Origin of the sequence: Xanthomonas sp. CFBP 8151, assembly GCF_011761885.1 — a bacterium.
GTDB lineage: Bacteria > Pseudomonadota > Gammaproteobacteria > Xanthomonadales > Xanthomonadaceae > Xanthomonas > Xanthomonas arboricola_B.
The window spans coordinates 1,204,206-1,434,891 of sequence record NZ_JAASQZ010000002.1; the positions used below are offsets into that span (position 1 = coordinate 1,204,206).

The window sequence follows — 230,686 nt, forward strand, 5'->3', positions numbered from 1 at the left end:
AGGCCGCGCGCGCGGCGGCCGCGCGCGGGATCCCGTTTACGTTGTCCACGGTGTCGGTGTGCCCGATCGAGGAAGTGGCGCCGGCGATCGCGCGGCCGATGTGGTTCCAGCTGTACGTGCTCAAGGACCGCGGCTTCATGCGCAACGCACTGGAGCGCGCCAAGGCGGCCGGGGTGACCACGCTAGTGTTCACCGTGGACATGCCCACGCCGGGCGCGCGTTACCGCGATGCGCACTCGGGCATGAGCGGGCCCAACGCAGCGCTGCGGCGCATGCTGCAGGCGGTCACGCATCCGCGCTGGGCCTGGGACGTGGGCCTGCTGGGTCGCCCGCACGACCTGGGCAATATCTCCACCTACCGCGGCAGCCCGACCGGCCTGCAGGATTACATCGGCTGGTTGGGGGCTAACTTCGACCCCTCCATCGCCTGGAAGGATCTGGAATGGATCCGCGAGTTCTGGACCGGGCCGATGGTGATCAAGGGCATCCTGGACCCGGACGATGCGCGCGATGCGGTGCGCTTTGGCGCCGATGGCATCGTGGTATCCAACCATGGCGGCCGCCAGCTCGACGGCGTGCTGTCCAGCGCGCGCGCGTTGCCGGCCATTGCCGATGCGGTGAAGGGGCAGCTGAAGATCCTGGCCGACTCGGGCATCCGCAGCGGCCTGGACGTGGTGCGCATGCTGGCGCTGGGCGCCGATGCAGTGCTGCTGGGGCGTGCGTTCGTCTACGCGCTGGCGGCCGGCGGCCAGGCCGGGGTGGAGAATCTGCTGACCCTGATCGAGCGCGAGATGCGCGTGGCGATGACCCTGACCGGTACCCATTCGATTGCCGAGATCAGCAGCGGTGCGTTGAGCCGGGTGACGCGGGAGAACGCGGTGGCGCCTTGAGGGGATTCGGGATTCGGGATTCGGGATGCGGATGCGTTGGTAGCAGGGCGAGTGATCTGCGGCTTGGCTGCAGGGCCCTTGCCCGCCCACCATCGCGGGACACGCCGCAAGTACGTCCTTGTAGGCTCTTACGCGGCATCCATGCCGCGTAAGGTCCCGCGCCGGTGAACGGGCAAGGACCTGTCGGGATGGTCGGTGCGCATGGTCAGGCTGTGTGCGTGATGCGTATCTGATCGCATAAGCGAGCAGTCGTCGGGTGGGTGCGGGCCGCGTGGATAAGCATCGGCGCACGCGGGATACATGCCAATTCCAAGCATCGGCTGCGCCTGCCTGGTGGCGGCGCAGTCACCTTGTTGGCTGCTCTTAGTGGTTGTCGCCGCCGGTGGGCAAGTATTGCCGCAACGCCAGCACCGACGCCCATGGATCTGCGCGCTGACGCTTGGCGCGTTCCAGCGCTTTGTCCATCGGGAAGGCGTCCGGGCCGCTGATCTTGCCGAGTTCTTCCCAGCGCAGCGGGACGGCGACGGTGGCCTTTTCGCGCGCACGCAGCGACCACGAACACACGCTGGTATTGCCGCGCCCGTTGCGCAGCCAGTCGACGAAGATCACGCCATGGCGCTTGGCCTTGCTCATGGTGGCCACGTAGCGGTCCGGGGCATGCGTTGCCAGCGCCTGGGCGAAGGCCTCGCAGAAATCGCGCGCCTGCTCCCAGCCCGCTTCCGGCACGATCGGCACCACCACGTGCAGGCCCTTGCCGCCGGACAGCCGCACCGCGCTCTCCAGGCCTGCGCTGCGCAGCTTTGCGCGGATGTCGCGCGCGGCAGCCACCACGTCGGCCCAGGACACCCCGTCGCCGGGGTCCAGGTCGAACACCAGCCGATCCGGATACTCCGCATCGTCGATCCGCGCGCCCCAGGGATGCAGCTCCAGCGTATTCATCTGCACCAGTTCGAGCAGGCCGGCGGCATCTTCGACGTAGATGTAGTCCTCGGTGCCGCTCTTCTGCTGCAGCGCAATCGCCTTGATATGCGTGCCCAGGTGGCGGCCTTCGTGCTTCTGGAAGAAGCAGTCGCCACCGGCGCCATCGGGGCAGCGCAGCAGCGACAACGGGCGGTGTGCGATCTCCGCCAGTACGAGCGGCGCCACCGCCCGGTAGTAATCGGCTATATCGCCCTTGCTGATGCCCGCTGCGGGAAACACCACACGCTCGGGATGGGTGATGGCGACGCCGTCCGTCGACGTAGATGTGGATGTGGATGCGATGGACTTGGACGCGGCGGACCTCGATGCCGTGGACTTCGACGCAGTGGATGTGGATGCCGCAGCCTTGGCGGTCGCGGTCGTCTTCGATGCCGTCGACCGCACGCGTTTGCTGGCGGTCCTGGTGGACGCTTCGACCGTCGTCCTTGAAATTTTCGTCGTCGCGGCCTTGCGCGCAGGCGCAGCGGCCGTGGTCGCAGCACTGCTTTTACGTCCAGCACGCGCCTTGCTTGGCTCGGCGCGGTCGCCGCCCAACTCGCTCATGGGTTTGTCCTCGCGTAGACGCTTGAACGCGGCCTGCCGCAGTAGGCCTTCCTTCGCCCAGCCGCGGAAGGCGACCTCGGCGATCAAGACCGGCCGTACCCAATGCACATCGCGTGGCCGCCCCGGGATGTGCGTCGGCAACTCCAGCGTGGCGGTGTCGCTATGCAGCGCCTGCAACAGCGCGGTGATCTTGCCCAGCAAGGCATCGTCGAAGCCGGTGCCCACACGCCCGACATAGCGCAGCGCCTTGCCGTCGCGTTGCGCCATCAGCAAGGCACCGAAGCCGCTGCGCGCGCCCTTGGGGTCGGTGTAGCCCACCACCACGAACTCGTCGCTGTCTTCGTGCTTGGTCTTGACCCAATCGGCACTGCGCCCTTCGCGATACCGCGCATCGGCAAGCTTGCTGACGATGCCTTCCCAGCCGGTGCCGGCGCTGGCCGCGAAGACCTCCGGGCCGTGGCCGATCACATGGTCGCTAAACGCCAGCGTGCCCGGTACCTCGCCGAGCAACGCATGCAGCAACTGCTTGCGTTGCAGCAACGGGGTGTCGCGCAGATCCACACCGGCGACGCCGAGCAGGTCGAACACGATATAGCGCAGCGGCTGCGTGACGCTGCCATCGAGCGCGCGTTGCAGCGCCGAGAAATCGCTGCGCCCTTGCGCATCCAGCACCACCAGCTCGCCATCCAGGCGCGCATCGCGCACCGGCAAGGCCTGCACTGCGCGCACCACCGCCGGGAAGCGCTGCGTCCACGCCTGGTCGTTGCGCGAGCGCAGCTGCACCTCGCCATCGACCATATCGGCCAGCAGGCGATAGCCGTCCCACTTGATCTCGTGCAACCAGCGCTCGCCATCCGGCGCCTGCTCGCGCAGCAAGGTCAGTTGCGCGCGTAGCTCGGTTGGGCATGGCGCATCGCGCGCACCGTCCAGCGCCAGGGCGCGGGTGCGCCAGTGGCTGGAATCCGCACGCCCTGTGCGTGCGCGTTTGCTGGCCGCAGCCGTCCCGGCGCTCGCCGTTGTCGTCGGCGCGCGCCGCGCCCGGCTGGTCTTGGCACGCGTTGCCGGCGGCGCCGCAGCCGCAACGCCGGCCGCCTGCTGCACCACCAGCGCATCGGCATCCAGATCCGCCGCGTACGCATCGGTGCGCTTGAACAGCAGCCACTGCGGTTTGCCGCCGCGCATCTGCGTGCGCACCAATGCAAAGCCGCCGCGCAACAGCGTGCCCTGCAGTTCGAATTCCAGCTTGCCCGCGTCCAGCGCCGCCAGCGCATCGCCTTCGCAGTGCCAGTGTCCGTGGTCGAACACATCTACATGCCCGGCGCCGTAATGGCCTTGCGGAATGTCGCCCTCAAAGCTGGCATACGACAGCGGGTGATCCTCCACCTGCACCGCCAGGCGCTTTTCGCCCACGCGCAACGAAGGGCCCTTTGGCACCGCCCAACTCTTGAGCACGCCGTCGACCTCCAGACGGAAGTCGTAATGGCGCGAGCTGGCGTGATGCAATTGCACGACGAAGATCGGCTGCTTGCTGGCACGCGCAGGCGCGTCGCCGGCCGGTTCCGGGGTCTGGTCGAAGCGGCGCTTGGCGTTGTAGTCGTGCAACGACATGGGCTACGCCTATCCGGCCTTGCGGCGCGGCGCCGCCTTGCTGGCGGTGGTCTTGGTGGTCTTGGCTGCGGTTTTCTTGGTGGCCTTCTTGGCCACTTTCTTGGCGGCGGTCTTTTTGGCCGACCCAGCCGTCGGTGCGCTGCTCTTCTTGGCCGGCGTGCGCGTATTGGCCTGCAGGCTCTTCTGCAGCAGCGACATGAAGTCGACCACGTTGGTGGTGGCGTCTTCGTGCTGCGGCGGCTCGACATCCACGGTGGTGGTGCCGCCCTTGGCCTGGATGCGCTTGCGCAGGATCTGCTCGAGCTTGCCGCGGAATTCGTCGTGATAATCCTCCGGCTGCCAGGTGCCGGACATCGACTCGATCAACTGTTTTGCCATCTCCTGTTCCTTGGGCGTGATGCGGTACTCGCCCACCGCACCGGACGGCAGCTTGAAATCCTGCGGGTCCACCACCTCCTGCTGGTAGCGCAGCAGCAGCAGGATCAACGCATCGCCCTGCGGCATCACCGCGGCCAGATACTCGCGCGTGCGGATGACCACCTTGGCAATGCCCACCTTGCCGGTGTCGCGCAGCGTCTCACGCAGCAGCACATAGCCTTTTTCGGCCTTCTTGCCCGGCACCAGGATGTAGGGCTTTTCGAAATAGCGCGGGTCGATGTCGGCGGCATCGACAAAGGTCTCCACCTCCACCGTTTCGTGGCTTTCCGGCGAGGCCGAGCGGATGTCCTGCTCCTCGACGATGACATAGCTGCCCTTGTCGTACTCGAACGCCTTGACGATCTCCTTCCACGGCACCTCGTCGCCGGTGTCGGCGTTGACGCGCTCGAAGCGGATCGGCTTCTTGTCGCGCGAGTCGAGCATGCGGAAATGCAGATCCACCTTGCGCTCGCCCGACATCAACGACACCGGCACATTGAGCAAGCCGAACGAGAGGGTTCCGGTCCAGATTGGTCGTGCCATCGGGTGTGTGACTCCGGGTGCTGTTCGAATAGCCCATAGCTGTAGCGCGGCCGCCGTGATCCATGCGTGAGCCGTGCGTCTGCGGCTGCCGCTGCGCCCCCTTCACCCGGCGCGCGGTGAACTGCGCATCCATCCCGATGACCAGGAGCACCGCATGTCCCGTGACCCACTGCGCGACCAACCCACCCAGCCGGGCGAACAGCACGGCAAGCGCGATGCCGAACACTACGAAGACCGCGGTGCCGGCGATGCGCCAGAGAAGCTGATTCCTGCCGATGGCGACACTCCGGCCAAGACGCCGGGCACCGCGCCGTCGACCGTGGCAGACCGCTGAAACCAGCCGGCTGATTCCCCGCCCGGCAGCACAGCCAGGCGGGTCTGGGTTACGCCCGACCCGCCTGCTGCAGGCGGGCAAATTCCTCATCGGCAAACAGGCGCGAGCGCACCAGAAAGCGCACGCCCTCGCCGTTTTCCAGCGAGAACATGCCACCGCGGCCCGGCACCACATCGATGATCAGCTGGGTGTGCTTCCAGTATTCGAACTGCGAGGGGCTGATGTAGAACGGCGCACCGCCGATCTCGCCCAGCAGCACGTCGCGGTCGCCGACGATGAAGTCGCCCACCGGAAAACACATCGGCGAGGAGCCATCGCAGCAGCCGCCGGACTGGTGGAACAGCACATCGCCGTGGCGTGCGCGCAGTGTGTCGATCAACTGCAACGCCGCCAGCGTGGCCATTACCTGCAGCGGCAGCGAAGGAGCGGGCGAGGGCGCGGTCACGGGCGGGCGCTGCGGGCTCAGGCCGCCAGGTCGAGCACGACGCGGCCTTCGATCTTGCCGGCATGCATGCGCGCGAACACGTCGTTGATGTTCTCCAGCGTGTCGGTGGCCACGGTGGCGGCGACCTTGCCCTGCTCGGCGAACTCCAGAGACTCCTGCAGGTCCAGGCGCGTGCCGACGATCGAGCCGCGCACGGTGATGCCGTTGAGCACCATGCCGAAGATGTCGAGCGGGAACTCGCCCGGCGGCAGGCCGTTGAGCGCCACGGTGCCGCCGCGGCGGACCATGCCCAGCGCCTGCTCGAATGCCTTGGGCGAGACCGCGGTGACCAGGGCGCCGTGGGCGCCGCCGATCTCCTTCTTGAGGTAGGCCACCGGGTCGGTGGTGAGCGCGTTGACCGTGACCGTGGCGCCGAGGCGCTGGGCCAGGGCCAGCTTGCCGTCGTCCACGTCCACTGCGGCCACGTTCAGCCCCATCGCCTTGGCGTACTGCACCGCCATGTGGCCGAGCCCGCCGATGCCGGAGATCACCACCCACTCGCCGGGACGCGTGTCGGTGACCTTCAGGCCCTTATAGACGGTGACGCCGGCGCACAGGATCGGCGCGACCTCGACGAAGCCGATGCCCTTGGGCAGGTGGCCGACATAGTCGGCATTGGCCAGCGCGTACTGCGCGAAGCCGCCGTTGACCGAGTAGCCGCTGTTCTGCTGCGCCTCGCACAGCGTTTCCCAGCCGCCCAGGCAGTGCTCGCAGTGGCCGCAGGCCGAGTACAGCCACGGGATGCCGACGCGGTCGCCTTCCTTGATGTGCTTGACGCCCTCGCCGACCGCCACCACATGGCCCACGCCCTCGTGCCCGGGAATGAACGGCGGGTTCGGCTTGACCGGCCAGTCGCCCTCGGCGGCGTGCAGGTCGGTGTGGCAGACGCCACAGGCTTCGATCTTGACCAGGATGTCGCCGGCGGCCGGGCGCGGCACCTGCACTTCCTCGATCACCAGCGGCTTGCCGAACTCGCGGACTACCGCGGCCTTCATCGTCTTGTCCACATTGCGCTCCTGTTGCGGTTGCAGTTGTTGTATCGAACCGTAGTCCCGTGGCGCGAGGGCGGCCTTGATCGTGATCAAGGCCGTCGCCGCGGCGGGCCGTGGCTCAGAAGAAGCCCAGCGCCTTGGGCGAGTAGCTGACCAGCAGGTTCTTGGTCTGCTGGTAGTGGTCGAGCATCATCTTGTGGTTCTCGCGGCCGATGCCGGACTGCTTGTAGCCGCCGAACGCCGCGTGCGCCGGGTAGCTGTGGTAGCAGTTGGTCCACACCCGCCCGGCCTGGATCGCGCGGCCCATGCGGTACAGCCGCGACGCGTCGCGGCTCCACACGCCGGCACCGAGCCCGTACAGCGTATCGTTGGCGATCGCCAGCGCCTCGGCCTCGTCCTTGAACGTGGTCACCGACACCACCGGCCCGAAGATCTCCTCCTGGAACACGCGCATCTTGTTGTGGCCCTTGAACACCGTGGGCTTGACGTAGAAGCCGCCGGCCAGGTCGCCGTCGAGCGTGTTGCGCTCGCCGCCGATCAGCACCTCGGCGCCTTCCTGGCGGCCGATGTCGAAGTAGGACAGGATCTTCTCCAGCTGCTCGCCGGAGGCCTGCGCGCCGACCATGGTGTTGGGGTCGAGCGGGTTGCCCTGCTTGATCGCCGCCACCCGCTTGAGCGCCTTCTCCATGAAGCGCTCGTAGATCGATTCCTGGATCAGCGCGCGCGACGGGCAGGTGCACACCTCGCCCTGGTTGAAGGCGAACAGCACGAAGCCCTCGACGGCCTTGTCGAGGAAGTCGTCGTCCTCGGCCATCACGTCGGCGAAGAAGATGTTCGGCGACTTGCCGCCCAGCTCCAGCGTCACCGGGATCAGGTTCTGGCTGGCGTACTGCATGATCAGCCGGCCGGTGGTGGTCTCGCCGGTGAAGGCGATCTTGGCGATGCGCGGGTTGGAGGCCAGCGGCTTGCCCGCCTCCAGGCCGAAGCCGTTGACCACGTTGAGCACGCCGTCCGGCAGCAGGTCGCCGATCACCTCCATCAGCACCAGGATCGAGGCCGGGGTCTGCTCGGCCGGCTTCATCACCACGCAGTTGCCGGCCGCCAGCGCCGGGGCCAGCTTCCAGCACGCCATCAGCAGCGGGAAGTTCCACGGGATGATCTGGCCGACCACGCCCAGCGGCTCGTGAAAGTGGTAGGCGATGGTGTCGCTGTCGATCTCGGAGATGCCGCCTTCCTGCGCGCGCACCGCGCCGGCGAAGTAGCGGAAGTGGTCGGCGCACAGCGGCACGTCGGCGTTGAGGGTCTCGCGCACCGGCTTGCCGTTGTCCCAGGTCTCGGCATAGGCCAGCAGCTCCAGGTTCTGCTCGATGCGGTCGGCGATCTTCAGCAGCACGTTGGCGCGGTCGGTGGTGGAGGTCTTGCCCCAGGCGTCCTTGGCCGCGTGCGCGGCATCCAGCGCGGCCTCGATGTCCTCGGCGTTGGAGCGCGCCACCGAGGTGAACACCTTGCCGCTGATCGGCGTGGTGTTGTCGAAGTACTGCCCGCTCCTGGGCTCGACCCAGCGCCCACCGATGAAGTTGCCGTAGCGTTGCTTGAAGATGGACTGCGGATCGGTGTTCAGCGGCTTGGCGGACGTGACGGCATTCATCGGTGTCTCCTGCGGTACATGGGAGGAAGGCCCGTTGCGGGGCGTCCGTGATGTCACGCAAAAGGGATGCCAGGTTTGGCCTGCTGCACTGCGTCACGCCTGAGCGCGCCGCGGGTGCGACCGATGGGCGCGGTCTTCGCTGCGGTGCGTCACGCGCGGCGATTGCGCTCTGTCCGCAAACGTGGTGTTTATCGGGACAGTGATCTTCTGGACTGTCGCAGATTGCGACACGAGGTGGGCAATGACGATGTTGACGGAGCAGCAGTTGGGCCGCGCGCGGCGCTCGTTCTTCGAGCGCGGCGCGATGCCGGCCGGGCAGGTACCGGACGCGATCCTGCAGTCGTGGCGGCGCTGCCAGCGCCAGGGCCTGGCCGCCGAGGCGGCGCCGGCGATCGAACCGGTCAGTGCCGCACGCCTGCGCGAGATGCGCGCACGCCACGAGACCCTGTGGCGATGCGCGCGCGCCGAGCTGGAAGGGCTGTCGGCCGACGCCGCGGCCACCGGCAGCATCGTGCTGCTCACTGACGAGGCCGGCTGGATCCTCGACGCCGAGGGCAGCACCGGCTTCCTCGACCGCGCCGGCCGGGTGGCGCTGATGCCCGGCGCCTGCTGGAGCGAGAGCGTGGTCGGCACCAATGCCATCGGCACCGCGATCGTGGAGAGCCGCTCGATCGAGGTCCGCGGCGGCGAACACTACCTCGCCCCGCACGGCATCCTCAGCTGTGCCGCGGCGCCGATCTACGACCCCTACGGGCAGCTGGTGGGCGTGCTCGACATCTCCGGCGACGCACGCATGCAGCACATGCACGCGCTGGGACTGGCGCGGCGCGCGGTGACCAGCATCGAACACCGCTACTTCGACGACGGCATCGCCGATTGCGAACTGCTGCGGGTGCACCACGACCCGGCCCTGCTCGGCACCGCGCGCGAGGGCCTGCTGGCGTTCCGCGGCGGGCGCCTGGTGGCGGCCAACCGCGCCGGGCTGCAGCTGTTCGGGCTGGAGCGCCACGAGCTGGGGCGCGCGCGCTACGACGCGCTGTTGGAAGAGCCGCTGACCCGGCTGCGCCATGACGGCGCCCTGTTCGACCGCCAGGGCCGCGCCCTCTACGGCCGCGTGGACGCGCATGGCGACGCGCGGCCGCGCCGGCGCGCCACGCAGCCGCCGATCACGGTCTCGGCCGCCCGCCAGGACGGCGACCGCGACGCGCCGCTGTTCGAGGCCGAGATCGAGCGCCTGCTCGGGCGCGCACGCCGGGTGCTGGATGCCGAGCTCCCGGTGCTGGTGCAGGGCGAGACCGGCACCGGCAAGGAAGTGTTCGCGCGCGAGTTGCACCGCCGCTGCGCGCGTGCCGCCCGCCCGTTCGTGGCGGTGAACTGCGCCGCGCTACCCGAGGGCCTGATCGAGGCCGAGCTGTTCGGCTACGAGGACGGCGCCTTCACCGGAGCGCGCAAGCACGGCAGCCCAGGCCTGCTGCGCCAGGCCGAGGGCGGGGTGCTGTTCCTCGACGAGATCGGCGACATGCCGCTGGCGCTGCAGCCGCGCCTGCTGCGCGTGCTGCAGGAGCGCGAGCTGTCGCCGCTGGGCGGCGGCAAGCCGGTGCGGCTGGACTTCGCGCTGATCTGCGCCACCCACCAGGACCTGGAAGCGGCGATCGCCGATGGCCGCTTCCGCGCCGACCTGTACTACCGCATCGCCCACCACGCGGTGGCGATGCCGGCGCTGCGCACGCACGCCGACCGCCCGCGGCTGGTGCAGGAGCTGTGGCAGCGCCTGGGCCAGGGCCGCCGGCTCACCGGCGACGCGCTGCGGGCGCTGGCCGACTACGACTGGCCGGGCAACCTGCGCCAGCTGTCGGCCTGCCTGCGCACGCTGGTGGCGCTGAGCGAACCGGGCGAGCAAATCGACCGCGACGCGCTGCCAGGCTACCTTGCCACCCGGACCGCAGTGTCGGCGGTAGCCGCTGCCGCAACGGCACCGGCACCGGCCGATAGCCTGGAGCAGCTGGCGCAGGCGGCGATGCGGCAGGCGCTGGACGCCAGCGGCGGCAACGTCGCGCAGGCGGCACGCCGGCTCGGCATCAGCCGCAGCACCCTGTATCGCCGGCTCGGCCCGCAACGGGCCTGACACTGGGCGCACAAACGCATCGCCCGCCGACGCGGCCCAGCAGAGCGCGGATGCGCTTGCCCAACGCCAAGAACCCCTCGCGGCCGCCATCAGTGCCGGCGTGCGTCATGCGTATTCCTTGACGCAAACGGTGGCGTGTGGGCAACGGGAAACGAGGACGCGAGCCAGCTCGGCGCATTACCCCCGCTGACCAACGCCATCTCACGCTGCGCATCAAGTCGGGATTGTGCGGGTACAGAACGTTACTCCGCCATTCCACTCAAAGTGCCTGGACTTTCGCCCGCCATCGCGACCGCTGCAGGCCGCGACCGCAGTGCCGCCGTGGATCGCGGCGGGCGACTTGCACGCCGTGCGCACGCACCCTAGCCGCGCGGTGCAGTCGGCTTGAGGACGTCGGGATCGGCCATGGCAGCGGTGCAGTCCTGCACGTTTTTCAGGTGATAGGACTGCAACTGCCAGCCCGCCGTGGCCGATGCCGCCGTCCATCGATACGTCCAGTGATGGCGTATCCCCGCGCCACATGCGTCGATGGCGACCGCATCCCCAGGCTGACCATGCTCCGGAAACGCCACCTCGGCACTGGTCAGGTCTGCACGCCCGCCGGCACCTGGTGCGTACGTGAGGTAACTGGTGCGCAGCTGGCCTAGCTCGGCGGCGCTTGCCGGTGGCTGTTGCCTGGACGGCTGCGCCAGCAACCAGCGATGCACCTGAGCCACGGCCGGGCTATTGGCAGGATAGGTTCGCGTGACCTGTAGCGTGCCTGCTTCCGAAGATGCAGCGGCACTGGCGATGGTGCCGCTCAACAGACTGGTCGCGGCGAGCACCGCAACCCACACCACTCCCAGGAATGCCATTCCATGCTCCATGCATCGTGTGCGGAAAATCGAGCGTAGCACGCACCGCACGACCGGCTGAGATCAGGCGTTGCAGCGACGCTGTGCCCGGCCAAGTGCGCCTTACGCAGCTCAGCGATTGCAATAACGTGCCATGTCAGAAGTGGCTGCGGGCATGCAATCCGATGACGCCAGCACCCGCGCGCACAGCGCGGCGATCAGATCCAGACGTCGTTGTCTGCGGTATATGCGCCGCCCGCATCGCCGGTGTTGACCACACCGCGCGGCTCGACCAGCAGCACGCTGCATTCGCGCTCCGCCGCCGGGCGGTGTTCGACACCCTTGGGCACCACGTGCATCTGCCCGGTCGACAGCGCCACCACGCCGTCGCGAAATTCGATGGTCATGTTGCCGTCCAGCACGATGAACACCTCGTCCGTGTCCGCATGCTGGTGCCACACGAATGCACCTTGCAGCTTGACCAGTTTGAACTGGTAATCGTTCATTTCCGCGACGACACGTGGGGACCAGTGCTGCGACAGCAGGGCGAGCTTGTCGCTGAAATCGATCGGGGCGTAGCGCGTGTTCAACGGAAACATCCTTGTGCGGGGAATGCGCTGGCAAGCTTAGTGCATCGCATCGCCGGCAGTCACCGCTGCATCAACGCGGCGCATTGCAGCGACGCACGGCGAACAGCGCGAGCGGTTTGCCCGGCGCGATGGGCTCATGCGCGAGCGTTGCTGGTGCCTGCCGCGCGCCAGGCCTGCACCGCTGCGGTGACCTGCGCACCATGACTGGCACTGACATCACGCGCGGCAAAGGCGTGCGGCCGCCATTGCACCTGCGCGGCCAGCCGTGCGCAGGCGGCATGCCCGTCTGCCAGCACATCGGCCTGCTCGGTTGCATTCAACGCCAGCAGGAGCGAGAGGCCGGTGGCCGAGATCGAGCAGTTGATGTCCAGCCAGTAGCGGTTGTCCGCGCGCAGCAGAAACCAGTCTGCGGGGGCGTGATCGATGACGATCATGTGGGGGGCCTGGGGTGGTGGGTCGATGGCAGACCGTGCGTTGGCGGGATGGCTTTGTCGCGCCCGGGTGCGCTCCTACGGGCGGTGCGTGTTGTTGAACGCGCACCGCCTGCGGGTAGCTCAGCCGCCGAAATCCCATTGCAGGCCGACCGTGTAGGTCCGGTCCGGACCCGGTTCGTAATAGCGCCCGTTGCCGTCGTTGACGATCACCGAGCCGATGTAGTGCCGGTCCAGCGCATTGTCGATGCGGGCGAAGGTGCGCAGCCCACCCAGCGTGGTGGTCCAGCGCCGGGACGCTTCCAGGTTGACCAGCGCATAGCCGGGCGCACGCTCGCTGGCCAGGTCGTTGGCAACGGTGGCGTCGGAGGCCACCGTTTCGGCGGCGAACTGCCATTGCAGCGGCTGCCACTGCCAGCGCGCGAACAGCTGCTGACGCGGCACGCCCGGCAGGCGCGCGCCGCTGGCCACCGGCGCGGTGGGCGTGGCGCAGCCGCTGCTGGCGCAGGTGAGGTAGCCATCACGCACGCTGGCATCGACGAAGGTGTAGGCCAGCTGCAGCTGCTGGGTGGTGCCCACCGGCTGATTCCAGCTCAGCTCCGCGCCCTGGCGGCGGGTGGCGCCGATGTTGCGATAGGTGCTGCGGCCATTGGTGTTGCTGGCCACGGCCAGTTCGTCGTCGGTGTCGGCGCGGAACAGCGCCACCTCCACCGCTGCGCCGCTCTGCGCGCGCCACTTGCTGCCGATCTCATAATTGCGGCTGGTCGCCGCGCCCAGATCCAGCGCCAGGCCGGCGCCGCCATCGCTGCGATACCCCAGCTCGTTGAAGGTGGGCGTTTCGAAACCGCGCCCGACCGAGGCGTAGAAACGCAAGTCCTCGGCGGCACGGAACACGATGCCGGCCACCGGCGTGGTTGCCGAATAATCGCGCTGGCCGCTGTCGTCGGGATTGCGCCCGACAATGTAGCGGTCGTCCGAGTCGAAGCGCACCTGGCTATGCCGCACGCCCAGCAGGGCCGACCAGCGCGCGCTCCACTGCCACCACGCCTGCGCGAACTGGTCCACGTTCTCGACCTGATCGCGCTGGTCACGGCGCAGCGCGCCCTTGACGCCCAGCGTGTCGCCGACAAAGTTTTCATAACCGGTACGGTGCTGGCGCTGGCGATCCACGTTCGCGCCGACGGTCAGCTGCAACGGCCGGCCCAGCGCCTCGCCTTGCCAGGCCCAACGCGCATCGGCGCCTTCGTAATTGCTGTCCAGATCGATCACCCCGCCCGAATGCAGCGGGTTGCGCTGCACCGCCACCGGAATCGCCAGGAACTGCTCCACGCTGCGCTGCCCGCCGTAGGCCATCAGCCGCAGCGTCTGGCCCTCGAACTGCTGAGTGAAGATGGCGCCGGCCTGCGACTGGCGCACCGATTTGCGGGTATTGAACTGGGTGGCCACCGCCGTGGCCTGCGCCGGGTCGGCATTGAACTGGGCGCGGGTCAGGCCGAGCGGGTCCTGTGCGTCGGGTGCGTCCAGATAGTTGAGCACCAGGTCCAGCCGGCGGCCCTCGGCCAGATCGAAGCCGAACTTGGCGTTGACCGAGTCGCGCTTTGCGCGGCTATGGGCGCGGAAACCGTCGGTTTCGAAATGATTGGCGGCCAGGTTGTAGTGCACCGCGCCCTGCTGGCCGAGCAGTTGCGCGCCCGTGTTGACGGTGGCGTTGCTGCCATAGGTGGCGCGCAGCCGCCACGGGTCGCCCGGCTTGCCGTCGGCGCTCCACAGCTGCAGCACGCCGCCGGAGGAGTTGCCGTACAGCGCCGAGAATGGCCCGCGCAGCACTTCCACCCGCTCGGCGCCCAGTACATTGAAATGCGAGAGCTGGCCCTGGCCATCGGGCATGCTGGCCGGGATGCCGTCGACCAGCAGGCGCACGCCGCGCACGCCGAAGGCGGAACGCGCACCGAAGCCGCGGATCGACAGCTGGGTGTCCTGCGCGTAGTTCTGGCGATCGCGCGCCACCAGGCCGGGAATGCCGTCCAGCAACTCGGACACCTGCGCGCCGCGGCGGTTGTCGGCATCGGCCGCCACCACGGTGAACGAGGCCGGCAGGTCGAAGTCGTCCACCCCGCGCACGCGTGCGGCGTCCACCTGCACGGTGGGCAAGCGCTGGATCGGTGCGGAGGCAGGCGGCGCCGGATCGGCGGCCAGGACGGGCGGCGCGGCGCTCGTGGCGAACAGGCCGCAGGCGGCGGCCAACAAGGTCAGTCTGGGCATCGGTGTAGTGTCCCTCATCCGTACTGTGGCCGCATCGTTGCGTACGGAACGAAGCATGCTACGCCGGCCATGGGCTGCTACGATGAAGTGGTTTGGCCCAGCCGCGGCCGAGCACCCGGAAGTCCCTCACTCTTTCGTCCTTCAGCGAGTCATGCCGTGTCCTTCTTTGCAAACGTGGAACAGGTTCCAGGCGACCCCATCCTGGGCCTGACCGAGGCCTACAACGCCGACAGCCGCCCCAACAAGGTCAACCTGGGCGTGGGCATTTATTACGACGAAAACGGGCGCATCCCGCTGTTGCGCGCCGTGCACAAAATCGAGCAGCAGCTCGCGCTGGACGCCAAACCGCGCGGCTACCTGCCCATCGACGGCCTGGCCGCCTACGACAAGGCCACCCAGGAGCTGCTGTTCGGCGCCGAGTCGGCGCTGGTGGCCTCCGGCCGCGTGGCGACCTCGCAGACCGTCGGCGGCAGCGGCGCCTTGCGCGTGGGCGCGGACCTGCTCAAGAAGCTGCTGCCCACCTCCACCATCGCCATCAGCAACCCGAGTTGGGAAAACCATCGCGCAGTGTTCGGCGCGGCCGGCTTCGAGGTTGTCGACTACACCTATTTCGATGCCGCCAGCCATGGGCTGAACTTCGACGGCATGCTCGCCGATCTGGCCAGGCTGGAGCCGGGCACGGTGGTGTTGCTGCACGCCTGCTGCCACAACCCGACCGGTGCGGACCTGAGCAGGGAACAGTGGAAGCAGGTCGCCGGGCTGTTGAAGGAACGCAACCTGTTTCCGTTCGTCGACATCGCCTACCAGGGCTTCGACAAGGGCATCGAGGCCGATGCGTACGCGGTGCGTCTGCTTGCTGCCGAAGGCATCGACAGCTACGTGGTCGCCAGCTCGTACTCCAAGTCGTTCTCGCTGTATGGCGAGCGCGTGGGCGCGCTGTCGGTGGTCTCGGCCACTGCGGCCGAAGCCAAGGCGGTGCAGTCGCAGGTCAAGCGCATCATCCGCACGATCTACTCCAGCCCGTCCACGCATGGCGCAGCATTGGTGGCCGGCGTGCTGACCAGCCCGGAACTACGCGACCTGTGGGAGCAGGAACTGACCGAGATGCGCGAGCGCATCCACGCCCTGCGCGCGGGCCTGGTGGCCAAGCTGGCCACATTGGGCGCACCGGAGTTCGACTTCATCCAGCGCCAGGCCGGCATGTTCTCGTACTCGGGCCTGACCAGAACCCAGGTGGACCGCCTGCGCGACGAGTTCGCGATCTACGCCGTCGGCACCGGCCGTATCTGCGTGGCCGCGCTGAGCCAGCGCAACCTGGACTACGTGGCGCAGGCCGTGGCCACTGTCAGCCGCATGTAAGCGAGCGCATCGCGATCGGCCAGCGCGGCCGACGCCTGCAGACCGGGAGCGCGCCAGCCTCCCGGTTTTTTTGTGGCCCTTCGCCACCCTTGCCGGTGTGCATAGCTGCGTCAGGGGCAAGCGGCACCTGCCGTCAGCCCTGTCTTTGCCAACACATTCGCGCACGTTCGACCAGGTTTGCTGCAAAACGCGCATGCAGTGATCGAAATCTAACGGCGCAATGGCGACAATGGCGGACCACTTCCTACACAGGCTGCCCGCTCCCATGTCGCGTCCCTCGCTGACCCGCTTCCTGATCGAAGAGCAACACGCCGGCCGTATCGACCCGGAATTGCGCCAGCTGATCACCATCGTCTCGCGCGCCTGCAAGCGCATTTCCATCGCCGTGAGCAAGGGCGCCCTGGGCGGCGTACTCGGCGATGCCGGCACCGGCAACGTGCAGGGCGAGGCGCAGAAGAAGCTCGACGTGCTCAGCAACGACATCCTGCTCGAAGCCAACGCCTGGGGCGGCCACCTGGCTGCGTGCGCGTCGGAAGAAATGGATCACAGCCAGCCGGTGCCCGACCAGTACCCCAGCGGCGATTTCCTGCTGCTGTTCGATCCGCTGGACGGCAGCTCCAACATCGACGTCAACGTCTCGGTCGGCACCATCTTCTCGGTGCTGCGCGCTCCCAAGGGCACCGAGAAGCCGGGCGACGAGCACTTCCTGCAGCCGGGCACCCAGCAGGTCGCCGCCGGCTACTGCATCTACGGCCCCAGCACGATGCTGGTGCTCACGCTCGGCCACGGCACCCACGCCTTCACCCTGGAGCGCGAGGAAGGCAGCTTCCTGCTGACCCAGGCCAACATGCGCGTGCCCGAGGACACCGCCGAATACGCCATCAACATGTCCAACCAGCGCCACTGGGAACCGGCCATGCAGTCCTATGTCAGCGACCTGCTGGCCGGCAAGGACGGCACCCGCGGCAAGGACTTCAACATGCGCTGGATCGCCAGCATGGTCGCCGACGTGCACCGCATCCTCACCCGCGGCGGCATCTTCATCTACCCCTGGGACAAGAAGGACGCGTCCAAGCCGGGCAAGCTGCGCCTGATGTACGAAGCCAACCCGATGAGCATGCTGGTGGAACAGGCCGGCGGCGCGGCCACCACGGGGCGCGAGCGCATCCTGGACCTCCAGCCCACGCAGCTGCATCAGCGCGTGCCGGTGTTCTTGGGTTCCAAGAACGAAGTGAATGAAGCCACGCGTTATCACCTGTATGCGGATAAGGCGCAGGGCTGAGGTTTTGGTTTAGCGACCAGCAATGCCGATTTACTCAAGACACCCGCCGAGTGCGGGTGTCTTTGTGTGTGGCGCAAGTCGATTGCCTAGCCGATCAGCGAACGCTGTGCCAACCGCCACATCGTGCCGTCAGTTGACTGACCATCGGGCAGGGGGGAGTATCGCCCTCGGACCGGAGTGGGACGGTCTACGGGAAGTCGATCTCTACGCGCAATGCCTTGCAAGCAGTCGTCTGACTGCCCGCAGGGATCACATATCGATAAGGGAATTCTCATGAAGACCGCATGTGTTGCACTGGTGGCTGCCGTCATGTTGCAGGCCACACCCGCCTTCTCCGCATCAACCGCGACATCGCCACTGGTCGGAACCTGGCTGCTGGACACTAGCAGCCTGCCGATGCCACCGGCTGCACGACCCAAACGTGTTGTCCTGGATTTCAAGCAGGTTCCAGGCAACAAGTGGGCCACCAGCGCCGAGATCATTGAACACGACAACAAGACGCTGCAGGCGCACTCCACGCTGTTGCTGGACGGCACACCGGGCAAGGCCTCGGGCACCTACCTGGTCGATCGCGCCGCAGTCAAAATGCCCGAGCCCGGCGTGCTGGTGATGCAGTTGATGTATCAAGGCGTCCCGGCATCCACACGCACCTATACGGTCAGTGCCGACGGCAAGGTCATGACCGAGATTGAAGCGTACTTCAAGGACGGCAACCCGGTGATGCGCACGGCGTATTTCAAACGCGCGGCAAGTCAGTTCAAATGAATGCCGGCGAGCCGACGCCGCATCGCGGCGCGGCTCGATGCATTTGAGGAGCAGCGGCAGTTTGAAGGCAGGGAGCCTGTATGCGATATCTTCTACCGATCGATCTTCCAGCCACATTACGGCGCAACACGTCGGTCGAGCAGTTTCTCGGGAAAAGTCCAGTCGATGCAACATACATTCGCCATGTCGAGTTACGGCCGGCAAACGATTGCATCGAGGTGTGGATGTATGACGTCAAGGACGTTGGCAGCGAAGACGATTCGGATCTGTATGACTTCGCATATTTCGAGCCAGACGGCCCCCGTGCCCCTGCTGCCATCTTTGCGGACGCTGCCGCTGCCGTGACGTATGCCAGCACATCGCTGGCGGCGGACCCTACGCGCTGGACCAACCTCGGGATTGCCGAGTCCGAACACCTTGACTACCTTCGCGCAGGCAGACCTTCCCGTTGGCCGGTTGCCATCTAACCCCTTCATCTCGATGCCGACCAGGCAAGCGGTTGGGTTCAACCGCCAGCAATCGCCCCAAGTTGCCTGTGTCGCAACGCACATCGCCCCGATACCGTAGTTGAGCCAACCAGAGCATCCATGACAGAGATCAAATTCAGCGAAGGCGAGCGGGCGGCGATCACGCGCAAGATCCAGCTGTATTTCAGCGAGGAACTGAAGCAGCAGATCGGCCGCTTCGATGCGGAGTTTTTGCTGGATTTCTTCGCCGAAGAGGTGGGGGCCTATTTCTACAATCGGGGTGTCTACGATGCGCAGGCCATCGTTGCCAGCAAGCTGGATGACCTGGGTGAGGCGATCTACCAGCTGGAACGTCCTACCGACTTCAGAAAGTGAGCCGTCACCTCACATGCCACCGCACTGAGAAGTTCCACTTCTCTGCTGCGAGTGGGGACAACATGCCCGTCATCGGAGGAGTGCTGGGTTAGGGCGTAGACCAGCGACTGCAGCACGACACTGCGATCTGAAGGTCTCGCTCGGGGCGCCATGACGACGGAGATCGTTGGGATTCCGGCGTGTGCACGTCAACGCCGGGAGCATGCCGGCACTGGCAGCGCCAACCACAGTTGGCTAGCGACGCGCACGCGCTGGTCCAGCGCGATGGCCGCGGGTTATGCGTCATGCCATTTGACGGCATCGATCAGACGCCGGATGCGCTCGTTTCGGCCATGTCACGGTGGATGGCGCTGACGGCGCAGCGCGCCATCGCCGCGTGAGCTGCGCGGCAAGGCCACTGGCGGCGCCATGTCTGGAGCACTTGACCATCGTCGCCCACACGGGCCAGTCTCGGGGGCTGGCGCGGCGGGGAGTCGTGCCGCTGGCCTTCAACGGAGAACCGCCGTGGACCGTCGTACCTTCCTCACCTTGTCCGGCATCGGTGCTGCCGGGCTGCTGCTGCCGAACACGCGCCTGATTGCGGCCGAGCAGTTGCTCACACCCAACGACGTCGCGCGCAGCCGTCGCTTGTCCGACACTGCGCTGAGCACCGCCAAGGCGGCCGGTGCCAGTTATTGCGATGTGCGCGTGGGCCGCTATCTGCGCCAGTTCGTGATCACCCGCGAGGCGCAGGTGGAGAATGTGGTCAACGCCGAATCCAGCGGCGTGGGCGTGCGCGTGCTGGCCGATGGCGCCTGGGGGTTTGCGGCCACCAATACGCTCACCAGCGATGGCGTGGCCACCGCCACGCGCCAGGCGGTGGCGATCGCCAAGGCCAACGCGCGGCTGGGCGGCTCGCCGGTGCAGCTGGCGCCGGTGACGCCGGCCGGACAGGTCAGCTGGAAGACGCCGATCAGGAAGAATGCGATGGCAGTGCCGCTGCAGGACAAGGTGGCGCTGCTGATGGACGTCAACGCGGCTGCGCTCAATGCCGGCGCCACGTTCGTGGCCTCGCGCCTGTTTGCGATCAACGAGCAGAAGTACTTTGCCAGCAGCGATGGCTCCTATATCGATCAGGACGTGCACCGGCTGTGGCTGCCGTTCACCGTCACCGCGGTGGACAAGGCCAGCGGCAGGTTCCGCACCCGCGACGGGCTGTCCTCGCCGATGGGCATGGGCTACGAATACCTCGACGGCGATGCCGGCCAGAAGCATCAACTGCCGGGCGGGCTGATCGGCTACGGCCACAGCTACGATGCGCGCGAAGATGCGATCGCCGCCGCCAAGCAGGCACGCGCCAAACTCACCGCACCGTCGGTGAAGGCCGGCAAGTACGATCTGGTGATCGACCCGAGCAACCTGTTCCTCACCATCCACGAGTCGGTGGGCCACCCGCTCGAGCTCGATCGTGTGCTCGGTTACGAGGCCAATTACGCCGGCACCAGTTTCGCCACGCTGGATAAGCGCGATGCCGGTTTCCGCTGGGGCAGCGATGCGGTGACCTTCGTCGCCGACCGCACCCAGCCCGGCAGCCTGGGCGCAGTGGGGTACGACGATGAGGGCGTCAAGAGCAAGCAATGGGAGCTGGTGAAGGACGGCATCCTGGTCGATTACCAATGCACGCGCGATCAGGCGCATCTGCTCGGCAAGACCGCGTCCGATGGCTGCAGCTATGCCGACGCGTGGTCCAGCGTGCAGTTCCAGCGCATGCCCAACGTCTCGCTGGCGGCAGGCAAGACGCCGCTGGCTGTTGCCGACATGATCAAGAATGTCGAGCGCGGCTTGTACATCCACGGGCGCGGCTCGTATTCGATCGATCAGCAGCGCTACAACGCGCAGTTCGGCGGCCAGTTGTTCTACGAAATCGAGAACGGCCAGGTCACGCGCCTGGTGGAAGACGGGGCCTACCAGATCCGCACGCCGGAATTCTGGAATGCCTGCAGCGCGGTCTGCGATCAACGCGATTTCCGCCTGGGCGGCTCGTTCTTCGATGGCAAGGGCCAACCCAGCCAGGTATCAGCAGTCTCGCACGGGTCGTCCACGGCGCGCTTCGATGGCATCAACGTGATCAACACCGCGCGCGCATTAGGTTGAGAGAAACTGGTCGGTAGAGGGCGCGGTGCCCAAGAGATTGAGCTTGCGCACCAGCATCGAACAGCGCGCATCACGCACTTACCGCTCTTAACTGTGCACACCGATCATCTCGACAGGTCCTTGCCCGCCCACCGTCGTGGGACCTTACGCGGCATGGATGCCGCGTAAGCGCCTACACGGACGTACTTGCGGCGTGTCCTGCGATGGTGGGCGGGCAAGGGCCCTGCAACCAAGCCGCAGATCGAACGCTTTCAGCCAGAGCCCCCGAAGCAACACCGCACCAGATGACCTGCTGATCACACATGCACGATCGCAGGCAACCACGCATGCCTGACATCCAGACTCTCAACGCGCGGCCATATCCATCGCAGCCGGTCAGCAGCGCTCGCCACGCGTGCAGGCCTGCTGCGCCACCCGATTCATGCAGGTATAGCGTTTGCCCACCGACCCCTGCCGAAAGTCATTTGACGCAGCGTTCATCGCCCGGCAAGAATCGGCGATACCGCGCAGATAGCGATCTGTGCGTCACCGCACTACCTGCGCGCCGCGCGGGATCATTGGGGAGTTGCCGTGCAGCGACGTGATTTCCTGGCCCTGACCGGGCTGACCATGGGCGGCCTGATCGTGCCCGCCTACTTCGGCAAGGCGATCGCCGCCGAGCAGTTGGTGACGCAGCTGGATGTGGGCCGCAAGAAGCGCCTGGCCGATGCCGGCCTCAACGCCGCGCGCCAGGCCGGCGCAAGCTATTGCGATGTGCGCATCGGCCGTTATCTGCGCCAGTTCGTCATCACCCGCGAGGACAAGGTGCAGAACGTGGTCAACACCGAATCCATCGGTGCGGGCGTGCGCGTCCTGGTGGCTGGCGCCTGGGGGTTTGCCGCCACCAACGAGCTCACCGAACAGGGCGTGGCCAAGGCCGCCTCGCAGGCCGCCGCGATCGCCAAGGCCAATGCCAAGGTGCAGGGCACACCGGTGCAGCTGGCGCCCACGCCGGGCGTGGGCGAGGTCAGCTGGAAGACGCCGATCAGGAAGAACGCGATGGAAGTGCCGATCAAGGACAAGGTGGACCTGCTGCTGGGCGTCAACGCTGCCGCCACCGCTGCCGGTGCCAACTTCGTCAACTCGATGCTGTTCGTGGTCAACGAACAGAAGTACTTTGCCAGCACCGACGGCTCGTATATCGACCAGGACGTGCACCGTATCTGGGCGCCGCTGAGCGTGACCGCCATCGACAAGGCCAGCGGCAAGTTCCGCACCCGCGACGGCTTGTCCGCGCCGATGGGCCTGGGCTATGAATATCTGGATGGCGCCGCCTCGGGCAAGTTCGTCTCGCCCAATGGCGTGGTGAATTACGGCCTGTCCTACGACATGAAGGAAGATGCCATCGCCGCGGCCAAGCAGGCGCAGGAAAAGCTCAAGGCGCCGTCGGTGAAGCCGGGCAAGTACGATCTGGTGCTGGACCCCTCGCACACCTGGCTGACCATCCACGAGTCGGTCGGCCACCCCTTGGAGCTGGATCGCGTGCTCGGCTACGAGGCCAATTTCGCCGGCACCAGTTTCGCCACGCTGGACAAGCTCAAGGCCGGTTTCCAGTACGGCAGCGACAAGGTGCATATCCTGGCCGACAAGATCCAGCCCGGCAGCCTGGGCGCGGTGGGCTACGACGACGAAGGCGTCAAGACCAAGCAGTGGGATCTGATCCGCGATGGCAAGCTGGTGGATTACCAGGCCATTCGCGACCAGGCACATATCCTCGGCAAGACCGCCTCCGATGGGTGCTGCTACGCCGACTCGTGGTCGAGCGTGCAGTTCCAGCGCATGGCCAATGTGTCGCTGGCTGCCGGCAAGGCGCCGTTGAGCGTCAGCGATCTGATCAAGAACGTGGAAAACGGCATCTACATCATCGGCGACGGCTCGTTCTCCATCGACCAGCAGCGCTACAACGCGCAGTTCGGCGGCCAGCTGTTCTACGAGATCAAGAACGGCGCGATCACCCGCATGCTCGAGGACGTGGCCTACCAGATCCGCACGCCGGAATTCTGGAACGCCTGCAGCGCCGTGGCCGATCAACGCGACTACCGCCTGGGCGGCTCGTTCTTCGACGGCAAGGGCCAGCCGAGCCAGTCCTCGGCGGTCTCGCATGGGTCGTCCACCGCCCGTTTCGACGGCATCAACGTCATCAACACCGCCCGCTCGCTCGGCTGACAGGAGAAACCCACATGAGCATCCTTACCGAAGCGCAGGCCAAGGCCATTCTGGACAAGGTCATCAAGCTGTCCAAGGCCGACGAGTGCACCGCCACGCTCAGCGGCTCGATCGACGGCAATATCCGTTTCGCACTCAACAACGTGTCCACCAGCGGCATTGTCGACAACACCGACCTGCAGGTGCAGGTGGCGTTCGGCAAGCGCGTGGGCATCGCCACCATCAACGAGTTCGACGACGCCGCGCTGGAGCGGGTGGTGCGGCGTGCCGAAGACCTGGCGCGGCTGGCACCGGAAAACCCGGAATTCATGCCGGCGGTGGACAAGCAGACCTACAGGCCCAGCCCCACCTTCAGCGAATCCACCGCCGCCATCGACCCGGCGTTCCGCGCGCAGGTGGCCGCCGATTCGATCGCCCCGTGCAAGGGCAAGGGATTGATCGCGGCCGGCTTTCTGGAAGATGGCCAGAGCTTTACCGCGTTCGCCAACAGCAAGGGCAACTTCGGCTACCAGCGTGGCGCGCGGTTCGACTACACCTGCACCGTGCGCACCGAAGACGGCCGCGGCTCGGGCTGGGTGGGGCGCAACCTCAAGGATGCCGCCGACTTCAAGGCCGAGCAGGACATCCGCATCGCCATGCGCAAGGCCAGCGATTCGTCCGCAGCCAAGGCGCTGGAACCGGGCAAGTACACGGTGATCCTGGAGCCGGCAGCGGCGGCAGGCCTGATTTCTTTCATGATGCGCTACTTCGATGCGCGCATGGCCGACGAGGGCCGCAGCTTCCTGTCCAAGAAGGGCGGCGGCAACAAGCTGGGCGAGCAGGTCTACGACCCGCGCGTGAACATCACCGCCGACCCGTGGGATGCGCGTGCCGCCGTGCTGCCGTGGGACGAGGAAGGCCTGCCGCGCGAGAAGATGCCGATCGTGGAGAACGGCAAGATCGCCAACCTGCAGTATTCGCGGTTCTGGGCGCAGAAGAACGGCAAGCGCGCGGTCGGCGAGCCGGGCAACCTGCTGATGGCCGGCGGCGACAAGAACATCGCCGAGCTGGTGCGCGGCACCGAGAAGGGCATCCTGGTCACGCGCACTTGGTACATCCGCATGGTCGACCCGCAGACCGTGCTGCTGACCGGGCTGACCCGCGACGGCACCTTCTACATCGAGAACGGGCAGATCAAGTACCCGGTGAAGAATTTCCGCTTCAACGAATCGCCGATCATCATGCTCAACAATATCGACGAGCTGGGCAGGCCGGTGCGCGTGGCTGGCGATGAATCTAGCTACGTGATGATGATTCCGCCGATGCGGCTGCGCGATTTTACGTTTACCTCGTTGTCGGATGCGGTGTGACTGAGAGCCGGGAATCGGGAGTGGGGAATCGGGAATGGGAGAGCGGAGCAAGCTCTTCGCGGTCCGATGGTTTTCCCGCACATCCCGTTCCCGGTCTACACGCCCTGGCGGCGCCCGCGACGCGCCGTCATTTCCTTGGATTGCTGCTCGGTAGCGTCGCTGCGTTGGCGTTACCGCGGCGCGCGCGCGCTGCGGGCAACTACGATTTCTGGTTTACCCGGCTGCGGTACGACTCGGGCGATTGGGATGTGGATGCGCGCATGCCGTCCAACCTGATCACCTCGCTGATCGACTACACCCAACTGCGCGTGGACCCGCAGGAACATGTGCTGGATCTGGCCGATCCGCGCATGTTGCAGGCGCCGTTCTGCTATCTGTCCGGGCACAAGCTGGTGGAGTTCAATCCCGCCGAACGGCGCAACTTCGAGCGCTATGTGCGCAATGGCGGCTTCGTGTTCGTGGACGATTGCAACCACGATATCGACGGCCTGTTCGCCACCTCGTTCGAGGCGCAGATGACATCCATCTTCGGCAAGACCGCGCTGCAGAAACTGCCCAGCAACCATCGTCTCTACAGCGCATTCTTCAAATTCCCCGACGGCCCGCCGGCCACCAGTTTCGAGCTCAATGGCTGGGGCGACGACCTGGTGCACGATTATCTCAGGGGCATCAGCATCGACGGCCGGCTCGGCGTGTTGTACAGCAACAAGGATTACGGCTGCGAATGGGATTACGACTGGCGCAACAAACGCTTCCTGGCCGAAGACAACACCAAGTTCGCAGTGAACATCGTGATGTATGCATTGACCAATTGAGATCGCCCCGTAGGAGCGCGCCTGCGCGCGATGCCGTACCGGTAACGCCGCATCGCGCGCAAGCGCGCTCCTATGGAAATCGCGTAATGGTTTGCGGGCACTGCGGACCGACAGCACGACATCCAACGCCGCCGTTACGCAACGAAGATCGACCGGTAAACGGGTCGCGCCAGCGCGCTCCTACGCCAGCAGCCACATAACGAGACTTCCCCCATGACTTCCCCCGACGACGACATCCTCACCCGGCAACTCTCCCAACTCGGCGCGTTGCGTGCGGCCCTGGCGCAGGCGGTGGTGGGCCAGGACGCGGTGGTGGAGCAACTGCTGATCGGCCTGCTCGCCGGCGGCCACTGCCTGCTGGAAGGCGCGCCCGGCCTGGGCAAGACGCTGCTGGTGCGCTCGCTGGGGCAGGCGCTGGAGCTGCAGTTCCGCCGCGTGCAGTTCACCCCCGACCTGATGCCCAGCGACATTCTCGGCACCGAGCTGCTGGAGGAAGATCACGGCACCGGGCATCGGCAGTTCCGGTTCCAGCAGGGCCCGATCTTCACCAACCTGCTGCTGGCCGACGAGCTCAATCGCACCCCGCCCAAGACCCAGGCCGCGCTGCTGGAGGCGATGAGCGAGCGCACGGTGAGTTATGCCGGCACCACCTATGCGTTGCCGGCGCCGTTCTTCGTGCTGGCCACGCAGAACCCGATCGAACAGGCCGGCACCTATCCGTTGCCGGAGGCGCAGCTGGACCGCTTCCTGCTGCATGTGCGGGTGGATTATCCCAGCGAGCAGGAAGAGCGCGACATCCTGAGCCAGACCACCGGCACCGGCAGCGCGCGGGTGCCCAGGGTGATGGACGCCGACAGCGTGCTGGCGCTGCAGCAACAGGTGCGGCACGTGCACGTGGGCGCGGATCTGCTGACCTGGATCAATCGCCTGGTGCGGGCCAGCCGCCCCGGCCCGCAGGCCAGCGAGGACGTGCGCCAGTGGATCAAATGGGGCGCCGGCCCGCGTGCCGGGCAGTCGCTGGTGCTGGCGGCCAAGGCGCGTGCGCTGCTGCATGGTCGCTTTGCCGCCACCCGCGAGGATGTGATCGCGCTGGCCGCGCCGGTGATGCGCCATCGCCTGTTGCTGTCGTTCGCCGCCGAGGCCGAACAACGCAGCGCCGACCATGTGGTCGCCGCGCTGCTGCGCGCCGTGCCATTCCCCGCGTGAGGCGCGTTGCGGCGTGAGCATGGACGTGCCGGCACTGATTCCTGCCGAGCTGCGCAGCCGCCTGCGCGGCCTGCAGCTGCGTGCGCGGCAGGCGCAGGGCGCACAGGGGATCGGCCAGCACGCCAGCCGCAGCCGCGGCGCCGGGCTGGAATTCTCGCAGTACCGCGCCTACGAACCCGGCGATGCCTTGCGCCAGATCGACTGGAAGCTCTACGCCCGTTCAGACCGTTTCTTCGTGCGCGAGGCCGAGCGCGAAAGCCCGCTGACGCTGTGGTTGTTGCTCGATGCCACCGCCTCCGCCGGCCAGGCCGACCAGGCGCGCCCGCAGGTCACGCGCCTGCAGGCGATGGCGACCCTGGCCGCGTGCGCCACCGAGGTCGCGCTGCAGCAAGGCGACCAGGTCGGCTTGTTCGCGGTGCATGGCAATGGCCTGGTGGCCGTGCCGGCCGGGGGCGGGCCGCGCCAGCGCGACCGGCTCTGGCTGGCCCTGCACGGGCTGCGCGCCGGTGGCCGCTGGCCGGGCATGGACGCGTTGCGTCCACTGTGGGAACGCATCGCCGCACACGCGCTGGTGCTGTCGATCGGCGACGGCTTCGACCAGGACCTGCTCGGCGCGCTGGAAAAACTCGCCGCCGCACGCCGCGAAGTGATGCAGCTGCAGGTGCTGACCTGCGACGAGCGCGATTTCCCCTTCAACGGCGGGCACCGCTTCCGCGACCCGGAAACCGGCGAAGAACTGCTCGGCGACGGCGCCGCGATGCGCGCTGCGTATCTGCAACGCTTCGGCGCTGCCCAGCGCGCGCTGCAGGCACGCTGGCAGGCGGCCGGCATTGCGCACGCGCTGCATTATCTGGATGCGCCACCGGATGCGGCATTGCGCGAGCTGTTTGCACACGGTGCGCGGCGATGAGCCGGCACACCGGCGCCAGCGCCGCAACTGAGGGAGCGCAGCAGTGAACCTGCTCCTGCTGTTCCCCGCCGGCCTGGCCGCATTGGCCGCGTTGCTGCTGCCGTTGCTGATCCATCTGGCCCGACGCAGCGAACACCGGCCCACCGACTTTGCCGCACTGCGCTGGCTGCGTGCGCAGCCGCGGCCCCGGCATCGGCTGCGTTTCGACGAATGGCCGCTGCTGCTGGTGCGCCTGCTGCTGCTTGCCGCAGTCGCGCTGCTGCTGGCCGAGCCGGCCTTGCGCGACCACCAGCAGGCACGCCCGCGCGTCGTGGTCAGCCCCGGCGTGGATCTGGCCGCGGCCCGGGCGCTCGGCCACGCGGCCAACGCGCAGTGGGTGTGGCTGGCCCCAGGCTTCCCGGCGATCGCTGCCGATGCGGTACACCCACCCGCCACGCCCGCCGGCACCGCGCCGCCGGTCGGCAGCCTGCTGCGCGAACTCGATGCCAGCCTGCCGCCGGAGACCGCGCTGAGCGTGATCGTGCCCAGCCAGTGGGGGCCGCTGGATGCGCAACGCCTGCAGCTGTCGCGCGAGGTGCGCTGGCAGGTGCTGCCCGGCCAGTCGCCGGCGGCCGCCGTGGCGCCCATCCCACCGTTGCGGCTGCAGGCAATCGCCGACGCCCCCGCCGACCCGGCCCTGCGCTATCTGCGCGCCGTGCATGCCGCCTGGGCACTGCCCGGCGCGCTTCCGGTGAGCGCCCCCAGCGCGGCCGAACCGGCGCGCTGGCCAGCCGGCACGGTGGTGGCATGGCAGTCGCAGCGCCCACCGCCGGCGCCGGTCATCGCCTGGGTCGCGGCCGGCGGGCAGCTGCTGCTCGATGCGCAGACCCCGGCCCCGCCCGCACTGGCTGGCCCGCTGCAAGCGCTGCTGCAGGACGCACACGGCGCCGCGCTGATCGATGCCGCAACGGTTGGCCGCGGCCGCCTGCTGCGCTGGGCCGCGCCGTTGCAGCCGCAGCGGCTGCCGGCGCTGCTGGACGCCGATTTCCCCACCCGCCTGCACGACGCCCTGCAGTCGACACCCGCACCACAGCGCGCGCTGGCGCAGACCCAGCAGCCGCAGCGCGGCCCCGCCATCCGCCTGGCCAGCGCCCCCTGGCCGCTGGCGCCCTGGCTGATCGGCCTGGTGCTGCTGCTGTTTGCGCTCGAACGCTGGCTGGCCACCGCGCCCCGCCGGAGCAGCGCGGCATGAGCACGCCGGCCCTGCGCCACGCCTGGCAGGCCTCGCGGCGACGGCAGGCCGCAGGCGTGCTGCTGTGCGGGCTGCCGCTGGCGGTGCTGCCGGCGCTGCTGGCGTGGCGCGCCGGTGCGCAGCCGGCGATCCTGCCGTTGCTGCTCCTGGGCCTGCTGGTGCTGATCGGCGTGGCGCTGCTGGCGGCCCGCCGGCTGGACCAGGCCTGGCTGATCCGCCGGCTGGATCGCGACGCGGATCTGGAAGACAGCAGCGACCTGCTGTTTGCCCCGGCCGGGCAGCTCGGCCCGTTGCAGGGCCTGCAACGCCGGCGCCTGGAACAGCGCCTGCGCAGCACCCCGCGCGATCTGCGCCCGGCCTGGCCGCGGCGGCGCGCCTGGGCATGCGGCCTGCCCGGCCTGCTCGCCTGCATTGCGGTGCTGCTGTGGCCGCACCCCGCCTACCTGCCCACCGCAGCCAACGACCGGATCGCCGCCGCCCGTGCCGGCACCGGCGCCCCCACGCTGGGTCAGGCGCGGCTGCACAGCACCCCGCCCGCCTACACCGGCCTGCCGCCCGCACGCCTGCCCGGGCTGGATGCGCGCGTGCCGACCGGCACCCGGCTGGACTGGCAGCTGCAGGTCAACCCGGCCCCGCGCAGCGTGGCGCTGCGGCTCAGCGACGGCCGCAGCGTTGCGCTGGCCCGGCAAGGCAAGACCGATCGATGGCAGGGCCAGTGGGTCGCCGAGCGCGCCACCCTGTACCGCATCCTCATCGACGGCGCGCCGGTCGACCGCCAGCTGCACCGCCTCGACGTGCTGCCAGACCGCCCGCCGCAGGTGCGCGTGCTGACGCCCGAACAGAGCCTGGTGCTGTGGACGCCGTCCCAGACGGGCAATCGCGGCTGGACGCTGCGCTTCGAGGCCAGCGACGACTACGCGGTCGCCGCCGGCGCCGAGCTGCGCCTGACCCTGGCCCAGGGCAGCGGCGAGAACATCACCTTCACGACCCAGCGCCGCACGCTCAACGGCAGCGGCCCGGCCCGGCAGCGCGGCTTTTCCACCACGCTGCAGCCGCAGGCGCTGGGCATGGCCGCCGGCGACGACCTGATCGCCCAGCTCATCGTGCACGACACCCGCCAGCCCGGCCCGCAGGAAGGCCGCAGCGCCAGCGTGATCCTGCGCTGGCCACCGCCGGAGCAGACCATGGCCGCCGGCCTGGAAGCCAGCGTCAAGCAGACCTTGCCGGCCTACTTCCGCAGCCAGCGCCAGATCATCATCGACGCGCAGGCGCTGCTGAAGGAAAAGCCGCGCCTGGAGGCGGCCACCTACCTCAAGCGCGCCGACGCCATCGGCGTGGACCAGCGCCTGCTGCGGCTGCGCTACGGCCAGTTCCTGGGCGAAGAGAGCGAAGGCGCGCCCAAGGGCCCGCCGACCGCCGACGAAGCGCCAACCAGCGACGCCCCAGCCAACGATTTGCCCACTGCCGACATGCCCACCGCGGATGCGCCGGCAACGCCTGCGGCGCCCGCGCCCGCCCGGGACGGACACGGGCACGATGCGCACGAGCACGCCGCCGAGGCCGGCGCTGCCGCGCTGGACGACCACGACCATGCGCATGGCGACGGGGCGCCGGAGCGCGGCGGCTTCGGCCAGGCGCAGGACGTGCTGTCCGAGTTCGGGCACACCCACGACCATGCCGAAGCCGCCACCCTGCTCGACCCGCAGACCCGCGCGCTGCTGCGCGCCGCGCTGGACCAGATGTGGCAGTCCGAGGGCGAGCTGCGCCAGGGCCACCCGGAGCGTGCCTTGCCGTTTGCCAACAAGGCGCTGGGCTTCATCAAGCAGGTGCAGCAGGCCGAACGCATCTACCTGGCGCGGGTCGGCACGCAGTTGCCGCCGATCGACCCCGGCCGCCGCCTGAGCGGCGACCGCGCCGGCCTGGGCGACCGTGCCGCCGGCCTGGACAGCCGCCCGGACCCGGACCCGTCCGCCCTGCAGCTGTGGGACGCCCTCGGCGAGCAGGCCCCGGTACCCGACGCCACCCTGGCCCGTTACGCGCAGTGGCTGCAGACCCATCAGGAGCGCCTGCAGGATCCGCTGGGCCTGGCCGCGGCGGTGGAAACCCTGCGCGCCGAACCCGCTTGCGCCAGCTGCCGCGCCCAGCTGCGCGCCCAGGTCTGGCGCACGCTGGTCGCCCCGCCGGCCCCGCTGCACCGACGCGCTCCTGCCGACGCGCGCGGCCAGCGCTATCTGGATGCCCTGCGCCAGGAGCCGCAACCATGATGCTGCCACCGCCCCGGTTGACCGCACGCGGCAGCTTGCGCCTGCTGCACGCGCGCGCGGCAACCCGGCGCCTGGGGCCACGGCGGGCTGGATGCACGCAAGCGGAGCCGCCGGCATGACGCTCGCGCTGCCCTGGCTGGTCGGCAGTGCCTTGCTGCTGCTGGTGATGGTGAGCTGGTTCCGGCTGCTGCGCGCACATGCACGGCAACCACGCACGCGCGCCCGGCTGTGGCTGTTGCTCGCAGCCCAACCGCTCCTGGCCGGCCTGCTCTACCCGGTGCTGCTGCCGCCGCCGCGTGCCGGCAGCGCGAGCGAACTGCATGTCGCCAGCGCAGGCACCCAGGCAGACCAGGTTCGCCCGACTGCTGCGCCGTGGGTCGCCTTGCCCGAGGCGCCCGCCTTGCCCGGCGTGGCACGCGTACCGGACCTGGCCACCGCGTTGCGGCGCGCGCCCGGCACCACCGCCCTGGTCGTGCATGGCAGCGGCCTGCCGGCGCGCGACCGCGACGGCCTGCGCGTCCCTGTGCGGCTGGCGCTGGCTCCGGCGCCGACCGGTCTGGTCGCCGTCTCCACGCCGCCACCGGCCGCACCCGGCGAACGCATCGCCATCAGCGCGCGCGTGCAGGGCCTGCCGGGCGCGCGGGTGGAGTTGCTGGACCCCGCCGGGCAGGTGGTCGACACCGCCACCGCCGATGCGGCCGGCCAGGTACAGCTGCGTGGCCTGGCGCGCGCACCGGGGCAGGTGCTGTTCGCGCTGCGCCTGCGCGATGCCGCAGGCACCGAACATAGCCGGGTACAGGTGCCGGTGCTGATCGCCGCAGTGCCCTCCGCGCGCGTGCTGTTGCTGGCCGGCGCACCGCAGCCGGAACTGAAATACCTGCGCCGCTGGGCCAGCGATGCCGGCATGCAGGTGCGCAGCCAGATCGCCGTCGGCCCGGGCATGCAACTGGGCGAGGGCATCGCGCTGGATGCCGCCAGCCTGGACACGCTGGACCTGCTGGTCATCGACCAGCGCCGCCTGGTCGCCCTGGGCAACGCGCAGCGCCAGGGCGTGCGCGCTGCGATCGGCCGTGGCCTGGGCGTGCTGGTGCGCACCGACGGCCCCCTGGATGCTGCCGCCCGCGCCGCGCTTGGCGAGTTGGGCCTGGCCGTGACAGGCGGCAGCACCGGCATCGCGGTCCCCGCGCCGCGGGCGCTGGCATCGCCCGGCGCCATCGACCCAGCCGCAGCGCCGGCCGACGCCACGCCACTGCCGCCCCTGCAACGCCGCACCCTGCAGCCGCAACAGGCCGATGCCGTGATCGCCGCACGCGCAGACGACGGCAGCGCGTTGGGCTGGTGGCGGCCGCAAGGCCGCGGCCGCATCGGCATCGGCCTGATCGAAGACAGCTTTGCCCTGGTCCTGGCCGGCCGCGGCGACCTGCATGCCGCGCTGTGGGCGCAGCTGTTTAGCGCAGTCGCCCGCGCAGGCGGCAGCGCGCCCGCTGCAGTGCAGACGGGTTGGTCGCAACACCGCATGACGTTATGCGGCGCCGCCGTGGACGCAGGCGTCACCGGCCCTGCCGGTACGCCCCAAGCGCTGCTGATCGATCCGGCCAGCGGCGCCCGGGCCTGCGCCGCCTACTGGCCGACCACCGCCGGCTGGCATCGTCTGCAGACCGGCACCGAACACCGCTGGCTCTATGTCCGCGCGCCGGGCGACGCCCCCGCGCTGCGTACCCAGCAAACCCGCGACGCCACCGTTGCCATGGCTGCCATCGACACGCCCGCGACCCTCCACGCGCCAACACCGCAGCCCGGCACCCGCTGGCCCTGGCTGCTGGCCTGGCTCACGCTGGCCGCAGCACTGTGGTGGCTGGAACGACGCAGGCGCTGACTGCGGCAGTGCATGGCCACATCAGCGCAAGATCGCGTGCGGTGCTGCTTTCAGACAGTCGTACTTGAAATGCATTGAGTTGGGAAACAGCGGTGCTGCAACATCGGCAGACCATCGGCGACACACCTCAACGCGACTGGCGCGACCACACCCGGCAACAGTTGTTCGCCGGCAACGCCACGTCGTCGATCAACTGCAAGCCCACCGACGCCGCCAGTGCATCCACCGCTTCGGCATCGCGAATGCCCGATGCGGTATCGCGCACGCGCAACATCGCATCGAACGCGCGATTGCTCTGGCTGGTGAATTGACCATCGCGGTTGAACGGCCCGTACACCACCAGCAGCGCATCCGCTGCCATCACTGCCGGCAGCCCCGCAAACAACGCCTGCACCTGCGGCCAGCCCATGATGTGCAAGGTATTGGCGCTATAGACAGCGTCATAGCCGGCAGGCGCGCCTGCCTGCACAGGCGGCAATGGTGGAGCGGGTGCCAAACCCGGTGTCGGCGTCAGCACCGCCTGCAATGCAATCGGTGGCGGCGTATTCGGCAATGCCGCCGCGTCCAGCCACTGCGTCATCCCCGGCAGATGGTCGGCATGATCGCTGGCCTGCCAGCGCAACCACGGCATCGCCGCCGCAAAATGCACCGCGTGCTGCCCGGTCCCGGCGCCGATTTCCAGCACATTGCGGCGGTCGGCAAAGTGCCGTTGCAACACCTCCAGGATCGGATCGCGGTTGCGTGCGGATGCAGGTGAGAACGGCTTGGTCATAAGGAATATCAAGAGAAACGTCAGGACGTCTCTGCATTATGGATGCAAAACATCCAACGAGCTCATGCGCTCATCGGTGGTTTTCACGCAGGCGCATGCCCATCGATTTAGCGATACCCATCCCAAATGCCTCGCTATCGTTTGTGCATGATGACGCGGGGACATACTCCGGAGGAGATCTGCATGAACAAGGCCGTTGCTTTTTTGACCACGAGCTTGCTAGCGATTGCTGCGAGTTTTGCTGCCGCACCCACTGCAAATGCACAAGCTTCGACTGTAATACTCGACTGCACAGGCAGTGATTATTGCTGGGCTGGCGTAGACAGCCCAGGATCACCAGCGCCATTCAAATATGCATGGACATTCAACAATACTGCTGGCGCCATCTTCCCCAGAAATTGCACCAATAGCGAGGATTGCAATTTTTATTGCCCACGTGGCAATACCTTCATCACCGCCAATGTCATGGTGAGCGACGCCAACAATCAGTTTATCGGTTCGGCGAGTGCGCGCGCACTCTGTACACCGCAACCTCTGTGAATTCAGGCAAGAACCTGCGCGTCAACCGATAGCGGCTCCGGACCGCAAGGATCTGTCCCCATCCTTGCTGGTCCGGTGCTTTCACCAGTCAGCTTGTCAATGCCTCATACGCGCGTCGCACCGCATCCTCGCCATAACGTCGCTCCAGCCGGCGCACGATGAAGTGACCGCGCGCCATCGCCTGGAAGTGGCGCATGAACACGGTATTGAGCGTTGCGCCGCTGACCGCACCGACCAGCGGCACCGCCTGCACGGCGAGTTTTTCGCCGACATTGACCGAGAACCTGGCCGCAACGCGCGACACCAGCGACACCAGCACCGGCGCGCCCTTGCTGGCAAACCCGTGCGCTGCGACGTAATGCGCCGTAGCGCTGAGTTGTTGCGCCATCGCCGCGCGCACCGCGAAGTAGCCCGACTCGGCGCCGTCGTCGCTGACACTGCGTCCGCCATGCGCCAGCACTTCCAGGCAGGCCAGCGCGGTTTCCGGATCGTGCAGCGATTCGCCTTCGGAACGGGCGATATCGGCGATGGAGCGCAGCATCACCGTGGTGGTCACCGGCAGCTCCACCAGCAGGCCGGGCAGGCCGAAGAATCCGCCCGCGCCGCCGGCAAGAGCCACCGCCAGGGTGTGGCGTGCGGTAGACGCAGACTGTTGCAGATCGGTCTTGCCGCGCAGGCTCAGTAACGCCGATTTCATCGCCACCTGCAGCGCGCGACGGGTGACGCCATCGATGCTGCGGGTGACCAGCTTCGGCAGCCGCCGGGTGATCAGGCTCTCGATCGGCGCGCCTAGTGCATTGGCCAGTTGGGCGGCCACGCCAGGGTTTTCCAACAGCGCGTGCGCGGTGGCCAGATCGCGTTGCGCGGCAACGTCCATCACCGGGATCGGAAGCGTCGTCATGCCTGCTCTTCGTCGTTGGGGGGCTTGCGCCGATGGTACCCAGCGCCACGTGAGCGCCAGACGAGCGGACTCGGCCGGCAAAAAAACGCCCTTCTGCAATTGGCCGGCAAAATGCGCGATCATCGGGCTCTATGCAGCCAATGCTGACCAGATGAATCGTGAGATCCGCCACAGCGTCGTCATTGCGGCCGCGCCGGAGGTGGTCTGTGCCGCGTTGTCCGAGCCCAGGCAACTGGCTCGCTGGTGGACGCGCGAGGTGAGCCTGGTCGAGGACCGGGTGCGGCTGGACTGGAGCCGGCAAGGCTGGCGGGTGGAGTTGAGCATCGACGACGGTGCCGACTACCGTCTGGTGCGCTGGCGTTGCCACGCCTCCAACATGCTCGACACCGACGCCTGGAAGGGCACGGTGATGCGCTTTGACCTGCGCCCGACCAGCCAGGGCACGCAGGTGGAGTTCGAACACTCCGGCTACCGCGACTCGCCCTGCAAGGAAGCCTGCGCCCGCGGCTGGCGCTTCTTCCTGGGCAGCAGTCTCAAACGCTATGTGGAAACCGGCGAAGGCATGCCGTCGGCCGATATGCGCAGCCCTGCGCTGCCCGACAGCGGCGGCCGCGCGCCGCGCTAGCGGCAACTGTCTGCAGGCACCCATTGCCATCGCGGCGTGCACGGTTGCCGCCGCTGCGTCAGACCACGCGGCTTTGCGTGCCGGCCGCACTGGCGAACCCGTGATGGATCGGTCGCTCGCGCGGAGTCCGCCTATGCCGTGCGCGGCTGTCCCATGGCTGGCGCTGGGCTGCCAGGCAACTGCGCGTCCACCGTCACCGGGCTGTCGCCACGCAGCAACGCGCGCGCCTCGGCATCGGTGGCCACCGCCGGCGGCGAGCCGCGCAGTGGCAGGCCGGCGGTTTCGCGCACAAACAACATGGTCACCAGGCCGATCGCCGCCGCGCCCATCAGGTAGTACGCCGGCACCATCGGGTCGCCGCTGCGCTCCACCAACCAGGCGGTCACCAGCGGCGTGGTCCCGCCGAACAACGACACCGACACGTTGAAGGCGATCGACAACGCGCTGTAGCGCACCGGCGTGTAGAACAGCGCCGGCAACGTGGACGGCATCGAACTGGTGAAGCACACCAGCGCCAGGCCGAGCAGCATCAGGCCGGCAAAAATCAAGCCGTCATGGCCGCTGCCGATCAGCAGCAGGCAGGGGATGGCCAGCGCGAACAACGCAATGCAGGCACCGATGATCATCGGCCGGCGGCCCAGCCTGTCGCTGAACAGGCCGCCGACGATGTTGAGCGGCATCATCACCAGCATCACCAGAATGATCAGCAACAGGCCCTTGCTCTCGGCATAGCCCATGGTGACGCTGAGATAGCTGGGCATGTAGGTCAGCAGCATGTAGTCGGTGACGTTGAACACCAGCACCAGGCCCACGCACTTGAGCAGCTGCGGCCAATGCAGGCGCAGCATCGTCAGCAGGCCCTGCGCGGCGGTTTCGCGTTCGCGTTGTTCGGACTGCTCGGTATAGGCGCGAAATGCCGGGGTTTCCTCCAGCTTCATGCGCATGTACAGGCCCAGCAGCCCCAGCGGGCCGGCAATCAGGAACGGTACGCGCCAGCCCCAGTCAAGCATCTGCGCCTGGGTCACGGTCATGTGCAGCGCCGTCACCGTGGCGGCGCCGGCGATGTAGCCGCCCAGGGTGCCGAATTCCAGCCAGCTGCCCATCAATCCGCGATTGCGGTCGGTGGCGTATTCGGCGATGAAGGTCGCCGCGCCGCCGTACTCGCCGCCGGTGGAAAACCCCTGCAACAGCCGCGCCAGCAACAGCAGCGCCGGTGCCCACAGGCCGATCTTGGCGTAGGACGGAATCAGGCCGATGCTGAAGGTGCCCAGGGCCATCAGGATCATGGTCGCGGCCAGCACCTTCTGTCGCCCGTAGCGGTCACCGAGCGGGCCGAACACCAGCCCGCCGATCGGCCGCACCAGGAAGGCGACGGTGAAGGTGGCAAAGGTGGCGATCAACTGCGCGGTGGGATTGCTGGCCGGGAAGAATACCTGCCCCAGCGTCACCGCCAGATAGCCGTACACGCCGAAGTCGAACCACTCCATCGCATTGCCCAATGCGGCCGCGCCCACGGCCTTGCGCAACATGCCGCGATCTACCACGGTGACTTCGTCCAGTTGCAGTTGGCGGCGGCGCTTGAACCAACCGAAGTGCGAGGCAATCGCGCGCGTGTCGTGCATGTGTTGTGTCTCCATGTGCGGCCATCGCTGCCCGCTCGCCCCGGCAACGCACAGGACACGGCGCATCACGCAGGCATGGCAATGGCACATGCACAAGATGACGCCGGAGGCATTCCCGGACGGCCGCGTGGATTCAGCGACGCTGCGGGACAGATGACCAAGGGGTGGGCAATGCCCAAGGGCTTGATCAGCCGGTTATGGTACTACAGCGCGCAGATCGCTGCAGCCGCGATGGTGGAGCAACGCGGAAAACCGCTTGTTTCAAGGCATCTGGCGCATCGGGCGCGCGCATCGCGCCTTCGCTGCACTGCGCATGTCCTGCCATATTTAAGCCCCATCGATCAGGGGCGTTACTTGCTTACACCAACGCCTCACCCAGCTGCAACAGCAGCGGTTGCAGATCTTCGCGCGTCTGCGGGCGCACGGCGCGTGCCACTTCCACACCGTCGCGCAGCAGGATGATGGTCGGCCACAACGTGACGCGAAAAGAGCGGCCCAATGGCCGCCCTTTTCCATCTTCGATCTTGCGGTAGTCGAGCGCTGCAACGCCACCCAACAGTTTCTGCAGCAGCGGTTGCGCGGCAATGCAATGGCCGCACCAGTCGGTGCCGAACTCCAGCACCTGCAGACCGGCCTGTGCATCCACCGCGCTACGTTCGGGCGCCTGGGTGGCGTAGTCGCGAACAAACCCCATCGTGTGACAGCTCCGTTGTGCTTACGACAGTGCGCGCTGAATGTCTTCCAGCGGCAGATTGGTCAGGTCCTTGGCCAGGTCGCCAACCAGGCGTTGCTGCGTTTCCTTGTGCAGCAGCGGACGCACCCGGCCCAGCGTCGTCGGGTCGGCCACCAGCACCAGATGCGTGTACTCGTGCTTCAACGCGCCGTCGTTCAAGGCATGCGACAACTGCTTGGCGAAGGTCATTTCGTCCATGTCCGCCTCGCTGAGATCTTGCGGCGCCTTGCCGGCCGGGCCATCGTCGTCGACGTTCTGCACATCGGTGCGCGCATGCTGGCGCAGCACCACCTTGGCCTCGTTACCGGTGTTGGTGAACCAGCGCGCTTCGCCGCCATCGGCCACCACCACCAACGCACCCTGAGGAATTTGCAGACTCATTCGATTCTCCTTGTTAGAGCGGCGCTGCATGTGCAACGCCAGTCGGCCTCAACCTAGGCGAGAGGATGTAAGCACCGCGCCTAGCCGGTGTCAGCATGGCGTTAGCGTGGTGCCGCCAGCGGCGGAGGCGGCAGACCCAGGTGCTTGCTGAAGAAACGCGCCGCCACCCGCAGCGCCTGCTGGCTCTCCGGCAGTGCATTGGTGAGGTGGAAGGCGTGCCCCAACCCATCCCAGACATGCAGGTCCGATTCGCGGCCCAGGTCCACCAGGCGCGAATGCGTATAGGCGGCATTGCTCAGCTCGGCAGCACGCGTGGCGGTGAGGAACAGCGTCGGCGGGAACTGCCGCAGCACCGCATCGGAAAACACCGGTGAGACCAGCGGATCGTGGAAGTCCACGTTGTCGCCGTAGTACAGGTCTTCCCAGATCGGCAACGCACCGGCCTTGTCCGGCAACAAGGCATCGTTGACTGCCGCCACCACACTGCGCGAATCGCCGCGGTAGCGCGCATCGCCTGCGGCGCAGAACAGCCCGGCCGCCGCCGGCATCGGCAACTGCTCCTTGGCGAACCACGCCAGCGATTCACCGGTGAGCACGCCGCCGGCCGAACAACCGAACAGGCCGATGCGCTCTGGCGCATAGGTCTTGAGCGCAGCGCGATACACCGCCGCCACATCCTCGCTGGCAGCCGGGAAATGGTGCTCGGGCCCCATCCGGTAATCCACCGCGACCACGGTCATGCCGGTCATCGCCGCCAGCGGAATGGCTTCCATCAACCCGAACGAGGCAGGGCTGCCCATCACGAAGCTACCGCCATGCAGTTCGATCAACAGGCGCTTGGCCTGCTCGGGTGTGCGCGTGCGCGGCTCCACCCGCAGCACCGGCACGCCGTTCCAGGTCTCGGGCGTGATCTCCACCGCGTAGCGCGTGCGCAGCTGCGCAATCACGCCTGCGGCCCAACGCTCGGTGTCGGCGCGGAGACTCGGCAATTGCTTGAGCAAGGTGGCGTTGTCGGCCTTGTCCATCGGATCGACGCGGGCCACCCCGGCGGCCATATGCGCATGCGCGGCAGGGCTCAGATATTCCGATACCGGCAGGTCGAAGGCGGGCACATGCCGGATGCCATCGGGGGCCGAAGCGGGGGCCGGTGGTGCCGGCTCGGCGGCGGTTGCGTGCATGCCGCACGCGGTACAGATCAACGTGAGCGCCAGCGTCTTGTTCAACCAATGACGTGTCATGCAGTGCCCTCCCAGGCAAGTCGAACCGCCAAGGATACCGGCAGCGGCCGGCTTGCATCGCGTGCAGACAATGGCGTTGCATGTAACGACGCGATGTAACGCAAATGCTGCAACTACGTACAACGCAGCGTGCAATCGGATAATCACATCAAGCGTGCGCGAGCGTTCGATATCGCAGCAAGGTCATGTGTTCCTCTGCATCCAAGCGGACATCGAGATCCCGCGACCGTCAGCACCGACACTGCACCTGCCGACGTGTCGATGCCATGCACCGAGCCCATCGTCGCGCTCAGGCGACAGGTGCCGACGCTGCGGTGGGCGGCAGATGCTGCAACGCCTGCAGCGTGGAGGTGGTCAGTGGCGACGGCAGTGCGTCCAGCGCGAACCAGCCGATGTCGGCGATCGCTTCGGGCTCGCGGCGCACGGCGTGCTCGCTGCCCTGGATCGCGGCCAGATACACCGGCGCGACCCAATGCTGCGGCGGCGTCAGGTCCGGCTCGAAGTAGCTGACGATGCACAGCACATCTTGCAGTTGCACGTGCAGGCCGGTTTCTTCCAGCACTTCTCTTACCACCGCGTGTTCCACCGTTTCCATCCAGTCCACCTTGCCGCCGGGCAGGCCCCAATGGCCCTGCTCGGGCGCACGCCCGCGCTGCACCAGCAGCAGGCGGCCATCGGCGCGCCGGATGAAGGCGCCGCATCCGACGCGTGGACGAAGGTCGGTATCGATCGAGCTGGACATAGGCATCCCGGAGGTTGTGCCGCGTAGTGTCCCAGATGTGCGGCAGGCAGGTGGTGCATCTGCGCATCTGCAAGTGCATGATCGTATGGGACGCTTCTCCACGCCGATCCACACCAATGACGCTGCCTTAGCGCCATGTTGGCGAGGATGCGCGCAGCCCGCGCCGCGCCGGCGCACCGTGTTGGAGGTTGGGATGTCGCGTATCGTCGTGATTGGCGGCCATGGCAAGGTCGCACGTCTGCTCACGCCGTTGCTGGTGCGTGGCGGGCATTCGGTCACCGCGTTGTTTCGCAATCCTGCGCACGCAGACGATGCGATTGCCGACGGCGCCACCCCGCAGGTATTGGATATCGAACAGGCCGACACCGCTGCGATCGCCGCGCAACTGGCCGGCCACGACGCGGTGGTGTGGTCGGCCGGCGCCGGTGGCGGCGATGCGGCACGCACCTACGCGGTGGACCGCGATGCGGCGATCCGGTCGATGCATGCTGCCGCGCAGGTACGCGTGCGCCGTTACCTGATGGTGTCCTATCTCGGTGCCGGGCTGGAACACGGCATCGGGCCGGACGATGGATTCTTCGCCTACGCCCAGGCCAAGGCCGCGGCCGATGCGCACCTGCGCAGCACCACGCTGGACTGGACCGTGCTGGGGCCGGGGCGACTCACGCAGGAACCGCCAACCGGCCGCATCACGTGCGACCCGGGCAGCGCTGCCGACGGCGGCGTGTCGCGCGCCAACGTGGCGCAGGTCATTGCGGCGGCACTGGCCACGCCGGCCACCATCGGCAAGACGGTGGGCTTCATCGACGGGCAGATGCCGATCCAGCAGGCCCTGTCGCAGCTGGAATGAACGCCGCGCCTATCGCAGCCGGCGCGCGGGGCGCACAGTGGATGGGCCTAACGAATTCCTAAAGCCAGCCTCGGCATAGTCACAGACGCAGCCCATCGTGGAGGTCGCTTATGTCTGCATTCGTCACGCCACGCCGTGCCGGCATCCTGCCGCCGTATCTGCTGGACCATGTGGCCCGGGCGGCGCCCGAGCGTGCACGCCAGTGCGCGCTGTTGTCGCGGCAGATCACCGCGCAGCTGCGGCAACAGCGCGCGTTCGGCCTGCTCGCACGCGCCCAGGCACTGGCCGCCGATGCTGCGAGCACGCCCACCGCGCAAGCGGTGCAGCGGCAGATCTACGACGCCCAGCAAGGCAGCGCGCTGCCCGGCACCCTGGTCCGCGCCGAGGGCGCTGCCGCCACCGACGATGTGGCCGTCACCGAGGCCTACGATTATCTCGGCGCCACGCACGACTTCTTCCAGACGGTGTATGGGCGCAATTCCATCGACGGCGACGGCATGCCGTTGATCGGCACCGTGCATTACGAGCGTGGCTACGACAACGCCTTCTGGAACGGCGAGCAGATGGTGTTCGGCGATGGCGATGGCGAGGTCTTCAACCGCTTCACCATCGCCATCGACGTGGTGGGCCACGAGCTGAGCCATGGCGTGACCGAGCGTACCGCCAACCTGATCTACCAGGGCCAGTCCGGCGCCTTGAACGAGTCGCTGTCGGATGTATTCGGTGTGTTGATCAAGCAGTACACGTTGCAACAACAGGCGGGCGAGGCGGACTGGATCATCGGTGCCGGCTTGTTGATGCCCGGCATCGACGGGGTGGGCCTGCGTTCGATGCGCGCGCCCGGCACCGCGTACGATGACCCGGCCCTGGGCAAGGATCCGCAGCCGGCCAGCATGGCCGGCTACGTCGACACGCAAGAGGACGATGGCGGCGTGCATTACAACTCCGGCGTCCCCAACCACGCGTTCTATCGCGCGGCCGTGGCCATCGGTGGGTATGCCTGGGACAAGACCGGCCGCATCTGGTACCGCGCGCTCACCGGCGGCGAGCTGGCCGCCGGTGCGGACTTTGCCACCTTTGCCGCGCTCACCGTCAGCATTGCCGGTGCCGACTACGGCGCCAGCAGTGCCGAGGCAACCGCGGTGCAACAGGCCTGGCGCGACGTGGGCGTGCTCGCATGAGTCCACAGCGTCCGCCGGTGGATGCAGGCGTGACCTTGCGGCTGGCACGCGAAGGCGGGGTGGCCGCCTTCCCCGCCATGCGGCGTGAACGGCAGCTGGTGATGGATGACCTGGACGATGCGCAGCGTCTGCAGCTGCGCGCCTTGCTGGATCAGTGCCTGGCGCATGCGCTGCCGCATCCGCAGGCCGGTGGCGGCGACCGCCGTTACTTCAGCATCGCCTGGGACGGCGCCAGCGAACCGCTGCGCATCCCCGAAGAACATGCACCGGCTGCGATCGTGCGGTTGTGGAAGCAGGGCACCCTATAGCGGTCGCACCACGATGCCGCCGCCCGCGCCACAGCACGCGTGCCCATCGCCAGCCACAAACGAAAACACCGCGCATTGCGCGGTGTCTGTCGACGGTAAGTGGTCCAACTGCGGATGCCTGCACCCTTTAAGCTGCCTAGATGCTCTAGGGCTGCACAGCTGGTGATGCATAGTGCGGGCTGCTGCGTTAGCGCCACGTGCAGCGCAGCGGTCAACTTGAAGACACCCGCTCGGCGCTGCAGTGCAGCAGGTCGTTGCCGGTGTCCGGGCTGGCTGCGCGCATGCCGATCTGCCCGGGCCTGCACCCGCTGCGCGGGCAAGGCAAGCGCATCCGCCATCCCGACTGACAGGCACGCAGCGGCATCTGCCCGGGATGCCCACCTCCAGCGCCTGCAGATTGGAACCGCATGGCGGCGGGGCCACTGCACCGTGATCGGCAGGGTGCCAGCCAGCAGGGTGCATCGAACCCATCGTCACAGCGCAGCAAGACGCTGGGCTGCAACTCCGAAGGCGAGTTGCCGGACGCGGGCAATGCCATCGGCGGCGTTCGGCCTCGCCCGGCGCCGCACGCCTGCATTGCCGTCAACACCGGCTTCGCGGATAGTCGCGCCACTGATCAGACAAAATCTATGACGCCCGTGATTGTGTTGCTGCTTGCTGCCGGCCTGCTTGCCGGCCTGGGACTTGCCGGTGTCATTGCGTGGCTGCTGCTGCGCCGTCGTGCGCAAACCGCCGGTACCCCTGCCACGTCCGCCGTCTCCGCCGCTGGTGCGCATGCCACACCGGCAGCGCGCGCGCCGGGGCAGGCGGCTGTGCAGGTGCAGGCGCACCAACAGGCACAGGCGCTTACCGCCGCTGCACCGCAGCCCCTGCCGCCCGGGCCGCCCGGGCCGCCACCGATGCAGCCACTGCTGCGCCGCATGTATGCCGCGGTGATGTCCACCCCGTCGCTGGCCGAGGGCCACCTGCCGACCGACCCGGCGCAGGCCGCGGTGCTGGCTGCGGTCGGCAATGCGCTCGACCACGTGGACCTGCGCCCGCAGCTGCTGCCGCGCCGCCCGCAGTTGTTGCCGCAGCTGATGCGCGCGGTCAACGACCCGGATGCCTCCGGTCGCGGCATTGCCGCGATCATCGCGCAGGACCCGGCGCTGGCGGCCAACCTGTTGCGCATCGCCAACAGCGCGCTGTATCGCCCGCAGGGCGGCCCGCTGGAAAGCCTGGAGCGGGCCGTGGTGCATATCGGCACCGAGGGCGTGCGCCAGATCGTCGCCGCCGCAGTGATGCAGCCGGTGCTGAGCCTGGAGGGCGGCCTCTACGCGCGCCTGCCGGCCGCCGTGTGGGATTACGCCCTGCGTACCGCCGCAGCCGCGGCTGCCTACATGCGCGAGCGCGGTGGCGACAGCTTGTCGGCGCAGCTGGCCGGCCTGCTGCAGGGCCTGGGCGCGGTGGTGATCCTGCGCGTGCTGCGCGATGCCTATGCCGAGCGCCCGACCCTGCCCTACAGCCTGGAAGTGGCCGCCGCATTAGTGGAACGCCACACCGCCGCAGTCGCCAAGACCATCGTCACCGCCTGGGATCTGCCTGCCACGCTGAGTACCGCGCTGGACGAGCAACGCCCCGAGCACGACGCCACCGTGCTGACCACCTCGCTCGGCATGGCGCTGCGTTATGGCCGGCTGGCCGCCGCACTGGCCATGCTCGCCCGCCATGGCGCCGAGCAGGAGGAGCACGCGCTCAGTGTGCTGTCCACGCTGGAGCCGGACCACGCGGCCAATGCCGCGCTGTGGCAACGGCTGGTCGCTTCCAGCGTGGAGTGAGGCCGGTCCGGTTGCGGCAGGTCGGGCACCCACGTGCCCTGACGAGCGCACGTGCAGCACCCCACCGCTCAGCCCTCGCTCGCAATCATCTCCTGGACCCGCGTCGCCAGCAGGCTGACGCTGAACGGCTTGGCCAGCACCGCCATGCCGGGTTCGAGGTGGCGGTCGTTCAATTGCGCGTGTTCGGCAAAGCCGGTGACGAACAACACCTTGAGTTTTGGGCGGCCCACGCGCGCGGCATCGGCCATCTGCCGCCCGTTCATGCCGCCGGGCAGGCCGACATCGCTGATCAGCAGATCGATCCGCACCGGCGACTGCAAGATGCCCAGCCCTGCAGCGCTGTCGCCGGCTTCCAGCACGGTGTAGCCCAGCTCTTCCAGCACCTCGGTGAACAGCAGGCGGATGGACGGCTCGTCGTCGACAATCAACACCGTTTCGCCGGCCAGCGAGGGCGCAAGTGCCAGCGTGGCGGTGCCGCTGTCGCTGCTGTCGTCGGCACCGGCATGACGCGGCAGGTAGATGCACACCGTCGAGCCCTTGCCCACTTCCGAATGGATGCGCACCTGCCCGCCGGATTGCTTGGCAAACCCATAGATCATCGACAAGCCCAGGCCGGTGCCTTCGCCGATGGGTTTGGTGGTGAAGAACGGATCGAACGCGCGCGCCACCACATCCGGCGGCATGCCGGTGCCGGTATCGCTCACGCACAGCGACAGGTAGTGCCCTTCCGGCATGCCCAGCTGCTGGCCCATTTCGCGGTCGATCCAGCGGTTGCTGGTCTGCACGCGCAGGCGCCCGCCGTCGGGCATCGCATCGCGCGCGTTGATGCACAGGTTGAGCAGTGCGTTCTCCAGCTGCGGCGCATCCACCAGCGCCAGCCACAGTTCGGCAGCGGCGATGTTTTCCACGCAGATCCCCGGGCCCACCGTGCGCTGGATCAGCTCCAGCATGTCGACCACCAGCCGGTTGACGTTGGTCGGCTTGGGCAACAGCGTCTGCCGCCGCGCAAACGCCAGCAAGCGGTGCGTCAGCGCGGCCGCGCGCGTGGTGGCGCCCTGCGCGGTGGCCACGTAACGCTCCAGGTCGCGATAACGGCCTTGCTCGATCCGCAGGCTCATCAGCTCCAGCGCGCCGGAAATGCCCGCCAACAGGTTGTTGAAGTCGTGCGCCAGCCCGCCGGTGAGCTGCCCCACCGCTTCCATCTTCTGCGATTGGCGCAGCGCTTCTTCCACCGCCATCAGTTCGCGCGTGCGCTCGGTGACCTGCTGCTCCAGCGTGTCGCTCAACTCGCGCAAGGCCGCCAGCGCGCCGTCGCGCTCTTCCGACAGTGCGTGGCGCGCCTCGATGTCCAGCAGCACGCCGGGAAACCGCAACGGCGTGCCATCGGCGCCCTTTTCGACCCGGCCATTGGCTTCCAGCCAGTAATACTTTCCGTCGCGCCGTTTGACCCGGTACTGGTGCGCGTAGGCGCCGCCGCGGGCGATGGCCTCGCCAATGGCCGCGCGCAGCCCCTCGCGGTCGTCCGGGTGCACCGTCCGTATCACCTGTTCCAGCGTCAGACCGCTGCGGCTGGTGGACGGATCGAAGCCGAAGTTCTGCGCAAACGCCTCATCCACCGAAAACGCGTCGCTGGGCAGGTCCCAGATCCAGGTGCCGATGATCGCCCCGGCCGCCAGCGCCAGCTGCACCCGCTCGGCATTGCGGCGCGCCACCGTTTCGGCTTCCAGCGCACGATCGCGCTCGCTGGTGCGGTTGACCACCTCATGCACCAGATGGGTGTTTTCGTTGCTCAACATCGCATGCTGGATGTCGCGGTTGCGGTCGGCCGCTACCTGGGTGGTGGTTTCGATCGCGATGTTCATCAGCCCCACGATGCTGCCGTCTTCACCGCGGATCGGCGAGGCGGTGGCATTCCAGTAGGTCATCTCGCTGACGCCGTTGCGCAGCATCGGCAAGGCGATGAACCCCTGGCCGAAGCCCTCACCGGTTTGCATCACCCGGTCGAAGTCCTGCGCGATGGGCGCGTAGGTTTCCTTCCACACCTCGGTCACCGGCTGGCCCAGCGCCTGTGGATGACGGTCGCCCATCGATTGCACGTACACGTCGTTGTAGAGCAGGCGCAGCTCCGGTCCCCACAGCACCGCACCGAGCAGGGTGGAGTTGAGCACCACCGACAACGACGAACGCAGCGACTGCGGCCAGGTCTCCGGCGCCCCCAGCGGCGTGGCGGCCCAGTCGTGTGCGCGCATCAACGCGCCCATCTCGCCGCCCCCCGCAAGAAACTCCAGGCCGGCGGACTCGATGGCGGGGCGCTGTGTGCTCACGTGACGGCATTGCCTGGCGGAAAGTGCGCGCATTGTGGCACGCAGCGACCTCAGCAAGCCGTGCAGACACGCGCGTGCCCCGCGGTAGCGCTGCGCGCCAGCTGGGCGTGCTGACGCCGGGATGACGGCATGCCCACGTCGCACTCACGTCCTGCGGGTACAGACTGGGCTGCAACATCCCCAACCGTATGAGGCACCCCGTGGACAAGAACCGTATCGAAGGTACCGCCAAGCAGGTCAAGGGTTCCATCAAGGAAACCGTTGGCCGTGTCACCGGCGACAAGAGCACCGAGCTGGAAGGCGCTGCCGAAAAGAATGTCGGCAAGGTGCAGAACAAGGCTGGCCAGGTCGCCGACAAAGTGCGCGACGCATCCAAGTAAGTCGAGCGCGCCAACAGCGCTTGCAGTGGCGGCAGGCGTTGCGCCTGCCGCGCTGAGGCAGTGGAGTGGCCGTCAGGCGTCATGCACGATGACGTAGACGGTCAATTCCACTTCGGCGAGAGATCGCACCAACGCCCCGACATGTTCGGGGCGTTGGCGTTTTGGGGGTTGGATGTGCGCTTTGATCTATCGGACGGATGGCAGGTGGCAGAATGCCCGGCACCCACGCACGCAATGTGTGGGCTAGCATCAGGGCGCATAGGGGACACACCATGGACAGGATCACCATCGCGCGCCGTGTCGCGCTGGCAGTGACAACGCTGTGCGTGCTTGCGTGCGGACAAGGCGTCTCGGCGCAGGGCATGCGCTCAGCCACTGGCAAGGCGACGAGCAAGTACATCCCGCCAGCGCGGCAGCCGTACAACTCCATGGCGCGCGACACCACGCCCTTCAATTGCGAGCAATACCGCGCGCACCCGCACCCGGGCATGGTGCGTTACTGCCAGGGCATCGAGAACATGACCCTGCGCAACGAGGCGCATCGGCAAGGCCGCCCTGCTCCGTCGGATTCCATCATCGCGCTTCCCGGCCTGGGCACCGCAGAGGCCAGGCAGCTGGGCTATGCGTGCGTAGGCGGGCAGGCGATGAAGCGGCTGCACAATGGATGGGAGCAGGTGTCGGCCGCTGCGGGTGGCTGGCAGCGGTGTCAGGGCGGATAGGCAACGTAAATCCGTCCTGACACCGACGAGCAATGACGCCAACACGGAGGTCTCCGGCTGGTGCGACTACCTGGTGCACCTGCCCGGCTGGGCGTGATGCACCGCCAACCCGCGCGACGCATTGCCCTGGCGTCACTCGCCCACCGCCGCGCGGCAGGCGGCCAGGGCGCGGCTGATGTGCTTTTCCACCATCTTGACCGAGATGCCCATGACGGCGGCGACTTCCGGGTAGGTGAGGCCGTCGAAGCGGTTGAGCATGAAGGCCTGGCGGCATTTGGGCGGCAGCGCGGGCAGCGTGTGGGTGTGCAGGTGCTGCAGGGTGCGGCGGGCGTCTACCAACTGGTCCACCGCCGTGCCGGCGGCGGCAAGCGGTTCGCTGCCCTCCAGCGGTACATGGCGGGAGGCGTGCCTGCGGTGGCGCGTGCGCCAATGCTCCAGCACCACGTTGTGGGCGATGCGGTACAGCAGCAGCTTGTAGCTGTGGATGTCAGGCGTGTTGCGGTAGGCCAGCATGCGCAGCAGCGCTTCCTGGGCGAGGTCGGCGGCGGTGTGCGGGTCGCGCAGGCGCCGCCGCATGTAGGTGAGCAGCTCCGCCTGCAGCTGTACCAGGGCCTGGTCGAAGCGTTCCCTAGGCGGCGCGCGCTCCTCGCGCACGTGCCAGCGCGTGGTAAAGCGGCCAAGTACATAGATGCCCGCCGCGGGCGCGCGGGCGGGCAATGCGCTCGCGGCGTAGGCGCTGCGGTGGCGCCACGGGCGGCTGCCGTATCGCTCAACCGGCACCGCGCTTGCGGCGTGCGTGCGTGCCGCGACCACCTGGCCGATGACACCGTGGCGGTCTGCACACAACGCGCCGGTCGTGCCCTCACTCATCATGCGACGTCTCCAGCAACGGGCCGGGCACATGCGGTGCGCGCATGCGCTGCGGCGTGATCAGCGTGGGTCTTACAACGCTGATGACCAGCTCGCCATCGCGCTGGCGGATGTGCAGCTTGCTGCTGATGGCAAAGCCCAATTGTTCCAGCCAGCGGCCGCGCAGGCGCAGGGTGGGAATGCACTGGTGACTGTCGGGATAGTACCCATAGCCGACGGTGCACTGCTGCGGGGCACGCGGAGGGCCGGGCCGCCGTGGTGTGCGGGGTTCGGCGCGGGGTTCGGGGATGGGCGTGCGTTCGAGGTACGGCCGCGGCTGGATCGAGGGATCCAGCGAGCGCCAGACCACTTCGGTAGGCGGTGGTACCGTGGCGCGCTTGCGCGATGGCTTGGGACTGGACGTGGACCGACGCATGGCAAAGCCCTCCTTGACGAGCAGGCCCCGTTGAGCAACGCAACGGGATGTCGGGAGGCTAGAAACTACAGACAGACTTCAGAAGTGTTTTCCCAAACAGCTTTGCATTAGCGGCACTCCGACGTAGGCATCTCGTCGGCTGCACTCGTACAAAGAATCCGGGCACAAAAAACCCACCGGTTTGACGGAGGTGGGTACCGCTGTCTGAGGAGTTTCTAGGCTCCTTGCAGTCGAGATTGCTACCTGTTTGGCGGTGTGTCAACTGGTAACTAGTGCGTCATTGGGCCGCGTGTCCATTCGAAAAACCTCGTGAAAAGCCGCATCTCTACACGCCGGGCATCGCTTCACCTTGACCCAACTCACCGCCACACGCACACTTCCGCTCGGAGCCTAGAAACTCCACACAGACAGCGGTGCCCACCTCCGAGAACTTGGTGGGTTTTTTGTGCTCGGCCATCTGGCCTGGCACTGCTCGGCGTTCTTGCGCCGGGAGGGCGGCGAATACAACACCCGCAAGGGGAATAAGCCCGCCGGCTGTCTGCGGTTTCTAGCCTCCCGGCATCCCGCTGCATCGTGCAGCGGGAGCTGCCTTACGGCAAGGAGAGCGGCATGCACGACGAACCCGGCTACTGGATGTCCGAAGGCACGCAATACCACCTGCTCCGCGTACGCGACCAGCTGCGCCTGTTTGCTACTCTGGCCACACCACGTACCCGAGACGAGGCCACGCTGGGGACGCCTACAATTCCACTGCAGCAGTGGGCCCACTGCCTGCAGAACCTGGCCGAGCAGCTGGATGATGTGCTTGGGGATTTGAGTACCGCCCCCTAGCGCTGCCTGTCTCTGTCAGCGTGTCAGCCCTGCAATCGATGGGCTGGCCGGTTTGGACGTGGGCGAGTACCTTGCTTTGTATCGACGCGCCGCGCCAGCATACAAAACAACAATGACCCGCTTTCGCTCATTCACGCTACTGCTTTGCTTGGCACTGACCTCGGTGCTGCCGAGCGCGTGCACCCGGCCGTCTGAGAAAGCGGGTGATCTGCCCGCTGCCACATCGCCAACACCCGCAGCGCGTTCTGCGCAAACCGCCGTGACGCACGAAGCCACCCTCAGCATCCAACAGATTGAAGCCGGGCTTTTAAGATTTGCAGCGTCACTGGAACAACCCGGCGACATGAGCCATAAGCGGGTGGAGGAGATGCTGGGCATCACATTCGACCCGCCGAAGGATCTTGCGGTGTCACGACGTGTGCTGAGAAGCCTTCCTCTAGCGAAAGGCTATACGTTGTATGTATCACATAGCCCGGAAAAAAAAGGGTTTTCCTTTATCAACATGCTGATCGGGTTGCCAGATAAACACGACCCGACGCGCGTGCCCGATGCCGCATGCGTGTGGGATGCGGCTGATCTCTCGGCCAAGCTTGAGGCCATGGGTTACAAGCGTGGCGGGCAACGGCCGTTCCAGGGCGGCACCCAGCGGCAGCACTGGCGCGCCGTCCAGAACGGAGCGCAAGGCTTTTCGGTTGCCTTGCTGATCTACGAGACCACCGCCGGTGGCACAAGACGCGAGTGCGTATATGGCGCCCAGATCGATGGAGGTGATGCGTGACGCCGATTGACCCACGGATTGAGCCATTGCTCTTGCAGATGCGTAAAGACCCCAACCTTCCCGAAGGGGCTGAGGCATCCCTCAGACAAGCCATCTCCGAGTCGCCGTACCTGTCCAACCTATTGGGGAATGCGATAGCGAACGGGCAGATTGGTGCCATCGCCGTCTCGCATGGCCAGCACAACGCTGGTCACTTTCAGGACGGCAAGGATGGAAAAGCGGGCACGCTCAACGTCAGTGGATCGCTGTTTCAGGATTGGCAGGGCCGTGCGCGGATCGATCACCTCACAGAAGTATTGGGTCACGAAACCATGCATGGCGTGCTGGCAGAGCATCGCGCCAACGCGTTGGCAGCGTTCGGCAGGACCATGGGCGACAAGATGCAGGACGCCCACGCACAGCGAGAGAGTCAGGTAGACCTTACAGAGCCGACGCGTGTCTATCTGGACAAGACGCGACAAGACGAGGCTCTGGCAGAAATCTCAGCGCTAAGAGCACTCAACAGCCGCATCAAGCACGAGAACCCGGGCGTCTCCGCGCAGGACGCTGAGGGAATGCTGCTGGACCGCTCTGTCACGCGCTGCGTGGACAAGCACGTGACACCTCCAGCGTTTGCCCCGGGTCTTAGCTATGAGGCCCTGACCACACATGCCCAGGCGCGAGGAGAGCCGCTGACCCGCGCCGTGGAACAGTGCTTCTACGACAGCAGAGGGACACTTGGCCCGCATGGCGATTCCGATTACCGGAACTACTACGGCGTCAGCGCGATCAGCCACATTGCCAAGAGCTACGCGCATCTTGCGCATGATCGGCAGCCACCGGAGGTGCGCGTCGACCTCAAGTCGCTAGGACTAGAACCCAGGCAGCTGGAGCGCAATGGGTTGGATCTAGGATCGGCATCGACCTTCAACCTTGTCGATCTGGGCAAGGGCGGCTATGGCATGGTCCAGCTCAAAGAAACCGGCGCACGCAGCAACAGCGCGCCAAACCTTGTAACGCCAGCTGCGCCTGGCACCTCACTGACACCTGCAGAGGCAGGTCACCCAGACCACGCGATGTATCAACAGATTCGCAGCAATGTTGAACAACTGGATGCCGCCAATGGCCGCACCTTCGATGCAACCAGTGAGCGGATGACGGCCAGCCTGCTGACGTTAGCCAAGGACAATGGCCTGACGCGCGTTGACCACGTGTTACTCAGCGACAGAACCAGAGACTTGCCAGCAGCCCAGAACCTATTCGTGGTGCAAGGCGAACTGCATAACCCGGCCATGCTGCGCGCACACATGCCAACGTCGGAGGCGGCTCAGCGGCCAGTGCAAGAGAGCTTCGCTCAGCTTGAGACAGTCAACCAACGCTTGGTGCAGGACCGTGCACAAGAACGGTTTCTGGAACAACAAGGTTTGCAAGAACAGCGACCGCACGGCCTAGTGCCGACGCTGTAGGCGGGCAGGGCGCAGGTTATTTTTCTTAGATTTAGCTCTATTCAGTCACTAGGCATGGTGAAAATATAATTAAGTAAATCGATATTTATATAATATAATAACTATTTTACTGGGCATAGAAGCTTATCGAGCCAGGAAAGGCAACTTTACGTTGCCCACTCTATCGCGATTACCAGTAGGCCGCGCTCACAGTGAGATTTCGCTTTGAGACTTATTCACTAAAATCACAAGACGTTAGTCAAACGAGCCTTTAAATCACGAATACGAGATTCAATTCGACCGCTTATTCGTCCTGAACAACATCTCTCTAGATCAATAATCCAATGAGAAACACGATCAGCATCTTGCCATCCTTTGGCAATCATATTGACACCTTCCTCTATAACGTCAAGGACTCGATGTACGCAAAGGTCACGTCGATCGCCCTTCCTAATAATATCCAAGCCCTCTTTAAATTTAAGCTCCAAAGGAAAACTATCACCACTATTTATAGTCTTCCATTTTGAGTCGTTGACAAATTGAGCGACCGATATAAGTTGGGACTTGGCCGGTGAAGGAGCCACTTTAATAGATTTCTGGATACAAACCTGTGACTTATCCCAGTCTGTCATTGAGTCGGTCCATTCACGTCTTGAAGCACGCTCCGTGGCTCTTTTAGAGTGTGCTTTAGAACGCAACTCTAGCCAGCGCCAATCATCGTCTCTTATGATTTGAGCAGCTTTAGATGCAACATCAATGGCCGCATTGGCGTTGCCTATTTCGACCTCGAAATCAAGCCACTTAAAGAATAATTGAGGTTCTTTCTTTCCCAGATCGAAAGATTTTTGGAATGCTGATCTTACACGGGCCACATCAGGTGGCTCACATCTAGAAAGACACCTAGCATGAACCATATGAAGATCAGCACTTTTTGGATTATTTCTTAAGGCTATTTCTATTGTGCGGGATGCTTTTGATGGGACGGATTGGGCTAGGTGTGCCATCGCCTGTTGTATAGCATCTGCGACGGAGCGATCTCTATCCCTTGACACACCGGCTTTCGAATCTTTCTTAAGATCTCTAGATCTACGCAAAATTTCATTGTGATTTGGAATTTTTTCTTTAATATCTTCAATCATGAGTCGCAAACTACTTGAAACAGAGAATCTCGGCTCCCCTGCCACCTCTTTACTTTGAATGAGAAACAGGCCGCTTAGTTCTTGTATTGCAGATTCTATCTCGTGGGTCGCCATTTCTGCGACTCTCTTAATTTCAGCAATAGATGCTGATTCGAACTGTGATAGCGAATAAAGCGCTCGTTTTGCCGAGAAGCTGATTTGATCAACCTCTCTTTGAAAGCAAGCTGCACGTACTGCTTCGCCATCGCGTCCCTTCCACCTTGACAATGCATCGCCAAATTTCTGCCCTAATTTCAGCATTCTAAAAACTGATTCCATGAACAGAGGCGACGCAGCCGTATCTCTCTTTAAGTCTCGAATCTCGGACTTGGAAAGCGCCCTTTTATGTATTGCCTGTAAATAATCGATATACTCATCAAACGCCACATCGTCCAACCCAAGTATTTCATCGGTTGAAGCGGAAGGCGCCAGATAATTCTTTCTGGTAGTAAAAACGACCCTACTTTCCCCGCCAATTAATGACATCGCGAACTCGACGGCAGTTCGTTGATCGTCAGGCTCAAGAGAATCCAGATCATCCACTATGATTAGAGATCTAAAAAAAGATAGCGCATCAATAATTTGCTTTTTCTTTGCGTGAATTCCACACCCCTCCCATTCCTCGTCATTGATGGCAAGGTGATATGAGATTGCATCTAGAAGCGACTCGAAATCTCTAAAAGATTGTCCATACTGCCTGGCCCCGTCGTGATATGGGAGCAAAACAGCCCTGTCTTGTATAGCATCAAATTGCCTGACCTTGGCGCTTATCCATACAACTTGCTCTAACGCTAGCGGCGCTTCAGCACACACTTCTTCACAAAAGCTATATACCGCTGAAGTCTTGCCTATACCCCCCGCCCCAGCAACCACGCGGTATTTTGAAAACGGGTCCGCCAGCCAACTCCATAAAGATTCCTTGAGGTCTTTACGTCCAAAGAATCTGGAAAAAACAACGCTTCGATCTGGCAAATTATTCGAAACAACTCGCGAAGGCTTCGCCATGCCCCGCCGATCATCTGCATGTTGGCGCTCTCCGATTAAGAATCTAGGGTCGGCAGAGTCGCGGATTAGTTGTGATGACTCATCCGACCTGAAAAAGATATCTCCAGGCTTGAATAGCACCTTGCCTTTTGTATACTCCGGCCCTTGTCTGCTAATCGCACACGGAGACGATGCAAGAGCTCTCTTTGGGATATAGATCAAGCAGAATTCTAGACTTTTCCAGTGAACTTGAGCAGTAGCAACCGCAATGTCAACACCGGAATAGTTCTTTACAACTTGCTTCACTTGAGTGGATGAAATTTCTGCCGCACCATGTAAGGTCCCATCATCCGCAACTCCTATGATTAGATAACCCCCAAAACTATTATGGAAAGAAATAACATCTCTTGCTAGTTCCGCAAGGTCTAGTTTCTCAGAACCCAATTGCTCCTTGTAATCCCATAGCTCCGTCTCGTGCGGAATGAGTGCACTATCCTCATGAAGTAGATCAAGAATTTCGCTAGATATTTCCCCCTTTGAGATCATGCGAACGACTTCTGAGCGGCACTCATTTAAAGCAGCCATATCATTCCTTATAATTTTTTCTTCGTCTTGTAGAAAGCGCTAGCGAGCAAGCCATGAATCTCGCGCACGACCTCAAGGCTTACTTGCTGGTGTTTCCACTGCTTGCATTGCAACAGCGTGCAGCGGACGCTTCTGCGTAGGATCAGTTCAATGTCCACGTCGGTGCCAATTAAGCCGATTGCTTTCAGGGCATAACCTTGACGGCGGAAGGCTTCGCCCACAAGCAGTTCAGATTGACGCCAGCTGTTGGCTGCCAGGCACCCTAGTGCGTTGCGGGTGTCCAGCAGTCTGCGGCGCTGGTAGCTACCGGCAAACGAAGCGAACGCAGTTAGGCAGCACATGGCAAACTTCATCAATGCGCTGGGTGCGAGCACGGTGCTGATACCTTGATTGAAACCTTGTATAGGTGGGCTGCTTTGCTGCGACAGCAGCCACCGCGCGTCGGTACGAATGGCCAAAAACGCGCTAATTCCTACAGCGAACCCAAGCGGCCATGGTGATGACCGCACGGCGGTAAACTCGGTACTTCCCCGTTTGCATCCCATGCATGAAATTCCCGTTCCAACCTGCACCCTACCGTTATGTAGTGGTTTTGTCAGCGGGGTGCCCGACATTTTGTCTCAGCGGTGTCATCCGATGTGATTGCACGCACTAAATTGCATGACTAGAGACGCTGGCCGTCCTGCCAACGCCTCTACTCATTTACTGCAGCGCTCGCTTATTTCTTTTTTCCCTTCTTGTCCGGCGCTTGACTCAAAGCGGACGCGGCCGCTGTTTTTGAATCCTTGCCGGTGCTGCCGCTACGCAAGACCTTGCTTGCGGCCTTGGCCGCTTTAGGGCCGGTTTTCTCGTTGGTCGCCATGCGTGTGACCTCCTCGCCACCCCAGTGGTGGCGAGGCGAAACTAGGCCGATTATGTGGACCGCACAAGTCTGGTTGCAGCGCGCGAGACGGCAGATACTGCAAGACCGCCGGTGCGTTATCTGGGTCAGTTCTCTGACGATATGCGTGGTGCTGTGTGCCTGATGTTTTAAGGCCGGCGTCCACAGCAGTGCGCCAAGCGTTTACTGCGACGACGTGTCGGGCAACAGCTGCCGCGCCTGGCCCCAGGTGAGCATTGCATCCAACGCAGGGCACAGCGCCTGCCCCCAAACCGTCAGCCGGTAATTCACTTGCGGCGGCACCTGCGCGTAGACGGTGCGCAGCACCAGGCCGTCACGTTCAAGCTGGCGCAGCTGTTGGGCCAGCATCTTCTGCGAGATGGCGGGAATCAGCCGCTCCAGGTCCGAGTAGCGCTGCACCTTGCCGTCGAACAGGTGGAACAGCAGCAGCAGTTTCCAGCGGCCTTCGATGAGTTTGAGCAGGGCTTCGACATCGCACGCGGCGGTGTCCGGGGTGTGCGGCTTTCCCATGGGTGCGTGACTTACCTTTGCGTGCGTTCTTGCGGCAGGTGATGCCGCTGCCGATCATGGCATACCGTTTCCACCGGACACCGCCGCCATGTCGCTTGCCCTGCCCGCCGCCATTGCCTGCTTTTTTACCGTCAGCAACGCCGGCGATGCCACGGAGCTGCTGCCGCACCTGGCCGACGATGCGGTGGTGCACGACGAGCACCGCCAGCACCGTGGCGCTGCTGCGATTGCGGCCTGGCTGGCACAGACGCAGGCCACCACGCCGTATCGTGCGGTGCCGGTTGGCGTGCACACCCAGGGCGAGCAAGTGAGTGTCACCGCGCAAGTGTCCGGCGATTTCCCGCAGAGCCCGCTGCAGCTGGAGCATGTGTTTCAGCTGGTGGGCGGCAAGATTGCAGCGTTGCTGATTCATTGACGCGGCATGCCGGCGTGTTGCGCATATCTTTATCTGCGGACAGCGCCGGGTTCGCGTCTGATTGCCTGCTTCTGCTCAAGTTTCCGCGCAGTGATCTTCCACACCCGCGTGGATCTTTGTCATGGTCCTCTGCTGGCTCGATTTGCTGAGGGAGTAGTCGCCTGAGGCAATCAAGATGTGCTCGTTTACACCCAGGAAGCAGTTGCCATTTCTGTTTCCCAGAAATGAAAAACCGGCTCAAGGCCGGCTTTTTCTCCCTGACTCCTAAGGTGCAAGCCCGTAGCAATGAGGGTTAGTTGTTAGGAATTAAATTAGCCAGGACTGACAGACATGTCAACCGGGCATGACGCTGTGCGGTGCTGCCGTGGTCCCGCTCAAAGACCCGCGAGAACTCGGTGACGCTCTCGATCAGCATGGACACGCTCGTTCGCCTGCCACTGCCTTCGAAACGCTCAGCCGTTGAGCGTGCGGCCGCCGTCGACGATGCGTTCCGAGCCCACCGTCCATTTCGATTCATCGCAAGCGAGGTACAGCACGGCCTTGGCCACCTCGTCCGGGGTGCCGAAGCGGCCGAGCGGGATGGTGGCGGCGATGTCCCGGTTGACCTGGTCGCGGTACGCGTCGGGGATGCCGAGCTTGTCGTACAGCGGGGTTTCCACCGGGCCAGGGCTGACCGCGTTGAGGCGGATGCTGCACGCCAGCAGTTCGCTGGAGAGTGTCCTGCTCATGCTCAGGAACGCCGCCTTGGTGGCCGCATACACCGATGAGCGGGCCGCGCCCACATGCGCATTGATGGAGGTATTGAGCACCACCGAGGCGGGGTTGGCGAACACCGGCAGCAGCGGCTGGCTGGGGAAGTCCGAGCCTTTGACGTTGATGGAGGTTATTCCAACGGCCGTGGCGAGGGGCGCTGGTCCTTGGAAAACGTCTTGTGCAGTGACGCGGCGCGCTCGTCGGCAACGACGTTTTCGATGCTGCTCAAACCACGCGATGCGATGACGGCCGAGGCTTTTGCATCGCCCAACAGGTAGGCCAGGCGCAGGTAGGCCAGGCTGTCGACCAGGTTCTTGTTTGCGGTGTCGCTGGCATACACGTCCGACAGCCCGTAGTACGCATACAGGTTCCCCGCCACCGCGGCCCGCCGCAGGATGTCGATGCCCTGATAAAAACGGCCCGCCAGTGCGGTGTTTTTGCCATGGATCACCGTGGCGGCCTGGTTGCCTGCCTGGGACTCGGCCTTGAGCTGGTCCAGCGTCAGCGTTTCCAAGCGGGCCAGTTCGTGCTCCGTCGGGTAGCCGTGGCGCAACAGCCACTGCGCCTCTGCATCGGAATTGGCGATCAACGGCCCACCGGCCGGGCAGGCATTGGGGCCTTGCGGGCAGAGATAGCGCCTTGCCTGCTGGCCTGCCGAGGGCGGATTGCTGTTGGCCGCCTGGTCGGGCGGCAGTGCGGCGGCGTTGCCTTGGGCAACGGCCGGGCCGCGTGCCGCCAGCGCAGACGTGGGCGCCTTGCCGGCCTGTGCGGGCTGGTCCGGGTTTGCGCAGGCGCCGAGCGCAAGGCTCAGTGCGGCCAGGGGCAGGAGTTTGGTGACGTGCATGGGCCATCCGTTGCGGGCTGCAGTGGTATCGCCTGATGTTGCTTGATCCTGGGCCGCGATGCGACTGCATCCCCTGAGTGCGGGCCTGCGCTGGCCTTCAACGCCTGGCGCTTCCCCTGGGTGCACCTACCCATCGCGGCGCAGAGCACGCCGCCACTTGAGTTCCGCGACCTCCGGCTTACGGCCCCGACTGGCGCTCTACCCAAGCGGCAACCGGCCGTGGCTGCGTGCCCTGGCCCACACAGGCTGCCGCAACGCAGCAAAGCGGGCGCGACAGCGGCCGCCAGACCCGTCTTTAGGCCCTAAAGCGCACTGATCTTTGCGAAATCGATCTGCTTGAGACGTTTCGCAACCTTCTTCTTACTTTTCCCGTATACCGTGACTATCATCACATTTAATTGTGACCTGCGTCTCACTAAACGACGAGAAGAGGGATCTGGCGATGGACAACGGGATGGGGCTGCAGACGCAGCCGCTGGGAGCGCGGGTTGGGGCAGCAGGTGAGCCGTGGGCTGCGCTGCTGCCGGGGTTGACGCGGTTTGCAGGCGACGCCTGCCCGGCCGCGTTGCCTGGCGCAGCTGCGCCAGCCACCGACGCCATCAGCCTCAAGCGCCTGCTGCGCAAGGGCGCGCGCGGGCTGCTGCGCACCCTGCCGTGGCGGCACCAGGACCGGCTGTACTACCTGCACACCTTCGGCCGGCTGCCGGATCTGTACGACCCCAAGTGCTTCAACGAGAAGATCCTCTACCGCAAGTGCGTGCACGGGGATTACCCGCTGTACCGGCGGCTGGCGGACAAGTTTGCGGTGCGGCCATACGTGGCGGCCAGGATCGGGCAGGCGCATCTGATCCCGCTGCTGCTGGACAGTACCGACCCGCAGGAGCTGCTGCGCCTGCCGCAGTGGCGGCAGACCGTGATCAAGGCCAACCATGGCGCGGCGATGGTGGAGGTGGTGCGGGAGGAGCCGGACGCGCTGCAGAAACGGCGCATCGTGCAGCGCTGCGGCCAGTGGCTGCGCACCGACTTTTCCGACAAGGTGCGCGAGATCCACTACCGCGATATTCCGCCACGGCTGCTGGTGGAGCAGTACATCGGCGATGCGCAGCAGGTGCCGGTGGACTACAAGTTCCACATGTTCCGGCAGGCCGATGGCAGTTTCCAGTATGTGCTGCAGGTGATCTACGGGCGCTTCGACACGCCCAAGCTGGCGATGACCTTCTTCGTGAACAACCTGCACACGGCCTTCCACCGCATCCGCGACGACGGGCGCACCCCGCCCTGCGCGCCCGCGTTGCTGGAGCAGGCGCTGGGCCTGAGCCAGCAGCTGGCCGGCGACTTCGACTACGTGCGGGTGGACTGGTACATCCAGCATGGCCAGGTTTTTTTTGGCGAGCTGACCTTCACCCCGGGCGCGGGGCTGGTCACCGGGCTGGACCGTGGCCTGGACCGGATGATGGGCGACATGTGGGTACAGCGGCGTGCGCCGCTGGAGGCGGGGTTCCCCGCGCAGGGCTTCGGGGCCGGGATGCGGTCGCCGGTGCGGTGAGTCCGGTCATCGCACCATTGCCTGCGCCCCAAGACGCGCATGGCCGGTGTGCACGGGCATGCGTTACAGGCGCACGGCACGCGCAGGCCCCATGCACCGCTTGCCCGGGTGTGATCGTGCCAATGCGATAATCCGCAACGCCTGCACAGGCCGGCCCCGGTCACACTGGTGAGCGCGCGCGTGGCCACGCTGCCGCACAGCGGCCGGCCACACCGCGCCTGGTGCGCTGGCGGCCAGGCAGCGGATACTCCGCGTCCGCAGGCGCACGCGGGCGGCGTGGTACCGCTCCATGCGCACCTTTTCCCCTTACAAGGACGTCACCGTTGCCGCACGTTTCTCCCCGCACCTTCCTGCCGCTCGCATTGCTGGGCCTGCTGTCTGCCTGCAACGGCGGTGGCACGGCCACCCCCAGTGCGCCGCGCCCGGAGTCCGAGCATTTCACGCTTGCCGATCTGCAGCAGCTTGGCTGCACGGTCACCGCCACGCCCAAACGCGATGTCCGCAAGATCCCGTTGCTGGGCGAGGTCGACGGCTATGGCGTGACCAGCACCAGCGCCTGCGCAACCCACCTGATCAGCCTGCTGCAGCCGATGAGCTACGAAGACGCGGTGTGGCAGGGCGCACGCACCGCCGCCGGCACCTTTGCCAAGGAGCACGGGCTGGAGCGCGAGAGTTATGAAGGCCGGCTCGGCGAGTACAGCGAGATCGAGGTGTTCAGCCACGGCGGCAGGCCGGTGGGCTTCGAATACAACGTGCAGGCCAGGGGCACGCTGCATTCGGTGATCGTGCTTTCCGACAGCATCGCGCCGGATGCGGCGTTCGAGGCGGTGATGAAGACCAAGCTGTGAGGGTGTGAGCCGCTTCTTAATTGAGCGGGTGGCGCTGTAAGCCGTGCCTGCGCGCGGTGTGGGCGCATGCGCAGCAACGCGTGTGCAATGCGATACAGCTGGAAGATGGACGCGCCTGTCAGCGCGAAAGACGATTCTTCCGAAGTAACCGCTCCGAGCGCATCACGTGAACCACGACAACGCGTTGCCCGTCCACACGGTAGAACACGCGGCAAGGTGGCTCGACGATTTGACGGTAGCGGGAGCGCTTGAGCTCCTGCGGCCGGCTTCCACTCTCCGGGTGCTCAGCCAATTGCTCGACATGCGCAAACACCCGTCTCACCAGTGCCGCTGCGGCGGCAGCGTCCTCAAGTGCAATGTAGTCGGCACTCGCGTCCAGGTCGGCCACCGCCGGCTCCGACCAGACTATTTCAGCCATCGCGCCAGGCGTTGTTTGGCTTGCTCGTGGCTCAGGCTGCGGCCTTCGGCTACCGCCATTTCACCACGGGCAATTCCTTCGAGGATCGCCATGCGCCGTTGCATGCGTTCATAGCTGGCGACGTCCACCAGGTATGCGCTGGGCAGGCCATGCTGGGTGATCAGGATCGGCTCCTTGTCGCGCTCGACATCTGCGAGGAGCTCGGTGGCCTGCCGCTTGAGCGTGGTGACAAGTTCTGTGCGCATGCAGTGACACTAAAGTATCACTGCGGGTGGGGCAAGTCGGCCGTGCCGGGCGAGGCTACACCCCACCCAACGGCCGCAGGCACAACCAGATCGCGCACCAGTGCGAGAGCGCGCCGCCCAGCACGTGGGCGTGCCAGATGGCGCGGTTGTAGACCAGCGACTTGCGCACGTAGAAGGTGACGCCCACGGTGTAGAACGCGCCGCCGGCGGCGATCAGCCACAGCACGGTGCTGTCCAGGCCGGCCACCAGCGGTTTGATCACCACGATGCCGGCCCAGCCCAGCAGCAGGTAGATCACCACCCAGAAACCCTTGGCGATGCCGGGCAGGAACAGCTTGGCGAACACGCCGAACAAGGCCACGCCCCACACGCCCAGAATCATCGCCCAGCGCCAGGTGCCGTCCAGGGCGACCAGCAGGAACGGGGTGTAGGAGCCGGCAATCATCACGAAGATGCCGGCGTGGTCGAATTTGCGCAGCATCGGCTGGCGCTGCGGCGGGGCGAAGTTGTAGGCGGCCGAGCAGCCGAACATCACCAGCAGCCCCAGTGCGTACACGCAGGTGGCCAGCAGCATGGTCTGGTTGGCATGCGCGCGCCAGACCATCCACGCGCCGCCGACGATGGCCAGGAACAGGCCGGCGGCATGCACGATCACATCGGCACGGCGGGCGGAACGGGTCTTGTAGTGCGGGGCGGTGACGCGGAGGGGCACGGACACGGCAATTCTTCAGGATGGGGGAGCCCGCAGCGTGCAGAGCAACGGCGACGCGGCGGGGGCAACAGAATACCCGGCTTGCTGAATCCGCTCAGTGACACAGGCTCGCCGGGTTGGCGCTGGTCTCATACCCTGAGACACCTCCCCTGTCTCATGCCCCTCTTTGGGAGCCGCCGTATGCCTCCGTTTGCCCTCGCTCCCCGCACCGAAACCGCCGAACGCGCGCTGGCCACCACCGATGGCCTGCCCAGCCGCGATGGCGCACTGCTCACGCAACGCCTGGAGCGGCGTTACCACGACCGCATCACCGGCAGCTTCACCCTGCCCGGGCGCGACGGCCGTTATGCGCCGATTCCCGCCGACGTGCCGGCCGCGCTGGCCGACGCCTTGCGCGCGCGCGGCATCAGCCAGCTCTACAGCCACCAGGCCGATGCGTGGGCGGCCACCCAGCGCGGCGACCATGTGGCGATCGTGACGCCCACCGCGTCGGGCAAATCGCTGTGCTACACGTTGCCGGTGGTGAGCGCGGCGATGAGTTCCGGTGCCAAGGCGCTGTACCTGTTTCCCACCAAGGCGCTGGCGCAGGACCAGGTGGCCGAGCTGCTGGAACTGAACCGCGCCGGCGCGCTGGGGGTGAAGGCCTTCACCTTCGACGGCGATACGCCCGGCGATGCGCGCCAGGCGATCCGCCTGCATGGCGACATCGTGGTGAGCAACCCGGACATGCTGCATCAGGCGATCCTGCCGCATCACACCAAGTGGGCGCAGTTCTTCGAGAACCTGCGCTATGTGGTGATCGACGAGATCCACACCTATCGCGGCGTGTTCGGCAGCCATGTCACCAATGTGCTACGCCGGCTCAAGCGCATCTGCGCGTTCTACGGCGCCAACCCGCAGTTCATCCTGTGCTCGGCCACCATCGGCAACCCGCATGCACACGCGCAGGCGCTGATCGAGGAACAGGTGCATGCGATCACCGAGTCCGGCGCGCCCACCGGCGACAAGCATGTGCTGTTGTGGAACCCGCCGGTGGTCAATGCGGACCTGGGGCTACGCGCATCGGCACGCTCGCAGAGCAACCGCATTGCGCGCATCGCGATCAAGAGCGGGCTGAAGACGCTGGTCTTCGCGCAGACGCGCCTGATGGTGGAAGTGCTGACCAAATACCTGAAGGACATCTTCGACCACGACCCGCGCAAGCCGCCACGCATCCGTGCGTACCGCGGCGGTTACCTGCCCACCGAGCGGCGCGAGGTAGAGCGCGCGATGCGCGCCGGCAACATCGACGGCATCATTTCCACCTCGGCGCTGGAGCTGGGCGTGGATATCGGCGCGCTGGACGTGGTGATCCTCAACGGCTACCCCGGCAGCGTGGCGGCGACCTGGCAGCGCTTCGGCCGCGCCGGGCGCCGCCAGCAACCGGCGCTGGGCGTGCTGGTGGCCAGCTCGCAACCCTTGGACCAGTACGTGGTGCGGCATCCGGATTTCTTCGCCGATGCCTCGCCCGAACATGCGCGCATTGCGCCGGACCAGCCGCTGATCCTGTTCGACCACATCCGCTGCGCGGCGTTCGAACTGCCGTTCATTGCCAGCGAACCGTTCGGGCCGATCGACCCGCTGGTGTTTCTGGAAGCGCTGGCCGAAAGCGAAGTGGTCCACCAGGAAGGCGACCGCTGGGAGTGGATCGCCGACAGCTACCCCGCCAATGCGGTGAGCCTGCGCTCGGTGGCCGACGGCAACTTCGTGGTGGTGGACAAGAGCGACGGCAAGCAGCAGATCATCGCCGAGGTGGATTATTCGGCCGCTGCACTGACCTTGTACGAAGGCGCCATCCACATGGTGCAAAGCGCGCCGTACCAGGTGGAGCGGCTGGACTGGGAAGGCCGCAAGGCCTATGTCACGCGCACCCATGTGGACTATTACACCGACAGCATCGACTACACCAAGCTGAAGGTGCTGGACCGCTTCGACGGCGGCGTGGCCGGGCGCGGCGATTCGCACCATGGCGAGGTGCATGTGGTGCGGCGCGTGTCCGGCTACAAGAAGATCCGCTATTACACGCACGAGAACATCGGCTATGGGCCGGTCAATCTGCCCGACCAGGAACTGCACACCACCGCGGTGTGGTGGCAGCTGCCGCAGGCCACGCTGGGCAAGGCATTCGCCTCCAAGCAGGATGCACTGGACGGATTCCTGGGGGCGGCCTACGCGTTGCACGTGGTGGCCACGGTGGCGGTGATGGCCGATGCGCGCGACCTGCAGAAAGCCGTGGGCAATGGCGACGGCGCGTGGTTTGCGGTGGCCGACCAGACCGGGCGCGGGCAGCTGCGTGGCGTGGACGAGGGCGAGCAAGGCGCGGTGGAATTGCAGCAGGCGTTCGTGCCCACGGTGTATCTGTACGACAACTTCCCCGGCGGGGTGGGCCTGAGCGAGCCGCTGTGGCTGCGCCAGGCCGAGCTGCTGCAGCGCGCCGACGAGCTGGTGCGGCGTTGCGACTGCAGCGCCGGCTGCCCGGCCTGCGTCGGCCCGGTGCTGGCCGCGCATGAGCAAGCCAAGGGCGAGTCGCCCAAGTCGCTGGCGTTGACCGTGCTGGCGCTGCTGGTCGATGCGGATGCGCCGTTGCGGCATGCCACCCGGGTGGACGACGACCTGGCGCTGGACGTGCCTGCATGAGCGTGAGTGCGGACCGGCTGCGGTTGTTGCGGCGTCAGGCCGGGCACGCCGATGTGCCTGCGCCGGTGACGGTTGCACACGGCAATGCAGTGGATGCTGCGGATGGGCCCCGTGTGGTGGATGCGGATACCGATGCACGACAGCTGCACTGTGCAGCGGTGGGGCGAATCTCCGGTGATGCAGTTGGTGCGGGCGCTGTTGCAGGCGATGCGCGCACACGCGCCGCCGGTGGCATGCCTGCAACGGCGCAGCCGACGGGTGCGCCGGCAGGACCGGTGCCTGGCAGCGATGCTGGGGTGAGCGCAGAACGTTTGCGCCTGCTACGCCGCCAGGTCGGCGGGCTGACGCCCACCGCGCGCAAGGACGATGCGGTGATGCCCACGCGTGCGCAACGTCGGACTGCCCCCGGTGCTGCTGCGTCTGCGCCGCGCGCTTTGCCGCGCGATGCGGTTGCGCAAAGCGCACAGCCCGGCAGCGTAGATGCTGCCAGTGCACCGCGTCCCCAGGCCGCCACACCGGCCATGACACGCCGCGCCCTGCAGGCGCCGGTTGCTGCGGCGCCTGCGCGCGATAGCTCGGCGTTTGCTTGGGTGGACCACGACGTGCGCCACAAGCCGGCAGGTGCGGCGGTCGATGCGGCAGCGCGCGTGCCGCCTGTGCGCGCGACACCTGCCGCACCGACATCCATCCCGGCACCGCAGCGACGCACCGATATCGCCGGCCTGCGCAAGATGATCGGCCTGCGCGAGCGCGCGGTCTCGGCGCATACGCCGGTGCGTGCGGCCTCCACCGATCGGCATCTGCCCGGCAACGAGATCGCGCCCGGCCTGCACCTGATCGACGCCTTCCTGCCGCAGCCGATTCCGCACCAGGCCCTGTCGCTGGCCTTCGCCAAGCGCGAGGACGCGGTGGACCCGATGAATCTGCTGTTCTTCGACACCGAAACCACCGGCCTGGCCGGCGGCACCGGCACGCGCGCCTTCATGATCGGCGTGGCCGATTGGTACACCGACACTACGCAGGGCAGCGGGCTGCGCGTGCGGCAGCTGATGATGTCCACGATGGCGGCCGAAAGCGCGATGCTGGACCTGTTCCGCAGCTGGCTGTCGCCGCAGACGGTGTTGTCCAGCTACAACGGCCGCTGCTACGACGCACCGTTGTTGAAGACGCGCTACCGGCTGGCGCGCCGCGGCGACCCGATCTCCGCGCTGGACCATGTGGACCTGCTGTTCCCCACCCGTCGCCGCTATCGCGGCACCTGGGAGAACTGCAAGCTGGCCACCATCGAACGGCAACTGCTGCGCGTGGTACGCGAGGACGACCTGCCCGGCTCCGAGGCCCCGGCCGCCTGGTTGAGCTACCTGCGCGGCGGCAGCGCGCGCAACCTGCGCCGCGTGGCCGAGCACAATCATCAGGACGTGGTGACCTTGTCGCTGCTGATGCAGCGCCTGGTGGCGGCGGACGCGCAGGACCGCGAGGTGATTCCGCTCTTGGACGCGCCGTGAGCTCGATGCGTGATCGGTCGCGCGATCACCGCAGACCCTGCAAGGGCCGCCGTGATGGATGCGCCATGGAAGGTCCCCGACCGTCTTACGCTGCGCAGATGAAGGTAAGTGTTGCGTAAAGCCCCGCTTTTTCGGGGGCGTGCCTCGTTCTCGCATGGTTTGCTGCGCGCATGAGGGACTCGCGCTGTGCTGTGCAACATGCGCCTACGCAGGTACTTCCGACACCTCAGTCGTCATCTGCCACGCTGCAAACTCCTGCTCGAACTCGGCCAGCGTCAACAAGCCCATGCAGGCATGCGCGCCGATCGGTAACGCCTGCCCTTCGGCAAGTTTGCGTACCAGCAGGATCGCGGCGAAACAGGGAATTTCCGGGCCGTGCAGCATCGGGGCGGTGAGGTCCCACTGCAGTCGCAGCGGCTGACGACTGCTGGTTTCAGCGTGCCCGATGCCGCGCAGCTCCACGCGCATGCCGCCCAGGTCGGTGCCCAAGCGGTCGAACCAGCGCGCGGCGCGTGCGAACACGTCAGCCAGGCGCGCCATCGGCAATGGCACGCCGCAATGACGCAGCCAGGCGACGGTCGCCAGGCAGCGCTGCAGGAACGGTACCTCCAACGCGGCGCGAAACTGCACGGTCCGCACGCCGGGATAGCGCTGCGGCAACAGGTCGTGGTCGGGCACATCGCACGGTGATGCAAGGCGCGGTGCGAGCTGTGCGAACTGCGCACGTGTGGGCCTGGCCCAGCCCACCACCGTTTGCCAGCCACCGTCGTGCCACCACTCGAACGGCGTGCCGCAATACGACAACACCGCACGCACCGTCGCCAGGCCCAACGGGGTGCCTTGCGCGGGCGCGATGACCATGCGGATGTCATGCAGGGCCGAAAAGCGCGGCAGCAACGCGTCGATGACGGCACTGGAGAGTGCGGGCAAGGTGCTGGCGCCGCTGATGGCCACACGCTGCGCTTGCTGTGCCACGGCGTCCAGTGCAGCGGGGAAATCGCGCACGAAGGTGCGGCCGTCGGCCAGGTCGATGTAGTGCATGCCTGTCTGCAGGCAGGTGCGCGCCACGGCGTAATCCTGGCCCTGGAACGGGCCTGCGGTATGCACCACCACATCGGCGGCGGTGGCCGCCAGTTGCGCGGCGAAGTCGCTTGCCGCGGTATCCAGTCGGCAGGCGGTGATGCGCCCGGGCGCGACATCCGGCCACTTGGTCGCCACATCGCCGGGATGCCGCCCGGCCGCGATCACCTGGATCTGCGTCGCCGCCGCCAACGCCCGCACGATGCGTGCACCGAAATGCCCGAAGCCACCCACCACCACCACCCGATACGTCATCGCCTGCTCGCCGTTTGCACCCATTGCACAGTATCGGCGAGCAGACCGGCACCAGCGCGTCCGGCGTGCCCGCACGATGGCGACACGGTGCGACCAAGAGCGGCTGACCCAACGTAGCGAGCGGCCGCCAGGCGGGGCGGCGCGCTCAGAACCGCAGTGTTCGCGTGGTACATGCCGATTCCGAGCACCGACTGCGCCCACCTGGCGGTGAGCGCAGTGATCTGTTGAACGCTCTAACCGGAAACCCTTGTGACCAGACCACGGGCCAATGCCTCGCGCAGCACCTTGAGCGCTTCGCGTGTGGCGAGCTTGGACGCACCGGCCTGCTTGGTCGCCAACGCGGCCTGCCTGTCGGCCAATGCACGCTGCTCCTTCGCCAACGCCTGCAGCGCGTCGGGCATCGCGCCCTGCTGCGAGGCTGCGGACGCAGCGGCCGACGGCGTGCGTGTCGAGGCCTGAAGCGCACGCGGCTCGGTCTGCGCAGAGAGCTGCGCGGCCAGTGCGGCCTGGCGCTCGCTCACTGCCTGCTGACGCGCCGCCAAGGTGGCCTGGACGTCGGCCAGTTGCCGGCTGCGGACATGGGCCGCGCTCAGCCGATGCATCAGCGTCGGATCACGCACCAGGTACTGCACGCCATCGGCGCGGAACCACAACACGCGCTGGCCATTATCGCCGTACGCGCGTGCGGTCTGCAGATCGCTGAGCGAACCATGCATGACTTGGTGCTCGCCGTGCACCAACACATAGGCATCGCCCTCGTCCTGGGTGATTGGGGCGGTTTTGCCGCACGCTGCGTTTGCCCTGGCACGCGGTGTGACCGGAGCTGCTGCACTGGGCGCAACGGGTGCGACGGGTGCGACGGGTGCCGACGGCGCGGTTGGCGCGATCGCTGTTGGTGCGAGAGGAGAAGCCGCAGGTGCCGGCAGCACCGAGGTGGCGGGCGCTGCCGGCACGGCAGCCAACGCACGCGGATGCGCTGCAGATGCAGATGCAGATGCGATCAGCGAGGAACCAGCGAGTGCGGCGATGGCCAGCAACAACGCGGTGCGTAGGCACAACAAGGGGGAAGCGGTCTGGATCATGAGAGATCTCCACGAAGGTCACAGCTCGGTAGGTGCCGCCTGCGTAAGACACCGGCGGGGTAGGAAACAGCGATCACGCGGCCACGGCGTTGCCGACGCTGCGCAGCGTCGTCACGCAGGAAGTGCCGGGCTGTGGCGGGCCCGTGTCATGCAGGTGCTGCGTGGTGCGCTGCCATCGCACGACGCAGGCAGGTGCCTGGCGTCAGGCAGTGCTTACCGCTGCCGCCGGTCTCCCGGCCGTGCACGGCCGGGAGCGGATCGGGGACTGCACGCCACCGTTGCCCAGGCGTGGCCGCTAGAGACGGTTGCTGACGCGACCTGCGGTCTGTAGCGAATCCGCTGCGGTTGGCTTTCCATGTTCCGTGGCTGCAGCGGCAGGCAAGACGGTGCGAGCGCCGTCGACCGGTGTAGATGGCGCGCCAAGAAGCGGCTTGGCCCAAAACCGCAGCCAGCGCGTGGTCCATGCCGGCTCCGGGCACTGGTTGCGCCCGCCTGACGGTGGGCGCACCCGTATCGTTGATGGCTCCTAGTTGTTCTGCGCCTGTTCGGCGTCTGCTTGCGCTTGTTCGGCGTCTGCCTGCGCTTGCGCTGCCTCCCGTTGCGCTTGCGCCGCTTGCTGCTGCCCGCGCGCGGCCTCGATGCGGGCCTGACGTGCGGCCTGTTTGCCCATTTCAGCCTGTTGCCGGGACAGCTCGGCCGCTTGGCGCACCGCGGCGGCATACGCGTATTGCGCCTGGCGATGCTGCTGCGCCATCTCGCGGATCTGTTGCTCGGCGTCGCGCGCCTGCTGTTGCGCGTCCTGTCTGGCCTGCGCCAGTTCCGGCCCCAGGGAGGCCAGCTGTTCGCGCGCTTCCTGCAGTGCGTCCTGCGCGTCCTGCATCTGTTCCTGTCGACGTTCAAGCTCGCTGTTGTCCGCACCCAGCGCATCGTGCATGGCGCTTTGCGCGTCACGCATGGCTGTGGCGGCGGCCTCGCGGCTGACGCGGTCCAGCTCGGCCTCCCAGCCGCCTTGCGTCCCATCCCAGCCATCGCCGTGCGTCTGCTCGGTGCCCAGTACATCGGCAATGACACCCTGCGAGGCGGGGGTAGCGGGTGCCGCAGGCAGTGCGGGCAGCGCCGGTGCAGGCAGTGCGCTCATCGGTGCGACGGCGTCCGCAGCGCTGCTGCCCTGTGTGCGCGCTGCCGGCGCGGTCACCACGATGGGCCGCATGCTGGCGGAGGTTGCCGGCACCGGCATTGCGACCAGACGCAGCGGCACCACGCCAGCCACGGCCACCGTTGCCAGGATCACCGCCGCGGCCAGCCGCGGAAAGGCGCTGGTGTCCTGCAGCATCACCAGCCTGCGCTTCAAGCTGAGAAACGACGGCGAGGCGCTTGCCACGCCACCGAGCAGACGTGGCGACACCCCGAGCTGCAGCAGCAGGCGTCCATAGTGGTGACGGCAATGGCGATGCCCGGCGACCACGGCCGCATCGCAGGCAGCCTCGCGGGCAATGGCGTACTCGCGTGCGGCCAGATGCACCAGCGGGTGGAAGAAAAACAGGTGCTGGGCGAGAGATGGCAGCAACCCCCACCACAGGTCGCGGCGGCGCAGGTGGATCAACTCGTGGGTCAGCGCCATGTCCAGGTCGTCGTCGGCCATCTGTGGCAAGCGCGTGGCCGGGAGCAGCAACACCGGCCGCCACGGGCCGATCAACTGCGGTGAGTCGATCTGCGAAGACAGCCGCAGCGCGGGTGCGCGCGACAAGCCATGGGCCTCGGCCGCCATCTGCAGCGACCGCACCAACGCCCTGTCGGTGCAAGGCTGGGCAGCGCGCGCCAACGCCCGGCTGCGCCAGTAGGCGCGCACCGTGCCGGTCGCTATCACCAGCACGCCGGCCGCCCACGCTGACAACAGCCATACAGACCACGACGACCAGATCGCGACCTCCATGGCGTGCGCCGTCGCACTGGCCGCCGTCGATGCCGGCACGGCAGCCGTCGCTACCGGCACCAACGTGTCGGCGCTGCCGAGCGCAGATTCAAACGTGTGCGCCGGCAGTACCGGCAATTGCACCGGGCTGCTCCACAACAGGCCGACCACGGCCTGCACGCCCACCAGCCACCACAGCCAGGTCTGCGTGGTGGCCGGCAAGCGGCGCACGCCACGGCACAGCGCCCACACCGCCAGCGTCAGCACTGCGGTCTGCACGCTGGTGGCGCCGAGTCTCCATAACAGCGATTCGATCAGGGGCGACATGGCTCAATCCTCCTTGCGCTGCGATTGCAGCTTGGCGACCAGGGCTTCGAGTTCGGCCAGTTCGGTATCGCTGACCTCGGCGCGCTGCGACATCCACGCCACGAACGGCGACACCGAACCCTGCAAGGTCTTTTCCACGAACTGCCCTACCGCGCCGCGCACCACGTCGTCCTGGCCGGCGGTGGCGCTGTAGCGGTACATGCCATCCACCTGCTTACGGCGCAGGAAGCCCTTGGTGCGCAGCCGCTCCATCATGGTCAGCACGGTCGAGCGCGCCAGCCCACGCGGCTCACCGAACGCGGCCGCCACTTCGCCAACGCTCGTGTGCCGTTGTTCTTCGATGTGTTGCAGCAGGGCCAGCTCCTGGTCCCCGATGGTCTTGCCACGCATGCCGCTCTCCCTGACTACAGTTGTCGCCACCGTAAGCGTGACGACAGGTGTAGTCAATAGGTCGGATGGCAGGGGGGCGGTGTAGATGAAGGACTGGGCAGCGCAGGTGCCGTCCGGCATCCCCCAAGCTGATTGGTGAGGAATATCTTGAGCGCGCAGTGATGACGTTGAACATCCCGACGCATCAGCTCGCCGGCCAGTAACGACGATCAGTGCTGCGAGCGTTTCTTCCGAGCAGACGGCTCGCTAGCACGCGGCTCTTGGTGGTTCGTGATTCCGACGCAAAGCCGTTGAAGGAAGAGGTTCGCCAAGATTGGCGATTCCGACAGGCAGTTTTCCTGCTGCCAGATGCACGAATTTGACGGGACCAACCGGGGCATCAAGATTGCGTCGGCTATCGATCCTAAGCGGACAGCCGACGTGAACTTGCTACTGCCTTGTTCACCCTTTCATCGTCGGCAAAGGGCGTTGTCGTCCGTGCCGATGGTGACGATTCAACGTATCGAATCGATCAATCAGCGTTTCCGGCTCCGGCGGACATGCCGGGCGAAGGACATGGTGTCCTCATCGCGCGGAAGTGGGTCATTCCCTGCCGCACAGGCGGCTCCCATGGACGGCATGGACGCGGAGGTGACCATCGACAGGGCTGCCTACAAAGTTGCTCGGATACTCGTCCACCCCGGCTACAAGCGTATGTCCGACGTATCGGGCCAGGAAACTTTGAAGTCGGGCGATCCGCCCAAGATTCGCGCCTTTCTGGCTGGTTCGGATGACATTGCCTTGATCGAGTTGGGTGCGCCTGTTGAGCAAGCGCAGTCCCGATCGATGGTCCGCGCCGAGAATACGCAGACGTATCGCGCACACGCGCAGGCACTGCAGGTAGATGCAGCGGGCTGCCTTCACATGCGCCACCATGCCAGCGCGCATGATCGCAACCTCTAGCGGCGCAGATGCTGCACAGGTCATGTCTCGATGCCGCCACAGCGGAAGGCTTCTGCGTTCTCTCTCTGGTGGCAGTCGATTACGCGGCCAGCAGCAACGCTGCACCAGTCCCCGGTCGCTCAAGCGCCGCAAGGCGCGGCCCTGTTCGGCGACGAACAGATGCAGGCGCTGGGACAGGCCCTGGCGCAGGCACATGTGCTGCACACCGGGCCCGCGCGCGAACTGCTGCTGGCGCAACTCAAATCCAACCAACGCGCGCTTGGCAGCACTGCTGCGCGATTGACCGAGATGGCGGCCGACGGCGTGCAATTGCACCCGGCGGGCGAATGGTTGCTGGACAATTACTATCTGGTCGAAGAACAGATGCGCCTGGCGCGTCAGCATCTTCCGCCCGGTTACAGCCGGCAATTGCCGCGCGTGCGCACGCCCACCTCGGTCGGTCTGCCGCGCGTCTATGAGCTGGGCTTGCAGGTGGTGGCGCATGGCGACGGGCGCGTGGATGTCGTGACGTTGAGCCGCTTCATCGCCGCCTACCAACAGGTGGCACCGCTCAAGCTCGGCGAGTTGTGGGCGATTCCGATCATGTTGCGGCTGGCGCTGATCGACAACCTGCGCCGCATTGCCGACGACATCATGCACGATGGACGCGACAGCAGCCTGGCGGCGCATTGGGCGGCATTGCTCAACGCCACTGCCGCCACGCAACCCAAGGATGTGGTGGTGGTGGTGGCCAACCTGGCGCGCTCGCAACCGCCGGCGACCGGTGCATTCGTGGCCGAGCTCACGCGCGGCATCCAGGGCCGTGGGCCGGTGTTGTCGATGGCCAGCGCCTGGGTGGAGCAATGGCTGGCAAGCGAGGGCCACAGTGTGGAAGCGCTGGTGCACGCCGAAAGCCAGCGCCAGGCAGCCGAGCAGGTCTCGATCAGCAACAGCATCGGTAGCCTGCGGTTCCTGGATGAAATGGATTGGCGCGACTTCGTCGAGGCCATGAGCGTGGTCGAGCAGCGCTTGCGCAAGGATCCGGCCGACGTCTACGCACGTATGGATTTCCATACCCGCGATAGCTACCGGCATGTGGTGGAACAGCTGGCGCAGCGCCTGGAGCGCGACGAGCCGGCCGTGGCCGAGGCGGTGCTGCAGCTGGCGGCGCACGCAGATGCCGCGATGCCGGTGGCCAGCCATGTGGGCTATTACCTGGTGGATGCGGGATTGCCGCGGCTGCGTGCCGCGCTGCGCGACCCAGCCGCGTCAGATACGCCGACACCCCCTCGCCCGCATGCGCGTCGCGTTGCGTTGCCGGTCTACCTGTTGCCGATCGCAGCGATCGCGTTGCTGTGGACCGGCGTGCTGCTGCAGGGCGTGGGCGCAGTGCCGCCAACGCTGTGGTGGATCACCGCCGGCATCGCGCTGCTGGCCGCCAGCGAGCTGGGCATTGCGCTGGTCAACTGGGTGGCAACGTTGTGGGTGCGCCCACGTCCGTTGCCGCGCATGGACCTGCGTGCCGGCATCACGCCCGATTGCCGCACGCTGGTGGTGATGCCGAGCATGCTGGCCAGTCACGATGCCATCGACGAGCTGGTCGGCGCGCTGGAGGTGCATTACCTGGCCAACCGCGACGCGCAGCTGTACTTCGCGCTGCTCACCGATTTCCTCGATGCCGGGCAAGCATCGCTGCCTGCGGACATGGCGCTGGTGACGCACGCGGCGCAGCACATCGACCGGCTCAACGCGGCCTATGCCGATGCGCACGGCGATCGTTTCTTCCTGCTGCACCGCGCACGCCAGTGGAACGCTGGCGAGGGCTGCTGGATGGGTGCAGAGCGCAAGCGCGGCAAGCTCGAAGCGCTCAACCGCCTGCTCTGCGCCGACGACGCGCGGCAGCAGGCGGCCAGCGAATTCCTGCAGGTGCAAGGCGATGTCGCCGCGCTGGTGCAGGTGCGCTATGTGATCACGCTCGATAGCGACACCCACCTGCCACGGGATGCGGCACGCGCACTGGTCGGGGCGATGTCGCATCCGTTGAATGTGCCGCGCATGGATGCGTCCGGGCAGATCGTCGAGGCCGGTTACGGCATTCTGCAGCCCGGCCTGGGCACCGGCATGAGCGAGGGCGGCGAATCGCGGTTTGCGCGCATGTTCGGCATCGAGCCCGGCATCGACCCATACACCCGCGTGGTGTCGGACGTGTATCAGGATCTGTTCGGCGAAGGCTCCTTCATCGGCAAGGGCATCTATGCGGTGGCCACCTTCGAGCAGGTGCTGGCCGGCCGCTTCCCCGACAACCGTGTGCTCAGCCATGACCTGCTGGAGGGCTGTTATGTGCGCGCCGGGTTGCTCAGCGACGTGCGGCTGTACGAACGGCATCCGCAACGCTATGCCACCGATGCCAAGCGGCGCGCGCGCTGGGTGCGTGGCGACTGGCAGTTGCTGCCGTGGCTGTTGCCGTGGGTGCCCGACCGTGGCGGCCGACGCGCGCGCAATCCGCTGTCGTGGTTGTCGCGCGGCAAATTGCTGGACAACCTGCGCCGCAGCCTGGTGGCACCAGCCGCTTTGAGTTTGTTGTTGATCGGCTGGCTGTGCTCGCCCACACCCTTGCGCTGGACGCTATGGCTGCTGGTGCTGTGGCTGCTGCCGGGGCTGTGTTCGGCGCTGTATGCACTGGCGCATCCGCCGGAGGGCCTGGGACTGCGCCATCACGCGCGCCAGGTCGGCACGGGGCTGCGTCAGCACCTGCTGCGCACCGGCGTGGTGCTGGCCTGCCTGCCATTCGAAGCCGGGCTGCAGCTGTCGGCGATCGCCCGCACCCTGGTGCGGATGTCGATCACCCGGCGCCACCTGTTACAGTGGGCGCCGTCCAGCGAGGTGGAGCGCAGCGCGCGCAGCGGCAATGCCGAGCAACAACTGATGGCCGGCGCCGCCTGCAGTGCGGCCTTGGCGATCGCTGCGGTGGCGTGGTGGTCGCCATTGGCGTTATGGGCGGCATTGCCGCTAGGGCTGGCGTGGATGGGCGCACCCTGGCTGATGGCCTGGCTGGGCGAGCAGCCCGCCGCGCCGGTGGCACAGTTGTCGCAGGAGCAGCGCGCCTTCCTCGGTGGATTGTCGCGGCGCACCTGGGCGTTCTTCGAGAGCCATTGCACTGCGCAGCACCACTGGTTGCCGCCGGACAACGTGCAGGAGTACCCGGTCACGGTGGTGGCCAACCGTACCTCGCCGACCAATATCGGCCTGGGCCTGCTGGCCAATCTGGCCGCCTACGATCTGGGCTACCTGACGGTGGCCGGCGTGATGACCCGCGTGGCCGATACCTTGACCACGCTGGAAACGCTGCCGCGTTATCGCGGCCACTTCTACAACTGGTACGACACCGAAACGCTGGTGCCGTTGTTGCCGCGCTACGTCTCCACCGTGGACAGCGGCAACCTGGTCGGACATCTGTTGACGCTGCGGCAGGGGCTGCTGGCGCTGGTGGATGCACCGGCGGTGGCGATGGCGGTGTTCGATGGACTGGCCGATACCCTGGGCGTGCTGGCATCGCAAGCGCAGACACGCAGCGACGCCGCCGACCAGGCGCTGGACGCAATGTCGCAAACCTTGCAGAGCATCTGCAGCCAGCCCGCGCCGAGCCTGCACCAGGCCGACCAGGCGCTGCGCCTGCTGCTGGCGCAGAGCCACACGATCCTGGCGCTGATGCCGGACAGCGACGACGACGAGCCGTGGCCACAACGCTTGATCGACAGCTGCGAGGCGGCCCTGGCCGAAGTGGGCCATTGCGCAACCACGCCCGCCGGTACCGATGCGCATGCGACGCAGCCCCCTGGCGCCGCGGTCGCCACGCTGCGGCAACTCGCCGTCAGCGACCACGCACCCGGCGTGCAGGCCTGGGCCGCCGGACGCGTGCAGGAGCTGCAACGGCTTGCGCATATCGCCGGGCAGCTGGCGCAGCTGGACTACGACTTCCTCTACAACCCCGCCCAGCAGTTGCTCTCGATCGGCTACAACGTCGACGACCAGCGCCTGGATAGCGGGCATTACGATCTGCTCGCCTCCGAGGCACGCCTGGGCATCTTCGTGGCCATCGCCCAGGGCAAGCTGCCGCAGGACAGCTGGTTCGCGCTCGGGCGCACGCTCACCGACACCGGCGCCGAACCGACGCTGCTGTCGTGGAGCGGCTCGATGTTCGAGTACCTGATGCCCGATCTGGTGATGCCCAGCTACCCGCAGACGCTGCTGAGCCGCTCGATGCGCGGTGCGGTGCAGGCACAGATCCGCTACGGCACCGCACGCGCGGTGCCGTGGGGGGTGTCCGAATCGGGCTACAACACGGTCGATACGCGGCGCAATTATCAGTACCGCGCGTTCGGTGTGCCCGGCCTGGGGCTCAAGCGCGGCCTGGGCCAGGATCTGGTGATCGCCCCGTATGCCAGCGCGATGGCACTGATGGTCGAACCGGATGCGGCCTGCCGCAACCTGCAGCAGCTGCAGGCGCTGGGATTCGGCGGGCGCTTCGGCTTGTACGAGGCGATCGACTACACCCCGTCGCGGGTGCCGCGTGGCGAGCAATATGCGCTGGTACGCTCGTTCATGTCGCACCACCAGGGCATGGCGCTGCTGGCGCTGGACCACGTGTTGCGCGATGCGCCGATGCAGCGGCGCTTTGTCGCCGACCCGCAGTTCCAGGCCACGGTGTTGCTGCTGCAGGAGCGCGCGCCGCGCGCCGGCGTATACGTCAAAGGCCTGGCCGACGCGGCGCAACGCCCGGTGGCCGCCGAGGCGGGCATGGCCTTGCGCATCCATCGCGACCCCAACCTGGCCCAGCCGGCGCTGCAATTGCTGTCCAACGGGCGTTACCACGGCATGCTGACCTCGGCCGGCGGTGGCTACAGCCGCGCGCGCGACATGGCGGTGACCCGCTGGCGCGAAGACGGCACCCGCGACCACTGGGGTACGTTCTGCTATCTGCGCGATGTGGACAGCGGCGCGGTGTGGTCGGCCGCGCATCAGCCCACCTGCGTCCCGGTGGAGCGCTACGAGGCGATCTTTTCCGAGGCCAAGGCCGAGTTCAAGGGCAGCCACCAGCGCTACGACAGCCACCTGGAAATCGCCATTTCCGCCGAGGACGATGTGGAACTGCGCCGGCTGCGCATCCGCAACCGCTCGCGGCAGACACGCGTGATCGAAATCACCACCTACGCCGAAGTGGTGCTGGCACCGGCGCAGGCCGACGAGGCGCATCCGGCCTTCAGCAACCTGTTCGTGCAGACCGAGATCCTGGCCGACAAACAGGCGTTGCTGTGCACGCGGCGCCCGCGCGGGCACGACGAGGCGCAGCCGTGGATGCTGCATCTGGTGGCAGTGCACGATGCCGACGTGGCGTCGATCTCCTACGAGACCGACCGCGCCGCGTTTGTCGGGCGCGGGCGCAGCACCCGCAATCCGCTGGCCCTGCACGATCAGGCCAGCCTGACAGGCGCGGCCGGCTCGGTGCTGGACCCGATCGTGGCAATCCGCTGCCGTATTTCGCTGGCACCGGATCAACAGGCGCAGGTGGACATCGTCTACGGCGTCGGCACCCAGCGCGCGGCCTGCACCGCGTTGATCGACAAGTACCGCGACCGCCGTCTGGCCGATCGCGTGTTCGACCTGGCGCTGACCCAGAGCCAGGTCACCCGCCGGCAGATCAACGCCTCGCTGGAAGACGCGATGCTCTACGAACGGCTGGCCGCACGCGTGCTGTTCGTCGACCCGCAATTGCGCGCCGACAACGAGGTGCTGCTGCACAACCATCGCGGCCAGTCGGCGTTGTGGAGTCACGCCATCTCCGGCGATCTGCCGATCGTGCTGTTGCGCATCGCCGACCCGGACAATCTGGAGCTGGTGCGGCAGCTGGTTCAGGCGCACGCGTACTGGCGCCTGAAAGGCCTGCGCGCGGATCTGGTGATCTGGAATGAAAGCCAGGCCGGCTATCGGCAATCGCTGCAGGACGCCATCCTGGGCCTGATCGCCGCCGACCCGGAGGCCAATGTGCTCGACCGCTCCGGCGGCATCTTCGTGCGCGCCATCGAACACATCTCGCAGGAAGATCGCGTGCTGCTGCAGACCGTGGCGCGCGCGATCCTGAGCGATGCCAACGGCAGCCTGGACGCGCAACTGCAACGTCACCCCAGCGCCCGCGCGCAGCCGCCATTGCTTGAGCCGGTGCAGCAGCCGGACAGCGTCGATCATCCGACCAGCACCCATGCCGCCTACCTGGACAACACCCTGCAGGCCGCAGCCGAGGAACCGGTGTTGTTCGACAACGGCCTGGGCGCCTTCGCTGCCGACGGCCGCGAATATCGCATCACCCTGGACGAAGGCGCGGCCACGCCGGCGCCATGGTGCAATGTGATGGCCAATGCACAGTTCGGCACGGTGGTCAGCGACAGCAGCCCCGGCTACAGCTGGGCCGAGAACGCACACGAATTCCGGCTCACGCCGTGGCACAACGACCCGGTCGGCGATACCTCCAGCGAGGCCTTTTACCTGCGCGACGAAAGCACCGGCCAGGTGTGGTCGCCGATGGCGCTGCCGTGTCGCGGCAACGCTCGCTACACGGTGCGCCACGGTTTCGGTTACAGCGTCTACACCCATATCGAACACGGCATCGGCAGCGAGCTGTGGGTGTTCGTCGATGTGGAGCGGCCGATCAAGTTCAGCCATCTGCGGCTGAAAAATCTGTCAGGGCGCCCGCGCCGGCTCAGCGTCACCGGCTATGCGGAGTGGGTGCTGGGCGACATCCGCACACGCTCGCAGCAGCATGTGGTCAGCGAGGTGGACCTGGGCAGCAGCGTGCTGACCGCGCGCAACCCGTACAACACCGAGTTCGACGGGCGCGTGGCGTTCTTCGATGCCGATGCGCCCAGCCGCAGCATCACCGCAGACCGCAGCGAATTCATCGGGCGCAATGGCAGCCTGGCCGCGCCCGCCGCACTCGGCCGGCAACGCCTGTCCGGGCGCGTGGGTGCGGGCCTGGACCCGTGCGCGGCGATCCAGATTCCGGTGACGCTGGCGCCCGAACAGAGCTTCGAAACGGTGTTCCGCCTGGGCGCTGCAGTTGATCGCGACACCGCGCTGGCACTGGCACGCCAGAGCCGCGGGGTTGCCGCAGCGCAGGCCGCCTTGCTGGCGGTGCGCACGCAGTGGCAGCAGGTGCTGGGCAGCGTGCAGGTGAGCACGCCCGATCCGGCAGTGGACCTGCTGGCCAACGGCTGGCTGCTCTATCAGACCATCGCCTGCCGGTTCTTGGCACGCAGCGGCTACTACCAGTCCGGTGGCGCGTATGGGTTCCGCGACCAGCTGCAGGACAGCATGGCAATGGTGCACGCGCAGCCGGCGCTGGCCCGCACGCATCTGCTGCGCTGCGCTGCGCATCAGTTCGCGCAGGGCGATGTGCAGCATTGGTGGCATCCGCCGCAGGACCGCGGCGTGCGCACGCAGTGCTCGGACGATTTTCTGTGGTTGCCGCAGGCGCTGTGCCGCTATCTGGACGTCACCGCAGATGCCAGCGTGCTGGACGAGCGGGTGAGCTTTATCGACGGGCGCGCCCTCAAGCCCGACGAGGAATCGTATTACGACCTGCCACAGATCAGCGGCAACATGCAGTCGCTGTACGCGCACTGCGTGCTTGCCCTGCAGCGCGGCATGGCACGGCTGGGCGAGCGCGGCCTGCCGCTGATCGGCAGCGGCGACTGGAACGACGGCATGAACCGGGTCGGCAAGGACGGCAAGGGCGAGAGCGTGTGGCTGGGCTTTTTCCTCTACGACGCGTTGCTGCGCTTTTCCGCCGTGGCCGTGCAGCACGACGATGCGGCATTCGCGGCGACCTGCCGCACGCATGCGCAAGCCTTGCGCACCGCGCTGGAACAGCATGCCTGGGATGGGCAGTGGTACCGGCGGGCCTGGTTCGACGACGGCACGCCGCTGGGTTCGAGCGCTTCGGACGAATGCCGCATCGATTCGCTGTCGCAGAGTTGGGCGGTGCTGTCCGGCGCGATGGACCCGGCACGCAGTGCACAGGCGATGGACGCGATGCACCAGCAGCTGGTGGATCCCGACGCCGGGATCGTCAAGCTGCTGGTGCCCCCGTTCGATCGCACCGGGCACGACCCCGGCTATATCCGCGGTTACGTCCCCGGCGTGCGCGAAAACGGCGGCCAGTACACGCATGCGGCGGTGTGGGCGACGATGGCCTTCGCCCACCGCGGCGACAGCGCGCGCGCCTGGCAACTGGCCGGCCTGATCAACCCGATCCACCACGCCCGCGACGCGGCGGGCATGCAACGCTACAAGGCCGAACCCTATGTGCTGGCCGCCGATGTCTATGCGGTAGCGCCGCACGCCGGCCGCGGCGGCTGGAGCTGGTATACCGGCGCCGCCGGCTGGATGTACCGGCTGCTGACCGAATCGCTGCTCGGCCTGCAGCGCCATGGCGCGCGCATGCACATCGCCCCGTGCATCCCGGCCGGCTGGCCGGGCTACCAGTTGCGCTACCGCTTCGGCAGCAGCACCTATGTCATCAACGTCACCCAACGCCCGGGCATCGAGGCGCGGCTGGAGATCGACGGCGTGACACAGGCCGAGCTGGCTTTCACTCTGGTTGACGACGGCGCGGTCCACGCTGTGGCACTGGACTGGCCGGCAGACGCGACATGAGCACACGCAGACACACCCATACCAGCCATCAACTCGCCGACCTGGGCAAGATGCTGTCGGTCTGGCCGCAGCGGGTGCGCGACCCCAGCCAGTTCTGGCAGCAGTTCGACGCCTTGGCCAAAGGCATCCTGGATGAGGCCGCCGCAGCCGATCTGCAGCGGGTGCAACGCCGCCTGCGGCAGCTGCTGCACCGTCACGGACTGACGCGTACGCGGTAAGCGCGCCGGCAATCTGCACGGCACCATCTGCATTGCCACAGCTGCGCGCTGGCTGCGCATGGGCTCGGCGCCTGCGTGCAGCGGCTTGCCGCATCCCGGCGGGCACACGACCTGGACGCCGGCAGGACCGTCGGGGTTGGCCGAAGACGTGCAGGTGCAGGCGCGCATGGCGCAGCGACCGCACGTGCCTTGCGCATGGCGGCCGTTGCCGGAAGGTTTGTCGTGGAGTCGTCCCTAAATCGAGGTCATCGCCAGAAGCTGGTCATCGCGGTCACGCAAGAAGGTCTAACCCCTGCGTTCCGGGTAGCGGCAGGGCATGGCGCGCCTGGCACCACGGCGCGGGCAGCGGGCAGCGGGCAGTCTTCATGCCACGCCAACAACGCTTTCTTCACGCTTGCGCCATTCTTCCGCTGGAGATCCCCGATGATCCGCACCCTCGCCCCGCTCGCTGCCGTGTTATTGCTCTCGGCCTGTGCCTCCAACCAGGTCGTGCAGGTACAGCCCATCGACGGAGTCATCTCCGGCCAGTGCCATATCGACAAGGTGCGCGGCGCGGTCGGCCTGGCCGCGGCGGCGCAGACCATCGAACGTGCGCGCGTGGACAGCGACAGCCTGCAGGTCAGCGTGCGCCGCGGCGAACGCGCCACCGGCGGCACCACCGCCAGCGGCCTGGCCGACCCGGCTCAGGGCGCCAGCGAAAGCGGTGGCGATCACCTCACCGTCGAGACCGGCCCGAACAACAACATCACCGCGATCTACTGCGGCTGAGCGGGCCGCTGGCACCGGCGCATCCGCGTCGCTGTACGTAGCACGGCGACGCGCAGCGGGCACGCGTGCGCATCCGGCGCGTTGACCTCAGAGCCCGCGTGTATCGCCGGCGATTCCCGGAAACACGATGCGCACGCTGAAACCCCTCCCGCTCAGGCCAGGCCCGGTTTCGATGCTTGCCTGGTGCAGGTCCACGATACCGGCGACCAGTGACAGTCCGATGCCACTGCCGCGCACCGGCGTGCCGGCTACGCGGTGGAAGCGGACGAAAATGGCATCGCGCTCGGACTCGGGCACGCCCGGGCCGTCGTCGGCAACCTGCAGATACACCCTTGGTTGATCCTGACTGGTGTGCGCACTGTGGCTTTTGCCCGTCGCATCGGCCACATAGCCGCAACTGATCAGGATATTGCCGCCCTCGGCGGTGTAACGCAGCGAGTTGTCGACCAGATTGCGCAGCAGGATGCCGATCTCGTCCACGTTGCAGACGATGACGCAGCGGTGGATATCCAGATACAGCGCGCGCGCATTCTGGCTGGCGTGCACCTCGAATTCCTGCGCGACGTGGTGTACCAGCACGCTGAGTTCGGTGACGGCATGCGTCGGCGCGGTGCTGCCTGCGTTGAGGCGTGCCAGATCCAGCAGTTGCTCGGACAGCCGGGTGCTGCGTTTTGCCACGCGCAGCAACTTCGACAACGCGCGGTTCTTGCTATCCACGTCCTCGGCCGCCAGCGCGATCTCGGCCTGTGCCTGCAGGGCCGACAACGGCGTGCGCAACTCGTGTGCGGCATCGCCGATGAAACGGCGTTCGCCGTCGATGGCCGCATCCAGCCGCTCCAGCATATGGTTGAACGAAGCCACCAACACATGGATTTCGCGCGGCAGTTTCGACAGCGGCAACGGGGTGAGATCGAACTGGTTGCGGTGCCGCAAGGCGATTCCCAGCGCTCTGACCGGCTGCAACGACCGCCGCACCACAAACCACATCACCACGCCCGCCACGATCACCAACAGGCTGGCCAATGCCAGCGCATGCCAGGCGGCGTGCCGCATGTCCGCATCGACCACGCTCTGCGGGTTGCCGACCTGCACGCTGACCCGCCCGGTCTTGTCGGTGATGGCGTACACGCGCCATTGCACGCCGTTGACGATGGTGCTGGCCGCACCATCGGTGAAGGACGGTTGCAGCGCCGAATCCGGCGCGCCCGGGGTCCGCGCCACCATCCTGGAGCGGTCGATCCAGACTTGAAACACCAGCTCTTCGCGCTCGCTGGTGAAGGTGTCCGGCAATTGCAGGCCTGGGCCGGCCCTGCGCTCGAACTTGCTCCTGGCCGGAATGGTGATCAGCATCTGCGTGGCGATGGCCTCGAGCTTTTCATCCCAGGTGCTCTGCAGGTTGAGCTGCAGCCAACTGAGCACGATGGCGATGACCACCACCCAGCACACCGCGATCACGCTGACGATCACCATGAACAACTGCGCGGTGATCGACCGAGGTCTCATGCGCTCGGCTGCCCCACCACATAGCCCAGGCCGTGCACGGTTCTGATCAGGTCCTCGCCGAGCTTGCGGCGCAGTTGATGGATGAACACCGCAATGGTGTTGCTTTCCAGCTCGCTGGAGGGTCCGTAGACCAGATCCTGCAGGCGATCGCGCGTGAGCACGTGGCCGGGCCGCTCGATCAGCGCCAGCAGCGTGCGGTACTCGTGCGCGCTCAGCACCACATCAACGCCGCCCCTGCTCACCGCGCGGCGGCTGCGGTCGACCTTGACCTCGCCGAAGGTGAAGACCGGCACCACACTGCCCTGGCTGCGCCGGATCACCGACCGCACCCGCGCCCACAACTCGTCGAACTGGAACGGCTTGACCAGATAGTCGTCGGCGCCCGCGTCCAGGCCGACGATGCGCTCGCTCAGCTGCCCGCGTGCGGTGAGTATCAGCACCGGCGTGGCATCGCAGCGCGCACGCATGCCGCGCAACACCGACAGCCCGGATTCGCCGGGGAGCCCCAGATCCAGCAGCACCGCCGCATACGAATGCGCGACCAGCACCCCGTTGGCGGCACCGGCATCGACGACATGGTCCACCTCCCAGCCACCCTGCTGCGCACCATCGCAGATGGTTTCGGCCAGCATGACATCGTCTTCGACAAGGAGCAGCTTCATTCGGTGCCAATCGGTAGGCAAACGTGGGTGCACAGCATCGCGGAGCGGGTTTAATTCTGCGTTAAGAACGGCTAACAACACGATCTCGAAGCGGTACCCCGCATCGATGGAGCGTGCGTTGATGCCGTGGTCTGCGGCCTGGGCTTGTTGAATATGCCGGCGCACCAGGTGGCTGCGATCTTGCGTGGTGCCTTCATGCATTCGAAGCCCGGCGGTCGGCTGTATCTGTTTACCTACGGATTCAAGTGCTCGGTTCCGGCCCGGATTCTCAACGCGCTCGATCTGGAGGCCATCAGGATCGGGCGCACGTATCGAAACGTTCCGCCTGCGACGACCTATCGCATCCAATGTCGCACCTATGCACGGTAGAACACGATGCAGACCAACGAGCCGCTCGCGCTTGTCGTGAGCTGCGGCCTTCCGGGCGTGCCGGCCATCTCCTGCATCCAGATATGAACGCCTGACGCAGTCGTATCGACGCAACGATTGCGGGGTCACCCTGACCGGCGGTGCGATTCCGGTCGCACGCGTCCATCTGGCGTTGCCGGCAGGCGTCATCCAGGTACGGTTCTGGACGTTGCTGCTGGCGTAATCGCTGGGCACTGCAGGCTACAACCGGGTGTTGGCAAACCCTGCGCGACGCCGGTTCGTGAACCTATCCCTACCGAGCAGGGCAAATCAAAAAACTCTTAAAACCTCGCTGGCGCGTCATCCATAGCATCGCCTTCAGCAACCAACCGCCACCGCACAACCGCCTGCCGGGCGATGTCGCGGAAGCGCCCGTACTGCTTCAGCCATTCCCTGTTCCATGTCATTGGACCGCACCATGCCTACCCACCGTTCCGTCATACCGCCACGGCAACCGGTTCCCGCCGGCAATCGCCAGATGTGGCACGACTTGCCGGATCTGCAACAGCATCATTTCCAACGTCGGCGCCTGAACCAGCTGCGCTGGATGGCGAGCATTGCCTGCGCGGGAGTGACGGCGTTGTGGTGCGGCCCACTGCTGTGGTCGTGGCTGCGCCACGTCACTGCATAGCGCAACGCGCATACGTGGTTGCCCCCCCATGCCTCACCCAACTTTGAAGGATCCCACGATGACGACTCCCCGTTACCTTGTTGCGGCTGCCACCGTGCTATTGCTGTCGGCCTGCGCGAGCGGACCTGCCACCACACACGCACCGGCGCCTGGCGTGATCGGTCCGCCGATCGGATCGACGCTGGTCGCGCCGCCACTGCCGCAAGCCACGCTTGATCCACCCGAGCAACAGCAGGGCGCCGGCGATGCTCCGGCGCAGGAAGACGCTGGCAGCACCCAGCCGGCGTTACCGCAGGCCGCGCACGCCACAGCGACGACGCCACCGTCGGTAGACGCCAGCTCACGCGCGGAGCAGGACGCGCAGGCGCTCTATGGCACCAGCCCGGTGCGCGATCCGTGGGAGACCTATAACCGCAAGATCCACGGCTTCAACCGCGGTGCCGACAAGGTGCTGTTCCGTCCCGTTGCGGTGGCTTACGACAAGATCGCCCCCAGACCGGTCAAGACCGGTGTCAGGAACATGTTCGCCAACCTCGGCCAGCCGGGCACGGCGGTCAGCCAACTCCTGCAGGGTCGCCCGGTCAAGGCGACGCAGTCGCTGGGACGCTTCGTGGTCAACAGCACCGTTGGCGTGGCCGGGCTGTTCGATCCGGCCACCCGCTTCGGCATGCCCAAATACAACGAGGATGTGGGGCAGGTCTTTGCCACCTGGGGCTGGCGCAACTCGCGCTATCTGGTGATGCCGATCCTGGGGCCGGGCAGCGTGCGCGACACCGTTGGTCGCTTCGGCGACCAGCAGCTGACACCGATCAGCTACCTGGACAATGCACGGCTCGTCAATTCGCTGATGGGCCTGCAGCTGGCAGATGGACGCGCGCGGATGTTGCCGATGGATGCGGCACGCCGCGATGCCGTGGACGACTACACGTTCGTGCGCGACGCCTGGGCACAACGGCGCCAGAAGCAACTCGCAGACGATTGATCGCTGCCGGCACCTCGCGTGAACGACCGAGCAGCACGCGCGGTCAGTGATCCGACACTGCAATCAGAGGCTACGAGCCGACGTTTGCGTGGCGCACACAGGCTGCAACTGCCGATCACCCCGCCCTGGAGATCTCCGCCGATTACGGCCTCACGCAGGCCTGGCACGGCGCAGGCTCGGCCCGGCCGCCTTGCGCGGTTTGCTGCTGGTCTTGCGTGGCTTGCTGCGCGAGTCGGTCAGAAAGCGTAGCGTCGCTGCCTCCCATTGGCGCTCGCCACGCACGCCGGTGGCCATGGCCTGCAACTGACCGGCGCGCCAGCCTTCGAACACGCACGGGTCGATATACGCCTTGCGACATACCGAGGGCGTATTGCCCAGCGCATCGGCCACTTCGCGGATGACATCGTTCTGCACCTGGGTCAGCGCGCGTTCGCTGATGCGCTCTGGCAGCGGCAAGCGTGCCAGACGTTGCAATGCCGCCAGCGTGCCGCCCCAGGTGCGGAAGTCCTTGGCGGTGAAATCCTCGCCCATCGCCTCGCGCAGGTAGTCGTTGACCTCGCCCGAATCCACCGGCTGCAGCTGGCCGTCGTCGTCGCGATACTGAAACAACGATTGTCCCGGCAATTGCTGGCATTGCCGGATCAGTTTGACCAGCTGCTTGTCGTCCACTTCGATCTCGTGATCCTGGCCGCTCTTGCCGCGGAACTTCAGCCGCGCACGTCCGCCGCGCAGGAACTCCATGTGCCGGTTGCGCAACGTGGTCAGCCCATAGGAACGGTTGCTGCGCGCATATTCGGCATTGCCCACACGTACCAGGGTGTCGGCCAGCAACGCCACCACGATCGCCAACACCTTCTCGCGCGGAAATCCCGGCAGGACCAGATCGCGGCGCAGGCGTCGCCGCAGTTTCGGCAACGCGGTGCCGAAGGCAATCACCCGTTCGAACTTGCCCTCGCCACGCACCTGCGCCCAGTCGGCGTGGTAGCGGTACTGCTTGCGCCTGCGCGCATCGCGGCCGGTGGCCTGCAGATGGCCATTGGGCTTGGCGCAGATCCACACCTCGGTATACGCCGGCGGAATGGCCAGCGCGCGGATGCGTTGCAAGGTGTCGGCATCGGCCACGCGTTGCCCGTCCGCGCTGCGGTAACTGAAGCTCTTGCCGGCCTTGCGGCGGCTGATGCCGGGCTGCTGATCGTTGACGTAAGTCAGCCCGGCCGCGCGCGCGGTGGCCTTTGCCTGTGCGACTGCGGCCACGCTCGCCACCGCGGCCGTGGCGGCCACCGCGCCGGCGGCAACGGTGACCAGCTTGCCGGCGGCGCCGACACCGTCTGCAGCATTGCGAAGAACACGTTTGGCTTTCATTGCGCGCCGATTGAAGGACAGGCGTCGATTGTTGAGCCAGGCAGGACTAGGCTGCGTCAACGCTACGCCAACGCCATGTGGGCAAGCGATGCCCGCGAGCGGTTTTGTGCTTATGCTTGGGCTTCCCCAACTGTGCTGGAGCTATCGATGCGCGCTGTCCTGCCTACCGTCCACCTGGCCTGTACCCTGGTCGTGCTGGCGGCATTGACTGCCTGCGGCTCGCCGCAACCGGACGAGCAGGAAGCCGTCTCCACCAAGGCCCAGCAAGCCGCCGAACAAGCGGCCGCACCAGCGCCGGCCGCCGCACCCGAAGCGCCGCCGATCGGCAGCTGCGATGCCACCCAGGTGCAATCGCTGGTGGGCCAGGCGCTGACCGATGCGGTGAGCGAACAGGCCCGCAACGATGCCGGCGCCAAATCTGTACGCGTGCTCAAACCCGGTCAGATGACCACGATGGAGTTCAATGGCGAGCGGCTCAATCTGGAAGTGGATGCCAAGAACGTGATCGCCTCCGTGCGTTGCGGCTGAGCACACGTTGGCGCCTGTTGGCGAACCGGCGCCGAGCCAGCTGGCACAAGGCCTTGCGGCCACCCTCGTTGCAGCTGTAACGGTGTATTGCGGCACCGCATCAACTGTGGTCTAGTCGATCATCCGGTGACCTCTTCGAAACGCTCCACGGATCGAGCGCTGCAACGTCGTCGCCGCTCTCCCAGATCGCAAAGAGGCAGACATGGCCCCCCGCACTCGCCAAGGGCTCAACGACAACGGTCTCTACAACAGCGCGCGCGACGAGCGCGACGCCTGTGGTTTCGGCATGGTCGCCCAGTTGGACGACCAACCTTCCCGCTCGCTGGTGGACACCGCGATTGCGGCGCTCTCGCGCATGACCCACCGCGGCGGCGTGGCGGCCGACGGGCTCACCGGGGATGGCTGCGGTCTGCTGATCCGCAAACCCGACGCGTTCCTGCGCGGGCTGGCGCGCGATGCCGGCATTCCCCTGGGCACGCGCTACGCGGCCGGTGTGGTGTTCCTGCCGCTGGACGAGGCCGATGCCGCACGTTGTCGCACCGAACTGGAAACCCAGTTGCATGGCGCCGGCGTGCAGTTCCGCGGCTGGCGCGTGGTACCCACCGACGACAGCGTCTGCGGCCAGCTGGCACGCGCCACCTTGCCGCGCATCGAACAGGTATTCGTCGATGCCGGCGCCGAACAGAGCGAAGACGGCTTCACCCTGGCGCTGTTCCTGGCGCGCCGCCGCGCCGAGCAGGCACTGCGCGAAGTGGAGAACTTCTACGTCACCACGCTCTCGCCCAACGGCATCAGCTACAAGGGCATGGTGCTGCCGGACAAGCTGAGCACGTTCTACCCGGACCTGCAGCGCAGCGACCTGTCCTCCAGCGCGATTGTCTTTCACCAGCGGTTTTCCACCAACACGCTGCCACGCTGGCCGCTGGCGCATCCGTTTCGGCTGCTCGCCCATAACGGCGAGATCAACACCATCGAAGGCAACCGCCGCTGGGCGCAGGCGCGCAGCAAGGTGTGGCAGACCCCGCGCTTCGATATCGCGCAGTTCGACCCGGTGATCTCCATGCACGGCTCGGACTCGCAGAGCCTGGACAACATGCTGGAGTTGCTGATCGCCGGTGGCATGGACCTGCTGCAGGCGCTGCGCATCCTGGTGCCGCCGGCGACCCAGTCGCTGGAGTTCAAGGACGCCGACCTGGCCGCCTTCTATGAGTTCTACGGCCTCAACACCGAGCCGTGGGATGGCCCGGCCGGCATCGTCGCCTGCGACGGCCGCTACGCCGCCTGCATGCTCGACCGCAACGGCCTGCGCCCGGCGCGCTGGATGCTGACCTCCGACCGCCATTTCCTGGTGGCCTCCGAGGCCGGCGTGTGGGAACTGCCGGCCGAGCGCATCACCCGCAAGGGCAAGCTGGGCCCGGGCGAGATGATGGCGATCGATCTCAAGCGCGGCGATCTGCTGGACTCGGACGCCATCGACCGCATCAACCGCGCGCGCGCGCCGTACAAGCAATGGCTGCAGCAGGGCGTGACCTATCTGCAGACCGAGCTGATCGACCCCTCGCTGGTGGAGGAACCCTTCAGCGAGCAGACCCTGCGCAGCTACCACAAGCTGTTCCAGCTCAGCACCGAGGAAGTGGAGCAGATCCTGCGCCCGCTGGCCGAGACCGAGCAGGAAGCCACCGGCTCAATGGGCGACGACACCCCGATGGCGGTGCTCAGCCGCCAGACCCGGCCGCTGTACGACTATTTCCGCCAGGCCTTCGCGCAGGTCACCAATCCCCCGATCGACCCACTGCGCGAAGGCATCGCGATGTCGCTCACCACCCAGCTCGGCAAGGAGACCAACATCTTCCATGCCGGCGCCGAGACGGTGAACCACGTCATCCTCAACTCGCCGGTGCTCAGCCAGCGCAAGCTGCGCCAGCTGCTGAAGATGGAGCAGTACGTCGAGCGCAACCGGCTGATCGACCTGTCCTACAGCGTGGAGGAAGGCCTCAAGGCCGGCCTGGAACGGATCTGCCAGGAAGTGGAAGCGGCCGCGCGCGCTGGCGCCGTCATGCTGCTGCTGTCAGACCGTTACCCGGTGCCGGACCGGCCGATGGCGCATGCGCTGCTGGCCACCGGCGCGGTGCACCACCACCTGTGCAAGGTGGGCCTGCGCTGCGACGTCAACCTGATCATCGAAACCGGCACCGCGCGCGATGCGCACCACATGGCCTGCCTGCTCGGCTTCGGCGCCACCGCGGTGTACCCGTATCTGGCCTACCAGACGCTGTTCGACCTGGGCCGGCGCGGCATCCTGCAGCTGAGCAAGGGCGGCGAGCAGTCGCAGATCGGCCGCCGCTACCGCAAGGGCATCTACAAGGGCCTGTCCAAGATCATCTCCAAGATGGGCATCTGCACCATCGCCAGTTATCGCGGCGCGCAGTTGTTCGAGATCGTCGGGCTGGACCCGGACGTGGTGGAGCTGTGCTTTGCCGAGACGCCCGCGCGCATCGGCGGCGTGGGCCTGGCGCGGCTGGACACCGAGGCGCGCGAGCTCACCGCGCGCGCCTGGAACGACCAGCTCAAGCCGGAGGTGGGCGGCCTGCTCAAGTACGTGCACGGCGGCGAGTACCACATGTACAACCCCGATGTGGTCATGACGCTGCAGCGCGCCACCCGCACCGGCGATGCCGGCGACTGGCAGAAGTACGTCGACGCGGTGCATTCGCGCCCGGCCTCCACGCTGCGCGATCTGGTCCAGCTCAAGCGTGCCGACACCCCGACCCCGCTGGACGAGGTGGCGCCGGCCGAAGACGTGTTGCGCCGCTTCGACACCGCCGCGATCAGCCTGGGCGCGCTGTCGCCCGAAGCGCACGAAGCGCTGGCCATCGCCATGAACCGCCTGGGCGGACGCAGCAATTCCGGCGAAGGCGGCGAAGATCCGGCCCGCTATGGCACCGAGAAGCGCTCCAAGATCAAGCAGGTGGCCTCCGGCCGCTTCGGCGTGACCCCGGAGTACCTGGTCAACGCCGAGGTGCTGCAGATCAAGGTCGCCCAGGGCGCCAAGCCCGGCGAAGGCGGTCAGCTGCCCGGGCACAAGGTCAACGAGCTGATCGCGCGGTTGCGCTACGCCAAGCCCGGCATCGGCCTGATCAGCCCGCCACCGCACCACGACATCTATTCGATCGAGGATCTGGCCCAGCTGATCTACGACCTCAAGCAGGTCAATCCGACCGCACTGGTGTCGGTGAAGCTGGTCGCGCACGCCGGCGTCGGCACGATTGCCGCCGGCGTGGTCAAGGCCGGCGCGGACCTGATCACCGTGTCCGGCCACGACGGCGGCACCGGGGCCAGCCCGGTCAGCTCGATCCGCTATGCCGGCGTGCCGTGGGAACTGGGCGTGGCCGAGTCGCACCAGGCGCTGGTGGCCAACGACCTGCGCGATCGCACCATCCTGCAGACCGATGGCGGGCTGAAGACCGGTCTGGACGTGGTCAAGGCCGCGTTGCTGGGCGCCGACAGCTTCGGCTTCGGCACCGCGCCGATGATCGTGCTGGGCTGCAAGTACCTGCGCATCTGCCACCTCAACAACTGCGCCACCGGCGTGGCCACCCAGGACGAACGCCTGCGTGCGGGCTATTTCACCGGCCTGCCGGAGCGCGTGGAGCATTTCTTCCGCCTGCTGGCCGAAGAGGTGCGCCAGTGGCTGTCCTACCTGGGCGTGCGCTCGCTGGACGACATCGTCGGCCGCACCGACCTGCTCCAACAGCTGGAGGTCTCGCCGCGTGCCGGGGTCAAGGTCGACCTGTCGCGCCTGCTGACGCATGCGCGCTACGACGGCAGCCACTGCGCCGCCCAGCGCCTGTACGAATCGCCCGACAGCCTGGCCACGCAGATGGACGGCCTGCTCGCCGATGCGATCGCCAACAAACGCGGCGGCGACCATCGCTTCCTGATCCACAACACCGACCGCTCGATCGGCGCGCGCCTGTCCGGCGCCATCGCGCGCGTGCACGGCAACCACGGCATGAGCGATGCACCGCTCAACCTGCGCTTCCGCGGCAGCGCCGGGCAGAGCTTCGGCGCGTTCAACGCCGGTGGCCTGCAGCTGGAGCTGGAAGGCGAGGCCAACGATTACGTCGGCAAGGGCATGGCTGGCGGCCGGCTGGTGGTGCGCCCGCCGCGCGGCGCGCGCTTCGAGGCCCGCAGCACGCCGATCGTGGGCAACACCTGCCTGTACGGCGCCACCGGCGGCGAGCTGTTCGCGGCCGGGCGCGCCGGCGAGCGCTTTGCGGTGCGCAACTCCGGCGCGCTGGCGGTGGTGGAAGGCGCCGGCGACCACTGCTGCGAGTACATGACCGACGGGGTGGTGCTGGTGCTGGGCAAGGTGGGCCTGAACTTCGGCGCCGGCTTCACCGGCGGGCTGGCTTACGTGCTGGATATCGAACGCGACTTCGTGGACCGCTACAACCATGAGCTGATCGACATCCACCGCGTCTCCGCCGAGGGCTTCGAGAACCATCGCCAGCACCTGCACACCCTGATCAGCCGCCACCGCGAGCTGACCGGCAGCATCTGGGCGCAGCAGATCCTGGACGAGTTCCGCGACTACATCGGCAAGTTCTGGCTGGTCAAACCCAAGGCGGCCAGCATCGAGTCGCTGACCGAGTCGCTCAGGCGTGCCGCCTGAGTGACGGGATTGGGGAAACGGGAATCGGGAATGGTGAAAACCTGGTTCGTCGATTCTCGCTTCCCTCGCAGAGCCGCCGTTGCGATTCCCCATTCCCCATTCCCCATTCCCGATTCCCGCCCTATGAGCCGCAAGCAAGCCTTCCAATTCCTCGACCTGCCCCGGACCATGCCCACGCGCATTCCGGTGGAGCTGCGTACGTCCGGTGACTGGGGCGAGTTGTACGGCAAATTCGACAAGGCCGACGCGCAGTACCAGTCCGGCCGTTGCCTGGACTGCGGCAACCCGTACTGCAGCTGGAAATGCCCGGTACACAACGCGATCCCGCAGTGGCTGCAGCTGGTGCAGGAAAACCGCATCGAAGAAGCCGCCGCGCTGTGCCATTCCACCAATCCGCTGCCGGAAGTATGCGGGCGGGTGTGTCCGCAGGACCGCCTGTGCGAGGGCAGCTGCACGCTGGAGGAATTCGGCGCGGTCACCATCGGCGCGGTGGAAAAATACATCGTCGATACCGCCTTCAAGATGGGCTGGCGCCCGGACCTGGGTAACGTGCAGCCGAGCGGCTGGCGGGTGGCGGTGATCGGCGCCGGCCCGGCCGGCCTGTCCTGCGCGGACCGGTTGGTGCGTGCAGGCATCGAGACGGTGGTCTACGACCGCTACGAGCAGATCGGCGGCCTGCTGCAGTTCGGCATTCCCAGCTTCAAGCTGGACAAGTCGGTGATCGGCAAGCGCCGCGAGATCCTCGAAGGCATGGGCGTGCAGTTCCGCCTGGGCGTGGAGATCGGCAAGGACGTCAGCATCGAGCAGTTGCTGGGCGAGTTCGATGCGGTGTTCCTGGGCACCGGTGCCTACCGCTACACCGATGGCGGGCTGCCCGGGCAGGACCTGAAGAACGTGCTGCCGGCGCTGCCGTTCCTGGTGCAGAACAGCCGCATCGTCAGCGGCAACGACCCGCACGGCCGGCCGATCGCCGGCTGGGAAGACCAGATGGCGCTGCCCGATCTCAACGGCAAGCGCGTTGTGGTGCTGGGCGGCGGCGACACCGGCATGGACTGCGTGCGCAGCGCGATCCGCCTGGGCGCGGCCAAGGTCACCTGCGCGTACCGGCGCGACGAGGCCAGCATGCCGGGCTCGGCACGCGAGGTCGCCAACGCGCGCGAGGAAGGCGTGCGCTTCTTGTTCAACCGTCAGCCGCTGTCGATCGAATCCGGCGCCGACGACGAGGCGATCGGCGTGACCGTGATGGAAACCCGGCTCGGCGAACCCGATGCCAGCGGGCGTCGCAACGCGGTACCGGTGGAAGGTAGCGAATCGCTGCTGGAAGCGGACGTGGTGATCATCGCGTTCGGCTTCTCGCCGACCCTGCCCGACTGGCTGGCATCGCAGGGCGTGGAAGCCGGCAGCAACGGCCGCATCGTCGCACCGGCCGACGATAACGGCCGCCTGCCCTACCAGACCAGCAACCCACGCCTGTTCGCCGGTGGCGACTGCGTACGCGGCGCCGACCTGGTAGTCACCGCCGTGGCCGAAGGCCGCGATGCAGCCGGCAGTATCGTGCAGCTGCTCGGCGTCAAGGCGCAGGTCAAGGAACCGGCCGCGGCCTGAGTGCGGACCAGCGCGTGGGCTCGGGCCCACCGCTGGCTGCGTCCTCGCGTGCGCGCAATCCGCACGCTGCATGGGCGACCAGGCCGCATGACGCTGCCCGATGCGGCGCATCCACCGCGCGGAAAACGCCCGCGCGGGCGACGAAGAACCCTCGCCTGGCTCAAGTCCCTGGGCTCTACCTGCCTGCCACGCAGGCCAGACGCCTTCCGGTGCGAAGGCAACATCGCAGCCGCAGGTCGTGTCTTATCCGACCCGGAACGCGCGCCGAGACACGCAAGCTTGCGCCGCGACCGACACCGCGCCGAGCATGCACTGCGCCTGACAACGTCAGCAAACACAAGCGCCTATCCGCCATGCGAGCCCGCTGTACGCACGCTCGAGCCTGCAATCGGCATGCAGGCAGGGCTGCATCGATCTGCAGCCTCAACGATTGCACCTGTCTGCAAAGTGTGATTTAAGTCACATATCGACTGTCGCTGTCTAACGCGATCCCCCGCATCACCACCGATGCGCAGGACGCCCTGCGCCGAACCGAACGTACTCGGCAGCGATGGAAGTCGGTCCGTCCCGGGTGCGCGCAACGCCGCGGACTCCCTAGACCTCATTCACCTGTCGCCGCGCCACGCGGCGGCGAAGCCGTGGGCCTTACCAAGGAAGCAACCTCATGACACAGCAACTCACTACCGGCCAACACGGTCGCGACGACTGGGTGGACTGGCTCCGCGGTGCCAGCGTGTTGATGGTGATCGTGCTGCATGCCTATGGCTTCGCCTTCGATGCCTATCCGGAACTGCGCGGCGGCGCCGCTGAAGAAAGCAGCGCACTGATGCTGTCGATCGAACGCCTCAATCGCTCGCTGGCGCCGCTGCGCATGCAACTGATGTTCCTGCTCTCGGGCCTGTTCGTGGCGCGCGGGCTGGACAAGGGCATCGCGCCCTACCTCGGCGGCAAGCTGCGGCATGTGCTGTATCCCTACCTGCTCTGGTCGGTGCTGATCTTCGCCCTGCGCGAGGCAGGCTCGGTGCTGGCCAAGGCCGAGCCGATCGCCTGGCTGGATCTGGGCAAGATCGCGGTCGGCAACGTGGCGCTGACCTGGTTCCTGTTCTACCTGTTCGTGTTTCTGGTGCTGATGCCGTTGCTGCGCCGGCTGCCGGCGCCGTTGGTCCTGGCCGCCACCGTGCTGGGCTCGGTCTGCCTGGGTCCGCTGCTGCGTCAGGGCGCCGATCCGTTCTATTACTTTGCGTTCTTCTACCTCGGCACGCTGCTGGCCGGCCGGGTGCCGGCGCTGCTACGGCAGGCGCCGCGCTGGATGTGGCCGCTGTCGTGCCTGAGCCTGTGCGCCATCGTGCTGATCGCCAATCTCACCACGCTGCACAGCATCTGGATCGGCTACCTGCCGCTGGTGCTGATCGCGCTGCCACTGCTGATCGCCGTGGCGACGTGGGCAAACCGGCAGCCGGCCGCGCAGGCGGTCCGCTATGTGGGCCGCAATTCGGTGGTGTTCTATCTGAGCCACTTTCCGCCGTTCATCGTGCTGGCCTACCTGCTGCCGCGCTGGATCGATGAGGGGACGGTACTGTTCTTCGCCTTGTTGGGCATCGGCGTGCTGGTGCCGGCCGTGCTGTGCCTGCTGCGCGCACCGGGCCGCCTGCCCGCACTGAACCTGCTGTTCTCCGCACCGATGCCTGTGCGTCGCCCGCGCAGTACATTGCCTGTGGTCGGCAAGCTGCACGCCTCCCCGGTGTCCGCGTAGCGGGCCATCCATGCAGGCCGTGCCGCTCCGCTGCTGATCCGATTTACACGACTGACGTCGTGCAGTAACACCACCATGCACTGCCGTTCGAAAACCCAGGCGATGCATTCCCTGCGGCATCGCCTGGGCCGACCGCAGTACAGGCGATCGGCCTGCAGCCCTGTGGCAGGGCTGCAGGCCAGGCCATCAGGCCGCCTTGTCCAGCGTGGCCATGTCGATCACGAAGCGGTACTTCACATCGCTCTTGAGCATGCGTTCGTAGGCCTCGTTGATCTGGTCGGCGCGGATGGTTTCGATGTCCGAGACGATGTTGTGCTTGGCACAGAAATCCAGCATTTCCTGGGTCTGGCGGATACCGCCGATCAACGAACCGGCCAGGGTGCGGCGCTTCATGACCAGATTGAACACGCTCGGCGAAGGATGCGATTCCTCAGGCACGCCCACCAGCACCATCGCGCCGTCGCGCTTGAGCGCATTGAGGAACGGGTCCAGGTTGTGGGGCGCGGCGACGGTGTTGAGGATGAAGTCCAGCGTGTTGGTCTGCGCGGCCATCTGCGCCTCGTCCCTGGACACCACCACTTCGCTCGCGCCCAGGCGCAGCGCATCGGCGCGCTTGCTCTCGGAGGTGGTGAACAGCACGACCGTGGCACCCATCGCCTTGGCGATCTTCACCGCCATGTGGCCCAGACCGCCCAGTCCGACCACGCCCACCTTCTGACCGGGACCGACCTTCCAGTGCGCCAGCGGCGAATAGGTGGTGATGCCGGCGCACAGCAGCGGGGCGACTGCAGCCAGGTTGTCGCTGTGCGAGATGCGCAGCACGTACTTCTGGTCGACCACGATGTGGTCCGAATAGCCACCGTAGGTGTTCTCGCCGCCACCGAACATCGGGCCGTTGTAGGTACCGGTGAAGCCCTGCTCGCAATACTGTTCTTCGCCTTCCTGGCAGGACGCGCAGTTGCGGCAGCTGTCGACCATGCAGCCGACACCGGCCAGATCGCCGACCTTGAAGCCGGCGACCGCATCGCCGACTGCGGTGACGCGGCCGACGATCTCGTGGCCGGGCACCGACGGGTAGCGCGTGCTGTGCCATTCGTTGCGTGCGGTATGCAGATCCGAGTGACACACACCGCAGTAGGCGATATCGATCTGCACATCGTTGGGGCCTGGGGCGCGTCGTTCGAACACGAACGGTGCAAGCGGTTGATCGGCGGTTTGGGCGGCGTAGGCGCGGGCTTGGCTCATGGGGAGACTCCAGGAAGTGACGTCCCCCGCGACAGTGCGGAAGACTAAAGAATAAGTGGCTCTAGCTTAAGACAGGCGCCTGTCGCGCTCCTGCGACAGTGCATCTTGCCTGTCGGGTTGCGGACATGACCAAAGCGGCATGGTGCGCCCTGCAGGTGTTTGCGCATGATCAAATCCGCGTTCGCCGGCGTGAATGGCGCGCTAACGCGAGAGCTTCTACGCTGATCCACCACCGTCCTGCCCTGCACCATCCCTGCTGGCCGTGCCCTCCCCCTGCGGCCGCCTACGTCGATGCCGAAGGAGGCTTCCATGTTCCGCTCTCCCCCCCATGTCACATCCCTGCGGAGTGCTGCACTCGCACTGGTCTTGCTGGCTGCAATGCCACTGACGCACGCCAAGGAGCCTGCCCGCCCTGGAAAGGAGTCCAGTGGCCTGAAGTATGTCGGCGTCAATCTGTCCGGCGCCGAATTCAACTCGCGCAAGAAACCCGGCACCCTGTTCAAGGACTACACCTACCCGGCCGCGTCGGATTTCAGTTACTTCGCCGGCAAGGGCATGAATACGATCCGTCTGCCGTTCCTGTGGGAGCGCCTGCAGCCACAGCTCAGCGGCGATCTGGATCCGGCGCAATTGGCGTTGCTGAAAAAGTCGGTGGCTGCGGCCAAGGCCAACAAGCAGTACCTGATCCTGGATGTGCACAACTACGCCAAGTACAACGGCAAGCGCATCGGCAGCAGCGAGGTGCCCACGGCCGCGGTGGCGGATCTGTGGCGCCGGCTGGCGCTCGAATTCAAGGACGACAGGTCGGTGATCTTCGGGCTGATGAATGAGCCCAACGGCATTTCCGCCACCGATTGGGCAAGCGCCGCGCAAGGCGCGATCAACGCGATCCGCAAGACCGGCGCCAGGAACCTGATTCTGGTGCCGGGCACCGCCTACAGTGGCGCGCACAGCTGGCGCAGTTCCAACTATGGCGTCTCCAACGCCAAGGCCTTGGAGATTCTCAAGGACCCGGGCAACAACCTGGCCTTCGAGGCGCATCAGTATCTGGACAACGATTACAGCGGCACCAAGCCGGTGTGCACCAGCGCCACGGTTGGCGAAGAAAAGCTGCGCGGCTTTACCGCGTGGCTGCGCGAGAACAAGCAAAAGGGCTTTCTGGGCGAGTTCGGCACCGCCAACAATCCGGTCTGCGACCAGGCGCTGGAAGGCATGCTGAGCTATATCGAAAACAATAGCGACGTGTGGCTGGGTTGGACCTGGTGGGCCGCTGGCGCATGGTGGAAGCCGGAGTACTTCTTCACCGTCCAGCCGGGCAAGGACGGCAGCGACAAGCCGCAGATGTCGATTCTGAGCAAGTACGCCCGCCGCGCGACCAAGTAATCCGCACGGGCGAATCGATTACGGTGGGCGCAGCTAGTGCTGCGGCCACCGTTTTTTTTTTCGCTCCATCCTCCCTGTCCTGCAACGTCTCAGCAATGACATCGGCCAACGATTGCAGACAGCACAACCGCAATCCCATCTTCCTGCTGCAGACGCATTGGCCGCCCGCTGCCGGAAAGCATGACGCATGCCTACAACCGTCGCGTACCGCACATGCAAGCGCCGAAGTTCCGCAATCACACCAGGTGACGTTTGCATGCGCGGGCATGGTGATACGGCAACACAGTTGCGACTGCGCATGCGGCGGGTTGCGTTCTGACCAGTGCCCTGCGCGGGCAGCGCATCGCAGTTCCGATGCCCATCGCTGCCGAGTACGCGACGCCATCGACCTGCAGCGTTGCAGTCGCACGACAGCATTCTCCAGGGACGCCGGCCCCCGATATGTCCGCAGCGATCCGGCGCAGATGACGGCCGACACGCAACGCGAGTGACCGCACGGTGTTGCTTCACCACAACCATGCCTGCGCATGTTCGGCAATAACTGCGAAGTCGTTCACAGCTCGGATTAAGTGATATCTCGCATTCGTAGTTTGAATGTTCAGATGCGATTAGGGTGAACGCAATGCAGTGTCGTCATGCACGTGGCATGTCCACGCCAGGGCAATGCATCTCCCCCGCGACTGCTTCAGGAGTCACCCAATGATGCCCTCCCCCACTCCGGCGCGCCGGCTGTCCAGCCGTGCGTTGTCATTGCTGCTGCTTGTCATAGTGCTGCTTGCAGGCGTGCCGTTCGCACATGCACAGAACCGCCTGAAGTATGCAGGGGTCAATCTTTCCGGTGCCGAAATCAAATCCTCGCAAAAGCCCGGGGTGGTCAACGTCGACTACCTATATCCGGCCGCCAGCGATTACCGCTACTTTGCCGGCAAACACATGAACATCGTTCGGCTGCCCATCCTGTGGGAACGCCTGCAGCCCAAGGCAGGTGGCGAGCTGGATGCAGCGCAGCTGGCGCTGATCCGCCAGGCCGTGCTCAACGCCAAGGCCGCCAAGGTCTACCTGATCCTGGATATCCATAACTATGCCAGGTATTACGGCAACAAGATCGGCAGCGCACGCGTGCCGATCAGCACCTTCAACGATCTGTGGCGACGCCTGGCGATCGCCTTCAAGAACGACAACAGCGTGATCTTCGGGCTGATGAACGAGCCTTACGACATCAATCCGCAATCCTGGGCCAACGCGGCGCAGGCATCGATCGACACCATCCGCAAAACCGGCGCCAACAATCTGATCCTGGTGCCGGGCGCGCTATGGAGCGGCGCGCACAGCTGGTATTCCACCGTTGCCGGACAATCCAACGCAGTGGCGCTGGCCTCCATTCGCGATCCGCTCAATCGCTACGCCATCGAAGTGCATCAGTACCTGGATACGGACTCCAGCGGCACCAGCGCCGGGTGTGCCAGCAGCACCGCCGGTGCCGACCGCCTGCGCAGTTTCACCCAGTGGCTGCGCATCAATCACAAGCAGGGCTTTCTTGGCGAGTTCGGCACCGGCAACAACGCCACCTGCAACAGCGCACTCAACGGCATGCTGGGGTATCTGGAGACCAACCGCGACGTCTGGGCGGGCTGGACCTGGTGGGCCGCCGGCGCGTGGTGGAACCGGGCCTACCCCTTCAACGTGCAGCCCGATGCGCAGGGCCGCGACAAGCCGCAGATGTCGATCTTGAGTGCGCGCGCAAAGCGCATCACCCACTAAACGGGGCCAGCAGCGCGCGACTGGCAACCGTCGGACGCTGCTGGCGCAAACACCCGGTTGGCATGTCCACGCAGTCCGCACCCATGCGAGGCGGCGGCCGTGTCCGCCCGCGATGAGCACAGTCCTCACCAGTAAGAACGCCAGCACGCAGCGCGCGCAACAGCGTGCAGCGTCAGTGATCCGACGTCGCACCCTTGACGGCGAGCGCATCCATTCGCCGACTTCTCGACAGCCCCATGCGTGCGATGGCGGGTCGATAAGCGTGCGCAACCGCGGTGCGTCATAGCGTGCTGTTCCAGAACGTGATCGCTGTGAAAAGTGACTGCGACCCAACCTACACATTTAGTTCACATCCGATGTGCTGGGTGTTTAGGCACGACAGATGCATTGATGACGACAGGTGTGGCGCACCTCGCGCGGATTGCACGCAAACCGCTGCGACACACCATCCCCGTCGTCGAAGGAGCTGTTTATGTCTGCTGTCTCTCAAACGCTGCGCACCGTTTTCCACTGCATCCTGCTCTGCATCCTGTTCGCCACAATCGCACCCATCTATGCGCAAACGCGCGTACTGACATATGCCGGCGTCAATTTATCCGGGGCCGAATTCGCATCGTCCAAAAAACCCGGCGTCCTCAATAAGGACTATATGTATGCCTCGGCCAGCGATTACACCTATTTCGCCGGCGTCGGCATGAACACGATCCGCTTGCCGGTGTTGTGGGAACGCCTGCAACCAAGTGCGCGCGGCGAACTGGATCCGGCCCAGTTGGCCCTGGTGCAGCAAGCCGTGGCACGCGCCAAGGCATCGGGCATGTATCTGGTGCTGGACATCCACAACTACGGCAAATACTACGGTTACAAGGTCGGTGGCGACGAAGTGCCGATCGCCACGTTCGCCGATTTGTGGCGCCGCCTTGCGCTGGCGTTTCCCAGCGACAATGCCGTGATCTTCGGGTTGATGAATGAGCCCAATGGCGTCTCGGCCAGTGCTTGGGCTGCAACTGCACAGGCAGGCATCAATGCGATCCGTGCCACCGGTGCGAACAATCTGATTCTGGTGCCCGGCGCATTGTGGACCGGTGCGCACAGCTGGTATTCGCCCACCAACGATGGCTATTCCAACGCAACCGCATTGGTTTCGATCTACGATCCGCTCAATCGCTACGCGTTCGAAGTGCATCAATACCTGGATGCCGATTCCAGCGGCACCACCAATGTCTGCGTCAGTACCACCATTGGTGTCGAGCGTCTGCGCAGTTTCACCGAGTGGTTGCGCATCAACCATAGACGCGGGTTTCTGGGCGAATTCGGCACCGCCAACAACCCCGTCTGCAATGAAGCGCTGCGCGGCATGCTCCGCTACATCGATGCCAATGCGGATGTCTGGGCAGGCTGGACGTGGTGGGCTGCCGGTTCGTGGTGGAACGTCAGTTATCAGTACAGCGTGCATCCCTACAAGGACGGCACCGACAAGCCGCAGATGTCCATCCTCTCGCCGCAGGCCGTGCGCGCCACACGCGCCATTCCGTAATGTGAGGCAGATGGATTGAGTCAAGCGAGCCGCCGCAAGGCAGCTCGCTTTTTTTGCGTCTTCCGTACTGGCTATCAGTTGGATGACAGGCCGAACAACACAGTCTCGATGTGACAACGTTTACGTCGCTCCAAAGCACGCTGAGCGTCCCTTGCACCGCGATGCAGCGCGCAACCCGTTGATGAACGTACGTACGCCATCAGACGCACCCCAAGCGCATCATCACCAAAGCTTGAGCTCACTGAACTTTTGCCGCGGCTTCTAACGGTTGTTCACCTAGCAGCGATAAAGCCGCGTCCAGCATGAGCGCACTTCACTGCAGGAGCATCACATGGCACATCGACTGATGAAGACCGCGCTGATCGGCGCACTTGCATTGGCAGCGCAGGGCGCATTTGCGCAGGCCGCCGCCGACAAGCCGGCCAAAGCGCTGACCTCCCGCGAGGTCACCAGCATGCTGACCGGCAAGGGCTATACCAAGGTGCACGACGTCAAGTTCGAACATGGCGTGTGGACCGCCGACGCACGCAGCGGCGACGGCAAGGACGTGGATGTGCGTATCGATCCGGTGACCGGCCGCGTCTATGGCGACCAGACCACCTCCAAACTGAGTGAGGCCGATATCCGCGCCGCGTTGTCGACCGGCGGCTACTCCAATGTGCACGACCTCAAGTTCGAAGACGGCTTGTGGAAAGCCGATGCCGAGCAACGTGGCGGGCAGAAGGTGGATCTGCATGTCGATCCGGAAGACGGACACGTGGTCAGCGTGGATAACGATTGATCAACGCGCCTCGGAGTCGATGGCGTCCCGCCAGTGCCGCTACGTTGCCGGCAACGCATTGTCGGCAGCACGCTTGAAAGCATTGCGCAGCGCATCGACGCTGTATATCGACACCAATCATGAGCTCGTGCGCAACTGACACGGCCAGGACGCGTTGACGCAAAGGGCCTCCAACAGGAGGCCCTTTGCGTTGATTGCACTGTGCGGGCTTGCCGCTGCAGCGCATCCTGCAGACCGCGCCACGATGTCATGTATCAACTGTATGACATCGCAGACGGTTCCGAGCCCGGTCAACGCACCGGTGCCGCCTTTTTGTCCGCGGCAGCGGCGTCTTTCCCGGCCTCAGGCGCCGCTGCCGCGGCGCCCGTAGCGGGCTTGCCGGCCATCATGCGATCGCGCGCCGCCTTGAACGGGTTGCCGGCATACCAATTGGGCCAGCGCTGCCCGGCGGCCACCTCCTTGCCCACGCCATACACCGCCTGCAGGTCTTCGATGGTGCCATCGAGCTTCCAGGTGGCCGCATCGTATTCGTCGCCAGGGGCGTGATAGCGATTGCGCCCGTAGTCCTCGGCGGCCGCACGGCCGGCCGCGGTGCCGCCCTCGCGCAGGTCTTCGCCGCCATCGGCATACAGCGCCGGCACGCCGGCCTTGGCGAAGTTGAAGTGATCCGAGCGGAAATACGAGCCGCTTTGCGGCGTGGCCTCGGCATGCAGGGTGCGGCCCTGCATCGCGGCAATCGGCTTGAGGATGTCTTCCAGCTCCGAACTGCCCATGCCCACCACGGTGACATCGCGTGCGCGCCCGGCCACCGACATCGCATCCAGGTTGATCACCGCCGCGATCTTGTCCAGTGGAAAGCTCGGGTTGGCCACGTAGTACTTGGAACCGAGCAGGCCCGATTCCTCCAGCGTCACCGCCACGAACACCACCGAGCGCGCCGGCTTGGGATCCTGATGCGCGAACGCGTCGGCAATTTCGAGAATGCCGGCCACGCCGGTGGCGTTGTCCACCGCGCCGTTGTAGATGTTGTCGCCACTTTCGCCCGGATGCTTGCCCAGGTGGTCCCAGTGCGCCATGTACAGCACCGCCTCGTCGGCGTGGCTGGTGCCCGGCAACACGCCGACCACGTTGCGCGAAGTCTTTTCGGCGATGCTGCTCTTCAGGTCCACCGACCAGCTGGCCTTCAACGGCACCGGCTTGAAGCCACGCTTGCTGGCGTCCTTGTAGGCCTGCGCCAGGTCCAGCCCGGCATTGGCGAACAGCTGCTTGGCGGTCTCGGCGCTGATCCAGCCCTGCACCGGCAGGCGCGGATCGGGATCGTCCTTGGCCGGCAGGTCGTATTGCGGGCCGGCCCAGGAGTTCTTCACCACGTCCCAGCCGTAGCTGGCGCCCGGGGTGTCGTGCACGATCAGCGCAGCGGCCGCGCCCTTGCGGGCGGCTTCCTCGAACTTGTAGGTCCAGCGCCCGTAGTAGGTCATGCGCTTGCCGTCGAACAGCTTGGCATCGCCGGTGTGGAAGCCCGGGTCGTTGACGAACATCACCACCGTCTTGCCCTTCCAGTCCTGGCCGGCGTAATCGTTCCACTGTTGTTCGGGCGCATCCACGCCGTAGCCGACGAACACCAGCTCGCTGTTGTCCAGCTTGACCTCGGCCTGGCCGGTGCGGGTGCCGACCACGATGTCGGTGCCGAAGGCCAGGGTGCGGGTCTGTTCGCCGCTGCGCAGGGTCGGCGCGGTGGCCGCATCGGCGGTGGTTTCCACCATCGGCACGTCCTGGAACCAGCTGTCGCCGTTGCCCGGCTGCAGGCCGATGCGCTGCATCTGATCGCGGATATAGGTGACGGTCTTCTCTTCGCCCGGCGTGCCAGGGCCGCGTCCTTCGAATTCGTCCGAGGCCAGCGTCCTGACCAGCTCGGCGAAGTCGCCGCCGGTCAGCTCCGGCGAGAAGGCGTGGCGACTGACCGGCGCGCTCGGCGCACTGTCGGCCGGCGCCTGCGCGGCGGGCACGCTCGGCGCATCGGCGGGTTCACGCTTGCAGCCGGCCAGGGCCAGCGTGGCGGCCAGGCACAACAGGATCTTGCGGGGCATCGGGACTCCTCGTGCGGCGAAGGTCCCCCGATTCTAGGCGCTGGCCCCGTGGTGAGCGCGTCAGTCCTTGGGCGCCACGTCGCTGTCGAAGCTGCGCGCGGTGGCGCCGGTGACGGCACCGATCTTCGCAGTGCGATGCACGTACAGGCTGACCTCGCGCTCGAACTCCAGCGGCCCTTCGACCACCGCATCCGGGCCGATCACCACACGCGGCTTGCGCGCAGGCTTGAACGAGAAGCTGAAGTTCGGCTTGGTGACCTCGATCCCGCCATGCACATGCGAGCGCACCCCGACGGTAATGTCGCCGTTGACGGTCTCGATGCCCTTACCGAGCTCGGTTTCCACCAGGCCGATACTGCCATTGACGGTTTCCACGCCGCCGCTGATGCGGCTGCCGCGTTCCACCAGCACGCTGCCGTTGACCGTCTCCAGCCCGCCGGACACCACCACCTTCTGGCCCAGCGTGATCGCGCCATTGACCGTGGAGACATCGCCGGTGCGGGCGTTGTCGCCGATCTGGATGCTGCCGTTGACCGTTTCCACCTTCCGGGTCTGCGCGCCGGCGCCGACCTCGATGGAGCCGTTGACGGTGTCCAGCCCGCCATAGACCTTGCCGGCCTCGGCGCTGATGCGGCCGTTGACCTTGCTGATGTCCTCGTCGGCCCAGGCGCTTGCGCAGACCAGGGAGAGTGCCAGAAGAAGATGCTGGGGCTTCATGCTGAACCTTGCGCGGCGGCGGCTGTCTTGGGCGTGGCGGCGATCACACCATGCTTGGCTACAATCGCGCACCTGCCTGAAGTCACTGGACCTTTCGTTGCCCCTGTCGCCCGCCCCGCGATCGCGCCTGCCCTCTGCCCCCGCCACCGGCCGCTCCCGCGCGTGGCTGGCGGCGACCGTGCTGGCCTGCGCGCTGCTGGGCAGCGCCGGTGCCGGTGCGCAAAGCCAGCGCGAGACCGAGCGCAAACTGCAGCAGCTGCGCGACGAACTCAAGACCATCAGCGCCGACCGCCGCGCACTGGAAGGCAAGCGCGGCAATGCCGCCCAGCAGCTGCGCCAGGCCGATGAGAAGGTGGCCAAGACCTCGCGTGCGTTGAGCGAGACCGAATCGGCGATGCGCGAGCAGGAACAACATCTGGGCACGCTGCAGCAGGACCGTGCGCAGCTACAGCGCGGCCTGCAGAACCAGCGCGTGCAGCTGGCCGCCTTGTTGCGGGCGGCCGATCAGGTCGGCCGCAACGCGCCGTTGAAGGTGCTGTTGTCGCAGGACACCGTGGGCAATGCCACGCGCATGCTGGCCGATCATCGCTACGTGCAGAACACGCGCGCGCAACGCATCCAGGCGCTGGCCACGCAGCTGGATGCGCTGGCGAAGGTGGAGCAGGACATCGCCAACCGTCGCCAGATACTGGATGCGGCACGTGCGCAGCAGAAGGCGCAGGCCGCGTTGCTGCAGAAGGATCGCTCGCAGCAGGCGGCGACCGTTGCGCAGCTGGACGACCGCTACAAACAGCGCGCCGAGCGCGAGAAAGCCCTGGGCCAGGACGCCAGGTCGCTGGAGCAGCTGCTCGCCAATCTGCGTGCGGCCGCCGCCAAGGCCGAGGCCGAACGCCGCGCGGCCGCCAAACGCGCCGCCGCCGAAGCCGCCGCGCAGGCAAAACGCGGCAAGACCGAGCGCCTAGAGCGTCCCGGCAAGACCCCGCCCAAGGTCATCGCCAGCGCGCCGGCACCCAAGGTCGGCGGCCTGAGCTGGCCGGTGTCGGGCAACCTGCTAGCGCGCTTCAACGCCACCTTGCCGGACGGCCACACCAGCAAGGGCGTGCTGATCGGCGCGCCCAAGGGCAGCACCGTCACCGCAGTGGCCGACGGCACGGTGGTGTTCTCCGACTGGATGACCGGCTACGGCATGATCCTGATCGTGGACCACGGCAACGGCTACATGAGCCTGTACGCGCACAACGACACGCTGTTGCGCGATGCCGGCGCGTCGATCAAGCGCGGCGAAGCGGTGGCCAAGGTCGGCAGCTCGGGCGGGCAGGGTGTGCCGGCGCTGTACTTCGAACTGCGCCGCAACGGGCAGCCGGTGGATCCGTCGAGCTGGTTGCAGCGGCGCTGAGTGCGGCGCACGCCGCGTGCGTGCCGGTGCATGACCGGCTCCATCCCTTGCCTTGCCAAGTCAACGCGGATTTACCGCGGCTTCGCGCATAATCCAAATCGCTCCGTTGCGGGGCGTCTCATCTCTTTGTCGGAGTGCTTCATGCGCGTAGCCGTCCTGTCCGTTGCCCTGTCGCTGGCGTTGTTCGCCTCACCCGGTTGGGCGCAGAAAGCCAGTCCCGCCGCCGCCCAGACCACTGCGGACGACCCGGAAGCCAACGAAGCCGCCGTCTCCAAGGTACCGCTGGATGAGATCCGCCGTTTCGTGGCGGTGTACAACGCGGTCAAGCAGGCCTACGTCGATCCGGTCGAAGACAAGAAGCTGATGCACGCCGCGGTGCGCGGCCTGCTCTCGGATCTGGACCCGCACAGCACTTACTTCGACAAGGAAGATGCCGAAGCCTTCGACGAGCAGGCAACCGGCGCCTACGACGGCATTGGCGTGGAATTGCTGCAGCAGCAGGACAACACGCTCAAGGTGATCGCGCCGATCGACGACACCCCGGCCGCGCGCGCCGGCATCCGCGCCGGCGATGTCATCGTGGCCATCGACGGCAAGCCGATCGACGCCAGCAAGGCGATGGAACCGCTGCGCGGCGAATCCGGCAGCAAGGTCGTGCTGACCATCGTGCGCGACAAGGCGCCCAAACCGTTCGATGTGACCCTGCAGCGCGAGACCATCCGCGTGGCCAGCGTGCGCAGCAGGCTGCTGGAACCGGGCTATGGCTACATCCGCATCAGCACCTTCCAGGCCGACACCGGTGCCGACTTCCAGAAGAACCTCAAGCAGCTGCAGGCCGGCGGCAAGTTGCGCGGGCTGGTGCTGGACCTGCGCAGCAACCCGGGCGGCCTGCTGACCTCGGCGGTGCAGGTGGCCGACGACCTGCTCGACAAGGGCAACATCGTCAGCACGCGCGGGCGCATCTCCATCAGCGATGCCAAGTTCGATGCCACCCCGGGCGATCTGCTCGGCGGCGCACCGGTGGTGGTGCTGGTGGACGCCGGCTCGGCCAGCGCCTCGGAAGTGCTGGCCGGGGCGCTGCGCGACAACCAGCGTGCGCGCATCATCGGCAGCCGCACCTTCGGCAAGGGCTCGGTGCAGACCGTGCTGCCGCTGGACAACGGCGACTCGGTCAAGCTGACCACCGCGCGCTATTACACCCCCAGCGGCAAGTCGATCCAGGCCAGCGGCATCGTGCCGGAAGTGCTGCTCACCCCGGAACCGCAACCGGGCGACGCCGACGTGCCGGCCAGCCTGACCGACTTCAGCGAAGCCACGCTGCCAGGCCATCTGCGTGGCGATGCAGAAGGCGAGGAGGGCTACACAGCCGGCGACGTCCTGCCGGGCGATGGTCCGATCGCCTCCGCGCTGGCCGAGCTCAAGCAGCCTGGCTCGGCGGCCAAGGCGCAAGCCGCGCTCAAGGCCAAGGCGCAGGCAGCGCAGAAGGCCAAGGCCGCCAGGACCGCAGCCGAGCCGAAGCCGGCCGCGCGCCCGGCAGCGACCGACAAGCCCAAGCCTGCCGACAAGCCGAGCGAACCGGCTGAGAAGGCCAAGCCTGCGCCGCCGGCGGAACCGGCCGCGCCTGCGCCGGCCGAACCGGTCAAGTAAGCCGGCCACAGCGCAGCGGGTGAATCCCCCGCTGCGCGCCAGGCCCGATCGAGACGCGTCGGCACTGCCACGCCACCTGCACGCATCCCTGGATCACCCGGCCACCACAGCGCCGGCGGGTTTGGCCCATGCGGCGTTCGTAGGAGCGACCCCGGTCGCGACAAGCCCCCCAATCGCGCGATCACCCCTTCTTCAAACACGCGCTATCGCGCGATCGCCAACGCCTCGGGATTGACCAGGTTGCGCGGCGTACCGGCGGCAAACGCCAGCACGTTGTCGAACGCCGCTTCGAAGTACAGCGCATAGCTGTCGCGTTCCACGTAGCCCAGATGCGGCGTCGCCAGCACGCGCGGATGCTGCAGCAGCGGGTCGCGCGGATCCAGCACCGGCTCACGCTCGAATACATCCACCGCCGCCTGCGCCGGCCGGCCCGCATCCAGCGCGGCCAGCAATGCGCCGGGCGCGATCAGCTCGGCGCGGCTGGTGTTGACCAGCAACGCATCCGGGCGCATCCACGCCAGATCCTGCGCGCTGATCTGGTGGCGGGTCTGCGCGGTCAGGCGCCGATGCAGCGACAGCACATCGCTGCGTTCGAACAGGTCCTGCCGGCTGGCGGCAACGTCGAAGCCATCGCGCGCAGCCTGCGCGCACGAGGCCTCGCCGCCCCACACCAGCACCTGCATGCCGAACGCACGCCCGAAGCCGGCCACGCGCTGGCCGATCCGCCCATAACTCCAGATACCCAGCGTGCGCCCGTGCAACGCGCGCCCCAGGCCGGGATCGCCCAGCGCCTGCCAGCGGCCCTGATGCAGCGCGCGCTGGTACTCGCCCAGGCGCCGGCTGGCCGACAGGATCAGCGCCCAGGTCAGTTCGGCTGGCGCCACCGGCGAACCGACGCCTTCGGCCACCGCCACCCCGAACTCGGTGCACGCGGCCACATCCACATGCGCGCCGACCCGGCCGGTCTGGCTGATCAACCTGAGTCGCGGCAATCGCCGCAGCAGCGTGGCGTCCACGCGGGTGCGTTCGCGGATCAGCACCAGCGCATCGGCTTCGACCAGCCGCTCGGCCCATTCGTTGGGGTCGGTGGCCAGCGCGCCCAGCACCTGTACATCGTGGCCGTGCAGGCGCTGCAGGCAGGGCAGGTGACGCACGGCGCCCTGGTAATCGTCGGGCACCAGGATACGCATCAGCGCGGCTTGGTCGACAGCGGGAACGGCGTGACCACCTTGTCGCCGGTAGTGGCATCGCGGATCACCGACTGGCCTTTCTTCTCGACTTCCTCGATGCGCACGATGCTCTGCATCGGCAGGTGCAGCGTCTTGGTGTTGCCGAACTCTTCGCGCAGGCGCTCTTCGGTGGGATCGACCACCAGCCCGTCGTGCACGTCGAACACCAGCTCGCCGATCTGGTTGAAGCCCCACAGATGGCTGCCGGTGACCTGGCGGGCGTAGAGCTCGTACACCTTGCCGTGATTGAGGAAGGTGACTTTGTACAGGGGCTTGGACATGCGGCGATTATAGGCGCGCCACCGTGCAGCGACGCAGCGCGCGGCCGGCGCAACACAGCGCCCGGTGCGCCTTGCCCCGACTGCCGCCGCGCTAGAACCCGTGGCGTTTGCGCAGTCGCCGCGCGATCGCCGCGCGCACGTACAGCCCGTAGACGATGCCGAATACGAACCCGGCAATATGCGCCGACCACGCCACCATGCCGAAGGCCGGGCCGATGTAGGCGAACACCACCTGCAGCAGCGCCCAGGCACCGATCAGCAACGGCGCCGGCACCCGGATGAATTCCAGAAACACCCCCAGCGGCAGCACCACGCCCAGCTTGGCGCCGGGAAACAGTGCCAGATAGGTGCCGATCAATGCCGACACCGCGCCCGAGGCACCGATGATCACCCGGTCCGGCGTGCCAATCGCGAAGATCGCCGCCAGGTTGGAGGCCGCGCCGCCGACCAGGAACAGCAACAGCAGGCGCCACGGCCCGAGAATGCGCTCGGCCGGCAGCCCGAAGATCAGCAGGAACACCAGGTTGCCGAGCAGGTGCGACCAGTCGGCATGCAGGAACAGCGCGGTGAACAGCCGCAGCACGCTACCGTCGCGCAGCGTCGCCCACCAGTCGCCCAAGTTGGACACGCCGCTAGACAGCGCGCCCCAGTCCAGCCATAGCGTACTGCGCGCTTCGCCTGGCCGGCTGATCGACCACAGATAGGCCAGCCAGACGGTTGCGAACAGCAACGGCACTGCCCAGCGCGGGGTGGGTTTCTTGCGGGAGGGCAGAGAGACGAACATGAAAGTGGCACTTTAGCGGGTTCACGCTCCTGAACCCATCCCTAACCTGTCTAGCCGATCAAAACGTGCCTCGTTATTGTTCGGTTAATTGTGGTGGGTATACTGCGTACGGCGTCGTATGTCGGGGGGGGGTCTCCGGCGCGCCCCAGCAGCCACCTGGCGCTGGGCGCGGGCGCTGTACCGACCACTGCAGTCTTTATCCGGAGAGCACCACCTTATGTCTACCGCTTCCACTCTCAGCCGCGCCACCCTGTTGGCCGTCGGTATTGCCGGCGTACTGGCCGTTGGCCAGGCCCACGGCGCCGCCTTCCAGCTGAAGGAAAACAGCGCCAAGGGTCTTGGCCGCGCCTTCGCAGGTTCGGGCAGCGCCCCGGACGACGCCTCGATCATCGCCAACAACCCGGCCGGCATGCGTCAACTGGACGGTCGCCTGTTCCAGGCCGACGTCAGCGCCATCAGCTTCTCGGCCAAGTTCCAGCCCGACACCGCCACCTACGCCAACGGCGCCCCGGTCTCCGGCGGCAATGGCGGCGACGCCGGCATGATCGCGCCGGTCCCGGCGATGTATTTCCATGTGCCGTTCGGCGAGAACGACAACATGCACTTGGGTACCTCGCTGACCGTGCCGTTCGGCTTCAAGACCGAATACGACCGCAACTGGGTCGGCCGCTACCACGGCACCAAGACCGAGCTGCAGGCGATCGACTTCAATGTCGCGTTCTCCTACGACGTCAACCCGTACGTGTCCTTCGGTGCCTCGGTGTTCGCCGAGCGCCTGGATATCGACCTGGCCAATGCGGTCGACTTCGGCAGCGTGCTGGCCGCGCGCCGCGTGCCGGGCTTTGCACCGGGCAATGCCGATGGCTACTCGCGCATCAAGGGCGACAGCACCGAAGTGGGCTTCACCCTGGGCGGCTTGTTCAGCATCGACGAGAACACCCACATCGGCTTCAGCTACCGCTCGGAAGTGGAGCACAAGATCACCGATGGCGATGCCGACTTCACCGTGCCGGGTCCGGCTGCGGCAGTCCTGAGCGTTGCCGCACCCGGCACCTTCGTCGACACCAAGGGTCGCGCCACCGTCAAGCTGCCGGCCAGCGCCACCGCCAGCTTCACCCACAACGTGAACGAGCAGTGGTCGATCATGGCCGACGTCACCCGCACCGCCTGGAGCAAGTTCGACCAGGTGACCGTGGACTTCGCCTCCAACCAGCCCGACAGCGTGCTGGACTTCTCCTACCGCGACACCACCTTCGCCTCGATCGGTGCCGACTACCGCATGAGCGAGAGCCTGACCCTGCGTGGCGGCCTGGCGTACGACCAGACTCCGACCACCGCAGAGCATCGCGACGTGCGCGTGCCGGATGCGAGCCGCAAGTGGGTCTCGCTGGGTCTGAGCTGGCGTCCGTCGCAGCAGGCCGAATACAACTTCGGTTACACCCACCTGTTCACCAGCGACCCGACCAGCGACACCCGCAGCGCCACCGGCGACCGCTTGGCAGGCAGCTATAAGGTGAAGGGCGACGTGCTGGCCGCTTCGGTCAACTACAAGTTCTGATCGTCGTAGCCCAAAGCGTGTAACGAAAACCCCGCTTCGGCGGGGTTTTTCGTTGCTGCGTTGCTGCATTGCGCGCGCTGCCTCGCGCGTCGCAGGCCGGCGGCTGATTGCGACTGTACAAGTTCACCCAGCACCATCGCAGTGGCGCACTGGCTGGCGTGGCGCGCGTGGTGCAGGCTGAGGCGCTGTTTTTCTGGGCGACGCAGCGCTGGGGCATGCATCGGCGATGCCTCATGGCAACGCGCCAACCGAGGCCGCGTACACCGCCGGGCGCGCTGTGCAGGCGGCAGCGCAGATTGCTATGGTCGTGCGCATGAGCCAACCCGACTTCATCCAGGTCACCGACAATGCCGTCTCGCGCGAGGATTGCGCGGCGATCGTGCAACGCATGCGCGACAGCCAGCAGCTGCATCCCGGCCGCATCGGTGGCGGCGTGTTTCCCGAACTCAAACACAGCCGCGACCTGCGCATCAGCGGCGTGGCCGACTGGGCGGCGGTGGAAAACCGCCTGCAGCAAGCCGTGTTCGAAGGCGTGCTGACCTATCTGCGGCACTATCCACAAGCCCTGATCTCGCCGCTGATGCTGCAGGTCACCACCGCCGACGGCAGCCCGCACCGGCTGGTGGCCGAGGACATCGCGCAGATGAGCGAGCAGGCGCTGGGCGATCTGGCCCGCACCTGCCTGCGCCCGGGCGCGATCAACCTGCAGTGGTACACCGCCGACCAGGGCGGCTATCCGTACTGGCATTGCGAGCTGTATCCACGCGATGCCAGCGCCGACACGCTGCACCGGCATCTGCTGTGGACGCTGTACCTCAACGACGAGTTCGAACAGGGCGAGACCGAATTCCTGTTTCAGCAACGCAAGGTCCGCCCGCGCACCGGCAGCCTGCTGATCGCCCCCACCGCCTTCACCCACACCCACCGCGGCAACCGCCCGGTCGGCGGCGACAAGTTCATCGCCACCAGCTGGATCCTGTTCCAGTCGGCGAGTGCCTTGTACGGCGGGGAATAGGGAATCGGGAATGGAGAATCGCAACAGCAGAGCCACGCTGTTGCGAATTGCTGTCGCCGTTACGATTCCCGATTCTCCAATCCCGATTCCCCGCCCCTAGAACAGACTGCCTTGCGGCGATTGCGGCACCGGCTTGGCCGGCGGCGCGGGGCGGCGGAACTTGGTCGTGTCCAATGCCGGCATGTCGCGTGCGTCGAAACCGCTGCGGCGGTGGGCCAGGGCGAAACGGCGTGCCAGCAACTCCGCGTAGACGCCCTGGCCGCGCAGGCGTGTGCCGAAGGTGCTGTCGTAATCCTTGCCGCCGCGCAGTTGCTGGATCGTGCTCATCACGTGCCCGGCGCGTTGCGGGTGATGGGTCTGCAACCAGTCGCGGAACAGCGGCGCCACCTCGTGCGGCAGCCGCAGCAACACGTAGCCGGCACTGTGCGCGCCGGCAGCGGACGCGGCCTGCAGGATCGCTTCCAGCTCATGGTCGTTGATCCACGGGATCACCGGCGCGGCCATCACCCCGACCGGCACGCCGGCCTCGTGCAGCGCCCGCATCGCGCGCAGGCGGGCATGCGGTGCGGACGCGCGGGGTTCCAGCCTGGCCGACAGATGCGGGTCCAGCGTGGTCACCGAAAAATGCACGTTGACCAGGCCCTCGCGTGCCAGCGGTGCAAGCAGGTCCAGATCGCGCGTCACCAACGCATTCTTGGTGATCAGCGTGAACGGGTGCCGCGTCTCCCACAACACTTCGATCAGGCGCCGCGTCAGTGCGCGTTTGCGCTCGATCGGCTGGTAGGCATCGGTGTTGATGCCCAGTGCGATCGGGCTGGGCACATAGCCCGGGCGCGACAGTTCGCGGCGCAGCAGCTCCGGCGCATTGGTCTTGGCGAACAGCTTGGTCTCGAAATCCAGCCCGGGCGACAGATTGAGATAGGCATGCGAGGGCCGTGCAAAGCAGTAGCTGCAACCATGCTCGCACCCGCGATACGGATTGACCGATTGCGAAAAGCCGATGTCCGGCGATTGATTGCGGCTGATGATGCTGCGCGCGGTTTCCTCGGTGACCTGGGTACGCAACGCCGGCGCGGCGAACTCCTCGCCGTCGTCGGCGTACCAGCCATCGTCCACCGGTTGTTGGGTGGTGGTTTCGAAGCGTCCGGGCAGATGGCCGGTCGCACCACGGCCCTTGATCGCAGTTGCCATCGCGTCATCGTACGGCCGGCAGGTCTCAGGCAATGCGACCAGGCGCGCGCCACGATGAAGCTTTCAGACCCGGCGCGGCGATCGCGTTGGCCGCACGGTCACCGCAGCGGTGCCTGCGGCCCGTAGAATCCGCGCATGCTCGCATCCGTACAGGGCGCGTGGGACTGGCTGGCCACCATTCCCCACCTCGAAGCGCTTCTCCTCGCCGCCTACGTGCTGTACCTGCTATGGATCGCCGGCTGGATCGTGCTGCAGAAGCGCGAGCCGGTGGCTACGCTCAGCTGGGTATTGTCGCTGGCCGCTTTGCCGTATCTGGGCCTGCTGATCTATTACTGGCTCGGCCCGCAGAAGGTCAAACGCCAGCGGCTACGGCGCGGCCGCTCGCGCTCGGGCATGGAGAGCTACAGCAGCGTCTGCCCGCCGGATGCGGACTGCACCGAGCTGGCCAAGATCGCCCAGTCCACCACCGGGCTGGCTCCCAGCAGCGCCACCGAGGTGCACTGGCTGGTGGATGGCGCGGCCACCTATGCGGCCATCATCGAGGTCATCCGCGGTGCACGCGACCATATCCATCTGCAGTACTACATCTTCCAGCCCGACCACAGCGGCACCGCGATCTGCGATGCGCTGATGGAGCGCGCACGCGCCGGGGTCAAGGTGCGCCTGCTGATGGATGCGGTGGGCTCGTCGGCGATGACCCGGCGCAGCTTGCGGACGCTGCGCGCGGCCGGGGTGGAGACTGCATGGTTCCATCCATCCCAGCTGCTCAAGCCGTTCAAGCGGCCGTGGTTGAACCTGCGTACCCACCGCAAGGTGGTCGTGGTCGACGGCAGGATCGGCTTCACCGGTGGCATCAACGTCACCGACGAAGAAAACGAGCAGGTCCGCAGCGATGCCTATCGCGACCTGCATGTGCGCCTGCAGGGCCACGTGGTGCGCAGCCTGCAGCTGGTATTCCTGGAAGACTGGTTGTACGCCACCGGGCAGGGCCGCGCCGCCTTCCACGGCCAGCAGCTATGGCCCGAAGACGTGCCGAGCCGCGCGCAAGGCGATGTCGATGCGCAGGTGCTGATCTCCGGGCCGGATTCGTCGTGGGAGTCCATCCACCGGCTGATGGTCGCTGCGATCCACGAAGCCCGGCATCGGGTCTGGTTGGTGACGCCGTACTTCGTCCCCGGCGAGGCCGCGCGCATGGCGCTGACTTCGGCCGCATTGGGTGGCCTGGACGTGCGCCTGCTGGTGCCGCGCGTCAGCGACTCGCGTCTGGTCACCTACGCGGCACGTTCGTATTTCGACGAGTTGCTCGAGGCGGGCGTGCGCATCTACGAATACGGCCCGCGCATGCTGCACACCAAGGCGCTGCTGGCCGACGATGAGGTCTGCATCGTCGGCAGCGCCAATTTCGACAGCCGCAGCTTTCGCCTGAATTTCGAGCTGTCGATGCTGTTCCGCGACCAGGCGGTGGCTGCCGAACTGGCCGGTTTGATCGACGCCGATCTGCAGCAGGCGCAGGAAGTGCGATTCGCCCGCCACCGGCCGTTGTGGCGCTCGCGGCTGCCCGAAGCCTGCGCACGGCTGCTGTCACCGCTACTCTGAGCCGCAGCGCCGCGCCCACGTGGAACCATGTGGGGCGCGGCGCTACACTGCCGCCACTGATCGGGGAGCTCGTCATGCACTGGCTGTTTCTGCTTATGGCATTGGGTGCGCTGGTGCTGGCCTTCAGCACGCCGCACGTGTGGTTGCTGGTGGCCTCGCTACTGGTGGCGCTGCTGCTGCTGTTGCTGTGGACGCGCGGCTGGTTCGCCTCGCGCATGGGCGATACCCAGCGCGACACCAGCAGCCTGATCGACCCGGCCGAGCTGCGCCGCCTGCGCGAGATCGCCGAAGCCCGCAAGGCGGCCGCCCTCAACGCCACGCGCGATGGCGAGCCGCAGGCCTGAGACCGACGCAGTGACCACCCAGCTCAGCGTCAACGTCAACAAGATCGCGGTGTTGCGCAATTCGCGCGGCGGCCCCGATCCGGATGTGGTGCAGGCCGCACGCACCTGCATTGGCGCCGGTGCGCACGGCATCACCGTGCACCCGCGTCCGGACCAGCGGCATATCCGTGCCGACGATGTGGTCGCGCTGAGCGCGTTGACGCGCGAGCACGGCGTCGAATTCAATATCGAAGGCAACCCATTCGCGCCACCGCGCGGCGGCTACCCGGGGCTGCTGGAGTTGTGCCGGGCCACGCGCCCCGAACAGATCACATTGGTCCCGGACGGCGACGGGCAACTGACCTCCGACCACGGCTTCGATTTTGCCCAGGACCCCGCGCAACTCGCGGCGTTGATTGCCTCATTCAAGGCGCTGGGTGCACGCGTCAGTTTGTTCGTCGATGCCGGTAATCCCGATATCGCTCAGGCGGCGCTGCTCGGTGCAGACCGTATCGAGTTGTACACTGGTCCGTATGCGCAAGCGCATTCGAACGGGCAGCCGGGGGCGGCATTCGCGTTGTTTGCCGGGGCAGCGCAGCGCGCCAGCGCCGCAGGTCTGGGCATTAATGCCGGGCACGATCTGTCGCAAGGCAACCTTGCCGACTTTCTCAACGCTGTCCCCGGCGTGCTTGAAGTGTCGATCGGCCACGCGCTGATTGGCGAGGCTTTGTATCAAGGGTTGGATGCGAGCGTGCGTGCGTATCTGACGATACTGCGCAGCGCATCGGTTGACGTTTGAGATACTCAATCAAATAAGCACGTGTATCGAAAACGACGGCGCTGACCGCGATACTGCGGCGCGGTCTGAGTTCGAAGTCGCATGGACCTCTGGATTCCCGCGCGCTCCATTCCTGCCCCGCGTCTATACGCGCCTGACGACCGCTCGCTACGTTTTTATTTACTTTAAAGCGACTGAACGCTGTAAAAATCATTATCTACATAGAGGCAGAGTTTCTCTGCCCGGATGAATTATTAACTCCATTAGTTATTGCACAAGACTGATGCGATCAGCCTGCGCATTTTTTGCCGCATCCAACACCTTGGCCATCACCGCGTACTCCGCATCGGCACTGACGGCAATCCGCAGTTCCGGCTGATTTCCAGATGTTTCGCGCATCTGTTCGGTCAACCGCAGCTGCAACTCCTGCAGTGTCACCGGGCTGGAATTCCAGAACACCTGACCACGGGTATCCACACGCAATGCGATCGGTGCAGGCGGCTCCAACTATCGCTGTGGTGGGTCGTTGTGCTGCGGCAGATCCACCGTGCTTGGTCGCGTCAACATCGACACGGTGACGATAAAGATGATCAACAACACCAACATGACATCCACCAGCGGCGTGACATTGATCTCCGCCAGCGGTCCACGATTGCCTGCCGTACTGAAAGCCATGACTGCCTCCTGTGCTATGAGCGTGGGTGCTGCACGCTCGAGCATACACCTGGTCGGCATCGAGGGAAGGGCAAGGCAGAGCAGACTTATCTGGCGGGCCGAGTCCCGACGCGTACAGTTGCGACTTGCCGCTGCAACTCCGACGGTTTGCTTGCGCGGACGACCTGAGGGTCACTGCATGCATCACTCGCCCGGTGCCCGGGAAACCGATATTAACGTCCTGGCAAACAGCCGGCCCCCGTCCGTGCGTGTCGAACACAGCGGCAGCAAGCACCGATTGATCGAGCATAAAAAAACGCCACCGTTTCCGGTGGCGTTGCAGTCGCGTCATGACTGTTGTGTTGCGGTCTTGCGATGTCTTACTGCATGAAGCCGATTTTCTTCATCTGCGAGTTCTTCGCCGCAGCCAAGACCTTGGCCATCACTTCGTACTCCGCATCTTCATTGGCGTCGATGCGCAGTTCCGGCTGATTGGTCGGATCGGCCTGCACCACTTCTTCCATCTTCTGCTGCAACTGCGCGACCGGGGTCGGGCTGTTGTTCCAGAACACCTGGTTGCTGGCGTCGATCCGCAACTCGATCGGCGGCGGCGGTTCGGTCGTCTGCGGTGGCGGGTTGAGCACCCGCTGCGGCAGATCCACGGCGATCGGGTAGGTCATGATCGGCGCGGTCACGATGAAGATGATCAGCAGCACCAACATCACGTCCACCAGGGGCGTGACATTGATGTCGGCCATTGGGCCGCGGTTTCCACCGGTACTGAATGCCATGGCTTACTGCCCCTTCTCTTTGGTTGCGACGAAGCCGACGTCCAACATGCCCTGACCCTGCGCGATCTTGGTGATCTCGTTGATCGTACGCATCTTGGTCGTGCGGTCGCCACGCAAATTGAGCGGCGGCTGCGGTGTCTGCTGTGCGGCGGTGGACAGGCGCGATTCCAAGGCTTCCTTGGAAATCGGCTCGTCGTTCCAGTACAGCGACCCGTCTTCCTTGACGGCCAGGGTGATCGGCGCGGCGCGTTTCTCCGCATCTTCCTTCTGGATCAGGTTGGCCTCTGGCAGCTCCACCTTGACCTTATGGGACATCAGCGGTGCCGTAATGATGAAGATGATCAGCAGCACCAACATCACGTCCACGAGGGGCGTCACGTTGATGTCGGCCATCGGGCCACCGCTGTTTCCACTACTGAAGGCCATAACGGGCTCCGTCTAAATCGTTGCGAAGTCGTTCTTTACTACGGATTAGCGAACGCGCGAACCAGTGGCGAAGAAGTCGTGCAGGTCGTGGGCAAAGGTGTCGAACTTGGCGATCACCGAGCTGTTGACCTTGGAGAAGAAGTTGAACGCGAACACGGCCGGGATGGCGACGAACAGACCGATCGCGGTCATGATCAGCGCTTCACCCACCGGGCCGGCAACGGCGTCGATGGAGGCCGAACCGGTAGCACCGATCTTGATCAGCGCACCATAGATGCCCCACACGGTACCGAGCAGACCGACGAACGGCGCGGTCGCACCGACGGTGGCCAGCAGGGTCATGCCGGACTGCAGCTTGGTGCTTTCGCGGGTCACGGCCTGACGCAGGGCGCGATCGACGAATTCCGAGCGGCTCAGGCTCTCGCCCAGGCCACCGGTGCTGCCTTCGGCGCGCTGGTGGTGAGCAGCAGCCTGCGCTGCGTCCAGTGCGATCTTGGAGAACGGCTCGGAAGCCGGCTGCTCTTCCATGGCACGGATGGCGTCCTGTGCATTCGGGGCATCCCAGAACGCGGTGGTGACGCGGTCAGCCGCGCTCTTCAGGCGGGTGGCACGGAAGATGTTGATGACGGTCCAGTACCAAGAGGCAGCGGACATGGCGATCAGGGTGATCAGAACGACCCAGGACACGGCGAAATCGCCGGGGCTGGACGTCATTTCAGTGATCAAGTGCTCGAAGCCCATCTGCGACAGGGCGGCCGACGGATTGGAGCCCCCTGCAGCGGCGGCGATAAAGAATTCCTGCAGCATGACGCTTACCTTTGTTGTGTGTGGTGATGAAGGGTGGAGCGAAAGGAAGACAGGATCCTGGGCCGACCGTGGCCGGCCCGTGGGATCAGTTCAGAGCAAAGTTGACCGGGACGCGAACACGTCCGGCGGCTTTCTGCCCGTTGACAGTGGAGGCGTTGAACTTCCACTTGCGTGCTGCGTCCATCGCGGCACGGTCAAGGTCGCGGTTGCGGCTGGACTTTTCGACCGACACGTTGGTCACGTTGCCGCTTGCGTCCACATCCACGATCAGGATGACCTCACCTTGGACACCGGCACGGAATGCAGCCGGCGGGTATTTCGGCGGGTTCATGTTCTTGGACGAGATATCGACACTGGCGCCGATGTCACTCGGCGGTTGCGGCGGAGCCGGCGGGCTCGGCGGCGTGACGATATCGCTGGGACGCGGTTCGGGAACATCGACGACCGGGGCTTCCGGCGGCGGCGGAACCGGTGACGGCTTCGGCGGCGACAGATTCTTGACCGGCGGCGGCGGCTTGTCTTCCGGCGGCGGCGGCGGCGGCGGCGGCGGGGGAGGCGGCGGTGCATCCACCAAGGTGACCATGGTGGTGCGCTCCTTCTCAGCCGGAGCCTTCGGCGCCACTGCAGGGATCAGCAACATCATCAGTGCAGTGAGGTGCAAGGCAATTACAAAAGCAATGCCGATAATGCGGGCCCAGCTCAGACCCTGGTTCCCGGCATCATAGTCATGCCTGTGGATAACGAGTTGTTCCGTCATGCGCCAATGGCTCTTTCAGTGGGGGCCCCGGATCACGGTGATGATCCCCAGGTTTTCGGACGGCTTTGACACCGCAGGAACCCCCAAGCTTATACCAATCCCGAGTCCTGTAACCACTAAAAACACAGGGATTTCGGGGGTTTATTTTCTTTTTACTTCAGATTGATGATCTTCTTGGCGTCATCGGGTTTTTTGACACCCTTGGCGATTGCCTGCTGCGCGGCCTGCTTGGCCTCCGGGATGCGACCTTCCGAATGCAGCACCTTGGCCAGATTCAGATAGGTCTCACCGTCCTTGGAAAGCGGTGCGGCCTTCTGCCAATTCTCGATCGCCTTGGGCACGTCTTCGCTGTAGTAATACGACTGCGCCAGCGCAAGGTATGTCTGATAATCGGGTTTGAGGATGCCTTTTTGCATACCTTCATTGATGACCGCGATGACGTCCTTTTCCTTGTTCTCGGTGTTGGCGTAGATGGAATACAACTGCTTGTACTCCTTTTCTTCGGTCAACTGCCCGGCAGCGCGCAGCTTGTCCATCACTGCGGCGGCCTTGTCCATCTGATCGGCTTGCATATACATGCTGGCCAGGTTGAGCTGAGCCTTCTTGTCGTTGGGCGTCTTGGCGGCAAGCGCTTCGGCGGCGGCCACCGCTTCACCGGTCTGGCCGGCTTCGGCGTAGGACGCCATCAGCAACTGGTTCCAGGTGTCCTTCGGCTCGGGCGAGGCGGCGATGGCCTGCTTCAGCACCGGAATGGCTTCCTTGTAGCGTTCGGCCTGGTACAGCGCCTGACCCTTGAGGATCAGGTCTTCCGGACGCTGCGACTTGCTCTCTTCCAGATACTTGTCGAGCGTGGCCAGACCTTCGGCCTGTTGGTCGTCCTGCATCTGCAACTGGGCCAGCATCAGCATCGACTGGAACTGGCCGTTGTTGTCCAGCGCATTGAGGCCGATTGCCTGCTGCAGGTACTTCTTGGCAGCGGCGGTGTCGTCCATGTTGTACGCCGCCTGGGCGGCCAGCTGCGAGGCCAGCGCCTTGTCGGCTTCATTGGCCGAGCCATTGGCAAGGATCTCGTCGGCCTGGGCGCGCACGGCCGGGAAGTCTTCGCCCTTGTTGAAGGTTTCGATCAGCTTCTGCAGCTTGCTGCCCAGCTTGGACGAGGGCTTGATCGTCGGCGCGGCGCGGGTGGACTGCGGATACAACTCTTCGGCCTTGCCGTTGCCCTTGGACTTGCGGCTGGCGCGCTCGGACGAACGATCCGACTGCGCGACCGCGTCGGCGACAACAGCCCCGCCCAGCGATGCGGCGATGAACAGGGACAACAGGGCTTGCTTGCGGTTGAGCAGTTTCATGTTTCACCTCGGACGAGCCGCCGTCGGGCGGTACGAAAAGCGGAATAGACGCTGTACGAAAAATCTGAGCCGGCAAACTTAGCAGAAAGTCTCAGTTCCCGAAAACGGTTTCCATGCTGTGTTGCGACATTTGGTACGTGCGCGCTCGGATATCAGCCGCAACGCGGCACACGCCCGTCCTGTCGCGCCTGCCGGAAAACCGGTTGGAGTTGATCGACGTCTGCCTGGAGTTCGCGGATGCGATTGGCGGGGTCGGGGTGAGTGGACAGCCACTGCGGCTGGCGGTTGCCGCTGGCCGCCATCATGTTCTGCCATAACGTGACCGCTTGGGCAGGGTCGAAACCGGCCTGGGCCATCAGGCGCTGGCCGACCACATCGGCCTCGCTCTCCTGCGTGCGTGAGCCCGGCAGCAGGAACACGGTCTGGGCGGTCATCCCGCCGACCTGGTTGACGGCACTGGCCGCGCCGTCGCCATAGGCAGCCCCGGCAAGCGCGCCGATGATGCCCAGGCCGGTCTGCGCGCCGAGCTGGCGGGTGATGCGCTCTTCGTGATGGCGGGAGATCACATGGCCGATTTCGTGCCCGAGCACGGCGGCCAGCTGATCCTGCGTCTTGGCGACGGTGAAGATGCCGGTGTTCACGCCGACCTTGCCACCGGGCAAGGCAAAGGCGTTGGCTTCGTCATCGACAAACAGCGCGGTTTCCCAACGGGTTTCGCGCCACTGCGGCGGCAGCTGCGCCACCAAGGCGTTGACCACGCACTGCACGTAGGCGCTCTGCTTGCCATCGGTGCTGACTTTTTCCTTGGCCTTGGTCTGCGCGAACGACTCGGCGCCGAGTTTGTCGAGCTGGTCCTGCGTGACGCCTCCCACCACCTGTCGGCGGCCGGTCGGCGAAGTTGTGGTGGCACATGCCGTCAGTGCAAAGACGGCGACAACGATCAACAGCTTGGCTTTCATCCAATCCCCCTTGAACCCTGGAGGCATTTTGGCAGGCTCGTCTTAACTTTTCGTCAATCCGCTCAGCCGACGCCAAAAAAGTACAGCGCCGCCAGGGCGGTGGCATTGTTGACGCCATGCGCCACGATCGGTGCCCACAGCGTCCCGGTGCGCCAGTAAAGCCATGCGAACGCCGCACCCATGCTGCCGTAGACCAGCCACAGTTGCGCGATGGCAGCCGGGCCGTTGCCACTGACGCCAGGCACTTCGTGCACCAGCGCAAAGATCGCACTGCTTAGCGCAATGCCCAGCCAGGGCCGGCCGGCGGCGAGCAGGCGGCCGAACAAGACGCGTCGGAACAGCAACTCTTCGTACGCCGGGGCGATCGCCACGGCAAACACCACCAGCGCCAGCGGCCATTGCTTGATGGCTTCTTCCATCAGCGGCAGGTTGGTCGGCACCGGTTTGATGCCCAGCGCGGACGCCGCGACGCTGACCAGATTGCTGAGCAGGAACACGCCAACCGCGATCAGCGCGGTCCAGCCCCAGGTGGAGGCACGCCTTGCAGCGGCGCGCGAGGCCCGGTGTTCGTCTGCAGTCGCACGCCGGCGCCAGTAATACAGCAGCAGCGCCGGCGAAGCCGTGCTGACCAACGCGGTGAGCAATTGCACCAGCACGCCGGGTTGGCCGATGGTGGCCATGATCTCGCTCGAGGACAGCGTCAGGCCCTGCGCTTTGGCGGCCTGCGCGGCACCGAGCCCGCGGAACATGCCCCAGAGCGCAAATCCGGCCACGCTCAGCGTCAGCAGCAGGCCGGTGGCGATCAGCACATCGATGCCGAAGCCCAGCAATGGCGGCAGCAGCGGGGCGGTGCCGGCAGCCGGCGTGGGTACCGGCCTCGGGGAAGGATCTGCGCTCATCGTCGTCCTGAAAAAAACCGCAGGCGTCGGCGCAGCGCCTGAGCGATGCGCCGACGGGCGACGGTGGCTCAGATGTCCAGGTTGGCCACCTTCAGCGCGTTGTCCTCGATGAAGTCGCGGCGTGGCTCGACCACATCGCCCATCAGGGTGCTGAAGATCTGATCGGCGGCCACGGCGTCTTCGATACGCACCTGCAACAGGCGACGCGTATCCGGATTGACCGTGGTTTCCCACAGCTGTTCGGCGTTCATTTCGCCCAGGCCCTTGAAGCGCTGTACCTGGCGGCCCCGCTTGGCCTCTTCCAGCAGCCAGGCATGCGCCTGGGCGAAGCTGGTGATCGGATGGGTCTTGTTGCCACGCACGATCTGTGCGCCTTCACGGACTAGGTCGTGCAGAGCCAGCGAGACGTCGCGCAGCGGACGCAGCTCGCCGCTTTCGAACGCACCCATCGGCAGCACCTGGGTGAATTCCTCACCCATGTGCCTGCGCACCGCCACCAGCGATGCCGAGGCGCTGTCGGTGGCCGGGTCGAAACGCAGCTGGTAGCGCGCCGTGCCCAGGGTGCCGCGGTTGAGCACTGCCTGCAGCGCATCCAGCGTGGGATGCACCTCGCCTTCGGCCTGCAGCTTGTCCACATCCAGCGGCGGTAGGTCGATCAACGCGGTGAGCAGCGCCGGGTCGTAGCGGTGTGCGTTGCGCGCGATCGCCTCGTTGGCGCTGGTGAACAGCATCAACAGCTTCTCCAGCGCCTCGCCGGTGATCGGCGGCTCGTCAGTGGCGGGGATCAACGCCGCGCCTTCGACCGCGTTGCTGGCCAGGTAAGAGTTGAGCGCCGCGTCGTCCTTGAGATACAGCTCGCTCTTGCCCTGTTTGAGCTTGTACAGCGGTGGCAGACCGATGTAGATGTAGCCGCGCTCGATCAGCTCCGGCATCTGCCGGTAGAAGAAGGTCAGCAGCAGGGTCCGGATGTGCGAGCCGTCGACGTCGGCGTCGGTCATCAGGATGATGCGGTGGTAGCGCAGCTTGTCCGGGTTGTATTCGTCGCGGCCGATGCCGGTACCCAGCGCGGTGATCAGCGTACCGACCTGGTCGGAGGCCAGCATGCGGTCAAAACGCGCGCGTTCGACGTTGAGGATCTTGCCGCGCAGCGGCAGCACCGCCTGGTTCTTGCGGTTGCGGCCCTGCTTGGCCGAGCCGCCTGCCGAGTCACCCTCGACGATGAACAATTCGGACAGCGCCGGGTCTTTTTCCTGGCAGTCGGCCAGCTTGCCGGGCAGGCCGGCGATGTCCAGCGCACCCTTGCGGCGGGTCAGGTCGCGCGCCTTGCGGGCGGCTTCACGCGCGCGGGCGGCGTCGACGATCTTGCCGGTGATGGCCTTGGCTTCGTTCGGATTCTCCTGCAGGAACTCCTGCAGGCGCGCACCGAAGGCGTTTTCCACCGCCGGACGCACATCGGAGCTGACCAGCTTTTCCTTGGTCTGCGAGGAGAAGCTGGGGTCGGGCACCTTCACGGAAAGCACCGCGATCATGCCTTCGCGCATGTCGTCGCCGGTCAGTGCGACCTTGGCCTGCTTGGCGATGCCGTTCTGCTCGATGTAGTTGCTGAGCACCCGCGTCAGCGCGGCGCGGAAACCGGCCAAGTGGGTGCCGCCATCCTTCTGCGGGATGTTGTTGGTGAAGCAGTACATGGTTTCCTGGTAGGCGTCGGTCCATTGCAGGGCCACGTCCACCACGATGCCATTGTGCTCGCCGGTTACCGAGATCACGTTCGGGTGCAGCGGCGACTTGAGCTGCGCCAGATGCTCGACGAAGCTGCGGATGCCGCCTTCGTAGTGGAAATCGTCGCGGCGGCCGTCGCCGCGCTCGTCGATCAGGGTGATCTTGACGCCCGAATTGAGGAACGACAGCTCGCGCAGGCGGCGCGCCAGAATGTCATAATGGAACTCGACGTCGCTGAAGATCGCCACGGCCGGTTTGAAGCGCAGCGTGGTACCGCGCTTGGTGGAGGCTTCCAGTTGCTTGAGCGGGTACTGCGGCTCGCCCAGCGCGTATTCCTGCTGGTAGTGGAAGCCGTCGCGCCAGATGTCCAGCCACAGGTGCTCGGACAGCGCATTGACCACCGACACGCCCACACCGTGCAGGCCGCCGGACACCTTGTAACTGTTGTCGTCGAACTTGCCGCCGGCATGCAGCACGGTGAGGATCACCTCCGCCGCCGAGACGCCTTCTTCCTTGTGGATGTCGACCGGCACGCCGCGGCCGTTGTCGGAGACCGCAACCGAGCCATCGACCAGGATCTTGACCAGGATGTCGTCGGCATGGCCCGCCAGGGCTTCGTCGACCGAGTTGTCGACCACCTCGAACACCATGTGATGCAGGCCGGTGCCGTCATGGACATCGCCGATGTACATGCCGGGGCGCTTGCGGACGGCTTCCAGGCCACGCAGCACGGTGATCTTGCTGGAGTCGTAGGTGCCGTTGGGAGTAGGCGAGGTGTTCTGTTCGTCGGTCATGCGTGTGCCGTTAGCTCCACAACACGGGCGTAGGCGGCAGGAGCCGCATCGCACCGTGGGAAAAGGGGGATAGCCGGGAAATTATATCAGTCGGGCCACCTGCGCCGCCGACGGTTATTCGGAGGGTGTCAGCACGGCCACAGTGCCGTGTTCCACGTGGAACCGATGCAGCAGCTTGCCGGATTCGGCCAGGCCGGGCGGAATTTCGGTTGCGGTGATCAGCACCTGCGCCGGCGCGGACGCCAGGCGCTGCAGCACGCGTGCCTGGTGGTGGCGGTCCAGCTCCGAGCCAAGGTCGTCCAGGGCGATCACTGGCCATTCGCCACGCTCATGGGCGAAGTCTTCCGCCTGCGCCAGCAGGCAGGCGAGGGCGGTGAGCTTTGCCTGGCCCCGGGAGAGCGCATCCTTGCCCGGCAATGCATCGAAGACAGGCGCCCAATCGGCCCGGTGCGGCCCTTGCGAGGTGTAGCCGTTCTGACGATCACGCTCGCGGGCCAGTAGCAGCGCGTCTGCCAACGACACCTCATGGCGCTTCCAGCCCGATGCGAACGTCAGCGCGGACAGCCCGAGCGACGGGGCGATCGCGGTTGCGACCGGAATCAGTCGCTCCTGCAGGCGCTCCAGATAGCGAAGACGACGCGATGTCAGCGTTTCGCCAGATTCGGCGAGTTCATGATCCCAGGCATCCAGCATACGCGGCTGTGCGCCCTGCTTGAGCAGGGCGTTGCGCTGTTTGAGCGCCCGCGCGTATCGCCGCCACAGCGCCAGGAAGTCAGGTTCCACGTGGAACAGCCCCCAATCGAGGAAGCGCCGCCGCGGCTCACCGCCGCCGCTGATCAACACATGGCTGCCGGGCTCGAAGGTCACGACAGCCAGCGCGGCACACAAGGCGCCCAGCTGGGCGACATCTTCGCCATCCAGCCGCCCCGTCCATTCCTGGCCGCTATGGCGCAACCCCGCCCGCCGCGTGCGTTCCCCAATCGCGGCGGTTCCCTCGCGCCACTCCACGAAGACTTCCAGATCGCTGGCACCTTGCTGGATCAGCCCGTCGCGTACACGGCCACGAAAGCTGCGGCCATAGGCCATCAGATGCAACGCTTCCAGCACGCTGGTCTTGCCCGCGCCGTTATCGCCGGTCAGCAGGTTCAAGGAACTGGCGGGGTGGAGGTCGACGGTCTCGAAACGACGAAGTCGATGGATGGACAACCGCACTACGTGCATCGATCGGTCTGCTCTGCGCTGTGATCCGGCATCCCGGTCGGAGCGGAGGATACGTGATCGATGCGGATCCTGCCCGTGCGGACGTGAAGCAACCCGAGGGACAGGCAGGGGATAACCTGTGGATAAAAAGCAGGCCCGAACAACCGCTTCCGCTTATCCACAGGTTGTCGACCCCTCCACAGAGGTCTAAACACAGGGTTTCGAGGCCTAAAACCGATTTAAAAACAAACACATAAGGTAGTTTCCGACGAAATCTGGCCCTACCATCACCACCAAGCTCTTAAATTATTTATAGATTTAAAAGCAAAGCTCGATGTGCATAACTCAAAAAACGGCTTGAGGACGCTCAAGTCAGACGCAGCTATACGTCCTGGCTCGAATCGAACCACTTCGCTTTTCATGAATTGGTTCAGGCTAATACCAATGCGGGTGACTTCGCTGGACGACGAAACCGCAGCGCTCATGACTGCCGAATCTCACTGAGACTGCGACAAAGCCAGCTCTTTCAATGTTGGTTGGTGACACGAGGAGAATCACGTTGTTCCACGTGCACGCCGTTGACCTGCCAACAGGGTCTTCGTGACTCGACAGGTCCCGGGTGGGTAGCCTACTTGCGCGGAGCACACCGACCTCACGTGGCACTGTCTCTAGGCAAGACAGCTCACTAATCCTTTGGGATGCCTGAAATCACAGATTGGCAAAGCATCCGTGCCAGCGACAGCCGCGCACCAGGCTTTTGCCCCTTTTTTCGATAACGCCCGGCTCCGAACTTACGCACGTCAATCCAAGCAAACGAACTAGTGCGCTTGTGCGATCGTTGAAGTCTGACTACCCGGGAGTGGCGTCTATCGAACCATCTTTGGCTTGGTGATCGTGCGGCACTGCTACTCCGAAGATCCAGCCCGAAGGCAGAGCAGTTCCGGCTAAGGCACCAAGGCATCTGGGCACCCAATACCAGCGCAAAACGGATGCCCAAAGACGCTCAAGCCTCCCAAAGCCTTACACCGCAACAAACCCAGCACTCTCGATCTTCAAAACGAAAAAGCCCGGCTGTCGCCGGGCTCTTCGTGTTCCACGTGGAACGCGGTGTCAGAGGCGCAGCGGCATCACCACATGGCGCGACTTCTCGCTGCTGGCTTCGCGCACCAGTGCCGACGAGTTCGCATCGCGCAGCTGAATGACTACGTGCTCGTCGCGCAGTGCAGACAACGCGTCCAGCAGATAGTTCACATTGAAGCCGATCGCCAGGTCGTCGACCTTGGTGTCGGCTTCGATCTCTTCCTGCGCTTCTTCCTGCTCAGGATTGTGCGCGCTGATCTTCAGCTGACCTGGTGACACTTCCACCCGCACGCCGCGGTACTTCTCGTTCGACAGGATCGCCGCACGTTGCAGCGATGCGCGCAGTGCCTCACGGTCAACCTTGACCTCGCGGTCGGCGCCGATCGGAATCACCGCCTCGTAATCCGGGAAACGGCCGTCGATCAGCTTGGAGGTGAAGGTCACATCGCCACGCTTGACGCGGATATGGCTACGACCGACTTCCAGCTCCACTTCGCGGTCTGCCGCTTCCAGCAAGCGCAGCAACTCGGTTACGCCCTTGCGCGGCACGATGATCTGGCGCTTGGCACCGCCGGATTTCTCCAGCTCGGTCTCGCACAGCGCCAGACGGTGGCCGTCGGTGGCCACGCAACGCAAAAGACCCTCGCGCAGGTCGAACAGCAAGCCGTTGAGGTAATAGCGCACGTCCTGCTGGGCCATGGCGAACGCAGTGCGCTCGATCAACTCCTTCAACGCCGCCTCTGGTACTGCAACGCGCTCGGTGGCTTCGACTTCGTCCACCGACGGGAAATCATTAGCAGGCAGCGTGGCCAGGGTGAAGCGGCTACGCCCGGCTTGCACCGTGACCTTGTCGCCGGTCTGCGAGATGGTGACGCGGCTGCCGTCGGGCAGGGCACGCAGGATGTCGAACAACTTGCGCGCCGGAATCGTGGTTTCGCCGTCCTGCGCGTCTTCCACCATCGTGCGCGAGATCATTTCCACTTCCAGGTCGGTACCGGTCAACGAGACCTGCCCGTCCTTGACCTGCACCAGCAGATTGGCCAGAACCGGCAGGGTTTGACGGCGTTCGACCACATTGACCACCTGGGCCAATGGTTTGAGGAAGGCTTCGCGCTGCAGTGTAAAACGCATGTGGTTCCGTGCCCCTATGCTTTAAAAGATAATGGAATAAATCAAAAGCTTGGTGGTGATGGTAGGGCCGTTTTAAGCGGATAACCACCATAACTGTTTGTTTCCAAAGACAAATTAGCGCCTGAAAGTCGTTGGACTAGTGCCCCTGGTCTGGCGGTAAAACCTGTGGATAGTTTTCCGCCCGACCTGCGAGGCACGTTATCCACAGATTCTCCCGCATTTGACCCCAACGTTTCCACGCTTTTCTCCAAGCGGGCGGTCAAGACCGTTGCCGGCTTACTCGCTGAGCTTGCGAATCAGCTTTTCCCAGTCCTCGCGCAGCTTGCCGTCGGCCTCCATCAGCGTGCGGATCTGCCGGCAGGCATGCAGCACAGTGGTGTGGTCGCGGCCGGCGAAGGCGTCGCCGATCTCCGGCAGGCTGTGTTCGGTCAGCTCCTTGGCCAGCGCCATCGCCACCTGGCGCGGACGCGCCAGCGAGCGGGTGCGCCGCTTGGAGAGCAGATCCTTCATCTGCAGGCCGTAGTAGTCCGCCACGGTCTTCTGGATATTGGGGATGCCGATCGCCTGCTGCTGGGCGCGCAACAGGTCGCGCAGCGTCTCCTGGGCAAATTCCACCGTGATCGAGCGGCCGGTGAAGTTGGCGCGTGCCACCAGCGTGTTGAGCGCGCCTTCCAGGTCGCGCACGTTGGAGCGCATCTTCTTGGCGATCAAAAACGCCACGTCGTCCGGAATCTCGGCGCCGCGCTCGCGCGCCTTGGCCAGCACGATCGCCGCACGGGTCTCGAAATCGGGCGGGTCGATCGCCACCGACAGGCCCCAGGCCAGGCGCGACTTCAGCCGCGGCTCCAGGCCTTCGACCTCACGCGGATAGCGGTCGCAGGTCAGGATGATTTGCTGGCGGCCATCGAACAGCGCGTTGAAGGTGTGGAAGAACTCCTCCTGCGTGCGGTCCTTGCCGGCGAAGAACTGGATGTCGTCGATCAGCAGCGCATCGATCTGCTGAAACTGGCGCTTGAACTGGTCCATCGCCTTGTCCTGCAGCGCCCGGATCATCGCGCTGAAGAACTGTTCCGAGCGCAGATACATCACCTTGGCGGCCGGGTTGGCCTGGCGCAGCGCGTTGCCGGCGGCAAACATCAGGTGGGTCTTGCCCAGGCCGGTGCTGCCGTACAGCAGCAGCGGGTTGTGCGCGCGGTCGCCGGGCTTCTGCGCGGCCTGGATCGCGGCCGCCAGACCGAGCTGGTTGCTGCGGCCCTCGACGAAGTTGGCGAAGGTGTAGTGCGAATCCAGATTGCCGGCGAACGGCACGATCGGCGCGGCAACCGGCGCGCTGGGCGCGGCCATCGGTGCCGGCTGCGGTTCCGGCGCACGTGGACGCGAGCCGACCGCCAGCGCCACTTCGCCGTTGCCGACGAAATACGCCACCAGTTCGCGGATGCGCGGCAGGTAGCGCTCGCGGACCTGGTCGACGATGAAGGCGTTCGGCGCATACAGCACGATGCTGTCGCCGCGGTCTTCGGCTTGCAGGGGTTTCAACCAGGTGTGGACGTCTTCGGGCGGGAATTCGGCTTCGAGACGTTCCAGACAGCGGGGCCAAGCATCCATCAAAGTATGATCATCTGTTGCTGGCTGCGGCGCGCAGAAAAGCGCCGTGCTCGCAGCCCGGTAGTGAAAAGAGGATGCGCCAGACTAGCACCCAGGGCAGGGTTTTCCCAGACTTATTCACAGGTCCATCCACAGGGCTTGACCGCCATCACCTCCGCTAACGTGTCCGGGGAGTTGACCCGGCCGCTGCAGGCCCTATAGAATTGCCGGTTCTATTCGTCTCCATTCATGCAGAGGGCCCCATGGCCACCAAGCGTACTTTCCAACCCAGCAACCTCAAGCGAGCACGCGACCATGGCTTCCGCGCACGTATGGCAACCGCCGACGGCCGCAAGATCCTGGCTCGCCGCCGCGCCAAGGGCCGCAAGCGCCTGAGCGCTTGATTGCCGCGCCGCTCCCTGCGGCCGAGGCAGTCCCTAACGTGAACGCAGCGAACCCGTGCAGGCGATTTCCTCGCTCTGCGCGGGTTCGTACGCGTGCGCAATATACGGTCGTTTTCGATACTGCACGTCGTACCTCGGACCCGTTGCTCAGCCTGCACTGGCGGACCGGCGATACGCCGCCGCGCCTGGGCATGGCGGTGTCGCGCAAGGTCGATACCCGTGCGGTGGGACGTAACCGGATCAAACGCGTACTACGCGATGCCATGCGGCATCTGCTGCCCGAGCTTGCCGGCGGCGATTACGTGATTGTGGCGCGCTCCGCAGCCGCAAAAGCGACCAATCCACAGATTCGCGACGCCTTCCTGCGCGTGCTGCGCCGTGCCGGCGCATTGCCCCTGCCTGCTGCGCCCGGCACAATGCCGCCCGCCAGGACGATGCACCCATCCTCCCTTCCCCCGACAGAGCCGGAACCCAGTTCCGACTGAGCGAGTTGCTGCCCGATGAACCAGACCCGTGTTTTCCTGATTTTTGCCTGGCTGATGGTCGCGGCGCTGCTGTGGATGGAGTGGGGCAAGGACAAGGCGGCCGCCAATGCGCCGGTGGTTGCGGCAACGCAGTCGGTGCCGGCTGCGCGCGATCTGGACGCAGCGGCACCGGTGGCCAATGTGCCGGCGGCCCAGGCCATCCCGCAGGCGGGCGTGCCGGGCGCTGTCCCGGCGACCAGCACGACTGCCGCGACGCCGGCCGCTGCCGGTGCTGCGCCGGTGATCACCCTGACCTCCGACGTGCTGCGCCTGAAGCTGGACGGCCGCAGCGTGCTCGACGCCGAGCTGCTGCAGTTTCCGCAGACCAAGGACGGCACCGCGCCGGTCAGCCTGCTGACCGAAGACGCCGCGCATCCTTATAACGCCACCAGCGGCTGGGCCAGCGAGCATTCGCCGGTACCCGGCGTGGGCGGCTTCCGCGCCGAACAGCCGGGCACCGCGTTCGAACTGGCCAAGGGCCAGAACACCCTGGCGGTGCCGTTCGTGTGGAATGGCCCCAACGGCGTGTCGATCCGCCGCACCTTCACCCTGGAGCGCGGTCGCTATGCGATCTCGATCAAGGACGAGGTGATCAACAAGAGTGGCGCGCCGTGGAACGGCTACGTGTTCCGCAAGCTGAGCCGGGTGCCGACCATCCTCAGCCGCGGCATGACCAACCCGGATTCCTTCAGCTTCAACGGGGCGACCTGGTACAGCCCGCAGGAAGGTTACGAGCGTCGCGCGTTCAAGGACTACATGGACGACGGCGGGCTCAATCGCCAGATCACCGGCGGCTGGGTGGCGCTGCTGCAGCACCACTTCTTCACCGCGTGGATTCCGCAGAAGGACCAGGCCTCGCTGTACGTGCTGAACCAGGACGGCCCGCGTGACGTGGCCGAGTTGCGTGGCCCGGCCTTCACCGTGGCGCCGGGCCAGACCGCGACCACCGAGGCACGTCTGTGGGTGGGCCCGAAGCTGGTCAGCCTGATCGCCAAGGAAGACGTCAAGGGGCTGGACCGTGTGGTCGATTACAGCCGCTTCTCGATCATGGCCATCATCGGCCAGGGCCTGTTCTGGGTGCTGAGCCATCTGCACAGCTTCCTGCACAACTGGGGCTGGGCCATCATCGGCCTGGTGGTGTTGCTGCGCCTGGCGCTGTATCCGCTGTCGGCCGCGCAGTACAAGTCCGGTGCCAAGATGCGCCGCTTCCAGCCGCGCCTGGCGCAGCTGAAGGAGCGCTACGGCGACGATCGCGTCAAGTACCAGCAGGCGACGATGGAGCTGTTCAAGAAGGAAAAGATCAACCCGATGGGCGGCTGCCTGCCGCTGCTGATCCAGATGCCGATCTTCTTCGCGCTGTACTGGGTGCTGGTGGAATCGGTGGAACTGCGTCAGGCGCCGTGGCTGGGCTGGATCCAGGATCTGACCGCGCGCGATCCGTATTTCATCCTGCCGGTGCTCAACATCGCCATCATGTGGGCCACGCAAAAGCTGACCCCGACTCCGGGCATGGACCCGATGCAGGCCAAGATGATGCAGTTCATGCCGCTGGTGTTCGGCGTCATGATGGCCTTCATGCCGGCCGGCCTGGTGCTGTACTGGGTGGTCAACGGCGGGCTGGGCCTGTTGATCCAGTGGTGGATGATTCGCCAGCACGGCGAGAAGCCGAGCAAGATCATCCAGGCCAACGCCAAGTAAGCGCAGTTGCACAGAGCCCGCCGCAAGGCGGGCTTTCTGCATGTACCTGCACATGCTGTCTGCCCTGTTGTCTTCATCGCCAAGGACGCCGTCGTGATGTCATCGCCGCTGTATCGCCTGTTGCTGTGCGCCAGTTGCGCCGGAGTGCTGGCGATGGCCGGCTGCGGCAAGCAGAACGCGGGACATGCAGCGCCTGCGGCCAGGGCACCTGCGCAGGCCGCTGCTGCCGCACAAGCCGAAACCGACAACGACGACGCACGCGCACTGGTCGCGCAGCTGCGTGAGCAACTGGATCGGCATCGCCGCATCATCGTGTTGCTGGCCGATGCGGATGCTCAGACGCCACGCGATCGCGCCACGTCCAGCAGCGTGGGGCAGCAGCTGTTCCATGAAAACCTCCAACAGCGCGAACGCATCGCTGCGCGATTCGAGACGGTGCTGACGTCGAATGCAGCGCGGCGCTTCGCGACGATCGCCACGGTGCTGGACGAGATCGAATCGGCACCGGATCTCTACGATGCCGACCGCCTGGCGTTCGCCGAGGTGCTGCGCGACCTGCACGCACGCATTGGCCGCGATTCGGCACTGCCGGCAGTGAAGCTGCATCAGCGCATCGGCGAGGATCTGGAAGCGCTGGACGAGATCGAGCGCAGCTACAACAAGGAACTGACCCAGATTTTCAGCCGCTTCGATCGCAGCCGCGCGATCGTGCCCAAGCGCGAGAAGTGGGACGACTACGTGGCGCATCTGCGCAGCCTGTACACGCGCGAAAAGATCCTGCGCGATCACGGCGTGGTGGAGCCGTACCCGTTTTCCGCGCGCGATAGCGACAGCGAGATCTTCGGCCGCGACCTGCCGCCCAAGACGGTGGTGCTGACCTTCGACGATGGCCCGCACAAGGCCTATACCGAAGAGATCGTGGCCATCCTCAAACGCTACGACGTGCCGGGCGTGTTCTTCGAAGTGGGGCGCAATCTGGGCAGCCTGGACGCGCAGGGCAAGCCGAACCTGGCAGCGTTATCCAAGATCAGCCACACGCTGATGGAAGAAGGCTATGCGGTTGGCAACCACAGCCTCACCCATGCGCAGTTGTCCAAGACCACCGGCGATGCATTGCGCAGCCAGGTGCTGGATACCGATACGTTGTTGCGTGCGGTGGACGACAAACGTGCGCCATTGTTCCGGTTTCCGTATGGGGCGCGCAATGCCGAAGGCTTGCAGCTGCTGGGCGAGGCGGGTTTGAAGTCGATCATGTGGAACATCGATTCGATGGACTGGGCCGACCCGGTGCCCGAGTCGATCGTGCAGCGCGTGCTCGACCAGGTGAACAAGGAGCAGCGCGGCATCGTGTTGTTCCATGACATCCACGACCGTGCAGTGAAGGCGCTGCCGCAGATCCTGGATCGCCTGATCGCCGACGGCTACCAGTTCGCCGGCTGGAACGGCCGCGAGTTTTCGGTGGCGCACGCGCCCAGCGCGGCGGCCGAGGCGACCGTGACCACCGGCTACGCCAACTCCTGGGCGATCGTGATCGGGATCGACGACTACGCGCACTGGCCCAAGCTCGAATATGCCGCCAACGACGCGCAGGCCATCGCCAGCACCTTGACCGGCCCGTTGGGATTTCCGTCCTCGCAGGTGGTCGTGCTCAAGAACGGGCAGGCCACGCGCAACAATATTCTTGCGGCGTTCCACGATCGCCTCGGCGAGGGACGCGCGCAGGCCAACGATCGCGTGTTCGTGTTCTTCGCCGGGCATGGCGCCACGCGCCGGCTGGCATCCGGGCGCGACCTGGGCTACATCATTCCGGTCGACTCGGATCCGCAACAGCTGGCCAGCGATGCGATCGCAATGAGCGACCTGCAGAACATCGCCGAAAGCCTGCAGGCCAAGCATGTATTGTTCGTGATGGATGCCTGCTACAGCGGACTGGGCCTGACGCGCAGCGGGCCGACGTCCGGTGCCTACCTGCGCGAGAACGCACGACGCATCGCGCGCCAGATGCTCACTGCCGGCGGTGCCGATCAGCAAGTGGCCGACAGCGGCCCGAACGGGCATTCGGTGTTTACCTGGGTGCTGCTGCAGGCGCTGGCGGGCAAGGGCGACCTCAATGGCGACGGCCTGATCACCGGCACCGAACTGGCGGCCTATGTCGCACCGGCGGTGTCGGCAGTGTCGCCGCAGACCCCGGCATTCGGCAGCCTGCCCGGCTCGCAGGGCGGCGAGTTCGTGTTCCAGGTACCGAGCGGCGAGGAGTTCCTGACCGCCGGCACCGCGCAGCTGTCTGCCGATGCGATTGCACTCAACGGACGCGTGGATGCGGCGCGTCCTGTCGCCCCGGCCAGCGGTGCTGCAACAGCTGCGGCGCCGGTGACGGTGAAGACATTGCAAGGTGGCGAAGCCAAGCTGGTCTTGCCGACGGCGGTGAAGAGCAGCGACCGCCAACGCGCGCAGCTGGCCAACGAACGCGGCCTGCAGTTGTACAAGGAAAAACGCTACGCCGAAGCGGCCGAGCAGTTTGCCGAGGCCTTGAAGCTGCGCCCGGACTTCGCCTTGGCCGCCAACAACCTGGGCTTTGTGTATTACCGCCAGGAACGCTTTGCCGAATCGGCGCGCTGGCTGGAAAATACCTTGAAAATCGATCCATCGCGTGCGGTGGCCTATCTCAATCTCGGCGATGCCTACGCAAAAGCCGGTGATCGCGACAAGGCGCGCAAGGCCTATTCCACCTACCTGGAATTGCAACCGCAAGGCAGCGGCGCCGCGCAGGCGCGTGCGCAGTTGCAATCGCTGTGATTCACGGCGGCTGACACATCGTTGCGAACAGTCGCCAGGAGCACGCGTGCCGCGATGGAGGCGTTGATACACCAGGGACCCGGGCATCGGCACGATGCCGCTGCCGGTCGCGCAGTCGCTGCATCGCCGCGCTAGTCTTCTTCAATCCACCTCAGAGCAATGCCGATGTCGTCTTCCACTTCTACCATCGTTGCCATCGCCAGTGCTGCAGGAGCCGGTGGGGTGGGGATCGTACGCCTGTCCGGGCCGCAGGCGGCGCAGATCGCCGCCGGGCTGGGCGTTGCGCAGTTGCAGCCACGGCAGGCGCGGTACGCACGCTTTCGCGATGGGCAGGGCGAGGTGATCGACGATGGCATCGCGCTGTGGTTCCAGTCACCGCGCAGCTTTACCGGCGAAGACGTGGTGGAGCTGCAGGGACACGGCAGCCCGGTGCTGTTGCGGCAGCTGGTGGCGCGTTGCATTGCACTGGGTGCGCGGCAGGCACGCGCGGGCGAGTTCAGCGAGCGTGCCTTTCTGAACGGCAAACTCGATCTGGCGCAGGCCGAAGCCATCGCCGATCTGATCGCCGCCGGCGACCTGCGTGCGGCACGTGCCGCGCGCAGATCCTTGGACGGTGTGTTTTCGCAACGTGTCGATGCGCTTAGCGACAGCCTCACCCGGCTGCGTATCCACGTGGAAGCGGCGATCGACTTTGCCGACGAGCCGCTCGATACCCTGGGCGGGGCGCAGGTGCGCGACGGGCTACAGCAGGCGCGCGCACTGCTGGCGCAACTGCTGCGCGATGCCGAGCGCGGGCGCAAGCTGCGCGACGGCCTGCACGCGGTGCTGATCGGCCCGCCCAACGCGGGCAAGAGTTCGTTGCTCAATGCATTGGCCGGCAGCGAGCGCGCCATCGTCACCGATGTCGCCGGCACCACCCGCGATACCTTGCAGGAAGCCATCCAGCTCGATGGTTTCGAACTCATGTTGGTCGACACCGCCGGCCTGCGCGAGGGCGGCGATGCGATCGAGCGCGAAGGCATGCGTCGCGCGCGTGCCGAACTGCAGCGCGCCGATCTGGCGCTGGTGGTGCTGGATGCACGCGACCCGCAAGCCGCGCGCGAGGCGATCGGCGATGCCATCGATGCGGTGCCGCGTCAGCTGTGGATCCACAACAAATGCGACCTGCTGGCCGAGCCCGCAGCGCTCGATCGCGATGCGATCGCGATCTCGGCAGTGACCGGGCAGGGACTGGAGCAGTTGCACGCCAGGCTGCGCGAACTCGCACTGGGCGACGGAGCGGACAGCGTGGAAGGCGAATTCTCCGCACGCACGCGGCATGTCGAGGCATTGCGCCGCGCCGAACAGCATGCGGACGCAGCGGATCTGGAGCTGGGTTTCGAACAACTCGAACTGGCCGCCGAAGAATTGCGCCTGGCACAGGAAGCACTCGGCGAGATCACCGGCAAGCTGAGCGCCGACGAATTGCTGGGCAAGATCTTTTCGAGCTTTTGTATCGGCAAGTGACGCTGCGCGGCACCACGTGCAGAGATGAGTCCGGTACTGCCTAGGCCAAAAAAATCCGGCCTCTTTCGAGGCCGGATTTGGTAATGCAGTCATTTAACCAGCGAACAATCAGAAATCGTAGCGTGCGGTCAAACGGAACGAGCGCGGAGTCTGATAATTGACGTCGTTCAAATAGTTCGGGCTGATCACGTCGCGAGATGCCTCACTGAACTCGTTGTACTCGGTAACCCTGTCGTTGTTGAAGAGGTTGAAGACATCGAGCTTGATACGCAGCTTGTTGTCGGCCCAGTTGGGGATGTAAGCCGCTGCCAGATCGAACGTCCAGGTCCAAGGTGTCCGCCCTTCGTCACCACGCTGACGCAGCACGCGCGTGCCCTCGGCGTTCAAGCAGTAGAAGCTCGAGCCGCTGTACCCGCTCAGTGTCCCCTGGTCGGGCTGCGGGATGTCGTCCAATGGGATATAGCCTTGGCAGTTGACCGGGCGCCCGGACTGCAGAACCAGGTTGCCGCCGAATTGCCATTCCGGTGTCAGGTTGTAGGCACCGAACAGCTTGAGGGTGTGCTGGCGATCGTTTGGTGTCGGCCCGTAGGTGCCGTCGGTGAACAGACGGTGGTCGAAGTCCTGTGTCAGGCCGGGATCTTCTTGTTCCAGGGTGGAATTGACGTAGCCCTCCACATTGCCGCGCGTTCTGGCAAACGTGTAGGAACCCTGGAAGTTGAACTTCTCGCCGGTGCGCTCCCAGAAGAACTCCAATGCAGTGTGGAGGCGGCGGTATTCGGGCAGGCCAAGATAAGAAGCTGGCAACGTCGCGAGTTCAAGTTCGCCATCGCCGTTCAAGTCGACATTGATGGTGACATCACTACCCGGATTCAGGAAGTAGCAGCTCGGGACCGAGCTCGGATCGAAGTCGGTAAAGCCATTATCTGCTGCCCAATCGATCCACGGATTGGTCGTGCAGGTATCGTCCATGCCGGACTTCACTTCGCGACGGATCATTCGCACACCCGCCATCCAGTTTTCTGTCAGTTGCAGCTGCCCGCCCAGAATCACTTCGTCCTGATACATGGGCGAAAGATTGGTGGATGCAACTGAAGCCGGATTTGGCGCAACCAGCGAGCCGTTGGTCTGGGTCGCACCGATCTGCGCGCCCTGGCCGACCGGCGTGCCGTCTGCTTCACTCCAGCCGTTGACGAAGTACCAGTTGGAGACCGTGGATTCCGCACCCGTTGCACGGATGCTTGAGTTCGTGGCGACCGGAATGTAGTACCGACCGGCGGTTCCGAACAGCTTCAGGCTGGCATCGCCCAGCACGTCCCACGAGAAACCAAGCCGTGGCGCCAGTTTGTAATCCGATTCTACCCAGGCAATACCGTCGCCATTCTTGTTTTCGAACTTCTCTCCGCGCAGACCGAGCACCGCGAGGAAGTTTTCTGTCACTTGCCAATTATCTTCGACATAGAACGCGCTATTGATATTTTCGTAACTGGAACTGCTGGTCTGATAAACGCGCGAACGGGCGTAGAGGGCCCCACGTGGGACCAATTGACCGTTGACTGTCCGGCCTGGCTGCCCGGCAAATGCACCAGTTGCCACCGAACTGCCGGGGACCGTGTAGTACGCCCAGTTGATGCCGCCAGCGTAGGTCTGACCGCGGTGGCTGGATTCGTATTTTTCCTGATCGGCACCGAAGCGTATGCGATGGTCGCCCAACACCCATTCACCGTCGACACGGAATGCCTTACGGATGTCTTCGTCCGGTTCGGCATTCAAATCGGCGATGGTCGAGATGGTTCCCGGGTTGCAGCCGATGTAGCGGTCCACCACGCTGGTGGTCAGTCCGAAGCTATACGCCCATGGGCATTCCCCGCCGGCTGGGTTGGCTGGCAGGCGCGAGTTGATGAGGTTGCTCAAATAGCCGTATTGCGCGGACAGGGTGAAGTTGTCGGTGAAATAGCCAGTGTATTTAAGGATGCCGACCTTGCCGCCATTTTCCATCTCATACCGTTCGATTGGCGCTTCGTGCCGGCCGACGTTGTAACGGTTTTCGCCGTTGGCATCGAGATTGTATTCATAGGTGCTGTACTTGGTCTTGGCCTGGTTATAGATGCCGGTGAACTCGACCAGATTGCTGTCGTTGATGTACCAGTCCAGCTTGACCAATCCTTGCGGTGTGCTGTCGCGAGTCCGTTGGCTCGTCAATGCTCCGAACGTGTCGTCGGTTTCGCTACGGCCTTCGGCCAAGGCGAAGAAGAACAGCCTGTCTTTGATAAGCGGGCCACTGGCATACGCCGAATAAATGGTACTGTCGAATTGATTGTCGCTGCGGTACTGGTACAACGGGTCTGCCGCATCTGGATCGCGCTCACGCACGTTCTTCCCGGAAGCCCGTCCCCAATCCGGCTCCCATTCGACGCTACCGCCATAATGCCAGTCGTTGGAACCGGACTTGGTCACGATGCTGATAATGCCACCCAGCGAGCGCCCATACTCAGCACCATAACCGCCGGTTTTGACCTGCAGCTGGCCAATGCCCTGGAAGGGCACGTTGGCGAAGGACAGGAACGTGCGCATGTTGGTCACGTCGAAGCCGTTGATGTAATAGCCGTTCTCGGCCACCGACGAACCGCCGAACGAGGCGAGATTTCCTGCGCCCAGACCGCTGTCGCCTCTGACTGCGCCAGGCGCTAACAAGGCGACCGAGGAGACATCGCTGGCCACGGGCAGCGAGATCATCTGTTCGGCCGTGAATACCGTGGTGGATTCAACCGAGGACACGTCGATCGGGTTGAACGCACGTTGGCCTAACACTTCGACCCTGTCCAGGGTCGTCGCGTCATTGTTCAGAAGCACTTGCGAGCCGCTACCGACCTTGACCTCGACCTCGCGGGTTACGCCATCCGAGGTGATGACGTACTTGCCCGGAGGCAGCTGGCTGAAGGTGAATCGGCCATCGGCAGCGGCGGTGGCCGAGCGGCTTACACCCGTCTGGGGGCTTTGGATGGCAATGGTGCTGCCTGGCTGCCCGCTACCAAAAATGGAGCCAACCGCGCTCTGTGCTTGCACACCGCCGGCAACGCACATGCTTAGTGCAATGCTCAAGGCACTGCGTGCGATGTTCTTCGACAAAGACCTACGAACCCCTGGACGTGTCATTCCTCTCTCTCCTGATGAAGTACCGCCACAACGACTGCAAACCGTAGAACCCAACTGCATTGCCGCAGTTGAGGGGGGAGCCCCTTCGAAGGACGCCGACCAGCCCAGCTCGTCACCTTCCTGAAGGGTGTCTGAAGATTAACCCAAGATTTACGGCTGTGTCATTTCTCGGGAACTTTTTAGTGAAACAGGGCTTACGGATCAGGACTTGCTGATCCGTTTCGTGTAGCGGCTGCTGGCCCGGTTGAATACGGGTGTCGTCCGCGTCCCGAGTCTGTATAGACAACAGGTACTCGCTCTCCCAATAGTCATGAGCTGACCGATCAGCGAGGCGCAGCTAAGTTGCGAAGGGTCTTAACAGTGCGGGCGGCAGTGAGACGGCGATTGCCGTGAACGTGCCAGCGCTACGCCGGATCCCGGTCGGCAGCGATGTGCTGCATTGATCCTGCGGAACTCGTGCAAGCGGTCGGCGGCGTGCGCGCAGAATGAGCGAGGCCAAGTGGTCTCGATCAGCGCGTGGTTGATTTGGCTGTTGCGCCTGCGGCCAGTCTGTGTCGGTGGAACGACATGCATCCGGGATCAGACAAAAATCCGGTGAAGCTGGACAACAGAGCGCGGATGCACGTCCGACACTCTCTGTACTGCGCGAGGTCAGCAACAGCCCGGAGGCGGAGCCGTCCTGCTGCTACATCACACCCGGCAACACCGTCTGCAATGCCGCGTTCTCGGCATCGCATGCTGGCGATGCAGCGGTAGTGGCAGGTTGCTTTGCACGTGCCTTGTCGATCTCGCGGCGTGCAGCGGCTAGATCCTTCTGGAACTCGGGGTTGTCGTGCAGGGCGGCGACGGTGGCGGCGCCCATGATGCGGCCCTGCAGGACATCGCTCTGCCAGTGCACGTTGCAGACCAGGCGGCTGTCGCCGAAGGCGCGGCCGCGGGCGAGCAGGGCGTCGCGTTGTGCGGGGGCCAGTTCGGCCAGAATCAGTGCCCAGCTCCAGCCGATGGCGGTGTGGCCGGAGGGGTAGGAGCCGTTCTTGCGCAGCGCCGCGTCGTCGTCGGGCGTGCACATCGGCTGATCGTTGCGCATGAACGGGCGTGGCCGCTGGTAACGGGCCTTGGCTGCGCTGGTGCTGGTGCTGGCGTCGCGCATGCTGCGTTCGAGCAGGCGCAGCAGGTGCGGGGTGTGCGCCTGGTCGATCTGGATGCCGAGCGCGCAACTGAAGTGATTGGCGGCCGCCGGGAAAGTCAGTGCAGCGTCTTGCCTGGCCAGGTCCCAGCGCGGTGTATTGCGCAGAGCGAGCATGGAGGTGGCGATGGCTTGATCGTTGGCGAGCGCGGCGCTGCCGTCCTGCGGCGGCGGCGGTACCAGGCGCAGGCTGTCGGGCACCTGTGCTTTTTCCAGGTAGCCGTGTGCATCGGTGGCGATCACCGAGCCTGCCGGGGCCACCTTGTCGCGCGCGCCTGCACTGCCGCATCCCACTGCCAACATCGCGATGGCGACGCTGGTCAGCGTCCGGGAACAAGCGCGCGCAATGCGATCGGACATGGAGCAACCCTCGGACAACACGGATGGATGAGGGCGCAGATTACGACGCGCAGATGACATCTGCATGCCAGCGAAACGCAGCTGCGGCGCGCAATGCGCAGCTGCTGTCGCAGCACTGTCATGCCCCGGTCGCATCGACGCAAGACAGCTGTCGCACGCTTGCCGTCATCTTTTGACTCGTTCCCCTGCCGCTCATGCCCAAGACCCATCTGTTAAGTGCCGCCGTCCTTACCGCGCTCGTGCTGTCGCCGGCCGCCCATGCCGCCGATCCCGAGCTGACTGCCGACACCGGTACGACCGTGCAGCAACTCGATGCGGTCTCTGTCATCGGCCAGGGCGAAACGCGTCAGGTGCAGCGCATCACCCAGCAGGACATTCCGGTGTTGCCGCCGGGCACCAGCATCCAGAAGCTGCTCAACCGCATGCCGGGCGTCAACGTGCAATCCAACGATGCCTTCGGTGCCAACGAGGAGTCGCAGACGATCAGCCTGCGCGGCTTCAACGGTACGCGCCTGGGCTATACGCTCGACGGCCTGCCGCTGGGCGACAACGCCTACGGCAACTACAACGGGCTCAATATCAGCCGCGCCCTGATCGCGGAAAACTTCGGCGGCGTGGAGCTGGCCTCGGGCATCGGCGCACTGGGCACCGCGTCCACCAGCAATCTGGGCGGCACCATCCAGTATTACTCGGCCGACCCGTCCAGCGTGTTCGGCGGGCAGCTGTCGCAGACGGTGGGCTCCGATGCCAATCGCCGCACCTTCCTGCACGTGGACACCGGCGACTACAACGGTTTTTCGGCGTCTCTGTCCGGTATCAATGCCGAAGCCGACATGTGGGCGCGTCCGGGCTCGCCGACCACCACGCGGCAGTTCAATGCCAAGGGCGTGTACCAGTTCGACGGCGGCAAGCTGACCGCATTCGCCGACACTTCGCGGACCTCGCAGGCCGATTATTCCTATCTGTCCAAGAGCGGCATGGCGCGTGGCCTGGGCTGGGACTGGAACCTGTACGCACCGGACTGGAACCGTGCGTTGGCCGCGGCGTACTGCGCACCGGCCACGCGCAATGCGGCGCGCTGCGGTTTCAGCGGCGGCGTGGACAATGTCGACGATGCCTATTACCAGAGCCGCGCGTTGCGCGACGACGATCTGTTCTATGTGGCCGGCGACTTCCAGCCCAACGATGCGATCAACCTGCACACCCAGGTCTATCACCACGAAAACAAGGGTCAGGGCCATTGGTGGTCGCCGGGGCAAGCGTCCAATCCGGGCACGCCGCAGGCACTGCCGATCTCCATCCGCAGCACCAATTACTGGATCAACCGCACCGGCGGCATCGCTTCGCTCGGATGGAACCTGGGCCCGCATCACCTCGAAGCCGGGCTGTGGTACGAGCGCAATCACCACGATGTGGAGCGCAATTTCTACTGGATCGACGGGCCGGTCAACGACGATAAGTTCCTGCAGGATCCCGATCGCCGGCTGTTCTCGCAGAACTACATCATCACCACGCGGCAGTTCTACGTGCAGGGCAACCTCAAGTTCCTCGACGAGCGCCTGAGCGTGGATCTGGGCATCAAGAGCCCGAGCACCGAAATGAACGCGCGTGAAACGCCGGGGCTGGCGGTGGAAGCGCCGGTGGCGACCGGCTCGATCAAGGCCAGCGAGTCGGTGCTGCCGCAGGTCGGTCTGGGCTATCGTCTGGCCGAAGGGCAGGAAGTGTTCGCCTCGTACGCGGAAAACATCGCTGCATTCCAGGGCGGTGGCGCCGGTGGTCCGTTGCTGGTGACCCAGGCCTCGTTCGATGCCAGCGTCGGCGCGCTGGAGCCGGAGAAGTCGCGCACCGTGGAGGCCGGTTACCGCTTCGTGCGCGACCATTTCGAAGCCTCGCTGGTCGGCTACGACGTGACTTTCGACAACCGCCTGCTCTCGCTCAATCCCTGCGCCAGCATCCAGCAGGGCACCACGCCGGCGTGCACCACGCGCTTCTTCAACGTGGGCTCGGTGAGCAGCCGCGGCGGCGAACTGACCGTGATCTGGAAGCCGACCAGCTACCTGCAGTGGTACAACTCGGCCTCGATCAACCGCTCGACCTACGACGACAACTACGTGCAGAACGGCGCCATCATTCCGACTGCCGGCAAGACCACCGTCGATACGCCCAAGCGCATGTTCGCCAGCGAAATTGCCTTCACCTACGCCAACTGGAACGTCAACCTGCGCGGCAAGTACACCGGCCAGCGCTACTACACCTACACCAACGACCAGGGCTTCGGCGGCTACACCTCGTTCGATGCGGGCGCCGGGTACGACTTCGGCCAGGCCGGCGTGCTGCAGGGGCTCAAGCTCTCGCTCAACGTGACCAACCTCACCGACAAGCGCTATGCGTCCAACCTTACCGCCTTCGCCAACAGCGATCCGAATGGCCGTCAGCTGGCGTTCCATGCCAGCGCGCCGCGGCAGGTGTTCTTGACCTTGGATGCGAAGTTCTGAGTTAGGGATTGGGGAGTGGGGATTGGGGATTGGTAACAGCGGGTCTGGTGGCTGCTTAGTGATTTCCGGTGGCGATCGACGTGGATGGTTTTAGAGTGGTTGGCAAGACCTGGCGAGTGATTGTCGGGCGGCGCGGATGATGTGCCTCGCTCATCGGACAAGCTCGCCTGGCGATGAGGCCGCGTTTTTATGGCTGCTTTTTGGTTGGAGAACGGCATGATGCAGTTCCACCGTGCGTTGGTGTTGGGAGCGATGATGGTCGGCATGAGCGGACCGGTGTTGGCACAGGCGCCATTGGCGAAGACGGTGCAGATCTTTGCGCACCGTGGCGCCAGCGCATTGCGCCCGGAACATACCTTGGCCTCGTATGCCAAGGCGATCGTCGATGGCGCCGATTTTGTCGAGCCGGATCTGGTGTCCACCAAGGATGGCGTGCTGGTGGCGCGCCACGAAAACGAGATCGGCGGCACCACCGATGTGGACAGCCACCCGGAGTTCGCCGCGCGCAGGACCCGCAAGACCATCGATGGCCAGGCGATGGAAGGCTGGTTCACCGAAGATTTTAGCCTGGCCGAATTGAAGACCTTGCGCGCGCGCGAGCGTCTGCCGCAGTTGCGCGGCACGCGTTGGGACGGGCAGTTTCAGATCGTCACCTTCGACGAGATCATCGAGTTTGTCGCCGCCGAATCGGCAGCGACCGGGCGCACGATCGGGCTGATTCCGGAGATCAAGCACCCGAGTTACTTCAGTGGGCTGAATCTGGCGATGGAGGACAAGGTGCTGGCAAGCCTGCGTGCGCATGCCTACACGCAGACCGCGCCGGTGGTGATCCAGTCGTTCGAGACCGGCAACCTGCGAGAGCTGCGCGGCAAGATCGGGCGCAGCAGCAACATTCGCTTGCTGCAGTTGCTCGGCGGCGCGCAGATGGCGCTGCCCGATGCGGGCGTGGGCAACGCGCCGCGTACCTACGGTCAAATGATCACGCCCGAGGGGCTGAAACAGGTTGCCGGCTATGCCGATGCGATCGGCCCGGACATCCGCAGCATCATTCCGCTGGATGCGCAGCAACGCCTGGGCACGCCGACCCGCCTGGTGCACGACGCGCATGCGGCAGGATTGCAGGTGCAGCCGTATACCTTCCGCCCGGAAAATTATTTCCTGTCCGCCAACAACCGCAGCAGTGCTGCGGTGACCGAGCGTAACGAGGCCGGTGCATTGGCCGAGTTGAAGGCCTATCTGGATGCCGGTATCGATGCGTTCTTTGCCGACGATCCGGGCCTGGCGCGGCGTGCGTTGAGCGAGCGCAAGTAGCGCCGATGCCGGCTGCCAAGCGCTCTGTAACGACGCTGGCAATGGCGCGCCCCTTGCGATCGGCCGTTGTAGGAGCGTGGGGGGGGGGGGGGGGGGGGGGGGGGGGCCCCCGGCCCCCCCCCCCCCCCCCGCCCCCCCCCCCCCCCCCCCCCCACGCTCCTACGAATAGGGCGCTACGCCCCCGGTGGCCGCTCGCGCGGCGGGAAGTGCAGCACCACGTCGTGCGAGCCGTCTTCCTGGCGTTGCCACAGCACCGGCACCTGGCGTGGCGGCGGCGGTTCCAGCACGTCGCGTTCGGCGTTGCTGATTTCCCAGGCGGCGTCTTCGTCCTCGTCTTCCCAGCTGTAGCGCGGCCTGGCCTGTTGCGGGTCGCGCAGGCGCAGCAGCAGCGCGGCGATCAGGCCGGCCACCGCACCGCCCAGATGCGATTGCCATGACACGCCGGCCTCGTGCGGCAGGATGGTCAGCACCATGCCGCCGTAGAACAGGAAGGCGATCATGCTGGTGGCAATCGCCGGGCGGTCGCGGCGCAGCAGGCCCAGCACGAACACCAGGAACATCAGCCCGTGGGTGACGCCGCTGGCGCCCAGATGCCGGCTGCCGGGCTCGCCCAGCAACCACGCGCCCAGCCCCGCGCCCAGCCACAGCAACGGCAGCGCCAGGGCGGTGGCACGCGGATACACGCTGCCGGCCAGCGTGCCCAGGATCAACAAGGCGGCGGCGTTGGCGCCCAGATGCGCGAGCGAGCCGTGCAGCAGCGGTGCGGTGAGGATGCCGAGCAGGCCGTCGGCCTGTAGCGGCGCCACTGCCCAGGCGCGCCAGTCGAACATGCCCTGGGCGGTGAACACCGCCACCAGCAGCAGCACCGCGGCCAGGCTGAAGTTGAAGGCACGCAAGACCCGGGAACGATCCAGGCGATCTTGCGAGGTGGCGTTGGCGGCGGCAACAGGATGCGGTGTCATGCCTTCACGGATGGCGTCGCGCGGGTTTTTTTACAAGCCCGCCGAACGCGGGATAAGCAGGCCCGGCGACGGGATAATCCAGTTCCGCCACCGGTGATTGGCGCAGCGGCTCGCGTAGCATCACGCAGGTGGCTGAGGCGAGACACCGATTGGCTGCAGCGCCCTTGCCCGCCCGCCGTCGCGGGACACGCCGCAAGTACGTCCCTGTAGGCGCTTACGCGGCATCCATGCCGCGTAAGGTCCCGCGACGGTGAGCGCGAGGACCCCTCGAGTTGGTCGGTGCGCATGGATGCGAGCAGCGCACGCGGCGCTGCTGTTCCCGAATCCCAAATCCAGATTCCCGATTCCCAGCCCCTCAGTGCCGAGCCGGCTTGGGCGGCCGCAGCAGGCTCAGCACGATGGTGAAGACCAGGATCACGATCACCGCCGCCAGCGAGACCAGCACCGGGATCTTGTACAGATCGATGATCATCATCTTGGTGCCGATGAACACCAGAATCACCGCCAGGCCGTACGGCAGCAGGTGGAAGCGGTCGGCCATACCGGCCAGCAGGAAGAACATCGCGCGCAGGCCCAGCACCGCGAACACGTTGGAGGTCAGCACGATGAACGGGTCGGTGGTGATCGCGAAGATCGCCGGAATGCTGTCCACCGCGAAGATCACATCGATCACCGCAATCAGGATCAGCACCACGAACAACGGGGTGAACCAGCGCTTGCCGTCCTTGATCACGCTCAGCGCATGGCCGTCGTACTGCGGGCTCAGGCGCAGATGCCCACGCATCCAGCGCAGCACCGGGTTGGCTTCCAGATCCGGCTCCTTGCCGGCGGAAAACCACATCTTGATGCCGGTCAGCAGCAGAAACGCACCGAATACGTACAGCAGCCAATGGAACTTGGTCAGCAGCACCGAGCCGGCGAAGATCATGATCGCGCGCAGCACGATCGCGCCCAGCACGCCGATGATCAGCACGCGCTGGCGCTGCTCCTCGGGTACGCCGAAGTAGGTCATCACCATCAGGAACACGAAGATGTTGTCGACCGCCAGCGATTTCTCGACCAGGTAGCCGGTCAGGAACTCTAGCCCGATGCGATCGGCCGCCGCATCGCCCATGCTGCCTTGCAGGTACCACCACAGGCCCGCGTTGAAGGCCAGCGCCAGCAGCACCCAGCCGATGCTCCACCAGGTGGCTTCCTTGAAGGTGACCTTGTGGGCACCGCCATGGCGCATCAGCACCAGATCGACCAACAGCGCCACGATCACCACGATCGCGAAGCCGCCCCATAACCAGACATTGCCAATGGTTTGCATACAAGAATCCCGAAAGTGAAACGACCTGGACAGCCGGTGGGCTGAGGCCTTGTGACACGGAAATCGTGGATTCCGGGTGACGGACCTTCGCCTGCGCGGCGAAGGTCTCGCTCACAACCGGCCGGGCCGGTTGCCGTTGCACCGGAGCCTGGCTGGCAGGACTCGTCATGACGGCGACAACGCTGGGAGCTACTCCCCTTCTGTGCCAGATTCTGCGTGCCCGGGGCAGGCACGTCAATCCAGCCGGATACAATGGGCGGATGAATATTCCAGTCCCCGTCGTCCGACTCAAGAATGCGTGGCGCTCCAGCCACCCGTGGATCTTCCAGAAGCTGGTGGAAAAGCCCGCCGCCAAGCCCAAACCCGGCACCATCGTCGATGTGGTCGGCGTGGACGGGGAGTGGGTCGGCCGCGGCTTCTACAACGGCCACTCGCGCATCGCCGTGCGCATCCTGGAGACCGACCAGGCGGTGCCGGTGGATGCGGGCTGGTTCTCGCGCAAGATCGCCGCGGCAGTGAGTCTGCGCCGCGACTGGCTCAAGCTCGACGCGGTGTCCGATGCCTGGCGCGTGGTACACAGCGAAGGCGACGGCCTGTCCGGCCTGGTGGTGGACCGCTACGGCGACCTGGTGGTGGTGGAGTTCTTCGCCGCCGGCATGTTCCGCCACCGCGAATGGATCTACGAGGCGCTGCGCGAGCAGTTCCCGGGCTGCCGCTTCCACAGCTTTGCCGACGAGCACGTGCAAAAGCAGGAAAGCTTCGACTTCCACGGCAACACCACCACCGACGCGTCGGTGATCACCGAATACGGCATCAAGTTCCGCGCCGATCCGGCCGGTGCGCACAAGACCGGCTTCTTCGCCGACCAGCGCGAGAACCGCCAGTGGCTGAGCGAGCAGGTCCAAGGCAAGAGCGTGCTGGACCTGTGCTGCAACACCGGCGGCTTTGCGGTGTATGCGGCTGCGCGCGGCGCGTCCGAGGTGCTGGGCGTGGACATCGACGAGGACGTGATCGCCATCGCCAAGGGCAACGCCAAGCTCAACAACGTGCGGCCCAAGTTCGTGCAGGCCGACATCTTCCCCTGGCTGCGCGATGCGGCCAACCGCGGCGAGCAGTTCGATGTGGTGATCCTGGACCCGGCCAAGATGACCCGCGACCGCGAGCAGGTGATTCCGGCGCTGAAGAAGTACCTGGACATGAACAAGCTGGCGCTGGGCGTGGTCAAGCCCGGTGGCCTGTTCGCCACCTTCTCGTGCACCGGGCTGGTGGCCGAGCAGGAATTTCTGGACATGCTGCGGCGCGCCTCGTATTTCTCCGGGCGCACCATCCAGATCCTGAAGGTGGCCGGTGCCGGTCCGGACCACCCGTTCATGGCGCACGTGCAGGAATCGCGCTATCTGAAGGCTGTTTTCTGCCGCGTGGTCTAGCGCGGCGATCACCCCGTGGAGCGGCCAGTCGATGACACCGGACGATGAGGAACGCAAGGCGCTGACCCGGTTGCTGGGCGAGATCGAGCGGCCCCATGCCAGTCTGCTGGCCAGCAACTGGCCGGTGTTCGGCATGTGGCTGCTGTTCGCCGGCGCCTTCATGTATCTGTTCCAGACCGGCAGCGGCTCGCCGTTGCATCCGTTGCTGCTGGCGCTGGGCTCGACCTGCCTGGGCGTGCTCGGTGCGTGGATCGTGCTGCGCGCTGTGTGGGCGCGGCAGTGGCTGCATGTGCGCGAGCACGTCGATGTCGAGAGCGTGCGCGCGCGCCTGGACGAACTGGGCGATTGAGTCGCGCCTGACACCGCACGCGGGCGTCAGGCGAGCACGGTCGCGATGGGCAGCGCATGCATTCCTGCAGGCGGCTGCGCCCTTGCGTGGCCTGCGACCCTTGGATTGCCGATGCGGCGGCGTGTGAGCCGCCCGGCAGCCGTGCTGTACTGTGCGGGCATCCCTGGCCTGGGCATTGTCGATCAGCGCTTGCTGTCGGCTCCGGTGCGCCCCAGCACCAGGCCGCCGGGCGCGCGGTGATCTCCGGCACGGCCTGGCACAGGTCGGCACCGCACTTGGGATGGCGCATCGTCGCGCCATCGGCGTAGCCGTCGAACACGCCTTGGGTAGGCGGGGTGCCTTCGCGCAATTCGATATCGCCACGCACCTGCGTGGTGCCGGCACTGTTGCCCGTACCGAAGCCGCCCGGCCCCATGAAGACGGACCCGGCTTGCGCATTGGCGCCCATCGTCGCGCCCGGATGCCACACGCTCAAACCGCCAGGTACCGCATTGCCCTGCACGGGCCGCCCATCACCGTGGCGTGGCCGTTCGCGTGGCAGCGCGCTCTGGTGCGTGGCGCGCCTGCATAACCCAAAGCAGTCAGGTCATTGCCAACAGCCATTTCGTTGGCCGCATCTGACCGGGCATTGTCGATGTCCGGCGCGATCTGCACGGCGGCGGTCACCAGGCTGGAAACATCCGCATCGATCGCGATCGATGTCGCGATGTGATCGGCCTGGTCGGCGAAAGCAACCAATCGCTGCCCAAGCTGGTGACGTGCAGCGCGCGCTGCGCGGGTAGTGCCATCGCAGCGAACCACCCGTCAGATGGCATGGCGGAGTTGCGTCGCTGACGCATCGTGACTTCAAGAGCAGGTCATTCGCTCGAATCCCCCGGAGAACGCAATGACTTGCTCACTTCGACGTGCGGGCACGTCAGCGGCCGCGTCCTAGATGCCGGCCATCGATTCCCAGCGCGCCGCCTGGCTGGCGACGCAGGTCCTGCCGCACGAGCCGGCGCTGCGGCGCTGGCTGCGCAAGCACGCCCCCGGCAACGTCGATTGCGACGATGTCATCCAGGAGACCTACGCCATCCTGGCCGGGTTGGGCGAGGTGGGCCATATCGCCAACCCGCGCGCCTATCTGTTCACCGCCGCGCAGTCGGTGCTGCTGCAGCAGGTGCGCCGCGCCAGAATTGTTTCGATCGAAAGCGTGGCGGAAATCGAGCGCCTGGACATCACACAGGACGAGCGCTCACCCGAGCGCCACGCCATTGCCGGTCAGGAGCTGCGCCGCATCGGCGAAGCGCTGGCGGCACTGCCGGACAAATGCCGCCAGGTGTTTCTGCTGCGCAAGGTCGACGGCCTGTCGCAGCGCGAGATCGCCGCGCGGCTCGGAATCAGCGAGAACACCGTGGAAAAACACATCGTGAAGGGATTGCGGCTGCTGATGGCGCGGATGGGCCGCACCCCCGCACCCGCACCGATTGCGGGCCAGGCTGCGCCGGCCACGCGCCTGGCCGATCCGCAGCGCGGCAGCTGAGCATGCGCAGCATCGACGACATTGCCGCCGCCTGGGTGGGCCGCGAAGACGGCGACCGGCTGACGCCGGCCGAGCGCATGCAGCGCGACCGCTGGCTGGCCGAAGACGTGCGCCATCGCGGCGCCTATGCACGTGCGCACGCGGTGCACCTGCATTTCGACCGCGCGCGTGCCTTGGGGCAGGGCTTTGGCGCGGAAACGACGCGTTCGCGGCGCACGCATCGACGCGGCAGGTGGCTGGCCGCACTTGCCGCCTGTGTGGTCGCTGCGGCCACCGGCATGCTGGCAGTGCAGCAGGCCGTGCCCGACAACGGCGTGCCCGCCAGCGGCCATCACCTCACCCGCATCGGCGAGGTGTTGCGCCTGCCGTTGGCAGACGGCTCGGCGGTCACGCTGAACTCCGGCTCGGAGGTGGTGGTGGAGTTCAGCGCCGCCCGTCGCCAGGTCCAGTTACTGCGCGGCGAGGCCTTGTTCGACGTGGCCAAGGACCGTCACCGCCCGTTCGTGGTGATGGCGGCCGGCGCGGAAGTGCGCGCGGTTGGCACCAGTTTCAGCGTGCGCCGGCGGCAGGACGATGCCGTCAAGGTGGTCGTGCGCGAAGGTACCGTCGACGTGGAGGCCGAACAGCGCGCACCGCAGCGGGTGACAGCCAACATGCAGGCCATGGTCAGCCCGAGGCGGGCGGTGCAGGTACAGCCGCTGCCAGCACGGCGCGTGCAGCAGCTGCTGGTCTGGCGCGAGGGCATGATCGCCTTCGATGGCGACACGCTGGCGCAGGCCGCAGCCGAATTCGCCCGCTACAACGACATCCGCATCCTGATCGACGACCCCGCGGTGGCGCGGCGCACCGTGGTCGGCCTGTACTCGGCCAACGATCCGGAAGGCTTTGCACGCTCCGTCGCGCTGAGCATGGGCCTGCAGATCGAACACACCCGTGGCGGCATCCACCTGCGCGGCGCACTCGCGCAGTGATGTGCCCCGCTGCACGTCACTACCAGCGATGTCGATGGCGGAAAAGCGACGGCCACGCATCCAATAGACATGGGGCCACACAGCAATGGTGACAACGACCGGACAGCGGCGCACGCGCGCCAGCGGAGAGCAGTGATGCAGGCAGCAAGCAGGCGTTTGAGCAAGGCCATCGGCACGGCCGTGGCGATGATGGCAGCGGGACATGCCGTGGCAGCGTCAGCGCAGGGGCGCACCTTCTCGCTCCCCGAGAGCAATGCGGTGGTGGCGTTGCCGGAGTTTGCCCGGCAGGCCGGCGTGCAGATCGTGGCACCGGGCGAATATCTGCAACAGGTACGCACGCCGGCCGTGCAGGGCACGCTGGAATCGCGCGTGGCATTGCGGCAGTTGCTGGCCGGCACCGGATTGAGCGTGGTCGAAGACGACGGCGAGCGCATCACGCTGGCCTCGGCGCAGCCGCTGACGGCCGCGTTGCACGGCCACCCGGGTGTGGGCCACGCACAAATGGACGCACCCGCAGCCACGCCGGCAGCGTCCACGCCGCCCGCAGATGCCGCCGTCGGCAATCTGGATGCGGTGGTGGTCACCGGCGCGCGCGGCGTGCAGCGCACCGTCACCGAAAGTCCCACCCCGATCGATGTGATCGGCGCGGCGGAACTGGAAAAGACCGGTCGCCCGGGCCTGCTGGCGGCGCTCAACGATCTGGTGCCGTCGTTCAATGCACCGGCCAAATCCGGCAATGGCACCTCGTATGTGATCGCCACCGGCGGGCTGCGCGGGCTCAATCCGGATCACACCCTGGTGCTGGTCAACGGCAAGCGCCGTCATCGCACCGCCAGCATCAACATCGCCGGCATCGTCGGGCGCGGCTCGGTGCCGGTGGACATGAGCCTGATCCCGGTCTCGGCGGTGGACCACATCGAGGTACTGCGCGATGGCGCCGCCGCACAATACGGTTCCGATGCGATCGCCGGCGTCATCAACATCCTCCTCAAATCCGACGCCGATGGCGGCAAGGCCGACCTGCTGTGGGGCCAGAACATCGACCGCGCCGATGGCGACAGCAGCAGCGCCAGCATCGGCAAGGGCCTGGCACTAGGCAGCGACGGCTTCGTCTATCTGGCCGCCGACGCCAGGTATCAGCAAACCTCCAATCGCGCAGTGCCGGTGGCCGACGATTACCGGCTGTACTACCCGGTCAACGGCCAGCCGGACCCGCGCGAGGCCACTGCCGACCGCCTGATCACACGCAACTTCGGCCAGCCCTGGCAGAAGGGCGCCAACCTGTCCTACAACGCCGAACTCGGCCTGGGTGGCGAGTTGCGCGGTTATTCCTATGCGACCTACAGCCGCCGCCTGAGCGACCTGGAATGGTCGTTCCGCAATCCCAACGCCAACAACACCCTGCAGGAGATCTATCCGGACGGTTACAGCCCGCGCCTGCGCATCGACGAAACCGATTACGAGTTCACTGCCGGCATCAAGGGCCTGTGGGGCCAGTGGGACTGGGACCTGGCCACCAGCTACGGCCGCAACGCCTCACAACGCGACGGCCTGCACACGCTCAACGCCAGCCTGGGGCCGACCAGCCCCACCGCGTTCTATCTCGGCCAGCTGACCTCCACCGACTGGACCACCAGCCTGGACATCACCCGTGGCCTGCAACTGGCCGAGCGCCCGCTGCAGGTATCGCTGGGGGCACAGTACCGCTACGAAAAATACCAGATCCAGGCCGGCGAGCAGGCGGCGTATGCGGCCGGCGACTACGTGTTTCCGGCTAGCCATCCGCGCGCCGGGCAGGCGCCGCCGCCCGGCGCGCAAGGCGCGATCACCTTCCAGCCCGACGAGGCCGGCAGCCTGGATCGCAACAGCGGCGCGGCCTATGTCGACCTGACCTGGGACGTGGCCGACAGCGTGTCGCTGGGCCTGGCCGGGCGCTACGAGCGCTTCGACGATTCGGCCGGCGACACCGCGGTGGGCAAGTTCACCGCGCGCTGGGCCATGACGCCCAGCTTGGCGCTGCGTGGCGCGGTCAGCACCGGCTTCCGCGCGCCCGCCCTGGCGCAGGCCTTGTATGCGGCCACCAACAGCAGCTGGCGCACGCTGGACAACGGCGATCGCGAGCTGTTCCTTGCCAAGACGCTGCCGGTGGATTCCCCCGCCGCGCTGGCACTGGGCGCCGAGCCGCTGAAGCCGGAGGAATCCACCAACGCCAGCATCGGCTTCACCTACAACCCCTCGCGGGCGCTCAGCCTTACCGTGGATGCCTACCGCATCGATCTGGACGATCGCATCGGCATGACCGGCTACATCACCGGTGCGGCGGTCACCGACCTGCTGACCCGCGCCGGCGTGTCCGGGGTCGACAGCGCGCAGTACTTCACCAACGCCATCGACACCCGCACCGAAGGCGTGGACGTGGTGGCCACCTGGCGCATGGAGGCCGGCGACTGGGGCCGGGTCAACTGGAACCTGGGCTACAACTACAACAAAACCGAGATCACCCGCATCGCCGACAACCCGGCCGCGCTGGATTCGCTGGGCGCCGGCTACGAACTGTTCGACCGCGCCTCGCGCGGCTATCTGTCGCGTACCCCGCGCAGCAAGTTGCTGCTGGGCGGCAATTGGGTGATCGGCGACTTCGCGCTCAACGTGCGTGTCAACCGCTTCGGCAGCTTCGATGTGCTGGAGAACAACCCGGCCAACGACGAACACGTGCCGGCCAAATGGATCACCGATCTGGAAGCGTCCTACGCACTGTCCGAGCGCATCACCTGGACGCTGGGTGCCAACAACCTGTTCAACCAATACCCGAAGAACATCGGCGCGGTCGCCAGCACCGGCAGCGGTTTCTACGTCACCAGCGTGCCGTACGGCTTCACCGGCGGGTCCTATTACACCAAGTTGACCTACACCTTTTGAGGAGTGATCCAGTGCCGCGACTTTCTTCGATGCGGGCGCATGCGCGCAGTGCTTCCCTCTGCGCAGGGCTGTTGATCGCATTGTTCTGCGCCCCGCTGGCGGCGCTGGCCGGCGCCGGCAAGGACAGCGGCGAAATCCTGTGGGACCGCTACGGCGTGCCGCATATCTATGCCAGGACCGAAGCCGGCACCTTCTACGGCTTCGGCTGGGCGCAGACCCACAGCCACGGCAATCTGCTGCTGCATCTCTATGGCGAAGCACGCGGCCGCGCCGCCGAATACTGGGGCGAGCAGTACGCCGAACAGGATCGCTGGCTGGCCAGCAACGATGTCTACCCACGCGCGCAGCAGTGGTACCGACAACAGGCCCCGGGCTTTCGGGCCGACCTGGACGCATTCGCGCAAGGCATCAACGACTACGCGGCCGCACACCCGCAGGCCCTGGATGCAGAGGTCAAGGCGGTGCTGCCGATCACCGGCGTGGACGTGGTGGCGCACGCGCACCGGCTGATGAATTACGTCTACATCGCCTCGCCGGCCAAGGTGCTGGGTGAGCCGCCCAAGGACGGCCAGGCCCGCGATGGTTCCAACGCCTGGGCGCTGATGCCGAGCAAGACCCGCGACGGCCACGCCATGCTGCTGGCCAACCCGCATCTGCCCTGGGGCAGCGGCTTTTTCACCTACTACGAAGCGCATCTCAACGGCCCCGGCGTCGATCTCTACGGCGCCACCCAGGTGGGCCTGCCGATCCTGCGTTTCGGCTTCAACAAGCAACTGGGTTTCACCAACACGGTGAACACGCTGCTGGGCCAGACCACCTACAAACTGACGTTGTCGGGCGATGGCTATCTGCTGGACGGCAAAGTGCTGCCGTTCAAGCGTGAAACCAGAACGCTGAAGATCCGCCAGGCCGATGGCGCGCTGAAAGAACAGACCTTGCAGCTGCGGCAGTCGGTGCACGGCCCGGTGTTCGAACGTTACGACGGCAGCACCGTGGCGCTGCGTGTGGCCGGCCTGGATCGCCCCGACATGCTCAAGCAGTACTGGGACATGGGCAAGGCGCAAAATTTTGCCCAGTTCCAGCGCGCGCTCAAGCAACTGCAGGTGCCGATGTTCAACATCGTCTACGCCGACAACGCCGGCAACGTGCTGTTCCTGGACAACGGCATCCTGCCCAGGCATGCGCAGGGCGATCTGAAATACTGGAGCGGGCTGGTACCGGGCGATACCGCGGCCACGTTGTGGCGCGAGGTACACAGCTACGACGAGCTGCCCAAGGTGATCAACCCGGCCGGCGGTTTCGTGCAGAACACCAACGACCCGCCGTGGCTGGCGAGCTGGCCGCGGGTGCTGGACCCCAGTGCATTTCCGGCCTATGTCGCGCCATTGGGACCAATGTCACTGCGCGCGCAGAACTCGGTGAAGATGCTGGCCGAGCACGACAGCATCGACTTCGACCAGCTGGTTGCGCTCAAGCGTACCGCGCAGGCGCTGGCGGCCGATCGCACATTGCCACAGCTGTACGCTGCCGCCGCAGACAGCACCGATCCGGATATTCTCGCCGCCGTCAACGTGCTTAAGGCCTGGGACCGCCACTTCGAAGCCGACAGTCGCGGCGCGTTGTTGTTCGAGCAATGGGCGCGCTTGTTCACCGGCGATGCGCGCTATCTCTCGCAGGCCGGCTATGCCACGCCGTGGTCGCTGGACGCTCCGCTGACCACGCCCAGCGGCCTGAAGGACCCGGCGCTGGCGCTGCGTCAACTCAAGCAGGCCGTTGCCAGTACCAGGCAGGCCTATGGCGCCATCGATCGGCCGTACGGCGAGGTGTCGCGCTTCCACCTGGGCGATGTGGATGTGCCTGGCCGCGGCGGCTTCGGCAATCTCGGCGCGTTCGACGTGATCACCTGGAACCCGCCCAATGCCGATGGCCAACGCCTGCCGCAGCACGGCGAAACCTGGGTCTCGCTGGTGGAGTTTTCCACGCCCATCAAGGCCAAGGGCCTGATGAGCTACGGCAATGCCAGCCAACCTGGCTCGGCGCACATCAGCGACCAGCTGCCATTGCTGTCCAAAGGCGAGTTCCGCACCTTGTGGACAACACGCGCGCAGGTCGAGCAGCACCTGGAATCGCGCACCGACTTTTGACGTCGCCATCTCGACATCACCCACAGCACATCCCTGCATCCAAGGACATCGCCCATGCGCACCTTCCTGACCACCGTCTTGTTCGCCGTTTCGGCGTTAACTGCTACCTCCACCGCATTCGCTGCCGATCCGCACGACGGCGCCTGGACGTTGGTGGAATCCAAATCCAACTGGAGCGACGGCAAGTTTCCCAAGGGCATGCGGCTGACCATCAACGTGCAGTTCTCCGACAACCGCATCGAATACCACTCCATCAACACCACCCGGCCGCAGGCACCGTACAATGTCGATTACGTCACCACGCTGGATGGCAAGCCCAGCCCGCTCGACGAGCAGGCGCGCTTCAACCAGATCGCGGTGAGCAAGACCGGCGCCGACACCTACCAGATCCTCAAGATGAAGGACGACGACGTGATCGTCGGCGAGTTCTGGACGTTCTCTGCAGACGGCAAGACGCTGATCCGCAATGGCGTGGGCAAGTCGCCGGAAGGCAAATCCAAGGCGTATCACGAGTTCTTCGAACGCAAGTGAGTGCTGGCGCGTGGTCAGTGGATCACGCACGCGACATCCCCGGATCGTGCAGCGGCTGAGGCAAGCGCGGCTATGATCGATGCATCCCCCCATTCTTCTGCGAGCTGCCATGACCCTGCATCGCCTGTGCACCGCCATCCTGCTCAGTCTGGCCGTGGCCGCATCCGGCCACGCGCTGGAGTTTTCCAAGGCCGAGCTGGCGCGCGCCACGGCGCTGCAACAGCGGCTGGTCACGCTGGACTCGCATCTGGACACGCCGGCCAACCTGGAGCGCCCCGACTTCGACGTGTTGCAGGCGCATGCCGGCAACCGGCTGTCGCAGGTGGATTACCCGCGCATGGTCGAAGGCGCGCTGGATGGGGGCTTCTGGGCGGTCTATACCGGGCAGGGCAATCGCAGTGCGGCCGCGCACCTGGACGATCGCGATGCCGGCCTGCAGCGGCTGTTGAAGATCCACACGCTGGTGGCCGCGCAACCGCAGCGCTTCGCCTTCGCCAGCACGCCCGCCGATGCCGCGCGCATCAAGGCCGATGGCAAGCGCGTGGTGTACATCAGCATGGAAAACGCCAGCCCGCTGGTGGCCGACCCCACCCTGCTGCGCTTCTATTACGCGCAAGGCCTGCGCCTGATGAGCACCGTGCATTTTCTCAACAACGAGTTCGCCGACTCGGCCACCGACCCCAAGGGCCCGGAGTGGAAGGGCCTGAGCCCGGCCGGCCGGCAACTGGTGCAACAGGCGCAGGCGCTGGGCATCGTGATCGATCAATCGCATGCCTCCGATGCGGTGTTCGACCAGCTGATCGCATTGTCGCCGGTGCCGATCGTGCTCTCGCACAGTGGCGCGCGTGCGGTCTTCGACCATCCGCGCAATATCGACGACGCGCGGCTGAAGGTGCTGGCCCGGCACGGCGGGGTGATCCAGGTGAATTCCTACGGCGGCTATCTGGTCGACAGCGGCGCCAGCCCCGAGCGCAAGGCCGCCGAGAAGGCGCTGACCGAGCAATACGGCGGCTGGGAGCACATCAAGATCGCCGACGGCACGGCCCTGAGCGCCGCGCTCAAGGACCTGGATGCGCGTTACCCGATCAAGCGCGCCACCGAGGAGGATTTCTTCGCCCATCTGGAGCATGTGCTCAAGGTGGTCGGGCCCGAGCACGTCGGCATCGGCATGGACTGGGACGGCGGCGGTGGCGTGGTCGGCCTGGAAGATGTCTCCGACCTGCCGCGCATCACCGCCTGGCTGCTGCGCAAGGGTTACACCGAACAGCAGATCGCAGGCATCTGGGGCGGCAACCTGCTGCGGGTGATGGGGCAGGCGCAGGCGTATGCGGTGGGGAATGGGGAATCGGGAGTGGGGAGGTAGTGCTGGGATTGGGCAGTCGGGATTCGGGATTCGCAAGGCCGAGGCGGTCTGTCGTGCGGGGCTGGTCCTGCATAGCGCCTGGCGGTGGGGCGCTGGCTTGGTTGTTGGTGCAGGGCTGGGGTAGAAGCGCGTTGCTGCTGCGGCGTCGCCGGATTGGCTGATCGGGAGGGGGCGTGGTGCGTCAGCTCTAGCTGTCGGCCCGGTGGTCACTTGGCCGGGTGACCGCGCTGTATCGGGGCGGCCAGCTCTGCACCAGCATGGTTGCTGCAGCATTCCGAGCCTCGCACACGCTCGGGACACCTGATGTGGATTTGGGCATTTGCACAAAAACTGGCGTTTACCTGCCCACAGCCAGGCAGCAGGCTGACGATGCTTCCTGGAACAAGCGCCAACTAGAATGCGCCGACCCCTGTGCGGTGCCAGTGCCAGGGCACTGTGCGCCGGTGGGCCCACCGACTGCTGGAGCGTGCGATGACCCAAGCCTCCCGGCCCCTGCCGCCCCCCGACGGCATGGCCCCGACCTACCGCAGGATCCTGTGGCGGCTGATCCCGTTCCTGTTCGTCTGTTACCTGTTCAATTACCTGGACCGGGTCAATGTCGGCTTCGCCAAGCTGCAGATGCTGGGCGATCTGGGCATGAGCGAAACCGTGTACGGGCTGGGCGCGGGCATCTTCTTCATCGGCTATCTGGCCTGCGGGGTGCCGAGCAACCTGATCCTGCAGCGCATCGGCGCGCGCCGCTGGGTGGCGATCATGATGGTCAGCTGGGGCCTGCTGTCGACCTGCCTGATGTTCGTGCGCACCCCGGCCGGTTTCTACACCCTGCGCCTGCTCACCGGCGCGGCCGAGGCCGGCTTCTTCCCCGGCATCGTGCTGTACCTGACGCGCTGGTTTCCGCGCGCCCAGCACGGCCGGGTCATGACCGTCTTCATGTCGGCCATCCCGATCTCCGGCGTGCTGGGCGGGCCGTTGTCGGGCTGGATCCTCGGCCATTTTTCGGCCGGGCAGGGTGGCCTGGCCGGCTGGCAATGGATGTTCCTGCTGCAGGGCCTGCCCACGGTGTTGCTGGGCATCGGGGTGTGGTTCCTGCTCAGCGATGGCGTGCAGCAGGCGAGCTGGCTGGACACGCAGGAGAAGCAGGCATTGACCCGCGCGCTGGCCGCCGACGAAGCCGGCAAGCCGGCCGGTGCCTCCAGCTCGCTGGGCGCGGTGCTGCGCAACCCGGCGGTGTGGATGCTGGGCACGGTGTACTTTTGCATCCAGAGCGGGGTGTATGCGATCAACTTCTGGCTGCCCTCGATCATCCAGGGCAGCGGCGTCACCGACCCCATGCGGATCGGCCTGATGAGCGCCATTCCGTACCTGGCCGCGGCGGTGTTCATGGTGCTGATGGGCCGCTCGGCCGACCGCCGCCGCGAGCGCCGCTGGCATCTGGTGATGCCGCTGCTGATGGGGGCGGCCGGGCTGTGCATCGCCGCCAGCGTCACCGACAACCTGGGCCTGGCCCTGTTCGGCATGACCCTGGCCACGATGGGCGCGGTCAGTGGCTTGCCGCTGTTCTGGCCGCTGACCAACGGCTTCCTCACTGCCGCCGCTGCGGCCGGTGGGCTGGCGCTGATCAACTCCACCGGCCAGGTCGCCGGCTTCGTCAGCCCGTACCTGGTGGGCTGGATCAAGGACGCCACCCACAGCACCGAGCTGGCGCTGTACGTGCTGGCCGGGGCCATGCTGCTGGGCGCCGCGCTGGTGCTGCGGGTGCCGGCACGCGCGGTGAACCAGTGATGCATCCGTCCCAGCGAGTGTGCCCATGAAGATCGTCATCGCGCCCGATTCCTACAAGGAAAGCCTGTCTGCGCTGGAGGTGGCCACCCAGATCGAGGCCGGCTTCCGCGAGGTGTTCCCCGACTGGCAGTACCGCAAGGTGCCGGTGGCCGATGGCGGCGAAGGCACGGTCGACGCGCTGGTGGCGGCCACCGACGGGCGGGTGATCGACTGCACGGTCAGCGGCCCGCTCGGCATCCCGGTGCAGGCATTCTTCGGCCTGACCGGCGACGGCCGCACCGCGGTGATCGAAATGGCCGCCGCCAGCGGCCTGGCGCTGGTGCCGCCGGCCGAGCGCGCGCCGCTGCGCACCAGCACTGCGGGCGTGGGCGAGTTGATCCTGGCCGCGCTGGATGCCGGCGCGCGGCGCTTCGTCATCGGCATCGGCGGCAGCGCCACCAACGACGGCGGCGCCGGTCTGGCGCAGGCCCTGGGCGTGCGGCTGCTGGATGCGCAGGGCGAGTCGATCGGCCCTGGCGGCGGCGCGCTGGCGACGCTGGCCCGCATCGACACGCAGGGCCTGGACGTGCGGCTGCAGGACTGCCAGTTCGAAGTGGCCTGCGACGTGGACAACCCGCTGATCGGCCCGACCGGCGCCTCGGCGGTGTTCGGCCCGCAGAAGGGCGCCACCCCCGGCATGGTGCGCCAGCTCGACAGCAACCTGCAGCACTACGCCGATGTGCTGCAACGCGACCTGGGTGTGCGCCTGCACGACCTGCCCGGCGGCGGCGCGGCCGGCGGCCTGGGCGCGGCGCTGGTGGCGTACCTGGGCGCGCAGTTGCGGCCCGGCGTGGAGATCGTGGCGCAGGCGCTCGGGCTGGATGCGTTGGTCGCCCAGGCCGATCTGGTCATCACCGGCGAAGGCCGTCTGGACGGCCAGAGCCTGCACGGCAAGACCCCGGTGGGCGTGGCGCGCGTGGCGCAGCGGCACGGCAAGCCGGTGCTCGCCATCGCCGGTTGCCTGGGCAACGGCGCCGCGCTGCTGCATGGCCATGGCATCGACGCGATGTTTGCGGTGGTGCATCGCGCCTGCACGGTGGAGCAGGCACTGGCCGACGCCGCCAGCAACGTGCGCATCGCTGCGCGCAATGTGGCCGCCGCGCTGCAGGTGGGCCAGGGCTTGGCGCAGCTGCCTGCGAGTGCAGACATGCGCTGACGGCAGCGCGCGGGATGCCTCGCGCAGGCCGTGCCCATGCCGTGCCCATGCGGTCGCCACGTGGCGCGCGGGCCGCGCACAGCGTATCTTCTGTGCGATGGCGCACGCAACGCTGCGTTAGCAGGTATGTCCGGTCCGCTAGACTGAGCAGATTGCCCGGCGAACAAGCGAGCATTCCATTGAGCCACTGCGACGCCTTTGTGTCATCCACCTCCCGCGAGACCGAGCGGCTGTCGCGTCTGGCGCTGTTGCAGGTCGTCGATACCGATACCGAACCGTTCTTCGATGCGCTGGCGGCCGCCGCGCAGGCGATCGCGGGCACGCCGATCGCGCTGGTGTCGTTGGTGGATGAGCATCGTCAATGGTGCAAGGCCAATATCGGCTTGCCCGACGCCGGCGAAAGTCCACGCGAACTCGCATTCTGCGCCCACGCCATCCAGAACGATGCGGTGATGGAAGTACGCGATGCGCCGGCCGATCCGCGCTTTTGCGACAATACGCTGGTCACCGAGGCGCCGGGGATCCGTTACTACGCCGGCGCGCCGATCGTGTTGTCCGACGGGTTGCGCATGGGCACCGTCTGCGTGATCGACCAGCGCCCGCGCGCGCTGGAGCCGGCGCAACTGGCCGCCTTGCAGCACCTGGCCAGGGTTGCCGCCGAAGGCCTGGAGCAGCGCCGGCTGATGCTGGAGCGCGAAGACGCCAATGCGCAACTGCAGCAACGCCTGCGCGAGAGCGAGGCGTTCCTGGAACGCACCGGCCGGGTTGCCGGCGTCGGCGGCTGGGAAGTGGACGTCGCCAGCGGCACCCTGACCTGGTCGGACCAGACCTGCCGCCTGCACGATCTGCCGGCGGGCTACCGGCCGACCCTGGCCGAGGGAATCGGCTTTTATCCGCTCGATGCGCGCGCGGTGATCACCGAGGCGGTCGAGGCCTGCGTGCACGATGGCACGCCCTGGGATCTGGAACTGCCGCTGGTCAGCGCCACCGGCCGGCAGCTATGGGTGCACGCCACCGGCTCGATGGAGCATGTGGACGGACGCACCCGCCTGATCGGCGCGATCCAGGACGTCACCGACCGCCATCGTGCGGTGGATGCGCTGGCCGCCAGCGAGCGCAAGTTCCGCAACATGTTCCAATACAGCCTGGGCCTGATCTGCACCCACGACATGGATGGCCGCCTGATCAGCGTCAATCCGGCCGCCGCGCGCTCGTTGGGCCGCAGCGTGGACGGTGTGGAAGGCCGCTCGTTGTTGGAATTCGTCCGCCCCGAGCGGCATGCCGCCCTGCAGGGCTATCTGTCGCGCATGGTGCTCGACGGTCAGGACGCCGGGGTGATCGAGCTGGTCGCCAGCGACGGCAGCCTGCGCCACTGGCAGTACAGCAACGTGCTGGACGTGGAGTCCGACGCCACCATCGTACTGGCGCACGCCCAGGACATCACCAACCAGTACCAGCAGGAGAAACAGCTGCTGGAATGGTCGTTCACCGACCCGCTCACCAACTGCTACAACCGCCGCTTCCTGGACGAGCTCGACAAGCGCGACCCCAGCGTGCGCTGGGGCTGCATCGTGGTGGATCTGGACAAGTTCAAACTGGTCAACGACACCCATGGCCACCAGCGCGGCGACGAGGTACTGGTGCAGATGGCCTGGTTCCTCAATCAACCGCTGCGCACCCAGGACCGGCTGGTCCGTCTGGGTGGCGACGAGTTCCTGGTGCTGCTGCATCAACCCACCCAGCCGCAGCTGGCGGCATTGGCGCGCCACTACATGGCCGCCACCGACGACGCGCCGATCCAGTTCACCCTGGGCACCGCCCTGCGCAACGATGGCGAGGCGCTGGCGGCGGTGGTCGATCGCGCCGACCGCTCGCTGTATGCGCTGCGCCGGGCGCGCCGCGGCACCAGCGTCAGCGACGGGCGCGAATAACGTGCGGCGTCCTGCAGGCAGCCACTGCCGAAGCTGATCGGCGGCTGACCCTCACGTCTTGCCGGCGCCCGCGAACGTGCCGATGAATACGCGATCGCCTATCATGTAACCGTTTTCAACTACATGGTTTGGAATGGACACCTTCGATCGCACCCAGCTCAGTCCCAAGTGGCAGTTCCGTTTCGATTTCTTCGACCGTCACGGTGGCCCCAAAGACCCCAGTTACAAGAACGCACTGAAGACCTTGAGCTTTGGCGAGAAGGTCAAGGTCGGCATGAACTTCTATGCCTTCTTCTTCGGCGTCATCTATTTCTTCATCATCGGCCTGTGGCGCAAGGCGTTGAGCCTGATCGGCATCAGCATCGTGGTCAGCATCGTGGCCTCGTTCCTGCCCGCCGCGTTTCAGAACGTGCTGTGGCTGCCGTTGTCGTTGTTGACCGGCATGATCGCCAACTACTCCTATTACCTGGACAAGGTGAAGGGCAGCACCAGCTGGAACCCGTTCGAAGGCATGCGCTGGATCTGAAGCAACTGCGTCACCGGCGCGTCGGCCCCTCCCGCCGCCATGCCAGCGTCGCCAAGCCCGGTCACTGACCGGGCTTTTTTATGGGCGAACCAAGCCCCGGGGACCAGGCCCCTCTCCCCCCGGGGCGATAAGGCACAGCGTGCGCGCCACTGGCGCGCGTGCCTGGGAGCGCCCGCGCTGCTAGCGCGGGCCCGGGGCGCGGAGCGGGGGTTGGGGTGCGGGTCCGGCCCACCGATACGCAACACGCCCAGGCGCAGCTCTCTCAACCGACCGCGCGCAACGCAGCCCAATCTGACCCCAAGCCGGCTCATCCGTCAGTGCAGCTGACACGCGCCGGAAACGCAGTACCCGGGCACTCGCAACAGATTGATTCAAAACACCTAAACCTCGGAAAAACTGGCGGAACCCGCACACTTTGCTGCACCGCGGTGTGCAGCAGGTGGGCGAGAATGCTTAATCTTTGCCAACCCGTGACACACGACTGTACCGAATTTAGATCGATCCAAGTACCCCATTCCCCCGCAAGTGTTTGAAAAGACGAAGTCTTTCCGTCGTACTACCGTCCTCGACGAGACGCTTGAATGACCGATCACCGCCGTTGTCGCCCGCAGCTGCTGTCCCGCGCCGTGCTGCTCGCATTGCTGTCACCCCTGCCCGTACTGGCCCAGCAGGTCAGCGCCCCGCAACAGCTCGATGCCGTCACCGTGACCGGTTCGCGCATCAAGCGCGTCCAGGCCGAAGGACCGGCGCCGGTGCAGATCATCGGTTCCGAGGAGATCCGTGCGCAGGGCTTCACCACCGTCTACGACATGCTCGGCACCCTCAACCAGGCCATCGGCACGGTGGAGGCCGACGTCAGCTGGGGCTCGCATACGCCCAACGCCAGCCCGCTCAACCTGCGCAATCTGGGCCCCAACCGTAGCCTGTTGCTGGTCAACGGCCGCCGCGTGGCCGACTACCCGCTGCCGTACAACGGCCAGAGCAACGTCTCCAACTACAGCAACATCCCGGCCGCCGCGGTGGACCGGGTCGAGGTGCTCACCGGCGGTGCCTCGGCCATCTACGGCTCGGACGCGATCGCCGGCGTGGTCAACGTGATTCTCAAGCAGAACTACAGCGGCGACCAGTTCCGCATGCGCGGCGGCACCTCCACCGAGAGCGGCCGCGATACCGCCGATGTGTCCTGGGCCGGCGGCCGCACCGGCGACAACTGGAGCGTGACCTACGCGCTGCAATACACCAGCCGCGACCCGCTGTTCGGCCGCGACCGCCCGCAGATGGACGACGCCAGCGATGCGCCCTACAGCGCCCGGACCGCCGAGCAGCGCCGGGTGGGATTTCGCCCCAGCAGCGGCATCGCCCTGATCGACAACGCCAGCGGCACCCGCCAGGCGCCGCCGCCCGGTGCCTGCGAGCAGTTCGGCGGCGAGTACTACCTGGCCGACCGGCTGCTCTACAACCGCAACACCGGCGTGACCAGCAATACCGGCCAGCTGTGCGGGCTGAGCGCCGACTACGCCAACTGGCTGCTGCGCAGCGGCAGCAAGGACCTGTCCGGCTATCTCTACGGCACCTGGGAGTTCGGCAATGGGGTGCAGGCCTGGACCAACCTGGCGGTGTTCGATTCCCAAGCGCAGTGGGGCACCTCGCCGCCTGCGGTGCAGCTGCCGGCCGGGCTCGATTTCCCGGCGTTCTACGATGTGACCAGCGGCCAGCAACTGATCGGCGTGCGCCAGTTCATCGCCGCCGAGGTCGGCAGCCAGGCCGGGCTGCGCAACCGCAACCGCGAGCGCTCCTGGGACATCAGTGCCGGTTTTCGCGGCACCCTGGCCGACGGGCGCTTCGATTGGGAGGCCTCACTGGGCCGTTCGTACTACCGCGTGCAGGAGCGCATCTCCACGGTGGACTGGCAGCGCGCCAACGCCTATTTCCTCGGCCCGCAGCTGGGCACCGTGGATGGGCTGCCGGCCTATGCGCTGGACCGCGCGCGCTGGTGGACGCCACTGACGCCGGGCCAGTACGCGCAGATCGGCGCGCACTCGGTCAATCGCGCCGCCTCCTGGGTCAACCAGGGCGCGCTCAGCCTCAGCGGTACCCTGGCCGACGGCTGGGCCGGGCCGATCGAATTCGCCGCCGTGGCCGAAGCCGCGCAGCAGGGCTACCGGCTCAATCCCGATCCACGCGCCAATCTCGATTACGAGGTGCAGAACGTCGACCGCGGTGGTGGCGAGCGCACCCGCTATTCGGCCGGGCTGGAGTTCAGCGTGCCGCTGACCAGCACGCTGATCGCCACCCTGGCCGGCCGCTACGACCGCTACGGCGACTACAAGGCCTATAGCGACGACGCCAACCTGCTCGACATCGGCACCCAGAAGGAATCCACCTGGAGCGCCGGCCTGCAGTGGCGTCCGATCGACAGCCTGCTGTTGCGCGGCAGCTACGCCACCAGCTTCCGCGCCCCGGACATGCACTACCTGCTCGGCCAACCCAGCTCGGCGCAGGTGCGCACGCTCGACCAGTACCGCTGCATCGCCAGCGGCGCCTACCGGATCAACAACTGCACCGGCGACAACACCGCGGTGACCTATCCGTTCGCCATCAATCGCCGCGGCACCCCGGACCTGGACTCGGAACTGGGTAATTCGTGGACGGTGGGGTTTGTCTGGGACGCGTTCGAGCATGTCTCGTTCACCGCCGACTTCTGGAGCATCCATCTGGAAGACGAGATCCGCGACATCGACGAAACCACCATCCTGCGCGACGAGGCCGGCTGCCGCACCGGGCTGACCATCACCCCCGGCCAGGCCTGGTCCAACCCGGGCGGCGCCGATTACTGCGCCTCGATCCTGGCCCGCGTGCAGCGCGATGCAGGCGGCGCCATCACCGCGATCGAGCGCGGCCCGATCAACCTGGCCCAGCGCGACGTACGCGGCCTGGACCTGTCGGCGCGCTACCAACTCGAAACCGGCGTCGGCGATTTCCAGCTGGGTCTGGATTACACCAACCTGCGCTCGATGCGCGAGCAGACCTACCGCACCGATCCCAACCCCGAGCGTCGCGACCGCGACATCCGCAGCAAGCTGCGCGGCAGCGTGAGCTGGCTGTACGGCAACTGGAACGCCACCGTCTACGGCGACCGTGTCGGCGCGGTGCCCGGCGTGCGCTCGCACTGGGGCCTGGACCGGCTCGACAACCCAGGCGGTTGCGTGCCGTTTGCCGATGGCGGCGTGCCCGACGACCGCGCCAACTGCACCGACACCGATCCGGCCAGCCCCACCTTCGGCCAGAGCACCCGCAAATACTTCGGCCGCGTCGGCCCGGCGATCACCTGGAACGTCAATCTCGGCTATCGCATCACTCCGGCGATGAAGCTCAACCTCTACGTCAACAACGTCTTCAACAGCACCGGCTACAACCACAAGGATCCATACAAGCTCGATTACGAGTTCTACAACAGCCGCCTGTTCAGTCCGGTGGGGCGCGAGATCGCGGCAGAATACGTGTTCGATTTCTGAGGCGACCAATGCCCGGCGAGATCGTCAGACGGCAGCGGGTGGCCGTGCCGGCGCCGGCACTGCACGCGAGTGCCGGCCGGTCTCGGGCCGCCGCTCGTTCGAACGCGGTCGTTGTACGCCGAACGCTGCGTGGTGCAGCGCTCGGCAGGGATCCTCCACCTGCGGCTTCGGTCGCCCGCTCCCCCGAGGTGTCTTGCATGCTCTGCGCAGTTTCGTTCGACCGTTCCGTCTTCCGCGGCGCTGCGCTGCCGTTCTGGCGCCGCGCTGCCGTCGGCCTGTGCCTGCTCGGCATGGCGGTGTCCGCGCCGCTGGCCGCGCAGGACCCGGCGCAGGTCAACACCTTCATCGGCAGCAAGGACGACGGCAACACCTTCCCCGGTGCCTCGGCCCCGTTCGGCCTGGTCCAGGTCAGCCCGATCGGCGCGCACTACGCCGGCTGGCGCTACGACGACCCCAGCATCCGCGGCTTCGGCCATTCGTTCCTGTCCGGGGCCGGCTGCTGGGAGCAGGGCGGGCAGGTCTCGGTGCTGCCGGTCACCGGCCGCATCGGCCCGGGCGGCGACTTCGACACCGGCGACGCCAAGGCCTTCGACCAGAAGCGCTACGCCGCCCGCTACACCCATGACGGCGAAGTCGGCCAGGCCGGCTACTACAAGGTGCGGCTGACCGACTACGGCGGCATCGACGCCGAAGCCACCGCGCTCACCCGCGCCGCGGCCGAGCGTTACACCTTCGCTCCCGGCGCCGACACCGGCCATGTGCTGGTCAATCTGGGCCAGGCCAACGACCGCCACGTGGTGATCGGCAGCCAGCTGCAGGTGGTCGGCGACCGCGTGGTCGAAGGCAAACTGACCACGCGCAGTTTCTGTGGCGGCCACGAATACACCACCTGGTTCCGGCTGGAATTCAACCGCCCGTTCACCGCGCACGGCGTGTGGGGCGAAGACGGCGGCGTGCCCGATGCGCGCCACGGCATGGGCGGCGAACTCAAGCCCAATGGCGCCTGGCTCAGTTTCCCGCTGGGCAACAACAAGAACGCACGCGCAGTGACCGTGGTCAGCGCCATCTCGCACGTGGATGCCGAAGGTGCGCGCAACAACCTGCGCGCCGACGGCATGCTCGGCGGCAAGCTGCTGGGCCTGGAGCAGATGCGCCAACGCGCGCAGCAGGCGTGGCGCAAGGAGCTGGCCAGCCTGCAGCTGGATGGCGCCAGCGCCGACGACCGCAGCGTGGCCTACACCGCGCTGTATCACGCCCTGCTGCAGCCGCTGACCGGCAGCGATGTCGATGGCCGCTATCGCGGCTTCGACGATGCGATCCACCGCGCCGATGGCTGGACCTATTACGAGTATTTCTCGCTGTGGGACACCTATCGCTCGCAGAACCAGCTGCTGGCGTTGCTGCAGCCGACGCGCGCGCGCGACATCGGTCGCTCGCTGCTGGCGATCCATCAGCAAGGCGGCTGGCTGCCGCGCTGGGGCTATGCCAACTTCGATACCAACATCATGACCGGCGATCCGGTGACCCCGTTCCTGGTCGACCTGTGGCGCTTCGGCGCGCTGCAGGACAACCAGGCGCAGGCGTACGCAGCGCTACGCCAGAACGCCTTCGAGCAACCGCCGATCAACTCGCGCCACGCCGGCCGCTCCGGCAACGCCAGTTACCTGGCCAACGGCTTCGTGCAATACGACCGCGCGTTCCCGTCCAAGGGCATGGATGTGGACCCGCACCACGGCGGCTCGGCCACGCTGGAGTACGCGCTGGCCGACTGCGCGTTGGCGCAGATGGCGCAGGCGCTCGGCCACCCCGACGACAGCGCGTTGCTACGCAAACGCGGCGGCAACTGGCGCAGCGTCTGGGACGCCAACGTGCGCGATACCGACACCGGCTTCAGCGGGTTTCCACGGCCCCGGCTGGAAGATGGCAGCTGGTACGCCCCCTCGGACGATCGCTACAGCCCGCGCTCGCAGCACGGCTTCCACGAAGGTACCGCCTGGCAATACCAGTGGCTGGTGCAGCAGGACATCCCCGGCATGCTGCAGGCCATGCACGGCAGCGAGCAGGCCGGCAAACGCCTGGATGCCTTCTTCGCCTACGACGATCTGCTGAAGGACCCGCTCAACGCCGCGCGCACGCACTGGGTGGTCGGCCCGTACAGCTATTACAACCAGTACCGCTACAACCCCAACAACGAACCGGATCTGCACGCACCGTGGATGTACACGTTGATCGGCCAGCCGTGGAAGACCGCCACCGTGGTGCGCGCTGCGCAGCAGCTGTTCACCAACGCGCCCAACGGCGTCACCGGCAACGACGACCTCGGCACGATGTCGGCCTGGTACCTGTTCAGCGCCCTGGGCCTGTATCCGGCGGTACCGGGCAGCGGACAGTTCCTGCTGCACGCCCCGCGCTTCAAGCGGGTGACGCTAAACCTGGGCAACGGCAAGCGCCTGCGCATCGACGCCCCCGGCGCCGATGGCCGCGCGCTGCAATACGTGGACAGCGTGCATCTGAACGGCGCGCCGCAGCGGCAGGTGTTCCTGGATTGGGCCCAGTTGCAGCAGGGCGGCACGCTGTCGTTCGCGCTGACCAGGCAGGCGCCGACCCAGGGCTGGGGCACCCAACCAGACGCACTCCCGACCTCGTTCTGCGCCACGCCTGCAGTCGCGCCTTGAGCCAACGCTCCTCCCCGGGTTGCGGGGAGTGCGAGGGAAAGCCCTGACGTTGCCGGCGCACGTGCTCAAGCCCCTCTCCTGCGGGGCGATAAGGCACAGCTTGCGCGCCACTGGCGCGCGTGCCTGGGAGCGCCCGCGCCTCGTGCGTGGGCCGGGGCGCGGAGCGGGGGTTGGGGTAAGGGTAGGGAGCGAAGCCCCTGACCCAGTTGGATAACACCACGCTTCGCCCGTACCCTCATCCGGCCTTTTGGGCCACCTTCTCCCGATGGGAGAAGGGAGTGGTCAGCGTGCATCCGCAAGCAGTCGTGCAGCACGGGACTGCTACCGCCAAGACTTTCCCATCGACGATTCAACCTTGAAGGCGCGTGGCGACGCGTTCGTCATGCATGGCACTGAAAGATATCTGGGGCGCCCCTCATCCAGCCCTTCGGGCCACCTTCTCCCGATGGGAGATGGAACTACCCAACCTTCGCCAAGCGGCTATTCCGCCGCCCATAGGCCACATACACCACCACACCCAGCACGTTCCACACCAGGAACCAGCCCTGCGTGGTGCTCGGCAGGCTCCAGAACAGGTACAGGCAGCCCAGGATCGCCACCGGACCCACCACCCACGCCAGCGGCGTACGGAAAGCCCGCGCACGCGTCGGTTCGCGCACGCGCAGCACCAGCAGGCACGCCGCCACCGCGGTGAACGCCGCCAACGTCCCGGCATTGGCCAAGGCGGCAATTTCATCCAGCCGCGCCACGCCGGCCAACGCGGCCACCAACACGGCCGTAAACAACGTGATCGCCACCGGCGTACCGGTGCGTGCGTTGACCTTGGACAAACCGCGCGGCAACAGGCCATCGCGCGACATCACGAAGAAGATGCGGCTCTGCCCGTACAGGAATGCCAGCAGCACCGTCGGCAGCGCGATGATCGCCACCGCGCCGATCACCAACGCCGCCTTGCCGTGGCCGAGTTCGCGCATGATCAGCGCCAGCGGCTCGGGGCTCTTGCCGAACACGGTGAAGCTCATCGCGCCCACCGCCGACAACGCCACCAGCACATAGATCAGCGTGCAGCCGATCATCGAACCGACGATGCCGATCGACAGATCGCGGCCGGGGTTCTTGGTCTCTTCGGCTGCGGTGGAGATCGCATCGAAGCCATAGAACGCGAAGAAGATGATCGCCGCCGCCGCCATCACCCCGCGCTCCACGCCATCCGGGCCTGCGGTCTTGGGGAAGCCATACGGCATGAACGGCTGCAGGTTGGCGCTGTCGAAGGCCGGCAGGGCGATCGCCACAAACACGCCCAGCGCCACGATCTTCAGTACCACCAGCACCGCATTGAGCGTGGCGCTTTCCTTGGTGCCGGCCATCAGCATGCCGGCCACCAGGAAGGTGATCACCACCGCCGGCAGGTTGACGATGCCGCCGGCATGCGGCCCGGCCACCAGGGCATGCGGCAGGTTGACCCCCAGCCACTGCAGGAAGCCGACGAAGTAGCCGGACCAGCCCACCGCCACCGTACTGACCACCAGCGAGTATTCCAGCACCAGGCTCCAGCCCACCACCCAGGCAATGCTCTCGCCGAGTGCGGTGTAGCTGTAGGTGTAGGCGCTGCCGGCGGCCGGCATCATCGTGGCCATCTCCGCATACGCCAGCGCCGCGCAGGCGCATACAATGCCGGCGGCCACGAACGACAGCAGCACCGCCGGGCCGGCCTTGTCCGCGCCTACGCCGATCAACGTGTAGATGCCGGTGCCGACGATTGCGCCGATACCCAGCGCGATCAGGTGCGGCCAACTCAGGCTGCGGACCAGTTGCCGGCCGGCCTCGTGCACGGTGACCTGATCGATGGATTTGCGCCTGAGCCAAGACGACATGCGGACCTCGCGGGAATCAAAGAATTCCCGAGTGTCGCCCAACGCGCCGCAGCAAAGCTATCGGTCCAAGGTCATGCGTCGGCGTAGGCGTGTCAGCGCACGCACGCCCACCGCCTTACTGGGCGCGCACCGCACCTCGCCGGTGCTTGGCGCGGAATGACCGCCACCGACATCCCGGCTTTCATGAATCCGCAATCCCAATCCCCGCTCACTCAACAGACGGGCGATGCGGTGGGCGCACATTGCGATAGACCAACTGCACCGCCCATGCGCCAATCAGACCCACCGCACCAGCGGCAAAGTGGGTCCAGTCGAGTAGGCGTGGCGCCGCACCGTTGGCGTCATGCCCCCAGAAGTTGAACCACAGCAGCACCAGTGCGGTGACCCCGATCCCGATCCAGAACCACAGCCGCGTGCCGCCGATCGCATAGAACCCGAATGGCAAGGCTGCCCCGATCAAAAAGTGCACCGGGAAGAAATACGCCGTACCGTACGGCCGCATCAGGTACCACACGATCGCCGCAAAGCTGCCCAGAAACGCGAACAGGCCCAGCGCGAACAGACGGGTTTGGTTGGTGGCGGTGGTCATCAGCTGGCCTGGCAGGAACGAAGCCTCACCCTAGCCATGCGCAGGTCACGTTGAGGTCAATGTGGTCCGAGCAGTCTGCAAATCCATCACCACTGCGCTGTCTCGTTCGCTGCACGCCGGCGCCGCACGCAGCGTCTACGGCGCGTTGCAGCCATGACGTTGAAACCCGGCACGCGTCTTCAAGTGTGCGTGATACGCCGCCACCGCCGGCAACGCCGGCCGCGCGATCGGGCTGGCGAACCAGCGCTGCGTCGATAGCCCCAGCACGATATCGGCCAGGGTGAAATCCGCGCCGAGCACGAACGGGCCGCCGCGTTGCAGCTGTGCCTCGAGGATGGTCATGTGCCGATTCCACTCGCGCACGCTCGCCGCAATCGCCTGCGCATCGGCATGCGCCGCGCTGCCACGCACCGTGGCCATGAACGCGTACCGCCAGGCGGTGTTGAGCTCGGTGGCCTGCCAATCCATCCATTGCTCGACCAGCGCACGTGCGGCGGGAGCCGTCGGCAACAGGTCGGTGCGACCCGCATGTGCGGCCAGATATCGGCAGATCGTGTTCGACTCCCACAGCACCAGATCGCCATCGCGGATCACCGGCACCAGCGCATTGGGGTTGAGCGCGCGGAACGCCGGCGTGTCCACCGATGCAAACCCACTGCCATAGGTGTGCAGCGTGTAGTCCAGCGCCAGTTCCTCGCACAGCCACAGCACCTTGCGCACATTGATGGAGGTCGGTTTTCCGTAAAGTTCGAGCACGGTCGGCAACGGCTTGGGCAGGTCGCTCACCTTAGCGCGCATGCCTGCATCTGCGCAGCAGCCCAGACCTCGGCGCGATGCCAGGCCGCTTCGCACCTCCGCCAGGCACATCGCAGGGGTCGCCCATCTGCATCGGACGCAGTGCGCGCCAACCGGCCGTACGCTGCGCCCTGCAGCCGCGCCGACACCTCCGGCCGGCAAGTCACTGACGCAGCCCCTGCGACCGGCCCGGCTACACTGCGCACATGTCATCCCAATCCCTGATCCTTCTCGGACTGCTCGTCGCAGTCCTGGTGCTGCAGCTGATCGCGCTGCTGCGACGTCCTTCCACCAGCGGCCTGGAGCTGGCGCTGCGCGCCGAGCAACGCGACGGCCGCGGCGAACTGCGCGAGCAACTCGAAGGCCTGGCGCGGCAACAGGATGGGCGCCTGGAAACCTTCGCGCGCAATCTCACCGAGCTGTCCACGCGCACCGATCAGCGCCTGGACCTGTTGCGCGACGCACTCGGCGAAGACGCCCGCAAGGCCCGCGAAGAAAGTGGCCTTGCGCAACAACGCACCGGCGAACTGCTGACGCTGCGGCTGACCGAATTGCGCACCCAGCTCGACGGCTTCGGCCAGCAGCAGGAAACCCGCATCCAGGTGTTCGGCCAGCAACTGACCGAGCTGATCGCACGCACCGACACCCATATGGCCGCCCTGCGCGACGCGCTGGCCGAAGATTCCCGCAAGGGCCGGCAAGAGGCCGGGCAGTCGCAGCAGCGCTTCACCGAGGCCTTGAGCCAACGTCTGACCGAACTCACCCAACGCAACGAGCTGCGCATCGGCGAGATGCGCGCCACGCTGGAACAACAGCTGGCCAACCTGCAGAACGACAACGCCAGCAAGCTCGAATTGATGCGCGCCACCGTCGACGAAAAGCTGCAGACCACGCTCAACACGCGCCTGGATGCCTCTTTCAAGCTGGTTTCCGAGCGCCTGGAGCAGGTGCAGCGCGGCCTGGGCGAAATGCAGCAGCTGGCCACCGGCGTGGGCGATCTCAAGCGCGTGCTGACCAACGTCAAGGACCGCGGCGGCTGGGGCGAGGTGCAGCTGGAGAACATCCTCGAGCAGACGCTGACGATGGAGCAGTACGCGCGCAGCGTGCGGGTCAGGCCCGACAGCGCCGAAGCGGTGGATTTTGCGATCCGCCTGCCGGGGCGTGGCGACGACACCGTGGTGTGGCTGCCGGTCGATGCCAAGTTCCCACGCGAGGACTACGAGCGCCTGATCGATGCGCAGGAAAAGGGCGACCTGGACGCGATCAAGAATTCGACCGCGCAGCTGGAACGCGCCATCCGCATCCAGGCCAAGTCGATCAGCGACAAGTACGTGTGCCCGCCGCAGACCACCGACTTCGCGGTGATGTTTCTGCCCACCGAGGGCCTGTACGCCGAAGTGATCCGTCGCGCCGGCCTGGTCGACCTGCTGCAGCGCGAACATCGCGTGGTGCTGGCCGGCCCGACCACGTTCACCGCCCTGCTCAACAGCCTGCAGATGGGCTTCCGCACGCTGGCGATCGAAAAGCGCTCCAGCGAGGTCTGGCAGGTGCTGGGCGCGGTGAAGAGCGAGTTCGGCAAATTCGCCGGCATTCTCGAAAAGGCCGAGCGCCAGATCAGCACGGTCGGCAAGAGCCTGGGCGAAGCCAGCCGCAAGACCCGCACCATCGAACGCCGCCTGCGTGGCGTGGAAACCCTGGCCAGCGAACACTCCCAGGCGCTGCTGGACGATGCCGGCAGCGACGACACCCGAAGCAGCAGCGAAGACGACAGCAACGACGAGCAGGAGTGATCCGGCTGCGTCAGGCGATGCCACAAGCCATGACGTAGGAGCGCGGCCGGGCGCGACCGGGCATTACCGATAACGCCTCATCGCGCCCGGGTGCGCTCCTACGAACGCAGGTCTCCGGCGTGCCCTTCTTGCGCCCGATGGCGAGCACGCCACGCAGACATCGCCGCCGCGATGCTTGCGTCACCTGGTTCAAGAAGAGGTTTTCCCCGATGGCGACCCGATCGATCCACGCAGTGCTCTGCGCGCTGCTGCTGACCGCATGCAGCAATACCCCGGCGGCCAGGTCGGGCGCTGCGGCAAGCGCCCCGCAGCCACCGCGCGCCGTCTCCGCCGACGCTGCCGACTGCACGGCAAAGGGCGGGCAACTGCGTCCGGTCGGCCGCATGCAGACGGTGCGTTGCGTGGTGCCGTATGCCGACGCCGGCAAGACCTGCAGCGACAACGCCGACTGCAGCGGCGATTGCCTGGCCACCAGCATCGTGCCGACCGGCACCGCGACCTCCGGCACCTGCCAGCGCGACAGCGACCGCTTCGGCTGCCGCCAGGAAGTGGTCGGCGGCATGGGTCAGGCCGCGTTGTGCATCGATTGAGGGCTTCGAACATGGCCAAGCGCTTGCACTGGCCGGTCAGCCGATCGGCCCGTGCGCGTCGCTGCAGACATCTGCCGGCAGCGTGAGCCAGCGGCATCGCTCGCTCCACCCTGGCGGTTTATGCTCTCGGCTCCACCTGTCCAGGACGCACCGATGAGCCAGACGCTTTACGACATTCCCGTGGCGCGCATCGACGGTGCGCCCGCCACGCTGGCCGACTATCGCGGCAAGGTGTTGCTGGTGGTCAATGTCGCCTCCAAATGCGGGCTGACCCCGCAGTACGAAGGCCTGCAAGCGCTGTATCGCGACAAGCAGGCACAGGGACTGGAAGTGCTGGGCTTTCCGGCCAACGACTTCAAGGGCCAGGAGCCCGGCAGCGAGGCGGAGATCGCGCAGTTCTGCCAGCTCACCTATGACGTGAGCTTTCCGATGTTCTCCAAGATCGCAGTCACCGGCGCCGAAACGCATCCGCTGTATCAGCAGTTGACCAGCGCCCGCCCGCAGGCCACCGGCGACGGCCCGATGCGCGAAAAACTGGCCGGCTACGGCATCGCAGCCAACCCGGCACCGGGCGTGCTGTGGAACTTCGAAAAATTCCTGATCGGCCGCGACGGCCAGGTCATCGACCGCTTCGCCCCCGACGTGCCGGCAGACGATGCGCGCCTGCGTGCAGCGGTGGATGCTGCGTTGGCATCAGCTGTTTGAAGCCCCTTTCTACCAGGGCGAGACACCACGCGTGCGCAGCAGGGGCACGCGTGGCTTGAAGCGCACGCCGCGGAGCAGGGCTTGCGGTAGGGATACGGTTAAAGACGGCTGCACCATCTACATTCGACGCTGAAAACAGACAGATGTCTGGAGTGGTCTGCACGAGCGCAGGAATACGCTGCGTTTGCTGGCATGGCCCAAACATCACGGCCGTTGCGGATAGGCCGGGCTCCGCCAGCAGCATGCGATTGCACTGCTCGATTTCCAGTCGCCGGCCCGCCCGAGCTGCGAGCAAGCTACACCCGATGTGGCAATGCAATCATCGCGAAGGCGACACAACAAGGAACCTGTCGATGCGTCTTATCTTTGTCGTGCTGATGCAGCTTGGCAGCTCGTCGTTGCAGGCTGCGGAACTTTGCCGCGACCTGCAGACAACCCCGGAAAGTAATGCCTGCTGGAACGAGCAAGTCGGCATATCGCAGGAACGTCTGAACGATTATCTGGCTACCGCGCGCGACACGGCCATTTCCACGCCGGGCGTTCCCGCCGACGCCTTCGACAACGCACAGACGGCGTGGACGATTTACCGGGATCTTCAATGCGGCAATGTGCGAACGCGCTGGCGCGATGCGACGGTCCGGTCGGCAAAAGTAGCGAGCTGCATCGTCGACCTCAACGATCAGCGGGCGCACGACCTATGGAAACACTATCTCACCTATATCGACCGCACGCCGTCGATCAGGCCCGAACCCGCGTTGCGCTCCGGCAAGTGACATCGCAATTGCAATCCGATCTTCGGTTCGGATTGCCCGAGGCAAGCATCCGCAGACGCAACAAAGTCTTCGGTCACCACCTCGCATGATTGTTGCGAAAAAACCAAAAGCCCGGGATCGCTCCCGGGCTTTTCGTACTGACTCCAAACCGCAAGCTCGACCGATCAACGAATCCACTGCGGGATCGGCATCGCATCCACCGGAACGGTGCTGTCCTTGTCTTCGCGCAGGTAGTCGGGCAGCTCGTTGTTCTTTTCGCGATGGCTGCGCAGATCGCGCACGATCTGGTAGTTGCGGCGTTGCATCCACGCATCGCGGGTCAGCGCGTATTCGTCCGGTGCCTGGTCGCGCAGCGAATCCAGGGACATCAGTTGCGCGCGCGTATCCACCAGCTGCAAACCCTGCAGGGCGAAGCGCGCACCGCTGTCGTCGACCTGGCGCAACGGCGAGAGCGGAATGTCGCCGCCCAGCCCGAAGGTATCGCGCACGGTGCGTGGGCCGAACAACGGCAGTTCGAAGTAGCGCGAATTGCGCCAGCCCCACACACCCAGGGTCTGGCCGAAGTCTTCGCTACGGCGCGGAATGCCCGCTGCCGAGGCCGGATCGAACAGGCCAGCCACGCCCAGCGTGGAATTCATCACGAAGCGGCCCAGCGACTGCACCGCATACACCGGGTGGCCCTGCAGCAGCTGATTGACCATGGTCAGCGGCGTGCCCAGATTGTCGAAGAAGTTGGTCACGCCCAGGCGGGCCGGACGCGGCACGACCTTGGTGTAGCCGGTGGCCAACGGACGCGCCACGCCGCGGTCTACTGCCAGGTTGAAGCGGTGCATGCCGCGGTTGTAGCGCTCCCACGGATCATAGGACGACGCGTCACCGGGCTGTACCGGTGCACCGTTGGCGCCGGCCTGCGGGGTGGTGGGGCCGTAGAGCGCAGCGAAGTCGTCCTCAGCCGAGGTAGGGGCACCGGGCGTGCCGGCGCTAGCATCGGCCCTGGTCTGGTCGGTGGACGCCGCTGCGGTGGCCGGCACGGCGTCGGGTGCGGCAAAGCCGGCGGCGGCCGGCTGTGCGGTCACGCCGGCATCGTCGCGCACCGGTGCTGGGGTCGTATCCGGGACGGTCTCGGCAGCGGTCACCGGCGGCGCGGACTTCGGAGCTTGGCCGGCGCAGGCGCCAAGCAGCAGGCAGGCCAACAGGGAAAGGGGGCGAAGCTGGGTCATGGGGTGGCACTCAGGCCTGGAAATCGAAAGTAGGGGACAAACGGTAGGCGGCACGCAATTCGTCCAGACCGGACGCTTCGCCCACCACCGTGACAGGGCTGGCTGCGCTGCTACGCAGACGCGCAGCCAGTTCGGCCAGCATCGCAACGCCAGCGCTGTCCAGGCGTTGTACACCCGACAGGTCCAGCGTGCGAATGCCGTCCAGCTGTGCGATCGCCTGCGGCCATGCCGCAGTGACCGCGTCGCGGTCGAGCACGCCGGTGAGGACCAGTGTCTCGCCCTTGCGTTGCACGGAGCTGTTACTTGCCATTGGCCGGTGCCGCACCGACCTGCAGATTGCCGCTACGCAACTCTGCGGCAACCTTGGCGATGCCCTTCTCGCGCAGCGGACCGTCGAACTGGGTCTTGAAGGTCTGCACGTAGGAGATGCCTTCGATCATCACATCGAAGATCTTCCACTGGCCACCGACGTTACGCATCATGTAATCGACCGGGGTCGGGTCATTGCCGGCGCGCAGCAGGTCGGTGGACACCTTGACGCCGCGGTTGCCCGGCAACGGGCTCTCGGACTTGGCACGGAAGGTCGGCTTGCCTTCGAAGTTCAGCAACGCGGTGCCGTAACGCTGCATTAGGTTGTCGGCCAGCGCATCGGCGAACAGCTTGATGTCCGCATCGGAAGCACCACGGCCGTTGACGCCCAGCACCAGGCGGGCCGAGTAGTCGCGGTCGAAGGCCTTGTTCAATTCGCCGTTGATGTACTGACGCAGGGCGGCCGGGTTGCTGCGGAACTCGGCGCGGCGCTGATCCAGCGTGCCCAGGATGCGGGTGCTGCTGTCGATGACGGTCTTGGTGGCAGCGCCCTGCGCGGGCGTGCTGGCGGCAGCCGGCTGGGCCAGCACGGTGGCCGGTGCGCACACCAGCAGGGTCGAGGCCAGGATGGCGGAAAGCAGGGTGGTTTTCATTGGTGTGATTCCGTAGAGGGAGAAGCGGTCTGGGCCGGCGCGGGGGCCTGGCCGTCGGTGGCGGCCGGGGCATTGCTGCCACCACCGCCACCACTGAACATGTATTTGCCGACCAGCTGCAGCAGATCCACCGCCGGCTGGGTGAAGCCGATTTCTTCGCCCGGCTTGAGCGTCTCCGGGTCGCCGCCCGGCTGCAGCCCGATATAGCTCTCGCCCAGCAGGCCGCTGGTGAAGATGCCGGCCGAGGTGTCGGCGGGCAGATCCTTGTACTTGTTGTCCAGCGACAGGGTCACCACCGAGTCGAACTTGGTCGGATCCAGGCTGATGTCGGAGACCTTGCCGATGGTGACGCCGCCGATCTTCACCGGCGCCTGCGCACGCAGCTGGCCGATCTGGCTGAAGCGCGCGGTCAACGTGTACTGGCTGGACCCGAAGCCCCAGCGCTGGTTGGTCGAAGCCACCGCCAGCACCAGCAGCGAGGCCAGGGTCAGCAGCAGAAAGGCGCCGACGGCGAATTCGAGTCGTGGTCCACGCATGGCCATAGTTATTCCACTCACCTAAACAACATTGCAGAAAGGACGAAGTTGAACATCAGCACCAGCAGTGAGGCGTTCACCACCGCACGGGTGGTGGCGATCGAGGTGCCTTCGATGGTCGGCTCGGCGTGGAAGCCCACGTAGGCGGCGACCAATGCGGCCGTGCCGCCGAAGATCGCCGACTTGAGCATCGCCACACCGAAGTCGTCCCAGAAGTCCACGCTGTTGCTCAACCCCGACCAGAATGTGCCGTTGTCGATGCCCAACACGTGTACGGCTTCGAAGTAGCCGCCGGTGATGGCCAGCGAGCAGAACACGCCGGTCAGCAACGGCACCGTCAGCACCGCCGCCCAGAAGCGCGGTGCCACCGCCTTGGCGACCGGGTCGATGGCCATCAGCTCCAGCGCCTTGATCTGGTCGGTGGCGCGCATCAAGCCAAGCTCGGCCGCGATCGAACTGCCGGCACGGCCAATGAACAACAGCGCGGTCAGCACCGGTGCCAGTTCGCGGTACAGCGACAGTCCCAGCAAGGTGGACAGCGCATCCGACGCACCGTAGGTGGTCAGCGTGCGGTAGCCCTGCAGGGTCAGCACTAGGCCAACGAAGGCACCGCCAACGGCGATGATTGGCAGCGAGCGCGCGCCGACCTTGTAGATCTCGCGCACCAGCTCGGCGATGAAGTCGCGCGTGGGCACCGAGCCGCGCAGCACGGTCAGCGAGAACAGCCCGGCGCGGCCGAAGGCGCTGATCGACTCGACCATGCCCATCAGGCAGCACTCCGGTCGCGCCGCGGCGCCGCATCGAAGGCGATCGGGCCATCCGGCTGGCCATGCAGGAACTGCTGCACCAGCGGATCGGTGCTGTCCTGCAATTGCTCGGGCGTGCCGGCGAACACGATGCCGCCATTGGCGATCACCACCGCCTGGTCGCTGATCGGCAGGGTTTCGTGCACATGGTGACTGACGATGATGCTGGTCAGACCAAGGCTGTCGTTGAGGCGCTGGATCAGGCTCATGATCACGCCCGAGGCGATCGGGTCCAGCCCGGTCAACGGTTCGTCGTAGATCATCAGCGGCGGGTCCAGTGCCAGCGCACGCGCCAACGCCACACGCCGCGCCATGCCGCCGGACAACTCGCGCGGCCAGGCATCGGCGGCCGCGAGCAGGCCCACCGCATGCAGCTTCATCTGTACCAGGCGCTGCAGCACTGGCGCCGGCAGGCGCGTATGCGTACGCAGCGGCAGCGCGACATTGTCGGCCACGCTCAGGTCGGTCAGCAGGCCATTGCCCTGCAGCAGTACGCCGACATTGCGACGCATCTCCAGCAATGCACGGTTGCCATGCGGGATTTCCTCGCCGAACAGGGTGACCGTGCCGGCGACCGGACGCAGCTCGCCGGTCAATGCGGCCAGCAAAGTGGACTTGCCGCTACCGGAAGGACCGAGCACGGCCGTGATGCTGCCGCGTGGCACCTCAAGCGAGACGTCGCGCAGGATCGTGCGACCGCCGCGATCGATGCGGACACCGGACAACTGCACGACAGGGGATGCGGACGCCGTCATCGAAGCCTTTAACAGAATTCCAACGCGATAGAGTAACCGTCACACGGCTGAACATAACCGAACCGGCGCGTGCAGTATTGTCGCATGACGCCTGTACTGCAGCAGACGCAGTACGGCTGATACGTGTGCAACAAGCCGTCTCATGCATGACGCAACGCAATCTTCGAACGCATGGGTGTTGTGGCAGGGATGCCCTATGTGGATGATCGGATTCCCTGCCGACCATGAGCACAAAATGGACTTACTGACCCTGGAGCACTTTGCAGGCAGCGTCAACGACACGTTCTCGGCCGCATTGAACGAAGGCGAGGTTCCATTCGTGCTGGTCGAGGCGCGCGCGCTGCCCACCACGCACGCGGTACATCGCGCGCCGTTTTCGCTATTGTTCCGCAACAGCTCGGCATTTCTGTTTCCGCAACAGATCTATCAGCTGCGGCACACGCGGCTGGGCGAAGTTGGAGTGTTTCTGGTGCCGGTGGCGCGTGAGCGCGATGGTTTTCTGTATCAGGCGGTTTTCAACTGAACTCATCCGCAGCTGCGGATTCGGCACAACGCCACTGCATCGCAAGATGCATGTCGTTGGACTCGCTGGCGATAAATCCCAGACGCTGATACAGGCGCCGCGCCGCAAGATTGGTATGCAGCACATGCAGCGATAATGGACACCTGGCTGCACGCGCCAACGTCTGCGCATGCGCCACCAACGCAGTGCCGATGCCCTGGCCGCGCCAGGCCGGCAGCAGGCTGATATCGACCAGCACGTGCTGCGTCGCGTCGCGCTGTAGGTAGAACCTGCCCAGCGGCGCCTGCGCGGTTTCCACGACCAGGAAGTCGGCATCGGCAAAGTGGGTCAGGTAGTGCGCGTGCTGCAGCGCAAACTGTTGGTCGACAAACGTGCGTTTGGTCGCGTCCGGCCATGGCACCGCTGCCAGCTCGGCGCTGCGGGTGCACGCATACAGATCGCGCAGCCATGGCAGGTCGGCAGCGTTCGCTGCGCGTAGCCGGACGCCGCGCGCGTGCAGGACCGGCGGTTGTGCGATGGGCGCATGCCGTTGCGGAAAGGGCAGCGCGGGAAAGCCGGCGGCGGCGGACATTGCCCTTCGCCTCAGCCGAATGCCGGGTAATCTCCGGACAGGGCGATGCAGAAGTTCACCGCAAGATAGGGCTGCTGGTTTTCATGCGCCAGCCCATTGCCGGTCGGCAGCAATGCCGTCGGCGAGAATTGCGTCTCGGGCTGCTGCACGGTGGCAAATGGACGTGCGGTGGTGCTGCCCAGCGACGACAGCGCTGCGCCATTGGCGGGCGTGCCGCTCTTCTTGGTCTGATCCGATTGCGAGAACGCGCTGATGCTGTGCTGGTGGGGCGGGATCTGCGTGCTCAGCAGGCTCACCCCGGCAGTGCCGAACGTGTTGCCACGCTGCCGGTTGCTCAATCCGCCACCCAGGCCTTGCTCGCAGCCGGCGCGCGCGCAGAAGTTGGGCAACTGGAACGTACTGGAGCCGTTGCCGCCATAGGCCACACCCAGCAGCGAGTACAGCACGGTGTTCTGCGTAATCGGCAATGTTGCGCCGTTGCACAGCGCCCAGCCGACGGGATTGAAATCGAAGCCGAACAGCTGGATTTCGCCGATGTATGGTTCGGTCATGAGCGGATTCCTTCGATGGGGCGGATGCGTGCCGCAGCGATTCGGTCGCGGCGCATGGGATCAGGCCTGTTGCGGGAAGATGCCGGTGGTGGCGATGCAGTACTGCACCGTCAACGTGGGCATGGTGTTCTCGTGCGCCTGGCCGCCGCCGCTGATCGTGGTCGATTGCGTGGCCATCGGCACCGCAGTGGCGCCAGTGGTGTCGGTCACATAGAACACGTCGCCGCTGACCGCGGCGGGCAATAGTCCGGACGGCGCGGTCGCCGTCGCAGCGGCCGTGGTGGCGACCAGCGTGTGCGTGTGCGCCGGCATCTGCATTTCGCTCAAAGTCACCGCTTCGGTGCCTGCGCGCTGGGCGATGACGTAGTTGCTCAGCCCCGGTCCCTGGCCTTGGTGGAGCGGCACGCGGCCGCGCAGGTCGGGCACTGCGAATGTCTTCTGCCCGTCGCCGCCATAGAGCGTGCCGATCAGTACGTACAGGGTCTCGTACTCGGAGATCGATAGCAGGCTGCCATCGCAGGCCTGCCAGCCCTGCGGGGTGCGGCCGAAGCCGAACATGCGGATCTCGCCGATGAATGGAGTGGCCATGGTGTCCTTCCTGGTCTGTGATGCCGCGCCGTCATCGGCAGGCAGCGTGTAGAAGTGCCGGCGAACTAGCTACGCGAGGGAAAGATGCCGGACAGCGCAATGCAGAAATTGAGCGTGGTGTATGGCTGCAGGTTCGGATGCGGCTGGCTGCCGCCCGCATTGCCTACCGTCGCCTGGTTCATTGCCACCAACGCACCCGGCGCCGCATACAGCGCCGTGGCAGGGCCGGTGACGCTTGCGTTGTTTGCAAAGCTGCGGCCGGCGGGATTGCGGTTGTTGCCCGCGGTGGCTGTGGATTCCAGCAGGTGGTTGTGTGCTGGCAGATTGCTGGGCAGCAGTGAGACATTCTCGGCGCCGCCGCTCTGGCCCAGCGCCGGGGGCGCGGGTTGCCAATTCGGGTCCGCCGACGGGGCGAATCCGATCGGGGTACGCCCGCGCATGTCCGGCAACGCGAAGTTGGTGCTGCCATTGCCACCGAAGCGGGTGCCAAGCAGGCTGAAGAGCGCCTGGTTCTGGTTGACCGGCAGTAGCTGGCCGTTGCACTGCGCGAAATACTTTGGAGCGAAAACGAAACCGGTCATCATGATCTGGCCGACAAAAAACTCGCTCATGCGGATTTCCTTCCCGTGAGTGCAACACCGACCGCGCGTCGGGGCTGCCGTACAGATACTCGTCGGGCCCGGATTCGGCAAGCCTCGATCATTCAGAACTGGAATGAAGTATTAATTTTTCGTTCTTTATTCTGCAGTCAGTTCCTGTTCAAATACGCTCGCAATGCCGAAGGGGAGACCCTCTAGGGCGGCATTGCCTTCAGGCACGAGGATCGTGCCGGCGCCGGGGGGCGCTCTCCAGGGGTGCGGATTGTGATCAAGCAGCGGAATTCTGTAACGGACGCCACCGGTGGCCTGATCCGTCTTGCCATCACGTTGGTGGTGCTCGCGGTGGCAATGCTGTTACCGGCCTGGGCCATGGCAGCGACGTCGCAGTATTGCCCGACGTTGAATGCGACCGTGGTTCAGGGCGGCTCTGTGGTCATCGACGTGACCAACTGCGACGGCCCGAACAATTTCGGCATCGGCTGGGACGGCGTACAACCGGCGCACGGCACGATCGTGATCAGTTCGCAGAGCGGGTCAGGCACGCAGACCGTCACCTATACGCACAATGGCGATTCGGCCACCAGCGACTCCTTTCCGCTGGCAGACGAAGACGGCGACACCATCACCGTCAACATCACCATTACCCCGGCGCTGTCGGCCAGCATCGCGGTGAGTCCTTCCAGCCGCAACGAAGACAGCGGCGCGTCATTTACCTACACGGTGACCCTGAGCCAGACCAGCAGCTCGGCGACCACGGTCAACCTCAGCAGCAGCGGCACGGCTACCAGCGGCACCGACTACACGGGCGCGCCGGCCAGCATCGTGGTACCCGCCAACGCCACCTCGGCCAGCTTTGCCGTCACCCCGGTCGCCGACACCACTGTAGAGGCCGACGAGACGGTCGTGATCAGCGTGGCCAGCGGCAGCGGCTATGGCATCGGCAGCCCGTCCAGCGCTACCGCCACCATCGTCAATGACGACTTTCCGACCGCATCGATCGCCGTGTCTCCGTCCAGCGTGGCCGAGGACGGTGCGGCCAATCTGATCTACACCGTCACGCTCGACCAGGCCGCGTCGAGCGCGGTGTCGGTTGTCTTCAGCGTTGGCGGCACGGCGACCTCGGGCACTGATTACGCGGCTGTGAGTTCGCCGCTGGTGATCGCCGCCGGCCAGACCAGCGGCACCATCACCATCAATCCCACCGCCGATGCCACCATCGAACCGGACGAGACCGTGGTGCTGACCCTTGCGAGCGGCACCGGCTACAACGTGGGTTCGCCCAACAGCGCCACCGGCACCATCCTCAATGACGACCAGCCGACGCTGTCGATCAACGACGTCTCGGTGAACGAAGGCAATGCCGGCACCACCAATGCCACCTTCACCATCTCGCTCAACCAGCCGGCCGGCGCCGGCGGCGTCAGCTTCGATATCGCCACCGCCGATGGCACCGCCACCGCCGGTGTGGACTACGTTGCCTCCAGCCTGACCGGGCAGACCATCCCCGCCGGCAGCAGCAGCGCCACCTTCACCGTGCTGATCAACGGCGACACGCTCAGCGAGCCCGACGAGACCTTCTTCGTCAACGTCAGCAACGTCGCCGGGGCGAGCGTGGGCGACAGCCAGGGCCAGGGCACGATCGTCAACGACGATGCGCTGCCTGCACTGTCGATCGACGACGTCAGCGTCAACGAAGGCAACAGCGGCACCACCACGGCCACCTTCACGGTGAGCCTGAGTATGGCCAGCGGCCAGACCGTGTCGGTCAATTACGCCACCGCCGATGGCACCGCCACCGCCGGCAGCGACTACGTCGCCCGCTCCGGTACGCTGACCTTCGCGCCGGGCGTCACCGCGCAGGGCGTGGCGATCACCGTCAATGGCGACACTGCGGTCGAATCCAACGAGACCTTCAGCGTCGGCCTGTCCGGCGCCAGCAACGCGAGCATCGCGCGCGCCACCGGTACCGGCACCATCGTCAACGACGACGTGGTGGTGACGGTTGGGCCGGCATCGCTGCCGGCGGCGACCGCGGGCAGCGCCTACAGCCAGACCCTGAGCGCCAGCGGCGGCACCGCGCCGTACACCTTTGCCATCACCGCCGGTGCGTTGCCGGCTGGGTTGACCCTGAGCGCTGCCGGCGTGCTGTCCGGCACGCCCACCGCCAGTGGCAGCTTCAATTTCACCGCGACCGCCACCGATAGCGGCGGCAGCCCCACCAGCGGCAACCGTGCCTACACGCTGACCGTGGCCGTGGCGACGACGACCTTGCCGGCGACCAACCTGCCGGCCGGCACCGCAGGCCAGGCCTATTCGAGCGCGCTCAATCCGGCGACCGGCGGCGTTACGCCTTACACCTACGCCGTCACCGCCGGTGCCCTGCCGGCGGGCATCACGCTCAACGGCAGCAGCGGCGCCCTGACCGGCACCCCCGGCAGCGTGGGCAGCTTCACCTTCAGCGTGACCGCCACCGACAGCACCACAGGCACGCCGTCGCAGGCCACGCGCGGCTACACGTTGACCATCGCCGCGCCGCCGATCGTGGTCGCGCCGTCCACGCTGCCGGCCGCCACGCGCGGCACGGCCTACAGCCAGGTGCTAAGCGCCAGCGGCGGCACCGCGCCGTACACCTACGCGCTCGCCAGCGGCACGTTGCCGGCCGGTATCACCCTGGCCAGCAACGGCACGCTGTCGGGCACCGCCACGGTGGAAGGCAGCTTCAACTTCACAGTGACCGCGACCGATGCGGGCAGTTTCACCGGCAATCAGGCCTATGCACTGACCGTGGCCGGCCCGAACCTGGCGCTGCCGGCCAGCACCTTGCCGGCAGGCACGGCCGGGCAGGGGTACTCCGCGGCGATCACGCCGGCCACCGGCGGCACTGCGCCCTACAGCTACGCATTGACCGGCGGCGTCCTGCCGGCGGGTGTGGTCGTGGATGCGGCGACCGGCGCCCTCAGCGGCACGCCGACCGTGGCGGGCACGTTCAACTTCACCCTGACCGTGTCCGACAGCACGCCAAGCCCGGCGGCGCAGGCCAGCCGCAGCTACACGCTGACCATCGCTGCACCTGTGGTCGTGATCGCGCCGTCCACGCTGCCGGCCGCCACGCGTGGCACGGCCTACAGCCAGGTGCTGAGCGCCAGCGGCGGCACCGCCCCGTACACCTACACGCTCGCCAGCGGCACGTTGCCGTCCGGCATCACGCTGGCCAGCAACGGCACGCTGTCGGGCACCGCCACGGTGGAAGGCAGCTTCAACGTCACCGTGACCGCGACCGACGCGAACGCCTTCACCGCTGCGCAGGCCTATGCACTGACGGTGGCCGGCCCGAACCTGGTGCTGCCGGCCAGCACCTTGCCGGCAGGCACGGCCGGGCAGGCGTATGCGGCGACGATTGCCCCGGCCGCCGGCGGCACAGCGCCTTACAGCTACGCACTGACAGCAGGCGCATTACCCAATGGCGTTGTGCTCGACGCTGCGACCGGCGGGCTCAGCGGCACGCCGACCTTGTCCGGCACGTTCAACTTCACCCTGACCGCGACCGACAGCACGCCCAGCCCCGCCGCCCAGGCCAGCCAGCGCTATGCGGTCACCATTGCAGCGGCGACGCTGGTGCTGGCGCAACCGACCCTGCCACCGGCGGTGCGCGGCAGCGCGTACAACCAGGTGCTCACGGCCAGTGGCGGCATTGCGCCCTATCGCTACAGCATCGCCAGCGGCACGCTGCCGGCCGGCCTGACGCTGGCCAGCGACGGCACGCTGTCGGGCACGCCGACGACGCAGGGCACCTCGGCCTTCACCATCGCGGTGGCCGATGCCGGCAATGCCAGCGCCACCCAGGCCTACAGCTTCACGGTGAACGATGCGGCGCCGGTGGCGGTGGCGGATGTGGCGGCCACCATGAGCGATGCTGCGGTGACGGTGGCGGTGACCGCCAACGACACCGGCAACATCACGGCGATCGCCATTGCCGCTGCGCCCACCAACGGCACCGCCGTGGTCAACGGGCTGGAGCTGGTCTACACGCCGGCCGCCGGTTTCGTCGGCACCGATGTGGTGAGCTACACGGTCACCGGTAGCGGCGGCACCTCGGCGGCGGCCACGTTGACCATTGCGGTCAATGCGCGGCCGGTCGCGGTGTCGGTCGCTGCTGCGGCAGTGCCGGGCGAGGCGCAACAGGTCGACCTGACCCGCAATGCCACTGGCGGGCCGTTCGTGGCGGCGGCCGTGGTCGCGGTGCTGCCTGCGTCGGCCGGTACCGCCACCATCACCCGTGTCGGCGGTGCCTCGGCAGCGGCCCGTGCGTCCGGCCCATCGCCAGCGGCGGTTGTCGACGGACCCACCTTCACCCTGACCTTTACGCCCAACCCGGCCTTTGTCGGCCAGGCCACGGTGCAGTTCACCTTGTCCAATGCGTATGCCACCTCGGTGCCGGCCAACGTGGTGTTCACCATCGCGCCGCGTCGCGACCCAAGCGTGGATGCGGAAGTGCGTGGCCTGATCGATGCGCAGTCCGAGTCCACGCGGCGTTTTGCGCGGGCGCAGATCGACAACTTCCAGCGCCGTCTGGAAGCCACCCATCGCGGCGGCGGCACCTTCAGCAACGCGGTGAGCTTCCAGCCGACCTCGCATTGCCGTCAGGCCGACCGCGGCATCAGTGCGCAGCCCTGCAGCCCGGACACGCAGGAGGCCGACAACGACTTCCGCGATGCGCCGGCAGTGGCCAGCAGCGGCAACAGCGCTGCGCAGGGCCAGGGCGATCTGGGGCTGTGGGTGGGTGGTGCGATCCGCTCGGGCAGCCTGGACAAGCAGTCCAACAGCAACGGGGTGGACTTCCAGACCGACGGCCTGAGCGTGGGCGCCGATTACCGGGTGGCGCAGTCGCTGGCGATCGGTGCGGGCCTGGGGTGGGGCCGTGACGACAGCGATGTGGGCAGGAACGGCAGCCACTCCAAGGCCGCCGCCTACACCATGGCGTTGTATGCCAGCTTCCATCCGGGCAAGGCGTTCTTCTTCGACACCCTGGTCGGCTACCAGCTGCTGTCCTACGACCTGCGCCGCTATGTCACCGACGACGCCTCGATGGCCGAAGGCAGCCGCGACGGCAAGCAGTGGATCGCCTCGCTGTCCACCGGTGCGGACCTGCAACGCGGCGAGCTGCAGATCACCCCGTATGCGCGTGTGGATGTGGCGCGCGCCACGCTGGATGGCTATGTCGAGGATGGCGTGGCGCCGTTCGCGCTGCGCTATGACGACATGGACGTGGCCACCACCACCGGCAACCTGGGTCTGCGCCTGGAATGGCGCCGCGAAGTGGCCTGGGGCCGGCTGACCCCGCAGTTGCGCGTGGAATATCAGCGCGACTTCCAGGGCCGCGGCGATGCCACGCTGAGCTATGCCGATCTGAACGGCGGGCCGTTCTACCGCGCAGGCCAGAGCGCGTTCGATCGCAACCGCCTGATGGTCGGCATCGGCGCGGCGTTGCTGACCGAGCAGGGCCTGTCGACGCGGCTGGAATACCGCGGCATCACCGATGGCGACAGCAACAACGACCAGACCTGGATGATCAACCTGGAAAAGAAATACTGATCGTCTCCAGCGTCCTGCATCAGGCCAATGCGATGGGCCGGGCGAACATCCCGGCCCATCGCTTTTTGTGATGCCGCTGCAGGGGTATTGGATAGCGGCGCCGGCGCTCTGCTGCGCGTTGGTCGACGGTGGCTCGCAAAGACACCGCCGGGCGCAGCGGCCGCGCTGCATCGAGGGCACTCCGCAACCCGGTCGCGCCTGCTGCATGTGAGTGGAATCAACTCCGCAGCGCGTCGGCCGTCGATCGCCAAGGTCGGCCTCGCGCTTGCCCACCCAGTACGGCCCGAACACGGCGCCGATCGCTACATGCCGATTCTGGGCAAACAGCGCAGTACGGTCGCATCCGGCACAATGCACGCACGCATGCACGCCACTTCCGCGCCCGATTTCCGCCTCTATCCCTCAAATGCGCTGGATACGCTGGCTGCCTTGCTCGCACAGGAGCTGCGCCGGCCGGTGCCGGAGCAGCCGTTGCTGCAGCCGGAGGTGGTGCTGATTCCGCAGGTGGCGATGCGGCGCTGGTTGCAGTCCACGCTGGCGGCCGAGCACGGGGTGGCGGCGAACCTGGAATTCCTCACTCCCGGCGAATTCGTCGCGCGCGCGCTGGAATGCAATCTCGGCCCGGCCGACGACGATCTGGACATGGCCACCACGCAGTGGCGCCTGTATGCCGCGTTGCAGGCCGATCTGGGCAGCGACGCGGCGTTGGCGCCATTGGCCGGTTATCTGTCCGATGGCGATGCGCTCAAACCCTGGGCGCTGGCCGGGGAGCTGGGCAATGTGTTCGAGAAGTACCAGGCCTGGCGACGCGACTGGTTGCTGCGCTGGGAAGGCGGCGCCGACCCCGATGATCCGCAGGCGCGCCTGTGGCGCAGCATCGCCGCCGGCCGGCAATACCGCGCGCGCCGCATCGGCCAGTATCTGGACCGCTACGCACGCCCGGACGGTCCGCTGCCGCAGGGCCTGCCCAGGCGCCTGTTCGCCTTCGCCATCTTGAATATCTCGCCCGACGTGCTGCGCGTGCTGGCCACGCAGGCGCGCGTGGGCACGCTGCATTTCTATCTGCCCACGCCCACGCAAGGTTACTGGGGCGACCTGCAGACCCTGTGGCAGCGCCGTCGCGAAGACGGTGCGGTGCAGCTGTTTGCCGAGCAGGTGCAGGAGAACCCGCTGCTGCAGGCCTGGGGCGCGGCCGGGCGCGACTTCATGGCGTTGGTCGGCGACTACGAGGTGGTGCACCCGCTGGCCGAGATCGCCGCCTATGCCGACCCGCTGGAATCCGGCCGCCGCGCACTGGCCGCCGGCGGCCTGGGCGACAGCCTGCTGCGGCGCATGCAGAGCGACCTGTTCCATCGCCGCGCGCCCAGCGTGCCTGCCGTGTTGCCGGCGGTGAATCTGCACGACCCCAGCCTGCAGGTGCATGCCTGCCACACCCGCCTGCGCGAGCTGCAGGTGCTGCACGACCAGCTGCGCGCCTTGCTCGACGATGCGCGCTTCGACCCGCCGCTGCAGCCGCGCGAGATCGCGGTGCTGTCGCCAAATATCGACCCGTACGTGCCGTACCTGGATGCGGTGTTCGGCAGCCACGGCAACGACGACGCGCTGCCCTATGCGCTGGCCGATGCCAGCCCGTTGGCCAGCGAGCCGCTGGCCGAAGTGTTCCTCACCTTGCTCGGCCTGCCGATCGCACGCTTCGGCCTGCACGAAATTCTCGATTTGCTCGCCAGTGCGCCGATCGCCGAGGCCGCCGGCCTGGACGAAGCCGGGCTGGAACGTCTGCGCGGCTGGCTGCATGCGGCCGGCGCGCGCTGGGGGCTGGACGCGGCGCATCGGCGCCAGCATCAGGCACCGAGCGACGACGCCTACACCTGGCGCTTCGCGCTGGACCGGCTGCTGCTCGGCCATGCCAGCGGCGCCGACGACGATATCGAGGGCGTGGCGCCATGGCCGCAGCTGGAAGGTAGCGCGCTGGCCGCACTGGATATCCTGTTGAAGCTGCTGCGCGTGCTCGAACGCCACCAGTCCGTGTTGGCCAAAGCGATGACGCCGGTCCAGTGGCGCGAGCGTCTGCTCGACCTGCTGGAGGCACTGATTCCAAAAGCGCCCTCGGCACCGCGTGCGCAGCGCGCGCTGGACCGCCTGCGTAGCTTGATCGACCAGTTCGCCCGCGATGCGGTGCGCGCCGAGTACGCAGGCACCGTGCCGGCCGAGGTGGTGCGCGCGCATTTTGCCGCGGTGCTGGGCGAGTCGGACACGCGTGCGCCGCTGCTCACCGGCGGCATCAGTTTCGGCCGCATGGTGCCGATGCGCTTGCTGCCGTTCCGCGCGATCTGCCTGCTCGGCATGAACGATGGCGACTTCCCGCGCCGCGACCCGGCCGCCGGGCTCAATCGCCTCACTGCCGAGTTAGGCACCGAGCGTCGCCGCCACGGCGACCGTTCGACCCGCGAGGACGACAGGTTCCTGTTCCTGCAGTTGTTCGCCTCCGCGCAGGAGGTGTTCTACCTGAGCTATCTCGGTGCCGATGCGCGCGATGGCAGCGCGCGCGAACCGTCGGTGCTGGTCAGCGAACTGCTGGGCAGTGCCGCGCAGTACCACGCCGACCCGGCGGCAATCGACACGCTGGTGGTGCACCACCCGTTGCAGCCATTTGCCGCTGCCGCTTTCGGTGCGCCGGGCGATCACGGCGCCGACCCGCGCCGTTTCAGTTATCGCCGGCAGTGGCGCCCCGCGGTGGACAGCCTGGTCGGCCAGCGCCAGCCGCTGGCGCCGTGGGTGGCTGGTGCGTTGCCGGCCGATGACATCGCAGTGCCGGCCAGCGTCTCGATCGACGAGCTGCGCCGCCTGTTCGCCGACCCGGCCGGGCAGTTCCTGCGCCAACGCCTGGGAATGCGCTTGCCGGATCCGGCCGGCGAAGACAGCGATCTGGAACCGCTGCTCGCGCCCACGCGCGGGCTGGAGCAATACGGCCTGCAGCAGCATGTGTTCGACGCCGCGCTGGCCGGCGACACCGAGCGGCTCTACGAGCGCCTGCGCGCCCGCGCGCTGCTGCCGTCCGGGCCGCTGGGCCGCCGCCAGCTCGACGAGCGGGTGGCGCAACTGCGCCCGTATGCCGAGGCATTCCGGCACTGGCGTGGCGAAGCGCCGGCGCAGTCGCGCCGGCTGCAGGTGCAGATCGGCCAGACCGAGGTGCACGGCCGCGTGCCCGGCTGGTATGCGAGCGGGGTGGGGCGGGTGCAGGTGGGCGCGCTCAGCGGCCGCAGCGCGATCCGCCACGGCCTGGAGTGGCTGCTGCTGCGCGCCGCCGGTGAGCACGCGCCCTACGTGCGGTTCTTTGAAGACGAAGACGGTTTAGGCCCGCATCCCATCGATGCCGAACCGCTGTCGCAGAGCCAGGCGCAGGGCGCGTTGGCCGCCCTGCTGCAGGTGTATCGGCAGGGCTTGCAGACGCCGCTGGCGTTTGCGCCCTACAGCAGCTGGAAATATCACCAGGCCGCGCGCAACGACGACCTGGACAAGGCCATCAAGGACGCCGCCGGGCAGTGGCAATCCAGTTTCGGCTGGAGCGAATCGCACAGCCCGGAACTGCGCCTGGTCAACCGCGGCCGCGACCCGTTCGCCGACGCGCAGCGCTTTGCCGATTTCGCCATCACCAGCCACCGCGTGTACGGCCTGCTCGAGCACGGCAATGCGGACGCGACGCTGGATCCGGAGCGTCTGATCGAGAGCTGGCGCCACTGGCACGGCGCGCAGGAAGAGGCCGAATGAGCGCCAGCCCGGTCACCGACCCGTATCTGCACCTGCCGCTGCATGGCGTACGCCTGATCGAGGCCAGCGCCGGCACCGGCAAGACCTTCACCCTGGCCACGCTGTTCACCCGGCTGGTGGTGGAGCGCGGGCTGCGCATCGGACAGATCCTGGCGGTGACCTTCACCGAGGCCGCCACCCAGGAACTGCGCCGCCGCATCCGCGAGCGCCTGGTGCTGGCCGCAACCCTGGTCCCCGATGCCCCCGTAGGAGCGGCCCCGGCCGCGACCGAGCTGTCCGCAACGCCGGTGCCTAATGGCGCATCTGCTTTTGTAGGAGCGGCCCCGGCCGCGACCGACCTCGCCGATGACCCGTCGCGGCCAGGTCCGCTCCTACAGGACGCGCCCGATGTGCTGCTTACGCGCGCCATCCTCGCCACCCACCTGGCCACCGGCACCGAAACACCCGCCGCCCTGCGCCGCCGCCTGCAGCAGGCGGTGGAAGAAATCGACCTGGCCGCCGTGTTCACCATCCACGGCTTCTGCGCGCGCGTGCTGCGCGAGCATGCGCTGGAAAGCGGCCAGGCCTTCGCCGCACCGGAACTGCTCGCCAACGACCGCGAACTGCTGGGCGAAGTTGCCGCCGATCTCTGGCGCCAGCGCGCCGCCGATGCGGCAATGGCCGAAGACCTGATCGCGCTGTGGTCGGGCGGCCCGGAGGCATTGGCCAGCGATCTGCGCGCGCTGGTGCGCCATCCAACGCTGCTGCCGGCGCCCGCCACAACACACGACGATTCCGTTGCGCTGCTGCAAGCGGTGCAAGCCGCCAGCGCCGCATTGGCCGCGGCATTCCAGACCCACGGCACCGCGTTTTTCGACACTCTCATGGCTGCCATCGACGGCGGCATGCTGAGCAAGGTCAGCTACAAACCGGAGTGGCTGGCAGCGCTGTGGCATTGGTTCGACAGCTTCGCCGCCGCGCCATCGGTCACCACCGCCCCGCACGCCAAGCTGATCAAGTTGACCGCTGCTGAACTGGCCGCCGGCACCAACAAGAAGTTCGTCGATCGCACCCCGGCCTCGCCGCTGAGCCACGCGATCGACGGCTATCTCACCGCGCTGGCCCGTGTCGAAGAATGGCGCACACGTCGCCGCATCGACCTGCTGCACGCGCTGCGCGACGATGCCATCGCACGGCTGGCACTGCTCAAGCGCCAGCGCCGCGTGCAGACCTACGACGACCTGGTCGATGGTGTCGCGCACGCGCTGGAAGGCGCGCAGGCGCAGGCGCTGGTCACGCGGCTGCGCGGGCAATACGCCATCGCGCTGGTGGACGAATTCCAGGACACCGACGACCGCCAGTGGGCGATCTTCTCCAACGTGTTCGGCGAAGGCCCGCGCGCACGCGCGGCCGGCCTGGAGCCGGCGCTGTTTCTGATCGGCGACCCCAAGCAGGCCATCTACGGCTTCCGTGGCGGCGACGTGCGCACCTATCTGGCCGCCGCCGTCACTGCCGAACTCGCCCCGCCGCTGAGCCACAACTTCCGCTCGCGCCCGGGCGTGCTGGCGGCCATCGACGCCTTGTACGCGCAGGCCGGCTACGGCGATGCCTTCCTCACCGATGGCATCGCCTTCCACCCGGTGCGGCCCGGCACCAAGCGGGCGGATGCCGACCTGCAACGCGATGGCGGCCCCGCCCCGGCGCTGACGCTGTGGCGCGCCCCGGAACCGCCGCCGCCACCTGCCGCGGCAGCGGCAAAAACCAAGCAAGCAGGAAAGCCCAAACCCTGGAGCGCCAACCGCGCCCGCGAGCTGGCCACCGCCGCCTGCGCGGCGGCGATCCGCGGCTGGCTGGCCGGTGGCCGCGACGGCACCGCCACCGTCACTGGCCGCCCGGTGCAGGCCGGCGATATCGCCGTGCTGGTGCGCAGCCACGGCGAGGCCACGCGCATGCAGCAGGCGCTGGGCGCGGTGGGCATCCCCGCCGTGGCGGCCGGCAAGCAGAGCCTGTTCGCCACCGACGAGGCGCTGGAGCTGCTGGCCCTGCTGCAGGCCTTGCTCGACCCGGGCGACGACAGCCGCCTGCGCGCCGCGCTGGCCACCGTGCTGATCGGCGCGGACGCCGCCGCCATCGCCGCGCTCGCGCACGACGGCGAGCGTCACCGCCGCTGGCAGCAGCAGGCGCTGGACTGGCGCGAGCGCTGGCAACGCGGTGGCCCGCTCGCCCTGATCGGCGACCTGGGCGCCGCGCACGGGCAACGCCTGCTCGCCCTGGTCGATGGCGAGCGCCGCCTCACCAACTACCTGCAGCTGGCCGAACTGCTGCAGGAGGCCGACGCCCGCGCGCTCGGCCCGCATGGCCTGGTCGACTGGTTGTCGCGCCGCATCGCCAATGCCGACGACAACGACGAAGCCCAGCAACTGCGGCTGGAGTCGGACGCACGCCGCGTGCAGATCGTCACCCTGCACAAGAGCAAGGGCCTGGAATATCCGCTGGTGTTCCTGCCGTACATCGGCATCGGCCGCAGCGACAAGGGCGCCGGCCGCCATTGCGTGGTGCATGCGCCGGAGCTTGGCCGCCAGCTGCACTGGAAGACTGATAAAGACGACCCAACCTGGAGCGCCGCCGAAGCGGCCTGGAAGCAGGAACAACGCGCCGAAGACGCACGCCTGCTCTACGTCGGCCTGACCCGTGCCGAGCACGCGCTGTGGATCGCCAGCGGCCCGTTCCACCAGCACGAGCGCACCGCACTGTCTGGCATGCTGCGCGCGCTGGACGCGCTGCAGGGCGCGGCCGGCGAGGGCGCAGTGGTGGTGGACACCTCCACGCCACCGGCCAACCTGCCGCGCCTGCCGCCGCCGGTCGAGGCGCAGGTGCCGCCCGCGCGCGCCCCGCAGCGGCATATCGCACCGGAGTGGTGGGTCTACAGCTTCACCCAACTGGCCAATGCCGATGCCGGCGCCGCCACCGACCCAATGGCCAGCGCCACGGTGGTCGGCAGTGGCGGCAGCGACGAGCCGTCCGGCAGCGAGGCCGTTGCGGTGGCCGCCGAAGTCGACACCTTCGACCCGCGCTTTGCCGGCAACCGCTTCGGCGTGGTGATGCACGACGTGTTCGAGCGCTGCGACTTCGCCGCCTGGCAGGCCTGGCGCCCCGGCCTGCCCGCACCCGAGGGCCAGGCCGCCGCCATCCTCGAGGCGCTGCAACGCGGCGGCTACGTCGAGAAGGAATGGGACGACGGCCTGGCCATGCTCACCGCGCTGATCGGCCACACCCTCACCGTGGCCCTGCCCGAAGGCACCACCCTGGCCGCCGTGCCCGCGCCGCAGCGCCGCAACGAGATGGAATTCCACTTCGCCATGCGGCCCACCCGCGTCGATGCACTGCTCGCACTGCTGCATCGCTTCGGCGTGGTCGGCGACCGCCAGGCGTTCGGTATGCGCCAGCGGCTGGAAGGCCTGATGACCGGCCTGATCGACCTCACCTACACCATGGACGGCCGCTGGTACGTGCTCGACTACAAATCCAACCGCCTGCCCAGCTACGACGCCGACGCCCTGGCCCGCGCCATGGCGCACAGCGAGTACGAGTTGCAGGCGCTGATCTACACCGTCGCCCTGCACCGCTGGCTGCGTTTCCGCCTGGGCGATGGCTACGACTACGCCCGCGACTTCGGCGGCGTGCGCTACCTGTTCTGCCGCGGCCTGTACGCCACCCGCAACCCCGCAGCCGACTCCAGCTCCATCCTCGGTTCCGGTTCTGACTCCGGTTTCGACTCCAACTCCAACTCCGGTTCCGACTCGGACTCCGTCAATGGAGCCAGCTCCATCTCCGATTCGGGTTTCGACTCCGACGCCGGCGTCGACGCCGTCAACCGCGCCACGCCCGCACCCGGCATCCACGCCTGGCGCTTCGACCCGGCGCTGGTCCAAGCCCTGGACGCCCTGTTCGCCGGCAGCGCCCCGGAGCCGACATCCAGCAACCCAGGCATGCCCGATGCCCGCTAGCGCACAGCCCCTTACCGCTGACGCACCAAAGCTCCGCTCCCCCCGGGGCGATAAGGCACTGGTTGCGTGCCACTGGCGCGCGTGCCTTGGAGCGCCCGCGCCGCTGGCGCGGGCTGGGGCGCGGAGCGGGAGTTGGGGTGAGGGTACGTCCGCCGCCGAAGCATCCAAGCCATGACCCAACAGACCGCACGCCCGATCAGCGCTGTGCACACGCCCCGCTCCCCGCGGGGCGGGCAGACCCCGCTTGCGCACACTGGCGCGCGTGCCTGGCAGTGTCTGCGACACGTGCGTGCCGGGGCGCGTAGCGGAGGTTGGGGTGAGGGCGCCTGCGCCCGGGAGGCGTCCACCCCATGAACCACCCAACCCTCTTCAACGCCCTGATCAAGGCCGACGCCCTGCGCCCGCTGGATCTGGCCTTCGCCCAGAGCCTGCAACGCCTGGCCCCGGACACCGCCCCCGAGGTGTTGGCCGGCGCCGCACTCGCCTCGCTGGCCGTCACCAGCGGCCACGCAGGGCTGGACCCCAGCCGCGCCGGCATGCTGCTGGACGCGCGCGAGGGCCCAGCGCCCGCACTCCCGGACCCGGGCGATTGGCAACGCACCCTGGCCGCCTCGCGCTGGGTCGACCAACCGAATCCGCAAGATCCCGCCGCCGCCGACTGCCCGCTGGTCCTGGAACACGGTCTGCTCTACCTGCGCCGCTACCGCGAGTACGAACGCCGCCTGGCGCTGGGCCTGCAACGCATTGCCGCCCAGTCGCCGCCGCCCTTCGACGCCGCCACGCTGGCACCGCTGTTCGTGCAGTTATTCCCGAACGCAGCCGCCTCATCCCCTCTCCCCCCGGGAGAGGGTGCCCGAAGGGCGGGTGAGGGGACGGGCCTGCCCGAGCCATCCGTCGACCAGGAAGGTACGGCCCCACCGGCCCTATCCCACCACCCAGACCGCCAGGCCCAGGCCGCCGCCCTGGCGCTGCGCCGCACCCTGCTGCTGGTCACCGGCGGCCCCGGCACCGGCAAGACCACCACCATCGCCCGCCTGCTGCTGCTGCGCATCGCCCAGGCACACGCATCCAACACCCCGGCCCCGCGCATCGCCCTGGCCGCGCCCACCGGCCGCGCCGCCGAGCGCATGGCCGAAAGCCTGCGCTTAGCAGTCGCGCGCGCCATCGCCAACGGCATCGACCCGGCCCTGGCCGATGCCCTGCCCAGCGGCGCCAGCACCCTGCATCGCCTGCTCGGCGTCATCCCGGATTCCCCGCACTTCCGCCACAACGCCGACAACCCGCTGCCGTTGGACCTGATCGTCGTCGACGAAGCCTCCATGGTCGACCTGCCGCTGATGTGCAAGCTGGTCGAAGCCGTGGCCGATGGCACCCAGCTGATCCTGCTCGGCGACGCCGACCAGCTGCCCTCGGTGGAAGCCGGCGACGTGCTCGCCGCCATCCTGCAGGCTGCCGGCCCCGGCGACGCCCTGCAGCCGCAGGACGCACAGGCGCTGCAAGCGCTGCTCGGCAACGCGCCCGGCGACACCACGCCCGGCGCCAGCCACGGCGGCGGCCTGGCCGGCCACCGCGTGCACCTGCTGCGCGGCTACCGGCAGGCGGACGACTTCGCACTGGCCCCATTGGCCGACGCCGTGCGCGCCGGCGACGCCGACACCGCCCTGGCCCTGCTGCGCAGCGGCGAGCTGGCCGGCGTGCACTTCCACGAAGATGGCGAAGACCCGCTCACCCTGGGCCGCGACGCACTGCTCGCGCACTGGCGCGCGCTGGCCGACGCGCAAGACCCGGCCGCCGCCCTGCGCGATGCCGCGCGCCTGCGCCTGCTCACCGCCGTGCGCGCCGGCCCGCAGGGCGCACGCGGCCTCAACGCCCGTATCGAACAACTGCTGGCCGAAACCGGCTCCGGCGCGCGCCGCCTCGGCGCCGCCTCGCCCTGGTTCCAGGGCCGCCTGCTGCTGATCACCGAAAACAGCTACCGGCACGGCCTGTTCAACGGCGACGTCGGCATCTGCCTGCGCAGCGAAGCAAGTCCCTCTCCGGGGCGCAGCGACGAAGGCGCCTCTTCAGGGCCAGGCCAGCCCGGCGGCACCGCCAGCCGCCGCGACCCAGGAACCGACAGCCGTGCCCAAGGCCCGTTGGTCGCCTGGTTCGAAGGCGACGGCGACGGCCAGGTGCGCGGCTTCCACCCCGCCGCACTGCCCGCGCACGAAAGCGCCTTCGCCATGACCGTGCACAAGGCCCAGGGCAGCGAATTCGACACCGTCTGGCTGCAACTGCCCACCCGCGACGCCCGCGTGCTCAGCCGCGAACTGCTCTACACCGGCATCACCCGCGCCCGCCGCGCCCTGCACCTGGCCGGCAGCGAGGCGGTCATCCGCAGCGCGCTGGCCCGGCATGCCGCGCGCATCTCGGGTCTGGCGTGGCGGTTGGGTGCGCAGCAGCAGGCGGTACTCGCCAAGCCAGCAATAGACCCATCTACTGCGTTGCCCGTGCAGGGGTCGTTGTTCTGATGGACGCGAGCCGGCGCGATGGCAGGATCACTTACGGCAAAGCGGCACGTTCGCCCATCACGATCACCGTGAATACCTGGATAGCGGGTGTTTGCCGACAACGAGTTGCCTCCAAAGGCAGTTATTCGAAATTCTCGGATAACTGCCGCCTACGGCAAGAGTGCACGTTGAATTGAAAGATCGCGCCGAGGATGAGTCGCCATTGCCGTCTGCCCGGGAGTCGCCTGCCAAGGTGGTTCCATCCGTCCAGGGCTCGTTGTTCCGATGACCCCAAGCCGGGGATGTCGCGTAAGAACGCATCGCAAGCAAGCGCTTGCGCTAGGGAGGTGAATGATGAAAGCAGTATGGATTCTTGGGACGGTTGCGCTGGCGACGTGCTTCGCCGCTACTGCGGCCGGGAGGCTGGATATCAAACTCCAGAACGTACAGACAGCGCATACAGCGGCAGCTGGAGCTTCAGTCTTAGTCACGATGTCCAACACAGGTGACCAGCCCATCGAGCTAACTGCGGCGTATGTTCCAGACGTAGATAAAAGCGGGAGATTGCAGACCAATCTGTTCAAGGTCATGCAAGAGGATGGCAGCCCTGTCGACTATCGCGGCATCTATGTACGCAACGTCCGCGGTTCCACGCCATCGCTTGTTCTGATGCCGGGGCAGTCAATCGTCAAGACGATCGATCTGTCGCGGAGTTACCAGATCATGCCCGGGCGTAAGTACTCGGTGGCGGTACACCCGTTTGTGCGTTATCGGGAGCAGTCGGAATCAAAAAGTAAAAGCACCTCAGCCGATATGGCGTCTCTGAAGACTGCTACATCCAACAGCATCGAGATCACACCTCGATAGGTCAGCGACGTATAGGCGAACCTACGCCTGGCCCCGGCATATTGAGATGTGGCTGATGATTCCGCATAGATTGGCTTCGGCTGCGTCGGTAGGGCCGTAGCCGCGCATCAGCTCGTTCAGATCGGTGTGCAAGCTGCTCATGACGAACTCCGAAATCCATGCAAGCCCACGCTAGCGCATTTGTTTCAGTTGGTTAGCTGATTGACCAGTTTGCACAGCTTCGGAGCAGTGCCGCAGGTTGCGCAACGCGTCGTTTTGACGGAAACGGCACCGCAAAGTCTCGACAGCCCGGTACCATATCTGACCACTCAGCCATGACGGCTTGCGTCATATAACGAGTCGCGTTATGGTTACAGCATGATCAGGAGCTTTGTCGACAAGGAAGCCGAAAAGATCTGGCTGGGTGAGCGCTCCCGCCGGTTGCCGGCCGACATCCAGTCGGTCGCGCGCCGCAAGTTGCGCATGCTCAACGCTGCCGCGCACCTCGACGATCTGCGCATTCCGCCCGCCAACCGGCTGGAAGCGTTGAAGGGCGAGCGGCGCGGGCAGTACAGCATCCGGATCAACGACCAGTGGCGCATCTGCTTCCGATGGATGGAGGGCGATGTCGCCGAGGTCGAAATTGTCGATTACCACTGAGCACGAGGCATCTGTCCATGACAGTCCTACCCAACATCCACCCCGGCGAAATCCTGCTTGAGGAGTTTCTCGAGCCGATGGGCATTAGCCAGAACGCACTGGCGCGGGCTACCGATGTACCGCCGCGCCGCATCAACGAGATCGTGCTGGGCAAGCGCGGCATCACCGCCGACACCGCCGTGCGCCTGGCCGCAGCGCTGGGCACGACCGAGCGCTTCTGGCTGAGCCTGCAAGCCGATTACGAGCTGGAACAGGCGCATCGCGCGCTGGGCGATCTGCCGTCGCGGATCAAGCGGCTGGCGGCTTGAGGGGAAGAGTGTCTCGCACGTCACGCTGACAATAGAGCACGCCCAGTGACCTGTAAGGCCTGTCGATCGCGGAGCAGCGCAGCGTGATCGTGCACAGGCAGGAACGCGCACACTGATGCTTGGTGTCATCCTAAAAACGCGAGGCCAGGCCTGCGCCTGACCTCGTCTGCCGTCTGGCAGGCCGGGCGGCTTACTTGCCCTTCTTTTCCTGCTTGGCCGCGCGCTTTTCCTTCAGCGTTTTGGTCGGCTCTTTCTTCTGGCTCTTCTTCTGGTCCATCCCCTTGCTCATGACACCCTCGTAGTTGCTGGATTGATCGGTCGGGCAGCGCCATGACCCTGGCGTGCCTGCGCACTGTAAGGCTTGCGCGGGGTGGAATGGCAGCGGCAGCGCAAGGCCGGGCAACGGGCGGTGCGTCCGGCCCGGCGTCTGCGCGACGCAGCGTGCGCCAGTAGCCCTTCGGCGTGGCCGGCTGGGCCAAAAACGCAAACGCCCGCGTGCGACCGGCAAGGTCTGCACGCGGGCGCTGGCGACAGCGGCGGGCTTACTTGGCCGGCACGCGCTGGTACTGCTCGCCACCGGTGTTGAGGTGGCCGTTGGCCGCGTCGATGGCGAAGTTCACCGTCTCGCCATCGTTGGTGACCTGCAGCGCCCCGTCCTTGTAGACAGCCGGATAGCTCTCGGTTTTGGGCTTGCGGCTGAAGAACTTCGGCGTGGTGCTGCGGACCATGAAGGTCTCGCCATTGCGCTCGATGTCCATCGTCTCTTCCTGCGTCTGCACGTTGACCCAGTGGCCGACGAACTTCTCGCCCTCCTCCTTGGCGCAACCGCTCACCAGCAATGCCGCGGCCAGCGCGGTGCCCATCCACTTCATCATCGTGTGTTCTCCAGTTGAGTCTGGAGCCGAGGATGGCGGGTTGGGGATGTATGGGAGGTCAAGATCTCAAAGATATCGAACGGAGAAAATTTTTTAAGAATTATGTCCCAGCTTAATTTATATCCCTATTTTGGTACGGAAGATAAAGACTTGCGACGATTAGTGGATATCGATGAAGCTCCAGATACAGCGCTCAAACTGGCATTTAAAGTGTCAGCTTCCGCTCGCGATCGAATGATGGAATCAACTAAGCGACCACCCGTCCCGACGAGTTTTGATAAAGCACGTAATTGCTCTCTGCAAGCAATACTTTGCACGGGTCGTGGGTAATTCATAGAGTGGTCCACTTCACCCCAAATTTCTTCAAAAAGGGTTCGGACTTGAATCTCGCAACAAAGATCCGATTCAGCGCTAGGGCGAACTAGATAGTGGACAGATGTATAAAAGGTAGGTCTAATTTCCGGATCGAAACCCAATCCTCTGAAAAATTCGTCAGCCTCCGGGTCCCAACTGAAAACTTTTGGGTCTTCTCCCAATACCCAGTCGCCCGACTTGACTTGCGTCATGATCGCATCATGGATCGGTTTGAATTGGGCTGCGTGGATGTGGAAAACACGTACTCCGGCAAGGTCGGTAATAACTTTAAATATGTTTTTCTCTGAAACTGCAACCCCTAACTCCTTTTTTCTTTTTAATTTTCCGAGAAGGTTATCTTTACCCTTGATTCTTAGCTTAACTGAGTGGACGTCTGTCGACAAACTCGGGTGGGAGACGAAAAATTGAAGAACAGTGCTGGCGAATAGTTTGATTCGATGTTCTTGCTCACTGAATACTTTTAATGCCGATTTGTGTGCTTTTGAAATCATTTTTCGCCTCCTGTTCGAGTCATGACTTCATGGGCAATTTTATCAAATACTTGGCCAGCCTTTACAATCTGAGAATTATGCCCTGGATTAACTTTGCCTTTTAATTCGCTGAAGGGAAGTTTCAATTTTTGTGCGTCAGCGGCAAGGGACTGAAAGTGTTTGATTTCGCCAAGTTTGTAAGGGGGATTTATGTGGAAATCAGCTCCTAAATTAGCTAGAACATCTACGACACGTTGCTTTACGCGGGGCCCAATTTTTGATTCCCAGTGTTCATGGGGCTTTGCACTTTTTCCTCCCGTTTTCACTTTGTACGCGGAAGCTACATAGCCCAAGAACTTCGGTCGTCCCTGCAATAAAGTTGCTTTAGATGAGTCGGACGCTAGTGACTTGACGGTGTTCCAATCTGAAATCCACCTGTGAAGTGACTTTCCAACTGCGCCCAATGCTCGAAGTGAAAAAAGATCAGATCCCACCGGGGCCAGAAAATAATCAGAATCTAGAAGTATCGCCCTATTTAAAGGCCCAACGTTCGGGCCTACATCAAAGAGTACGTAATCAGCACCATAATCAGTAGCAACTTTGTTGACCAGCCTTGATAATGCACCCATCACATCATACCCGCGACTCTTTCGTGCAAAAGAATCCGTCCACGCAGCCGGAAGCTCTTCCTCATATTGCGATATCAAAACATCTCCGGCGAGAAGTAAGACGTTCTTATATATTTCTAGCACGTCTATTTCTGCAATATCGCCTCGACCAAGCACAATAGGCTTAATCCCATCCCAAATTGTGGTTGATCCTTTGTCTTCTTCACTTTTGCGGAGATAATTATCGAGCTCATTTTCTTCCAGGCAAAAAGCCGAGAGATTGCACTGCGGATCAGCATCAACCATCAGGACCTTCGCGCCGGCCTTTGCGATGGCAGTGGCGAGATTAACCGTTATTGTTGTTTTCCCGACGCCACCCTTATTATTAAAAAGAGCAATTTTTTTAAATGACATGATTTTCAAAGCCTATTTTTATTTCAGGGATCATTTCAAGAACAAGCAGGACAGGGTCCATTTACACAGTCTTCCTGCACGCGGGGAATTGGCTGCAGCCTAGGAACTCTTGGCCAGTGCCCCAATTCCTTCTTCGCACAAGCACACTGCCGCATCGCGGACAGCTTGGAGAGGTGATGTTTGCAGAAGCATTAGACTCAGCCGAAGCAAATACAGGCTCGACGCGCGCTGCTGGTTGCATCGGTTGGGTAGGCGGCTGTCGTTGAGCCGCTTGAATCATGTCCAGCAGCTGTTCGCCGCCGATCAGTTCAATAGGCTTGCCTCGGGCGAAATGCTCTGCGTCATTTGTGTAGGTGCCGATGCAGACGATCTTTACCGAGTGAGCCCGGTGATGAGCCAGCAGGCCGAACATCTCTCGCACGACGCTGACTCCGACCTGCTGGCGCTTCCATTGCTTGCATTGCACCAGTGTGCGGCGGCCGTCCTTGCGCAGGATCAGGTCGATGCCGCCGTCGGCGCCGCCCAGGCCGGTTTCTTCGACGCTGTAGCCCTGGCGGCGAAACGCTTCGCCCACCAATTGTTCGAACTGGCGCCAGCCGCCGGCGGCCAGGCTCTCCAGGCTTGTGCGTGTTTCCAAAAAGCGCCGCCGGCTGCGTGTGCCCAGGTAGGAGAACAGCGCGGCAAGCCAGCAGACGCCGAGCAGCGTCCACGCCAATGGCGCGAACATTCCACTCGATTGCTGGGCGAAGCCCTGCGACGGCATTCCGCTCTGGTGAGAGAACCACCAGGCGATGCCGTAGCGCACCACCAGATACGCAGCGATTCCCATCACGAAGCCAACCGGCCACGGCAATGCGGCTAGCGCTTCGAATCCACCCTGTTTCTTTCTGCGTCCCATGCCAGAACCCCCGTTCCCGGTTTGAACATAGCCGTTGAAACGGGTTTTGTCAGCAGACTAGGCGCGCCGTTGCGATCGATGCCTCGTCAACACTCGGCACGACGCGTGCGCAGGCAAACAGGTGTGTTCTTTACGCTAAAGCTTGAGTTCGCTTGCGCGTTGTTTAGCGCAACCGCATGCCAATCAACGCGATGAAGCGGGCTGCGGTAGTGGTCGCTGTGTGCGCTTTCCAGTAATGCATGCAATGCGCAGCGCTCGAAAGTATCTTTCCGGATTGGAGAGCCGATACATCCTGCGGAGAGAATTGACGCGACAAGGTACGATTCCAGCCCATCTGCTTGAGTGCGCTTCTGCTGTCGCCATGTCTGCTCCTCGCCCGACCCTCGATGGCACTCCTGCCAGCCAGTTCCAGCTCCCGTCCGGCCCGTGGCACACGGTGTGGGAGGCGCTGTGTGCGTGCTTTCCGGTCGTTGGTGCTGACACGTGGCGTGATCGCTTCGCGCGTGGGCGCGTACTGGATGCGCAGCAGCGGGCATTGGATATCGCTGCGCCGTATCGGGTTGGTGCGGAGATCTATTACTTCCGCGAAGTCGCGGACGAGCCAATCATCACGGCAACGGAAACGGTGTTGCATGCCGACACGCATATTGTCGTGGCCTGCAAGCCGCATTTCCTGCCCGTGGTGCCAGCTGGTGCGTACGTGCACCAGACACTGCTGACGCGATTGGTGCACCGCTTCGATAATCCCGCGTTGGTGCCGCTGCACCGTATCGATCGCGACACTGCGGGATTGGTCTTGTTCTCGGCCAACCTGTCCACGCGCGGCATCTACCAGGCGCTGTTCCGTGAGCGGCGTATTCGTAAACACTACTTGGCAGTCGCACCGCCGCTGCCGGGGCTGACGTTTCCGTATGTGCATCGCAGCCGGCTGGAGCCGGGCGAGCCGTTCTTCCGCATGCGCGAGAGCGTGGGCGAGCCGAACAGCGAGACGGTGATCGATGTGGTCGCGCGCGGTGCGGACACATGGACGTACCGGCTGGAGCCGGTCACCGGGCGCAAGCACCAGTTGCGCGTGCATATGGCCGCGCTGGGCGCGCCGATCCTGCATGACCGCTTCTATCCAGAGCTGGAAGATCAGCGGCCCGATGATCCGGAGCGGCCGCTGCAGTTGTTCGCGCATACGCTGGCATTCGATGACCCGATCACTGGTGAGCCTCGGCGCTTCACCGCGACGATCGAACCGACAAAATCGGCTTGAGACGGGAACCTGTGCTTCGCTAAAAATCGGGCGGATATCTGGTTTTCAGATATCCGAAAAAGCGCGCTACGGTGGCTTTGCGGACATCCCGTCCGCTCACGTCGAGGACAGACGGCATGACCACTTCGAGAGCCCTTACGACCAATACTCGGCGGCACATGCGGCCAGCGGCCAAAATACAAACGCACGCAGAGCCCTTCACCTTCGGCGTCACCCTGCAGCAGATCGACCGGTTCCATTCGCTGCTGCGCACGATCACTGCGCAGAGCGACATGGTGGCGGTGTGCAGCGGCAAGCCGCTGGATGTCACCAGTCTGTCGGTTCTGGGCGAGAGCATCTTCAATGCCGCCCGCGCGGTACGCGGCGTGGTCGACGAGATCTACGAGCAGCGGCTCGGTAGCGACGGTGTTGATCCGGTGTCGCACGCAATGCAGCGCCAGGCGTAAGTCTTCCCCCCGCGCCGCACCTACGATCGCGCCCACGCTCCTGCTGCATGTCCATGCTAGCGTTCCGCTGCCGAGAGCAGGCTGGCCGAAGGAGCGGGGCATGCGGGTCGATCCAATGCGCGACGGTGTTGCGGTTGCTGGCGGCAGGCCGGTCGCCCGCGTGGCGTGGGGGCTGCTGTGGCTTGCGCTGGCCGCGCTCGCGGCCGAGTTCGTGCGCCACGTGTACCTGAAGTACGCCGCGCTGGAGTCGCCGGCATACGCCATGTTCCTGACCCGGCGCGGCTGGCTGTGGTGCCACCTGGGTGGCGGTGCCGTCGGCATCGCCCTGGGCACGTTGCAGTTCGCCACGCAAGGCTGGCGCAGGCACGCATGGGTGCACCGCTGGGTTGGGCGTGCGTATTTCGTTGGCATGTTGGTGGCGATGCTTGGCGCCACCGGCTTGATCGCCACCTCGCCTACGCCGATGGCGATCCGCGTGGCCTTCGCAGCGACGGAAGCGGCGTGGCTGGTGGCGGCGTCCGTGGGCCTGGTGGCCATCCGTCGCGGGCGGGTTGGCCGGCACCGATGCTGGATGGTACGGGCGTATCTGGTGACGCTGGCGCCGGTGGTATTTCGCGTCGCGCTCTATGCGGCAGTGGGGGCCGGCATTGCGCCCTCGCCGGGCGCGATCGCGGCGCTGCTATGGGCCAGTTGGGCGGTGCCGCTGCTGATCCACAAGGTGGGGAGCGCCATCGCCAACGCAGCGCGCCGGCACGTGCGGCTGTCCGCAGCCCCGGCGGGTGCCGGCGTCGGAATCGACGCTCGCTGAGGCCTGACACGCAGCGCAACCAGCCAATGCAGCGCGCGTCGTGGACCAGGCGGCAACTGCCGCTCTACAGACAGGTGCCCCCTCGACCGACTCGGAAGGAAACCAGCGTTCCCTGCGCATCGAACGTCAGCGAAATCATGGTGAACGTGGTTGCGCAGGGAAAATGCGGCCACCGCGTTCGCACGGGGGCGGCCATGAGCGTGGGGCCCATGCCCATGGCGGTACGCAGCGCATTGCGCTCCGCCCAGGCCAGTACCTGCGTTTGCGACATGCCTGGTGTTAGTTCCCGCTCGGCTTTGTCGCGCCAGTACGTCTGCTGCCGTTGCTCGGCCGGGCTTGCCGTGCAGCGGTAGCCGCCCAGTGCGACCAGCAGCAGGACGATACCGATGCCTAGCCACACCCTGCGCCTGCGTCGCCTTGCGCGATCGCGCGGGCGCAGGGTGTGTGGTTGCAATGGGTCACGCATCGGTGGCGTGTGCCTGCGCTCAACGCACCTTGTACAACACCGCCGCACCCGGCTTGGGCTCGAACATCGGCACGGTCTGCTGCTTGAGCGCGGTGCCCTTTGCGTCCCACACCAGCGTCTCGGCGGGGTATTCCTCGTTGCGGGTCATGGTGTCGATCTGCTTGACGATCACCGTCTTGCCGGCGGGCACTTCCGGGTTCCAGGCGAACACGCCCAGGCGGCCGTAGAACACCGCCGGCGCGGCGGCATCCAGGCGGCGGTCCGGGCACATGACCAGGCCGCGTTCCAGCATCACCCGCACTGCGCCGACGGGCACGGCCTTGACGGTGGGCGCGGTGCGGTCGGTGCTGTGGCCGGGGCAGACATTGGCCGAGCGGGTGAGCATGTCCTCGACCACCTGGCGGTCGGACTGGGCCAGCGCCGGCTGCGCGGCGGTGGACAGGGCAAGCAGGGCGAGGGCGGATTTCCAGGGCATCTGACAACTCCTCATGAGATGACACTCCAATACGGCAGCCCTGTAGGCGGGCTGCTGCCAGTGACGCGCCCGGATGCTAGCAATCCCCGCGTTAAGCGCCGCCAATGGTTGGCGCCGCTTCCGGGCGGGCGCGCAAGCGGGACTCGGCCACCGAAGCCACCGCCGGCCCGCCAATCCCGCACGGGCCGGCCGGCGCGTAATGCAACGGCCGCTGACGCCCATCGCCGCTGTCAGGAGACTCCTGATTGAGCAGCGGCGACGACGCGGATAGCGTGCGCGCTATCACACCGTTGGACTGCTTTATGGAACGCGCCGACCTCATTGCATCACTGCTCACCGGCATGCGGCGTGCCGAAGACTTCCGCGCGCAGGGGGCGGCCTACAACACCGCGCACAGCCAGCAGATGGCGGTCGACCACGGCAAGGCCGCCGATGCCGAGCTGGTGCTGTCGCTGTTCGCCTTCACCCCGGAGCACCTCAAGCTGCTGGGCAGTACCGGCATCGAGAACCTGGGCGAGATCGTCTGCCATGCCTGGGCCTTGAACGGCGGCAACAACGAGGCGCTGATTGGCTGGTTCCGCAAGCCCATGAACGCGCTGGACGGGCAGACGCCGGCCGCCCTGGTCCGCAGCGGCAGCCTGAAGGTGCTGCTGCTGGTGCTCAGGCAGCAGCTGGAGTGGGAATTGCCCAATCGCTCGGCCTGAGCATCGGGGCCGGTGACGCCGCGCCCTGGCGTGCCGGTGGCCGGCACGCCGGTTGGCAGCGCCGGCCGTGCATGAGCGCGTTACTGCTTGGGCCGCGCCACGGCGTACATCTCCCAGGCAATCTTCTTCATCAAGGCGTTGCTGTCTTCGCCCTCCTTGTACAGGTCGAAGTGGGTGCGGCCTTCCAGGTAGCGGAAGTCGCTTTTTGCGCCCAGGCCGTCCAGCACCGCCTGGAACTTGCGCGCGGCCCCATCCAGGTAGAACGTGTCGGCGGTGCCGACGATCAGGTGGATCTTGCCGTCCAGATCCGGCTTGAGCGTGGGCCACTGCGCGGCCACGCGCGCGGCGATGTCGTAGTGCGTGCGCCAGTAGGCCACCACGGCCGGGTCCACCTTGCCGGTGTCGCGGTCGAACATCGGCACCGGGCGGCCGTCGGGCCCGCGCGGCGAGAACACCCAGTCGAACGAGGCCATCTGCCCGCCGTAGGGGCCTAATACGCGTTCGAGCTTGGCGAAGGTTTCCAGGTCGGCCACCACCTTGCCCTGGTCGCGGATCAGCGGGAACCGGCTGCCGTCGGCGCGCCGGTAGACGTTGGCATTGGGCGCGTACAGATCCGGCCCGGTGAAGTCGTGGAAGTCGCTCGAATCGGGCGAGGTGGACCAGGTGCCGCCGAGCAGCTTGGGGTAGCGCGTCTGCAGCCACAGCGTGGCCCAGCCGCCGGACGAATGCCCGTTGAGGAACCGGCCCTTGGCGTTGCCGTCCATCTTGTACTGCCGCTCGAGCGAAGGGATCAGCTCTTCGGTCAGCGCGGTGCCCCAGGGGCCGTTGTTGACCGAGTCGGCGAACTCGTGGGTGCCGGTGGGCGTGGACTGGTCCAGGAACACCCAGATCATCGGCGGCATCTGCTTGGCCGCCATCGCGCTCCAGGTGGCGGCGATGCTGCCGGCAAGGCGGTTGTAATTGCCGCCGAAGCCGTGGGTGACATACACGGTGGGATAGCGGGTGGCGGCCTTGGCGTCGTAGCCAGGCGGGGTGAGCACGCGGGCGCGCAGCGACACCGGCCGGCCCCAGAACGCGCTCAGCGACGGGCTGACCAGCGAGGCGTCCGCGCTATGCAGCCTGGCCTCCGGGATGGCGTCGCGGATTGCCTGCGGCGCCCGCGGCGACACCTGCCACGGGTCTTCCGACGCGGGCACCTGCTTGCTGAGCGCCAGCGTGGGCAACGGCTTGCCCTTGCCCTGCGTCACCGCGGTGACCTCGCTCAACAGGTCGCCGCCATCGCGGCCGGCATAGCTGTAACTGTGGTCCGGATCCAGCACGGCCTGGAACAGGTACTCGCCGGCCGGCAGCGCGGAAAAGCCGCTGGGGAAGGCGATGTTGTCCAGGTCGATCTCGACGCTGGCACCGGGGGCGAGCGCGGTCACCTCCTGCGCCGCCACCGCCACCGCGGTCGGGCGGAACGGGTTCACGCTCACCTCCTCCACCTTGCCGTCCTTGCCGTCCTTGGCCGCGGCCTGGGCGTCCTTGGCCAGGGTGGCGAAGACCAGCAGGCGGCCGGACACGGGCTGGTCGCTCGCCCCGTCCAGCGTGACGCGCAGCAGGCGATGGGCCGCCGCCGGTGCGGCGGCGTGCGCGCAGCAGGCGCACAACAGGCCAACGGCCAGACCCAGGCGGAGGGCAAGACGATGCAGAGACATGCAGATCCTTGGGAGCGCAGTGGATGGAGCGGGCGCACACGGCCCTGTGCAGACTGTAGCCAGTTCCCGGCCGGCCGTGCGCCACCAACGCGAGGTCTGGTCACCGTATCCGATCTGCCTGCCGTGGGATCTCTAGTGGGCGGTGCGAGCAGCGCAAGTGATCGCGTGCAGTCGAGGCAGTTCAAGGCATCTCGCGTCGTGTGTCGATGCAACTGGGCAGGTCACGGGCCGCTTTTCTGCCCTGCACAACGGTAAATGCTTGAGATTCAAAAACTAAAGTCAGGGTTAGTTTCGTGATGGCGTGTAGCTGGGAGACAGTCAATCTAATGTCTGCTTTAGATTTCACTTGTTGCTATAAAATTGTCGGGTTAATCTAAAGTCCGCTTTAGATTTGGTCATTCGCTATGCGCGTCCCAATCGACCAAGTATCCGACATCGGCGCTTACGTCCGCGCTGTTCGCAAGGCACAGGGCTTACGGCAGGGCGACCTGGCCGCGCTAGCCGGCACCAGCCATGTGGTGCTGGGCAATGTCGAGCGCGGCAAGGACACCGTGCAACTGGGCCGTGTGTTCGAGCTGCTGCGGCAATTGGGCATCCAGGTCCAGCTGGACCTGCCGATGGAGCTGCCAGCCTCTGTAGCCAAGCGCCCCAAATGAGCAACGCCGACACGCCACGCAGCCTGGAACTGTGGCTGGAGAGCCGCCGCGTCGGCGAGCTGCGGGAGCAGGGCAATCTGTGGGTGCTCGCGTACGACCAGACGTGGCGCAAGGACGGCTTCGACCTGTCTCCCGCGCTGCCGCGCAGCGCCGGCGAGATCATTGATGGCGGCAGCCAGCGCCCGGTGCAGTGGTTCTTCGACAATCTGCTGCCCGAAGAGGGCGGGCGCCGACTGATCGCCAGCGACGCCGGCATCGACGCGGCCGATGCCTTCGGTCTGTTGCAGCGTTTCGGCCCGGAGTCGGCTGGCGCGTTGACCTTGCTGCGGCCAGGCCAGCAACTGCCAGCGCCTGCGCTGCAGCCGCTGACCGATGCGGAGTTGTCCGCGCGTATTCGCGCGTTGCCTCGGCAACCGTTGACTCACGGCGCACCCAAGCGCATGTCGTTGGCGGGCGCCCAGCACAAGCTGGCGGTGGTGCTGGATCGGGAGCAATTGTGGGAGCCAGTGGGCACAGCGGCGTCCACCCACATCCTCAAGCCCGACCACGAACATGTGGACGACTACCCGCACAGCGCGGTCAACGAGTGGTTCTGCATGCAGCTGGCCGCTGCCTGCGGACTGCCGGTGCCGAAGGTGAGCGTGCGCCGCGTGCCGGAGCCGGTGTATCTGGTGCGCCGCTTCGACCGCCTCGGCGATGGCCTGCAGGCACAGCGCCGTTACGCGCTGGACGGCTGCCAATTGCTGTCGCTGGATCGCCTCTACAAATACCAACAAGCCACCAGTGACAACTTGCGCGCGCTCGAACGCATCAGCCGCATGCCCGCAGCCACCCGCATCGCGCTGCTGCGCTGGCAGTTGTTCAACTTTTTCATCGGCAACAGCGATGCCCACCTCAAGAACCTGAGCTTTCTGCGCGGCGCCAACGGCTGGGAACTCGCGCCGCACTACGACCTGCTCAGTACCAGCGTCTACAAGGCGCCTGATTGGGGAGCGGACGAGCTGGTCTTCCCGATGGGCAATACTCGCCGTTACGCCGCCATCGGTCGCGATGAGGTCGCTGCATTTGGCGACTCCATCGGCGTGCCGCGAAAGCTGGCATTGCGGCATCTGGATGAATTAGCGATCGCAATCAGACGAGAATCGCACGCTGTGCTGCAGACCTACGAGCAAGGCGCCACACATGCGGTCGACCCCGGTGAAGCACGCTTGCTGCGGCAGATTGTGTTTGGTCCCGTAGTTGATTCACTGGGGCAGTGGCCTTAGTGTGTGAGTTAGAGCATCGCACATGCAATTAGCTTTTTAAAAAAACCGAGTCTAGTCTTTACTTTGCGAAAGCTGAAGCGGTAATCAGGTCTGTTACATGAAAAAAGGAAAGCTAGGTGAAGCCAGATGGCAAGCAGACTTCGAAGACTTTAATACAGAAAAGTAGCCCCGGTGCAAAATCGGCAAGTGAGGCTATTGAGAAGAAGGGATTTTTGCATCTTGCTCCCGATATACGTGCTTCTATGCAAAAAGCTCTAGAGAACATATCGAGCTTAGGAGACACTGATGTTTTTCCAAGGTCTTTTGAAACATTCTTATTGGTGGATTCAAAAGACGATGTGCTAGATCTTTTGGCTAACATCCATCTGAATTTCCAAGATATGCTCATTGAGTTGCCGCCAGTAAACGACCGCGTCTTGGCAATGGTCGGATACAATGGATTTCGTTCTGTTACTCAAATTGATCCAATCTGGAACTTGTATCTCTTGTCGCTAGTAATATGGCTTGGTGGTGATATTGAGCAGGCAAGAGTAAAGTCCGAAAATGGAGTTGTTCATTCATATCGTTTTATTAGCAAAGAAAATGATTCCCATATATTTGATTCGGCTTATGGGTGGTTCTCTTTCTATGAGAAATGTCAGAAACTAGCCGATTCGCATCGCTTCGTACTTATAACTGATATTTCAGATTTTTATCCAAGGATATACCATCACAGACTAGAAAATGCTTTGAAGAAGGTCACCAAGAACACTAGCGTAGTAAAGCGAATAATAACTATTATTTCTCACTTTTCTGGTAACGTTTCCTATGGGTTACCAGTAGGTGGGCCTGCTGCTCGTCTGCTAAGTGAAATTGTTCTTAATGCTACAGATCGGATGATGCTGGCAGAACGTGCGGTTTACTGCAGGTTTGTTGATGATTTTAGAATATTTGCAGATTCCAGAGAGCAAGCGCATGCTTTGCTAGTCACATTAGCCCAAAAGATAGGTGAGAGCGAAGGTCTTTCGCTTCAGAAATCGAAGACTAGAATTATGTCTTCAGAAGAATACTTAGCTATGACTAGTTCACGTGGCGATGACGAGCATGACGGCGCGGAAACCGCCAATTATAAAAAATTCATGTCACTGAAGCTTCATTTTGATCCGTACTCCGAGAGCGCAAAAGAAGATTACGAGTCGCTTCGGGAGGCATTGGCAAGGTTTGATGTGGTTGGAATGCTCTCAAGAGAGCTGCGCAAGACTCAAGTCGAAGAAAGCGTAACGCGAAAGTTGGTCCGCTCGATTAGGCATCTTAAAGTCCCTCAAAAGAATTCATGCATACAGTCACTCGCAGAGAACCTTGAGACCCTCGCTCCTGTTTTCCCAGTGGTAATGCAGGCGTTTACTATGGTTTCAGACGAATTAGACTTGTCTAGCAAAGAAAAAATGGTTGAATCAGTTAAAGCCCTTTTTCATCTAAATTCACACATAGTACAAGTACCTGTTAATCAACTTTTTGCTATGCGTGCGCTTTCTGCAACCTTAGATGAAGAAGTAGAGCAAATATTAAATAAAATATACAGAGACACATCAAGCATAAGCGTCAGGCGTGACGTCATAGCATTAATGGCCAATAGAGATCATGCTTGGTTTATTTCGGACAGGCGACGAAACTATCAAAATTTATCTTCGTGGGAAAAGCGTGCCGTGCTAGTGGCTTCATATATTCTAGAAGATGAGGGTGAACACTGGAGGAAAAGACTTGTTCTCAACGAATATGAAAAAATACTTGTTAAGTGGGCTTCATTGAATAAGTCGAAGAACAAGGGGACAGTAGTCCTTCCATTATGATTTCTGAACGAAAATTTGCTGTTGCTCACACGTCTTTTTGGCGGGATGCCACTCCTTCAGCGGAAAACTTCCTTAGGCACGTAAATTTAACCACCATTAGATATATCGCCCCTTACGAAAGTCGCTCGCCGATCGCATTGAACGGTGTTATAAATGAGGCTGCTTTTAGGTTGGCCGCCACAATGAAAACCTCTAGAGGAGAGAAGCCAACTAACGAAATGATCGAGAGGGTGTGGGCCCAGGTTATCCAGTGGATTGGAGAGCTTTACTTAGGTCCAAATAAGTTGACCAGTAAAATATCTCTAGATATATCTGCTATTGCAGAGAGGATTAACTTTTACATAATATTCAGGGGGTGTGAAAGGGTTGATTTCTCGCCAAATTTTCCGGGCTGTGGAATAATTTCATCTTGCGATGGTGATATTTTGGCCGATGATGTCTTGATAGAGGTAAAAGCTGGCGGAAGAAAATTTAGAGCTACCGATTTGCGTCAATTGTTTATATATTCTGCACTGGCGTGGAAATCTCGCGATACAAATATAAAAAGTATTTGCCTGCTAAATCCGAGGTGGGGCGTTGCTTGGACAGCAACTCTTGAGGACGCCGCAATTGGGTGTGGTGCAAATTCTGGCGTTGAACTTGCGGAAGACATTGTTAGAGGTGCAATACTGCTAGGCACTTCCAAATAAATCGGCGAGTTTGGCGGACTCTCAAGCTGACGCAAAAATTAGATATAACTAGGTGTAGCTCTTACTGCTTATTGGCTGGATCGGTATTAGATAAATGATAATTCCCTGCGAGAGTGGAGGGGTGATTTGATGGGATCGAAGAGCACGGTTTTAGTGATTTCTACTTAGAGATATAGCAACTAACTGACCGCACACGCGCTCTAACGCAGATCAGCAACTACTCATCAATACGGCCTAAGCTCACGTCACACCAGTTCGCCTTATTTAGAGTCTCCGTGATATTGATAACCTCGAAGGCATCGCCGATATTTTTCGATCCGACGAATCTGGTGGCAGCAGGCGCACTTGCTGGAGCTGATTTGAACGCGACTCCTAGTGGGCAGACCATGCGGTATTGGGTGCCAGACAGGAGGCGGCTCCTTCATGCCTTGGTCTCAGGAGTTGCGTAGCTACGTTTCGCTGGACACTTTGTAATAGACCTGATAGCCGATCCATGTTGGATTGGGCGTTATTGCAGTCGCTGCGGCCTCCTTCGATGATGGTGGGCAGGTGTCTAACTCGGGCAATAGAATCGTCGTTTTTGCGTCTGAAATCCAAACTGCATCACGCAACGACGTTGTTGAGACGATTTGCCGGGTTTGCGAGGCCTTGGTCTTCAACGATGAACCCACCAGCGGCGTGGCTAGCTGGGTGGCGTAGGTGTGGTGCTCCCGCACACACGCATGTCGTCATCGTACGCAATCGATCATCTGCCGCTTGGCGTTATGCACAGGTGCCGTTGCGAATGTCCATTCAAGGCGCAAGCGGCAGCCGCGCGTACCGCCGCTGCCAAAACCTTGCATCACACACCAGGGAACGACCGAAATGAAACGTAAAACCAGCTATCGCGGTGCGCTCGCGGCCTGCGGCCTCTCACTCGTCGTGGCCGCGTTGTGCATGGACGCTGCCGTTGCCGCACCGGTGACCGGGGCGGATACGGTCACGCTGAGCTATGTCTTTGCCACGCTGCAGACGGGCCAGCAGGATCAGAAACCCGAAGACATCGCGGCCTGTCGCAAGCAGGTTTCCGCACCGGGTTCCAAGTACCTGGGCTCGGCGGTCACCACCAAGTACTCCATCGACGTGCAGTCCAAGATGATGTCTGCGTCCTCGTCGCTGCCATCGCCTGGGGGCACGCAGCCGCTGACGCTGACGATACCGCTGGCGCCGTTGGGCTTGTCCGGTGAGTATGCCTTCGGTGCGTTTCGACCGAGTGCGCTGCCCAACACCTATGTGCTGTTCTCGGTCGGGCTGGACTTCAAGGGGCCGCAGTCGTCCGTGCTGGTTCTCAACAGCGACAAGACCTACAACTGCCTGGTGACCAGCAATCCGGCGCCGTTCAAGGGAGCACTGGGTACCAAACTGGGCAAAGACCAGGGCCGCTGATGCCTGCAACCGCCGGGTAATCGGTAAACGCGCCGAAGGCAGCTTCGGCGCGTTCGGCTGCTGCTTTCAAAGCAGCACTTTAGAGGGAGCGGGCGAAATGGCGGTTTATCACCGTACGCTCCAGATCAACTCCACGAGTCGATGACGTCCAGCGCCATCGCCGCGAACGGTGCCGTGTCGCGGGTGGCAACGGTCAGGCCTTGCGCGGCTGCCGTTGCAGTCATCCCCGCACCAGCAGCAAGTGAAATCCGGGGCCAACCTGGCCCTGCCACTCACCGATACGGCCCGGGCCCGCGCCATACCGGCTCGCCCTGCTTGTAGACCTCCATCATGTTGATGACCTCGCGGGCATCGCCGATGTCTTTGAGTTCCGGCGAGTCCGGCGGCAGCAGGCGGCATTTGCTGGAGCCGCGCTTGAGCGCGACTTCCAGCGGGCAGACCATGCGGTACTGGGTGCCGGGCAGGATGATGGCCACTTCCTGCATGCCCTGGTCGCGCCAGTTGCGCAGCTGGGTTTCGCTGCGCACTTCGTAATAGACCTGGTAGCCGCCCACATCCATGCTGGGCTGGGCGTTGTTGCGGTCGCGGCGGCGGCCTTCACTGATGGTGGGTGTGTTGGACATGCCGTCTTCGGCGGCATCGGCCTCTTCTTCGAGCATGCCGGGTGGGCGGCCGGTCCAGGTTTCGGGGCGGCGCTGCGGCGGCGACGAGGGTTCTGCCGGCGGTTGCGGCGGGGTGGGGCGCTGCACCGGCTGCGTCTGGCGCTGCTCGACCAGGCCGCCGCGGCGGGTGTTGCCTGCCGGCGGGACCGGGTTCTTGGCGGTCTTGACCAGGGTGGACTGCACCGGCGAGGCGGCCGGCGGCGGTTGCACGGGCGCTGGCGTTTGCGACAGCGGGGTGGGTGTCGGCGAGGGCGTGGGTTGCTCGGGCGTGGCGGTGTCGCCGACAAAATCCACCTTGGTGCGTCCGCCGCTGGCCGAGCCCTGCGGCGGGGTCATGGTGGGCGTGGAGGCCGACAGCAGGATCAGCAGCATCAGCACGTGCAGCAGGGCGCTGATCAGCGCGGCGATCCAGGGTTCGATGCGTTCGATCAGCGGCTCGGTGCGCGGCAGCCAGTCCTGCGTCTCCAGGCGGACGTGCAGCAGCTGCAGCGCGTCGTCGCGCACCCGGTAGACCAGCACATAGGGCGTTTGCTTGACCACCCATTCGCGGGTGCCGGCGACGCGGCCGGCGCGGCCGCGACCGGGTTGCTCGGCCAGGGTGCGGGTGGCTTCCAGCACCTGCCGCGCCATCGCGGCGGCGGCGGTCGGGTTGAGCGCGTGGTAGTGATCCTGGGCGTGTGCGAGCTGCCCGGCGGCCGGGACGGTCCAGTCACGCCGCAACATCAACGCCCCATCTGGCGAACAGTGCCGTCACCTGTGCCGGCGCGGCAAAGGCGCCCCGGTCCGCTGCGGCCATGCCGTCCAGTACGGCCGCCTCGAAGCTGGCGGTGCCCACGACGCGAACCACGTCGTCCCATCCTGCCGTCTCGGGCAGCGTGTCGATCAGCGTACGGGCTTGCTTGATGGCGGACATGGCACTGCGGTGGGGGAACTCTGCCGGCAAGTCTACCCGCGCGGCTCGGGTTCGCGTGTGGCAATGGCTGGCGCGCGGCCGGGCGTTCACGGGCGATGGCAACCAGGCCGGTCCTGCGCGAAGGTGGCTCGTCCGTCGCGAATGCCGCGCGCGGCGGTGGCCGCCCGGGCAACCCGCCTGCGCGCAGAAAGTGACACTTGGCACCTTGTTCGCTACGGGGGCTGGTTTCATCCTGCGTCGGTCACCTCACCCCGCATAAGGAATCGCCATGCCCGCTGCTGCCATCGCCCCGCTGACGCCGTATCTGCCGATGGCGGCCATCGCCTTTCTCTACTACCGGCGTATCCGGCGCAGCTTCGGCCGCCAGCCGTGGAAGCCGGTCGGCAGCGCGGTGCGTGCGGTGGTGCTGCTCATTGCGGCGGCAGCGCTGGCGTTCGCGGTGTATGGCTTGCCGCAGGTTCGGCCAGGGATCGCAGTGGGAACATTGGTCGGCATCGGGCTGGGTGCATTGTCGCTGCGCTATACGCATGCCGAATGGGCGGAAGGGCGCGGCTGGTATACGCCCAACCCGTGGATCGGTGGCGGCCTGACGCTGGTACTGCTCGGGCGCCTGGCCTGGCGCTGGGCCGATGGCGCCTTCAGCGCGGGCGCGGCGGCAGCCGGGTCGCAGGCCAGCCCGTTGACGCTGGGCATCGCCGCGGCGCTGGTGCTGTACTCGCTGGTGCATCTGGGCGGGGTGTGGTGGCGGCTGCGCCAGCTGCGGCTGCAGGCGTAACCGCACGCGCGTTTGCGGCGCTGGGCGCGCTACACCTGCGAGCGAAACGGGATCACCAGCTTCTCGCCCAGCTTCTGTAGCAGCGGCCGCTTGCGCCAGCGTTCCAGCGTGTATGGCTCGGCCCGTTGCAGGTCGCGCTCGAACACCTCGGTCATCTGTGCGGCCAGCGCGCGGTCGTAGACATTCAGGCTGGCCTCGTCGTTGAGGCGGAACGAGCGGATGTCGAAGTTGGTCGAGCCCACCGAGACCAGCAGGCCGTCGATGATCAGCAGCTTGGTGTGCAGCATGGTGGGCAGGAACTCGTGAATGGCGATGCCGGCCTGCAGCAGCGGCTCCCAGCTGGCCTTGGAGGCCAGCCGCACGGACACGGCATCGATGTGCTTGCCCGGCAGCAGCACGCGGATGCGCACGCCACGCGCGCGCGCTTCCAGCAGCGAGCGGGTGATCAGCGCATCCGGCACGAAGTAGGCGGCGGCCAGGTCGATGGAGCTGGCCGCCGCGGCAATGGCGATCAGGTACATCAGGTGCATGCTCTCGCTGCCGCCTGCCGGCGAGGCCACGAACAGCTGCGCATCGCTGTCGCCGGCCGGTGCCAGCTCGGGGTAGTACTCGGCGCCATTGAGCACGCGGCCGGTGCTCTTGATCCAGTTGTCGTTGAAGGCGGCCTGCACCTGCGCCACCACTGGGCCTTCGATACGGTAATGCGAGTCGCGCCAGTGCTCCGGGTCCTGCGCATCGCCCATCCACTGGTCGGCCACGCCGACGCCGCCGGTGAAGCCGATACGGCCATCGATTACCAGCAGCTTGCGATGGGTGCGGTTGTTGACGCGGTGCAGGTTGTACCAGGTCAGCGGGCGGTAGCGATGCACCTCCACCCCGGCGTCGGTCATGTCCTGGACCAACGAGGCATCCATCTTCAGGCTGCCGCCCCAGTCGATGGTGACGCGCACCTTGACCCCGGCGCGCGCGCGCTCGGCCAGCGCCTGGCTGAACTCGCGGCCGATCTCGCCCGACCAATAGATATAGGTTTCGAAGGTGATGGTGCGCTGCGCGCTGCCGATGGCGGCCAGCATCGCCGGGAAGATCTCATGGCCGTTATGCAGCACCTGGATCTTGTTGCCGGGCAGGATCGCCGGGCCCAGCAACACCGACATCTCGCGCTTGAACTGCGGGTCGGACACGTCGTAGCAATGGCTAGGGATGTGCTCGAGCTTTTTCTCAGGCGTGGCGAAGTTGAGCAACAGCAGCCCCACCAGCAAGGTGGTGACGACTGCGGCCACGATGATCCATGTCATGCGTCCAACCCCTGTTCCCGGACCGTTGCGGCCTTGAGCGGCCGGCATTCTGGCAAGGCTGGCGGCATGAGGGCTGTGAAGGATGGGGCGCTAGCTGCGGATCGGCGCTGGCGATACCGCAGAACACGTTCGCTGTAGCGGTGTTGCCATCATCAGCCAGCGGCAGCCGGGTTGTCGGTGGAAAACGCGATGTCGCGCTGGTTTTCGAGCGCGGCCAGCCGCGTGGTCAACGCATCGCGGATGGCGTGGTACGCGCTGCCGCCCATGACCAGGCGAAACGGCGGTGGCGATTGTTCGGTGCAGGCGATCATCGCCGCGACCATGCGCTCCGGGTCGCCGACGATGGCCCAGCTGCCGTCGTCCAGTGCGCGGCTGAGTGCGTCGACCGGCGTGCCGGCGTAGTCGGAGGGGATGTCGGTCCTGACCAGCGCGGTACCGAAGTTGGTGCGCGCCGGGCCGGGTTCGGCCAGGGTGAAATGGATCCCGAAACCGGCCACTTCCTGCGCAACGGCTTCGACAAAGCCTTCGATGCCCCATTTGCTGGCGTGATACAGGCTGAAACCGGGATAGGCGATCTGGCCGCCTTCGGAGGACACCTGCACCACGTGCCCGCCACCTTGACGACGCAAGTGCGGCAGCGCGGCCTGGATCAGCGTGATGGAGCCGATGAGGTTGGTGTCGATGACCGCGCGCACCTGCGCATCGGTGGCGGCCTCGGCCGCACCGAGCGTGCCGTAGCCGGCGTTGCTGATCAGCACGTCGATCCTGCCCAAGGTCTGAAAGGCTTGGGCCACGACGTTGCGCACTGCTGCGCTGTCGCGCAGATCGAGCTGAAACACGTGCAATGCCTCGCCGTGCAGTGTCTGCAGATCGGCCAGCGCATCCGCGCGCCGCACCGTGGCCGCGACACGATCGCCGCGTGCCAGCAGTGTTTCGACCAAGCCGCGGCCGAAGCCGGAAGATGCGCCTGTGATAAGCCAGGTCCTGGACATGGGCGTTGCCTTTGCGTGGGGAGGGAACACCACCCTAGATGCGGGGAATTGATGGGTCTATGCCCTAGAATTCGAATGTGTTGATGCGTTTTGACCACTAATGCCCAAGCCCACCTTCAATGACCTGGCCGCGTTCACCAGTGTGGCCGTGCACCGCAGCTTCCGGCGTGCGGCCACCGAACTGGGGCTGGCGCCGTCCTCGCTCAGCCACCTGATCAGCGCGTTGGAACGCAACCTCGGCGTGCGCCTGCTGCACCGGACCACGCGCAGCGTCTCGCTGACCGAAGCGGGCGAGCGCCTGTACGCGAAGCTGGTGCCGGCATTGCAGGATGTGGAGCAGGCGTTGAGCGAACTGGACGCCTTCCGCAGCGGGCCCGCCGGCACGGTGCGCATCAACGCGCCTGAAGTGGTGGTGCGGCTGTTGTTGCAGCAGGTGGTGCCGGAGGTGCTGGCGCGGTATCCGGCGTTGTCGGTGGATCTGGTGAGCGAAGGGCGGCTGGTGGATATCGTGGCGGCCGGCTTCGATGCCGGCATTCGCCTGAGCGAGTCGGTGCCGCAGGACATGATTGCGGTGCCGTTCGGCGGGCAGACGCGCTTCATCGCGGTGGCCGCACCTGCATATTTGCAGCGCGCCGGCAGCCCGGACACGCCGGACGATCTGCATCGCCACGCGTGCATTCGGCATCGCATGCCAAGCGGCAGGCTGTATCGCTGGGAGTTCGAGCGGCGCGGTCAGGAGCTGGCGATCGATGTGCCGGGGCGGCTGACGCTGGATCAGATTCTGATGATGGGCGAAGCCGCCGAGGCCGGCCTTGGCATCGCCTATGTGCCCGAGCACGCGGTGATGGCTGCACTGGCGCGCGGCACGCTGGTACGCGTGCTGGAGCAGTGGTGCCCGGCCATTCCGGGACTGGTGCTGTATTACCCGGGACATCGCCAGATTCCACCGGGCCTGCGCGCGTTTATCGATACGCTCAAGCAGGTGCTGCCTTAGTCATCGATCGGTATCCAATGCGGCAAATCGCTTGCTGCGCCGACGCCGAAAGCGGGCTGAAGCGCTAAGACGACATCAGTGCACGTCGGTGTGGAACGACACAAGCGCACGCTCCGCGTTGGCTGCCGCCCGCTCGCAAACCGGACGCACTAGCCGCTTGCGTGGCGCCTGCCTATGCGCCGAAATGCTTACATGCGTCACACAAGCGCGCACCTATACTGCCGGGTGTCCCACCCACAAGGTTCTGACTGCATGAGCGCACCCCCAACGTCCCCGATCGCCGCCGGTTCTGGCGCAGCTCCCGGTAGCCTTCGCCGTTCGGTGTCCAACACGCTCAAGGGATCGGCCGGCAACCTGGTCGAGTGGTACGACGTCTATGTCTACTCGGTGTTTGCCACCTACTTCGAATCGCAGTTCTTCTCCAAGGAAGACAAGAACGCCACCATGTTCGTGTGGGCGATCTTCGCGATGACCTTCCTGATGCGTCCGATCGGTGCGTGGTACTTCGGCCGCTTCGCTGACCGCTATGGCCGCCGCCTGGCGTTGACCATCTCGGTGTCGATGATGGCGCTGTGCTCGTTCGTCATTGCGGTGACGCCGACGGTGGCCACGATCGGCATCGCCGCGCCGATCATCCTGTTGCTGGCGCGCCTGCTGCAGGGCTTTGCCACCGGCGGCGAGTACGGCACCAGCGCGACCTACATGTCCGAGGCAGCGATTCCGGGCCGGCGCGGGTTCCTGTCCTCGTTCCACTACGTCACGCTGGTCGGCGGGCACGTGCTGGCGCAGACCACGCTGCTGGTGATGCTGCATTTTTTCGATGCGCCGCAGGTATCCGAGTGGGGCTGGCGCGTGGCGTTCGGCCTGGGCGGCATCGGTGCGTTGGTGGTGTTCTGGCTGCGCCAGACCATGGACGAGTCGCTGAGCTCCGAATCCATCGCCGACTCGCGTACCGGCAAGGCCAAGGCATCGGGCTCGATGCGCGAGCTGTTCGTCAACCAGTGGCGCCCGCTGCTGCTGTGCTTCCTGATCACTGCCGGCGGCACGATCGCGTTCTACACCTATTCGGTGACCGGGCCGAAGATGATCCAGACCGCGTTCGCCGGTGGCGACGTGATGGCCGGCACCATCATCAACCTGGTCGCGCTGACGGTGCTGATGCTGATGCAGCCCATTGGCGGTTGGCTGTCGGACATCGTCGGGCGCAAGAGCTTGCTGGTGTTCTTCGGCATCGGCGGCGTGCTCTACACCTGGTTCCTGGTGATGGAGCTGCCCAAGCAGACCGACTGGTTGACCGCGTTCGCCATCCTCACCGTGGGCTTTGTGATCCTGACCGGCTACACCTCGATCAATGCGGTGGTGAAGGCGGAATTGTTCCCGACCCACGTGCGTGCGCTGGGCGTGGGCCTGGGCTATGCGTTGGCGAACTCTGCGTTCGGTGGCACTGCGCCGTTGTTGTACCAGGCCGCGTTGAAGACCGGCCACGTCAGCGAGTTCGTGATCTACGCAACCGCGGTGATCGCAGTATCGTTGGTGGTGTACATGTTCTTCCTGACCAACAAGGGCAGCAACTGGCTGGATGACGAAGCGGCGATGCATCAGCGCAAGCGCTGATGTGTTGATGCAACCGGAAGCTTGATAGCTAGCTTCCTTCTCCCGTCGGGAGAAGGTGCCCGAAGGGCGGATGAGGGTACGTGCGAAGCCTCGTGTCATTTACCGCCAGTGGCTTCGCCCCGTACCCTCACCCCACCCCCCGCGCCTCGGCCCGCGCTTGCGGCGCGGGCGCTCGAAGGAACGCGCGCCAGTGGCGCGCAAGCAGTCCCTTATCGCCCCGAGGGGAGAGGGGCTAAAGCAGGCGGCTTTTGTGTGATGTCTTTGGGCCGCTGTACCGTCTTTGCAAACACGCTGTAACGCAGCCCAATCAAACCCAGCAGCGCTTCATCGCGATGCGTCCCTGCCGGTACCTTGCCCACGCGCGTCAGCGACGCATCCAGGCGATCGCGTAGCGCATCGGACCCAGGCAATGGCCGCTTGTGTGCAACCTGCTGCCGGTAGTGCGCCGCAACCTCGGCCAGGATCGCGTCAACCGCCTCTCTGCTCGGCTGCGGCAGGCCATGCCGCGCGCTGCGCAGTTGCAGGATGTTCAAGCCCACGCGGACTTCGTTGAGCATATCCACCGAGGCCAGCTCGCTGCCTTCCGGGGTCAATGCCAGCCGGGGCGCGAGCAGGCCAAGCAGGTCCAGCATGCGGGCGGCAAAGTGCTGCCGGTCCTGCGCGCCGCGGCCCTCGGCGGCATCGGCCAGCGTGCGCCAGCCCTGGCGCACCAGCCGGCGCGCGCTCCATTCGGCGCCCACCGAGCGGAACAAGCGCGTCAGCACCACGGCAAATCCAATCCCCAGCACCATCGCCACCGCCGCGTTGACGAAGCTCTGGATATTGGCGTTGTAGGTGTTCTGCAGGCTCAGCAGCGCGGTGAGGTTCACCACCAGCGGCAGCGCGATCAGCATGGTCTTGGGGCGATGCAGCAACGCGCCGATCGGCAGGAATACCGCCGCCAGCACCAACACCAGCATCGGGAAATCGTGGATGGCCGGGAAGATGCCGAACAGATAGATGCCGGCGACCACGCTGGCCACCACCGCCCAGGTCAGGAACGACAGCATGCTCGGCGCCGGGTCGTCCTGCGCGGCGAAGAATGCGGCAGTCACCGCCGCCATCATCGCGCCGTTGCCACCGCCTTCCCAGCCGATGCCGATCCACAGCACGCAGTACGCCATCAACGCAAAGCCCGCGCTGAGGGCGGAAAACGCGGCCATGCCGAAATCGATATGGCGGGGGGTGCTGGCAGCTGCCGGCGCGTCGGTTGTGTCGCGCGGTGACCAGGTCAGCCGCTGCAGCAACGAAGATTGCGTGCGCGAACGCACAGCAGGTTCGCTTTGTGCAGTGGTAGCCCGTTCGGATGATTCCGCCGTTGCAGGTGGTTTCGCCGCAGCCGGCATCGCGCGCAGCACCGGCATCGCCGTGCCGTGCACCACCGCCTGCTGCAGCGCGCGGCAGTCCTGCCACAGGTCGAGCAGCTCTTCCAGCCGCAGCAGCAGGCTGGCCAGCAGCAGATGCTCGATGTCCTGATCCACCACCGGGCGCAGTGCGGCGATGCGTGCGCGCAAGGCGCCGACGTCTGCATCGCTGGGTGCGTCCTCGCCCTGGTCCACCCAGGCTGCGACGTCCTCCAGCAGCGCGGCGGTGGCGAGCGGCAACGCAGACCCATCGCGCTGTAACGCATCCAGCCGATCGGCCATCGACGACAGCACCGGCAGCAGCATCAGCATGCGTGCGCGCAGCTGCTCCAGCGTGGGGACGGCACCGGCATGGCGTGGGTCGTCGTGGCGCACGAAAGCGATCAAGGCCTCGAACTGCACCAGATCGGCGGCCAGCCGATTGCGCGGTGCCTGCGACGGGCCGCGCTGCAGCACCTGCCGGCACCATTGCGCGGCGTCCTGCATCCAGTTGCCGATGCGCGCGGTGAGCATCGGCTTGACCGAGGCGGGGAAGACCAGCGCGGCGAACAGCACCGCCATCACCGTGCCCAGGATGATCTCCTCGCTGCGCGCCACCACGGTGTCGAAGATGCCCTCCGGCGCGGTCACCGCCGGGAAGCCGATGAAGGCGGTGGTGTAGCCGGCCAGCAAAAACGCATAACCGCGCGGGCCGCGATTGAGCAGCGCCAGGAACAGGCAGGCCGACAGCCACAACGCCATCGCCGCGCTGAGCAGCAGCGGCGTTTCCACCAGGTTCGGCAGCATCACCAGGGTGGCCGCGCCGGCCAGCAAGGTGCCGAGCACGCGGTACACGCCCTTGGCGCGGGTAGGGCCGAGCAGCGGCTGGGAGACGATGTAGACCGTGGCCATCGCCCAGTACGGCCGCGACAGATTGCCGGCCAGCCCCACGTACAACGCCGCGATCGAGGCGGCGAAGGTCTTGGCCGAAAACAGCCAGGCCTGGCGATCGCGCAGCAGCGCACTCATCGCGCGGCAGTCGGGTCGGTGCGGCCGGCGGCTGCTTCCCAGCCGCCGCCCAGCGCCAGGAACAGCTGCAGTTGATCCTGCGAGACCTGCGCCTGCGCATTGGCCAGCGTCATGTCGGCGGTGGCCAGCGTGCGCTCGGCATCCAGGCTGGACAGATACGGCGTGCGCCCGCCCTGGTACAAACGCCGGTTCTGCGCCGACGCCAGGTCGGCCTGTTGCTGCGCCTGTTCCAGCAGATGCAGGCGGTCCAGATCCTGCGCGTAACGCGACAAGGCGGTCTGCACCTCGCGCAGCGCCTGCAGCACGGTGTTGTCGAACTGCGCCAGCGCCGCGTCCGCGCCGGCCTCGGTGGCGCGCACGCGCGCACGCGCACCGCCGGATGGCAGCGTCCACGAGATCAGCGGGCCGAACGACCAGGCATGCGTGGCCGGCTCGCCGAAGTCGGCCAGCAGGCCGGTGGCACCAATCGAGCCGCCCAGACGGATATCCGGATACAGCTCGGCGGTGGCCACGCCGATGCGCGCGGTGGCTGCCGCCAGCCGGCGTTCGGCCTGGCGCACATCCGGGCGACGCGCCAGCAGCGCGCGGCCGTCGCCGATCGGAATCGGGCGCTGCAGGGCCGGCGCGTGCGCACAGCTGTCCACGCCGGCCGGCACCTCGCCGGGGGTCTTGCCGAGCAGCGCGGCCAGTTGGTAACCGGCGGCCTGGCGGCGCGCGCGCAGCGGCGGCAGCGCCGCTTCCAGCATCGCCACCTGCGCGGTGGCGCGGGCCAGATCGGGCGGGGTGCCGCGGCCGGCAGCGATCAGGCGCTGGGTGATGTCGCGGCTGCGCTGCTGCAACTGCAGCGAATGCTCGGCCACGTGCAGCTCGTGGTTGGCGTGGCAGATCTCCACGTAGCTGCCGGCCACCTGCGCGGCCACGTTGACGCGCGCCAGGTCGATCGCGGCCTGGGCGACCTGCGTGTCGGCCTGCGCGGCCTCGGCACCGCGTTGCAGCTTGCCGAACAGATCGAACTGATACGACACCCCGAACTTGCCGTCGGCCAGGTTGAACACCGGCAGCTTTTCCTGCTGCAGGAAGGCCTCGGCCGAGACCTGCGCGCGGCTGACGCCGGCCTCCACCTCGTAATCGAAACCGCCCGCGTCCAGCGCCTGTTCGTAGACTGCGGCGGCGCGGCGCAGGTTGGCACCGGCCACCTTCAGCTCGATGTTGTCGCGCAAGGCCTGCTCGATCAGGCCATCCAGCATCGGGTCCTGGTACAGCGCCCACCAGCGTGCCGGCAGCGGTGCGCCGGCCTGCACCTGGTCGTTGCCGGTGTCGCCAAACGCGGCATTGGCGGCCGGGCGCTGGTAGGCCGACTCCGCCGGCACCGCGTAGTTCGGCCCGACCGTGGTGCAGGCGCTCAAGGCGGCCAGCAGCGTGGCCAGTCCCAGGGGACGTAATCCGGTGCGGTTCATGGCGCGGCCTTGGCCGGCACGCGGGCAGGCGCGGTGGCGGCGTCGCGCACGGCGTCCGGCAGGATG

Annotated in this window: 183 protein-coding genes, 1 other RNA gene and 2 pseudogenes (2 of these 186 only partly in view); 98 read left to right on the top strand and 88 right to left on the bottom strand. The window is 65.8% G+C overall.

What is annotated here, in order from left to right; all coding sequences use genetic code 11:
- On the top strand, positions 1 to 890 hold the 3' portion of the coding sequence (gene lldD / locus FHT08_RS13155; RefSeq protein WP_166775317.1) for an FMN-dependent L-lactate dehydrogenase LldD. 271 nt of this gene lie to the left of the window's left edge; 890 of the gene's 1,161 nt are visible here — the last part of the coding sequence; its start codon lies beyond the left edge, outside the window; its stop codon occupies positions 888 to 890.
- Between the two features lie 363 nt (positions 891 to 1,253).
- Here the strand turns inward: lldD and ligD are convergent, their stop codons facing one another.
- Together ligD and FHT08_RS13165 are read right to left on the bottom strand one after the other, a co-directional pair.
- The gene (gene ligD / locus FHT08_RS13160) at positions 1,254 to 4,022 is read right to left on the bottom strand and encodes a non-homologous end-joining DNA ligase (protein WP_166775318.1); all 2,769 of its coding nucleotides are present in this window, start codon (positions 4,020 to 4,022) and stop codon (positions 1,254 to 1,256) included.
- Positions 4,023 to 4,031: 9 nt separating this feature from the next.
- Positions 4,032 to 4,982: a Ku protein gene (locus tag FHT08_RS13165; protein WP_104536667.1), complete on the bottom strand. Its 951-nt coding sequence runs from the start codon at positions 4,980 to 4,982 to the stop codon at positions 4,032 to 4,034.
- A 154-nt stretch (positions 4,983 to 5,136) separates the two neighbouring features.
- On the opposite strand from FHT08_RS13165, the gene FHT08_RS13170 reads away from it, so the two are divergent.
- Entirely contained in the window at positions 5,137 to 5,316 is a 180-nt protein-coding gene (locus FHT08_RS13170; RefSeq protein ID WP_104536784.1) for a hypothetical protein, read from the top strand.
- A gap of 49 nt (positions 5,317 to 5,365) precedes the next feature.
- On the opposite strand, the gene FHT08_RS13175 is transcribed toward FHT08_RS13170, so the two are convergent.
- From FHT08_RS13175 to adh, 3 genes are all read right to left on the bottom strand, one after another.
- Positions 5,366 to 5,719 carry a DUF779 domain-containing protein gene (locus FHT08_RS13175; RefSeq protein ID WP_104536666.1) on the bottom strand — a complete coding sequence of 118 codons (354 nt, stop codon included), beginning with the start codon at positions 5,717 to 5,719 and terminating at the stop codon, positions 5,366 to 5,368.
- Between the two features lie 59 nt (positions 5,720 to 5,778).
- Positions 5,779 to 6,807 carry an alcohol dehydrogenase AdhP gene (adhP, locus tag FHT08_RS13180; RefSeq protein ID WP_104536783.1) on the bottom strand — a complete coding sequence of 343 codons (1,029 nt, stop codon included), beginning with the start codon at positions 6,805 to 6,807 and terminating at the stop codon, positions 5,779 to 5,781.
- Positions 6,808 to 6,910: 103 nt separating this feature from the next.
- Positions 6,911 to 8,440, bottom strand: coding sequence for an aldehyde dehydrogenase (gene adh, locus FHT08_RS13185; protein WP_166775319.1), 1,530 nt, complete (start codon positions 8,438 to 8,440; stop codon positions 6,911 to 6,913).
- 241 nt (positions 8,441 to 8,681) lie between these two features.
- On the opposite strand from adh, the gene FHT08_RS13190 reads away from it, so the two are divergent.
- Positions 8,682 to 10,565 carry a sigma-54-dependent Fis family transcriptional regulator gene (locus FHT08_RS13190; RefSeq protein WP_166775320.1) on the top strand — a complete coding sequence of 628 codons (1,884 nt, stop codon included), beginning with the start codon at positions 8,682 to 8,684 and terminating at the stop codon, positions 10,563 to 10,565.
- Between the two features lie 362 nt (positions 10,566 to 10,927).
- On the opposite strand, the gene FHT08_RS13195 is transcribed toward FHT08_RS13190, so the two are convergent.
- From FHT08_RS13195 to FHT08_RS13210, 4 genes are all read right to left on the bottom strand, one after another.
- Positions 10,928 to 11,419 carry a hypothetical protein gene (locus FHT08_RS13195; RefSeq protein ID WP_166775321.1) on the bottom strand — a complete coding sequence of 164 codons (492 nt, stop codon included), beginning with the start codon at positions 11,417 to 11,419 and terminating at the stop codon, positions 10,928 to 10,930.
- Positions 11,420 to 11,616: 197 nt separating this feature from the next.
- A complete protein-coding gene (locus tag FHT08_RS13200) occupies positions 11,617 to 11,997 on the bottom strand; it encodes a cupin domain-containing protein (protein WP_166775322.1) in 381 nt (126 codons plus the stop codon).
- A gap of 125 nt (positions 11,998 to 12,122) precedes the next feature.
- Positions 12,123 to 12,422 carry a hypothetical protein gene (locus tag FHT08_RS13205; protein ID WP_104536661.1) on the bottom strand — a complete coding sequence of 100 codons (300 nt, stop codon included), beginning with the start codon at positions 12,420 to 12,422 and terminating at the stop codon, positions 12,123 to 12,125.
- A gap of 120 nt (positions 12,423 to 12,542) precedes the next feature.
- Positions 12,543 to 14,681 carry a TonB-dependent receptor gene (locus FHT08_RS13210; protein ID WP_166775323.1) on the bottom strand — a complete coding sequence of 713 codons (2,139 nt, stop codon included), beginning with the start codon at positions 14,679 to 14,681 and terminating at the stop codon, positions 12,543 to 12,545.
- Positions 14,682 to 14,837: 156 nt separating this feature from the next.
- Here FHT08_RS13210 and FHT08_RS13215 point away from each other — a divergent pair, with 156 nt between their 5' ends.
- The 14 genes from FHT08_RS13215 to FHT08_RS13285 all read left to right on the top strand — a co-directional run bounded on the left by FHT08_RS13215 (position 14,838) and on the right by FHT08_RS13285 (position 32,918).
- Positions 14,838 to 16,040: an amino acid aminotransferase gene (locus tag FHT08_RS13215; RefSeq protein WP_166775324.1), complete on the top strand. Its 1,203-nt coding sequence runs from the start codon at positions 14,838 to 14,840 to the stop codon at positions 16,038 to 16,040.
- A gap of 265 nt (positions 16,041 to 16,305) precedes the next feature.
- Positions 16,306 to 17,322: a class 1 fructose-bisphosphatase gene (locus tag FHT08_RS13220; RefSeq protein ID WP_104536658.1), complete on the top strand. Its 1,017-nt coding sequence runs from the start codon at positions 16,306 to 16,308 to the stop codon at positions 17,320 to 17,322.
- Positions 17,323 to 17,619: 297 nt separating this feature from the next.
- Positions 17,620 to 18,087 carry a LuxR family transcriptional regulator gene (locus FHT08_RS13225; protein WP_166775481.1) on the top strand — a complete coding sequence of 156 codons (468 nt, stop codon included), beginning with the start codon at positions 17,620 to 17,622 and terminating at the stop codon, positions 18,085 to 18,087.
- An 80-nt stretch (positions 18,088 to 18,167) separates the two neighbouring features.
- Complete coding sequence (locus tag FHT08_RS13230; RefSeq protein ID WP_166775325.1) at positions 18,168 to 18,554, top strand: hypothetical protein; 387 nt, start codon at positions 18,168 to 18,170, stop codon at positions 18,552 to 18,554.
- A gap of 120 nt (positions 18,555 to 18,674) precedes the next feature.
- Positions 18,675 to 18,929: a DUF2164 domain-containing protein gene (locus FHT08_RS13235; RefSeq protein WP_104536656.1), complete on the top strand. Its 255-nt coding sequence runs from the start codon at positions 18,675 to 18,677 to the stop codon at positions 18,927 to 18,929.
- 504 nt (positions 18,930 to 19,433) lie between these two features.
- Positions 19,434 to 21,062, top strand: coding sequence for a TldD/PmbA family protein (locus FHT08_RS13240; RefSeq protein WP_166775326.1), 1,629 nt, complete (start codon positions 19,434 to 19,436; stop codon positions 21,060 to 21,062).
- A 570-nt stretch (positions 21,063 to 21,632) separates the two neighbouring features.
- Positions 21,633 to 23,267: a TldD/PmbA family protein gene (locus FHT08_RS13250; protein ID WP_047129859.1), complete on the top strand. Its 1,635-nt coding sequence runs from the start codon at positions 21,633 to 21,635 to the stop codon at positions 23,265 to 23,267.
- Positions 23,268 to 23,281: 14 nt separating this feature from the next.
- Positions 23,282 to 24,616, top strand: a complete 1,335-nt coding sequence (locus FHT08_RS13255) for a TldD/PmbA family protein (RefSeq protein WP_166775327.1) — start codon at positions 23,282 to 23,284, stop codon at positions 24,614 to 24,616.
- Positions 24,613 to 25,431, top strand: a complete 819-nt coding sequence (locus FHT08_RS13260) for a DUF4159 domain-containing protein (RefSeq protein WP_104536653.1) — start codon at positions 24,613 to 24,615, stop codon at positions 25,429 to 25,431. The genes FHT08_RS13255 and FHT08_RS13260 overlap by 4 nt, the downstream gene beginning before the upstream one ends.
- Positions 25,432 to 25,644: 213 nt before the next feature.
- Complete coding sequence (locus FHT08_RS13265; protein ID WP_166775328.1) at positions 25,645 to 26,637, top strand: MoxR family ATPase; 993 nt, start codon at positions 25,645 to 25,647, stop codon at positions 26,635 to 26,637.
- Positions 26,638 to 26,650: 13 nt separating this feature from the next.
- Complete coding sequence (locus FHT08_RS13270) at positions 26,651 to 27,547, top strand: DUF58 domain-containing protein (protein WP_166775329.1); 897 nt, start codon at positions 26,651 to 26,653, stop codon at positions 27,545 to 27,547.
- A 43-nt stretch (positions 27,548 to 27,590) separates the two neighbouring features.
- Positions 27,591 to 28,778: a BatA domain-containing protein gene (locus FHT08_RS13275; RefSeq protein ID WP_104607535.1), complete on the top strand. Its 1,188-nt coding sequence runs from the start codon at positions 27,591 to 27,593 to the stop codon at positions 28,776 to 28,778.
- Complete coding sequence (locus FHT08_RS13280; protein ID WP_166775330.1) at positions 28,775 to 31,042, top strand: DUF4175 domain-containing protein; 2,268 nt, start codon at positions 28,775 to 28,777, stop codon at positions 31,040 to 31,042. Before FHT08_RS13275 ends, FHT08_RS13280 begins: the two co-directional genes overlap by 4 nt.
- A 115-nt stretch (positions 31,043 to 31,157) precedes the next feature.
- Positions 31,158 to 32,918 (top strand): carboxypeptidase regulatory-like domain-containing protein, encoded by a 1,761-nt coding sequence (locus FHT08_RS13285; protein ID WP_166775331.1) that lies wholly within the window; start codon positions 31,158 to 31,160, stop codon positions 32,916 to 32,918.
- 127 nt (positions 32,919 to 33,045) lie between these two features.
- Here the strand turns inward: FHT08_RS13285 and FHT08_RS13290 are convergent, their stop codons facing one another.
- On the bottom strand, positions 33,046 to 33,690 hold the full coding sequence (locus FHT08_RS13290) for a DUF938 domain-containing protein (RefSeq protein ID WP_104536647.1): 645 nt from the start codon (positions 33,688 to 33,690) through the stop codon (positions 33,046 to 33,048).
- A gap of 183 nt (positions 33,691 to 33,873) precedes the next feature.
- Here FHT08_RS13290 and FHT08_RS13295 point away from each other — a divergent pair, with 183 nt between their 5' ends.
- Positions 33,874 to 34,230 carry a hypothetical protein gene (locus FHT08_RS13295; RefSeq protein ID WP_146096275.1) on the top strand — a complete coding sequence of 119 codons (357 nt, stop codon included), beginning with the start codon at positions 33,874 to 33,876 and terminating at the stop codon, positions 34,228 to 34,230.
- An 88-nt stretch (positions 34,231 to 34,318) separates the two neighbouring features.
- Here FHT08_RS13295 and FHT08_RS13300 read toward each other — a convergent pair whose 3' ends face one another.
- Positions 34,319 to 35,107 carry an EcsC family protein gene (locus FHT08_RS13300; protein ID WP_166775482.1) on the bottom strand — a complete coding sequence of 263 codons (789 nt, stop codon included), beginning with the start codon at positions 35,105 to 35,107 and terminating at the stop codon, positions 34,319 to 34,321.
- A gap of 175 nt (positions 35,108 to 35,282) precedes the next feature.
- Here FHT08_RS13300 and FHT08_RS13305 point away from each other — a divergent pair, with 175 nt between their 5' ends.
- Positions 35,283 to 35,756 (top strand): SRPBCC domain-containing protein, encoded by a 474-nt coding sequence (locus tag FHT08_RS13305; RefSeq protein ID WP_104536645.1) that lies wholly within the window; start codon positions 35,283 to 35,285, stop codon positions 35,754 to 35,756.
- A gap of 131 nt (positions 35,757 to 35,887) precedes the next feature.
- Here the strand turns inward: FHT08_RS13305 and proP are convergent, their stop codons facing one another.
- The 5 genes from proP to FHT08_RS13330 form a co-directional block, all read right to left on the bottom strand.
- The gene (gene proP / locus FHT08_RS13310) at positions 35,888 to 37,378 is read right to left on the bottom strand and encodes a glycine betaine/L-proline transporter ProP (RefSeq protein WP_104536644.1); all 1,491 of its coding nucleotides are present in this window, start codon (positions 37,376 to 37,378) and stop codon (positions 35,888 to 35,890) included.
- A 358-nt stretch (positions 37,379 to 37,736) separates the two neighbouring features.
- The gene (locus FHT08_RS13315; protein WP_166775332.1) at positions 37,737 to 38,072 is read right to left on the bottom strand and encodes a thioredoxin family protein; all 336 of its coding nucleotides are present in this window, start codon (positions 38,070 to 38,072) and stop codon (positions 37,737 to 37,739) included.
- Positions 38,073 to 38,093: 21 nt separating this feature from the next.
- Complete coding sequence (locus FHT08_RS13320; RefSeq protein WP_104536642.1) at positions 38,094 to 38,492, bottom strand: host attachment family protein; 399 nt, start codon at positions 38,490 to 38,492, stop codon at positions 38,094 to 38,096.
- Between the two features lie 101 nt (positions 38,493 to 38,593).
- On the bottom strand, positions 38,594 to 39,730 hold the full coding sequence (locus FHT08_RS13325; RefSeq protein WP_166775333.1) for an alpha/beta hydrolase: 1,137 nt from the start codon (positions 39,728 to 39,730) through the stop codon (positions 38,594 to 38,596).
- A 289-nt stretch (positions 39,731 to 40,019) separates the two neighbouring features.
- Positions 40,020 to 40,478 (bottom strand): NUDIX domain-containing protein, encoded by a 459-nt coding sequence (locus tag FHT08_RS13330; RefSeq protein ID WP_166775334.1) that lies wholly within the window; start codon positions 40,476 to 40,478, stop codon positions 40,020 to 40,022.
- Between the two features lie 187 nt (positions 40,479 to 40,665).
- On the opposite strand from FHT08_RS13330, the gene FHT08_RS13335 reads away from it, so the two are divergent.
- The 4 genes from FHT08_RS13335 to FHT08_RS13350 all read left to right on the top strand — a co-directional run bounded on the left by FHT08_RS13335 (position 40,666) and on the right by FHT08_RS13350 (position 44,628).
- Positions 40,666 to 41,322 (top strand): SDR family oxidoreductase, encoded by a 657-nt coding sequence (locus FHT08_RS13335; RefSeq protein ID WP_166775335.1) that lies wholly within the window; start codon positions 40,666 to 40,668, stop codon positions 41,320 to 41,322.
- Between the two features lie 110 nt (positions 41,323 to 41,432).
- Positions 41,433 to 42,503, top strand: a complete 1,071-nt coding sequence (locus FHT08_RS13340) for a M4 family metallopeptidase (RefSeq protein WP_166775336.1) — start codon at positions 41,433 to 41,435, stop codon at positions 42,501 to 42,503.
- Positions 42,500 to 42,811 (top strand): protealysin inhibitor emfourin, encoded by a 312-nt coding sequence (locus FHT08_RS13345; protein ID WP_104606160.1) that lies wholly within the window; start codon positions 42,500 to 42,502, stop codon positions 42,809 to 42,811. The genes FHT08_RS13340 and FHT08_RS13345 overlap by 4 nt, the downstream gene beginning before the upstream one ends.
- Before the next feature lie 629 nt (positions 42,812 to 43,440).
- The gene (locus FHT08_RS13350) at positions 43,441 to 44,628 is read left to right on the top strand and encodes an HDOD domain-containing protein (RefSeq protein WP_166775337.1); all 1,188 of its coding nucleotides are present in this window, start codon (positions 43,441 to 43,443) and stop codon (positions 44,626 to 44,628) included.
- Positions 44,629 to 44,696: 68 nt separating this feature from the next.
- On the opposite strand, the gene FHT08_RS13355 is transcribed toward FHT08_RS13350, so the two are convergent.
- Complete coding sequence (locus FHT08_RS13355) at positions 44,697 to 46,985, bottom strand: ATP-binding protein (RefSeq protein WP_208408983.1); 2,289 nt, start codon at positions 46,983 to 46,985, stop codon at positions 44,697 to 44,699.
- A gap of 167 nt (positions 46,986 to 47,152) precedes the next feature.
- Here FHT08_RS13355 and FHT08_RS13360 point away from each other — a divergent pair, with 167 nt between their 5' ends.
- Positions 47,153 to 47,332: a CsbD family protein gene (locus FHT08_RS13360; RefSeq protein WP_104535312.1), complete on the top strand. Its 180-nt coding sequence runs from the start codon at positions 47,153 to 47,155 to the stop codon at positions 47,330 to 47,332.
- 272 nt (positions 47,333 to 47,604) lie between these two features.
- Positions 47,605 to 48,051 (top strand): hypothetical protein, encoded by a 447-nt coding sequence (locus tag FHT08_RS13365; protein WP_166775339.1) that lies wholly within the window; start codon positions 47,605 to 47,607, stop codon positions 48,049 to 48,051.
- Between the two features lie 132 nt (positions 48,052 to 48,183).
- On the opposite strand, the gene FHT08_RS13370 is transcribed toward FHT08_RS13365, so the two are convergent.
- Both FHT08_RS13370 and FHT08_RS13375 read right to left on the bottom strand, forming a co-directional pair.
- Positions 48,184 to 48,924, bottom strand: coding sequence for an RNA polymerase sigma factor (locus FHT08_RS13370; RefSeq protein ID WP_243849023.1), 741 nt, complete (start codon positions 48,922 to 48,924; stop codon positions 48,184 to 48,186).
- Positions 48,914 to 49,336 (bottom strand): SymE family type I addiction module toxin, encoded by a 423-nt coding sequence (locus tag FHT08_RS13375; protein ID WP_166775340.1) that lies wholly within the window; start codon positions 49,334 to 49,336, stop codon positions 48,914 to 48,916. Before FHT08_RS13375 ends, FHT08_RS13370 begins: the two co-directional genes overlap by 11 nt.
- 609 nt (positions 49,337 to 49,945) lie before the next feature.
- Here FHT08_RS13375 and FHT08_RS13380 point away from each other — a divergent pair.
- From FHT08_RS13380 to FHT08_RS13390, 3 genes are all read left to right on the top strand, one after another.
- The gene (locus FHT08_RS13380; RefSeq protein WP_166775341.1) at positions 49,946 to 50,167 is read left to right on the top strand and encodes a hypothetical protein; all 222 of its coding nucleotides are present in this window, start codon (positions 49,946 to 49,948) and stop codon (positions 50,165 to 50,167) included.
- A 112-nt stretch (positions 50,168 to 50,279) separates the two neighbouring features.
- Positions 50,280 to 50,945 (top strand): hypothetical protein, encoded by a 666-nt coding sequence (locus tag FHT08_RS13385; protein ID WP_166775342.1) that lies wholly within the window; start codon positions 50,280 to 50,282, stop codon positions 50,943 to 50,945.
- Complete coding sequence (locus FHT08_RS13390; protein WP_343204146.1) at positions 50,942 to 52,390, top strand: XVIPCD domain-containing protein; 1,449 nt, start codon at positions 50,942 to 50,944, stop codon at positions 52,388 to 52,390. Before FHT08_RS13385 ends, FHT08_RS13390 begins: the two co-directional genes overlap by 4 nt.
- Before the next feature lie 224 nt (positions 52,391 to 52,614).
- Here FHT08_RS13390 and FHT08_RS13395 read toward each other — a convergent pair whose 3' ends face one another.
- The 4 genes from FHT08_RS13395 to FHT08_RS13410 all read right to left on the bottom strand — a co-directional run bounded on the left by FHT08_RS13395 (position 52,615) and on the right by FHT08_RS13410 (position 56,527).
- Positions 52,615 to 55,116, bottom strand: coding sequence for an ATP-binding protein (locus FHT08_RS13395; RefSeq protein ID WP_166775343.1), 2,502 nt, complete (start codon positions 55,114 to 55,116; stop codon positions 52,615 to 52,617).
- 8 nt (positions 55,117 to 55,124) lie between these two features.
- Positions 55,125 to 55,574 carry a restriction endonuclease gene (locus FHT08_RS13400; RefSeq protein WP_243849024.1) on the bottom strand — a complete coding sequence of 150 codons (450 nt, stop codon included), beginning with the start codon at positions 55,572 to 55,574 and terminating at the stop codon, positions 55,125 to 55,127.
- A gap of 260 nt (positions 55,575 to 55,834) precedes the next feature.
- Complete coding sequence (locus FHT08_RS13405) at positions 55,835 to 55,978, bottom strand: hypothetical protein (RefSeq protein ID WP_164496994.1); 144 nt, start codon at positions 55,976 to 55,978, stop codon at positions 55,835 to 55,837.
- A 201-nt stretch (positions 55,979 to 56,179) separates the two neighbouring features.
- Positions 56,180 to 56,527, bottom strand: coding sequence for a helix-turn-helix domain-containing protein (locus FHT08_RS13410; protein ID WP_166775344.1), 348 nt, complete (start codon positions 56,525 to 56,527; stop codon positions 56,180 to 56,182).
- 88 nt (positions 56,528 to 56,615) lie between these two features.
- Here FHT08_RS13410 and FHT08_RS13415 point away from each other — a divergent pair, with 88 nt between their 5' ends.
- Complete coding sequence (locus tag FHT08_RS13415) at positions 56,616 to 56,942, top strand: nuclear transport factor 2 family protein (protein WP_166775345.1); 327 nt, start codon at positions 56,616 to 56,618, stop codon at positions 56,940 to 56,942.
- Positions 56,943 to 57,394: 452 nt separating this feature from the next.
- Here the strand turns inward: FHT08_RS13415 and FHT08_RS13420 are convergent, their stop codons facing one another.
- Positions 57,395 to 57,934 (bottom strand): SDR family oxidoreductase, encoded by a 540-nt coding sequence (locus FHT08_RS13420; RefSeq protein WP_343204153.1) that lies wholly within the window; start codon positions 57,932 to 57,934, stop codon positions 57,395 to 57,397.
- Positions 57,826 to 58,539, bottom strand: coding sequence for a hypothetical protein (locus tag FHT08_RS13425; protein WP_166775346.1), 714 nt, complete (start codon positions 58,537 to 58,539; stop codon positions 57,826 to 57,828). Before FHT08_RS13425 ends, FHT08_RS13420 begins: the two co-directional genes overlap by 109 nt.
- A 454-nt stretch (positions 58,540 to 58,993) precedes the next feature.
- Here FHT08_RS13425 and FHT08_RS13430 point away from each other — a divergent pair, with 454 nt between their 5' ends.
- Together FHT08_RS13430 and FHT08_RS13435 are read left to right on the top strand one after the other, a co-directional pair.
- Positions 58,994 to 60,085 (top strand): ATP-grasp fold amidoligase family protein, encoded by a 1,092-nt coding sequence (locus FHT08_RS13430; RefSeq protein WP_166775486.1) that lies wholly within the window; start codon positions 58,994 to 58,996, stop codon positions 60,083 to 60,085.
- A 323-nt stretch (positions 60,086 to 60,408) separates the two neighbouring features.
- The gene (locus FHT08_RS13435; protein ID WP_166775347.1) at positions 60,409 to 60,933 is read left to right on the top strand and encodes a hypothetical protein; all 525 of its coding nucleotides are present in this window, start codon (positions 60,409 to 60,411) and stop codon (positions 60,931 to 60,933) included.
- Positions 60,934 to 61,051: 118 nt separating this feature from the next.
- Here the strand turns inward: FHT08_RS13435 and FHT08_RS13440 are convergent, their stop codons facing one another.
- The 3 genes from FHT08_RS13440 to FHT08_RS13450 are packed head-to-tail and all read right to left on the bottom strand — an operon-like array spanning position 61,052 to position 62,314.
- Positions 61,052 to 61,351: a type II toxin-antitoxin system RelE/ParE family toxin gene (locus FHT08_RS13440; RefSeq protein WP_104606169.1), complete on the bottom strand. Its 300-nt coding sequence runs from the start codon at positions 61,349 to 61,351 to the stop codon at positions 61,052 to 61,054.
- On the bottom strand, positions 61,339 to 61,596 hold the full coding sequence (locus tag FHT08_RS13445; RefSeq protein ID WP_166775348.1) for a type II toxin-antitoxin system Phd/YefM family antitoxin: 258 nt from the start codon (positions 61,594 to 61,596) through the stop codon (positions 61,339 to 61,341). Before FHT08_RS13445 ends, FHT08_RS13440 begins: the two co-directional genes overlap by 13 nt.
- 55 nt (positions 61,597 to 61,651) lie before the next feature.
- Positions 61,652 to 62,314, bottom strand: coding sequence for a hemolysin III family protein (locus tag FHT08_RS13450; protein ID WP_166775349.1), 663 nt, complete (start codon positions 62,312 to 62,314; stop codon positions 61,652 to 61,654).
- Positions 62,315 to 62,488: 174 nt separating this feature from the next.
- On the opposite strand from FHT08_RS13450, the gene FHT08_RS13455 reads away from it, so the two are divergent.
- Complete coding sequence (locus FHT08_RS13455; protein ID WP_166775350.1) at positions 62,489 to 64,984, top strand: DEAD/DEAH box helicase; 2,496 nt, start codon at positions 62,489 to 62,491, stop codon at positions 64,982 to 64,984.
- On the top strand, positions 64,981 to 66,489 hold the full coding sequence (locus FHT08_RS13460) for a ribonuclease H-like domain-containing protein (RefSeq protein WP_166775351.1): 1,509 nt from the start codon (positions 64,981 to 64,983) through the stop codon (positions 66,487 to 66,489). Before FHT08_RS13455 ends, FHT08_RS13460 begins: the two co-directional genes overlap by 4 nt.
- Before the next feature lie 204 nt (positions 66,490 to 66,693).
- Here the strand turns inward: FHT08_RS13460 and FHT08_RS13465 are convergent, their stop codons facing one another.
- The 5 genes from FHT08_RS13465 to FHT08_RS13485 form a co-directional block, all read right to left on the bottom strand.
- Positions 66,694 to 67,824, bottom strand: a complete 1,131-nt coding sequence (locus FHT08_RS13465) for a saccharopine dehydrogenase NADP-binding domain-containing protein (protein WP_104536774.1) — start codon at positions 67,822 to 67,824, stop codon at positions 66,694 to 66,696.
- 101 nt (positions 67,825 to 67,925) lie between these two features.
- Positions 67,926 to 67,997, bottom strand: a non-coding RNA gene (locus FHT08_RS13470) — sX9 sRNA.
- 60 nt (positions 67,998 to 68,057) lie between these two features.
- On the bottom strand, positions 68,058 to 68,540 hold the full coding sequence (locus FHT08_RS13475; RefSeq protein ID WP_243849025.1) for a hypothetical protein: 483 nt from the start codon (positions 68,538 to 68,540) through the stop codon (positions 68,058 to 68,060).
- An 892-nt stretch (positions 68,541 to 69,432) separates the two neighbouring features.
- Entirely contained in the window at positions 69,433 to 71,145 is a 1,713-nt protein-coding gene (locus FHT08_RS13480; RefSeq protein ID WP_166775352.1) for a M56 family metallopeptidase, read from the bottom strand.
- Positions 71,146 to 71,148: 3 nt separating this feature from the next.
- Positions 71,149 to 71,535, bottom strand: coding sequence for a BlaI/MecI/CopY family transcriptional regulator (locus FHT08_RS13485; RefSeq protein ID WP_166775353.1), 387 nt, complete (start codon positions 71,533 to 71,535; stop codon positions 71,149 to 71,151).
- A 609-nt stretch (positions 71,536 to 72,144) separates the two neighbouring features.
- On the opposite strand from FHT08_RS13485, the gene FHT08_RS13490 reads away from it, so the two are divergent.
- The 4 genes from FHT08_RS13490 (at position 72,145) to FHT08_RS13505 (ending at position 82,151) form a co-directional block, all read left to right on the top strand.
- Positions 72,145 to 72,477, top strand: a complete 333-nt coding sequence (locus FHT08_RS13490; RefSeq protein WP_104606172.1) for a hypothetical protein — start codon at positions 72,145 to 72,147, stop codon at positions 72,475 to 72,477.
- 159 nt (positions 72,478 to 72,636) lie between these two features.
- Positions 72,637 to 81,165 (top strand): glycoside hydrolase family 94 protein, encoded by an 8,529-nt coding sequence (locus tag FHT08_RS13495; RefSeq protein ID WP_208409060.1) that lies wholly within the window; start codon positions 72,637 to 72,639, stop codon positions 81,163 to 81,165.
- Positions 81,162 to 81,383, top strand: coding sequence for a hypothetical protein (locus FHT08_RS13500; protein WP_104535330.1), 222 nt, complete (start codon positions 81,162 to 81,164; stop codon positions 81,381 to 81,383). Before FHT08_RS13495 ends, FHT08_RS13500 begins: the two co-directional genes overlap by 4 nt.
- Before the next feature lie 423 nt (positions 81,384 to 81,806).
- Positions 81,807 to 82,151 (top strand): hypothetical protein, encoded by a 345-nt coding sequence (locus tag FHT08_RS13505; protein WP_104606221.1) that lies wholly within the window; start codon positions 81,807 to 81,809, stop codon positions 82,149 to 82,151.
- A gap of 87 nt (positions 82,152 to 82,238) precedes the next feature.
- On the opposite strand, the gene FHT08_RS13510 is transcribed toward FHT08_RS13505, so the two are convergent.
- Both FHT08_RS13510 and FHT08_RS13515 read right to left on the bottom strand, forming a co-directional pair.
- Positions 82,239 to 83,654: an ATP-binding protein gene (locus FHT08_RS13510; protein ID WP_166775355.1), complete on the bottom strand. Its 1,416-nt coding sequence runs from the start codon at positions 83,652 to 83,654 to the stop codon at positions 82,239 to 82,241.
- Positions 83,651 to 84,316, bottom strand: a complete 666-nt coding sequence (locus FHT08_RS13515) for a response regulator transcription factor (protein ID WP_104598999.1) — start codon at positions 84,314 to 84,316, stop codon at positions 83,651 to 83,653. Before FHT08_RS13515 ends, FHT08_RS13510 begins: the two co-directional genes overlap by 4 nt.
- 1,097 nt (positions 84,317 to 85,413) lie before the next feature.
- Between FHT08_RS13515 and FHT08_RS13525 the strand changes: the two genes are divergently transcribed.
- A complete protein-coding gene (locus tag FHT08_RS13525; RefSeq protein ID WP_166775356.1) occupies positions 85,414 to 86,337 on the top strand; it encodes a VacJ family lipoprotein in 924 nt (307 codons plus the stop codon).
- A 150-nt stretch (positions 86,338 to 86,487) separates the two neighbouring features.
- Here the strand turns inward: FHT08_RS13525 and FHT08_RS13530 are convergent, their stop codons facing one another.
- Positions 86,488 to 87,789, bottom strand: coding sequence for a DNA topoisomerase IB (locus FHT08_RS13530; protein WP_343204154.1), 1,302 nt, complete (start codon positions 87,787 to 87,789; stop codon positions 86,488 to 86,490).
- Positions 87,790 to 87,846: 57 nt separating this feature from the next.
- On the opposite strand from FHT08_RS13530, the gene FHT08_RS13535 reads away from it, so the two are divergent.
- The 4 genes from FHT08_RS13535 (at position 87,847) to FHT08_RS13550 (ending at position 96,260) form a co-directional block, all read left to right on the top strand.
- On the top strand, positions 87,847 to 88,227 hold the full coding sequence (locus FHT08_RS13535) for an I78 family peptidase inhibitor (RefSeq protein ID WP_104536621.1): 381 nt from the start codon (positions 87,847 to 87,849) through the stop codon (positions 88,225 to 88,227).
- 202 nt (positions 88,228 to 88,429) lie between these two features.
- Entirely contained in the window at positions 88,430 to 92,902 is a 4,473-nt protein-coding gene (gene gltB / locus FHT08_RS13540) for a glutamate synthase large subunit (protein ID WP_166775358.1), read from the top strand.
- 123 nt (positions 92,903 to 93,025) lie between these two features.
- Positions 93,026 to 94,507: an FAD-dependent oxidoreductase gene (locus FHT08_RS13545; RefSeq protein ID WP_166775359.1), complete on the top strand. Its 1,482-nt coding sequence runs from the start codon at positions 93,026 to 93,028 to the stop codon at positions 94,505 to 94,507.
- Between the two features lie 664 nt (positions 94,508 to 95,171).
- Positions 95,172 to 96,260, top strand: a complete 1,089-nt coding sequence (locus FHT08_RS13550; protein ID WP_104536618.1) for an acyltransferase — start codon at positions 95,172 to 95,174, stop codon at positions 96,258 to 96,260.
- A 186-nt stretch (positions 96,261 to 96,446) separates the two neighbouring features.
- Here FHT08_RS13550 and FHT08_RS13555 read toward each other — a convergent pair whose 3' ends face one another.
- Positions 96,447 to 97,505, bottom strand: coding sequence for an NAD(P)-dependent alcohol dehydrogenase (locus FHT08_RS13555; RefSeq protein ID WP_166775360.1), 1,059 nt, complete (start codon positions 97,503 to 97,505; stop codon positions 96,447 to 96,449).
- Positions 97,506 to 97,814: 309 nt separating this feature from the next.
- Between FHT08_RS13555 and FHT08_RS13560 the strand changes: the two genes are divergently transcribed.
- The 4 genes from FHT08_RS13560 to FHT08_RS13575 all read left to right on the top strand — a co-directional run bounded on the left by FHT08_RS13560 (position 97,815) and on the right by FHT08_RS13575 (position 102,964).
- Positions 97,815 to 98,888, top strand: a complete 1,074-nt coding sequence (locus FHT08_RS13560) for a glycoside hydrolase family 5 protein (RefSeq protein WP_166775361.1) — start codon at positions 97,815 to 97,817, stop codon at positions 98,886 to 98,888.
- Positions 98,889 to 99,587: 699 nt separating this feature from the next.
- Entirely contained in the window at positions 99,588 to 100,649 is a 1,062-nt protein-coding gene (locus FHT08_RS13565; RefSeq protein ID WP_166775362.1) for a glycoside hydrolase family 5 protein, read from the top strand.
- A 472-nt stretch (positions 100,650 to 101,121) separates the two neighbouring features.
- Entirely contained in the window at positions 101,122 to 102,183 is a 1,062-nt protein-coding gene (locus FHT08_RS13570) for a glycoside hydrolase family 5 protein (protein WP_166775363.1), read from the top strand.
- Between the two features lie 331 nt (positions 102,184 to 102,514).
- The gene (locus FHT08_RS13575; protein WP_166775364.1) at positions 102,515 to 102,964 is read left to right on the top strand and encodes a PepSY domain-containing protein; all 450 of its coding nucleotides are present in this window, start codon (positions 102,515 to 102,517) and stop codon (positions 102,962 to 102,964) included.
- Positions 102,965 to 103,254: 290 nt separating this feature from the next.
- Here the strand turns inward: FHT08_RS13575 and FHT08_RS13580 are convergent, their stop codons facing one another.
- Together FHT08_RS13580 and FHT08_RS13585 are read right to left on the bottom strand one after the other, a co-directional pair.
- The gene (locus tag FHT08_RS13580; RefSeq protein WP_166775365.1) at positions 103,255 to 105,051 is read right to left on the bottom strand and encodes a M28 family metallopeptidase; all 1,797 of its coding nucleotides are present in this window, start codon (positions 105,049 to 105,051) and stop codon (positions 103,255 to 103,257) included.
- A 60-nt stretch (positions 105,052 to 105,111) separates the two neighbouring features.
- Entirely contained in the window at positions 105,112 to 105,768 is a 657-nt protein-coding gene (locus FHT08_RS13585) for a hypothetical protein (RefSeq protein WP_104536610.1), read from the bottom strand.
- A 97-nt stretch (positions 105,769 to 105,865) separates the two neighbouring features.
- Here FHT08_RS13585 and FHT08_RS13590 point away from each other — a divergent pair, with 97 nt between their 5' ends.
- Together FHT08_RS13590 and FHT08_RS13595 are read left to right on the top strand one after the other, a co-directional pair.
- Positions 105,866 to 107,164 carry a peptidoglycan DD-metalloendopeptidase family protein gene (locus FHT08_RS13590; RefSeq protein WP_208408985.1) on the top strand — a complete coding sequence of 433 codons (1,299 nt, stop codon included), beginning with the start codon at positions 105,866 to 105,868 and terminating at the stop codon, positions 107,162 to 107,164.
- A gap of 141 nt (positions 107,165 to 107,305) precedes the next feature.
- Positions 107,306 to 108,811, top strand: a complete 1,506-nt coding sequence (locus FHT08_RS13595) for a S41 family peptidase (RefSeq protein ID WP_104536609.1) — start codon at positions 107,306 to 107,308, stop codon at positions 108,809 to 108,811.
- Between the two features lie 203 nt (positions 108,812 to 109,014).
- Here the strand turns inward: FHT08_RS13595 and FHT08_RS13600 are convergent, their stop codons facing one another.
- The 3 genes from FHT08_RS13600 to FHT08_RS13610 all read right to left on the bottom strand — a co-directional run bounded on the left by FHT08_RS13600 (position 109,015) and on the right by FHT08_RS13610 (position 111,105).
- Complete coding sequence (locus tag FHT08_RS13600) at positions 109,015 to 110,001, bottom strand: D-2-hydroxyacid dehydrogenase family protein (protein WP_104536608.1); 987 nt, start codon at positions 109,999 to 110,001, stop codon at positions 109,015 to 109,017.
- Positions 110,001 to 110,321 carry a DUF1820 family protein gene (locus FHT08_RS13605; RefSeq protein WP_166775366.1) on the bottom strand — a complete coding sequence of 107 codons (321 nt, stop codon included), beginning with the start codon at positions 110,319 to 110,321 and terminating at the stop codon, positions 110,001 to 110,003. The genes FHT08_RS13600 and FHT08_RS13605 overlap by 1 nt, the downstream gene beginning before the upstream one ends.
- A 91-nt stretch (positions 110,322 to 110,412) precedes the next feature.
- Complete coding sequence (locus tag FHT08_RS13610) at positions 110,413 to 111,105, bottom strand: rhomboid family intramembrane serine protease (protein WP_104536607.1); 693 nt, start codon at positions 111,103 to 111,105, stop codon at positions 110,413 to 110,415.
- A 217-nt stretch (positions 111,106 to 111,322) separates the two neighbouring features.
- Between FHT08_RS13610 and FHT08_RS13615 the strand changes: the two genes are divergently transcribed.
- Both FHT08_RS13615 and FHT08_RS13620 read left to right on the top strand, forming a co-directional pair.
- Positions 111,323 to 112,663 (top strand): outer membrane protein transport protein, encoded by a 1,341-nt coding sequence (locus tag FHT08_RS13615; protein ID WP_104606184.1) that lies wholly within the window; start codon positions 111,323 to 111,325, stop codon positions 112,661 to 112,663.
- Positions 112,664 to 112,976: 313 nt separating this feature from the next.
- Positions 112,977 to 113,678: a 2OG-Fe(II) oxygenase gene (locus FHT08_RS13620; protein WP_166775367.1), complete on the top strand. Its 702-nt coding sequence runs from the start codon at positions 112,977 to 112,979 to the stop codon at positions 113,676 to 113,678.
- Between the two features lie 96 nt (positions 113,679 to 113,774).
- On the opposite strand, the gene FHT08_RS13625 is transcribed toward FHT08_RS13620, so the two are convergent.
- Positions 113,775 to 114,869, bottom strand: coding sequence for a PA0069 family radical SAM protein (locus tag FHT08_RS13625; protein WP_054592623.1), 1,095 nt, complete (start codon positions 114,867 to 114,869; stop codon positions 113,775 to 113,777).
- 135 nt (positions 114,870 to 115,004) lie between these two features.
- Between FHT08_RS13625 and cls the strand changes: the two genes are divergently transcribed.
- The 3 genes from cls to FHT08_RS13640 all read left to right on the top strand — a co-directional run bounded on the left by cls (position 115,005) and on the right by FHT08_RS13640 (position 117,587).
- Entirely contained in the window at positions 115,005 to 116,465 is a 1,461-nt protein-coding gene (gene cls / locus FHT08_RS13630) for a cardiolipin synthase (protein WP_166775368.1), read from the top strand.
- 74 nt (positions 116,466 to 116,539) lie between these two features.
- Positions 116,540 to 116,809, top strand: coding sequence for a hypothetical protein (locus FHT08_RS13635; RefSeq protein WP_024939143.1), 270 nt, complete (start codon positions 116,540 to 116,542; stop codon positions 116,807 to 116,809).
- A gap of 10 nt (positions 116,810 to 116,819) precedes the next feature.
- Positions 116,820 to 117,587 carry a pyridoxine 5'-phosphate synthase gene (locus tag FHT08_RS13640; RefSeq protein WP_104536771.1) on the top strand — a complete coding sequence of 256 codons (768 nt, stop codon included), beginning with the start codon at positions 116,820 to 116,822 and terminating at the stop codon, positions 117,585 to 117,587.
- A gap of 246 nt (positions 117,588 to 117,833) precedes the next feature.
- Here the strand turns inward: FHT08_RS13640 and FHT08_RS13645 are convergent.
- The 12 genes and pseudogenes from FHT08_RS13645 to dnaA form a co-directional block, all read right to left on the bottom strand.
- Positions 117,834 to 118,241, bottom strand: a pseudogene (locus tag FHT08_RS13645) (biopolymer transporter ExbD).
- Positions 118,242 to 118,600: 359 nt separating this feature from the next.
- Positions 118,601 to 119,011, bottom strand: coding sequence for a biopolymer transporter ExbD (locus FHT08_RS13650; RefSeq protein WP_011035269.1), 411 nt, complete (start codon positions 119,009 to 119,011; stop codon positions 118,601 to 118,603).
- 3 nt (positions 119,012 to 119,014) lie between these two features.
- The gene (locus FHT08_RS13655; protein WP_011035268.1) at positions 119,015 to 119,437 is read right to left on the bottom strand and encodes a biopolymer transporter ExbD; all 423 of its coding nucleotides are present in this window, start codon (positions 119,435 to 119,437) and stop codon (positions 119,015 to 119,017) included.
- A gap of 45 nt (positions 119,438 to 119,482) precedes the next feature.
- Positions 119,483 to 120,244: a TonB-system energizer ExbB gene (gene exbB / locus FHT08_RS13660; RefSeq protein ID WP_005912445.1), complete on the bottom strand. Its 762-nt coding sequence runs from the start codon at positions 120,242 to 120,244 to the stop codon at positions 119,483 to 119,485.
- An 85-nt stretch (positions 120,245 to 120,329) separates the two neighbouring features.
- Positions 120,330 to 120,887: an energy transducer TonB gene (locus FHT08_RS13665; RefSeq protein ID WP_016901836.1), complete on the bottom strand. Its 558-nt coding sequence runs from the start codon at positions 120,885 to 120,887 to the stop codon at positions 120,330 to 120,332.
- A 266-nt stretch (positions 120,888 to 121,153) separates the two neighbouring features.
- Positions 121,154 to 122,350 (bottom strand): tetratricopeptide repeat protein, encoded by a 1,197-nt coding sequence (locus FHT08_RS13670; protein WP_166775369.1) that lies wholly within the window; start codon positions 122,348 to 122,350, stop codon positions 121,154 to 121,156.
- 152 nt (positions 122,351 to 122,502) lie between these two features.
- The gene (locus FHT08_RS13675; RefSeq protein ID WP_166775370.1) at positions 122,503 to 123,309 is read right to left on the bottom strand and encodes a M48 family metallopeptidase; all 807 of its coding nucleotides are present in this window, start codon (positions 123,307 to 123,309) and stop codon (positions 122,503 to 122,505) included.
- A 62-nt stretch (positions 123,310 to 123,371) separates the two neighbouring features.
- Positions 123,372 to 124,208, bottom strand: coding sequence for a CPBP family intramembrane glutamic endopeptidase (locus FHT08_RS13680; protein ID WP_166775371.1), 837 nt, complete (start codon positions 124,206 to 124,208; stop codon positions 123,372 to 123,374).
- A gap of 68 nt (positions 124,209 to 124,276) precedes the next feature.
- Positions 124,277 to 126,721 (bottom strand): DNA topoisomerase (ATP-hydrolyzing) subunit B, encoded by a 2,445-nt coding sequence (gyrB, locus tag FHT08_RS13685; RefSeq protein ID WP_166775372.1) that lies wholly within the window; start codon positions 126,719 to 126,721, stop codon positions 124,277 to 124,279.
- Between the two features lie 114 nt (positions 126,722 to 126,835).
- Complete coding sequence (recF, locus tag FHT08_RS13690; protein ID WP_166775373.1) at positions 126,836 to 127,942, bottom strand: DNA replication/repair protein RecF; 1,107 nt, start codon at positions 127,940 to 127,942, stop codon at positions 126,836 to 126,838.
- Between the two features lie 1,089 nt (positions 127,943 to 129,031).
- Positions 129,032 to 130,132, bottom strand: coding sequence for a DNA polymerase III subunit beta (gene dnaN, locus FHT08_RS13695; RefSeq protein ID WP_016901842.1), 1,101 nt, complete (start codon positions 130,130 to 130,132; stop codon positions 129,032 to 129,034).
- A 276-nt stretch (positions 130,133 to 130,408) separates the two neighbouring features.
- Positions 130,409 to 131,737, bottom strand: coding sequence for a chromosomal replication initiator protein DnaA (gene dnaA / locus FHT08_RS13700; RefSeq protein ID WP_016901843.1), 1,329 nt, complete (start codon positions 131,735 to 131,737; stop codon positions 130,409 to 130,411).
- A 242-nt stretch (positions 131,738 to 131,979) separates the two neighbouring features.
- On the opposite strand from dnaA, the gene rpmH reads away from it, so the two are divergent.
- From rpmH to mnmE, 5 genes are all read left to right on the top strand, one after another.
- Positions 131,980 to 132,120 carry a 50S ribosomal protein L34 gene (rpmH, locus tag FHT08_RS13705; protein ID WP_002805908.1) on the top strand — a complete coding sequence of 47 codons (141 nt, stop codon included), beginning with the start codon at positions 131,980 to 131,982 and terminating at the stop codon, positions 132,118 to 132,120.
- A 38-nt stretch (positions 132,121 to 132,158) separates the two neighbouring features.
- Complete coding sequence (gene rnpA, locus FHT08_RS13710; RefSeq protein ID WP_047129805.1) at positions 132,159 to 132,605, top strand: ribonuclease P protein component; 447 nt, start codon at positions 132,159 to 132,161, stop codon at positions 132,603 to 132,605.
- A 15-nt stretch (positions 132,606 to 132,620) separates the two neighbouring features.
- Positions 132,621 to 134,342 (top strand): membrane protein insertase YidC, encoded by a 1,722-nt coding sequence (gene yidC / locus FHT08_RS13715; protein ID WP_166775374.1) that lies wholly within the window; start codon positions 132,621 to 132,623, stop codon positions 134,340 to 134,342.
- Positions 134,343 to 134,435: 93 nt separating this feature from the next.
- Positions 134,436 to 137,138, top strand: coding sequence for a polysaccharide deacetylase family protein (locus FHT08_RS13720; protein ID WP_343204147.1), 2,703 nt, complete (start codon positions 134,436 to 134,438; stop codon positions 137,136 to 137,138).
- 165 nt (positions 137,139 to 137,303) lie between these two features.
- Positions 137,304 to 138,644, top strand: coding sequence for a tRNA uridine-5-carboxymethylaminomethyl(34) synthesis GTPase MnmE (gene mnmE, locus FHT08_RS13725; protein WP_166775376.1), 1,341 nt, complete (start codon positions 137,304 to 137,306; stop codon positions 138,642 to 138,644).
- A gap of 108 nt (positions 138,645 to 138,752) precedes the next feature.
- Here the strand turns inward: mnmE and FHT08_RS13730 are convergent, their stop codons facing one another.
- Positions 138,753 to 141,797, bottom strand: coding sequence for a TonB-dependent receptor (locus FHT08_RS13730; protein ID WP_104536593.1), 3,045 nt, complete (start codon positions 141,795 to 141,797; stop codon positions 138,753 to 138,755).
- A gap of 685 nt (positions 141,798 to 142,482) precedes the next feature.
- Positions 142,483 to 143,343 carry a phosphatase PAP2 family protein gene (locus tag FHT08_RS13735; RefSeq protein WP_104536592.1) on the bottom strand — a complete coding sequence of 287 codons (861 nt, stop codon included), beginning with the start codon at positions 143,341 to 143,343 and terminating at the stop codon, positions 142,483 to 142,485.
- Between the two features lie 194 nt (positions 143,344 to 143,537).
- Between FHT08_RS13735 and FHT08_RS13740 the strand changes: the two genes are divergently transcribed.
- Both FHT08_RS13740 and FHT08_RS13745 read left to right on the top strand, forming a co-directional pair.
- Positions 143,538 to 145,838, top strand: a complete 2,301-nt coding sequence (locus tag FHT08_RS13740; protein ID WP_166775377.1) for a TonB-dependent receptor — start codon at positions 143,538 to 143,540, stop codon at positions 145,836 to 145,838.
- Positions 145,839 to 146,054: 216 nt separating this feature from the next.
- Positions 146,055 to 147,149 (top strand): glycerophosphodiester phosphodiesterase, encoded by a 1,095-nt coding sequence (locus tag FHT08_RS13745; RefSeq protein ID WP_166775378.1) that lies wholly within the window; start codon positions 146,055 to 146,057, stop codon positions 147,147 to 147,149.
- 173 nt (positions 147,150 to 147,322) lie between these two features.
- Here FHT08_RS13745 and FHT08_RS13750 read toward each other — a convergent pair whose 3' ends face one another.
- The gene (locus FHT08_RS13750; RefSeq protein WP_166775379.1) at positions 147,323 to 148,111 is read right to left on the bottom strand and encodes a rhomboid family intramembrane serine protease; all 789 of its coding nucleotides are present in this window, start codon (positions 148,109 to 148,111) and stop codon (positions 147,323 to 147,325) included.
- A gap of 355 nt (positions 148,112 to 148,466) precedes the next feature.
- A complete protein-coding gene (locus tag FHT08_RS13755) occupies positions 148,467 to 149,423 on the bottom strand; it encodes a TerC family protein (protein ID WP_104535370.1) in 957 nt (318 codons plus the stop codon).
- 260 nt (positions 149,424 to 149,683) lie between these two features.
- Between FHT08_RS13755 and FHT08_RS13760 the strand changes: the two genes are divergently transcribed.
- Positions 149,684 to 150,850 carry a class I SAM-dependent rRNA methyltransferase gene (locus tag FHT08_RS13760; RefSeq protein ID WP_104536589.1) on the top strand — a complete coding sequence of 389 codons (1,167 nt, stop codon included), beginning with the start codon at positions 149,684 to 149,686 and terminating at the stop codon, positions 150,848 to 150,850.
- A 31-nt stretch (positions 150,851 to 150,881) separates the two neighbouring features.
- Positions 150,882 to 151,199: a hypothetical protein gene (locus FHT08_RS13765; RefSeq protein WP_166775380.1), complete on the top strand. Its 318-nt coding sequence runs from the start codon at positions 150,882 to 150,884 to the stop codon at positions 151,197 to 151,199.
- Between the two features lie 471 nt (positions 151,200 to 151,670).
- On the opposite strand, the gene FHT08_RS13775 is transcribed toward FHT08_RS13765, so the two are convergent.
- The gene (locus FHT08_RS13775) at positions 151,671 to 151,937 is read right to left on the bottom strand and encodes a hypothetical protein (RefSeq protein WP_166775381.1); all 267 of its coding nucleotides are present in this window, start codon (positions 151,935 to 151,937) and stop codon (positions 151,671 to 151,673) included.
- Between the two features lie 196 nt (positions 151,938 to 152,133).
- Here FHT08_RS13775 and FHT08_RS13780 point away from each other — a divergent pair, with 196 nt between their 5' ends.
- From FHT08_RS13780 to FHT08_RS13835, 12 genes are all read left to right on the top strand, one after another.
- Complete coding sequence (locus FHT08_RS13780) at positions 152,134 to 152,721, top strand: sigma-70 family RNA polymerase sigma factor (protein ID WP_166775382.1); 588 nt, start codon at positions 152,134 to 152,136, stop codon at positions 152,719 to 152,721.
- 2 nt (positions 152,722 to 152,723) lie between these two features.
- Positions 152,724 to 153,692: a FecR domain-containing protein gene (locus FHT08_RS13785; RefSeq protein WP_166775383.1), complete on the top strand. Its 969-nt coding sequence runs from the start codon at positions 152,724 to 152,726 to the stop codon at positions 153,690 to 153,692.
- Positions 153,693 to 153,848: 156 nt separating this feature from the next.
- On the top strand, positions 153,849 to 156,611 hold the full coding sequence (locus FHT08_RS13790; protein WP_208408988.1) for a TonB-dependent receptor: 2,763 nt from the start codon (positions 153,849 to 153,851) through the stop codon (positions 156,609 to 156,611).
- A gap of 11 nt (positions 156,612 to 156,622) precedes the next feature.
- Positions 156,623 to 158,755: a penicillin acylase family protein gene (locus FHT08_RS13795; RefSeq protein WP_343204148.1), complete on the top strand. Its 2,133-nt coding sequence runs from the start codon at positions 156,623 to 156,625 to the stop codon at positions 158,753 to 158,755.
- Between the two features lie 54 nt (positions 158,756 to 158,809).
- Positions 158,810 to 159,286, top strand: a complete 477-nt coding sequence (locus FHT08_RS13800; RefSeq protein WP_104536583.1) for a hypothetical protein — start codon at positions 158,810 to 158,812, stop codon at positions 159,284 to 159,286.
- A 109-nt stretch (positions 159,287 to 159,395) separates the two neighbouring features.
- Complete coding sequence (locus tag FHT08_RS13805) at positions 159,396 to 160,649, top strand: dipeptidase (RefSeq protein WP_166775385.1); 1,254 nt, start codon at positions 159,396 to 159,398, stop codon at positions 160,647 to 160,649.
- Between the two features lie 471 nt (positions 160,650 to 161,120).
- Positions 161,121 to 162,431, top strand: a complete 1,311-nt coding sequence (locus FHT08_RS13810) for an MFS transporter (RefSeq protein ID WP_166775386.1) — start codon at positions 161,121 to 161,123, stop codon at positions 162,429 to 162,431.
- 25 nt (positions 162,432 to 162,456) lie between these two features.
- Positions 162,457 to 163,626 carry a glycerate kinase gene (locus FHT08_RS13815; protein ID WP_104536580.1) on the top strand — a complete coding sequence of 390 codons (1,170 nt, stop codon included), beginning with the start codon at positions 162,457 to 162,459 and terminating at the stop codon, positions 163,624 to 163,626.
- 179 nt (positions 163,627 to 163,805) lie between these two features.
- Positions 163,806 to 165,557, top strand: a complete 1,752-nt coding sequence (locus FHT08_RS13820; protein ID WP_104536579.1) for a diguanylate cyclase — start codon at positions 163,806 to 163,808, stop codon at positions 165,555 to 165,557.
- Between the two features lie 133 nt (positions 165,558 to 165,690).
- Positions 165,691 to 166,083 carry a DUF2628 domain-containing protein gene (locus tag FHT08_RS13825; RefSeq protein WP_166775387.1) on the top strand — a complete coding sequence of 131 codons (393 nt, stop codon included), beginning with the start codon at positions 165,691 to 165,693 and terminating at the stop codon, positions 166,081 to 166,083.
- Between the two features lie 581 nt (positions 166,084 to 166,664).
- On the top strand, positions 166,665 to 169,598 hold the full coding sequence (locus tag FHT08_RS13830; protein WP_166775388.1) for a TonB-dependent receptor: 2,934 nt from the start codon (positions 166,665 to 166,667) through the stop codon (positions 169,596 to 169,598).
- A 197-nt stretch (positions 169,599 to 169,795) separates the two neighbouring features.
- Positions 169,796 to 172,273, top strand: a complete 2,478-nt coding sequence (locus FHT08_RS13835; protein WP_166775389.1) for a GH92 family glycosyl hydrolase — start codon at positions 169,796 to 169,798, stop codon at positions 172,271 to 172,273.
- A 458-nt stretch (positions 172,274 to 172,731) separates the two neighbouring features.
- Here FHT08_RS13835 and FHT08_RS13840 read toward each other — a convergent pair whose 3' ends face one another.
- The 3 genes from FHT08_RS13840 to FHT08_RS13850 all read right to left on the bottom strand — a co-directional run bounded on the left by FHT08_RS13840 (position 172,732) and on the right by FHT08_RS13850 (position 175,492).
- A complete protein-coding gene (locus FHT08_RS13840; protein ID WP_039518183.1) occupies positions 172,732 to 174,147 on the bottom strand; it encodes an amino acid permease in 1,416 nt (471 codons plus the stop codon).
- Positions 174,148 to 174,355: 208 nt separating this feature from the next.
- On the bottom strand, positions 174,356 to 174,736 hold the full coding sequence (locus FHT08_RS13845) for a hypothetical protein (RefSeq protein WP_047129789.1): 381 nt from the start codon (positions 174,734 to 174,736) through the stop codon (positions 174,356 to 174,358).
- A 135-nt stretch (positions 174,737 to 174,871) separates the two neighbouring features.
- Positions 174,872 to 175,492 (bottom strand): glutathione S-transferase, encoded by a 621-nt coding sequence (locus FHT08_RS13850; protein WP_047129933.1) that lies wholly within the window; start codon positions 175,490 to 175,492, stop codon positions 174,872 to 174,874.
- 245 nt (positions 175,493 to 175,737) lie between these two features.
- Here FHT08_RS13850 and rmuC point away from each other — a divergent pair, with 245 nt between their 5' ends.
- The 4 genes from rmuC to FHT08_RS13870 all read left to right on the top strand — a co-directional run bounded on the left by rmuC (position 175,738) and on the right by FHT08_RS13870 (position 179,389).
- On the top strand, positions 175,738 to 177,321 hold the full coding sequence (gene rmuC, locus FHT08_RS13855; RefSeq protein WP_166775390.1) for a DNA recombination protein RmuC: 1,584 nt from the start codon (positions 175,738 to 175,740) through the stop codon (positions 177,319 to 177,321).
- Positions 177,322 to 177,530: 209 nt separating this feature from the next.
- Positions 177,531 to 177,911, top strand: a complete 381-nt coding sequence (locus tag FHT08_RS13860) for a hypothetical protein (RefSeq protein WP_104536573.1) — start codon at positions 177,531 to 177,533, stop codon at positions 177,909 to 177,911.
- Positions 177,912 to 178,064: 153 nt separating this feature from the next.
- A complete protein-coding gene (locus FHT08_RS13865) occupies positions 178,065 to 178,616 on the top strand; it encodes a glutathione peroxidase (protein ID WP_047129786.1) in 552 nt (183 codons plus the stop codon).
- A gap of 353 nt (positions 178,617 to 178,969) precedes the next feature.
- Positions 178,970 to 179,389, top strand: coding sequence for a lysozyme inhibitor LprI family protein (locus FHT08_RS13870; protein WP_166775391.1), 420 nt, complete (start codon positions 178,970 to 178,972; stop codon positions 179,387 to 179,389).
- A 164-nt stretch (positions 179,390 to 179,553) separates the two neighbouring features.
- On the opposite strand, the gene FHT08_RS13875 is transcribed toward FHT08_RS13870, so the two are convergent.
- From FHT08_RS13875 to FHT08_RS13900, 6 genes are read right to left on the bottom strand one after another with little or no spacing between them, the layout of a single operon-like run.
- On the bottom strand, positions 179,554 to 180,609 hold the full coding sequence (locus FHT08_RS13875; protein WP_104606869.1) for a VacJ family lipoprotein: 1,056 nt from the start codon (positions 180,607 to 180,609) through the stop codon (positions 179,554 to 179,556).
- A 10-nt stretch (positions 180,610 to 180,619) separates the two neighbouring features.
- The gene (locus FHT08_RS13880; protein WP_166775392.1) at positions 180,620 to 180,919 is read right to left on the bottom strand and encodes an STAS domain-containing protein; all 300 of its coding nucleotides are present in this window, start codon (positions 180,917 to 180,919) and stop codon (positions 180,620 to 180,622) included.
- Positions 180,909 to 181,571 (bottom strand): ABC transporter substrate-binding protein, encoded by a 663-nt coding sequence (locus FHT08_RS13885; RefSeq protein ID WP_166775393.1) that lies wholly within the window; start codon positions 181,569 to 181,571, stop codon positions 180,909 to 180,911. The genes FHT08_RS13880 and FHT08_RS13885 overlap by 11 nt, the downstream gene beginning before the upstream one ends.
- The gene (gene mlaD, locus FHT08_RS13890; RefSeq protein ID WP_104606871.1) at positions 181,568 to 182,113 is read right to left on the bottom strand and encodes an outer membrane lipid asymmetry maintenance protein MlaD; all 546 of its coding nucleotides are present in this window, start codon (positions 182,111 to 182,113) and stop codon (positions 181,568 to 181,570) included. Before mlaD ends, FHT08_RS13885 begins: the two co-directional genes overlap by 4 nt.
- Before the next feature lie 11 nt (positions 182,114 to 182,124).
- Entirely contained in the window at positions 182,125 to 182,874 is a 750-nt protein-coding gene (locus tag FHT08_RS13895; RefSeq protein ID WP_166775394.1) for an MlaE family lipid ABC transporter permease subunit, read from the bottom strand.
- Entirely contained in the window at positions 182,874 to 183,668 is a 795-nt protein-coding gene (locus FHT08_RS13900; protein ID WP_104536566.1) for an ATP-binding cassette domain-containing protein, read from the bottom strand. Before FHT08_RS13900 ends, FHT08_RS13895 begins: the two co-directional genes overlap by 1 nt.
- A 235-nt stretch (positions 183,669 to 183,903) precedes the next feature.
- Between FHT08_RS13900 and FHT08_RS13905 the strand changes: the two genes are divergently transcribed.
- Positions 183,904 to 184,191: a hypothetical protein gene (locus FHT08_RS13905; RefSeq protein ID WP_104536767.1), complete on the top strand. Its 288-nt coding sequence runs from the start codon at positions 183,904 to 183,906 to the stop codon at positions 184,189 to 184,191.
- Here FHT08_RS13905 and FHT08_RS13910 read toward each other — a convergent pair.
- The 4 genes from FHT08_RS13910 to FHT08_RS13925 form a co-directional block, all read right to left on the bottom strand.
- Entirely contained in the window at positions 184,184 to 184,762 is a 579-nt protein-coding gene (locus FHT08_RS13910) for a GNAT family N-acetyltransferase (RefSeq protein WP_104606873.1), read from the bottom strand. The genes FHT08_RS13905 and FHT08_RS13910 overlap by 8 nt on opposite strands.
- Positions 184,763 to 184,773: 11 nt before the next feature.
- Entirely contained in the window at positions 184,774 to 185,313 is a 540-nt protein-coding gene (locus FHT08_RS13915) for a tail fiber protein (protein ID WP_104606874.1), read from the bottom strand.
- Positions 185,314 to 185,373: 60 nt separating this feature from the next.
- Positions 185,374 to 185,901 (bottom strand): tail fiber protein, encoded by a 528-nt coding sequence (locus tag FHT08_RS13920; protein ID WP_166775395.1) that lies wholly within the window; start codon positions 185,899 to 185,901, stop codon positions 185,374 to 185,376.
- 65 nt (positions 185,902 to 185,966) lie between these two features.
- Positions 185,967 to 186,512: a tail fiber protein gene (locus FHT08_RS13925; RefSeq protein ID WP_166775396.1), complete on the bottom strand. Its 546-nt coding sequence runs from the start codon at positions 186,510 to 186,512 to the stop codon at positions 185,967 to 185,969.
- A gap of 252 nt (positions 186,513 to 186,764) precedes the next feature.
- On the opposite strand from FHT08_RS13925, the gene FHT08_RS13930 reads away from it, so the two are divergent.
- The 7 genes from FHT08_RS13930 to FHT08_RS13960 all read left to right on the top strand — a co-directional run bounded on the left by FHT08_RS13930 (position 186,765) and on the right by FHT08_RS13960 (position 204,149).
- Positions 186,765 to 192,092, top strand: a complete 5,328-nt coding sequence (locus FHT08_RS13930; protein ID WP_343204149.1) for a putative Ig domain-containing protein — start codon at positions 186,765 to 186,767, stop codon at positions 192,090 to 192,092.
- Between the two features lie 363 nt (positions 192,093 to 192,455).
- On the top strand, positions 192,456 to 195,860 hold the full coding sequence (gene recC, locus FHT08_RS13935) for an exodeoxyribonuclease V subunit gamma (RefSeq protein ID WP_166775398.1): 3,405 nt from the start codon (positions 192,456 to 192,458) through the stop codon (positions 195,858 to 195,860).
- Positions 195,857 to 199,846, top strand: coding sequence for an exodeoxyribonuclease V subunit beta (locus FHT08_RS13940; RefSeq protein ID WP_166775399.1), 3,990 nt, complete (start codon positions 195,857 to 195,859; stop codon positions 199,844 to 199,846). The genes recC and FHT08_RS13940 overlap by 4 nt, the downstream gene beginning before the upstream one ends.
- A 350-nt stretch (positions 199,847 to 200,196) precedes the next feature.
- On the top strand, positions 200,197 to 202,356 hold the full coding sequence (recD, locus tag FHT08_RS13945) for an exodeoxyribonuclease V subunit alpha (protein WP_166775400.1): 2,160 nt from the start codon (positions 200,197 to 200,199) through the stop codon (positions 202,354 to 202,356).
- A 333-nt stretch (positions 202,357 to 202,689) separates the two neighbouring features.
- Complete coding sequence (locus tag FHT08_RS13950; protein ID WP_243849028.1) at positions 202,690 to 203,202, top strand: hypothetical protein; 513 nt, start codon at positions 202,690 to 202,692, stop codon at positions 203,200 to 203,202.
- A gap of 357 nt (positions 203,203 to 203,559) precedes the next feature.
- The gene (locus FHT08_RS13955) at positions 203,560 to 203,841 is read left to right on the top strand and encodes a type II toxin-antitoxin system RelE/ParE family toxin (protein WP_039429225.1); all 282 of its coding nucleotides are present in this window, start codon (positions 203,560 to 203,562) and stop codon (positions 203,839 to 203,841) included.
- Between the two features lie 17 nt (positions 203,842 to 203,858).
- Complete coding sequence (locus FHT08_RS13960) at positions 203,859 to 204,149, top strand: HigA family addiction module antitoxin (protein WP_104535401.1); 291 nt, start codon at positions 203,859 to 203,861, stop codon at positions 204,147 to 204,149.
- A 542-nt stretch (positions 204,150 to 204,691) separates the two neighbouring features.
- On the opposite strand, the gene FHT08_RS13965 is transcribed toward FHT08_RS13960, so the two are convergent.
- The 4 genes from FHT08_RS13965 to FHT08_RS13980 form a co-directional block, all read right to left on the bottom strand.
- Entirely contained in the window at positions 204,692 to 205,024 is a 333-nt protein-coding gene (locus FHT08_RS13965; protein WP_039513672.1) for a lipoprotein, read from the bottom strand.
- 125 nt (positions 205,025 to 205,149) lie between these two features.
- A complete protein-coding gene (locus tag FHT08_RS13970) occupies positions 205,150 to 205,890 on the bottom strand; it encodes a RelA/SpoT domain-containing protein (RefSeq protein ID WP_104575338.1) in 741 nt (246 codons plus the stop codon).
- Entirely contained in the window at positions 205,887 to 206,891 is a 1,005-nt protein-coding gene (locus FHT08_RS13975) for an AAA family ATPase (protein WP_146094294.1), read from the bottom strand. Before FHT08_RS13975 ends, FHT08_RS13970 begins: the two co-directional genes overlap by 4 nt.
- A gap of 61 nt (positions 206,892 to 206,952) precedes the next feature.
- Positions 206,953 to 207,789 (bottom strand): restriction endonuclease, encoded by an 837-nt coding sequence (locus tag FHT08_RS13980; RefSeq protein WP_104594072.1) that lies wholly within the window; start codon positions 207,787 to 207,789, stop codon positions 206,953 to 206,955.
- A 361-nt stretch (positions 207,790 to 208,150) separates the two neighbouring features.
- Between FHT08_RS13980 and FHT08_RS13985 the strand changes: the two genes are divergently transcribed.
- From FHT08_RS13985 to FHT08_RS13995, 3 genes and pseudogenes are all read left to right on the top strand, one after another.
- Positions 208,151 to 209,047 carry an RluA family pseudouridine synthase gene (locus FHT08_RS13985; RefSeq protein ID WP_166775490.1) on the top strand — a complete coding sequence of 299 codons (897 nt, stop codon included), beginning with the start codon at positions 208,151 to 208,153 and terminating at the stop codon, positions 209,045 to 209,047.
- A 116-nt stretch (positions 209,048 to 209,163) separates the two neighbouring features.
- On the top strand, positions 209,164 to 209,493 hold the full coding sequence (locus FHT08_RS13990) for a hypothetical protein (RefSeq protein ID WP_166775402.1): 330 nt from the start codon (positions 209,164 to 209,166) through the stop codon (positions 209,491 to 209,493).
- A 115-nt stretch (positions 209,494 to 209,608) separates the two neighbouring features.
- Positions 209,609 to 210,308, top strand: a pseudogene (locus tag FHT08_RS13995) (DUF2306 domain-containing protein).
- Positions 210,309 to 210,365: 57 nt separating this feature from the next.
- On the opposite strand, the gene FHT08_RS14000 reads toward FHT08_RS13995, so the two are convergent.
- Together FHT08_RS14000 and FHT08_RS14005 are read right to left on the bottom strand one after the other, a co-directional pair.
- Positions 210,366 to 210,701, bottom strand: coding sequence for a hypothetical protein (locus tag FHT08_RS14000; protein ID WP_047126556.1), 336 nt, complete (start codon positions 210,699 to 210,701; stop codon positions 210,366 to 210,368).
- An 85-nt stretch (positions 210,702 to 210,786) separates the two neighbouring features.
- Positions 210,787 to 211,242, bottom strand: coding sequence for a hypothetical protein (locus FHT08_RS14005; protein WP_166775404.1), 456 nt, complete (start codon positions 211,240 to 211,242; stop codon positions 210,787 to 210,789).
- 302 nt (positions 211,243 to 211,544) lie between these two features.
- Between FHT08_RS14005 and FHT08_RS14010 the strand changes: the two genes are divergently transcribed.
- Positions 211,545 to 211,946 carry an antitoxin Xre/MbcA/ParS toxin-binding domain-containing protein gene (locus FHT08_RS14010; protein ID WP_166775405.1) on the top strand — a complete coding sequence of 134 codons (402 nt, stop codon included), beginning with the start codon at positions 211,545 to 211,547 and terminating at the stop codon, positions 211,944 to 211,946.
- A gap of 80 nt (positions 211,947 to 212,026) precedes the next feature.
- Here the strand turns inward: FHT08_RS14010 and FHT08_RS14015 are convergent, their stop codons facing one another.
- The gene (locus tag FHT08_RS14015) at positions 212,027 to 213,643 is read right to left on the bottom strand and encodes an alpha/beta hydrolase-fold protein (RefSeq protein ID WP_166775406.1); all 1,617 of its coding nucleotides are present in this window, start codon (positions 213,641 to 213,643) and stop codon (positions 212,027 to 212,029) included.
- 404 nt (positions 213,644 to 214,047) lie between these two features.
- On the opposite strand from FHT08_RS14015, the gene FHT08_RS14020 reads away from it, so the two are divergent.
- The 5 genes from FHT08_RS14020 (at position 214,048) to FHT08_RS14040 (ending at position 219,507) form a co-directional block, all read left to right on the top strand.
- Complete coding sequence (locus FHT08_RS14020) at positions 214,048 to 214,299, top strand: helix-turn-helix domain-containing protein (protein ID WP_166775407.1); 252 nt, start codon at positions 214,048 to 214,050, stop codon at positions 214,297 to 214,299.
- Positions 214,296 to 215,564 (top strand): HipA domain-containing protein, encoded by a 1,269-nt coding sequence (locus FHT08_RS14025; protein WP_166775408.1) that lies wholly within the window; start codon positions 214,296 to 214,298, stop codon positions 215,562 to 215,564. The genes FHT08_RS14020 and FHT08_RS14025 overlap by 4 nt, the downstream gene beginning before the upstream one ends.
- A gap of 116 nt (positions 215,565 to 215,680) precedes the next feature.
- Positions 215,681 to 217,393, top strand: a complete 1,713-nt coding sequence (locus FHT08_RS14030; protein ID WP_166775409.1) for an RNA-directed DNA polymerase — start codon at positions 215,681 to 215,683, stop codon at positions 217,391 to 217,393.
- 182 nt (positions 217,394 to 217,575) lie between these two features.
- Positions 217,576 to 218,082 (top strand): hypothetical protein, encoded by a 507-nt coding sequence (locus FHT08_RS14035; RefSeq protein WP_166775410.1) that lies wholly within the window; start codon positions 217,576 to 217,578, stop codon positions 218,080 to 218,082.
- 864 nt (positions 218,083 to 218,946) lie between these two features.
- Entirely contained in the window at positions 218,947 to 219,507 is a 561-nt protein-coding gene (locus FHT08_RS14040; RefSeq protein ID WP_166775411.1) for a hypothetical protein, read from the top strand.
- A 125-nt stretch (positions 219,508 to 219,632) separates the two neighbouring features.
- On the opposite strand, the gene FHT08_RS20145 is transcribed toward FHT08_RS14040, so the two are convergent.
- From FHT08_RS20145 to FHT08_RS14055, 3 genes are read right to left on the bottom strand one after another with little or no spacing between them, the layout of a single operon-like run.
- Positions 219,633 to 219,731 carry a type II toxin-antitoxin system VapC family toxin gene (locus FHT08_RS20145; RefSeq protein WP_166775412.1) on the bottom strand — a complete coding sequence of 33 codons (99 nt, stop codon included), beginning with the start codon at positions 219,729 to 219,731 and terminating at the stop codon, positions 219,633 to 219,635.
- Between the two features lie 48 nt (positions 219,732 to 219,779).
- Positions 219,780 to 220,892, bottom strand: coding sequence for a type II toxin-antitoxin system RelE/ParE family toxin (locus FHT08_RS14050; RefSeq protein WP_166775413.1), 1,113 nt, complete (start codon positions 220,890 to 220,892; stop codon positions 219,780 to 219,782).
- The gene (locus FHT08_RS14055) at positions 220,879 to 221,082 is read right to left on the bottom strand and encodes a hypothetical protein (RefSeq protein WP_166775414.1); all 204 of its coding nucleotides are present in this window, start codon (positions 221,080 to 221,082) and stop codon (positions 220,879 to 220,881) included. The genes FHT08_RS14050 and FHT08_RS14055 overlap by 14 nt, the downstream gene beginning before the upstream one ends.
- Before the next feature lie 268 nt (positions 221,083 to 221,350).
- On the opposite strand from FHT08_RS14055, the gene FHT08_RS14060 reads away from it, so the two are divergent.
- Positions 221,351 to 221,857, top strand: coding sequence for a hypothetical protein (locus FHT08_RS14060; RefSeq protein ID WP_104607383.1), 507 nt, complete (start codon positions 221,351 to 221,353; stop codon positions 221,855 to 221,857).
- 29 nt (positions 221,858 to 221,886) lie between these two features.
- Here FHT08_RS14060 and FHT08_RS14065 read toward each other — a convergent pair whose 3' ends face one another.
- Together FHT08_RS14065 and FHT08_RS14070 are read right to left on the bottom strand one after the other, a co-directional pair.
- Positions 221,887 to 223,152 carry a phospholipase D-like domain-containing protein gene (locus FHT08_RS14065; protein ID WP_166775415.1) on the bottom strand — a complete coding sequence of 422 codons (1,266 nt, stop codon included), beginning with the start codon at positions 223,150 to 223,152 and terminating at the stop codon, positions 221,887 to 221,889.
- Positions 223,153 to 223,304: 152 nt separating this feature from the next.
- Complete coding sequence (locus tag FHT08_RS14070; RefSeq protein ID WP_104607384.1) at positions 223,305 to 224,144, bottom strand: SDR family oxidoreductase; 840 nt, start codon at positions 224,142 to 224,144, stop codon at positions 223,305 to 223,307.
- Positions 224,145 to 224,244: 100 nt separating this feature from the next.
- Here FHT08_RS14070 and FHT08_RS14075 point away from each other — a divergent pair, with 100 nt between their 5' ends.
- Together FHT08_RS14075 and FHT08_RS14080 are read left to right on the top strand one after the other, a co-directional pair.
- Positions 224,245 to 225,138, top strand: coding sequence for a LysR family transcriptional regulator (locus tag FHT08_RS14075; RefSeq protein ID WP_166775416.1), 894 nt, complete (start codon positions 224,245 to 224,247; stop codon positions 225,136 to 225,138).
- A gap of 252 nt (positions 225,139 to 225,390) precedes the next feature.
- Positions 225,391 to 226,752, top strand: a complete 1,362-nt coding sequence (locus FHT08_RS14080) for an MFS transporter (protein WP_166775417.1) — start codon at positions 225,391 to 225,393, stop codon at positions 226,750 to 226,752.
- A 209-nt stretch (positions 226,753 to 226,961) separates the two neighbouring features.
- Here the strand turns inward: FHT08_RS14080 and FHT08_RS14085 are convergent, their stop codons facing one another.
- The 3 genes in view from FHT08_RS14085 to FHT08_RS14095 are tightly spaced (each overlapping or abutting the next) and all read right to left on the bottom strand, a layout consistent with a single transcriptional unit that may run on beyond the window.
- The gene (locus tag FHT08_RS14085) at positions 226,962 to 229,163 is read right to left on the bottom strand and encodes an FUSC family protein (RefSeq protein WP_166775418.1); all 2,202 of its coding nucleotides are present in this window, start codon (positions 229,161 to 229,163) and stop codon (positions 226,962 to 226,964) included.
- Positions 229,160 to 230,620 carry an efflux transporter outer membrane subunit gene (locus tag FHT08_RS14090; protein ID WP_166775419.1) on the bottom strand — a complete coding sequence of 487 codons (1,461 nt, stop codon included), beginning with the start codon at positions 230,618 to 230,620 and terminating at the stop codon, positions 229,160 to 229,162. The genes FHT08_RS14085 and FHT08_RS14090 overlap by 4 nt, the downstream gene beginning before the upstream one ends.
- A protein-coding gene (locus FHT08_RS14095; RefSeq protein ID WP_166763759.1) for an efflux RND transporter periplasmic adaptor subunit crosses the window boundary here: on the bottom strand, positions 230,617 to 230,686 show its 3' portion. Its footprint extends 851 nt past the window's final position; the window shows 70 of its 921 coding nt (coding positions 852-921); its start codon lies beyond the right edge, outside the window — the gene reads right to left on this strand; its stop codon occupies positions 230,617 to 230,619. Before FHT08_RS14095 ends, FHT08_RS14090 begins: the two co-directional genes overlap by 4 nt.

What these genes read in the sequence shown, in the direction of transcription:
- ligD (WP_166775318.1), bottom strand. Translation starts at nt 4,022, where the DNA reads ATGTCGTTGCACGACTACAACGCCAAGCGCCGCTTCGACCAGACCCCG.
- FHT08_RS13165 (WP_104536667.1), bottom strand. Translation starts at nt 4,982, where the DNA reads ATGGCACGACCAATCTGGACCGGAACCCTCTCGTTCGGCTTGCTCAAT.
- FHT08_RS13170 (WP_104536784.1), top strand. Translation starts at nt 5,137, where the DNA reads ATGTCCCGTGACCCACTGCGCGACCAACCCACCCAGCCGGGCGAACAG.
- FHT08_RS13175 (WP_104536666.1), bottom strand. Translation starts at nt 5,719, where the DNA reads ATGGCCACGCTGGCGGCGTTGCAGTTGATCGACACACTGCGCGCACGC.
- adh (WP_166775319.1), bottom strand. Translation starts at nt 8,440, where the DNA reads ATGAATGCCGTCACGTCCGCCAAGCCGCTGAACACCGATCCGCAGTCC.
- FHT08_RS13190 (WP_166775320.1), top strand. Translation starts at nt 8,682, where the DNA reads ATGACGATGTTGACGGAGCAGCAGTTGGGCCGCGCGCGGCGCTCGTTC.
- FHT08_RS13195 (WP_166775321.1), bottom strand. Translation starts at nt 11,419, where the DNA reads ATGGCATTCCTGGGAGTGGTGTGGGTTGCGGTGCTCGCCGCGACCAGT.
- FHT08_RS13200 (WP_166775322.1), bottom strand. Translation starts at nt 11,997, where the DNA reads ATGTTTCCGTTGAACACGCGCTACGCCCCGATCGATTTCAGCGACAAG.
- FHT08_RS13205 (WP_104536661.1), bottom strand. Translation starts at nt 12,422, where the DNA reads ATGATCGTCATCGATCACGCCCCCGCAGACTGGTTTCTGCTGCGCGCG.
- FHT08_RS13210 (WP_166775323.1), bottom strand. Translation starts at nt 14,681, where the DNA reads ATGCCCAGACTGACCTTGTTGGCCGCCGCCTGCGGCCTGTTCGCCACG.
- FHT08_RS13220 (WP_104536658.1), top strand. Translation starts at nt 16,306, where the DNA reads ATGTCGCGTCCCTCGCTGACCCGCTTCCTGATCGAAGAGCAACACGCC.
- FHT08_RS13230 (WP_166775325.1), top strand. Translation starts at nt 18,168, where the DNA reads ATGCGATATCTTCTACCGATCGATCTTCCAGCCACATTACGGCGCAAC.
- FHT08_RS13235 (WP_104536656.1), top strand. Translation starts at nt 18,675, where the DNA reads ATGACAGAGATCAAATTCAGCGAAGGCGAGCGGGCGGCGATCACGCGC.
- FHT08_RS13255 (WP_166775327.1), top strand. Translation starts at nt 23,282, where the DNA reads ATGAGCATCCTTACCGAAGCGCAGGCCAAGGCCATTCTGGACAAGGTC.
- FHT08_RS13265 (WP_166775328.1), top strand. Translation starts at nt 25,645, where the DNA reads ATGACTTCCCCCGACGACGACATCCTCACCCGGCAACTCTCCCAACTC.
- FHT08_RS13280 (WP_166775330.1), top strand. Translation starts at nt 28,775, where the DNA reads ATGAGCACGCCGGCCCTGCGCCACGCCTGGCAGGCCTCGCGGCGACGG.
- FHT08_RS13285 (WP_166775331.1), top strand. Translation starts at nt 31,158, where the DNA reads ATGACGCTCGCGCTGCCCTGGCTGGTCGGCAGTGCCTTGCTGCTGCTG.
- FHT08_RS13290 (WP_104536647.1), bottom strand. Translation starts at nt 33,690, where the DNA reads ATGACCAAGCCGTTCTCACCTGCATCCGCACGCAACCGCGATCCGATC.
- FHT08_RS13295 (WP_146096275.1), top strand. Translation starts at nt 33,874, where the DNA reads ATGAACAAGGCCGTTGCTTTTTTGACCACGAGCTTGCTAGCGATTGCT.
- FHT08_RS13300 (WP_166775482.1), bottom strand. Translation starts at nt 35,107, where the DNA reads ATGGACGTTGCCGCGCAACGCGATCTGGCCACCGCGCACGCGCTGTTG.
- FHT08_RS13305 (WP_104536645.1), top strand. Translation starts at nt 35,283, where the DNA reads ATGAATCGTGAGATCCGCCACAGCGTCGTCATTGCGGCCGCGCCGGAG.
- proP (WP_104536644.1), bottom strand. Translation starts at nt 37,378, where the DNA reads ATGCACGACACGCGCGCGATTGCCTCGCACTTCGGTTGGTTCAAGCGC.
- FHT08_RS13315 (WP_166775332.1), bottom strand. Translation starts at nt 38,072, where the DNA reads ATGGGGTTTGTTCGCGACTACGCCACCCAGGCGCCCGAACGTAGCGCG.
- FHT08_RS13320 (WP_104536642.1), bottom strand. Translation starts at nt 38,492, where the DNA reads ATGAGTCTGCAAATTCCTCAGGGTGCGTTGGTGGTGGTGGCCGATGGC.
- FHT08_RS13325 (WP_166775333.1), bottom strand. Translation starts at nt 39,730, where the DNA reads ATGACACGTCATTGGTTGAACAAGACGCTGGCGCTCACGTTGATCTGT.
- FHT08_RS13330 (WP_166775334.1), bottom strand. Translation starts at nt 40,478, where the DNA reads ATGCCTATGTCCAGCTCGATCGATACCGACCTTCGTCCACGCGTCGGA.
- FHT08_RS13335 (WP_166775335.1), top strand. Translation starts at nt 40,666, where the DNA reads ATGTCGCGTATCGTCGTGATTGGCGGCCATGGCAAGGTCGCACGTCTG.
- FHT08_RS13340 (WP_166775336.1), top strand. Translation starts at nt 41,433, where the DNA reads ATGTCTGCATTCGTCACGCCACGCCGTGCCGGCATCCTGCCGCCGTAT.
- FHT08_RS13345 (WP_104606160.1), top strand. Translation starts at nt 42,500, where the DNA reads ATGAGTCCACAGCGTCCGCCGGTGGATGCAGGCGTGACCTTGCGGCTG.
- FHT08_RS13350 (WP_166775337.1), top strand. Translation starts at nt 43,441, where the DNA reads ATGACGCCCGTGATTGTGTTGCTGCTTGCTGCCGGCCTGCTTGCCGGC.
- FHT08_RS13355 (WP_208408983.1), bottom strand. Translation starts at nt 46,985, where the DNA reads ATGCGCGCACTTTCCGCCAGGCAATGCCGTCACGTGAGCACACAGCGC.
- FHT08_RS13365 (WP_166775339.1), top strand. Translation starts at nt 47,605, where the DNA reads ATGGACAGGATCACCATCGCGCGCCGTGTCGCGCTGGCAGTGACAACG.
- FHT08_RS13370 (WP_243849023.1), bottom strand. Translation starts at nt 48,924, where the DNA reads ATGATGAGTGAGGGCACGACCGGCGCGTTGTGTGCAGACCGCCACGGT.
- FHT08_RS13375 (WP_166775340.1), bottom strand. Translation starts at nt 49,336, where the DNA reads ATGCGTCGGTCCACGTCCAGTCCCAAGCCATCGCGCAAGCGCGCCACG.
- FHT08_RS13380 (WP_166775341.1), top strand. Translation starts at nt 49,946, where the DNA reads ATGCACGACGAACCCGGCTACTGGATGTCCGAAGGCACGCAATACCAC.
- FHT08_RS13385 (WP_166775342.1), top strand. Translation starts at nt 50,280, where the DNA reads ATGACCCGCTTTCGCTCATTCACGCTACTGCTTTGCTTGGCACTGACC.
- FHT08_RS13395 (WP_166775343.1), bottom strand. Translation starts at nt 55,116, where the DNA reads ATGGCTGCTTTAAATGAGTGCCGCTCAGAAGTCGTTCGCATGATCTCA.
- FHT08_RS13405 (WP_164496994.1), bottom strand. Translation starts at nt 55,978, where the DNA reads ATGGCGACCAACGAGAAAACCGGCCCTAAAGCGGCCAAGGCCGCAAGC.
- FHT08_RS13410 (WP_166775344.1), bottom strand. Translation starts at nt 56,527, where the DNA reads ATGGGAAAGCCGCACACCCCGGACACCGCCGCGTGCGATGTCGAAGCC.
- FHT08_RS13415 (WP_166775345.1), top strand. Translation starts at nt 56,616, where the DNA reads ATGTCGCTTGCCCTGCCCGCCGCCATTGCCTGCTTTTTTACCGTCAGC.
- FHT08_RS13425 (WP_166775346.1), bottom strand. Translation starts at nt 58,539, where the DNA reads ATGCACGTCACCAAACTCCTGCCCCTGGCCGCACTGAGCCTTGCGCTC.
- FHT08_RS13430 (WP_166775486.1), top strand. Translation starts at nt 58,994, where the DNA reads ATGGGGCTGCAGACGCAGCCGCTGGGAGCGCGGGTTGGGGCAGCAGGT.
- FHT08_RS13440 (WP_104606169.1), bottom strand. Translation starts at nt 61,351, where the DNA reads ATGGCTGAAATAGTCTGGTCGGAGCCGGCGGTGGCCGACCTGGACGCG.
- FHT08_RS13445 (WP_166775348.1), bottom strand. Translation starts at nt 61,596, where the DNA reads ATGCGCACAGAACTTGTCACCACGCTCAAGCGGCAGGCCACCGAGCTC.
- FHT08_RS13455 (WP_166775350.1), top strand. Translation starts at nt 62,489, where the DNA reads ATGCCTCCGTTTGCCCTCGCTCCCCGCACCGAAACCGCCGAACGCGCG.
- FHT08_RS13460 (WP_166775351.1), top strand. Translation starts at nt 64,981, where the DNA reads ATGAGCGTGAGTGCGGACCGGCTGCGGTTGTTGCGGCGTCAGGCCGGG.
- FHT08_RS13465 (WP_104536774.1), bottom strand. Translation starts at nt 67,824, where the DNA reads ATGACGTATCGGGTGGTGGTGGTGGGTGGCTTCGGGCATTTCGGTGCA.
- FHT08_RS13475 (WP_243849025.1), bottom strand. Translation starts at nt 68,540, where the DNA reads ATGCATGGTTCGCTCAGCGATCTGCAGACCGCACGCGCGTACGGCGAT.
- FHT08_RS13480 (WP_166775352.1), bottom strand. Translation starts at nt 71,145, where the DNA reads ATGTCGCCCCTGATCGAATCGCTGTTATGGAGACTCGGCGCCACCAGC.
- FHT08_RS13485 (WP_166775353.1), bottom strand. Translation starts at nt 71,535, where the DNA reads ATGCGTGGCAAGACCATCGGGGACCAGGAGCTGGCCCTGCTGCAACAC.
- FHT08_RS13490 (WP_104606172.1), top strand. Translation starts at nt 72,145, where the DNA reads ATGGACGGCATGGACGCGGAGGTGACCATCGACAGGGCTGCCTACAAA.
- FHT08_RS13495 (WP_208409060.1), top strand. Translation starts at nt 72,637, where the DNA reads ATGCAGGCGCTGGGACAGGCCCTGGCGCAGGCACATGTGCTGCACACC.
- FHT08_RS13500 (WP_104535330.1), top strand. Translation starts at nt 81,162, where the DNA reads ATGAGCACACGCAGACACACCCATACCAGCCATCAACTCGCCGACCTG.
- FHT08_RS13505 (WP_104606221.1), top strand. Translation starts at nt 81,807, where the DNA reads ATGATCCGCACCCTCGCCCCGCTCGCTGCCGTGTTATTGCTCTCGGCC.
- FHT08_RS13510 (WP_166775355.1), bottom strand. Translation starts at nt 83,654, where the DNA reads ATGAGACCTCGGTCGATCACCGCGCAGTTGTTCATGGTGATCGTCAGC.
- FHT08_RS13515 (WP_104598999.1), bottom strand. Translation starts at nt 84,316, where the DNA reads ATGAAGCTGCTCCTTGTCGAAGACGATGTCATGCTGGCCGAAACCATC.
- FHT08_RS13525 (WP_166775356.1), top strand. Translation starts at nt 85,414, where the DNA reads ATGACGACTCCCCGTTACCTTGTTGCGGCTGCCACCGTGCTATTGCTG.
- FHT08_RS13535 (WP_104536621.1), top strand. Translation starts at nt 87,847, where the DNA reads ATGCGCGCTGTCCTGCCTACCGTCCACCTGGCCTGTACCCTGGTCGTG.
- gltB (WP_166775358.1), top strand. Translation starts at nt 88,430, where the DNA reads ATGGCCCCCCGCACTCGCCAAGGGCTCAACGACAACGGTCTCTACAAC.
- FHT08_RS13545 (WP_166775359.1), top strand. Translation starts at nt 93,026, where the DNA reads ATGAGCCGCAAGCAAGCCTTCCAATTCCTCGACCTGCCCCGGACCATG.
- FHT08_RS13550 (WP_104536618.1), top strand. Translation starts at nt 95,172, where the DNA reads ATGACACAGCAACTCACTACCGGCCAACACGGTCGCGACGACTGGGTG.
- FHT08_RS13555 (WP_166775360.1), bottom strand. Translation starts at nt 97,505, where the DNA reads ATGAGCCAAGCCCGCGCCTACGCCGCCCAAACCGCCGATCAACCGCTT.
- FHT08_RS13560 (WP_166775361.1), top strand. Translation starts at nt 97,815, where the DNA reads ATGTTCCGCTCTCCCCCCCATGTCACATCCCTGCGGAGTGCTGCACTC.
- FHT08_RS13565 (WP_166775362.1), top strand. Translation starts at nt 99,588, where the DNA reads ATGATGCCCTCCCCCACTCCGGCGCGCCGGCTGTCCAGCCGTGCGTTG.
- FHT08_RS13570 (WP_166775363.1), top strand. Translation starts at nt 101,122, where the DNA reads ATGTCTGCTGTCTCTCAAACGCTGCGCACCGTTTTCCACTGCATCCTG.
- FHT08_RS13575 (WP_166775364.1), top strand. Translation starts at nt 102,515, where the DNA reads ATGGCACATCGACTGATGAAGACCGCGCTGATCGGCGCACTTGCATTG.
- FHT08_RS13580 (WP_166775365.1), bottom strand. Translation starts at nt 105,051, where the DNA reads ATGCCCCGCAAGATCCTGTTGTGCCTGGCCGCCACGCTGGCCCTGGCC.
- FHT08_RS13585 (WP_104536610.1), bottom strand. Translation starts at nt 105,768, where the DNA reads ATGAAGCCCCAGCATCTTCTTCTGGCACTCTCCCTGGTCTGCGCAAGC.
- FHT08_RS13595 (WP_104536609.1), top strand. Translation starts at nt 107,306, where the DNA reads ATGCGCGTAGCCGTCCTGTCCGTTGCCCTGTCGCTGGCGTTGTTCGCC.
- FHT08_RS13600 (WP_104536608.1), bottom strand. Translation starts at nt 110,001, where the DNA reads ATGCGTATCCTGGTGCCCGACGATTACCAGGGCGCCGTGCGTCACCTG.
- FHT08_RS13605 (WP_166775366.1), bottom strand. Translation starts at nt 110,321, where the DNA reads ATGTCCAAGCCCCTGTACAAAGTCACCTTCCTCAATCACGGCAAGGTG.
- FHT08_RS13610 (WP_104536607.1), bottom strand. Translation starts at nt 111,105, where the DNA reads ATGTTCGTCTCTCTGCCCTCCCGCAAGAAACCCACCCCGCGCTGGGCA.
- FHT08_RS13615 (WP_104606184.1), top strand. Translation starts at nt 111,323, where the DNA reads ATGTCTACCGCTTCCACTCTCAGCCGCGCCACCCTGTTGGCCGTCGGT.
- FHT08_RS13620 (WP_166775367.1), top strand. Translation starts at nt 112,977, where the DNA reads ATGAGCCAACCCGACTTCATCCAGGTCACCGACAATGCCGTCTCGCGC.
- FHT08_RS13625 (WP_054592623.1), bottom strand. Translation starts at nt 114,869, where the DNA reads ATGGCAACTGCGATCAAGGGCCGTGGTGCGACCGGCCATCTGCCCGGA.
- cls (WP_166775368.1), top strand. Translation starts at nt 115,005, where the DNA reads ATGCTCGCATCCGTACAGGGCGCGTGGGACTGGCTGGCCACCATTCCC.
- FHT08_RS13635 (WP_024939143.1), top strand. Translation starts at nt 116,540, where the DNA reads ATGCACTGGCTGTTTCTGCTTATGGCATTGGGTGCGCTGGTGCTGGCC.
- FHT08_RS13650 (WP_011035269.1), bottom strand. Translation starts at nt 119,011, where the DNA reads ATGGCATTCAGTACCGGTGGAAACCGCGGCCCAATGGCCGACATCAAT.
- FHT08_RS13655 (WP_011035268.1), bottom strand. Translation starts at nt 119,437, where the DNA reads ATGGCCTTCAGTAGTGGAAACAGCGGTGGCCCGATGGCCGACATCAAC.
- exbB (WP_005912445.1), bottom strand. Translation starts at nt 120,244, where the DNA reads ATGCTGCAGGAATTCTTTATCGCCGCCGCTGCAGGGGGCTCCAATCCG.
- FHT08_RS13665 (WP_016901836.1), bottom strand. Translation starts at nt 120,887, where the DNA reads ATGATGTTGCTGATCCCTGCAGTGGCGCCGAAGGCTCCGGCTGAGAAG.
- FHT08_RS13670 (WP_166775369.1), bottom strand. Translation starts at nt 122,350, where the DNA reads ATGAAACTGCTCAACCGCAAGCAAGCCCTGTTGTCCCTGTTCATCGCC.
- FHT08_RS13675 (WP_166775370.1), bottom strand. Translation starts at nt 123,309, where the DNA reads ATGAAAGCCAAGCTGTTGATCGTTGTCGCCGTCTTTGCACTGACGGCA.
- FHT08_RS13680 (WP_166775371.1), bottom strand. Translation starts at nt 124,208, where the DNA reads ATGAGCGCAGATCCTTCCCCGAGGCCGGTACCCACGCCGGCTGCCGGC.
- gyrB (WP_166775372.1), bottom strand. Translation starts at nt 126,721, where the DNA reads ATGACCGACGAACAGAACACCTCGCCTACTCCCAACGGCACCTACGAC.
- recF (WP_166775373.1), bottom strand. Translation starts at nt 127,942, where the DNA reads ATGCACGTAGTGCGGTTGTCCATCCATCGACTTCGTCGTTTCGAGACC.
- dnaN (WP_016901842.1), bottom strand. Translation starts at nt 130,132, where the DNA reads ATGCGTTTTACACTGCAGCGCGAAGCCTTCCTCAAACCATTGGCCCAG.
- dnaA (WP_016901843.1), bottom strand. Translation starts at nt 131,737, where the DNA reads ATGGATGCTTGGCCCCGCTGTCTGGAACGTCTCGAAGCCGAATTCCCG.
- rpmH (WP_002805908.1), top strand. Translation starts at nt 131,980, where the DNA reads ATGGCCACCAAGCGTACTTTCCAACCCAGCAACCTCAAGCGAGCACGC.
- yidC (WP_166775374.1), top strand. Translation starts at nt 132,621, where the DNA reads ATGAACCAGACCCGTGTTTTCCTGATTTTTGCCTGGCTGATGGTCGCG.
- mnmE (WP_166775376.1), top strand. Translation starts at nt 137,304, where the DNA reads ATGTCGTCTTCCACTTCTACCATCGTTGCCATCGCCAGTGCTGCAGGA.
- FHT08_RS13730 (WP_104536593.1), bottom strand. Translation starts at nt 141,797, where the DNA reads ATGACACGTCCAGGGGTTCGTAGGTCTTTGTCGAAGAACATCGCACGC.
- FHT08_RS13735 (WP_104536592.1), bottom strand. Translation starts at nt 143,343, where the DNA reads ATGTCCGATCGCATTGCGCGCGCTTGTTCCCGGACGCTGACCAGCGTC.
- FHT08_RS13740 (WP_166775377.1), top strand. Translation starts at nt 143,538, where the DNA reads ATGCCCAAGACCCATCTGTTAAGTGCCGCCGTCCTTACCGCGCTCGTG.
- FHT08_RS13745 (WP_166775378.1), top strand. Translation starts at nt 146,055, where the DNA reads ATGATGCAGTTCCACCGTGCGTTGGTGTTGGGAGCGATGATGGTCGGC.
- FHT08_RS13750 (WP_166775379.1), bottom strand. Translation starts at nt 148,111, where the DNA reads ATGACACCGCATCCTGTTGCCGCCGCCAACGCCACCTCGCAAGATCGC.
- FHT08_RS13755 (WP_104535370.1), bottom strand. Translation starts at nt 149,423, where the DNA reads ATGCAAACCATTGGCAATGTCTGGTTATGGGGCGGCTTCGCGATCGTG.
- FHT08_RS13760 (WP_104536589.1), top strand. Translation starts at nt 149,684, where the DNA reads ATGAATATTCCAGTCCCCGTCGTCCGACTCAAGAATGCGTGGCGCTCC.
- FHT08_RS13765 (WP_166775380.1), top strand. Translation starts at nt 150,882, where the DNA reads ATGACACCGGACGATGAGGAACGCAAGGCGCTGACCCGGTTGCTGGGC.
- FHT08_RS13780 (WP_166775382.1), top strand. Translation starts at nt 152,134, where the DNA reads ATGCCGGCCATCGATTCCCAGCGCGCCGCCTGGCTGGCGACGCAGGTC.
- FHT08_RS13785 (WP_166775383.1), top strand. Translation starts at nt 152,724, where the DNA reads ATGCGCAGCATCGACGACATTGCCGCCGCCTGGGTGGGCCGCGAAGAC.
- FHT08_RS13800 (WP_104536583.1), top strand. Translation starts at nt 158,810, where the DNA reads ATGCGCACCTTCCTGACCACCGTCTTGTTCGCCGTTTCGGCGTTAACT.
- FHT08_RS13805 (WP_166775385.1), top strand. Translation starts at nt 159,396, where the DNA reads ATGACCCTGCATCGCCTGTGCACCGCCATCCTGCTCAGTCTGGCCGTG.
- FHT08_RS13810 (WP_166775386.1), top strand. Translation starts at nt 161,121, where the DNA reads ATGACCCAAGCCTCCCGGCCCCTGCCGCCCCCCGACGGCATGGCCCCG.
- FHT08_RS13815 (WP_104536580.1), top strand. Translation starts at nt 162,457, where the DNA reads ATGAAGATCGTCATCGCGCCCGATTCCTACAAGGAAAGCCTGTCTGCG.
- FHT08_RS13825 (WP_166775387.1), top strand. Translation starts at nt 165,691, where the DNA reads ATGGACACCTTCGATCGCACCCAGCTCAGTCCCAAGTGGCAGTTCCGT.
- FHT08_RS13830 (WP_166775388.1), top strand. Translation starts at nt 166,665, where the DNA reads ATGACCGATCACCGCCGTTGTCGCCCGCAGCTGCTGTCCCGCGCCGTG.
- FHT08_RS13835 (WP_166775389.1), top strand. Translation starts at nt 169,796, where the DNA reads ATGCTCTGCGCAGTTTCGTTCGACCGTTCCGTCTTCCGCGGCGCTGCG.
- FHT08_RS13840 (WP_039518183.1), bottom strand. Translation starts at nt 174,147, where the DNA reads ATGTCGTCTTGGCTCAGGCGCAAATCCATCGATCAGGTCACCGTGCAC.
- FHT08_RS13845 (WP_047129789.1), bottom strand. Translation starts at nt 174,736, where the DNA reads ATGACCACCGCCACCAACCAAACCCGTCTGTTCGCGCTGGGCCTGTTC.
- rmuC (WP_166775390.1), top strand. Translation starts at nt 175,738, where the DNA reads ATGTCATCCCAATCCCTGATCCTTCTCGGACTGCTCGTCGCAGTCCTG.
- FHT08_RS13860 (WP_104536573.1), top strand. Translation starts at nt 177,531, where the DNA reads ATGGCGACCCGATCGATCCACGCAGTGCTCTGCGCGCTGCTGCTGACC.
- FHT08_RS13865 (WP_047129786.1), top strand. Translation starts at nt 178,065, where the DNA reads ATGAGCCAGACGCTTTACGACATTCCCGTGGCGCGCATCGACGGTGCG.
- FHT08_RS13870 (WP_166775391.1), top strand. Translation starts at nt 178,970, where the DNA reads ATGCGTCTTATCTTTGTCGTGCTGATGCAGCTTGGCAGCTCGTCGTTG.
- FHT08_RS13875 (WP_104606869.1), bottom strand. Translation starts at nt 180,609, where the DNA reads ATGACCCAGCTTCGCCCCCTTTCCCTGTTGGCCTGCCTGCTGCTTGGC.
- FHT08_RS13880 (WP_166775392.1), bottom strand. Translation starts at nt 180,919, where the DNA reads ATGGCAAGTAACAGCTCCGTGCAACGCAAGGGCGAGACACTGGTCCTC.
- FHT08_RS13885 (WP_166775393.1), bottom strand. Translation starts at nt 181,571, where the DNA reads ATGAAAACCACCCTGCTTTCCGCCATCCTGGCCTCGACCCTGCTGGTG.
- mlaD (WP_104606871.1), bottom strand. Translation starts at nt 182,113, where the DNA reads ATGGCCATGCGTGGACCACGACTCGAATTCGCCGTCGGCGCCTTTCTG.
- FHT08_RS13895 (WP_166775394.1), bottom strand. Translation starts at nt 182,874, where the DNA reads ATGGGCATGGTCGAGTCGATCAGCGCCTTCGGCCGCGCCGGGCTGTTC.
- FHT08_RS13900 (WP_104536566.1), bottom strand. Translation starts at nt 183,668, where the DNA reads ATGACGGCGTCCGCATCCCCTGTCGTGCAGTTGTCCGGTGTCCGCATC.
- FHT08_RS13905 (WP_104536767.1), top strand. Translation starts at nt 183,904, where the DNA reads ATGGACTTACTGACCCTGGAGCACTTTGCAGGCAGCGTCAACGACACG.
- FHT08_RS13910 (WP_104606873.1), bottom strand. Translation starts at nt 184,762, where the DNA reads ATGTCCGCCGCCGCCGGCTTTCCCGCGCTGCCCTTTCCGCAACGGCAT.
- FHT08_RS13915 (WP_104606874.1), bottom strand. Translation starts at nt 185,313, where the DNA reads ATGACCGAACCATACATCGGCGAAATCCAGCTGTTCGGCTTCGATTTC.
- FHT08_RS13920 (WP_166775395.1), bottom strand. Translation starts at nt 185,901, where the DNA reads ATGGCCACTCCATTCATCGGCGAGATCCGCATGTTCGGCTTCGGCCGC.
- FHT08_RS13925 (WP_166775396.1), bottom strand. Translation starts at nt 186,512, where the DNA reads ATGAGCGAGTTTTTTGTCGGCCAGATCATGATGACCGGTTTCGTTTTC.
- recC (WP_166775398.1), top strand. Translation starts at nt 192,456, where the DNA reads ATGCACGCCACTTCCGCGCCCGATTTCCGCCTCTATCCCTCAAATGCG.
- FHT08_RS13940 (WP_166775399.1), top strand. Translation starts at nt 195,857, where the DNA reads ATGAGCGCCAGCCCGGTCACCGACCCGTATCTGCACCTGCCGCTGCAT.
- recD (WP_166775400.1), top strand. Translation starts at nt 200,197, where the DNA reads ATGAACCACCCAACCCTCTTCAACGCCCTGATCAAGGCCGACGCCCTG.
- FHT08_RS13950 (WP_243849028.1), top strand. Translation starts at nt 202,690, where the DNA reads ATGAAAGCAGTATGGATTCTTGGGACGGTTGCGCTGGCGACGTGCTTC.
- FHT08_RS13955 (WP_039429225.1), top strand. Translation starts at nt 203,560, where the DNA reads ATGATCAGGAGCTTTGTCGACAAGGAAGCCGAAAAGATCTGGCTGGGT.
- FHT08_RS13960 (WP_104535401.1), top strand. Translation starts at nt 203,859, where the DNA reads ATGACAGTCCTACCCAACATCCACCCCGGCGAAATCCTGCTTGAGGAG.
- FHT08_RS13965 (WP_039513672.1), bottom strand. Translation starts at nt 205,024, where the DNA reads ATGATGAAGTGGATGGGCACCGCGCTGGCCGCGGCATTGCTGGTGAGC.
- FHT08_RS13970 (WP_104575338.1), bottom strand. Translation starts at nt 205,890, where the DNA reads ATGATTTCAAAAGCACACAAATCGGCATTAAAAGTATTCAGTGAGCAA.
- FHT08_RS13975 (WP_146094294.1), bottom strand. Translation starts at nt 206,891, where the DNA reads ATGTCATTTAAAAAAATTGCTCTTTTTAATAATAAGGGTGGCGTCGGG.
- FHT08_RS13980 (WP_104594072.1), bottom strand. Translation starts at nt 207,789, where the DNA reads ATGGGACGCAGAAAGAAACAGGGTGGATTCGAAGCGCTAGCCGCATTG.
- FHT08_RS13985 (WP_166775490.1), top strand. Translation starts at nt 208,151, where the DNA reads ATGTCTGCTCCTCGCCCGACCCTCGATGGCACTCCTGCCAGCCAGTTC.
- FHT08_RS13990 (WP_166775402.1), top strand. Translation starts at nt 209,164, where the DNA reads ATGACCACTTCGAGAGCCCTTACGACCAATACTCGGCGGCACATGCGG.
- FHT08_RS14005 (WP_166775404.1), bottom strand. Translation starts at nt 211,242, where the DNA reads ATGCCCTGGAAATCCGCCCTCGCCCTGCTTGCCCTGTCCACCGCCGCG.
- FHT08_RS14010 (WP_166775405.1), top strand. Translation starts at nt 211,545, where the DNA reads ATGGAACGCGCCGACCTCATTGCATCACTGCTCACCGGCATGCGGCGT.
- FHT08_RS14015 (WP_166775406.1), bottom strand. Translation starts at nt 213,643, where the DNA reads ATGTCTCTGCATCGTCTTGCCCTCCGCCTGGGTCTGGCCGTTGGCCTG.
- FHT08_RS14020 (WP_166775407.1), top strand. Translation starts at nt 214,048, where the DNA reads ATGCGCGTCCCAATCGACCAAGTATCCGACATCGGCGCTTACGTCCGC.
- FHT08_RS14025 (WP_166775408.1), top strand. Translation starts at nt 214,296, where the DNA reads ATGAGCAACGCCGACACGCCACGCAGCCTGGAACTGTGGCTGGAGAGC.
- FHT08_RS14035 (WP_166775410.1), top strand. Translation starts at nt 217,576, where the DNA reads ATGAAAACCTCTAGAGGAGAGAAGCCAACTAACGAAATGATCGAGAGG.
- FHT08_RS14040 (WP_166775411.1), top strand. Translation starts at nt 218,947, where the DNA reads ATGAAACGTAAAACCAGCTATCGCGGTGCGCTCGCGGCCTGCGGCCTC.
- FHT08_RS20145 (WP_166775412.1), bottom strand. Translation starts at nt 219,731, where the DNA reads ATGACTGCAACGGCAGCCGCGCAAGGCCTGACCGTTGCCACCCGCGAC.
- FHT08_RS14050 (WP_166775413.1), bottom strand. Translation starts at nt 220,892, where the DNA reads ATGTTGCGGCGTGACTGGACCGTCCCGGCCGCCGGGCAGCTCGCACAC.
- FHT08_RS14055 (WP_166775414.1), bottom strand. Translation starts at nt 221,082, where the DNA reads ATGTCCGCCATCAAGCAAGCCCGTACGCTGATCGACACGCTGCCCGAG.
- FHT08_RS14060 (WP_104607383.1), top strand. Translation starts at nt 221,351, where the DNA reads ATGCCCGCTGCTGCCATCGCCCCGCTGACGCCGTATCTGCCGATGGCG.
- FHT08_RS14065 (WP_166775415.1), bottom strand. Translation starts at nt 223,152, where the DNA reads ATGACATGGATCATCGTGGCCGCAGTCGTCACCACCTTGCTGGTGGGG.
- FHT08_RS14070 (WP_104607384.1), bottom strand. Translation starts at nt 224,144, where the DNA reads ATGTCCAGGACCTGGCTTATCACAGGCGCATCTTCCGGCTTCGGCCGC.
- FHT08_RS14075 (WP_166775416.1), top strand. Translation starts at nt 224,245, where the DNA reads ATGCCCAAGCCCACCTTCAATGACCTGGCCGCGTTCACCAGTGTGGCC.
- FHT08_RS14080 (WP_166775417.1), top strand. Translation starts at nt 225,391, where the DNA reads ATGAGCGCACCCCCAACGTCCCCGATCGCCGCCGGTTCTGGCGCAGCT.
- FHT08_RS14085 (WP_166775418.1), bottom strand. Translation starts at nt 229,163, where the DNA reads ATGAGTGCGCTGCTGCGCGATCGCCAGGCCTGGCTGTTTTCGGCCAAG.
- FHT08_RS14090 (WP_166775419.1), bottom strand. Translation starts at nt 230,620, where the DNA reads ATGAACCGCACCGGATTACGTCCCCTGGGACTGGCCACGCTGCTGGCC.